This window comes from Streptomyces sp. NPDC005866 (genome assembly GCF_040629895.1).
In the GTDB taxonomy this organism is placed as follows: domain Bacteria; phylum Actinomycetota; class Actinomycetes; order Streptomycetales; family Streptomycetaceae; genus Streptomyces.
Genome location: NZ_JBEXWP010000003.1, coordinates 110,551 through 338,649 on the forward strand (window position 1 = coordinate 110,551; position 228,099 = coordinate 338,649).

The following is a 228,099-nucleotide window of genomic DNA, read 5'->3' on the forward strand; positions in this document are numbered from 1 at the left end:
CGCTCCTACCTCAATTTCCATCGGACGCAGGTGTGAGGGCCCAGGCATGAGCAGTGATGTACGGGAGAACCTCACCTACGAGCAGTTCGGCGTCGCCGTGCGCGAGCTCGCGCAGACCATCGCCGACGACGGGTTCGAGCCCGACATAGTGCTGAGCATCGCCCGCGGTGGTGTGTTCGTCGCCGGCGGGCTCGCCTACGCCCTCGACTGCAAGAATCTGCATCTGGTCAATGTCGAGTTCTATACGGGCGTGGGGACCACCCTTGAGATGCCCGTCATGCTCGCTCCCGTCCCCAACGCCATCGACTTCAGCGACAAGAAGGTCCTCATCACGGACGACGTCGCCGACACCGGAAAGACGCTGAAGCTCGTCCGAGACTTCTGCCTCGACACCGTCGCCGAGGTCCGGTCCGCGGTGATCTATGAGAAGTCCCACTCGCTCGTGAAGTGCGAGTACGTGTGGAAGCGGACCGATGACTGGATCAACTTCCCGTGGAGCGTCTTGCCTCCGGTACATAAGTCGGGAGAGGCACCCAAGGAGAACAAGGAAGCAGTCTGACCTGCGCGTTCTCCGTACATTTCAGAGAGCCCCTCGACGGATCAGGGGCGGTCGCTGTGGTTGCGGTACTGCCCTGCTGTAGCCCGTGCGCGGTCAGCCCGCTCGCGTAGCACGGGACGCGGGGGATGGACAACGCGATACCGGATCGCCAAACTACGTGGACGATCATGCGCAGCTGTGACTGCACGGTCTGCGGGGGAAGGCTCGATGGGGCGACAGCAGAGCAAGGGCTTGGCGCCGGAGCGCATCCGCTACCGTTTGACGCACCTCCAGCGCCTGCTGCCAGTGCTGCCCGCCATCGTGGGCATGGCGCCCTTTCAAATCTTGATCTGGTTGGACGGCGGGCGAGTTGGTCCTCCACTCGCGGCAGCCTTGCTGCCGTTCGTGCTGCTGATTGCCTCGCGGCCGTTCGGGGTCACTCTCACGCAGTCAGCGGCCGTCGTGCACAACCTGGCCCGCCGCACCATCCCCTGGGCCGACGTACAGGCCATACAGATCGAGTCCTCCCTCGGAACCCGAACTGTCGTGATCTACGAAGCGAGCGGGCGCCGTACACGCCTACGGGCGCCGATCACAGGGTTCCTCAGCTGGGATCGCACCTTCGAGGAGAAGTTCCACCCCATAGGCAGATGGTGGCTGGATCACCGCGGACCGGATTGGGCTCCTGCCCCGCCGCCGATGGCACGGTGGAGCGGTCCACCGGCACCCGGCGGGAATCCTTTCGCCCCTCCCACATAGTCCGCAGATGGCTGTCCGGGGCTCCGGCCGCTGCGGCCGGAGCCCCGGACAGCTTCTGGAACGATCTCTAGAACGTGCCCAGCTTCACGATCGACAGCAGTGCGATCAGCTGGATTGCCGACGCGCCCAGGGCCTTCGGCCAGGGCAGGTCGTGGGACTTGCCGACCATGAGGGTGAGGAGGGTGCCCGCCGCGATCCAGGTGGCCCAGCCGAGGACCTGGACGAAGCCCGCGTCGCCGCCGAAGAACATGGCGAAGAGGAGGCGGGGAGCGTCGGTGATCGACATGATCAGCATCGACAGGCCGACCGTCGGCTGCCAGGCGCCGTCGCCGCCCAGCTGGCGGGCGAGGGTGTGGGTCACGACGCCCAGCACGAAGGAGGAGAGCACCATCGCGATCGCCGTCGTCAGGACGATCGGGATCGCGTTGGTGAGTGTGGCGTTTATCGCGTCCGCGCGGGCGCCGTCGAAGCCGAAGACCGCGAGCAGGCCGTAGAGGAACGTGACGATGAGAGCCGGGCCCCACATCGTGTAGTCCCGCATCTGGAGGAACGTCTGGTTCGGGGAGAAGACGATCCCCTTCAGCAGGTCCTTCCAGTGCAGGCGCGGGCCGATCGGGCCGGACGGTCCGGCCGAGCCGGCGTGGTAGGTCGCGCCCCGCGTGTAGCCGTCGGCCTCGTCGACCGAGAACGCCTGGGTGTGACCCGGGTTGTTCGCCGCGTACGGGTCGGGGACACCCGGTCGGCCGCCGTAGCCGTTGTCGTCGCCGAAGTACTCCGGGCCGTCGCCGCCGGGCTGCGCCGGGTGGCCGCCTCGGGTCTGCGGCCAGCCGGCGCCCCCGCTCTGCGGGTACGGCTGCGGTGCCGACGGGTATCCGTACGACGGTCCCGCCGGCTGTCCGCCGAAGCTCTGGGGCGGCGTCTGCTGCCCGTACGCGGGTTGTTGCGGTCGCGTTTGCGGGGCACGGCCGTCCCGGCCACCGCGTCCGATCCTGAATCCAGCCACGTCATCGAACGTACCCGGTCCCGCGGAGCCGTGTGCGGGCTCGGCGGCCCGAGCCGGCCATTGCCGCAGAGCTGTGACATCCCCTAAGGGGAAGCAGAGGCGACCCTGAAGGGACGGACCCGAGCAGGCCCGAGGGGGACCTGGGGCGGACCTCAGGGACATCCGGGGAGGCCTGGGAGGTCCGCACCGCACCGGGGTCTCACTGCCCGAACAGCGCCCCCAGCAGCGCCCATGAGCCCGGCAGCCCCGCGGATGCCGGCCGGAAGCTCACCGAGCCCGTCGTCGTCAGGCCGGTGGACGAGCCGCGCAGGGTCCATACGGCGCCCTGCCCGCCGTTCTCGTGCCGTGCCCCGACCGCCAGGTCGGCCTTGCGGTCGCCGTTGAGGTCGGCCAGGTGGACGGCGGTGCCCCAGAAGTCGTTGTCCTCGTCCACGTCCGGCACGCCGGGTGTGTTCTGGGTCCACCGGGTCGAGCGCACGCCCGTCAGACCGGTGGCGGAGCCGCGTAGCAGCGTGACGGTGCCGGTCTGCCAGGCCGCGCCGACCCCTTCGTAGGGCGTGCCGGCCGCCACGTCGGCGTACCCGTCGCCGTCGACGTCGCCGACGGAGAGCGAGTCGCCGAACGAGTCCGGTGCCCGCGGCGCGGGTGGCGCCGGGGACGCCCGGGCTGTCCTGGGTGAGCGCCGCCGGGGCGTGTGGGGCTGATGCCGTGCGCGCCGCCCAGGTAGGCGGCGACGTCCCCAACAGGTGCGTTGATGTCCTGCTAAGTCGCTCACGCGCTCCTGATCAGCCTTGCGGCAGGATGGAGACATGAGCGTAGTCAAGATCAACGTACTGACCGTGCCGGCGGAGCAGCGGGAGACGCTGGAGAAGCGGTTCGCCCATCGTGCCCATGCCGTGGAGAACTCCGACGGGTTCGAGTGGTTCGAGCTTCTTCGCCCGGCCGAAGGCACTGACAACTACCTCGTCTACACGCGGTGGCGCGACGAGGCGTCTTTCCAGGCCTGGATGGAGGGGCCGATGAAGACGGCGCACCAGGGCGGCGACGAGGCGAGCGGTGAGAAGCCGAAGCCTGCCGCCACGGGGTCGACCCTGTGGTCCTTCGAGGTCGTTCAGCAGGCCGGGCCCAAGAGCTAGTAGCGCAAATCTTGGTGGCTCGTCGGATCCACGTCGGGCCGCTCCGGCGAGCTGCCCGCCCTCGGCCCCGGTAGGAGCCGGAGGCGTGATGGACGGCGCGGCCAGGACAGCAGAGGACCTGCTGGTCCATGGTTGGCCGACAGCGTGATCAGCAGTGCGGCCACGCCGGAGTTTGAGGCCGACCGCCCAGGTCACGGGCTTACCTTCGCTGAGCGCGAGGACATCCGCGATCAATTCCGGCAATGCGGTCTCGGCGCTGTCCACCCTTCGCGACAGCCTCTTGGACTCACCCGCCGTCGCACGACACCTAGACGGAGTCGGTAGGCGGGCGCGAGTCCGCTGCCGGTGAGGCAGCCATCCGCCGACCAGTAGCTGGTCCCGAGGCATGGCTGACGAAATGCTCACCAACATGTGCCTCAACCTGCTCACCTCGGCCCGCGCCCGGCGCGAGACCTACGTGGGACAGTGGCTCCCCGAGCCGGTGCCGGCGGCCTGCCCGGGGCAGAGACACGTGTCCTGCACGGCGGCTGCGGCGCCGCCCGCCTCCGCCGAGCGACCCGGGCCGCTGTCGCCGTAAAGAGGTATACACATATTGTCGTTAATGGGTGGAATAGGTGGTATGTGCCGCAACTCTCGGGGGAGGGTACGAGACGGTACGGCGCGCCTCCCACGGCACACGACCGGAGGACGACGTCATGTTGCACCGTGCCCGGCCCAGGGATGACCGCCCGGTCGACGATGCCCTGGGCGTGGCGCTGGCCGGCATGGTGCACCGGACGGGGGCGGCGATCGGCGGGGTGTATCTCATCGAGGTGCCGGCCGCGCTGCTGCGCCTGGTGGCGCTGTGCGGACTGCCCGTCGACTTCACCGCGCCATGGCAGCGGCTGGCGCTGAGCGCCCCCGTCCCGTTGGCCGACGCGATCCGCGAGGACCACCTCGTCTGGGTCGGCAGCCAGGACGAGATGGCACGCCGCTATCCGCGTACGGCGGCCGTCCTGCCGTACGCCTTCGCGCTCGCCGCGGTGCCGCTGCGTGGGATGCGCCGCTGCTGGGGCGGGGTCGTGCTGATGTGGCCCGCCGACCATCCGCCCCGGGCCACGGCCCGCGAACGTCACCACATCACCGCGAACGCCCGCCGGCTGGCCCGGCTACTGGACGACTCGCCGGTACCGCCCGCCCTCCCCGACCGGCCGCGTGTCGTACCCGTGGACTCCCCGCGCCAGACCGCCCGGACCGGACTGGCCGCCGCCGACTATCTGGACCGTCTCCCCGAGGGCGCCCTGGCCCTCGACCTGGAGGGCCGCGTCACGTTCGTCTCCGCCGCTGCCGCCCGGCTGCTCGGCCGGGACACCGACCTGCTGCTGGGCACCCGGCCCTGGCAGTCCCTGCCCTGGCTGGACGACCTGCGGTATGAGGAGCGGTACCGCATGGCGGTCGTCAGCCGCGCGCCCGTGTCCTTCAGCGCGCGTCGCCCGCCGGACCGGTGGCTGACCTTCCAGCTGCACCCGGACGACAGCGGCATCAGCGTGCGCATCACCCCCGGCGCGGAGACGGCGGCCGCCCCGCCCGCCGGCACGGAGCCGGCCCCGACCGCGCCCGGCCGTCTCTACCAGCTGATCCACCAGGCGGCCGCGCTCACGGAGACGGTGACCACACAGGACCTGGTCGCACTGATCGCGGACCAGATCCTGCCGGCGTTCGGCGCCCAGGGGCTGGTGCTCAGCATCGCCGAGGCGGGCCGTCTCCGGATCGCCGGACAGCACGGCTACCCCGCCGCCATCGCCGAACGCCTTGACGCCCTCCCCCTCGACACCGGCCTCACCCCCGCCGGCCAGGTCCTGGCGAGCGGCATCCCGGCCTTCTTCGGCAGCCCGGCCGAAATGGCCCACAGCTACCCCGGCGCCCCGCAGATCAGCGGAAAGCAGGCGTGGGCCTTTCTGCCCCTGGTCATCTCGGGACGTCCGGTGGGCTGCTGCATCCTCTCCTACGACCGCCCCCACGCCTTCACCGCCGACGAACGCGCCGTCCTCATCCCGCTGTCCGGCCTGCTCGCCCAGGCCCTCGACCGGGCTCGCCTGTACGACACCCAGCACCACCTCGTCCACCAGCTCCAGCAGGCGCTGCTGCCCCGCGGCCTCCCCACCCTGCCCGGTCTCGACGTCGCGGCCCGCTATCTGCCGGCCGGGCACGGCATGGACGTCGGCGGCGACTTCTACGACCTGCTGCGCCTCGACGACACCAACGCGGCGGCCGTGATCGGCGACGTGGAGGGCCACAGCATGGCCGCGGCCGCCCTCATGGGTCAGGTCCGCACCGCCATCCACGCCCACGCCACCACCGGAGCCACCCCGGACCAGGTCATCGCCCGCACCAACCGGCTGCTCGTCGATCTCTCCTCCGACCTCCTGGTGACCTGCCTCTACGCCCGGCTGGACCTCGTCCGCCGGGAACTGACCCTGGCCAGTGCCGGCCACGCACCGCCCCTGCTGCGCCCCGCGCCCGGCCGGGCCCACCCGCTCGACCTCGACCCCGGACCGCCGCTGGGCGTCGACGCATGCGCCCGCTACCCCGTCACCCGCGCCGCGCTCCCGGCCGGCGCCGTCCTCGCCCTCTACACCGACGGCCTGGTCGAACGTCCCGGAACCGACGTCCTGGACGCCACCGCCGACCTCGCCGCCCACCTCGCCCACGCCGGCGTCGACGACCTGGAACACCTCATCGACAGCCTCGTCCAAGGCACCTGGCCGGCCGGCGGCCACACCGACGACGTGGCCGTGCTCCTGCTGCGGACCGCGGGGACTCCGGGGACGGGCCCGAGCGCGGGGTCCAGCGGTGGCAGCCGCAGGTCGTAGCGGGCGTCCCGGCGCGGAGCAGACGGCCGCCCGCGCGAGCCGGCCGGGCCTCCCGACGTCGATTGAAGGGGCCACTCGGTGCGGCGGGATGCTGGGAGCGGATGCGGGAACTCGGACGCCGGGGCACCCGGACAGTCGGAGGGACCATGGCGGGACGCGTACCGGAGGACGGGGCGGTCGTACCGGACGACCTGGCGGTCGTCGTCGACGCCGGCGGGACGGTTCTGGTGTGGAGCGACGGTGCCCGGCGGCTGCTCGGATACGAGCCCGCCGAGGTCGTCGGCCGCCCCGCCCGGATGCTGCTCTCCGCCGACCTGCCCGCATCCGCGCGCCGCCACCTCGCCGACGGTCACCGCTGGTCCACCGACGTGGCACTGCGGCACCGCACCGGCGACCGGATCGTCGTACGCCTCCAGGGCACCCCGCTCGCGGACGCGCGCGCCAGGCCGCTCTGGCTGGTGACCGGCGCCGCGCGGTCGGCCGTGTCAGGGCGGGACCAGGCCGGGACGACGGCCCTGTGGGACCTCACGCTCGCCCAGCTGCCCATGCCGGTGGCGATCTACGACCGCGAGGCCCGGCTGGTCGCCGCCAACGAGGTCATGACCCGGATCATGGGACTGCCCGTGGCGGAGATGCGGGGCCTGACCCTGCGGGAGATCGAACCCAGCTGCCCCTTCGACGTGTACGACCGCCTCCAGCGGCAGGTCCTGCGCACCGGGCGGACGGTCTTCCACGAGCGGCACGGCCAGGCGCCCGGGGAGACCCGGGAGCACTCCTGGTCGATGTACTTCTCCCGGAGTCCTGGGGTCTGACGGACGCGGCCTTCGCCACGGAGCTGATAGTCAGCGAGCTCGTCACGAACGCGGTCCGTTACGGCGACGGCCCGATCGCCCTCCGTCTGATCCGCGACTCCTCCCTGATCTGCGAGGTCTCCGACGGCAACAGCACGGCGCCGCATCTGCGCCGGGCGCGTGTCTACGACGAGGGCGGCCGGGGTCTGCTCCTGGTCGCCCAGCTCGCGGAACGCTGGGGCAGCCGCCAGACGCCGACCGGCAAGACGATCTGGGCGGAACAGCCGCTGCCCACCTGACTCGGCGGCCAGCGGCCACCAGGCAACAGGCAACAGGCAACAGGCAACAGGCAACAGGCAACAGGCAACAGGCAACAGGCAACGGCCAACGGCCAACGGCCAACGGCCAACGGCCAACGGCCAACGGCCAGCGGTCAGCGGTCAGCGGTCAGCGGTCAAGGGCCAACGCTCAGCGGGCGAGCGGAAGGTCCCGGCGCAGCACGTCGACCACGGCGGAGACGACCGCTGAGGCGACGAAACTCCCCACCATCACAAGCCCCACCCCCACCATGAACAGCCCGCTGGCGTCGTCCGACCAGTCGACGTACGCGGCGAGCGTCAGCCCCACGGTCGTACCGCCCACGGCGGCCGCGCTGTGCCCCCGGACGGCCGCCCAGCAGACGGGCACGAGCACGGTGAGCACGAGCCCGACGACCTGCCAGGCCTCGTACGGCCCGCTCTTGGACCCGTCAGGCCGCACGTCGTAGTGCTGGTCCCACCCCAGCCAGGCGGCCCAGGCCGCCACCGAAACCCCGGCCAGCACGAGCGCCGGCAGCGCCACCCGGAGAACGCCCTTGTGAAGTCCCATGTCCTCAGCGTCGCGGACCGGCCGGTCACCGGACAGAGTGCGGATACTCAGACCGACCCGAGTACATGCACGCACCGGCCGGGGTGTGGACGCGGCAGCGTGCTGGGCTGTTCGCGTGGTTCAGGGTGTCGCCGGGCTGGCGGCACGTGTACGGCGCCCGGTCTGCCGCAGGATGGCCGCGACTGCTCTGCCGCAGGACGGTTCCGACCGCCTGTGACGTGCCCCCCGGCCTGGTGAGGACGATGACCACCGAGACCAAGCGGCCGACGAGTCTCCACAAGGTCCGGCCACCCGCGGCCGCTCCCTCGACGAACTGTCCGGCGCCCAGACAGCCGCGGTCGCTCCGCGGGTGACGCCGCCGTGAACCTGCGGGCTCAAGTGGCCTTTCCTTCCCGGCGGTTGCTGTCGATCCCTGAAGTGACGGGGCCCACGATCGCGAAGTACGTGTGAACGTGAGTACGGTTGACCGTGAGTCTTCCGCAGGAGCCACCCATGCCCTCCGTGCCCCCCATGTCCAAGCCCCGCTTCGCCGTGCTCGGTGCCGGCACCATCGGCTGTCATCTCGGCGGCCATCTCCTCGCCGCCGGGTACGACGTGGTGCTCATCGGCCGGGCCGCCGCCATGGACGTGCTGCGCGAGCGGGGGCTCACCCTCAGCACCTCCGTCCGTCCGCCCGTCCAACTCACGCCGGGGCAGCTGACGTTGGCCACCGGCCCGGAGGCCGCGGCCGGCGCCGACTATGTGCTGGTCACCGTGAAGAGCGCCGGTACCGCGGCCGCCGCCAAGGACCTCGCCGCTCATCTCGCCCCCGGCGCGGTCGTGGTGAGCTTCCAGAACGGGCTGCGCAACCCCGCCACCCTGCGCACCGCGCTCCCCGGTCACACCGTGCTGGCCGGGATGGTGCCCTACAACGTGGTGCAGTCAGAGCCGGGCACCGTCCACCAGGGCATGCCGGGCCGGCTCATGACGGAGCCGGACGACAGGCTCGTCGCCGCCTTCCGCGAAGCACACCTGGCCATCGAGGCCCGTACCGACATGTCCGAGGTGCAGCACGCCAAGCTGCTGATGAACCTCAACAACGCGATCAACGCTCTCTCCGGGCTGCCGTTGCGCGACCAGCTCGGTGGGCGTGCCTACCGCCGCTGCCTCGCCCTGTGCCAGCGCGAGGCCCTGGCCGCCTACCGCGCCGCCGGGGTCACCCCCGCCCGCCTCGGCCCGACCGCACCCGCCGTCACCCCGTACGTCCTGGGACTGCCCGACGGCCTCTTCCGCCGGCTTGCGGGGGCGAGCCTCCGGATCGACGCCCACGCACGCTCCTCGATGTGGGAGGACCTGCGACGCGGCCGGCCCACGGAGATCGACTCCCTCCAGGGCGAGATCGTCGCCCTCGCCACCGCGCAGGGACAGCGGGCCCCAGCGAACGCACGTCTGGCCGACCTGGTGCGTGAGGCGGAGGCCACGCCGCGCACCTGGCCGGGCCCCGAGCTGTACGCCGAGCTGTGCGCGGCCCGATGAACGGTGTGGGAGACCCTCGATCGCCCGATCCCGTTCCAGCGTCTCCTGCACAGCCGGGTCGGCCCGCTGCTGGCCCGGCTCACCGACGAGAAGAGGTTCACCGCCGGTCTGCGCGGCGTCCTGGCCCGACCCGTCCCGGACGAGCTCCTGCATGACATGTGGACGTCCGTCGCCCGCCGGAACGGCCACCGCCTGGCCCCCCGGTCTGCTCCGCTACACCGGGTTCCTCACGGAGTAACCCGGACCGGTCAGGCTGGTGACCGGCGCTACCACCACTTGGATTCCAGTGCGCGGTCGGTGCCGCCGGTCTGGTCGAGCGCGTCGAGTTCGGCCATGTCCTCGTCCGACAGGGCGAAGTCGAAGATCTGCGCGTTCTCGTGGATACGCTCGCGGTGGGTCGACTTGGCGATGACGACGAATCCGTGTTGGAGGCCCCAGCGCAGCAGCACCTGTGCCGGTGTCCGGCCGGTGCGACGGGCGATCCCGGCCACGGTGGGGTCGCCGACGTACCGGCCGGTGCCCAGTGGACTGTAGGCCTCGACGGCGACGTCGAACCGGGCGCAGGCGTCCAGCAGCGCGCGCCGGTGGTTCCGCGGGTTCAACAGGACCTGGTTGACGACCGGCGGAACGGTGCCGGCGGCCATCACCGCTTCCAGTTCGGCCACGCTGTAGTTGGAGACCCCGATGGAGCGGGTCAGGCCCAGCTCCAGGGCGCGTTCCATCCCGGCCCAGGCGCGGGTGGCGCCGCCCTCGGGCCAGTGCACCAGATAGAGGTCGACCTGTTCCAGGCCGAGGCGCCGAAGGCTGTTCTCCGCCTGGCCGACCGGATCGTTGCCCCGCGGATGGAACTTCGTGGTGACGAACACCTCGTCGCGTGGTACGCCGCTGTCGCGGAGGGCACGGCCGACGCTCTCCTCATTGCCGTACGCCTGAGCCGTGTCGATGTGCCGGTAGCCGGCGTCGAGCGCCCAGCGCACGGCGTCGACGCACACGCGCCCGTCGGGCACCTGCCAGACGCCGAGGCCAAGCACCGGGATCCGGTTTCCGTCCGCCAGCGGGCGCACGCCACCACCGGCTGTGTCCTCATTGGGGTTCATGACCACCAGCATCCGGCAGTACCCCGCGGGGTGCCACCAGCGACATCGAGACGGCGCTGGAACGCAGCTCAGCACCGCCGAACTCGTCGACCGGCTGACGCGCGCGAACCCACCGCCGCGCGGACTCGCCGTCGCGGACTCGCCGGTGGGCGCGTCGCCGGCACTTCGGCGCTGACGCGGCGAGCAGCACCGGCCCCGGTCTGACCCACGCTTTCGCACCGCGCCCACGAAGGGAAATCTGTCCCGGCGAAGCCACATCTCCGTGGCTGTCGACGTTAGGGTTGCCGTGCGACGCGGATGGTGCCGAATCCTTCAAGACCGGTGCCAGGCCCGCCCGGTCCCTCGCCGCGCCCCCGAAACGAAGGTGTCATGCCCGCTGAGAACGCCCCTGTCGCCGGCAACCTCGACGATGACGACTACCCCGCCTACACCATGGGACGGGCCGCCGCCGTTCTCGGCACCACCCCCGCCTTCCTCCGGGCCGTCGGCGATACCGGGCTTATCGTTCCCCTGCGTTCGGAAGGCGGTCACCGGCGGTACTCCCGCCGTCAGCTGCGCGTCGTCGCGCGCGCCCGGGAGCTGGTCGACCAGGGCACCCCCGTGGAGGCCGCGTGCCGGATCATCTCCCTGGAGAACCAGCTTGAGGACGCCCTCCGGCTGAGCCGGGCAATGCGCCGGAAGCTCGACGGGTGCGGCACGAATACCTAGTCCCGTCAGCACAGAAATGGGGACAGCGACGGGACTAGAATTCCAGTGCGGGCCCGAAAACACATGGCCGCTTAGAGGTGACCTGTGTTAGCGTGCTAGCAGTTGCAGTTTTGGTTGCCAGAGAATTTTTTTCTTTGTAAAGCTTTCCGGATCTTTCCGGAGGGGTGATCATCGCGGCGACTCGGCTTCGTAAAGTGCGGAGTCCGGCACTGCCCCCCAAGGGAGATTCAATATGGCATCTGGCACCGTGAAGTGGTTCAACGCGGAAAAGGGCTTCGGCTTCATCGAGCAGGAGGGTGGCGGCCCGGACGTGTTCGCCCACTACTCGAACATCGCCACCCAGGGCTTCCGCGAGCTTCAGGAAGGCCAGAAGGTGACCTTCGACGTCACGCAGGGCCAGAAGGGCCCGCAGGCCGAGAACATCGTTCCCGCCTGACGCTGACGCGAACCGTTGCGAGCCCACGGGCTCGTGCGTTTTGAGGCTGGGGCCCGCGCTCTTGGGGTGCGGGCCCCAGCTTTTTCTCTTTTTTCTCCGGCTCGTCTTGTGATTCCTCGCGCGGTCACCTGCCGCCAGCCGGGATTCCTCGATGCGCCGCATCGAGGAAGGTTCCTTCATGAACCGCACCCGCCGCACCGGCGGTAGTTCCGGCCGTCACCGAACGGACCGAACCACCGCGCGCTCGGCAGGCTCCACCCCCGGCGGCCGCTTCCGCCCGCAGGGATCGGGCCACCAGGGCCCCCGTACGGGCACCGGACGGAAGAACGGTCAAGCCCCCCGGTCCGCCCCGCGCCCGCAGGAGTTCGCCCTGCCGGTCACCCTCACCGAACCGCTGCCCGCCGTCGAGACGTTCGCCGAACTGGACATGCCCGAAGGGCTGCTGGCCGCCCTTCGCACCGAAGGTGTGACCGTCCCCTTCCCCATCCAGGCGGCCACCCTGCCGAACGCGCTGGCCGGCCGGGACGTCCTGGGCCGGGGCCGCACGGGCTCGGGTAAGACGCTCGCCTTCGGCCTGCCGCTGCTGGCCCGCCTGGACGGGCAGCGGGCCCAGCCCCGGCAGCCGCTCGCGCTCGTCCTCGTCCCCACCCGGGAACTGGCCCAGCAGGTCACCGACGCGCTCACCCCCTACGCCCGCGCCCTGCGGCTGCGGCTCGCCACCGTGGTGGGCGGCATGTCGATCGGCCGTCAGGTCAGCGATCTGCGCGCCGGCGCCGAAGTCGTGGTCGCGACACCCGGCCGCCTCCGGGACCTCATCGAGCGAGGCGCCTGCCAGGTGGACCAGGTCAACGTCACCGTCCTGGACGAGGCCGACCAGATGGCCGACATGGGCTTCATGCCGCAGGTGACCGCGCTGCTCGACCAAGTCCCCGCCGGCGGCCAGCGGTTGCTGTTCTCGGCCACCCTGGACCGGAACATCGACCTTCTGGTGCGCCGCTACCTCCACGACCCCGTCGTGCACTCGGTCGACCCGTCCGCGGGTGCGGTCACCACCATGGAGCACCATCTGCTCCATGTGCGTGACACCGACAAGGAGACCGCCGCGACCGAGATCGCCGCCCGTGACGGACGCGTGCTGATGTTCCTGGACACCAAGCACGCGGTGGACCGGCTCGCCAAGCGGCTGCTCGCCGTCGGTGTGCGGGCCTCGGCCCTGCACGGCGGCAAGTCCCAGTCGCAGCGCACCCGGACGCTCGCCCAGTTCAAGGACGGCCATGTCTCCGTCCTCGTGGCCACCAACGTCGCCGCCCGCGGCATCCACGTCGACGGCCTCGACCTCGTCGTCAACGTCGACCCGCCCGCCGACCACAAGGACTACCTGCACCGCGGCGGCCGTACCGCCCGCGCCGGCGAGACCGGCACCGTCGTCACCCTCGTCCTCCCGCACCAGCGGCGGGCCGTGGACCGGCTGATGACGGACGCCGGGGTCACCGCGCGTGCCGTCCAGGTCCGGCCCGGTGAGGCCGAGCTGCATCGCATCACCGGCGCCCGGACCCCCTCGGGCGTGCCCGTCACCCTCGCCCCACCGGCCGAGGAACGACGCGAGGGCACCCGATCCGCCGGCCGCGGCCGCGGTCGCGGGGGCCGGTCCACCGCCCGAGCACGTCGTACCGCCTCGAGGGCCGACTCGTAGCCGAAGGAGGACCGACTCACCGCCGGAGCACGGGGATGCGCTCCCGGCGGACAGGCCGAGCCGACGCCCGTGCCGTCCGCCCCGACGCTGGACCGCACCCCGGACGTGTCCCCCGTGATCGTCGAACACGGATACACCCCGGGCGTTCTCGCCCTCACCCCTGACCGCCGTCCGACCCCCGTCCGGCCGCGCCCCGCGGTCGCCCCCTGAGGAGGCATCCATGCGCGTTGTCATCGCCCGTTTCCCCTTCGACCTGACCAAGAGCGAGGTCGAGCAGTCGATGAGCAGCCACACGCCCGAGCCCGTCACCGGCGTGGCCGTGACCATCGACGGCCGCGCCTACCCGGTGATGCAGGTCGGGGAAGTGATCACCCGGCAGAACCGCCGTGACTTCACCACGCTTGAAATGCGCCGGGCACTGACCCGGCTCGGCTTCACCTGTCATGACGCCCTCCCGGTCACACCGCCCCGGGAGGCGCGAGCCGACGAGGACGCCCTCGGCTGGTGACGCCTGCCAGGCGACCGCGGTACTGGGCGGTTCGCGGGTTGGAAAGCCGGAGATGTGGCACCCGGCTCATGAGCGGGCCGGACAGCGAACCGCGCCCGGTAGGGGCGGCCGGCGGTTCAGCCACGAGCCGCACACCGGCCGCACACCGCACGAGGCCGGTATGGCCCGCTCAGCCGGTTGTCGCCGTGTGGCTGCCCGGCGACAACCGGTATGGCGTGCCAGGCGAGCGGCCGATAGGTACGCCCGGCTAGCGGTCGCCAGGGCATGCCCGCCGACGCCGACACCGCTCGCGGCACCTTGACCTGGCGTCTCCCTCTTCTCTTCCTTCCTTCTCTTCTGCTCCTCTTGTCCTGACTGTCGAGACGTGTTCCCAGCAGCCTTGGAGCGGAGATCACCATGCCCGAGCAGTTCCCGACCATCGAGCCGTACGCCCACGGGCTCCTCGGTGCCGGTGACGGCCAGCGGATCTACTGGGAGACCAGCGGGAACCCGGCGGGAAAGCCCGCCCTGTGCGTGCACGGCGGGCCCGGCAGCGGCGGGCGCCGCCACAGCCGCGGACTGTTCGACCCCGAGGTCTACCGGATCGTCCTGTTCGATCAGCGCGGCTGCGGTGAAAGCCGGCCGCACGCCTCCGACCCTGCCGTCAGCCTCGCCCACAACACCACCGATCACCTCATCTCCGACATGGAGCGGCTGCGCGAACACCTCGGCATCGAACGCTGGCTCCTCTACGGCGGCTCCTGGGGCTCCACGCTCGTCCTCGCCTACGCCGAACGCCACCCGGAGCGGGTCTCCGAGATCGTCATCGCCGGTGTCACGATGACCCGCCCGGAGGAGACCGACTGGCTGTACCACGGCGTCGGCCGCCTGCTGCCAGGCCCCTGGGAGGCCTTCCGTGACGCCCTGCCCGCCGCGGACCGCGCCGGCAACCTCGTCACCGCCTACAACAGGTTGCTGAGCAGTCCGGACGACGCGATCCGGGTCACGGCAGCCCGTGCCTGGTGCACCTGGGAGGACGCCGTCATCGCCCACGAGGTACTGGGCAGCCCCGGCGCCTACAGCGACCGGCCCGACGACTCCCTGATGGCCTTCGTCCGGATCTGCGCCCACTACTTCGCCCATGACGCCTGGCTGGAGGACGGCCAACTGCTGCGGGACGCCGACCGGCTGACCGGGATCCCAGGGGTGCTGATCCACGGCCGGCTCGACCTGGGCAGTCCGCTGAAAACCGCGTGGGAACTTGCCAGGGCCTGGCCGGACGCGGAACTGAAGGTGATCGACGACTCGGGCCACACCGGCAGTCCCGCGATGCACGAGGCGGTCCAGACGGCGATCGCGCGGTTCGGCGAGAGGTGAGGGTGAGGCCGCCTTGCCTGTTGGGTCAGGCCTCCTTGCTGATGAGTTCGTCTGCCACCCAGTGCGCGACTCCCTCCGGATAGGGCGCCGGCAGGCCCAGGACGATGTGCCGGAAACCGGCGTTCAGCGCCTCGGCGATCGCGGCGCGGGTCGTCTCCGGGCCGGCGTAGGAGACGGAGAGATGTATGGAGCGGGTGATCTCGGCGGGGTCGCGGCCGATCTCCGCGCAGTAGCGGTCCAGGAGGGCGCTGCGGCGGACGCAGTCCGCGATGTCGCCGCCCGGGATGTTCCAGAGGTCGGCGTGTTCGGCGGCCACCCGGAGGGTCGCTGCCGAGCGGCCGCCGATCAGGATCGGAGGGTGGGGGCGCTGAACGGGTTTGGGGTTGACGAAGGCGCCGGTGAGCTGGTGGTGGGTGCCGTGGAAGTCGAAGGGTTCGGTGGCCGTCCACAGGCGGCGGATCAGGGCGCAGGCCTCGGCGAGGCTCTCGACGGCCTGCGCGGGAGGGATGAAGGGCAGGCCGTACGCCGGATACTCGCGGCGGGCCTCGGGCGGGTGCGGCCGTGAGCCGACGCCGATCCCGAAGTCGAGCCGGCCACCGGAGACGACGTCTACGGTCGTGGCGATCTTCGCCAGTATGGCGGGTGGCCGGAAACGGTTGCTGGTCACCAGGAGGCCGAGGCGCAGGCGTCGCGTCCGGGCGGCCAGGGCGGAGAGCAGCGTCCAGCCCTCGTAGATCGGTCCGTCGGGATCGCCGCCGATCGGCATGAGGTGGTCGAACAGCCAGGCGTGCTCGATCCGGGGGATCGCGTCCGCCTCCTGCCAGACCCGCAGGACGTCGTCGTACGACACCTGCATGGGAGCGGTCATGATCCCGAAACGGGGTGGGGTCGTAGGCGTGGATGCCATGGAGTGGCCTCTCTGCCGCCGGTCAGCGGCGGCGCAGTGCCGGGTCGAGCAGGGCGGGCGGCGTGTCGTACTTCTCGTGGGCGGCCAGGTCGGTGCCGGGGGCGACGATCGCGTCGATCGCGTCGAGGACGTCGGCGGAAAGCACGGTGTCGGCTGCGGCGAACTGGGAGCGCAGATGGTCCTGGGTGCGGGGGCCGATGAGGGCGCTGGTGACGGCGGGGTGCGCGGTGACGAAGCCGAGCGCGAGCTGGATCAGGGTCAGTCCGGCCTCCTCGGCGACGGCGGCCAGCTGCTCCACGGCTTCGAGCCGGGCCTGGTTGGCGGGCACGGTGAGGTCGAAGCGGTCAGGAGCGAGCAGGGACCGGCTGGTGGTGATGTCCCGGCCCTTGCGCACGGCACCCGACAGCCATCCCGAGGCCAGCGGGCTCCACACCAGCACGCCCATCCCGTACTCCTCGGTCACCGGCAGCACATGGGACTCGATGCCGCGCTGGAGGATGGAGTAGCTGGGCTGTTCGGTGACATACCGGCTCAAGTGGTGCTCGCGCGCCGCCCATTGGCCCTGCACGATCCGGTACGCCGGGAAGGTCGAGGAACCGAAGTAGCGGATCTTCCCCGCGCGTTGCAGATCGGTCAGCGCAGACAGGGTCTCCTCGTCACTCGTGGCCGGGTCCCAGCGGTGTATCTGATAGAGGTCCACATGGTCGACACCGAGCCGGCGCAGGCTGTTCTCCAGCTCGGTGACCAGCCACCGCCGTGAACCGCCGCGGTGATTGCGTTCCTCGCCCATCGGCATGCCCGCCTTCGTGGCCAGCACGATGTCGTCACGGCGGCCGGCGATCGCCTTGCCGACCATCTCCTCCGACTCTCCCTCGCCGTACATGTCGGCGGTGTCGATCAGGTTGATCCCGGCGTCCAGGGCGGCGTCGACGATCGCGGTCGCCTCCTCCTGCGTGGTGCGCGCGATCGCGCCGAAGTTCATCGCGCCGAGCGCGAGCGCGCTGACCTGCACACCGGTACGGCCCAAAGTGCGGTACTGCATGACTGAGTCCCCTCACATGAACACACAGACAAGCGGGACGGTGTCCCGTTTCGTGTCTTCGACCATACGGAACGATGTCCCGCTTAGCAACGCCCCGATAGGGTGACGCGGGACGGAGCACACGATGAAGGACGCGACATGAAGGACGAGGAGCAGGCGGCCCGGCCCCGGCCGGCGGACAAGGAGCGGGCCGCGGCCCGGCCCCGGCGGGCGGACGCCCGGCGCAACGAGATGACCCTGCTGGAAGCGGCCGCGGCGGCGTTCGTGGCGTCGGGCGTGGAGGCGCCGGTACGCGACATCGCGGCCCGGGCGGGCGTCGGCACGGCGACGATCTACCGGCACTTCCCGACCCGCGCGGACCTGATCATCGCCGTCTACCGGCACCAGGTGGAGGCCTGCGCGGAGGCCGGGCCCGCCCTGCTGGCCACCGCCCCGAGCCCGTACGACGCGCTGCGCCAGTGGATCGACCTCTTCGTGGACTTCCTGGTCACCAAGCACGGCCTCGCCGCCGCCCTGCGCTCCGACCAGGCGGGCTTCGACACCCTCCACGGCTACTTCCTGGACCGCCTGGTCCCCGTCTGCTCCCAGCTCCTGGACGCGGCGACCGAGTCCGGCGAGATCCACACCGACCTGGCCGCCCTCGACCTGATGCACGGCGTCGGCAACCTCTGCATCGGCGCGGACCACGACCCCGGCTACGACGCCCGCCGTCTGGTCGCCCTTCTCGTCAAGGGGCTGGGCCGGACATGAGGTGCCGGGCATGAGAGGCAGCTGCGAGGTCTGCGGCAACCCGATCGAGAGCGGCGGCGGCCCCGGCCGTACCGCGTCGTACTGCTCACAGGCCTGCCGCCAGCGGGCCTACCGGGAGCGGCGGCGGGCGGTCGGCCTGCCACCGGCCAGGGAGCTGCTCTCCGACCTCGGGGACCGGCTGGGGCGGGTGCGGCTGGCGCCCGGGACCGCGTTCCACGCCGACGTCGAGGGACTCACGACCCGCTTCGCACAACTGCGGCGCCTCGCCCGGCAGGCAGGACAGGAGCGCGAGGCGAACGCCGTCCCGCCCGCCGCCGCACCACAGAACGTCCCACCCGCCGACCCCCAATACGTCACGCCCCCCACCCCGCGAAACGTCACCCCCGCCGCCGTGACGAAATCGGGCGACGCCGGATTCACCGCGCTCGTCGAGGGGCACCGGCGGCAGCTGCGCGTGCACTGCTACCGGCTGCTCGGGTCGTACGACGAGGCCGAGGACCTCACCCAGGAGACGTTCCTGCGCGCCTGGCGGGCCAAGGAGACCCTGGACGGCGTCGGCAACACCCGCGCCTGGCTGTACCGGATCGCCACCAACCTGTGCCTGGACTTCCTGCGCAGGCACAACCGGCGCCCGGTCCCCTACGAACCGCTGCCCGGCATGGACTCGGGCGACGGGCCGCCGCCTCCCCGGATGCCCTGGCTGCAGCCGTTCCCCGACGACCAGTTGCCCGAGACGGCCGCGCCGCAGCACGAGCCCGACGAACAGGCCGTGGCCGGCGAGACCCTTGAACTGGTCTTCCTCACTGCCATCCAGCACCTCCCGCCCCGCCAGCGGGCCGCGGTGATCCTGCGCGATGTCGCCGGCTGGTCGGCACAGGAGACCGCCGACCTGCTGGGCGCGAGCGTGGCCTCGGCCAACAGCGCGGTGCAGCGCGGCCGTTCGGCGCTACGCGAGGCGTTGCCGGGGCACAGGGAGGACTGGTCGGCCAAGGCCGGGTCCCCCACCCCCAGCACCGCGGACCTCGCCCTGCTCCAGCGCTACATGGACGCCGCCGCCCGGGCCGACATCGACGCCATGGTCGACCTCGTCCGCGAGGACGCGGTGCTCACCATGCCCCCGAACCCCTTCTGGTTCACCTCCCGCGACGCGCTCTTCGCCTTCGTCCGTCCCAACCTCGACCCGGCGTCCCCGATGTTCGCCGGCCACTGGCGCCACCTGCCCGTACGTGCCAACGGCCAGCCGGCCGTGGCCGGTTACCTGCAACGCCCCGGGACCAGTGTCTTCCGGGCCCAGCTCATCGACGTACTGCGGATCGAGGACGGCCGGATCGCCGAGATCACCACCTTCGAGCCCCACCTGTTCCCGGCCTTCGGACTGCCGATGGCTCTCGGAATCGACCCGATCGATGAGAGCGGTGAGAGCGATGAGAGCGACGAGAGCGACGAGAGCGATGAGTTCGGCGGGCCCGTGCGTCCTACTCGGTGACAAGGCGTTCACGAAGCCGAACGGAGTTGAAGAGTCATGCTGCTGAAGGACAAGGTCGCGGTCGTGTACGGCGGGGCCGGTGCCCTCGGTGCGGGAGTCGCGCGGGAGTACGCGCAGGCCGGGGCGCGGGTGTTCCTCGTCGGGCGTACGGAGGCCACCCTGCGGGAGGTCGCCGCGACGACCGGTGCCGAGTACGACGTGGTCGACGCCGAGGACGAGGCCGCCGTGGAGGCGCACGCGTCGTCGGTGGTCGAGCGGGCGGGCCGGATCGACGTCTCCCTCAACCTCGTACCGCGCGGGGACCTCCAGGGCGTCCCGCTGACCGAGATGTCGGTCGAGGACTACACCCGGCCGGTGGCGCGGGGCATCGCCTGCCAGTTCATCACCGCCCGGGCGGCCGCCCGCCGGATGGCCGCGCAGGGTTCGGGCGTGATCCTCGCCCTGAACAGCGGTTCCCACAACGGCACCCCGATGCTCGGCGGTACCGGCGCCGCCGACGGCGCGATCGACGCGCTGATCCGTCAACTCGCCCAGGAGGTCGGCCCGTCCGGCGTCCGTGTCTGCGGGATCTGGACCGCCGGGGTCACCGACACCCTCACCCCGGAGAAGCTGAGCGCGGCAGGCGCCCCGGCGATGGACGAGGCGGCGGTGGACGGCATCCGCGCCCAACTGGACTCGCTGCGGATGACGAAGCGCTCCCCGCGTATCGCGGACATCGCGGCGCTGGCGGCGTACCTCGCCTCGGACGCCGGGGTCGTCCTCACGGGCACATGGGTCAACGCGACCGCCGGGATGTTCCCGAGCTGACGCCGGCGGCCCGTGCAGTCCTCACCGGCGGCCCGTGCAGTCCTCACCGGCGGCGGATATTCCCTGGCGTCGGCGCCCGACCGGGGCGGAGACTCGTGCCATGGCGGACATCGGGGCGTTCCGGGAGGCGGTCGCCGGGTGGGCGAGTGGTGGGGCCGAGGGCCCTGCCCGGGCGCTGGCCGGTCGGCTGGGCGTGCGGGTCGCCGTGCTGCTCGAAGGGCCCAGTGATGTAGCCGCGGTGGATGCGCTGGCCGCGCGGCGCGGGCGGGATCTGGCGGCCGAGGGGGTGTGCGTGCTGTCGATGGGCGGTGCGATGAACGTCGGGCGCTATGCCCGCCTTCTCGGACCGCCCGGCCTGGGCCTGCGGCTGACCGGGCTGTGCGACGAGCGGGAGCGTCCCTACTACGCCCGCGGCCTGGAGCGGGCCGGTGCCGCACCACACGGGTTCTTCGTCTGCGCCGCCGACCTCGAGGACGAACTCGTCCGCGCCCTCGGTCCACCCCGGGTCACGGAGCTCATCCGGGCCGAGGGCGACGAGCGCCCCCTGCTCACCTTCCTGAACCAGCCCGCCCAGCAGGGCCGCACCGCACAGCAGCAACTGCGCCGCTTCCTCGGCACGAAGAAGGGGCGGAAGATCCATTACGGCCGGGTTCTCGTCGAGGCCCTGGAGCCCGACCGCGTGCCCGCACCGCTCGACGGTCTGCTCGGCGGCCTTTTGACGGAGAGGCGCGAGACCTCCTAGCGCACCGGCCCCAGGCCCAGCGCCTCCGCCAGTGTCCGGTACCCCGGCAGCGGGTCGCTGCCCGTGGGATGCAGCAGTTGGAGCGCCACATGGTCGGCGCCCGCCTCGTGGTGTGCGCGGATGCCCTCCACCACCCGGGCGGTCTCGCCGTGCAGGATCAGCGCGTCGAAGAGGCGGTCGCTGCCGCCGTCCGCGAAGTCGGTGTCGTCGAAGCCCAGGCGGCGCAGGTTGCTGAGGTAGTTGCTCAGGTTCAGGTAGAAGCCCAGGGTGGTGTCGCCGATGGCGCGGGCCCGGGAACGGTCCGTCTCCAGGATCACCTTCTGCTCGGGGGCCAGGATCGTTCCGGTGCCGAGGATCTCGCGTGCCTGGCGGGTGTGGTCCGGGGTGACGAGGTAGGGGTGCGCGGCCGCCGCGCGGTCGCGGGCCAGGCGCAGTACCCGGGGGCCCAGGGCCGCCAGGGCGCGGCGCGCCACCGGGACGCCGCCCTCGTCGAGAACGTCCAGGTAGTTGTTCAGGGCCTGGTACGGCCGTACGAACTCCTTGGTGACCTCCGGGTGGCCCGCGCCGATGCCCAGGAGGAAGCGGTCCGCGTGGCGCTCGGCGATACGGCGGTACGAACGGGCGACCCGGTCGGCCGGGTTGGACCAGATGTTCACGATGCCGGTGGCGACGACCAGGGTCTCGGTGGCGTCGAGCAGCCGCTCGGCCAGGGCCAGATCCGGGTCGGTCACGTTGCCGAGCCACAGCGTGCCGTAGCCCAGGCGTTCCAGCTCGACGGCGAGGTCGGGCTCGGTCTCCTGGCGCCACACACCGATGGCACCCAGGTCGATCTTCTCCATGGTCTCGTTCATATCAGCCACAACCGGGGGCCGGTGACCGCCATTCCGGTCGCCGTCGGAACAGTCACCCGCCCAAGCACCGATCACCACCGGCCATCACGGGTTTTCGGTGAACCTCCGGGACCGGCCGTCCGTACTACGGGGTGTCAGCCGCCGTTGCCGGCGGAGCGGTTGTGCGGCCGATGTCCGGAAACTTGCCATGCCGAGATTTGAACTGATCGTAAGATAGTCATTAATGTCTGGGGCGCACACCACCGCTTGATCCTTCGCTCGACCCCTTGCTCGGAAGGAGATCGCCTCCGTGGCGTTCCACCGTCGTCCCAAGCAGCCGAGCCGTGCTCGGGTCACCGTGCTGACCACCGCCGCCGCTGCTGCCGTGGCCCTCTCCTCGCAGGCGGCCAACGCCGCGCCCAGCGAGAAGCCGAGCAAGGGCGAGGTCAAGTCCCGGGTGGACAAGCTGTACCAGGAGGCCGAGCAGGCCACCGAGAGGTTCAACGGGGCCAAGGAGAAGCAGGACAAGCTCCAGAAGGAGATATCCGCGCTGCAGGACTCGGTGGCACGCGGTCAGGAGGAGCTGAACCGACTGCGGGACGGCATCGGCAGCATGGCCACCGCCCAGTACCGCAGCGGCGGGCTCGACCCGTCCCTCCAGCTGTTCCTCTCCGCCGACCCGGACGACTACCTGGACAAGGCGGCCACGCTGGACCAGCTGAGCGGCCAGCAGGTCGAGACGCTGAAGAAGATCCAGGCCAAGCAGCGCGAGCTGGCGCAGGAGCGGGCGGAGGCCACCGCCAAGCTCAAGGACCTGGCCGCCACTCGCACCGAACTCGGCGCGAAGAAGAAGGAAGTCCAGGCCAAGCTGGCCGAGGCGCAGAAGCTGCTCAACAGTCTCACCGCCGCCGAGAAGGCCGCGCTGGCCGCCGAGCAGGACCGCGCCAGCCGTTCCGCCGGCGAGCGGGTGAACCTCGGCAACGACACCTCCGCCACCGGACGGGCCGCGGCCGCCTTCGCCGCCGCCAGGACCAGGCTCGGCACGCCGTACGTCTACGGCGCCACCGGCCCTTCCTCCTTCGACTGCTCGGGCCTGACCTCCTGGGCCTACGCGCAGGCCGGGGTGTCCATCCCGCGCACCTCCGAGTCCCAGACGACGATCGGCACCAGGATCTACTCGACGTCCGGTCTCCAGGTCGGCGACCTCGTCTTCTTCTTCAACGACCTGCACCACGTGGGCCTGTACGCCGGCAACGGGCAGATCCTGCACGCCCCGCGCACCGGCACGGTCGTCCGCTACGAGTCGATGAGCACCATCGGTGGGCCGTTCATGTTCGGCGTCCGCGTCTGACGGTCCCGCGGCTCGGTCAGCGGGCGCGCGCCCGGGCGTCCTCCAGATAGTGCAGGACCGCCGCCACCCGGCGGTCCACCCGGTCTGCCGGGGACAGGTCGAGCTTGGCGAAGATGCTCCGGATGTGCTTGTGGACGGCGCCGTCGGTGACGACCAGGCGTTCGGCGATCGCGGAGTTGCCGAGGCCCTCGGCCATCAGGGCGAGTACGTCGCGTTCGCGCGGGCTCAGGCGTTCCAGGCGGGTGTCCTGGCGGGAGCGGGTGAAGAGCTGGGCGACGACCTCGGGGTCGATCGCGGTGCCGCCGTCCGCCACCCGGTGCAGGGCGTCGAGGAACTCCTCGACCCGGCCCACCCTTTCCTTGAGCAGGTAGCCGAGGCCGCCGACCCCGCCGGTGAGCAGTTGGGTGGCGAAGCTCTGCTCGACGTACGCCGACAGGACGACGACGGCGAGGCCGGGATGGCGGCGCCGGGCCTCGACGGCCGCGCGGATGCCCTCGTCGGTGTGGGTGGGCGGCATCCGGACGTCGAGGATGGCGATGTCCGGGCGGTGCGTGTCGATGGCGTCCAGGGCGTCGTCGGCCGTTCCGGCGGTGGCCGCCACGTCGAGGCCCTCGGCGCGCAGCAGCAGGGCGAGGCCCTCACGGAGCAGCGGGTCGTCCTCGGCCATCACGATCCGCAGGGCGCGGTCCGCGTTGTGCGCGACGTCAGGTTCCACAGGGCAGTTCCACTTCCAGGATGGTCGGGCCGCCTGCCGGGCTGGTCAGGCGGAGGGTGCCGTCGTGCGCCCCGACCCGGCGACGGATGCCGGTCAGCCCGGAGCCCCCGGAGTCGTCGGCGCCGCCCCGGCCGTCGTCGGTGACGGTCAGCTGGAGTCGTCCGCCGCGGGCCCGGACGGTGACCGTGGCCCGGTCGGCGCCGCTGTGCTTGGCGACGTTGGTGAGGGCTTCGGCGACGACGAAGTAGGCGGTCGCCTCGACGGAGGCGGCACAGCGCTCGGGCGCGTCGACGTCGATCCGGCACGGCACCGGCGACTCGGCGGCCAGTCCCGACAGTGCCCCCGCGAGGCCGCGGTCGTCCAGAACCGGCGGCAGGATGCTGCGCGAGACCGTGCGCAGTTCGGCCAGCGCCTGTTCGGCGGCGGACTGGGCGCGCTCCAGGATCTCGTCGGCGCGGGACGGATCGCGGGCCACCTGGCGGCGGGCGGCGCCGAGCAGCACGGTGACCGAGACCAGCCGGTTCTGGGTGCCGTCGTGCAACGCCCGCTCGATCCTGCGGAGTTCGGTGGCGTGGGCGTCGAGGGCGGCGGCGCGGGTGGCGGTGAGTTCGGCGACCCGCAAGGAGAGGTCCTGGTCGGGCCCGGCGGCCAGCAGGCGCCGTCCGGGCTCCGCCTGGAGCCGGGCCATGCCGGGGGTCAGGCCCAGGAGGACGGCTGTCGACCCGACGCCGAACGCGCAGACGGCGAAGGCGTCCGCCCAGGAGTGCGCCACGCCGTAGCCGAAGGAGGTGGCGGTCATGCCCTCGGGCGAGAACCGCCAGTACAGCGGGAAGAGCGTGTCCCGTACCGCGGAGAGCGGCAGAAAGAGGCCGGTCAGGCCCAGCAGCAGGCCGAGCGTGCCATGCCGCAGCAGCCAGCGCACCTCACGCCGGGTGACGGGGTCGGTCAGGGCGAGCCGCAGCCGGGTGGGCGGCGGTGCGGGACCGATGACCTCGGGACCGTGCCGGCCGAGCCGTTTCCGCTCGCGCCCGGCCAGGGTGTGCAGGGCGCGCAGGGTGAGCGGGGCGAGGAGCAGGCCCACACCGAGCGGTGCGGTCACCGCCGTCACCGCGAGCAGAAGCAGCAGGGCGAGCGCCGGGCCGGCGGTACCGAGTCCGCCGACGAGCTCGCCGAGCGCGCGGCCCGCGGTCCGCGGGATCCGTGCGGCGAGGGTCCGCGCGCCCTCGGCCCGGGCGCTGGTGGCGGCCATGGGCCCCCCTTTCGTCGTCGCCAAAGACCTTAGGGCGTACGGCAGTCCGGCGGGCCCGCCCGGACCGGAAAGTACAGCCTGCTGTACCTCGGACCGGGCGGTCCACGGGATCGGCCGAGGGGGGTCACGGTCCGTAGCGTCGGTGTCCTGATCGCAGGAAGTCCCAGCAGCCCTCGCAGACCCAACAGGAGGCATCCGTGGCCGGTACCGATCCCTATCGACTCACCAGTAGTCCGCCCCCCGCGGCGGAACCGGGCGGCGGTGTGGACCTCGTGCGCACGCTGCTGTGGTCACTGCTGGTCCTCAGCGCGGCCGCCAACATGGCGACCTCGTACGGCGGGGTCGCCCCCTGGGTGAACGTGGCCTGCGGAGTGGTGACCCTGCTCAGCGCGGGCGTCCTGGTCGTGCGCCGGCTGCGAGGCCGCCGATGAGATCGCCGCTGAACCCGGCCGCCGTGGACACCGCCCGGCGGGCCCCGGCCATCGCGCTGACCGGCGTGGGCAAGACGTACGCGGGCGGGGTAAGGGCCCTGGACGAGGTGTCGCTCACCGTGGAACACGGCACCTTCCTGGCCGTGATGGGCCCCTCCGGCTCCGGCAAGAGCACGCTGATGCACTGCGCGGCCGGGCTGGACTCGCCGACCTCCGGCAGTGTCCGTATCGACGGCCGGGAGATCGCCGGGCTGAACGAGACCAAGCGTACCGAACTCCGCCGCGAGCGCGTCGGTTTCGTCTTCCAGGCCTACAACCTGATTCCCTCCCTCTCCGTCGAGGACAACATCACGCTGCCGGTGCGGCTGGCCGGCCGCCGTCCCGACCAGGACTGGATCCGCACCCTCACCGAACGGGTCGGACTGGCCGACCGGCTCCACCACCGCCCCGCCGAGCTCTCCGGCGGCCAGCAGCAACGAGCCGCGCTGGTAAGGGCGTTGGCCGCGCGTCCGGCGGTGGTGTTCGCCGACGAGCCGACCGGCGCGCTCGACCTGCGCAGCGCCCACCAGGTGCTCGACCTGCTCCGGGCGCTCGTCGACGACCTCGGCCAGACCGTCGTCATGGTCACCCACGACCCGGCGGCCGCGGCCCGCGCCCACCGGGCGCTGGTGATGGCCGACGGCCGGGTGGTCGAGGCCATGAACCACCCGACGGCATCACAACTGGCGGCCCGGCTGGCCGCGTTGGGGGAGCGCTGAGCGTCATGCTGCACTTCGCCCTTCGTATGGCCGCCCACCGGATCGCCTCGCTGCTCGCCGTGGCCTGCGCGGTCCTGGGCGGAGCGGCCCTGATCACCGCCACAGGGGTGCTGGCGGAGTCCGGCCTGCGCTCCCAGCTGCCGCCCGGCCGGCTCGGCGGCGCGGACGTCGTGGTCGCCGCCGACCAGGAGTACCACGCGCCCGGCGACCTCCCGATCGCCCTGCCGGAACGCGCCACGGTCCCGGCCGCCCTCACCGACCGCCTGGCGAAACTGCCCGGCGTCACGGCCGCGGTCGGTGACCTCGGCTTCCCGGCCGCCGTGACGGACATCCACGGCCGGCTCGTCCCGGTCGGCGGCCAGGACCCCGCGGCGGCCGGCCATGGCTGGTCCTCGTCGAAGCTGCTCGCCGGCCCGCGCATCGAGGGCCGCGCCCCGTCGGCCCCGGCGGAGGTGGCGGTGGGCGCGGCGAGCGGCCTGTCCGTCGGCGACCGGGTCCGCGTCACCGCGAACGGCCGCACGGCCACGGACTGTCGCGTGACGGCCCTGGTCCACGCCCCGGACGCGGGGATCTACTTCACGGACCGGGCGGCGGCGCAGGTGAGCGGGCGCACTCAGAAGGGCGCCGTCGACCTCATCGGTCTGCGCACCGCCCCCGGCGCCGAGCAGCAGGTGGCGTCCGAGGCCCGCGATGCGGTCGCCGGTACCGGTCTGAAGGTCCTCACCGGAGCCGGCCGTGGGACGGCCGTGGCCCCCGGCATGGGGTCCGCCCGCTCCCTCCTCGTCCTGCTCTCCAGCTCGCTCGCCGGGATCGTCCTGCTGATCATGGGGTTCGTCACCGCGGGCGCGCTGGGCGTGGCGATCGCCGGTCAGCGCCGGGACCTGGCGCTGATGCGGGCCGTCGGGGCGACGCCGGGGCAGATCCGCCGGCTGGCCGCCGCCCAGTCGACGACGGTGACGGCCCTGGCCCTGGTGCCCGGCATCGCCCTCGGTTATCTGCTGGCCGCCCGCTTCCGCACGCTCCTGGTCCACCGGGACGTACTGCCGGCCGAACTCCCCCTCACGTTCAGCCCGTTCCCCGCCCTGGCCACGGTCGTCCTGCTCGTCGCGGTCGTCCGCGTCGCCGCCCGCTGCGCGGCCTGGCGCACCTCGAGGATGCCGGCCACCGAGGCGGTCGCCGAGTCCCGCAGCGAGCCCCGCTCCCCGTCCAAGTCCCGCACGATCGCCGGCCTGTTGCTGATGGCCGCCTCCTGCGCGCTGTCCGTCACCCCGCTGCTGCAACGCACCCTGATCGGCGCCTCCGGCACCTCCATCGCGGGCATCGTCGCCGCGATCGGCCTGGCACTGGCCGGCCCCGCGCTGGTCCGGACGGCGGGCGAGGCGGCGGTACGACGGCTGCGCTCCGGGGTGTCCGCGCCGACCTGGCTGGCCCTGTCCAACATACGGGCGTACGCGCAGCGCGCCACCGGGGTGATCAGCCCGCTCGCCATGGCGGTCGTGTTCGTGCTGACGTACACGCTCGCGCAGACCACGGTGCTGGCCGCGGCCTCGGACGACACCTGCACCGGGACGCTGGGCCAGTACCGCCTCGGCGCCCCCGCCCTGGGCGGGCTCCCGGCCGACACGCTGCCCGCCGTACGACGGCTCCCGGGCGTCCGGGCCGCGGCCCCCGTGGGCACGACCACCGTGGTCTGGCCGTACAGCCAGTTCGGCGACACCGCCACCGAGTCCGCCTCCGCGCTGATCCTGACCCCGGCCGCGAAGGACGTCCTCGACCTCGGGGTGACGCGGGGCAGCCTGTCCGGGCTGACCGGTGCCACGGTGGCCGTCAGCAGCGAGGTGGCGGGGCCGCGCGATGGCGAACTGGGCTCCCGCGTACGGCTGTTCCTCGGCGACGGCGCACCCGTCGAGGCGAAGGTGGTGGCCGTCTACGACCGCGGGCTCGGCTTCGGCCCGGTGGTCCTCTCCCACGACCTGGCCGCCGGGCACACCACGACCGGCCTCGACCAGAGCGTCCTGGTCCGCACGGACGGTACGGCGACGGCCGAGCGCGCGCTCACCGCACTGGCCGCCGCCCGTCCCGGCCTCGCCCTGTCGGACGCGGCCCCGCAGGCGGGTGCGGACACCCCGCCCCAGGTGTGGGTGAACCTCGCCGTCATCGTCGTCCTGCTCGGCTATCTGCTGCTCAGCATCGCCAACCGGCTGGTCGCGGCGACCGCCCAGCGCCGCACGGAGATCGCCGCGCTGCGGCTGGTGGGTACGACACCGAGGCAGATCCTCGCGATGATGCGCCGTGAGGCCGGGGTGATCTCGGTGACGGCGCTGGTCGCGGGGGTCGCGCTGTCCGCGCTGCCGCTGGCGCTGCTGGGCCAGGGCTTCCTGGACCGCCCGTGGCCTGCGGGGCCGGTGTGGCTGCTGCCCGCGGCGGCGGTGACGGTGGTGGTGACGTCGTACGTGACGATCGAACTGCCCACGAGGAGGGCCCTGTCGGTGCCGCCGGCCGAAGCCGTCAGGGTGGGCGGCTGAAACCCACCGTCGGGGACGGCGGCACGAGGTGCTCGTGCCGCCGTAGCCGTGCCGGGGCGTCGGTGGCCGACGTCCTCGCACAGAGGTTCAAGGTGCCCGCACGGGCCGACTCGTCTTGCCTTTCAGGACGAGTTCGCGCTCGACGGGCCGAAGAACTCGATCTCGGCGATGGCAACCTGGGTGCCGGCCGAGGCCTGGTACGACGACTCGATCGTGAAGCGGACGGAGGTGACGTTCTTCGCGCGGAAGTCACGGGTCTGGCCGCCGGCCGACTGGTCGAGGGTGATCTCCCGGGTCTCGGTCTTGCCGTCGGACGTCTTGATGACCGCCTTCATACGGTGCGGCAGGGCGGACTTCTTGAGCTGGTCGTAGCGGGTCGACTCGCCGGAGGTGATGACGAGGTTCAGGAGGCGGGTCGGTTCGTCGAAGCGGGCCTCGATCCACTCGCCCTCGCCGCCCCGGGTCACGCCGGGACCCCACCAGGTGTTGTTCAGCTTGTCGAAGACGAGGTCCGGCTTGTGACCGGCGTACGAGCGGGACGCGCTGACGTGGTCCGGGGAGACCTGGGCGCGCTTGGCGAAGTGGTCGCGGGTGGCGCTCACCGCGTTCGGGATGTTGATCGCCAGGACCGTGACGAGGGCGAGGATGACGGCCGCGCCGATCCAGGTCAGCACGCGGTCGAAGGTACGGCGCAGGCGGGGGCGGTCGCCGGCCCAGGGGGTCTCGCGGTTGCGGAAGTCGAAGAGACGGCGCCACCAGGGGCGGTGGGCCGAGTGGGCGGTGCTGCCGTTGCCGGCCATGGGCATGGCGCAGCGGGTGCAGAAGTGGCGGTCGGGGCGGTTGGGGGTGGCACACCAGGGGCAGGGGGTGCCGCCGTGGGCGCCGAGGTCCTCGCCGGGGGCGCGGACGGACTGCGGGCGCTGGGGGGTGGGGCGGCCGGGAAGGACGGGGGTGACGGAAGGGGGCGTGGGTGGTGCCGGTTCTGTGTCCTGTACGGGGATGAGGAGGCGGCGGGCTCGCTCGGCTTCGTCTTCGGCCTGGTTGTTCCCGCCGGCACCACCCATGCGACTTTCGCCTTCGGGTGCGGGCGGCCCCTGAGGGGGCTGGGCGCCGCCGGCAGCCTGCGGGGCGGCTGCGGGAAGGGGGGTGGTGTCGGCCGTTGCCGTGGTCTCGGTCAGCGGGGGCTCAGCGCGCAGTTCCCCGCGCCCCTCAGGGGGCGCTGTCGTTGCCGTCGCTCGTGCGTCCCGTCGGGGCAGGCCGGTGCTGCCGTCTCTGCCGGTGAAGGCGTCCCAGGCGGGGGAGGCCGAAGCCGGGGCGGGACCGGCCGAAGCCGGGGCGGGTGCCGGCTCGGGGGCGGTTGTCTGCTGCCGGTCCCCCTCCCTGCTGACCGCCCAGCTCAGTACCGAGCCGCACGCGTCGCAGAAGGACTGGCCCGGTTCCGCGACCGTGCCGCACTCCGTGCAGTTCCGGTTGGTCGTCATCGCTGCGGGGTCCTCTCGGCGGACGCGGTCACCTGGACCGTGTAGGGCATATGAGCGGGGCGGGCGGCGGCCACGAGGTGCTCCAGTCGGACCTCGTCGGCCGGGGTGGGGGAGGGGAGCGTGAGATGGACGTGCAGGCGGGGGCGGGATTCGCCGGGGAAGGGGCCCAGCGGGCGGGCGTTCCAGTCGGCGCCGCCGCTCTCCGTGATCTCCGGTGTCACGCCGAAGGCCAGGCGGACCGCCTCGGAGAGGCCTCGGCGGGTGCCCCGGATGCGGTGCAGAAAGGCGGCCGCGGCCACGGCCGCGCGGAGCAGGGGTTCCGGTTCCATGCCGTCCGTCTCCGCGCCGACCCAGGTGCCGAGCCATTCCGCGAAGTCGAGTGGGGCCAGGGCCGGGTCGAAGTAGCTGGGCAGGCAGTCGAGGGCGTTCGGGATCGGGGCGATCACGTCGTCCAGGCCGGCGACGAAGCGCAGCGCGAGGTCGTCGTCGGCGAAGACCGCGGGGAGCATCGCGCCGATGGGGACGGAGGAGCCGAGGCCGTCGATGGAACCTCTCAACGGACGCCTCCCGTCACGTCGTTCACGTTCATTCGCTTCATTCGCCGACCACCCGGACCCGGTGGTCGTAGGAGAAGACCAGGGACGGGGCGTCCAGGTCGATACGGTCCGTCGGGTCGCCGCGCTTGCCGTTGAGCGGGTCGGCGGGGTGCAGCACGACCTCGTCGACGAGTTCGACGCCGGGGACGCGTTGCAGCACCGCGAAGACCTCACCCGCCTGCACCGGGCGCCCGAACGGCCAGCCCTTGCCGTCCGCACCGCCGGTCAGCGGGTCCAGGTGGCGGTAGAGGGCGTCGTGGGCCTGGCGGCGGACCCGGTCGACGTCCACGCCACGGAAGGCGTGGACGGTGGCGACGACCGTGACGCCCTGGTAGAAGGGCGGCCCGACGGCCAGCCGGGTGCCGATCAGCCGGCGTTCGTCCAGGTGGCGGGTGATGCGGTCCAGCAGGGCGTCACCGGGAACGAGTTGCTCGAAGCGGAGGCGGCCGCCGGGATCGGGGACCGCCTGGGGGACCACCAGCACCCGTACCGCGTAGGCTCCGTGCTCGCCCTCCTCGCCCTCCAGGCAGGTGATCCGGGCCGTCTCGGGGGCGGCCCGGCGGGCCAGTTCCTCGTAGTCGCGCAGGGTCACGGCCCGCTCCTGGGCGCGCAGGGTGATCGGCGCGCGCACCTTTGCCTCGGCGACGGTCTCGCCGTCCACTCCCCCGCGCGCGGCCTCCCGGTTGACGACCTCCGAGACGTACGGGATGGAGGAACGCAGGATCTGTACCGCCCCCCGGGCCACGTTGCCGTCCCGGCCGCCGCCCGTGCGGTAGCGGTGGGCCCGGATGACCGCGCCCTTCGGGGCCACCGCGCCGTACTGGCGCAGCGAGCCGTCCGGTTCGCGGACCGCGGGGCCGAAGGCGATCTCCCCGGTCGTCGCGTCGAGGGTGAGGTGCCGGTCGTACGGGCCGGAGGCCGCGAAGTGCGGGACGACCTGCCAGTCCACCCAGCCGCCCTCGCCGTCGTGCTCGGCGGTCTGCAGGAGCAGCGGCGGGGTGTCCCCGACGACGGGCGCGTGGGCGAGCCGCAGGCGCTGGCCGGGCAGGCCCGTCGACTCGCCGAGCGCCTCGTCATCGATGGTCTCCGCGTGTACGGCGCCGGTCGTGCCGCCCACGGTGCAGGCCTCCACGAACCGGACCGTCGGGGAAGTGGTGTAGAAGGGCTGGTCGGAACGCGGCTCGGTGACCCGGCAGCGTAGCCAGCTCGCCTCCAGGCCTCCGTTGCGGGACAGGACGTGACCGCCGGGGACGTGCAGCACGACCTCGCCGGGGCGGTTGAGGCCACCCGTGCCGTCCCGGTCGACCTCGCACTCCCGCCAGCCGTCCTCCGTCCACGCCTCCCACACCAGCGGGGGCTGCCGCGGGTCCACGCCGACACCGTCGACCCGGCTGTCCAGATCGAGGGCGACCGCGCAGTGCGGGACGGCGGCGGAGAGGCCGAGCAGCATGCAGTCACCCGGGTTCGGGGACTCGGCGAAGCACAACAGGTCCTTGCCCTCGGCGAGTTCATGGGTGAGGTCGACGACGGCAGAGTCGTGCTGCTGCCGGAGCAGGTGCCGCAACTCGCTGGGCACGATGGTCAGTTCGCGCTCGGTCGCGAACACCACCGCCTCCTGCGTCTCGGTGCGGCGGGTCGCCACCTCCGTGCCGACCGGCACCGGAACCGGTTCCTCCTGGGCCGCCGACAGCCAGAACGTCACGTCCGTGCGGGCCGCCGACGGCGGGAACAGCGTGATGCCGACCAGGTCCAGGAAGGCGAGATGGTTCTTCTCCGGGACCCGGTTGAGGCGGTACACGATCTGGTCGGCCATGTGCGCGACCGTCTCCACCAGCGTGATGCCGGGGTCTGAGACGTTGTGGTCGGTCCACTCCGGGGCGCGCTGCTGGATGTAACGCTTGGCGTCGTCGACGAACTGCTGGAAGCGTCGGTCGTCGAGGTTCGGGGAGGGCAGGGCCATCGGGATCAGCGGTCGCTTTCCGAGGAGTCCGAGGAGGCGGGGGGCAGGTCCGGCTCGTCGTGGGAGGGGATGACGTAGAAGGGGAAGACCAGGCTGCGCGGGTTGTTGGTGCCGCGGATCGAGTAGCGGACGTCGATCATCAGCACGCTCGGGTCGGCGCCGGTGGTGACCTCGACGTCCTCGACCTCGATCCGTGGCTCCCAGCGGTCGAGGCTGGCGTACACCTCGTGCTGGATACGGCCGGCGGTCTGCTCGTTGACGGGGGCGAAGACGAGGTCGTGGATGGCGCAGCCGAACTCCGGCCGCATGGGGCGTTCGCCGGGGGCCGTGGAGAGGATGAGGCGGATGGCCTCTTCCACTTCCTTCTCGCCGCTGACCAGGGCGATGCCGCCGGTGGGGCCGATACGGAGGGGGAAGGACCAGCCGGAGCCCACGAACTGCTCTGCCATGTGTCTTCCTTCGGGTTCGGGAGCGCTTTGCGGGTGGTAGGGCGCCTTGCGGCCAGGTCTCTCAGAAAGGCGGGGGCAGTGGGACGCCGTTGGCGCTGCCCTTGCCCATGAGGAGGTAGGTGGCTCCCTTGAGGCCGATGTTGAGTGCCGCGGTGAGCTGGACCGTGGCGCCTGCGGTGACGGCCGCCGCGCCGCCCGCCGTCAGGTTCAGGGCGCCCGCCGCGTTCATGCGCACCGCGCCCAGTGCCCTGATGTCGACGAGTTCGCCGCCCTGGATGGACAGTGGTCCGCCGCTGCGGATGCTGAGGCGGCCCTTGGCGCTCAGGGAGAGGTTGGTTCCCGCGTCGACCGACACCGACCTGCTGCCCTTGATGGTGACGTCGCCCTTGCTGTCCACGGTGATCTCGGTCTTGGCACGGTCGAGGAACACGGTCAGTTTGTCGTCGCCGCTGGCCAGCCGGACGCCTTCCTTGCGGCCCTTCTGGTCGAGCAGGTCCATGTGGTTGCCGGAGCGGTCGGAGACGGTGTGGCGGGTGGCCCGGCCGCGCATGCCGTCGTGCAACGGCACGTCCTTGATCCGGGTCGGCTTGTCCTTGCCGTTGTAGAGACCGCCGATGACATAGGCGTGGTCCAGGGCGCCCCGGTCGAAGGCGACCAGCACCTCGTCACCGACGTCCATCGGGAAGACCCCGCCGCCGCGCACCCCGCCCCACTGCACGGTCCGGGTCCAGTCGCTGACGTACTTGTCGTCCAGCCACGGGAACTTCACCTTCACCCGCCCCTGCTGGAGCGGATCCTGTACGTCGGTGACGAGGGCCTGCGCCACACTGGGCTGCCGGTCGGCACCGGCGTCCCCGGCACCGCCCGAGGCGACGCCGTACAGGGACCGCCACTGGCGGCCGCTGACCGTCACCCAGGTCTCGTAGTGCTTGGCGTCGCCGAAGACATGCCGTACCGAGGTGACCGTGTACTTCCCCTCGAAGGGGTCCCCGACGTCCGCGAGCGCCACCGGAACCCCCGGCCGCAGCTTCGGATTGCCCCGCACGATCACCTCCACCTCCGCGAACGTCGACGTGACGTCGTCGGAGAGGGCGTCGGCCGCGTACTTCACCTCGGCCTGCTTGTCGTACGGCGTGCCCGTCTCGACCAGCTTCGACGTCTTGAACTCGCCGGCCGCGGCGCCCGGGGTGGTGCCGATGCTGTAGCTGGTGTTGCCGGCCGGGGTGACGGTCGCCGTGAGCGTCTTCTTCGTCCGTACGTCCCAGCCGCGCGACTCGACCTGGTTCACCTGGTCGGAGGCGGTGACCGCGGTCCGCAGCCGCAGGATGTCGTGCCCGGCCTCCAGTACGAACGGGCTCTTGTCGCCGTCGGTCTGCGGCGAGGGCGCCCCAGAGGCGCTCTTCCGCTTCACGAACTGGAACTTGCCGTCCGCGTCCACCGACATGACCATCTCGTTCTCGTCGGCGAGCCGGGCCAGGAAGTCCCAGTCGGTGACGTTCGACTGGCTGATGAACTCGTAGACGGTCTTGGTGGCCTGGATCCGCCCGATCGGCACCCCGTCCTGCGCGGCCAGCTTGCGGGCGATGTCGGAGGCGGTCTGGTTGCGGTAGGCGACGACGCGGCGCTGCCGCATCAGCCGGAACCCGTAGTCGTAGCCCCGGACGACCGCGTAACTGCCGGTGCCGTCGTACTCGGCCTCCAACCCGGTGACCTCACCGGTGAGCAGCGGGTCGCCGGTGCCCTGGCCGTCGGAGACCGGCGTGATCACCACCGGGGTGCCGAACTGGACGCCCAGCTTGCCGAGCAGCTTGCGGGAGGGGTCGCGGAAGGTCAGCTGGAAGGCGGCGGGCACCCCGACGCCCTGGTCCACATGGGCGTCGACCAGATACCGCCCGTACTCCGAGGTGGCGGTCAGCTCCTTGCCGCCGATGACGACCTTGACGACGTTCGAGAAAGCGTGCTTCACCATCAGGACCGCACCTCCTCGGCGGCCGGCAACACCAGTTCCGTGCCCGCGGGCAGCCACCCCGGGTCGTCGATCCCGTTCGCGTCCGCGATCGCCCGCCAGGCGGCCGCGTCGCCGTACTCCCGCCAGGCCAGCGACTGCAGCGAGTCCCCGGCGACGACCCGGTGCACGCGCTGCGCGGTGAGCGCACCGGACGTCGGGTTCTGTCCCGCGGTCTTGCTCGGGATCTCGTGCAGCTGAAGCCGGCAGCTGGCCCGGATCGGCATCCCGCTCGTCCCGAAGAGGGAGTAGGAGACATCGACGGAGGCGACGTACGCCGTGAAGTGGGCCGTCGCGAACGAGCCCCACTGGAACACCACCCAGGGCGGCGACGGCTGCTTGACGGCGATGCTCTTGCTGGTGACCTCGCAGCAGGCCAGCAACGACTCCACCTTCTTCATCACGTCGTTGCTGTCCGGGTCGTCGGACCTGTCCAGGAAGATCTCCACGCTCATCTCACGCGGATGGGTGCCGAGGAACTCCGGCAGCGCGCCGTCCCGTTCGATCGGCGCCGCCGACGACTTCCAGTCCGCCCGGCGGGCGATCGACAGCTGAGCCGGGTTGAACTCGAAGCCGAACGTCTTGATGATGCCGCCCGGGCTCGTGCTGGTGCCCACCGGCGGTTCGTGAATCGCGAGGGTGGCCCGCACGAGGCTCTTGCCGGCGCCCCGGCTGCTCCTGGCCATGATCTGGTCTGCCTCTCAGTCCGCTCAGTCGGTGAAGCCGTGGTGGGCGATCTCCAGGACCTCCGTGGCCACGGACGGATTGCCCGCATCCAGGGAGGGCCCCTGCCAGCTCACCGGCAGCACGTCAAGGAGCCCCCACCGGGCCACCTCCGAGCCGTCCGCGCGCAGCGCCGTGATCTGCCCGGTGGGCCGCTCGATGCCCGTCTGCACGGACGAGATCCACTTCGCGACCTTCGAGGTGTCCGGGGTGAGCGGGCGGGTCAGCCGGATGTGGGAGAAGGTGACCCGGGTCGGCAGCTGCCACACGAACCCGTTGTTCCCGCCCTCCTGCCGCTGCTCGATCTCCACCTGCGACGACAGTCCCTCGCACCCGTTGAAGTAGCCGAGGTCCTCACCGTCGATGGAGAGGCTGAACCAGACTGTGGTTCCCGGGTCCTGGCGGTCCATCGGGGGGCCTTTCTGTGGGGTGGGTGCGCGGTCGTCGTGGTCAGGGGCGGAAGTCGCGGAGCTTTCCCACGCGTTCGCGGTCGCGGCGCAGTTCGGTGCGGACGTGGCGGGTGATCCGGTCGATGATCCGGTGGACGAGGGCGTCCACCTGGAACTCGGTGAGGGCACGGGGGTCAAAACCGCCGCCCTCGACAGCCGTGTATCCGGGTGGCGGCTCGCCGGCGGACGAACCCGAGCCGGAGCCCGAGTACCCGGGTGGCGGGTCGTCGGGGGGCGGTGGCTGCCTCTCGGCCCGGGTGGTGGTTGCGCTGGTGACCGGCGCCTTGTTCAGGGTGGTCGTGGGGAGGTCCGGGGGGAGGGCGGTGGTGAGTGCGTCGCGCTGGATGGTGGGGCGGTTGAGGGGGGCGACGGGAAGGGGCGTGGTGGCGGAGATCGGAGTGGTGGGGCGCAGGGCGACGGGGTGAGCGGGCGTGGGGGCGCTGGTGCTCGGCCTGACTGGCAGGGCGGCGGGTGGAGTCGCGGCTCGCTGCACGAAGGGGGGCAGGGGTGCCACGGCCGGTCCGGTCGGGGACGAGGTGGCCGCGGGCAGGGGCGACTGTGCCCGGCGCCGCACAGCTGCCTGGTGGCCTCCGGGGCCGACGGCGGGGCGCGTGGTCGCGGGGGTCGCGGGCGGGGTGCCCGGGCCGGGGGTGGTGGGAGAGACGGCAGCGGCGGCACGCTGCACGAAGGGGGGAAATGGCGAAGCCGTCGCCGAACGGCCCGTCATGGCGGGGAGGGGAAGAGGCGGAGGCGTCGACGCGGGGACGGCGGGGGCTGCGGAGGCCGACCGGGTGTGCGCGGCCGTCGTCGCCGGCAGGTCGGTTCCGGCAGCTCGCTGCCCCTGCCGGGGCGCTTCGGGCGCCGGGTGGGAGACGGCGGCCGACCGGTCCACCGGACCACTCGACGCCTGCTGCCGCTGCACGGACGGCCCAGCCGCCTGACGGCCGGCCCGCCTCGCGGGTGCGCCGCCGGCCGGGCCGGTGAAGGGGGCGCCGAGACCGAGCCGGGGCGCGCCCGGGCCGGTCGTCTCGGCACGCTGTACGGAGGCGGGAGCGGAAGCCGGCGCCGGCGCCGGTGTCTGTGCCGGTGTCTGAGCGGGGCGGGTCGCCGTAGCCGGACCGGTGGACGGGGTGTCTCCCTGCTCACGCGGACGCGGCGGTGTCTGCGCACGGGGTACGGCTCCTCGCACGGCATCGGGGGAGGGAGCCGGGGAGGAGGCCGGGGGCCTCTCCGTCATCCGCCGCTGCACAGACGCCGCTCGGCCGCCGTCCGTCGCGGACACCGGAGAAGCTGCGGCCGTCCCCGTAAGGGGGGCGCCGAGGCCCGGGCGAGGGGCGCCGGGGGTCGTCACGGCACGCTGCACGGAAGAGGAAGAGGGAGAGGAAGGGGGAGGGGGTGTGGGAGTCGGCGCCGCAGCGGGCCGGCCCGCCGCCGAAGTACCGGTCGAGGCGGCCTGGTTGGACTCACGCGATGGCATCGGCACAGCAGCCGGTGCGGCTTCCCTCTCTGCCGGTGCCGGGCGGGGCGCTTCCCGTACGGCATCGGTGGCGGCCGCGCTCTCCGTCACCCGTCGCTGCACGGACGCCTCGCTGCCACTGCTCGCGGCGGGGGAGGCCGACGGTCGCCCGCTCGGAGGCACGGCAGGGGGCGTGGTTCCGGCGGTCGGCGAAGAAGTCGGGGCGGCTTCAGTGCTGATGCCGGCGGCCGCGGTGCCGGTCGTGGGCAGCGGTGCCGAACTCGCCGCCGTACGACCGCTTTCCGGCACCGGCGTGTGCGGGGTGGCCGAGCCGGTCGCCGTACGGCGCTGTACGGGGGGCGTCGCTGAACTGCTGGGCGTGGCCGGAGAAGCCGGGGTGCGGCTGCCGCTCGGGGCACCGCTCGCCGTCTGCCGCTGCACAGGGGTCTGCGTCCCGGCGCCGGACATGCCGGAAGGCCCGCCGCGGTGCGGGGGCGCGGCGGACGGCGCGGCCGACTCGGGAGCAGCGGACACCGAGGGTGTCGCGGGGGACGTAGAAGAGGTGTGAGGGGGCGGTGTCGTCGTGGGAGACGCGGGTGCCGTAGGAGCCGTAGTCCTGGGAGACGCGGCAGCCGAAGCCGTACCACCGGCACGGCCACCGGACGCGGACCGCTGTACGACGGCAGGTGCCGGGGCCGGTCCGGGGGCAGCGCCCCTACGGGCACGCGAGGCGGTGTCGGAGGAGGTACGGCCACCACCGGCTGGGCGCGGCCAACCCCCGCTCACCCGCACCGGATCCCCGGCCTCGACCGCTCGCTGTACGACCCCGTCCCCCGCTGTTTCGCCCCCGGCTCGGTCACCCTCACCCGACGCCGTCACCGCACCGTCGCCCGCCGAGGTCTTCGGCGCCGACGGCAGCGTCCGACGCTGCACGGCCGTCACCGACGTGCTCACCGGCGCATGCGTCAGCGCGCTGCGGCGAGGCGGGACGGAGGGCGCCGCCGTCACACGCGGACCGGTGGCCGGAGCCGGAGCGACCGGAGTCGGCTGCGGCGCCCACGCGACCGGCACCGATGCCGGAGCGACGGCCGCCGACGTGACCGACCGCTGGACAGCAGGCCCCGTCCGCCGTCCGTCCCCCACCGCAGAGGACCCGGGGGCCGAGGTGGTCGAGGCGGTCGACGGAGTCGGCGGCACCGGCGGGGTCGCCGGCATCGGCGGGGTCGCCGGCATCGGCGCGCTCCCCCCGCTGCGTACCGCTCCCGCTGCCGCCCCCGCCGTTCGCGCGGCCGCACCACCACCGCGCCGCCCCGCCAACGGCACCCGCTGCACCGCCGGCGCCACCGGACCAGCCGACCCCTTAGCCCGTGCGGAACCCGCAGCCCCCGCCGAACCCGAACCACTCCCTGCCGCCCGCACCGCCCGCAGCGGCACCACCGGAACCGCCGACCCCCGGCCACCGGCCGGACCCGTCAGTCCCGTCGGCCCGGCCGATCCCACCGGCCCCGCCAACGGCAGTGTCTGCGCCGGGCGTTCCAGGCCGGACACGGCCCCGACACCCGTCATCCCCCTAAGTCCGCCACCGGCCAGGCCCGCGCTCGACTGGCCGTCCAGGACCGCGTGTGAGCGCATGCCCATGAACGACGGGTTCTGCCAGGTCGGCAGCCGGCCGCCGAACCCCGGGTCCGCGACCGACCCGCCCGCCCCCAGCGCACGCTGAATCGGCGGCAGCCCGGACCAGGCCGCCGCCGCCACGGGCCGCGGCGCCTCGACAGCAACGTCTGCCTCAGCCGAAGCCCCGGCGGAAGCCGCGACCTCGGCCGAAGCCCCGGCCTGGGCGGCCCCGCGCCCCCGCATCCGATCCCACAACCCCACCGCTCAGCCCTCCGCCCCTGCGGAGGCCGCACGGGTCACCAGGGACGCGATCTCGGCCGTGTAGCGGCGGCGGTCGGCGTGCTCCAGGTCCAGGATGTCCTCCAGGCTCCAGTGGAAGTGGTAGGCGACGTACGCGATCTCCTCGTGCAGCCGGTCGGTCGCGTACGTCACGATTCCCCCAGGCGGCTCCCGCCGAGTTCCACCTCGAAGGGCTCCGAACAGTGCGGGCAGTTGACCGCGGCCCGGGTGTGGCCCTCCGCGTTGATCTGGCGGTAGAAGTCCTGCAGGAACGCCAGGTCGGAGGCGAACATGTTCTCCACGATCCCGTCGTGGACGAGGGGGAGCGTGCCGAGCCGGGTGATCACCCGGCCTAGCAGCACCACCGACAGGAAGGCGGGGTTCTCCTGGACGCGGACGTCCCGGAGCGGGATCAGCTCGTCGCGCGCCGTCGACAGGCGCATCACGCCGTCGCGGTGGACGGTGCCCTGCTCGTCGACGTACCCCCGCGGCAGCTGGAACGGGAACTCCGTGCGCAGCACCTCGACGGGCGTCTCCGGTTGCTGAGGAACCTGCTGCTGGGGCGCCGCCGCCTCCGCTGCGAGCGGCGCACCCACTCCCCCGGCCCTGACAGCCGAACGCCTCATTACTCGATGACCAGTTCTTCGAACGTGATGGTCACCGACTCGGTCAGCGCGGACGCCTCGCCCGCCTTCACCGTGCTGGTGTCGATCTTGCTGCACCAGGCGTTGCGCAGGTTGTAGCGCTTCACCGGGTTGTTCTCGAAGTCCATCATGATGATGGAGGCGTTCTTGCGGGCCGTGGTCATCTGGCCGTTGATCGACTCGTTGATCCACTGGGTGAACGACGAGGACTGGGTCATACCGCGTACGACCGTGCAGGTGCCGTTCTTCTTCACGCCCGGCAGGTTGCGGACGTGGTTCTTCCCGTCCGGAGTGTTCTGCTGGTAGGTGATGACGTCCTGTTCCATCGTCATCCCGCTGACCTCGGCGAGGTACTCGACCATCACGCCGTCGATCTGCAGACCGAAATTGTGCGATGTGAGGGCGTCACCCGGCTGGAGACTCATCTGTTACTGCCCGTTCTTCTCAAGGTGCCTGTACAACAAAGGGGTTGGGGAGGCGCCGGCCCGCTACTCCTGGAGTTCGCCGCTGCCGCTGGAGAACTGGGCCAGCCGGAAGATCACGAACTCGGCGGGCTTGACCGGGGCGATGCCGATCTCGCAGATCACGCGGCCGACGTCGACCGACTCCGGCGGGTTGGTCTCCTCGTCGCACTTGACGTAGTACGCCTCCTCGGGCCGCTGCCCGAACAGCGCGCCGCTGCGCCACTCGTTGACCAGGAACGCGGAGATGTTGCGCCGGATGCGGGCCCAGAGGTTGTGGTCGTTGGGCTCGAAGACCACCCACTGGGTGCCGATCAGGATCGACTCCTCCAGGTAGTTGAAGTACCGGCGGATGTTGAGGTACCGCCACGCCGGGTCGGAGGACAGGGTGCGGGCGCCCCAGATGCGGATGCCGCGGCCGGGGAAGGCGCGGATGCAGTTCACGCCGATCGGGTTGAGGAGGTCCTGCTCGCCCCGGGTGATCTGGAGCTCCAGGTCGACCGCGCCGCGGATCACCTCGTTCGCAGGGGCCTTGTGGACACCGCGCTCGGCGTCGTTGCGGGCCCAGACGCCGGCCACGTGGCCGGACGGCGGGATCAGCCGGGACTGGCCGGACGCCGGGTCGAAGGTCTTGATCCAGGGGTAGTAGAGGGCCGCGTACTTGGAGTCGTAGCCGGCCGTCTCCTGGCGCCATACCCGGATCTGGCGGGCGTTGAGGCTCGGCGGCGGGTCGATGACCGCGACCCGGTCGCCCATCAGCTCGCAGTGCGCGATCAGACCGAGCTGGACGGCCTTGACGGCCTCCAGGTCGATCGCGCCGCGCTGGTAGGCGGCCATCAGGTCGGGGACGGCCACCATGGACACCTCGTCGACGGCCTCCAGGCCACCGAAGCCGGTGCGGTCGGCCGAGTCGCCGAGGTACTCGGCGGGACCGGGGTGGGAGCCGGCGTCCGCGACGGGGGACGCGGACGCCGGGGCAGGGGCGGCGGGGGCCACGAGGGCCACCGTCTGGTTGTCCGGACGGGCCAGCTGCGCGGCGGGCGCGGCCTCGGTCACGGTGATGAGCTTGGAGCGCTCCTTGACCTGCGTGACGACGTAGTTGCGGCCGCCCTTCTTCGCGGTCACGTCGAAGGTCTCGACGGTCTTGCCGCCGTCCTTGACGAGGAGCCGGAAGCGTTCGGCGGGGCCGTCGCCCTCCGGGTCGGCGACCTCGACGCTCAGGTCGCCGGAGGCCATCGCGCTCACGGTGAAGGTACCGAGCTGCTTCGCCTCGCCGGGCGGCAGCGCGGCCGGTGCGGCCGAACTCCCCACGGCGGCGGGTGCGTTGGCGGCGGCCTCGTCGCCATCCCGGGAGCCGCCGACACGGACGACGTACGCCGCCGTGCCGCCGTTGTTGAAGAAGCCGTAGACGGAGTGCGCGAGGTAGTACCCGTCGGTGAACTCACCGAAGGACGCGACGTACTGCGTCCAGTTGGTCACCAGCGTCGGCTCGTTCAGCGGACCGGTCGGGGCCAGGCCCACGAAGGCCGCCACGGACGTGCCCACCCCCTCGATGGGGCGCGAGCCGCTGGCCACCTCCTCGACGTAGACGCCGGGCGACAGGTAGGACGGCATGCTCTGCTCTCCTCGGGGTACGAGACAGGAACACTCACCACCCTCACGCGCGAAGCGCCCATGCGGAAACGTCCTTCGGTGCCTGATCGCGGGCAACGTCTTTGCCCCCAAGGGCAGGTCACCCGCCCCACCTGCCCCGCGGCAAGGCGGCTCTGCCCCCGGGTCTGCCCCCGCGGCCCTCCCGGTCCCGGGCTCGGGCGGTTAAGGCTGGGTGCGCCCATCGTGAGGGGAGCAGCGTGCGCGCACAGGAATCCCGGGACCGGCAGGACCCGAAGCAGCGGCAGAACCGCGGTGTCTCGGCGCCTGTCGGCACCACCGCCAGGCGGATGCTGACGCTGCAGCGCCGGGTGGGCAACGCCGCCGTGGCCCGGGCCTTCGAGGAGGAGCGGCACGAGCACGACGCCAACTGCGGGCACGGCGGGAAGGACGCCTCCGTGCAGCGTTCGTCGGTGCTAGGAGTGCTGGCCACGCCGGGCCGCCCGGTCGACCCGGTGATCCGCGGCAAGGCGGAGCGGGGCCTGAACACCGACCTCAGCGATGTCGTCATGCACACCGGCCCCGAAGCAGAGCGCTCGGCGGCCGAGTTCGGGGCCCGCGCGTACACCTCCGGCCGACACATCGTCGTCGGCGCGGGCGGTGTGGACGAACACACTCTGCTGCACGAGCTGGCGCACACCTGGCAGCAGCAGCGTGGCCCGGTGGAGGGCACCAGCACCGGCGGAGTACATCTCTCCGACCCCAGCGACCGGCACGAGCAGGAGGCCGAGTCCATCGCCCACCGGATCAGGAACGGCGCCGGCGCTCCGGCCGCCCCGCCGCAGCCGACGGCCGCCGTCGCGCCCGCGGGCGCCGTTCCGGTGGCCCGGACGCCCAGGGGCCGCGGCCAGAGCCGCCCCCCTGCCAGCCCGATGCACCCGGCGGACGCCGGGCAGTTCTTCGAGTTCTTCCTCGACGGCAACCGCGAGGTCGGCCGGTATGTCCGGGCCCGGTCGAACGGCAACGAGGTCTTCGACACCGAGCGCTTCGGCCGGGTCGAGGTCCTCCCGTCCGACATCCTCGGCCCCCGCGCCCGGGTGGGCGGTATCCATCCGCCGGGTCAGGCCCGTACGGCCGAGGAGCGGCTGGAGGGCCGGAGCACGGTCTATCTGTCCGAGGCCGACGCCTCGGCGGCCCGCGCGCGGCTGCGCAGGGACCCCAGCAGGGCGGACGAGATCGGCATCACGACGTTCGAGGAGCACCCCGAGCAGGACTACGGGGACTACGCGCGCAACAGCGAGGCCCTGCGCCGGCTCGGTGTGCCGATCCTGACCAACATGGACCTGAGCCGGCCGGACGCCGCGGAGCGGCTGCGGCACGTCGACGAGGGCGCCAATCTGCACTTCCAGATGCCGCGCACGGGGCGTATGAAGGGCTACTCCACCCAGAAACTGGTCGGCGACACCAACCGGCTGCCCCGGCGGATGAACCGCGACGACGTCTCCGTGAGCATCACGGCTCCGGACCCGCGCCAGTACAAGAACCCCGGCACCCACAACGGCTTCTACGGCCTGGAGAACCGCAAGGCCGTGCCCCCCGGGATGCGGGTCAGGTCGGGCCCCGACCCCGAAGCGGACCTGGAGCAGTACGGCTACTCCCACCGGATCTCCGGCAAGGACGAGAGCGCCAACGCGGCCACCCGCCGCAAGACGTACTACGTGGAGCAGGACCGGCGCAGCGACAGCCCCGAGGAGCGCGGCGGCCCGTCGGACTACCGCGAGCGCGAGGACGACCGCGAGGCGCGCAGCCGCAGGCGCTCCCGGAGCCGCCGGCGAGCGGCGAGCCGGGCCCCGAGCCTGGCTCCGAGCAGGGCCGACACCGGTTTCTACGACGACCAGCGGCCCCGCGGCCGGCAGGTGAGCCGGGGCAGCCTGTACGAGGAGGACACGGCCGCCGGGATGGCCTCGGCCGCCCGCAGCCGGAGCCGGCGGCGCCCGGTCGAAGTCGACTCGTACGACGACGACGATCTGTATGCCCCGCCGACACCCCGGCCGCGCAGCCGCAGCCGGCGACAGGTCGAGCGCAGTCGGAGCCGGGGCCCTGCCACGCTGACGCAGGCCGACCTCGACACCTACGTCCAGTACGGCGGCGGCGACGACTACATGGAGCAGGAGTCCCGGCCCTCGCGCGGTTCCCGCCGCGCCCGCAGCCAGAGCCGGGCCGCACGCCACCGCAGCCGGGCGGCCTCGCAGCGCCGCAACTACGCGGCTCCGCCGTCCGACTACGACGAGCCCGTGAGCAGCCAGCAGGTGGTCGAGGAGGAGGAATACGCCCTCCCCCGGAGGCGGTCGCGCTACCGGAACCGTCGCCGGAACGTGATCTACGACTCCGACGACGACATGTGACGATGACCGCCCGGGCAACACGGGTGCGGGGCGGGGCAACCCGGCCTGCCCCGTGGTCCGCTGACCGGTCGCCGTGCTTCCCCTAGCGTTGCCGCGTGAGCCTGTGGACCTCCCTCGAACCCGCCTCCGCGACCGTCGATCCGGGCGCCTCGACCCGGGTACGCCTGCGGCTGCGCAACACCGGTGACGTCGTCGACGAGTACCGCTTCGAACCGGTGGGCCCGATCGCCCCCTGGACGACCGTCGAACCGCAGACACTCCGCCTCTACCCGGGCACGACGGGCACGGTCGAACTGACCTTCGCCCCGCCCCGCACCCCCGACGCGACGGCCGGACCCAACCCCTACGCCATCCGCATCACGCCCACCGAGCATCCCGAGGCCGTCACCGTCCCCGAGGGCAACCTCACCATCACGCCCTTCACCGAGCTGCGCGCGGAACTGGTCCCGCCCACCGTCAAGGGCCGCTTCCGGGGCCGCTCCAAGCTGGCCATCGACAACCTCGGCAACACCAAACTCACCGCGTCCGTCAGCGGCAACGACAACGGCGACCAGCTCGCCTACGACATCCACCCCAGCAACGTCCAGATCGAACCGGGCCGCGCCGCCTTCATCAAGGCCACGCTCAAGCCCCGCAGGATCATCTGGTTCGGGCCGAAGGAACAGCGGCCGTACGCGCTCACCGTCCAGCGGGCCGGCGTCAATCCACAGCCTGTGGACGGCACTTACGTCCAGCGCGGCTTCCTGCCCCGCTGGCTCGCCACCCTCTTCGGCACCCTGCTCGCCCTCGCCATCACCTTCGCCCTGATCTGGTTCGCCTACAAGCCGCCGGTCAAGAGCCTGGCCGAGGAGCAGGTCCAGGCGGCGGGCGTCAGCTCGCTCGCGCCCAGCCCCACGGCCACCCCGACCCCGCCGCCGGCACCCAGTGTCACGGCCTCCACCGCGCCCGCCGCCCCGGCCGCCGGGGACGGCGGCAACAGCGGCGGCGGGGGAGGCGGAGGTGCGACGGCCACCGTGACCGCCAAGCCCAAGCAGGACACCGCGGCCACCGCCGTGAACCGCCTCGCCGCCGACGACCCGTCCGGGCGGCACATCTGCTACCGCGCCTATGTCCAGGGCACCGGCTGGCAGAAGCCCGTCTGCGACGGCACCATGGCCGGCACGACCGGCAAGAACGTGCCGATCAAGGCCATCAACATCGCGGTGTACGGCGTCCAGGGCTCCGCCGCCAACGCCTTCGTCTACAACGCCCAGTCGACGGACGGCAAGGGCAAGTGGAACCCGAACTGGACGGCGATCACCGCCGACGGCAAGGACAACTACATCGGCAGCACCAAGGCGGCCGACCCCTACATCGAGGGCTTCGCCGTCAACGTCGGCAACGGCCAGGCCTGCAACTACGCCAAGGTCCGTGACCACGACTGGGGCGACCAGTGGTGCAAGGGCGCCCGCCCCGATCTCAACTTCGTCGGTACCCTCGACAACACGCTCTGGCTGGAAGCCTTCAAGCTGACGGTGAGCCCATGACTCTCTGGACCTCCCTAGAACCCGCCTCCGCGACCGTGGACCCCGGGTCCTCGACCCGGGTACGGCTGCGGCTGCGCAACACCGGTGACGTCGTCGACGAGTACCGCTTCGAACCGGTGGGCCCGATCGCCCCCTGGACGACCGTCGAACCGCAGACACTCCGCCTCTACCCGGGCACGACGGGCACGGTCGAACTGACCTTCGCCCCGCCCCGCACCCCCGACGCGACGGCCGGACCCAACCCCTACGCCATCCGCATCACGCCCACCGAGCATCCCGAGGCCGTCACCGTCCCCGAGGGCAACCTCACCATCACGCCCTTCACCGAGCTGCGCGCGGAACTGGTCCCGCCCACCGTCAAGGGCCGCTTCCGGGGCCGCTCCAAGCTGGCCATCGACAACCTCGGCAACACCAAACTCACCGCGTCCGTCAGCGGCAACGACAACGGCGACCAGCTCGCCTACGACATCCACCCCAGCAACGTCCAGATCGAACCGGGCCGCGCCGCCTTCATCAAGGCCACGCTCAAGCCCCGCAGGATCATCTGGTTCGGGCCGAAGGAACAGCGGCCGTACGCGCTCACCGTCCAGCGGGCCGGCGTCAATCCACAGCCTGTGGACGGCACTTACGTCCAGCGCGGCTTCCTGCCCCGCTGGCTCGCCACCCTCTTCGGCACCCTGCTCGCCCTCGCCATCACCTTCGCCCTGATCTGGTTCGCCTACAAGCCGCCGGTCAAGAGCCTGGCCGAGGAGCAGGTCCAGGCGGCGGGCGTCAGCTCGCTCGCGCCCAGCCCCACGGCCGGCGCGCCCCTGGCCGCCGCGCCTGCACCCTCGCCGTCGCAGGCCGAGCAGCAGTCCGGGAACAGCGGCGGGTCCGGCACCCAGGCGGGAGGTGGCGGCCAGGCCCAGCCGTCCCCCCAGGCGTCGAAGAAGCAGGCCCCGAAGCCCGTCGTACCGGCGTACAACATCCTGCTGCGCAACACGACGACCAAGAAGTGCGCGGACATCCCCGGCTACGACAAGGGGAGCAACGGCGGCCCGGTGCGGGAGTACACCTGCAACGAGACCACCGCCGACAACCAGCGGTGGAACCTGGAGGTGCGGTACCCGAAGGGCGGCCCGGGCTCGGCCGCGCTCTTCCAGATCCGCAATGTGAAGGACCAGCTGTGCATGGACATGCCCGACTATGGTTCCGCGCCGCTGTCCACGCCGATCACCGAGTACACGTGTGACGGCACCAAGGCCGACAACCAGCTGTGGTGGATCGACAAGCAGCCCAGCGGGGACTACTGGATCCGCAACTTCGCCAGCGACAACCTGTGCCTGGACGTGGCCGGCTACAGCACCGGCGGCAACGACACCAACCTGACCCTGTACCACTGCTCGAACACCGACGACCAGGAGTGGCGGATCGTGCGTCCGTCGGGGCACTAGAGGGCGCGGCCGGCCGTCACCGCCCCGCGTCGGCCGCTGCGGCGGCCAGGATTTCGGCGAGCGCGGCAGGCTTGGTGACCATGGGCCAGTGGCCCGAGTCGATGTCGGCGAAGTCGACGTGCTTGGCCGGGGCGAGTTCCGGGACATCGCCGCCGCTGATCCACTCCCGGGCCTGGGCAGGGGTGAACTCCGGGCACACCACTACGACCGGGACGTCGAACCGTCGCTTGAACTGCGAGCCGCGGTCGCGGCCCTCGCGGCACGTCTCACCACCGCCGTGACGAACCAGCCCTGACCGGCCCCCGGGCCTGACTACCAGGTCCCCGGCACCAGGCGCCCCGCCTTGCGGTACTCACGCTGGGCGCCTTCCAGCAGGTCCGCCGCGGTGACCGACGTTCCGCGCCCGGCGGCCAGGTAGGCGGCGGTGACCACGGCGCTGCGGATGGAGCCGCCGGCCAGCTCGAAGTCGCGGGCCAGCGAGCGGAGTTCGATGTCCTGCTCGCTCGGCACATGCGCCAGCCCGTGCCGCCACAGTGCCAGTCGCTGTTCCTCGTCCGGGAACGGGAAGTCGATCACCAGGTCCAGGCGGCGGGTGAAGGCCTCGTCGATGTTGGCGCGCAGGTTGGTGGTGAGCAGCGCGATGCCGTCGAAGGCCTCCAGACGCTGGAGGAGATAGGCCGACTCCAGGTTGGCGTACCGGTCGTGGGCGTCCTTGACCTCGGAGCGCTTGCCGAAGACGGCGTCGGCCTCGTCGAAGAGCAGCACGGCGTCGGTGCGGTCGGCCTCGGTGAAGATGCGCTCCAGGTTCTTCTCGGTCTCGCCGACGTACTTGTCGACGATGGAGGAGAGCTGGACGACGTAGAGGTCGAGGCCGAGTTCGGCGGCCACGACCTCCGCCGACAGGGTCTTGCCCGTCCCCGAGTCGCCGGCGAACAGGCCCAGCACCCCGCGGCCCCGGCCGCCGCCCGCGCTCAGCCGCCACTCGCCGAGCACCCGGTCGCGGTGGCGGGCGCGCAGGGCGAGTTCGCGCAGTTCGGTGAGCGGGCGTTCGGGCAGCACCAGGTCCCGCCAGTCGACGGCGGGCCGGATCCGGCGGGCGTGCTGTTCGAGCCCGGACGCCGACTGCTGGCGGGCGGCCAGCCGCAGGTGGCCGGCGGTCAGCGGGGTGCCGTCGAAGGCGGCCAGGGCCTGCGCCGCCCGGGCCGCGCGGGTGAGCCGGTCGCCGGCCAGGTGGTACGGGGCGACGGTGGCCGCGAGGTCGAAGCCGGGGGTGTCGGGCAGTACACCTGCCCAGGCGTCCACGGCCGCGGCACGCCGGGACGGCACCTCGAGGACGAGAGGGTCAAGGTCGCACCACTGGGCGTCGTAGGGGTGCGGGCTGGTGACCAGTGCGGTGACATCGGTGGCGGTGCTGCTCAACGCCCGGACGAATGCGCCGGGTTTCGCCTCGGCGATGAGAACCACCCGCCCGCTCAGCCGGGCCTCCCGCAGCACCTCCGGGACATGCTCCTCCGGCCCGGTGTAGTGCCAGGCCTCCACGCCGGCCAGTCGCAGCGCGGCCGTCGCACTGCCGAGGCCCTCCCCCTCGCGCCGCTCCCGCAGATACCCGAGCAGCGGCCCGCCGCCGATCCGCCCCGCCAGCCGCCGCACGAACTCCTCGTCGACGGCTTCCCCGTCGTACGACGGTGAGCGCAGGTGTCCCGCCAGCACCGGGTCCGGGGTGTCGTCGCCGAGGAGGTGGGCCAGGACCCGGTCGGGGACGCGCAACGAGCGGCTGAGGAAGGGGCGTTCGGGCTCCTCCACCGCCATCAGGCCGAGCGCGGTCAGCGGGGCCGTGGGGTGGAACCGCGCGCGGGCCTCGGTGTGGTGGGCGGGGACGCCGTAGAGGTCTAGGGCGAGGGCGATGGTGGCGCGGCGGCGGCCGACGTCGTCGTTGAGGTAGCCGTACAGCGGCTCGAAGGTGCGGTCGAGATCCGGAGCGAACGCGACGAGGAGGATCGTGGTGTCGAGGGGGGAGAGGCGGAGGCGGAGGGCGAGGCCCGCGAGCCGGTCGGTGAAGTCCTTTTCCAAGCTGGGGAGTTCGGCGGGCGTCTCCGGGCGCAGGAAGTACCGGACCGCATCGTCGGAGAGATAGAGGCCGCGCAGCGGGTCGGTGGCCGTCGGGTCGCCGGCCGAGCGGTGCTCGACGAGGGCCGCGGCCCGCTCGCGCAGCCCGGACAGCCGGGCAAGGAGCGGGGCGACCGGCGTCAGGGAGACGTCGAGGGTCACGCCCGGCTCCTCCGGGCGACGACGGCCTGGGCGACCTGGCCGGGCCGGTGGGCCCGCTCCTCGAGGACCGGCCCGGTGTCGTCCAGTCCCTCGCGTACGCGGACGGCGGCGCCCTCGGTGACGGGCGGACCGGCGTCGTACTCGGGATAGGCCGGGAACGGTGCCGTGATGACGACGTCCAGGGAGGGCTTGAGCTCACCGCCGAGCGCGGACCAGATCTCGGCGAGGGAGCGGGCCTCGGTCTGGATACCGGCGACCGAAAGGGGCACTGTCAGCCCCAGCTCGCGCAGGGACTCCGGCAGTTCGCCCGGATGGATCAGCTCCCTCGGGATCAGGGTCGCCAGCACGGCGCTGATCAGCCGGTGTTCGTCCTCGGGCCGCTTGGTCCACGCCGTCACCAGGTACGACAGCCGGAACCACCGGGGCGGCTGCCGGCGCTTGACGACGACGTCCCGGTCGTCCCGGACGTCGATATGCCCGCGCTGACGCCGTTTCACGTCCTCACGGATGTCGTACAGATAGCTGTTGATCACGGGTCCGTTGCGGCGGGCCGCCCAGTCGCGGGTCGGGGCGTCGAAGGAGACGTCGATGCCGGAGCCCTCCAGCGCACCGCCGGTCAGCAGGTTCCGCAGCACCTGGTCCACCTCGTGGATCACGCCGTACTCACCACCCCATGGACCCGTCGGTACTCATATCCATCCTGCCCTCCGTCTCCGCCGCCCCCGCAGGAACGGCCGGGCAGACCGCGTTGCCCGGGAACCGGTGCATGCTGCCCGTTCGGTCACATGTAGCCTTCCCGGAGGGCATGGGCCACGGCGTGTGCCCGGTTGCGCAGATGCAGCCGGGTCGTCAGCCCGTGCATGACGTTCTTGACGGTGCGCTCGGAGTAGGACAGCTTGCTGGCGATCTCACCGGTGTCGAGCCCCTCGGCGACGAGCCGCAGTACGTCCACCTCGCGGGCGGACAGCCCGGAGGCCGGGGCGCCCGGGCGGCCGGCGGCGTTGCGGTGCAGGGTGCCGACCTGGTTGATCAGCCGGCCGAGCAGATCGGCGGGCAGGTCGCCGTCGCCGCGGGCGGCCGCCAGCACGGCCTGCACCAGCCGGTGTTCGGTTGCCTCGTGCCGCCAGACGATGGCACCGACCCCGCACTCGATCACATCGAGCAGCTCCGTCTCGCGCATCGCCCCGACCACGAGCACGGCCCGCGCGCCCTCGCTGCGCACGACCCGGCGCAGCCGGGTCAGCTCCGGCTCGCCGAGGCTGTCGCTGATGAGCAGCGCGACCATGCCGGGCCCGGTCTCGGACTCCTCGCGCAACTCGATCTCAGGGTGGCGCCGCAACTGGCTGAGCGCGCCCTCGCGGGAGATCGGATCCGGCGCGTACACCGCCACCGGCGTGCGGCCGCCCGACGCTAGTGAGCTGTTGCTGGCCAACCGCTTCCCCTATGTCCGCTATGTCCGCGTGTCCGTCACCCCTGAGGGAACGGTGACGGACGGGAGTACCCAGCCTGGTGGGACCAAAGGGGCAGGCGCAATCGTGGACCACCACGACAGGGACCACGAGATGTCCGGGGGGCCCGGGGTCGTGGGTGACCGCGGGCCACGCCCCCGAACCGCCCCGCCCGCACGCACAACCCCGTACCGAATGTGCCGACCCGGCAACAAATCCGCCGCCCGCCGCACCACTCCAGAACTTCTCCCGCCCCCGCCCCCTCTAACCCCCCGAACCCACCAGCGCACCGCGAGGAGCCTGGAATGATGCATTCGTCCCCTGAACTCGCCGACGCCATGTACCTGTTGGCCGAGGAAGCCGAGCGGACGCGGACCGGGACCGGCCGGCTCGTGCTGCTGCGGGGCGCCACCGGGACCGGCCGCACCACCGTCCTGGAGGCCGCGGCCGCGCAGGCGGCCGCCCATGGTCTGAGAACGCTCCACGCCCGCTGCTCCCCAGCCGACACCTCCATCTCCTTCGCCACCGTCCTGCAACTCCTCGGCCCGGTTCCGGAGTTCGCCGACCTCACGGTGGACGGTGACGAGCGGGCCACCGCCGCCGCGCTCTGGCGCGTGCTGCGCGCCTACGCCGACGACTCGCCCCTGCTCGTCGCCGTGGACGACGTGCACCTCGCCGACGCCCCCTCGCACCGCTGGCTCGTGGAGGCCGCCCGCTACATAGACCGCTTACCGATCCTCCTCGTCGTCGGCGAACGCAGTCAGTACGACCTCGATCCGCCCACCCCCGGCTTCGCCCACACCCTCCCCCCGGCCCTCGTCCGGACCCACACCCTCGCTCCCCTCACCCCGGAGGCCGCGGCCGGCCGGGTGCGCGCCGCCTTCCCGGCCGCGGACCAGGTCTGGGTGGACGGCTGTGCGCGGGCCGCCGCCGGCAGCCCCTTACTCCTGCACGCCCTGCTCGACGACCTCCACGAGGCACGGCACACGACGGTGCCCACCGCCACGGCCGCCCTGTACCCGGGCGCCTACCCGGCCGCCGTCCGGTGGTGGCTGGACAGTGCGGGCCCGGCCACCACCGAGGTCGCCCGTGCCCTCGCCGTACTCGAGGAGAACGCCGGCGCCGGACTGCCGGAGACCGACATCACGCCTCTGCTCGCCGGGCTGGTCGGCGCCGACCCCACGCGGGTGGCCGGCTGGCTCACCGCCATGACCAACCTCGGCCTTCTCGCCCCCGGCCCCGACGGCCGCCCCCACTACCCGCACCCCCTGCTGCGCGACGCGGTCCTCGCCGGTGTCCCCGCCTCCCGCCGCCGTGCCGCGCACCGGGCGATAGCCGAGGCGCTGCTGCGTCAGGACGCGCCCGCCGAGGCCGTGGCCCGTCAGCTGCTCTCGACCGGCCCGGTGAACGTTCCCTGGGCGCCGCCCCTGCTGAAGGACGCGGCCGCGCTCGCCCTCCACGAAGGCCGCGCCGAGGACGCCGTCGCCTACCTGCGCCGCGCCCTGGAGGAACCCCTCTCCGACGACCACCGGCAGCGGCTGCTGATCGGACTGGGCTCGCTGGAGTACGCGGCGCCCCGCTCCTCCGCGGCGATACCCCGCCTCGCCGAGGCGGTCCGGCTCCCCGCCACCCCGCAGGACCGGGTGCGCGCGGCCGTCGCCCTCGGCACCGCGCTGACCGGCCGGGGCCGCACCCGCAAGGCCGTGGAGCTGCTCCGGTCCGTGAACGGCGAGCTGAACGACCACCCCGACCTGGTGCGCACCCTGCACACCGCCTCCGTCCTCCTCTCCGACCAGGACCAGGAGGTACGGCAGGAGGTCTACCGCCGGCTGTCCGAGACCGCCGAGCGCTCCCCGGAGCTGGTCGGCACGGCCGGCCAGGCCCTGCTGGTGCGGCACGCGGCCTCCGCTGGCCTCACCTCGGCCCGGGACGCCATGCGCCGGCTGCGCGCCCTGCTCGCCGAACCCACCGACCCGCTCACCGAGCCCTTCCTGGTCGGTACGGCGGCCACGGTCGCCCAGTGGGCCGACGAACTCGACGAGGCCGAGCGGCTGGTGGACCGGGGGCTGGCCGGACAGCGCCCCGACCTGCTGCACCCCATGCACCAGGCCCTGATCAACAGCCGTGCGGACATCGCGGCGGCCCGCGCCGACTACACCCGCCCGACGGCCGTACCCGAGTCGGTCACGGCCGGCAACGCCCATGCGCACACCCTGATCGCCCTGGTGGAGACCGGCCGTACCGCACAGGCCGAGAGCCTGGTCGCCGGGATCGACCTGCGGGAGGCGGCGGACTCCTGGGAGCTGAACCGGTTCCTCTACGCCCGGGGAGTGGTGCGGGCCGCCGCCGGTGATCCGGCGGCGGCGCTGCACGACTTCCTGGAGTGCGGCCGCCGCCAGTCCGCCCGTCAAGTGACCAGCCCGGTGGTCACCCCCTGGCGTACGGCCGCCGCCGAGTGCCGGCTGGCACTCGGCCGCCCCCTCGATGCCATCGCCCTGGCCGAGGAGGAACTGCGTCTGGCCCGGATCTGGGACACCCCGCGCACGGTGGGCCGGGCCCTGCGCGTTCTCGGTACGGCGACCGGCGGCCGCCGGGGTCTTGAGCTGGCCGAGGAGGCCGTGGCGCTGCTGCGGGGCGGCGGTCCCGCCGGTACGGAGCCGGCGCTGGCGCTGCTCGCCCTGGGCCGCCAGCTGACCGCCGCCGGCGAGGCCGCCCGGGCCCGCGACAGCCTGCGGGAGACCGTGGAGCACGCCGAACGGCTCGGTGCCGTACGGCTGGTGGAGCTGGCCGAGCGAATGCTGCGGAAAGGCGGCGCCCGCTCCCCCAGACGCCGTACGGGCGCCGCCTCCCTGACCGGCAGCGAGCGCCGCATCGCCGAACTCGCCGCCGAGGGCCGCACGAACACGGAGATCGCGGCCCTGCTCCATCTGGCCCGCCGTACCGTGGAGACCCATCTCACCCACACGTACAGGAAGCTGGGCATCCGCCGGCGGGCCGATCTGCGCCCCGCCCTGGATCAGGGCGCCCCGTGCCAGTAGGGGTCCAGAGCGTCCAGGGCCCGGTCCTGGACGCCGGTGAGCCAGTCCCGGACGTGCGGGGCACGGGCGGTGTCCAGCATCCGGCGCACGACCGTGCCGTACGCCGGGTGGCCGGGACTGCGGCCGTCCCCCAGCCGTTCCAGGCAACCGCTCACCAGGTTGCGGTAGTTGGTGCGGGCCGCGTTGTCGTGCTCCAGGTCCGTGCCGTAGCCAGGGCCCTGCTGCCGCGCCAGTTCCACCCACCGTTCGAGCACCCGCAGCGCGATCTCCGGGCCGCCGCTGCGCAGCGCGCCCAGCACCATCGCGAACCGGTAGGAGCCCTCGGTGAAGTGCGGCTCCTCCCGCACGGCGCCGCGCAGTTGCCGGCCGGTGTGAGCGAGGACGCCCTGCGCGGAGCGCGTACCGCCGTTCATCAGGTGGTCCTCGAAGCTCCAGGTCAGCAGATGGAACCGGACGAGCAGCCCGAGCGCGGCCACCCTGGAGAGCCTGGTCTACGCCCTGGGCATGGCGGCCCGGGGCGACATCCTGGCGGTGATCCGCGCCGACCCGGGCTTTCTGCCGACCGCGCGCACGGCGGCCGGAGGCTGGCTGGCGATCCCGGGAAACCGCCGGACGAGCGCCCTGCGCTGACCGGGGCCGGGGGCGTGCGGGCTCAGAGGGCCAGGGAGTTCAGGGGGCTGGGGGAGGCTCAGGGGGTCAGCCAGTGGCCGGCGGCCGCGAGCAGCGCCCGTACGCCCGTCTCGATCGTGGGTTCCGGGACGGGCGCGAAGTGCGGGGAGTGGTTGGAGGGGATCTGCGGCGGGATGCCGTCGCGGACCAGGGCCTCCAGGTCGACGCCCGCGAAGAGCCGGTGGTCGGCGCCGCCGACGAACCAGAACACCGAGGGCGCCCCCAGGGCCGTACCGAAGGCGCCGAAGTCCTCGCTGTTGGGAACCGGTGAGGTCAACTCGAAGGTGAGCCCCGGGAATTCGCCGGCCAGCGCGGTCTGTACGGCCTCGGTGGCCGCGGGATCGTTGTGGGTGACCGGGAAGGAGTCGATGGGGACGATCTCCGGTTCCTTCGGCGCGGCGGAGGCCGCCGCCTCGGCCCGGACGATCCGTTCGACCGCCGCCAGCACCCGCTCCCGTACGGCCGCCGTGGTGGACCGTACGTTGATCTTCAGCTCGACGGTGTCCGGGATGATGTTCTCCTTGGTGCCGCCGTGGATCGAGCCGACCGTGACGACGGCCTGCTGGCCCGCGCCGACCTCCCGGGAGACGACGGTCTGCAGCCGCATCACCACGGCTGCGGCCAGCACCACCGGGTCGACGGTCGCCTCCGGTGTGGACCCGTGCCCGCCCCGCCCGAACAGCGTGACCCGCATGCTGTCCGCACCCGCCATCAGCGCGCCCGCCCGGGTCCCGACAAGACCGGCCGGCGCGGCCGCCACATGCTGGGCCAGGCAGACGTCCGGCCGCGGGAACCGCTCGGCGAACCCGTCCGCGAGCACCTTCGGCGCGCCGCCCACCTCCTCGGCCGGCTGGAACACGGCGACCACCGTGCCACGCCAGCCGTCCCGCACGGCGGCCAGCTGCCCGGTGGCCCCCAGCAGCCAGGCGACATGCATGTCATGCCCGCACGCGTGCATCACCCCGTCGTTCTCCGAGGCGTAGGGCAGCCCGGTCTCCTCGGTGACCGGCAGCGCGTCCATGTCGGCCCGCAGCAGCACGACGGGGCCGTCCCCGTTGGCCAGAACCCCGACCACCCCGGTGCCGCCGACCCGCTCGGTGACCTCCCAGCCCTGCTCCCGCAGCCGCTCCGCGACGACGGCCGCGGTCCGCTCCTCCTCGAAGGACAGCTCCGGATGCGCGTGCAGGTCCTCGTACAGCGCCCGCAGCTCGGGGAGCTTCCCGCTCAGGCCGGTCAGGAGGGGGCTGATGCTCATGGCGTCGTCTCCAGGGGTGGGTGGCTTGCTTGCCCGTCGAGTCAAGGAACAGGATCAGCCTCGTCACCGAACTCCGCGCGAAAACGCAGGAAAACGAGGTGAACGGCTCGCCCGCCCCGGAGTCCGCCCTCCACGCCCTGCCCAACACCTCGGGCGCCGTCTTGCCGGCGCCGGCTCCGGCACGGCAACTGGTGCAGCGCCTAGGTGGTCAAGGCTCGGAGAAGCCCGAGCCCTGACCACCGCCCACCACACCGACCACCGCCACCCCGACCACCGCCACCAGCCCGACTACCGCCACCACCCCGACTACCGCTCCGCCTACGGCTCGTCCACGGTCGGACGGGTCCGGCCCGGCTCCGGCGGCTGGCCCAGCTTGAGCCGGGCGTGCAGGACGTCGCCGATGAACAGGTCGTAGATCAGCACCCCGATCACACCGCCGATCAGGGGGCCGACGATCGGGATCCACCAATAGCCGCTGAATCCCGCCCCGTTCCCCGGGAACGCAAAACTCTTCCACCCGGCGAACCAGGTGAGCAGCCGCGGCCCGAAGTCGCGGGCCGGGTTGATGGCGTAGCCCGCGTTCGCGCCGTAGGACATGCCGACGGCGGCCACCGCGAGGCCGATGACGAACGGGCCGAGGTTGGACCCCACGGCCGTGTTGCGCAGGTCTATGACCGCGACGACGAACATGACGAGGAAGGCCGTACCGACGATCTGGTCGATCAGCGGTCCCCAGGTCCCGCCGTGGAAGTACGGCGCCGGGAAGGTGGCGAAGATCGAGAAGGTGGCCTCCGTGTGCCCGCCCACCTTGGGCGGTTTCGACGCGGCGTCGAACGCGTTGATCGCGTCGTGGTAGACGAGGTAGACCAGCGCGGCCCCGGCGAGGGCGCCGAGCACCTGCGACACCCAGTAGGGCACCACCTTCGCCCAGGGGAACTTACGGCGTACGGCGAAAGCGAGCGTCACCGCCGGGTTCAGATGGGCGCCGCTGACACCGCCGGCCACGTAGATGCCGAAGGTCACGGCCATGCCCCAGCCCCAGGTGATGAGGAGCCAGTCACCGGCGGCGAGGAAGATCGTCGTGGCGGTCTCCGCACGCCCCGACCCGGGCAGCGCCGCGACGGCCATCGCCACGCTGCCGCATCCGAACGAGATGAGTACGAATGTCCCGAGAAACTCTGCCAGGCACTCACCGAGCAGGCCTCCACGGCTTCTGAGCCGGGAGGGCTTGAGGAGAGGAGGTATTTCCACAGCCATCGCTGGCCCCCTTTAGCCATCGCTGGCTCCCGGTGGGGAGCAATCGGGCCGAACACCATTTTGGCCCACAAATGATGTTCGCGCAGATCGGCCCATTGCGCCCGACGGGACTAACTCCGCCGCGGGATTACCTCTCCTCGGGTTCATCCCTCCCCGGGTTATCCCTCCAGGTCATCGGCGTAGTGCCGGAACCCGTGCCGGTCGCGGTGCATCCCCCAGAGCGTGTCGGCGAGCACGGCGGGATCCTTGCGCGCGTGCCCCGCGACGATGGCCCCCGGAATGATCAGTTGCGCCACATGGATCCCCTCCCCGGCGAGCCGGTCGTGCAGCAGATGCCCGTAGGCACTCTCGGCGGCGAAGGCGATGGAGGTCCCGGCGCGGTCCGGGTGCGGAATGACGGCCGTACCGCCGTTGACGAGGAGGATGGTCCCCCGTCCCAGCTCCCGCATCCCCGGCAGCACCTGCTGCACGGCGGCGACCGGCCCGTACACGGAGAACTCGACCGGCCCGAGCAGATCCGCATGGGTGGTCTCCAGCACGGGCCGCATGAAGTCCCGCTGCGGGACAGGGCTGTACTGCAGGATCTCGACCGTCCCGAGTTCCTCGGCCGCCCGCTCCAGGGCACCGGCGAGGGCGTGCGGGTCCCGCACGTCGGCGGAGAACCCACGGGCGTCGACGCCGAGGCCGGAAAGCTCCCCGGCGAGCCGCTCCCCGTCCCGGGCGAGAAGCGCGACGCCGTACCCTTCCCGTCCGAAGCGCCGGGCGACGGCGGCCCCCAGCCCTGGCCCGGCCCCCACGATGGCGATACTGCTCACGATGTGACTCCTGACGGCTGAGGCGGCGAGGTCGTACCTGGCTCCGTACCGCGCCGCCCCCGACTTCACACGTGCGCACCGGCCGCCACCCCGGCGAACCCACTCGGGCTGCCTTACGACGGCCGGTACTGGTACGCGTGGGCCGACACGCCAGAAGGACACACGGCACACTGCCGTCATGCGGATAGCGATGGCGTTCATGGCGCTGGTCTTCGTGCTCGGGTGGGTCTCCGCCATCGTCAAAGCCCGTAAGGGTCAGTGGTGGGACGCCGGTGCGGTCTTTCTGCCCATTCTCGGCGTGGACCTGTCGATCATCGGCAGCCTGAAGGGGCAGAACCCGTCTCTGGTCTGGGTGGGATGCGCGCTGGCGCTCGCCGGCTTCGGTGCGGAGGGCTACTCCTACTGGAGGACCCGGGCGCTGGACGGGGAGCAGGCGAGCCAGTGACGGGGGCTGGGTGGTGGTCGGTATCGCCCTGTGTGTTCGCGCCGGCCGTGGTGCAGTTCCTGGCGGCACGGGAACCGGGGACCACGCACCTCACGCGACCGGCGTAACCCGGCAGGCAGGCAAGCAGGCGTCAGTCTTCCGGCGGCTGTGCCTCGATCAGGCGTTCCGCGATGTCGTCCGCCCAGGTCTGGGCCCACTGGCGGAGGCCGGTGACGGCCTGGTCGTCGAGGCCGTACGCGGCGAACACACGGTCGTCGATCCACTCCGTGCCCGTCAGACGGGACTGGAGGTCCGTGAGGTCGAAGGTGTCCCGGGCGTGGCGACGGCCGAGGTCTTCCAGGTCGGGCAGGCTCCAGCGGTCCGCGGCCGCGTGCACGACGAGCAGGTCGCGGGGCAGACCGCGGTCGGTCAGCGCCCAGACCCGCATGCCGACCACGTCTTCGAGGGAGAGGGTCAGGCCGAGTTCCGTCCGGACCGGCGGGTGCCAGAGGGCCTCCTTGAGGAGGTTGACCTCGCCGTCCTCCTCCGACACGGCGTCGGTGACGATCAGTTGGGCGGAGAGCGGGTCCGTCTCGCGTGCGCCGGCGAGCCAGCCGCGTTCACGCAGGCCCGCCATGACCGTTTCTACGACCGTCCGCATGGGCGCCGGGTGCTGGGTGGCGACTTCCAGGGTCCGGCCGGGGCGGTCCAACAGGCCATGAACCTGGGCCGCGTAGTCGCCGGTCAGGGCGAGGGGGTACGCGTCGCCTGCCGACAGCAGGTCGGGCAGCAGGCGGCGGTGCAACTCGGTGAGGTCGAGGTTCACGTGGCGGCCGGTGTCCGGTGCGGGGGTTCGGCGGCCGAGGGGGGTGCCATGGGGGGATTATCGCTGGTTGGGAACGTGCGATGCCACGGCTCCGCGCCCGGCGCTGATCAATTGGTTGACATGGCCGAGCCCTGTGAGGAGATCCTCGCGTGGTCCTGGGGGGAGCGCGTGGATGGTCGTCGGCGGGATCTTCGCCCTGCCGGTCGTGTTCAACACGGTCGCCGCGGTCCACGAACTCCTCCGCTGGCCGCATCCGCGGGTGACACCCGGGAGATGTGACCCGGGTCGCATCCCCTCACGTCGTCACAGCCGCCTGCGGCACACTCCGCACATGGAGCCCACGCACATGGAGCCCACCCGTCCGCCGTCCGCCTGCTGCGCACCCTCCGCCCCCGCGGACCTCTCGACACGCCCTCTTCCGGCCCGCGGCGACGCCCCGGGGAGCACGGGCATGGTGGCCCTCCCCGGCGGTGAGTTCCTCATGGGCGCCGAGGACGCCGACGGCTTCCCGGCGGACGGTGAAGGCCCGGTACGGGCCGTGCGCGTCTCGCCGTTCCTCATCGACGCCTGCGCCGTGAGCAACGACGAGTACGCCGCGTTCGTCGCCGACACCGGGTATGTCACCGACGCGGAACGGCTGGGCTGGTCGTACGTCTTCGCCGGATTCCTGCCCGCCGCGCTGCGCAGGGGCGCGCCCCGGCCGCCGGAGACCCCCTGGTGGTGTGCGGTCGCGGGGGCCGCCTGGCACGAGCCGGCGGGGCCGGGCAGCGGGCTCGACGGGCTCGGCGGCCATCCCGTCGTCCATGTCTCCTGGTACGACGCCGCCGCATACGCCTCCTGGGCGGGCAAGCGGCTGCCCACCGAGGCGGAGTGGGAGTACGCGGCCCGGGGCGGTCTGGAGCAGGCCCGTTATCCGTGGGGCGACGAGCTGGACCCGGACGGGGAGTACCGGTGCAACATCTGGCGCGGGACGTTCCCCACCCGTAACACCGCAGCCGACGGGTACCGGGGCACCGCCCCCGTCGACGCGTTCGCGCCCAACGGGTACGGACTCCACAACACGTCCGGCAACGTCTGGGAGTGGTGCGCCGACTGGTGGTCCACCGACCGTCGTACGGATGTCGATCCCGCCGGTGCGGCCCTTGGCACCGCCCGGGTCATCCGGGGCGGCTCCCATCTGTGCCACGCCTCCTACTGCAACCGCTACCGGGTCGCCGCCCGCACCGCCAACACTCCCGACAGCTCCACCGGCCATACCGGCTTCCGCTGCGTCCGCGACGCGGGGTGAACGGGCGCGCCTACACCCGCTCCGGCTTGTACACCGCCAGCGACCAGATCACGAAGAAGTCGATGGCGATCATGATGAGGGCCCAGAGCGGGGCGTAGGGCAGGAACAGGAACTGGGCGACCATGCTCAGCGCGGCCAGGAAGATGCCGACCATGCGGGCCCAGTCGGGGGCGCCCTTGAGGAGGGCGGCGCCCGCGATGACGCCGAGTGCGCCCAGGATCACGAGGATCCAGCCCCAGCCGGTGAGGCTGACCTTGTAGACGTAGTCGTTTATCCGTGCGTACACGTCGTCGGTGGCGATCGCTGAGATGCCCTGCAGGATGGCCAGGACGCCGTTCATCAGTAGGAGGACCCCCGCGAAGACGACTCCGCCGGTGGTCCAGCCGGTGCGCGGCGTCGGTGCCGGATGCGTCTGCTGTGTCATGGGTACGACGATCCGGCCGCTCTGCGCCCCCCACCACGGGGGTTACTCCGAACGGGTGAACCGGGACTCCGCGCCCCAGGTCGTCACTCGCCGACCGGGCCGACGTACGTTCCCGGGTGGGTCGCGCCGTCCTGGAGGACCACGGCACCGCCGCGCCACGGCAGGTCGTACCAGGTGCGCTGGTTCGGGGCCGTGATGACGACCGTGGTCGGCGCGAACGCGGTGGAGTCGCCCTGCTTCGCGGCGAGGTAGGTGATCGTGAAGTTGGCGGACGCGCCGCTCGCCAGAGTGACCCGCTGCGGGCCGGCGTTGGTGCGCTGGAGCGACCACTGCTGTCCGCTGTTGACCAAGTCGACGCCGGGGAAGCCGTAGATCGTGCAGGTGCGGCCGCTCTTGTTGGTGAGCGCCACGACGGCGTGCCTCTGGTCGCCGCTGCCGCTGCCGGTGTCCAGCCAGGAGTAGCCGAGCCCGGAGGCCTGGCAGGCGGGCACCGAGCCACCCGCGGTGGAACCGCCGGAGGAGGAACCGCCCGTGGAGGAACCGCTGGAAGGCGAACCGCTGGAGGACGAACCGCTGGAAGACGAACCGCCGGTCGAGGAACCGCCGGACGCGGAGGAGCCGCCGGAGGTGGACGAGCCCGACGTGCTCCCGCCGCCGCTGCTGCCCGAGCCCGAGCCGCCGGTGGAGGCGCTGGCGGTGGGGTCGCCGGCGGCCGGAGCGGCCGTACCGCCGTCGGAGGTGACGGAGCCGGTCGCGGTGCCGTTGCAGGCGGTGAGCAGGGCCATCAGCGCGGCGGCGCCGGTCAGGGCGGCGGCGGTCTTGCGGAGGTGGTGACGGCGGTTGGGCATGGGGTCCCCCAGGGGTGGTGATGTACCCGGCTCTCTGCCGGACACCCCATACGATGCGGCACCGCACAGGGAAGTTCGGAACCCGCCGTCACGGGCCGGTCGTGTTCGTGCCACTGCGGCAGTTACAAATGGCCGCCATGACAAGGGCGTCCGCTCACGCCATCCAGAAGAACACCGCCGTCATCCGCTTCTCCTCCAGCGTCTTTCCGGCGTAACCGGTCGCGCTGTGCACGAGGTTGGCGTTGTAGAGGAGCAGCCGGTTGTACCGGTGCGGGACGCGGACGTCCTCCTCGAAGTGGTCGGCCGGGACGAACCGGGTTCCCAGGGCCTCGACGAGGTTGTTGTGCGGGGCCTGGACGATGTTGCCGCCGAGCCGGCCGCCGGGCAGTGACTGGCGGTAGAAGGCGGTGCCGCAGTCCTTGGCGACACCCGGGTTGAGATACAGCACCGCCGCGTACCGGCACAGTGCCCGCGAGTCGGTGTGCGGGCGCGGCTCGCTCTCGCCCTCGCCGACGACTTGCACGCAGTTGTGGTTGAGGGTGCCGCCGCCGGGTGCCTGCTGCACCCACAGTTTCCCGGCGCCGGTGGCCTGCTTCACCAGGCCTTCCACGACGGCGAGTTCGGCGGGTTCGAGGCCGGGCATGGTGCGCAGTCCGGGCCAGGTCTCCGAGGTGTACGGGTATCCCTGGACCCAGTCGTCCTTGGCCAGGCAGCGTTCCCGTACGGCGTCCACGTCCGGCAGGACGTCGTCGAACACCCAGTAGTCGCGGCCCTTGGTGGGCTTACGGTAGGGCAGCACGGGCAGCGCGGCGGGACCCCGGCCGGGAGCGACGCCGTGGGGAACGCGCGGGAGTGGTGGCTGTGGGGGCATACGGCGAAGCTAGCCCGCAACTTTGTCATGACCACACCCGCGAGGGGAAGACATCACCTTCTCCTGGGCAAGTCATGGGAAGGCGGCGCCCCTTGCAGGGCAGTACCTCACAACTTCTTTGCCAAACCAAAAGGTTTCCGGTGCTTCGCCCATCCGTATTCACCGGTGTCCGACCCCGCCCCTGCGCGGGACCCCTACCGGCAGGAGGCACCGGTGCGCTTTTCGCGGAACGCGACGGGAACTCTCTTCGTGGGCGGAGCCCTGAGTCTGACCCTCGCGGCACTCGCCTACCCGAGCATGCTGGGTCTGAACACCGTCTCCAGCGACTCCACTCGCGTGATCGCCACCACCCAGTGGGGGCCGCTGACGGAGGGCGACCGTGACTTCGTGGTGAAGGTGCGCGCGGCCGGGCTGTGGGAGTACCCCGTGGGTCAACTCGCCCTGAAAAAGGGCACGTCCCCCGCGGTCATCACCGCGGGCAAGCACCTGATCGACGGTCACGCGGCGCTGGACGCCACCTGCCGCAAGGTCGCCCCCATGCTCAACATCACCATCCCCAACCAGCCCTCGCCCCAGCAGCAGGGGTTCATCAACACCCTGACCGCGGACACGGGCAAGCAGTTCGACACGGACTTCGCCAACATCCTCCGGATCACGCACGGTTCGATCTTCAACACCATCGCGAAGATCCGCTCCACCACCCAGAACACCCTGGTGCGGACCCTGGCCGACCAGGCCAACGACACGGTCCTGGACCACATCACGGTGATGGAACAGACCGGCCTGGTCGACTTCCCGTCGGTCCTCTTCCAGGAGACGACCCCGCCGAAGCTGCCCGCCACCGACCTCACCCCGCCGCCCCCGGCTGCGGGCCAGCCGGAGGTCGTCCTCACCCCGCCGGTCAACAGCACCACCAGCCCGCCGGCGCTGCCGGGCGAGAACGGCAGCGGGACGGGAACCGGCACAGGAACCGGCACCGACACGGGGACCGGGGTGACCCCCAGCCCCACCGTCGGCTGAGTCGTCAGGCGCCCAGCCACACCGTGGTTTCGGGCGGCAGCGTGCCGTCATGCGGCAGCGGCACGCTGGCCAGCAGCACTTCGCCCGGCGGCAGGGGCACCGGCGCGTCCGACACGTTCGTGGCGCAACGCCAGCCCTCCGACCGGGCGAAGTGCAGCACATCCGCGGGCGCCTCGGCCCAGGTCAGCGTCTCTCCCTCGATCAGCTTGCGGCGCAGCCGCAGCGCGGTGCGGTAGAGCTCCAGGGTGGAGCCCGCCGTACCGTCCTGTGCCTCGACGGCGTACGACGCGAACCACTCCGGCTGCGGCAGCCAGGCACCGCCCGACCCGAAGCCGTACGACGGGCCGGTCACCTTCCACGGCAGCGGCACCCGGCAGCCGTCGCGGCCCTTGCGGACATGGGCCGTCTGTTCCCAGATCGGGTCCTGGAGGACGTCTTCGGGCAGGTCGGTGGCCTCGGGCAGGCCGAGTTCCTCACCCTGGTAGACATACGACGATCCGGGCAGCGCCAGCATCAGCAGGGTGGCGGCGCGGGCACGGCGGAGGCCACGAGAAGCATCGGTCTCCGGGGCTCGGCCGCCGGACAGCAGCCAGGCGTTCTCGTCGGTGCCGGGCGGGAGCATCAGCCGGGAGGCATGCCGTACGACGTCGTGGTTGGAGAGCACCCAGGTGGCGGAGGCGCCGACCGCGCGGGCGGTGGCGAGAGAGCCGGTGATGACCTCCCGGAGCGCCTGAGCGTCCCAAGGAGTCTGCAGATACTCGAAGTTGAAGGCCTGGCCGAGTTCGTCCGGGCGGGCGTAGAGGGCGCGGCGGGCGCCGGGCACCCAGGCCTCGGCGACGGCCGTGCGGGGCGGGCTGTAGGCGTCGAAGATCTTGCGCCAGTCCCGGTAGATCTCGTGCACCTCGTCGCGGTCCCAGTAGGGGTGCGTGCCGGGCGCTACCCGCTCCAGCGCCTCCTGGCCGGTCGCGCCGTACTCGGCCACGTCCCGCAGCGGGTCGGCGAGGTCCTTCACCAGTGCGTGCGCCACGTCGACGCGGAAGCCGTCGACGCCCCGGTCGGACCAGAAGCGCAGGGTGGTGCGGAAGTCGGCGCGTACCTCCTCGTGCTCCCAGTTCAGGTCGGGCTGCTCGGGGGCGAAGAGATGCAGGTACCACTCACCGTCCGGGACCCGGTGCCAGGCGCTGCCGCCGAACACCGACTGCCAGTCCGAGGGCGGGCGTTCGCCGTGCTCGCCGCGGCCGGGCCGGAAGACGTAACGTTCGCGGGCCGCCGAGCCGGGGCCCGCGAGCAGGGACTCCTGGAACCAAGGGTGCAGATGCGAGGTGTGGTTCGGGACGATGTCGACGATCACCTTCAGGCCCAGCCGGTGCGCCTCGGCGACCATCACGTCGAAGTCGTCCAGGGTGCCCAGCCGGGGGTCGACGTCCCGGTGGTCGGCGACGTCGTAGCCGCCGTCGGCGAGCTCGGACGGGTAGAACGGGCTGAGCCACAGGGCGTCCACTCCGAGCGCGCCCAGATGGGACAGCCGCTCGGTGACGCCCCGGATGTCACCGAGCCCGTCACCGTCCGCGTCGGCGAAGCTGCGCGGATACACCTGGTAGATCACGGCCTGACGCCACCAGTCGGGGTTCCTGGACGAGAGGTCGACCACGGGCGTTCCTTTCGGGCGGAGAAGCACAGAGAACAAGTCTGTCCATATTGCCGAGAAAGGGAACCTTCACACCGCCCGGAGCGGATCATTCCCTGCGTGAGGGAGTTGTCATGACCCCGAACGTCCCTTGATACAGAGCAGGTTCGCAGACATCGGCACGTCACACGACCATGGGCCGCGTCGGCGAGCGCCCGGGCCAGGTCCGGTAACGGGCGGCGCCGGTGGGGGCCGAGCAGACACCTACGCACACCAGACCATCCGACGTGCGGTTTTCACGATGCATTCTGCTCACTGCTCCGAAGACCTTCTGGCTGAGGGCCTTCCCTCGATCGGCCAGGATTTCTTCTGATGGCAAGCACGGGCTTCCGCGGAGCCGCGAGAGGCCGGACGAGAGGGGCTGGACGGGCGCGATCACGTTTCGGGCGGCCCATCCGGTGGGCGGTGACTACCGGTTGCGGGTGATCGACTTGTGCTCGACGTAGCCGGTCAGGCCGACCTTGCCGTACTCGCGGCCCAGCCCGCTCGCCTTGTAGCCGCCGAACGGGCCGTCGAAGCTGACCGGCGAGCCGTTCAGGGTGACCGTGCCGGTGCGCAGCCGACGGGCGACGGTCAGGGCCCGCTCCGGATCCGCCGTCCAGATGCCACCGGACAGGCCGTACTCGGAGTCATTGGCAATGCGGACCGCGTCGTCCTCGTCGTCGTAGGCGATCACGGCCAGGACCGGGCCGAAGATTTCCTCCTGGGCGATGCGCATGTTGTTGTCGACATCGGCGAACACGGTCGGGGTGACGTAGTTGCCCTTCTCCAGGCCCTCGGGGACCTGCGGGCCGCCGGTGACGAGGCGGGCGCCCTCCGCTATGCCGATCTTGATGTAGTCGATGACGCGCTGCTGCTGGTCGGGGCGGATCATCGGGCCGATGAAGGTGTCCGGAGCGGACGGGTCGCCCACCTTCAGGGACTCGACCATCTCCTTCACCGTGGCGACGACTTCCTCGTAGCGGCTGCGGGGGGCCAGGATGCGGGTCTGCAGGATGCAGGCCTCGCCGTTGTTGCCCAGCGAGCCGAACCGCAGGCCCTGCACGGCAGCTGACAGGTCCGCGTCCTCCAGGATGAGCGCGGCGGACTTGCCGCCCAGTTCCAGGCCGACCCGCTTGAGGTGTTCCCCGGCGATCGAGGCGATGCGCCGGCCGGCACGGGTGGAGCCGGTGAAGGAGATCTTGTCCACGCCGGGGTGCGAGACGAGGTACTCGCTGGTCTCCCGGTCCGCCGGCAGGACGCTGAGCACTCCGGCGGGAAGGCCGGCCCCATGCCAAAGGTCCGCCAGCAGCGCCATGCTGAGGGAGTTCTCCGGGGAGACCTTGAGGACGACGGTGTTGCCGGCCAGCAGTGCCGGGACCAGCTTGGCGGTGGCCGCGGAGAACGGAGAGTTCCACGGGATGACCGCGGCGACCACGCCGATCGCCTCGCGGCGCACGATGGTGTCGAACGCCACCGACGGGTCGGACGGCTCGACGACCTCCTCCCAACCGAACTCCTCGGCCGCCTTGAGGTAGGCCTTGACCTGACGGGTCAGGAACGGCTGCCCGACCTTGGTGAACCAGCCGGCCGAGCCGTTCTCGGCGGAGATCGCCGCGGCGACCTCGTCGGCACGCGCCGCGCGCAGGGCGTCGTAACGCCGGACGATCTCCTGCCGTTCCTCGGGCGTGGTGTGCGGCCAGGGCCCGAGGTCGAAGGCCCGCCGGGCAGCGGCGACGGCCGCGTCCACGTCGGCGGGCGCAGCCTGGGCCACGCTGCCCAGCAGGGACTGATCGTGCGGCGAGGGGATGTCGAGCAGGAGGTCCGGGTTGCTGGGGGCGACCCAGGAACCGCCGATGTAGAGCTTGTCGCGGACAGTCATGTCTTTTCAGTTCCTTCTTGTGAAACGTAGTTGCGGGGGAAGGGGTCTGGAAGGGACGGGCCCGGACGTTCGGAGTGACGGTCGCGGCGCCGACGACGCGTGCCTCAGCTCTTGGCCGGGCGGACCATCTGTGCGACCGCAGTGTCGGCGAAGTCGCCGAGTCCGTCCCGGTCTGTGGAGAGGCTGACCTCGCGCCACGCCGCGTCCTCCGCGGCGCGGGCACCGGTGATCTGCGGGGCGAGCCAGGCCGCGTCGGAACCGAGGAGGAGCCGCACCGGCGGTGCTGCCTCGTCGACGAGCCGCAGGATCGCGGCGGCCATCTTGGCGGGGTCGCCTCGCTGCACGTCGGGGTTGTTGCGGTAGGTACGGGCGAAGACGCCGACAGTCTGCTCGTACTCGTCATGGATGACCGGCAGCGGCATCGGAGCAGCGGCCCACGGGGTCCGGATTCCTCCTGGCTCGACCAACGTGACACGGATCCCGATAGGCGCTACCTCGCGGGCGAGGATCTCGGTGAACCCGCCCAGCGCCCATTTCGACGACTGGTAGGCACCCAGGCCCGGCTGGTTACGCCGACCTCCGATGGTGGAGACGTTCACGATGCATCCCGAACGCCGCGGACGCATCACGGGCAGCACGGCCCGCACCGTGTTGACCGCGCCGAAGAAGTTGACCTCGATGTCGCGGCGGAACTCGTCTTCGGGCACGTCCTCGATCGAACCCACACCGCGGGCGCCGGCGCTGTTCACGAGCACATCGACACCGCCGAACTCGGCGATGGCGTAGGCGACGGCGTCGCGAGAGGCAGCCGCGTCGGTCACGTCCATGGCCCGCACGCGCAGCCGGTCACGGTACTGGTCGGGGACGGGCACCGCATCAGGCAACAGGTCGGTCGCAACCACGTTGTGGCCAGCCGCGAGAGCAGCCTCGACGACGCGGCCACCCAGGCCACCGGCCGCACCGGAGATCAAAAGGGTCTTGGTCATTGCTTCTCGCTTCTACTGCGAAACAGTGGCCCGCTCAGGAGCGGGGCCGCGGTCCCGGCGCGGGGGATGCCGGGGCCTGAGCCAGTCCGCCGCAGTGCCGCGCCGACGCTGTGTCAGGTGTGGGGTAGTCCGTGGAGCGGCTGACCTCGGCCCACTTGTTCGCCTCAGCGAGACGGCCTTCCTCCGAGCTGATGGCGATGCCCAGGGCGTCGCTGCCGAGCAGAAGCCTGCGCGGGGGCTCCTCGGCGCCCACCGCGCCGATGATCGCGCGGGCCATACGGTCCGGGTCGCCGGGCTCGTTCCCGGCGTACCCCGCGAACCTGGCCAGCCATGTACCGACCGTCTGCTCATAGTCAGGGGTGACGGGACCGGACGGCTCCGCGGCGCCGGCGGCCCAGCCGGTGCGGATACCGCCCGGCTCCACGATGATCACCTTGATGCCGAACGGGGCCACCTCGTTCGCCAGCACCTCGGAGAAGCCCTCGACCCCGAACTTCGCCGTCTGATAGGCGCTCAGCCCGGGGGTGCCGCCGACCCGGCCGCCGATGGACGAGATCTGGACGATGTGCCCTGACCTCTGCCCACGCAACACGGGCAGCGCAGCGCGGGTCACGTTGATCACACCGAACAGGTTCGCCTCGACTTGCGCCCGGAACTCGTCCTCCGGGAAGTCCTCGATCGAACCGCTGGTCGCATAGCCGGCGTTGTTCACGACGACGTCGACGGTGCCGAATCGCGCCACCGCGGCCGCGACCACGTCCCGGGCCTCGGACGGCGACATGACGTCCAGCGCCACGGTCTCCAGCCGCTCCGGATGCTCCGCCTTCAGCTCGGCCAGAGCCTCCGGCCTGCGCGAAGTAACGATGACTCGATCACCGGCCTCCAGAGCCTCGAGAACCAGAGCCCTGCCCAACCCCTGAGAACCACCGGTGATCAGCCAAGTCCGTGTCATGGCGCACTCCTCATCATCTCGTCGCTTTCGTTCGCCCGTCAGGGCGCGCAACTTCAATGTAGGCGTTCCTGCAAGAAACGCAACACTAGCGTTGTTGTTGTCTAACGAGATGCAACTCACGATGAGATGATCGAGTCGAAACCACCACTCCCGCTAGGATGGCCGGACAATGAGAGCTGATGCCGCACGCAACGTGATCGCTGTCCTCCACACCGGGGCCCGCCTCCTGGCGGAGGACCCGAGCACATCGATGGCAGCCATCGCCGCCGCGGCGGGTGTGGACCGCACCACCGTCCATCGCCGCTTCGCGAACCGGGAGGCGCTGCTACGCGCCGTCTTCCAGGCCAAACTCGACTCCGCCGAGCGGGTCCTGGACGAGGCACGGCTGACCGAGGCCCCAGTGCCGGTCGCCCTCCACCGCTACCTGGAGGGGATCATCCCCGTCAGCCGGGAGTGGCCTGTCGACACGCGCCGCATGATGCAGAAGGACCCTGAAGCCCGCGCTCGCCGCGAGGAGCAGAGTGAGCGCCTGAACGCTTTCCTCCGGCGTGCTGCCGATGAGGGCCATCTGCGCGCCGACATCGACGCAGCCTGGACACGAACGGTTCTCGACGATCTCGTCGACAGCATCGCCCACCAGTTCCCTGAAGTGGATCCCCCGCAGGCGGCCGACCTCGTCGCGGACACCTTCCTGCGCGGCCTCGGCGCCGCCTGACCCCCACCGCGCCTCGGTCTTACGGGCGCAGTCAAAGCCACGAGCGAAGGGGTGCCTGAAACCCGGGATGCTCCGCCGAAGGACCACCGGCGGGGCACATCACCAAGGGCTCGCAGAGAGTCAACTTGCGGGCGAGCGGCTGGACTGACCTGCGAGGTCGAGTCTCAGAACCCACAAGTGAAGGCTGCGGGCCCCAAGCATGGCGGACAGGAAGGACGGACAACAGGATGGATCTGAAGCTGAAAGGCCGCCGGGCCCTTGTGACGGGCTCCAGCTCCGGTCTGGGCGAGGCGATCGCCCGGATGCTCGCCGCGGAGGGCGCCGATGTCGTCGTCCACGGCCGAGACGAGGCCCGGACCCATGCGGTGGCAAAGACGATCGGCGCGGTCAGCTCGGCAGTCGCCGAGCTCACCACAGACGAAGGCGCGGACTTGGTGGCCCGCATCGCCGGAGAGGCCGACATCCTGGTCAACAACGCCGGCGCCTACGACCACGCCGGCTGGGATGCAGCCGACGCGCAGACCTGGACGCGCACGTACGAGGTCAACGTTGTCTCCGGGGTACGCATGATCCGCCGGCTCGTCCCGGGCATGCGGCAACGGGGGTGGGGACGGGTGATCCAGATCGGCGGCGGCCTGGCTTCGCAGCCGATGGCCACGCAGCCCCACTACAACGCCTCGCTAGCCGCCCGGCACAACCTCGCCGTCTCCCTCGCGCGGGAGCTGAAGGGCACGGGCGTAACGTCGAACGTGGTCTCACCAGGAGCCATCATGGTCGACTCCGTGCAGAACATGCTCACCCAGATGGCCCCGGAGCATGGCTGGGGCCAAACCTGGGAGGAGATCGAACGCAACGCCGCCGACAATTTCATACCCAACGACATTGGCCGATTCGGCCGCCCGGTCGAAATCGCCGCAGCCGTCGCCTATCTCGCCAGCCCTTACGCCGACTACATCAGCGGCGCCACCATCCGTGTCGATGGAGGCACGATCCGGTCAGTCACGTGAACGCCGCGCCGGAAACCAGAACCCGCCCACGCCAACCGCCCGATACGACGATGAGCGGGACCAACAAGGGTCGGCACAATGCCTCGCCCACGAGCAGAGCCGGGGCGCGCCGTGGTCTTCAGTGGCCTTTGGTCCAGGTGGTGGCGACTGTCTCCAGATACAGCTTCACGTACCGTGCCACGTCCACGTCCAGTGCCACGTCCACCATGGCCAGTTCGCGGCCGCCGCCATGGATCTCGGCCTCGCCCGGGCGGGGGCGGCGGTCGACGACGGTCTGCCCCCGGGTCGGGCCGGGAGCCAGCGAGACCTCGACCGGGAGGTGGCCGGTGGTCAGGCCGGCCGGGTCGGCGACGGCGCAGACCGCGCCCGCGTCGCCGAGGCCGCCGGCCGGGTCGTCGCCGTCCGGGTCCGGGGCGGTGGGCCGGTGCGCGAGCAGTTCACCGGCGAGCCGGGCACCCGGTTCCGCGCTCGCGCGCAGCCGTCGCACCTCCGCGCCCGGCACCACGACCCGCTGGAAGACGTCCAGGCCGTACATGGTGATCGGCACTCCGGCGGTGAGCAGTATCGCGGCGGCCTCGGGGTCGTGCCACACGTTGAACTCGGCCACCGGAGTGGCGTTCCCGGTGGCGACCGCGCCGCCCATGAAGACGATCCGCTCGATGTTGCGGGTGACCTCGGGGTGGGTGCGCAGCAGCAGGGCGATGTTGGTGAGCGGCGCGGTCGGGACGAGGGTGACCGGGCGGGGCGAGGCGAGGATCTCGTGGCGGAGCAGGGTGACGGCGTCGACGCCGGCCGGGCGGCGGGTGGGCGCGGGCAGGCCCAGGTCCCCCATGCCGTCGGTGCCGTGCACATGCCGGGCCGAGCGGACCGCCTCGATGAGCGGCCGCTCGGCCCCCCGCGCGACGGGCACGTCCCCGGCCCCGGCCCGCTCCAGCACGGTCAGGGTGTTCCGGACCACCCCGTCCACGTCCGTGTTCCCGGCGACACAGGTCACCGCCCGCAGATCGAGCCCCCGGTGGCGGACGGCGAACAGCAGGGCGAGGGCGTCGTCGACACCGGTGTCACAGTCGATGATCACGGGAATGGGCTGACCGGCCACGGGGGCTCCTTCCGTCACCCCCGACTCTATGCGCCCACCAGAACACTCCAGCGAACAGCACGACAGCCGACCCAAGGGGCGCGGGGAACCGCGCGACCACCCCCAACGGCGCCGCGCCGCCCCACCCCCACCAGCCACCCCGGAATCAATCGTTCTTGAAGTAGTGCCCCTCCTCAAGATCGGCGATCAGCCCCGGCTCGACCGGCTCCCACCCCAGCAACTCCCGCGTCCGCGCGCTGCTCACCGGCACATCCATCGATACGAACGCACCGAAGAACCCGAAGTGCTCGGCGATCCGATCAGCCGGAACGCTCTCGACCGGCACCCCCAGACGGCCCCCGATCACCTCGGCGATCTCCCGCACCATGACGCCCTCGTCGGCCGCCGCGTGCAGCTGCGCTCCCGCCGGTGCCTTCTCCAGGGCCAGCCGGTAGAGCCGGGCGAGGTCCAGCGTGTGTACGGCGGGCCACCGGTTCCCGCCGTCGCCGGGGTAGCCGGAGACGCCCGTGGTCCGGGCGATCCGGATCAGCATCGGCAGAAACCCGCCCCGGTCCCGCGTGCTGTGCACGACCGGCGGGATTCCGACGGCCACGGTCCGCACGCCCTGGTCGGTGAGTTCACCGAGCAGCCTCCGCGTGGCGGACCGCGGATTGGCGTTGACCGTCTCTTCGATGTGCTCGTTGCCCTCCAGTCCCATGCCGATGCCCATGAGGGCCTTGCCGGTGCCGGCGAGCACCTCGCCGAACGCCCGCGTCACCTCCAGGTCGGTGGCCGCGGCGCCGGCCATGTTCCCGGCGGCCATGGCCGTGTGGTCGAAGGCGAGATGGACCACGGCGTCGGCCTCGCGGGCGGCCGCCCGCAGACCGTCCAGGTCCGCCAGGTCACCGCGGCGCACCTCGGCGCCCAGTGCCGTCACGGCGGCGGCGGAGTCGTCGGACCGGGCGAGGCCGACGACCTCGTGCCCGGCCCGGAGCAGTTCGGGGATGACGCCGGAGGCGATATGACCGCTGGCGCCGGTGACGAAAACACGCATGGCAGCTCTCCCGAGAACGCCCAAGTAGGTGATGTGACTCGGTACCGTCACCGTAGCACTGTGACGGTACCGAGTCACATCACCTAAGCTGTCCCCATGGCTCGATGGGAACCGAACGCGCGACTCCGACTGGTGCGGTCCGCACTCGACCTGTTCGGCGAGCAGGGTTACGACAGCACCACCGTCGCCCAGATCGCCGAGCGGGCCGGACTGACCAAGACGACCTTCTTCCGGCACTTCCCAGACAAGCGCGAGGTGCTGTTCGCCGGGCAGGAGGTACACAGTCGCCTCCTCACGGAGGGCGTCGCGGCCGCACCCGACACCGCGACCCCGCTGGAGGCGGTCGCCGTGGCCCTGGACGCCCTGACCGCCTCCTTCACCCCCGAGCAGCGCGAGTTCGCCCCCCGCCTCAGCGCGGTCATCGCCGGCCACAGCGAGCTGCGGGAGCGCCTGGCCTTCAAGGAGCTCAACCTGGCGGCAACCCTGGCCGACGCGCTCCGCCGACGCGGTGTACCCGACCCGGCCGCGAGCCTCGCCGCCGACCTGGGCCTCCGCGCGTTCAGCATGGCCTTCGCCCAGTGGATCACCCCGGAGAACGACCGCCCCTTCCCTGGCCTGGCCCGCGACTCCCTCACCGAACTCCACAAGGCAGCAACCACCCTCACCTGACGGCGCCCCCACCCACCGCCGCCACTCGACTCCCCCCGGTCGCGCCGTCACTCGTCCTCGTGCCAGAGCCCGGCCCCGCGCCCCGCCACCCGCTCCCCGACCCGCCGCACCAGCTCCGCCACCGGCAACGCCCCCGGTCGCCGCCCGTCCCGCAGCCGTACGGCCGCCAGCCCCGCCTCGGCCTCACGCTCACCGCTGGTACGGCACGAGCCTGCCGCCCCGCACCCGCGCCCCCAGGCTCCCCTGATCGGGGCCGGCGACCTCGGCCCGCAGCCCGCCCGCGACCGCCGCAGCGGCCAGCGCCTCCGCGCCCGCCAGCTGCGGTTCGTCGACCGGCAGGACAAGCAGCTGCACCGGCGCCAGCCAGGCCGGAAGTACCCCGCCGTGCACCTCAAGAAGATGCGCGACGGCCCGGTCCACACTCCCGATCACGCTCCGGTGCACCATCACGGCCGGTGTCTGCCCCCTCCGCCCCGAGGTACCGCAGATCGAACCGCTCCTGCTGATGGAAGTCGATCTGCACGGTGGACAGGGTCGACTCCCGCCCCGCCGGGTCGGCGACCTGTACGTCGATCTTCGGGCCGTAGAACGCGGCCTCCCCCTCGGCGGCGGAGCCGTCGTCCTCCGTTCAGGAGGGACCGCACGCAAGCCTCGCCCCACGGTGATGGCGCTTCCTGAAATCGGGTCTGTCAGCAATCTCGTGATGTCGGTCTGATCACGGCGGCTCGTCGACAGCCCGCACGCCGATAGCCGTCGTGGCAGGCACGACGCTGCTGTCCCGCCGCCGGAGCCCGAGCGCGAACGCGAACGCGATTACGCGCCGCACGCCCTGCTGTCTGACCGTGCAGGCCTGTTGGGCCGGCACGGGGCTTCGGAGGGCTCGGAACGCGGCGGTCTCGTCATCGCGCCCGCCGCGTTCCGCCGTCCGGATCCAGGACGGCTGCCGCCCTACTTACCGGCGACGGGGGTCGTCGACGCGTAGAGCGCCTCGCGCAGGGTCGCCGTCGTCTGGGCGACCGCCGCCTTGTTGGCCTGCGTGTCACGCAGAGCGTTCAGCATCATGAAGTCGTGGGTGACTCCGCTGTAGTGCGACGAGGTCACCTGCACCCCCGCCGACCTGAGCTTCGCGGCATAGGAGTTGCCGGAGTCCATCAGCACGTCGGAGTCGGTGATGACCAAGGCCGGCGGCAGGCCGCGCAGTTGCCCGACGGTCGCCTTCAGCGGCGAGGCCAGCGGGTTGGCACGGTCGGCGACCTTGGGAGCGTAGGCGTTCCAGAACCACTTCATGGCGGGCCTGGCGAGCCAGCAGTTCTCCGCGTAGCGGTGGTACGACGCCGTGTCGAAGTTGGCGTCGGTGACCGGGTAGAGCATGACCTGCTGGCGGAAGTGCGGGCCACCGCGCTGCTTGGCCATCATCGTGACCGCGGCGGTCATGTCGCCACCGACCGAGTCACCGGCGACGGCCAGCCGGCTGGAGTCCAGGCTGATCTCGGCGCCGTGGGCGCCGACCCACTTGGCGACGGCGTACGCCTGCTCGATCGGGACCGGGAACTGGGCCTCGGGAGAGGGCGTGTAGTCGACGAAGACGACCTCGGCGCGGGCGCCATGTGCGAGTTCGCGGACGAGGCGCTCGTGGGTCTTGAAGTTGCCGAGGACCCAGCCGCCGCCGTGGATGTAGACGATGCCGGGCAGCGTCCCTTTGACGCCCGCGGGCCGCACGATGTGCACGTTGACCGGGCCCGTCGGGCCGCCCGGCACGGTGCGCTCGGTGATCTGCGCGGGCAGCAGCGGGACCGGGCCCGCCTGGAGTTTGTTCAGCACGTCACGGGCGGCCGGGTACGACAGGTCGTACAGCGGCTTGCCGTCGGCGGCCGCGAGCTGGTCCAGGAAGTCCTGGTCGATCTTCTCCAGTTTCTCCGGCGGGTTGCCGCACGGCACGTACTTGGCGTCCGCGGCCACCGCCGCCATGCCCTGGGCGGTACCCGGGGCGGCGCCGTCCCGGACGGTGCCGCAGGCGCTCATCGTGGTCGCCGTCGCGGTCAGGAGTGCTGCCACGGCGAGGTGGCGCAGGCGGCGGGCCCTGGGCACGGTACGTATTGCTCCCATGTCTGTTGCTCTCATGTCTGCGGATTCCCTACGTGAAGGAGTCGACCCCCTCCGTAATCGTGACTGGTCCGTATGGCGTACACCATCAGGGTTAGGCCAGACGGGACACCTGGGGATGACTCCGCAGACATGCCATGCCCTTCGACCAAGCCCGAGCCGTAGGCGACGGTGAGTCACGCGCCTCGGCCGGCGTAGGCTCCGACTCCTCCTCGGCATCCGGAACCTCCTCAACGAAGTCCAGCGCCCAGTCAGGGTCCTGGATCGCTCAGCAAAGCTCAGCGGCCGTGACACGCAGATACTCACCGAGCATGCTCATGGCCGGAGGGTAGAAGGAGCCACTGACAACGGCCCCGCGCCCGTCTCAATTTCCGTCTCATTCAGCCCGGTTCACCGACGTTCAAGCGGACCGCCAGTCGCTCCCCGACTGGCGGCGAGCCGCCCATGAAACCCAGGTGAACGCCCCTGAACACGCCCCACCACCACGGTTGGAAAGCGTGTTGGCACAAGGAGTCGCCCCGGCTGGGTAAGGAGTCAGCTGCTGGTCTCCGAGCCCCAGGGCACAGGCCCCACACCCCGCCACTCGATCCACGGTGACTCCGCCACCTCTGCCGCGTCGATCTCCAGCCCAGCTCGGCGGAGGAACTCGGCGACGTCGGCCATGTTGTGGGCCAGGCCGAGAATCTCGCCGTCGACGCGTACGCGCCGGCCACCCGACGACGATGGTGGGAGGACGATCACGCGAACCGGGCCGGACATGCCTTCAGGATCATCCGGGACATGCGGCCCCGCATCCCATTCCGTCATCGGCGAAGCCACCCACTCACGTCCCCGTGTGACCGCCCCAGGTCCCGCAGTTCCCACCACGCCGCAGGGCTTGGACGCCGACGCATCTCGGTACGGCCGGGTCGCTCGGCGAGCTGCCGGTAGGTGGCACTCCACTCCTGCTGCGTATGGGCGAGGTCGTCGCGAAACGGTCGCATGACCAAATTCAAGCACGTGTTCGATTTTCTAGGCCAGCGCCAGCGCGGAGACCGTGTCCGGCGGCATGAGGGTGACCGAGCGCTTCAACTGGCCGCTCTGCGCTCAGCTGGCTGTGCCCTCAGCCGTCGAGTGCAACGGCGTCCAGCAGCTGCTGGCCACTCGGGAGGGCCAGCCGCTCGTCAGGGCGGCCGGCCGTCGAAGGCAGGCAGTGGGCTTTGGACGCAGCAACCTCGCCGGCGCCTACCGAGCGGCGGGGGAACTGCTGCGGGCCACTTCTCTGTACGAGGCCACCCTCGCCCAGCGCGAGCAGGTTCTGGGCGACACCCACCCCGACGCCCTGCGAAACCGCAACAACCTCGCGGTCGCCCCACCAAGCCGCCCAAGCAGTACAGCAGAGAAGTACAGCAACCTCAGCAACCGGCTCTGGCCAACAACTGCCCTGAGAAGCCGAATAGCGGCTCCTGACCCCCAACGACCATCCCTCCAGAACTACGGATCAGAAGGCCTCTGACATCCACGGCTGACATCAAGGACGCCGGATGGGGGCGTAATCCAGCGTCTCTGTCCGGCCGCCGCGCCGGTCGCCGGCAGCAGCCGGAGCGGGCTCGGACCGAACTCCTGAAGCGGGTGTCTCAAGGTACCCCTGGAAGGTCGAGCATGTAAGAACAGTACGGCGGGGTTTGGTCCTCGTCCTCGGCTCTAATGCGTCGGGCTTGGGCTGGGCGGTGCGCCGGTAGTGGCGCCGCCCTTCGAGGGCCTTGGTGATGGGGGCGCCGTGCCAGTGGTTGGCGCCGTCGCTGGTGTCGTCTGGCTCGGACCAGCGGCCCCGGTTGCGGTCGGCACGGATCCTGGCGGCGGTGACGCCGATCCGGGCGGCCTCGAGTTCGCAGTCGGTGTAGAGGCGCTGCGGCTCAAGCTCGGGGCAGCCGCCGGATAAGAAGCACCGAGTGTCCCAGAGACGGGCTGGGCATGAGATCCGGTTGGCGCAGCCGCAGGGTGGGACGCACCGAATGCAGAGGGGGGCTGAGCGCCGTGAGATCGGGTGGATCGGAGGGCGCCGGGCCCGCTCTTGGCGGTCGCCGTAGCGGAGGGCGAGTTCGAGGGGGTTACGGCGGGCGTCGCTGCTCCCCGGTCGTCGCTTCCGCTGGTGATCGATGTGACGGCGAGAGTCGCGCCCAGGGCCACGGAGAGGGCCAGGGCCGTGCCCGCTGCCAGGCGACGGCTGTGGCGAGTGTCACCGGGAAGGTGAAGGTTGCGCCGGGTGACCGCCGCCTCCTGAGGCCGTATGTGCTCCTCCTTTCCGGGGCGAGCGGCCAGCGGCGTCGGAAGGCGCGCCTCGGAGGGCGCCGAGAGCGGCAGGGGGGATGGATCAGGTCCGGCGTGCTGGTAGGCGAGGGCTTGCGCGCACTGCTCGGCGTCCGGGCGGGCCTCGGGGTCCTGGGCGGTCATGGCCCGCAGCAGGGCCGCGAGTTCCGAGGGGAACCAGGTGGGGACTTCGGGTGGGCGGTGTAGGCGGGCGACTGTCGCTTCCAACGGTGTGCCCTGGTACTCCAGTTCACCTTTCAAGCACTCCAGTAGGACCAGGCCGAGCGCGTAGACGTCGGCGGCTGGCCCGATCCGCCTGCCCTCAACCTGCTCCGGTGCCAGATAGGCGGCGGTGCCTATCAGCACGTCCGGTGCCGTGTGGCGGGTGGCATTGGCCAATCGGGCGATGCCGAAATCGGCCAGGTGAGGAGCACCGGCCGCATCGAGGAGGATGTTCGACGGTTTGACGTCTCGGTGCACGACGCCGACCCGGTGGACATAGGTCAGCGCCCGCGCGAGGGCGGCGCCCACATTTACCACACGCCGCTCAGGCAGCGCTCCACACGCCAAAAGGCCGCGCAGCGTGGGGCCCTTGATCAGTTGCATGACCAGGTAGGTGCGGTCGTCGTGGCGGCCGGCGTCGTAGACGGTGACCAGTCCCGGGTGCTGCAGGCGGGCCAGAAGGACGGCCTCCGCGGTGAGACGGTCTTCTGTCTGCGGGTCCGGGCCGGGCCGGAACACCTTGACGGCCACGGGACGCCGAAGGCGCGTGTCAACGCCCTCGTACACGTCGGCCATGCCTCCCGATCCGATTCTCGCGCCCAACCGGTAGCGGCCGGAGAGGACTTCGGCGGGCTGCTCATTCGCTGGAACCGGCGCGGGCGTCGGCAGGGATGCTGATTGGCGGGCCTTCATCTGGTTCTCCGTTGCTGTCACCGCGTACCGGACTCGGCCATGGGCCATGCTGCGAGGCGGGTACCCCCAGCCTTTGTCAGATATCCGGAACAAGTCGGCGCAGTGACGAAAACGGCCCTACTTCCCCCCGTGGCTGGCGCGTTGCGACAGGTCAGGCAAGCTGCCAGCCCAGCTTCGCGTGCCGGCCCAAGGCCCCCTCTCGGCTGGGCGGGCGTCAGCTACTCAATTCCGGGCCCCAGCGGTCCGGCCCCCCACTCCGCGCCAGTCGATCCACGTCGCCCTGCGACTTCCAGAGTCGATCTCCAGGCCGGCGCGGCGGAGGAACTCGGCCAGGTCGGCCACATTGTGTGTCAGCCCGAGGATCTCGCCGTCCACGCGCACGCGCCGGCCACCTGTGGGGACGGCGATGCAAGATCACGTGAATCGGTCCGGACACACCTTCAGGATCACCCGGGATGTACGGCCCCGCGTTCCAGCGCGTCATTCGAGGACCCTCGGTGTCCGGGAGGCAGAGTGCGTCACGTTGAAGCCGCAGGTAGATCTGGTGACGTAGTCACTCAGTTCACGTCCTTGCCGACGCGTTCGGCCGGTACGTGTTCACCACGTTCGTGAAGGGCACCAAACATGGGCCCGTACGAGGCGGCAAAGCACATCCCCGGCGTGGGCGGGCACGAGCTGTCGTACACGGCGAACCGGCACTTCTCCATCGCGCTGCTGAACGAGGCGGTCGCCGACCTGGTCAACGCGCACGCCCGCCTGGAAATCTCGCAGGCGTGGGGCGACGGCACCGCTGTGGGGCGGACGGCACCCACATGGTCACCTACCTCAACAACCTGCTCGCCGAGACCTCGGTGCGGTACGGCAAGGCGGGCGGCATCGCCTACCACCACATCTCCGACACCTACGTCGCGCTGTTCACGCACTTCAGTGCGGGGTGTGGGAGGCCGTCTACATCATCGAGGGGCTGCTCAAGAACACGTCCGAGGTGAAGCCGACCACCGTGCACGCCGATACGCAGGACCAGTCCCAGCCTGTGTTCGCGCTCGCGCACCTGCTGGGCTTCGAGCTGATGCCCAGGATCCGGAACTGGAAGGGCCTGACCTTCTACCGGCCGTCCAAGCAGACCGAGTGCGTCCACATCGACTCGCTGTTCGGGAACAGACCCGCCGGACACAGCCCTGCTGTCCTGTGGAAGTTTTACGCGAAGATCCTTCGGGGCCAACAGCAGACCTCGAACCGGATGATCGACGCGGCATTGGCCGACGACAACGGGGGCTGACCAGCGCGGCGAGCCTGGCCACAGGTTGGCCACACGCGCTGATCAACCGTGGGATACGACCGATTCAGGGTGAGACAAGATGAACGCAGAAGGGGCGCCCCTTACCTGGGGCACCCCTTCTGACCTGCGTGTCTATGACCTGCGCGGTGGGTGTGGGATTTGAACCCACGGTGACATCACTGCCACGACGGTTTTCAAGATCTCTCCGCGATCATGGTGGTTGACCGCTCCGCCGCAGGTCAGACGGGCAGGAGCGCCCCAGCGGAGCCGTCGTCATCGTCGTCGTGCCCGCTACGTGCCCCAGGGGCGGGGTCGTGCCCGCTGAGCCAGGAGTCGGCCGCCTCGGCGACCTGGTCGTCACGACCGGCGACGGGACGGGCGTAGTGCCGGGTCGTGACACTCGCGTTCGAGTGCCCGAGCCGATGCGCGGCGGTCATGACGCCGTACCGGTCGGCGACCCATGTGCCATGCGAGGCCCGGAGATCGTGCGGGGTGACGTCAGTCAGTCCGGCCGCCGTCACGGCGGGGTCGAAGTACGCCTTGCGCCACTGGTTGTAGCGCAGGGGCTTGCCGGCTGGGGTCGTGAAGAGGAGTGCGTCCTCACCGCCCGAAAGCGTCTCCAGGTACCGACCGAGCCGCTTGGCGAGGGACGGGCCGATGCGGAGGAATCGCTTCTGATGCGACTTGGGGGTGTCGAAGACCAACGTGCCATTGGCCTCGGCCAGGCTCTCGTCGACCAGGACGATCCCGCCGGACACGTCTATGTCCACCCGGCGGAGGGCGAACGCCTCACCGACCCGCAGCCCCGCGTAGGCGAGGAGCGCGATCAGCAGGTCATGCGGCTTGGCCGCGCTCCGGACGATGCGGGAGGCTTCGAGCGGGGTCAGGATGTGCGGTTCGGTCTGCGGCATCCTCGGTAACTTCACTCCTCGGCAAGGCGTCTGCGGGATCATGTCGTTGTCGACGGCGGACCGCGTGATCTGCGACAGGACCCGGTACGCCTGCCGGATCCTCGACGCGCTGAGTCCCTTCTTCTTCATCCCGCCGACCCACTCGGCGATCGTGATCGGCCGCAGGCTGGACAGCTCTCGATCACCGAGTGCCGGGACGATCAACGAGTTGATCAGGGACCGGTACGTCGCTTGCGTCTTGTGCTTGAGCTGCGGCGAGACGGCGGCCAGCCAACGGGCGGACCAGTCGCGTACGCTCGTCTGCCCCTCGGCCGGATCGAGCCAGCGGCCCTCTTCGATCTCCACGCGCTTCCGCACCAACCAGCGATCGGCGTCCGTCGACGTCGCGAAGGTCCGATCCGCCGGACGCAGGACACCGTCAGGCCCCGGATACCGTGCCTGGAAGCGACCCGAGGGAAGCTTGCGGATCCGGCCGAAGTTGCGGCGGGACTTGCGCTTACCGGCCATCAGGCAGCCCTCCTGAGACCCGAAGGCCGCAGGGCGATCGGCTGCACGGTATTGGCGTCCACGAACGCCTCCACGGCGCCCTCAGGGATGCGGACGTGGCGGCCGACCTTCACGAAGGTGATGCGTCGCTCCTCGATGAGGCGACGGGGGAAGCGGACGCCCGTACCGAGCCGTTCGGCGACCTCGTCCACGGTGAGGAGTCGGTCCACGGTCACCACTCCCCTTCGGTCGCCAGCGCCTCGCGAGCTGTCTCGCGGTTGAGTTGCAGGTCGCGGTGGATGGTGGTGGCGAGGGCGGATTCCCCTGGGGTGTGGCCGTGGCCGGCGTACTGCCAGTCCGCCAGGACGAGGACGGTGTCCGGCTCGACGGCGTCCAGGCCGAAGGTGTCGGCCTCTTGGGTCGCGCGGTAGTCGGCGCGGGCCTGGCGCAGGGCGCCGAGGGTGGTCGAGTAGCGGCGGGACTTGGAGGCGAAGTGGCCGCGGAAGCCGAGCATGTGAGCCCAGGCCCAGATGCGCCGATCGGGGTAGAGCGGGTCGAGTTGCTTGCACGCTTCGATGAGGCGGCGGGTGTGGTCGGGGACCTGGTGGCGGTCGAGTTCGGAGAGTTCGCCGATGCGGCGGTCCAGGGTGCCGGTGGTCTCGGCGGCCTTGGTGGCGTACTTGGCGACGTAGGCGGCGACTGCCTGTTCGGTGATGGCCGATCCGTCCCCGAACGCCTTCACGGGCTGCACGTCGAGCTGGGTGCCCCAGCGGAACGTGCGGGCGGGCTGGTCCTCGACGGCCGGGGCCGACACGGACGTGTAGGAGTGCGCGGTGGCGGCACGGATCGCGTCGCCGAGGAGCTGCACGGTGGCCCAGGACGGCGGGGCGGTATCGGGTCCGTCGGGGCCGTCGATGCGTATGACGGCGTGGAAGTGGATAGCACCGCGCTTCTGGAACTCGGCGACCTTGCCGTACGAGATGCGGGCTCGCTCCTTCAGCTCTCGCTGGGTGATGCCGGCGCGGGCGGCGATCTCGCGGCGGAGGCGGTTGGTGAAGCGCTGCCAGAGCTGTCCGGCGTGGTTGTTGAACAGCACGGCGCCCGCGTAGTCGTACGTGCTTGGGTCGAGGGCCGTGCCGAGGGTGGGGTCATCGGCGGGGTGGTCGGCGCCGCAGCGGCAGGCCCCGCGGTCGGGGCGGTTGTGGACCGGGCCGAAGGAGGGGGCGGTGAGGGTGGCGAAGACGCGCGGATGGTCGCGGACGGTGGCGGGGATGTCTCGGCGATCGTCCCCGGCGAGGCCGGCGCGGATGAGGTGGTAGGTGTCGCCCGCGTACGTCCAGGCGCAGGCCGGGCAGCGTGAGGCGCGGCGGTTGCCGCAGGCGATGCGGAGCCGTCCGCCCGGTTCGGTACCGGTGGAGTAATGATGCAGGGTTTCGCCGGTCGTCTTGTCCTTGTGGATCACCCAGCCGGTGAGGTGGATGGGGTCGGCGCAGCCCCCGGTGCGCCGGATCTGGTCCTGCCAGCGGTCGAAGCCCGGAGACCCGGCCACCCGCAGCGCGTCGCCAAGGGTGATCGGGTCCAGGCCCGCGAAGGTCGCGGGATGGGTCATGCGGCCCCCTCCACGGCGTCAGCGGCCATGCGGTCGAGTACGTGGGCGGCTTCCTCGGCAGCGCGGGCCAGGGCACGCAGAGCTTTGGAGCTTTCAGGTCGGGCGATCAGCGCGATATCGACGAAGTCACCGCCAAGGCGGAGGCTGACGAAGCAGCCGCCGTGGTCGGTGCCGTCGAAGACATCAACGCGCGCGGCGGTGTCCGGCTCGATGTGGGCGGAGGTGGTGATGCTCTTCATGCGGTCACCTCCAGGTCCGCCGCAGCCAGACGCGGGCCCGGGGAGACGGTGCCGGTGCCGTGGCAGGCCGGGCAGTCCACGAGGACAGTGGGCAGACGGCCGCGGGAGTCGCGGGAACCCGAGGCGACGGCGGCGGTGGCGAAGCCATCGCAGTTCGGGCAGATCCGGGCAGTTGCAAGGGTGGCCGGGGTGGGGCCGGGCATGATGGGGTTCCTTCCGGTTCCTGTGGATCGGGGAGAGACGGCGCCCGGGCGGCGGATGCTTGGCGGTATCGGAGCCGCCCGGGGGCCGGTCAACGGCGCTTGGCTTCGGAGGCGAGCAGAGAGTGCAGGACGACGGCGCAGACAGCGACCGAGGCACCGGTGATGGCGACGGCCAGGAGCATCGAGACGAGCACGGCGCCGACGACCAGGACCGCGGCGGTGCCGCCGCCGACGAGGGCGAGCGCGGTCCCGGGCGTGAGCTGTACGACCGGCCGAGTGGAGGCCGGGGTGCCCGGTGGTGCCGGCGGCGGGGCCGGAGTGCCCGGGGTGGCGGTGGTCGGCTCGATGACGGTCGGCGCCTGCGGGGTGACCAGGCCGGTGGGCTGGGGCATGGTCGGGAGCTTGGGCTGGAGCATGAAGGGTTGTCCTTTCGGGATTACTTGATGGCGGAGTCGATGACGGGGGCCAGGACGCTGTCGGCGAGGAGGAAGCCGCCGAGCAGGAGCACGGCGATGAGCCACCAGGGCGGGCGGATGAGCTTGATGCCGAGCCAGCCGACGATGATCAGGGCGAGCCAGAGCGGGACGTGCATGGCGGAACCTCCGGTCAGGTGATGTCAGTTGATGCGGCAGCGGTGGGTGCGGGCAGCGAGCTGGGCGGCGGACTGGCTGGAGTAGTCGGCGGACCAGCCGCAGCGGTCGTTGGTGCACACGGCGGCGTGCTTGGTGTGGCCGTTCCGGTCGCGGTGGGTGCCGATCTGCACGGGTCCGATCCGCATCACGGAGTGGAAGTGGTCACGGGCGGGCATGGCGGTCGTTCTCCTTTCGGATCAGGTGAGTTGGGCGGCTATGGCTTCGGCGAGGTGGGGCGGGACGCCGAGGCGGGCGCGGAGGGTGTCGGTGTCGATCGGAGTTCCGGTGCGGGTGTGATGGTCGTCGGCGACCTTCCGGGCGTGGGCGACCAGCGCGGACGGGACCGGAACGGCGGGAGTAGCGGGCGGGACGGGTGCGGGCAGAGGTTCGGGAGCGGGGAGCACGGCGGCGGGCTCCTCGACGTCCACGACCGGCGGGAGCGCGCGTTCGGGTTCCTGCTCACGCTCAGCGGTCGCTGGCCGAGGTGCCGGATCGGGCTGTGTCGGCGGTGCTTCCGGCTCCGGGTGGGTGGTGGTGTGGGCGAGGAGGGTGCCGCCCATGAAGGCGAGGGCCGGCCAGGCGGCGACGAGGATGCGCAGCCAGGCCGGGACGGCGTTCATGTCGAGGAGTCCGGCGGTGGCGATGTTGGCGCCGAGGGAGGCGGTCAGGGCGATGGCGAACCAGCACCAGGCCAGTCGGCTGGGTCCGTCGGTGCGCAGTCGTCGCCAGGCGGCGACCAGGAGCAGGTCGACGCTGATCGGGTAGGCCCAGGCTTTCCAGCCGTCCTGTCCGGCAGCGGACGCCAGGTCGTGCAGGTGGGCGAAGGACAGAGCCCCGGCGATGACGGCTTGGACCAGGACGGCGTCGACGCGCAGGCGGGCCATCACGGGCTCCTTCCTGTCGTGAGGCATGGGAGGGGTAGGGACCTGGCGCGAAGGCGGTCGCGCCTACCGGAGCAAGAGGGAAGGTCAGATGGCGGCGGGGGCCGTCTTGGACAGTCGGACCCGGGCCGAGGGCACCGCGGCGGTGGCGGGGCGGAAGGCCGCCAGGGCAGACACGTCGGGAGTGCGGTGAGCGTGCTTGTTGCAGATGTTCACGGCCTCGCGCAGCGAGGTGTGCGGGGCGCGGATGCGGTGCCAGCCGCCGGTCGAATCGCCGGCGATGGCCAGGCCGCGGGTCTCGGCGGGGATCTGGATCGCGGCCAGGACGGCGTCGGGAGCGATGTCGCCGAAGGCCATGTTGGCGGATGTCTCGTCGTTGACGCGGTGGGCGGTGCGGCCGGTGAGCTGGGCGCGGAGCATGGTGATGCCCTTGCCGAGTTCGGAGCCGAAACGTTGCCCGCAGATCTCCAGGTAGATGCCAGCGGCACGGCCGAGCTGGGCCAGGCGGACCAGGGCGGTGACGATCCGGTCCCGGCGCTTTTCCTCGTCTTTGGTGGCGTACAGGGCGAGTTCGGCGACCTCGTCGACCAGGACCACGACCGGCACCGGCCGCAGATCCTCGGGCAGATCCCAGATGTCGGCGGCGATCTCCGCATCCGGCACGGCGACGCTGATCCTCTGCTGGGCGCGGATGAGCTGGTACACCTCCTCCATGTGCGCCACCAGCGCCTCCAGCAGCTCTAACGCGGTGTCGGGGTTGTCGGCAAGCGCGGAGAACCGGCGGGCGAGCGGGAACAGCTCCACCCCCTGCTTGCAGTCGATGCCGACCAGGGCGACATGCTGCGGGGCGAGCCCGGCAACCAGGTTGCGCTGATAGACGGACTTGCCGGACTCCGTTGCGCCCAGGGTCAGGCCATGGGGGACAGCCCGGTAGTCGCGGTAGTGCACCGAGCCGTCCTCACGCAGGGCGACCGGAATGCGCATCGGACGGGTGTCGAGCCGGGTGGGCATCTGCACTCGCTTGAGTACGTCGTAACCGGTCATCCGCACCTCCACCACACCCGAGCGGATCTCACGGGAGGTGACTCCGTACAGCCCGAAGGAGTGGCGGAGCCGGTCGGTAGCAGCGGCGACGTCGAACGCGTCCTGTCCCGGCTTCAGCTTGAGCCGAAGCACCAGACCGGTACGGGTCGGACGCAGCCGCAGGATGCGCGGCGGACGCGGCTCCGGCACCTCTCGGCGAGTCATCCGAGCCAGGGCGAGGCACCAGCGGGCGGGCGGGACGGTCAGCCCACAGGCGTCCATGACCGAGGTGTAGCGGACCAGGACCCGCACGGTGGCGAAGGTGACGCCGAAGGACAGCCAGTACCAGGCGGGGCGCCGCCACCGCAGGAGACCTGCGGCAGCAGCGACCACCAACCCGGCGACCATGAACCAGGTCATGGTCAGGCCGCCTTCGCACCCGTGCCGGCGAGCGAAGTGACCGCGACGGCGCGGAAGGCGATCCCGTGCCGCCTCTGGCCGTTGAAGTCGTTCTCCCACGGCCGGGCGATCAGGCCCGTGAGGGCGACAGGGGTGCCCATGGCCAGGTCACCGGAGATACCGGTCTCCGGGACGGTGATGGACAGGATCTCGACGTCGTCGTTGGCCGCGAACATCACGTCCACGGTCATCAGCTTCATGCCGTCCGCATCGGTGGCGATCTCACCGGTACGGCGGTCACGGACCTTGGGCTGAGCGGGCTTGGCGACCATCACGGTCGCGGCGGACGTGTCGACGGGGATCTGACGCATGATGGGGGAGTCCCTTCAGGGGCGGGAGCGGCGTACTTGCTTGGCGGTGGGTCGCCGCTCCTGAACGTTGATGGAGTGCCGCAGCAAAGCCAGCGAGTGTTTGCACTTCTAACTGGTGCGCACCAATAGGTTGCATCTGGTGCGCACCAGCTGTCAAGCGCTGCCATCTGCCCGGCATCTCAACTCGCCTTACTGCGACACCTCCAGAGAACCGCGTCGACCAACGTCTCGGTAGACAACAGGGGTTAACACGCGTCCGGTTAACCCCTGCCGAGCTGGGCCGACGTGATGCATGCTGTTGTTGCGGTTCAACACCCCGACGTGGAGCGGCAGTACGCGATGAGTGGACTCAAGGCAGCGAGGACGGCGCGGGCGTGGTCGCAGGAGCGGCTCGTGCGGGAGATCGAACGCCACGCACGCCAGCACATGCTCACCGTCGCCTCGACCGCGAGTTTGCGAGTGTATGTCTCGGAGTGGGAGAACGGCCGACGGACGATCTCCAGCCACTACGCCAAGATCCTCCGCGCACTGCTCGGCATCACCGACGACGAGCTGACGAGCAGCTCCCAGCCGCCGGCACTCGTCACCGCTGACGGCTACGACGAGCTGATAGACCGGATCGACGAGGCACGAAACGTCAGTCTGACCCTGGTCAAGACGTTCATGGAGCAGACCGAACTACTCCGGACCATCGACCGGCAGATGGGCGCCGCCAGCCTGGTCGACCAGATGACATCCCACCTCGCGCGGCTGGAGGACGCCCTGACCTTCGCGGTACTCCCGGACACCCGCCGCCCGGTGGCTCTGGCTCTTGCCGGAGCGGCGACGCTGGCAGCCTGGCAGGCCCTCGACGTCGGCGCCGTCGAACGAGCCTGGCGCCACTACGAGCTGGGAAAGCGTGCCGCCCAGGAGGCCGAGGAGCCCATGTACCTGGCGCACGCCACCGCCGAGCAGGCATACGTGCTATGCGACGCCGGACGCGCCGAAACGGCGGTACAACTGGTACGAGAAGCACAGCGACTCGGTGGACAGGGCATGTCCCCACGCCTCAGAGCCTGGCTGTACGCAGCCGAAGCGGAAATCTGCGCCCGAGCGGGACTCCACGACGACTGCCGGCGGGCCCTGGAGCTCGCGATGCGACACCTTCCCGCAGGAGAAGAAGCCCGCGACCCGGACATGCTGAGCATCTTCCTGAACGAAGGCCACCTCAGCAGGTGGCGCGGGAACGCACTCGCCCTGATAGGCGACACCGACGCAGTGGACAGCCTCTACGACGCGCTGAAGACGACCGACCCCACGTTCATCAGGGCAACGGCAGGGCTGCGCTGCGACCTGGCCCAAGCCCACCTGGCCCGCGGCGAGTACGCCGAGGCGCAGAAGCACCTGCGACAAGCCCGACTGGTGGCCAGCCGCACGGGGTCAGTACGTCACAGGCGCCGGATCGAACAGCTCACGCAGCGTCTGTAGGCGATGCACCGGCGCCCCGCGACGCGAGCAGATGCAGCAGGGCGACCAGGGTCCCCGACCCCATCAACTCCCCACGAGCCATGAGCCCGGGAACGTCGGACAAGGGCACCCAAGCGATGTGCGCGGCCTCTTCCAGATCCGTCGGCTCACCGACGAGCTTCGCCCCACGCCCGACGAAGATCTCATGCGGCGAGTCGACCATGCCGACCATGGGCTGGTAAGTCACCACGTGCTCCAGGATGTTCGGCCGCCACCCGGTCTCCTCCTCCACCTCACGCAAGGCGGCCTGAAGAGGCTCCTCCCCCTGGTCGACAATCCCGCCGGGCAACTCCCACCCGAAGGTGTCAGGGACGAAGCGGTACCGCCACATCATGAGCACCCGGTCCTGCTCATCGATGACGGCGGCGATGGCCACATGGTGAAGCTTCACGACGTGGTGCTCAAAGCGATCCACGCCAGGCGGCTCCACGTCAACGAGGCTCAGCTTCACCCAGCGGTTGTCATACAGCGTCCGCTCACCATGGATCTGCCAGGGCTCGATATCCGCCGGCGCCTTCGTGGTCACCGACCGGTCCGGCACCCGGTAAGAGCTACGGCCGTGCACCTCGACGACGCCCTCGGCTACGAGCTTGGCCAGCACCTGGCGCAGCGCCGTGCGGCCGATCTCCAACTCCTCCGACAACGTCCGCTCAGACGGAAGCTTGGAACCCGGCGAGTACTTGCCCGTACCGATCCACTCGCGAATCGTGCGGTAGACCCGCCCCGACTTCGGTCCCATCCGGTGAGCACGCCCCTGCCGTCGTTGGGTGTTCGTTGGGTGTAGCTACACAAGCGTATCGGCGCACCTACTCACGTGAGTAGGCATCGGCCGACGCAGACGATCAACCCGTGCGCGGTAGAACTTTCCCTACTCGATCAAGGCGGCTCGCTCCGCTCCCCGCGCGCGGCCCGGCCCTCGGCCGGGCCTGCGCTCCTGCCTACGTCCCTCTCCAGCCCAGCCGACGCCCGTGCCGCGCACAGTGCAGCGAGCCAAAGACCACGAGTCGAGTGCCACACGGGAGCGGCCAGGGTCAGAACGAGGCCTCCGGCGGGGGGATCGGCCGGCACCGGGATGGAGGGAGCGCCGTCGCCGACTGCGGGTCCGTAGGAGCGGATGCTGGGGGCTCCCATCCCGTACGCCGTCGACCCAGGCAGAGCCGAGCAGGCGTGGTTCCTGGCGTCCAGGTCGTTCGTACAGTGGCGCGCTCCACCTGGACGCCAGGAACCACGCCTGCTCCACGGTATGTGGGTCGACGGCGTACGGGATGGGAGCTGGGGAAGGTGGTGGCTGAACTAGCGGGCTATCCGCCCCCTCCATTCACCCGATCGGTACAGCAACACGCGTGGGCTGCTCGTGTTAATACGACGGGGAGATTGGACTGGAAGCGAGAGACCGCACGGTCTGCAGTTGCATCTGACACAACGCAGCGAAACTCACAAACATCACGTACCCCTACCGAGGCTTCACTGAGAAAGCGATGAACGCAACTCGGCTATGTTGTCTGACAAGTCAGAAGACCAAGATGAAGTTTCCAACTCGATCAGTTCGGCCACTTCGCTTGAAAACGGCAAGATAATTTCTTCGATCACCTGACGAGCACTAGAATTTGGTGCGTCGAGGTTGCTCGCCTGCCACAGAGTCCACGCCATTTGATATTTCATTATGCTCTTCGACAGGGAGCTCGCGGTGGCCATGTAGCGTGTCCAGGATGCAGAAAATCCGAAGGCGCGATCCAGTAGCATTGATCCACCGCCGATCGCTAGCGCAACGTAGCCAAATTCAGACCTAACGATTCCATCGGTCAGCAATGACACTACCGGCAAAACCGCACCGATGGTAACGGCGCTAACCGCGACAACCCTCAGAGTTTTTGACGCCCGCGACTTCGCCTTTTTCTCGACAAGGTACCAGTCGTGCGCCTTCAATGCCTCCGACTCGACCCAGCGAAAGAGTCCATCCGCCGATTCTGAAGCCTCACTGGAACTCCACTCAAATCGCGGCACAGTTCCCTTCGCGAGATCTGATTCGTCGACCTTGTTAACTCTTACCCGAGCCACTCTTCTCCTCCTCCAGTGCAGCCGGACATATTTATGCCGTCTCGCCGGCCCCGCACAGCCCGCCATCTGCGATTATGTCAGTTCCGCTAGTGGCTCCACCGCCCAAACGGCATACTACCGCACATGACGCAGGCAAGCACAAGCAAAAGTAGCCTCTTCCAACGTTCATTTGGACCGGAGGCATTCAACGACCACGATGACATCAAAGCCCGCTTTTTGCGAGCCTTGGAGGATATGCGTGAGCGTGCATTCACGCTTTCCAGTGAGATATCGCGCGACTTGCCTGAATTCACACAACACGACGGTTCCCATATGACTGCATTGTGGGAATTGGCCGATCTAATCGCGGGCCCAGAGATAACTTTGAACCCAGCCGAGGCATTTGTCTTGGGTGCATCCATACTTGTCCACGACTTGGCTATGTCCAATGCCGCCTACCACGTCTCTGGAACATCCATCCGAGAACACCGACAGTGGCCCGACGCATTGGCGGCTGAGCTCAGAAAAGATTACCGTAGATCCCCGTATACCTCTGAGCTGGCATCACCCCCGGCAGACGCTGCTCAACGAGCGGAAAAGGCATTGCTCAGGTCTCTGCACGCAGAATTTGCCGAGCAGTTGCCGCTAGGGTCATGGAAAGCATTGGACTCAAGTGTTGTTCATTTTATCGTGGATCCAGAGATAAGAAGCGCCTACGGGCGGCTTATTGGTCAAGTCGCCGCAAGTCACCACTGGAATCACGACGAACTTTTGACCCGGTTGGCTCCGCCCGTGGGAGCGCCCGGATTCGCGCCTTTCGAATGGAAGGTGGATACTCTGTTTGTTGCTTGTTTGCTTAGAACTGCAGACTCGGCTCATCTGGATGCGACACGAGCGCCTGATTTGCTTGCAGCGGTGCGCAAAATCCCAATGGCATCACGAGAGCACTGGATATTTCAGAGTAGATTTCAGCGGCCATACCTGAAGAATGGGCGACTCGTCTTCACTGCTCCCGATGGCTTTTCTCAGGACGAGATTGGGGCATGGTGGCTGGGATACGATGCTCTTCGTGTAGTTGACAATGAACTCAGAAATGCAGACAGTATTCTGTCCGAGAACGGCCGAAGTGTCTTTGCGGCTCGTGGAGTAGCGAACGTCGAGTCGCCGGCAGAGCTGAGTCAGATGGTTCTTTGTCGAGGCTGGTCTCCGGTCACTGCTCAAGTTCATGTTGGCGACGTGGCAGGTCTAGTGCGACGCCTCGGTGGAGCGGAGCTCTACGGTCAAGACTGGACCGTCGGGTTGCGTGAATTGATAACCAATGCCAGCGACGCTACCAAAGCCAGAATGGCTCTTTCGTCATACAAGGGTGGCCACCAGTTTCCAGGCCGAGTATCCATCACTCTAACGGAGAGCGGATCGTTTTACTGGCTATCGTGTGCCGATAACGGCATCGGAATGAGTCCTGCTGTCCTTGGAGACAAACTGCTCGATTTCGGTGCATCGTCATGGCTTAGCCAAGAAGTGGTCAGGGAAAATCCCGGCTTGCTGGCAAGTCGCTTTGAACCCACTGGAAAGTTTGGTATCGGATTCTTCTCGGTCTTTATGATGGGGAGAAGAGTTCGCGTGACATCCCGTGCCATCGCGGGTGGCCCGGCAGACACTTGGGTACTTGAATTCGGGGAGGGTATCGAAGGCCGACCAATCATACGTCGAGCGATTTATAACGAGCAATTGGACGAGCCGGGCACGGTCGTTAGCGTACAACTTGAGGAGGGATTGGTCCACCAAATCGACGGCACGCCTGCGCTACAGGTTGAAGAGCTAAGGATGGCAAAGACGATATTCAGCGGTCATCTGCCGCTAAGCGATCTTGTCCGCTACCTGGTTCCCGCACCTGAAGTGGACATGTGGGTGTCCGATGGAGCTGATTCGCGAAAAATCATGGAGAAAGATGACTGGATGACCCTCGCTGGCGAGGATTTTCTCATGAGGGTTTTCGGAGTGCCGCTGGAGCTATCAGAAGACGACCACGATGATGAGGATGGGCAAGTCGAGGATCGCGAGCCGGGCCCGTTGGAAGATGCTCAGAGGCTTGCCACAAAGCTGGCTAACGAGCTGGAGTTTGTGGATGACGAAAACGGGGTCCACGTCGGCCGAATAGCTCTTCTCGACCCGGAAACACTGTCCCAGCCGTATATGCTGAACGAAACGTGTCTCATAACTGCGGGGCCCACTCGAACGCGCAGTACGCAAGATTCTATAGCAGGCCTCCTAATTGGCAAGCCGGCACGGGCAGCGAGAGATGCAGCAAGTCCTATAGCGGCCCGTGATCAGCGCGTGGCCTGGGCCAACTTGCAAGTAAACAAGCTTCTCGCTCGCAACGATGCTTACGGCGAGTGGTGTGCTCATGCGGCTGAGACGCTATGTGCATTCGGTGCCAATATCCGACCGCTGCGCGTGTGGCGTGTTGGAAATGATTGGGTTGACTGGGATGGCTTGGTGCAATGGATCAGACCTCGGGAAGACTTCTGGTCCGTCGATTATTCGCACGCTAGTACCTTCCTGGGAACTCAGGAGGTTCAGCTGGACGCGGTAGAAAATGCGGTCTACTTCGTTGACGAACGCATGGGACTGGATTCCTTCAGTCGCAATTGGTCAGAAGATTTGCGAGCGGTGAGGATACTTGCTTATGAAATTTACGAGGCGATTGAGGAAGCGTGGGACGTCGAGTTGCCAATCATGTCTCCTCGTCAAGAGCGAATATTTCACAGGACTGGCGTCATCGGAAGATTTCGAGGCGAGGAAATCCATGGCACCGGGCAGTATTTCCAGCGCTCCGCCTTGGCATAACGCCCCGAACAACTCGGCAGGGAGCGATTTCGGGCTTGTCTGCGACGCAATACCACACGATAATGGTTCCGTCGCAGGTCAGCTCGCACGGCGAGCCGAAATCACCTCAGCTTCCCAAGCTCAGGGCGCTAGTAGTTTCCCTGTCGGGTAGGTCTGGCACGGACGTGTCGCCGTATGCTCAGCCGTCTTCCCCATCTGCTCCAGGAGTGAGCCGTGCGTCGCTGCGTCATGGTCGTGCTGTTGGCCGGCATCTGCGCCGTGGGTTGCTCACCCACGCCCGCGGCGTCCAGCCATACATCGTCTGCCGGTACCACTGCGGCGCCGGCTAGCGACGTGGCGTCCGCGTCTGCCACCGTTCCCGCCTGTCAGGCATCTGCGCAAGCCGACGAAGCGCTGTCTGCGTCTGGTGCGCTCCTGGTGACTGCGGTGTCCTTGAGTAACGAAACCCTGACCGCAGCAGGACGAATCGTGAAGCAGGCTCAGGGCCTGAAGAGCGTCTCCGAATCAGTGTGCGGGATTGAGACTGGCAACAGTGGCAAGCCGAACAGGCAGACCGTGTGCCAGGCGGCCAAGGAATTGGACCGTGACGGCGGTTTCAGAGCCCAAACGGAGGCGGAGAACGTAGCCGACGCGGCAGAACTGGCTTCGGCTGATGACATAGCCACCTTCAAAAGACAGTTGGAGGCCGTCGCGCATCCAGCAAGCTCAGGCACCATCGCTCTGCTCGCCAAGTACTGTGACGATCCCCTCTCATAGGGGGAGCCTCGGCCCATCAGGCGTGACCGTGGCCGTCTCGTTGCCGTCTCATTCAGCCACGTTCACGGCCCGTTCAGCTGAGACCACCAGGCCGACTCGCCCTGGCGATCAACCGCCCATGTGCGCAGGTGAACGCCCCTGCACACACTCCATGACCCCACCAACACAGTTGGAAAGCGTGGTGGAGATTCGAGCTGCGGTAGACGTCGGCCCATCCGGATGTCAAGGCTCGGTTTGGGTTCGCCGTACGCCGGTGCATGCCACCAGCGCGCTGCCGTCCTGATCGAGGAACAGCATGAACGTCCAGGATCCATCGGCAGCTCTGATCTGGCCCAGCCGGACCGGTCCGCCATAGCGGCTGAGGCGTTGCACGGCCTGCTCCAGCCCCGTTGTCTCAATGCCCTTCCGAAGGGTGAGCCTGAGTCGGCGGCCGTAGATCCTGGCGAGCGATTCGGCGGACGTTGTGCCGTCCCACACAACATGAGAAGCGCCGGCATAGAGAGCAGCCAGGGCAGCCACCGACGCTTCGTCGTCACCGCCCAGCAGTTGTTCAAGTCGGTCCCGCACCAAGCCCTCACCCCCGGGCACGATCGTGCGGTACAGCAACGAAGTACAGCAACCCCAGCAACCGACACCGGCCAACATGACCCTGCGCGCAGCCTGTATGACCTCCAACGCCCGATCTCTACAGAGCTACGGATCAAAAGGTGTGCTGAGCGCGACGACCCGGCCCCCTTGCGAGTCGTCGCGCTCAGCTCTCGGTTCTGTCCGCCTGGCCAGCGATAGGGTGCCTACGCTGGAGCGTTACAGGACGGAGTCTGCTTCCGTGTCCAGCCCCTCCGCGTGACAGCGTCCGCGGCTGGTAGCCACACGGAGCACGTCCCGCAATGCGCCGGCCAACTGCGCGGCGAGAAGGCGCAACTCCTCCCCGTTCGCGGTCCCGTCATCGAGTGTCGAAGTCGCCTGCTCCAGAAGTTCGGACGCCATGCCGATCTGAATCGACTCGATATGGTCCGCGAGGCGGGACATGAAGCCTTCCGGGTCATCGGTGTTCAGGTAGCAGGGCTTACCCCCCGGCCCCGCCCACGGCAGAAGCCTCAGGCCCCTGTGTGCCGTCATCCCTGCGCCTGCCTCTCTATCATCGATGTTGGCTATCGGCCGGCCGCCGGAGTCCCGGACGCTCACCGCTTCAACGCGCCGGGAGTCGCGGGGACAGACGCCGAGTGGCACGAGCAGTCGCACGCCTCGTAGATCAGTGGGACGTCGACCGGTGCCGAGGCCGGAGAGGACTCCGCGCACTCGTGGTGCGTGCCGACGCGGCAGGCAGTCGAGCGGTAGGGAGCGGCCGAGGCATCCAGGTCGCGTGGCTGCTGTTCAGGGGACATCAGCCGACCCCCAGGAGGACCGACCTCGTATCGACCAGCGCATCACCGGTCACGGCATCCACCGTGTGCTGTCGTACGCGCTTCTCCCAAGCCAACAAGTACGGCCGGACAAGTGGGGTGTCCTCGCCTCTGAGCAAGTCGCGGTGGCCCGTCCGGTCGGTGGCCATTCCCGGAGCGGTCGTCGGCCCGTCAACGAGCGCACGGGACACACAGGCGGCTGGCGGCCGAGGCGGCGCTAAACAGCGGCGGTGCCTGCCCTGAGGGACGTACCGCGCCCTAGTGCGGGCGACGGCGCGGCGGATACGGTTGAGCACGCTGAATCAGCTCCTATCGCTGATGGCTCGGTCCCCCGGCATCGCCCGCCGTGGGGACCGCTTTGCGTACGGCCGCCCAGAGGGTGCGGCCGTTCAGGCTGGTGGCGTGGAGCCCGAATCGGTCGGCCTCGGCCACCACCTCCAGGACCTCCCTCCACGTCTCGGCGGAGAGCGATTCCGGTAACTCCGCTTCGACCGACGTGAAGCCGGCGCGTTCCTCCACGCGCGTGGGGAGCCCGACGGCGGACAGCCGGGCGGCGATGGCCGCCGCGCTAACTCCCGAAGCGGGCACAGGGCAGCCTCCGTCACCGATGATTCACTTTCAGTGAAGCTAGTTAACTAGATTAGAGCTAGTGGACTAGATTTTCCACATGTCTGAGCAGCCGCCTTACCTCCGCATCGCCGACGAACTCCGGCGGCGGATCGCGGAGCACGTGTGGGAGCCGGGGGACCGTCTTCCCTCCCGCGCGCAGATCGGCCAGGAGTGCGGCGTGGGCGAGAACGTCGTCCGCCGCGCGCAGGAACTGCTGATCTCACAAGGTGTGCTGGAAGGCCGAGCCGGATCGGGCACGTACGTCGCCGAGCCCCGGCAACGGGTGCGGGTCGTCCGGTCCTCGGCGCGCGAGCAACCCCAGGGGTCGCCGTTTCGCGCGGACATGAGGGCCCTCGGCAAGCAGGGCGACTGGGAGAGCCGGACCGACGCCAAGGTGCCCGCCCCCGCCGACATCGCCGCGCGGGTGGGCATCGCCGAAGGCGACCTGTGCGTGCGGACCTCGTACGAGTTCCTGGCCGACGGCAGGCCCGTGCAGCTCTCCACCAGCTGGGAGCCCTACGACCTCACCGCCGGCACCCTCGTCGTCCTCCCCGAGGGAGGCCCGCACGCCGGAACGGGCGTCGTGAACCGCATGGCCGCCATCGGGATCACCGTCAGCCACGCTGTGGAGCAACCCGAGCCCAGGCAGGCGACCGCCGAGGAAGCCTCACTCCTCGGCATCCAGAAGGCCGCTCTCGTCACACACATCCGGCGGACCTACTACAGCGACCAAGGACGGCCCGTCGAGACCGCAGACATCATCGTGCCCGCCACCCACTGCGAGATCGTCTACGAGATTCCCATCAACCGGTAGGCGACAGCCCCCTCAGGCCATGATCCGAGGCCCTGAACCCGTGCCCCAGTCGTGCCCCTTGCGTGCCCGATAGAGCGGGAAACCAGGGGGAACAACGGTGCCTAACGGGGAGCGCATACGCCAACGGCCCCCGACCATCTCACCTGGTCAGGGGCCGTGAACGTCAAGCGGTGGGTGTGGGATTTGAACCCACGGTGGCTCTCGCCACGACGGTTTTCAAGACCGTTCCCTTAGGCCGCTCGGGCAACCCACCCCGCGCCGGTCGAGATCGGCGCGGGAACAGAGTAACCGGTCGGCACGCGTGTGTGCGGGTCAGTTGTCGCCCACGCGGGAGGTCAGGGTCATTTCGGCCGTGTGTTCCGTGCCGCTTCGCTTGTACGTGACCTGGACCTTGTCGCCGGGCTTGTGGGTCCAGATCTCGCCGATCAGGGTGGGGCCGCTGTCGATCACCGAGCCGTCGAGCTTGGTGATGACGTCACCGGACTTGAGGCCGGCCTTGTCGGCGGGGCCGCCCGACTCGACCGCTGCCGAGCCGCCCGAGCCGGAGTCGGTGATCTGCGCGCCGTTGGTGGTGTCGTCCAGGGACACCGACGCGCCGATCTTCGCGTAGACCGGCTTACCGGTCTTGATCAGCTGCTGGGCCACGTACTTGGCCTGGTTGATCGGGATGGCAAAGCCCAGGCCGATCGAGCCTGACTGCCCGGTGCTGCCCATGCCGCCGCTGGAGGCGGACTGGATCGCCGAGTTGATGCCGATCACCGCGCCGGAGGAGTTCAGCAGCGGGCCGCCGGAGTTGCCCGGGTTGATGGAGGCGTCGGTCTGCAGGGCGCTCATGTACGACGCCTTGCTGGTGGAGCTGCCGTCGCTGGAGGCGACCGGGCGGTTCTTGGCGCTGATGATGCCCGTGGTGACCGTGTTGGACAGGCCGAAGGGGGCGCCGATCGCGATCGTCTCGTCGCCGACGGCCACCTGGTCGGAGTCGCCCAGGGCGAGCGGCTTGAGGTCCGACGGCGGGTTCTTGAGTTTGATGACCGCGACGTCGTAGCCCTGCGCGTGGCCGACGACTTCGGCGTCGTACTTCTTGCCGTCCGGGAAGGTCGCGGTCAGCTTGCCGCCGTTGAGGGCGTCCGCGACCACGTGGTTGTTGGTGACGATGTGGCCCTGGGTGTCGAAGACGAACCCGGTGCCGGTGCCGCCCGTGCCGCTGGTCGACTCGGCCTGGATGGTGACCGTGCTGGGCAGCGCCTTGTTGGCGACCGCCGCGATCGTGCCGGCCGCGCGCTTGACCTGGGTGGCGCCGCCGTCGGCGGAGGCGGAGACGGTCGTGGAGCCGGTGTTGTCGTTGTTCTTGGCCAGGGTGTAGCCGAGACCGCCGCCGAGACCGCCCGCGACAAGCGCGGCCACCAGGACGGCTGCGATCAGACCGCCGCGCCCGCTGCCGTTCTTAGGCGCGGGCTGCGGCTGCTGGAACGGCTGGTGCTGCTGGTCGTACGGCGAACCCCAGCCGGCACCCCCACCGGCACCCGCGCCGGCGTCCGCGTAGGAAGGGGTCGCGGGGGGCGGCGGCGGCCAGGAACCGCCGGGGGCCTGCGGTGCGGCCGCGTAAGGGCCGCCCGCGGGCGCGCCCTGGGGCGCCGGCGGGATCGGGGCGATCGGGGTGGTCGGCGCTTCCCCGCCGTCGGACGCGGCTGCCTGCGGTGAAGCAGTGGGAGACGCCGGCGGCACGGGAGGTGCGGACGGGGCCGGGGGTACCGGGTTGCCCTCGTTCTCGGTGCTCACAGCTTCTCTCCTCGGTCCACGGCTTTTCTTCTCGGTCGCACTCGGTCACGCTCTTTCACGCTTGCTGTCCGTCCGGCGCGATTCAGCTGTGCATGTGCATTTGTATGCCGTCAGCTTTTCCCACAGGCCGTCAGAGCACCATAAGCGGTGGCTGTGGGTACACCGACAACCTTTATATAGGGCTTGTCCGACAAAAGTTCCCTTTGCTGGCATCAGGGATGCCCCCACGTACGCCCGCTCGGTGGCACCATGTCGCGGTGACCCACGCACCACAGCATCGCATCCAGGTCGTCGCGCACCGCGGGGCCTCCGAGGATGCACCCGAGCACACCCTGGCCGCCTACAAGAAGGCCATCGAGGACGGCGCAGACGCCCTGGAGTGCGACGTACGGCTGACCGCGGACGGCCACCTGGTCTGCGTCCACGACCGGCGGGTCAACCGTACGTCGAACGGGCGCGGTGCGGTGTCCGCCCTGGAGCTCGCGGACCTGGCAGCCCTGGACTTCGGTTCGTGGAAGAAGGGGCCTGGCTGGCGGGGGCGGGACGAGGAGCCCGACTGGGAGTTCCGGCCGGAGGACCGCGAGGACACCTCCGTACTGACGCTGGAGCGGTTGCTGGAGCTGATCGCGGACGCCGGGCGGCGGGTGGAGCTGGCGATCGAGACCAAGCACCCCACGCGATGGGCGGGGCAGGTCGAGGAGCGGCTGATGCTCCTGCTGAAGCGGTTCGGCCTGGACGCTCCGGCCACGACGGCCGAGTCACAGGTGCGCGTCATGAGCTTCTCCGCGCGGTCGCTGCACCGGGTGCGGGCGGGCTCGCCGACGCTGCCGACGGTCTATCTGCTGCAGTTCCTCTCGCCCCGGCTGCGCGACGGCCGGCTTCCGGCCGGGGTGCGGATCGCGGGCCCCTCGATCCGGATCGTGCGCAACCACCCCGCCTACATCGAGCGGCTGAAGCGGAATGGCCACCAGGTGCACGTGTGGACGGTGAACGAGCCGGAGGACGTGGATCTGTGCCTGGACCTCGGTATCGACGCGATCATCACCAACCGGCCGGGGGCGGTGCTGCACCGGCTGGGACGGTGAACCGGGCCGGTCCTGAACCCGGGCTCAGATAAAGAGTCGCGTAAGGAAGCCGCGCAGCTCTTGACCCGACAGCTCACTCACACCATCCTCACCTATCGGCCACACCATCGAAATCCAGCCACACGAAGCCATGCTGGGGGATATGGCGACGAGTCCGTCACGGGGTGTGCTCCGGCGCGTTCGATGCGTATTCGTTCGTTGCGAATGCGTCACCGGGCATTCATTGGCCGGTTTCCGGTTCAGGCCAATGGGGCATCCACACCGTGGCGTGGGGCAAAGGAGGTCTCGGGGGTGGCGTTGGTGGTGGCACAGGAGGTGCCCACGTCGTCGAGCATGGCCGTACCCCATGGCCCTGCGGGCGTGGGGAAGGCAAGACACCATATGCGCGATCAGTTGCGCACCGGTGGTGTATCGGAATCGGTCATCGACGATGCCGTACTTATCCTTTCCGAACTTTTGAGCAATGCGTGCAAACACGGGCGTCCTCTGGGGGACGACGCGCTGGCCGGGGACGGCGACGTCCGGGCCGCCTGGCGGGTGGACACGCGCGGCCGGCTGATCGTCGAGGTGACGGACGGCGGCGGACCGACCCGCCCGGCTCCCATGACCCCGTCGGTAACGGCACACGGCGGCCGCGGGCTGAACATCATCACGGCCCTGGCGGACGACTGGGGGGTCCGGGACGACGCCCGGGGCGAGGTGACGGTCTGGGTCGTGGTCCACAAGGACGTGGTGAGTGATCGGGATACCACGGCCCGCCGCGACGCCTTCGCTACGCGCGTCACGGCGTCGGCGCCCGCGGCCCCGGAGATGGCCGGCCTGGACTTCGCCGACGCGTTCGACGACCTGGACTGACCGACCCCTACCTCACCGGACTGACCCGTACCAGACTGGACTGAGCCGCACCGGACTGGACTGACCCGGTCCGGCCTGGACCAGCCCGTACCGACCTGACCCGGTCCGGCCTGCCCCAGCCCGGACTACCCAGCCCGGCGGAGCCGGCTCTCGTGGCTCTGTCCACTCTGGTGGCTCTGTCCACTTTCGTGGCTCTGTCCACAGGTACCCGTGGCTCACGGCGTGAACGGCTAGGCTCCCGCCAGTACGAGACGAGCCGTAACCGGGAGACACCCAGATGGCCAAGAAGCGACCCCAGACAAAGGCCACGCGGCCGCAGCTCAGCGATGCGGCCCACGCCGGAGGCGCTGATGGAGACTTGCCGGTTGTCGGTGCCCGGGAGCCCTGCCCCTGCGGCAGCGGCCGGCGCTACAAGGCGTGCCACGGCCGGGCGGCCGCGCACGCGGCGACCGAGCTGGTGCACCGCCCGTTCGAGGGGCTGGCGGGCGAGGGCGACTGGGTGGCACTGCGCGAGCTGGTCCCCGCCGCCACCGTCGAGCTGGCCCTGAAGGACGGTCTGCCCGAGGGCGTCCCGTCGGTCACGCTCGCGACGGTGCTGCCGATGGCGTGGCCGGCGCTGCGGCGCGACGACGGCTCGGTCCTCCTCGGCCTGCAGAACGACACGGCGTCCGGTGACATCAGCCGCGACCTCGCCGACACCCTCCAGCGCGCCCTCACCGCCGAGCCGGGCACCCCGGTGCAGAGCCGCCGCGCCCCCGCCGACAGCCCCCGGCTGCAGGATCTGCTCGACCCCGAGGGCCCGTTCGTGCCGGTCGTGCACGACGGCTTCGAGTTCTGGGTGCAGGACATGGAGAACGCCACCGCGGAGGTGACGGCCTCCCTGGAGCGGGCCAACGCGGCGGCCATCCCCACGGTGAAGCTGACCGGCGTCGACTGCGCCTACTGGTGCGAGACGCCCGAGAAGAACCATCTGCGGTGGGTCATGCCGTATCCCGAGGAGCAGCTTCTGGACGCTCTCGCGCGGCTGCACGCGGCGGGCGGATCCAGCCTCGGGGAGGGGACCCGGCTGGTCGGTTCCTTCCGCGCCCACGGTCTCATCGTGCCGGTCTGGGACCTGCCGAGCGGAGTCGGCGCCGAGGACGTGGAGAAGCCGGCCGCCGAGTTCGCCGAGCGGCTCGCGACCGCTCTGGCCTCGGAGGCACCGCTCACGGCGGACGAGCGCAGGGCCCGTGGCGGGCTGACCAACCGACAGGTCACGCTCAGCTGACGGTCAGCGCGGGCACAGGTGAGCGGCTGACCGACCGGTCAGCCGCTCAGGACTCGTTGCCTCGGGTGACTCCTGTCACAACTTCCCTGTGTGGCACGCAAATACGTGTCCGAATAGCCGAGATCGAATTTGCGAACCGCCGATCTCTTGTTACCGTCTCAGTAGCCCGGTTGCTGGTGCATCCCCCGTCGCCAGCAACCGGGTCTTTTCATGCCCGGGCTCGGTGTACGGACCGTAGCGGTGCGTCAACTCCCGGTTGAACCACCGGAGTTGCTCCCGGACGAGCCCCCGGAGCCGTCAGCCGAGCCGCTCCCGGAGCCACCCCCGGAATCGCTTCCGGAATCGCTTCCGGAGCCGCTCCCGGAATCGCTTCCGGAGTCAGCCCCGGCATCGGTTCAGGAATTGCTCGCACTGCGCAGCAGCAGCGGTCCGTCGCCGTCGCGCGCCGCGAACTCCGTGACGGCCGTGTAGGCGTCCAGCGCGCCCCGCGTGTGCTCCCGGGGCGTCTCACAGGTGGCGGGCTCGTCGGCGGCGTCCGCGGCGCAGTGCGTCTGCACGGTGCGGCCGTGCGGACCCATGAGGCTCAGCACGGACTCCAGGTCCGCCCCGGTGGCGTTGCGGTAGTAGGTGCGCGCCCAGGTGTCCGCGCCCTGGGCCATCACACAGGTCTGCGCCTCCACTCCGCCCGGGGAGGTGAGTTCGGGACCGCAGCGGGCGGCGGTGGCCAGGCCCAGGCCGAGCACCAGGGGGGAGCGGGCGGGCGCCGGCAGCTTCTCGTCGTCGTGTCCGGCGGGGTGTACGGCGGCGTCGCCCACCTGTCCCGCGGACGCCACGGTCAGCGGTAGCGCGACCGCGCACACCATGACGCCCGCGAGGGCGAGCAGACGTACGTTCATGTGCGGAAGATAACCAGCGAGGCACGAGAAGCCGTGTTCTCGCGCCCGACACCCTTACAACTCTGGTGCGCTCACACCCGTACGAGTGAGGGCGTCGACCACTGCGTCCACCACGGCCTCCACGTCGGGCACCCAGGGCTTGGCCGAGCCGGGCAGCGGGGCACGCTCCCAGCGGATGGCGCCCTGGCCGGTCTCGGAGGGGGGCAGGGCGAGATAGCCGCCCTCCCCGTGGAAGCGGAGCGAGCCGGGGACGAAGTCCTTGGCGTACAGCAGCTCGCCCAACTGCTCCATGGAGTACGGCTTGACGAGCAACGCCCAGCGGGTGGGCGCAGCGACCACCGGGCCGAGGCGCATACCGCGGCGGTCGAGAAGAGTGAGGGCATGAGAGGCGGCGAGTGCGGGCAGACTGACCGCGCACGGCGCCTTTCCGCCGGAGGCTCCGGTGGCGAGGACGATCGGCGCGGCCGGCCGGTTGCCCCACCACCAGCGCACCATGCGCTCGTCGGTGGTGGCGGCGAGCAGACCGGGGTCGAAGGGGTGTGCACCGGGCACCGTGCACTCCGGGTCGGGGCAGGCACAGCGGGCCCGGCCCTGCGGGTCCGGGGCCACACCCGGGAGTACGGGCCACTGCCATTCCGTCGCGAAGGTCAGGGCCGCGCCGAGAAAATCAGGCCCCTTGTCGTTCCGCTTGGACAGGAGCCTGCGTCGCCTTCCGAGGATCTCGCGCATGAGCGCTCGTTCCTTTCCGTTGCACCGCTGGCAACACCGTGGATCACATCATGTGTCGATCACTTCACTGTGCGTACCTGTTGGCGCATCACACCCCTGCGCTGGGCAAGGGGAACCCCAAAGGGTCGAGCGGGGGCCGCGCCCGCATCCAATACTGCGTCTATCAAAAGCACGGCCACGAGGCGGGGGTGGCGAAGTCTGGCGTTTTGCCGTTCCGAGTGTTTCTCTCCGCCGCCGCGACGGGAGGATGGGGCACGGTCGTCGGTGGTTAAGACGCCCGGGTCCGTCGCCAGGTTCCGGGTGGTCCCCAACCACCCCTGGCCTTCTCCGAGTACGTACCCATCACGACCGCTGTGACGCTCCGTGGAGCAAGGCCAGTCGACCGCAATGAACCAATACCCGAGTCAGTTTTAAGCCAACTTTGCCTTTGCGCAAGCCGTCCGGGAGAAGTAACCGAGAGACCCCGGACACCAGGAATCCCAGCAGGACAATGCTGGACATCTCCTCACGAGTGCGTGTACATGTGGAGACACTGCTAGCGGCGCAGAAAGACATGGGGGTATGCGATGCTTTTGAGCAATACGCACAGGTCTGAAAGCCGGACGCGATGAACGCCCCGCACCCTCCGAAAGTGGCTGGAATCGATTCAACGGTTCCCACGCCCGCACACACTGTCGCGCCCGTTCCCCCCGCCCCGGGCGCACCTCCCGTCCCGAAAGCCCCCGCCGTCCCGGCGCCCGGCACCCTCCTCCAGGACCGGCTGGCCGGCTGGGTCTCCGACCTCACCACCCTCCATGAACTGACCGAACGGCTCGCCCGCACCGACGGACTGGAGCCCGCCCTCCAGGAACTGCTGCGCTCCGGTGCCGCCCTCGTGGGCGCCCGGCGCGGTCTCGTAGCGCTGGAGCCCGCCGACGGCCTCGGCCCGCACACCACGCTCGGTCTCGGCCTCGGCCGCGCGGACCTCGGCCATGTGGAGACCGTCCCGCGCGGCGCGCTGCCGTACGACTCCGGTACCGCCGCCGAGATCGTCCACCCCGACCTGTTCGCCGAGAACGGCCTCGACCCCCGGCACCGCGAGGTCGCCGCCCGCCTCGGCTATGCCGCCAGCTACGCGCTCTCCCTGACCACCGACGCGGCCGTCCGCCTGGGCGCGGTCGTCTGGCTGTACGACGAACCGGCCGAGCCGAACGAGCGCCAGCGCCACCTCATCGGCCTGTACGTCCGACTCGCAGCCGAGCACCTGGCCCGACTGCTGGAAGTCGAGCGCACGCGCGCGTGCATGGCGACCATCGCCGAGGAACTGCTCCCCACCCGGCTGCCCCGGGTGGCCGGCGTGCAGCTCGCCGCCCGGCACCGCACCGGCCCGCGCGGCGGCGGCGACTGGTACGACGCACTCCCGCTGCCGGACGCCGCCCTCGGCCTCGCGGTCGGCTCGGTCACCGGCTCCGGGCCCAGCGCGGTGGCCGCCATGGGCCGGCTGCGGGCCTCCCTGCGGGCGTACGCCGTGATGGAGGGCGAGGACCCGGTCGCGGTCCTGTCCGACCTGGAACTGCTGCTGCGGCTGACCGAACCGGCCCGCTCCGCCACCGCCCTGTTCGCCTACTGCGAGCCCGCGCTGCGCAAGGTCACCCTGGCCGGGGCCGGGCACAGCCCGCCGCTGCTGATCGGGGAGCGCCGCACCGAGTTCGCGGAGACGTCGGTGTCGGCGCCGCTGGGGATGCTGGCGTGCTGGGAGGCGCCCAGCGTGGAGGTCCAGGCCGAGGCCGGGGAAACCGTGCTCCTCTACACCGACGGGCTGCTGCACCGCACCGGCGACCCCATGGACCGCGCCTTCGCGCGGCTGCACACGGCCGCCGCGAGCGTCCCGCGCGCGCTGCGCCGCGACCCCGGTGCGATCGCCGACCATGTGCTGCGCACGGTGCTGCCGGACGGGCTGGACGCGGCCGGCAGTGAGGAGGACGTGGTGCTGCTGGCGGCCCGTTTCGACTGATCGGTCAGTCAAAAAGGCAGGTCAGCCGGTCAAGAGTCGTCCGGCCCTGGGTCGCCGTTCGGTACGACCGTACGATGGACGGGATCCAGTGCAGTGTCGAGGAGGATGACCGTGGCCGACGAGCTCACACCGGCGGTACCTGATGTTGCTGCTGACGCAGCAGGCCCGGAAACCGAGCCGGAAGAGCCGATCAAGCAGCGCAAGAACGGCCTGTACCCGGGCGTGTCCGACGAGCTGGCCGAGAACATGAAGTCCGGCTGGGCCGACACGGAGCTGCGCGACCTGAAGCCCGTCGAGCAGGCCGAGCACACCGCCCGCCGCCGCGCCGAACTGTCCGCCCGCTTCCCCGGCGACCGCCTGGTGATCCCCGCCGGCAACCTGAAGACCCGATCGAACGACACGGACTACCCGTTCCGGTCGTCGGTCGAGTACGTCTATCTCACCGGTGACCAGACCGAGGACGGCGTACTCGTCCTGGAGCCGAAGGACGACGGCCATGTGGCCACCATCTACCTGCTGCCCCGCTCCGACCGTGAGAACGGCGAGTTCTGGCTCTCCGGGCAGGGCGAGCTGTGGGTGGGCCGACGCCACTCCCTGACCGAGTCCGAGGCGCTCTACGGCATCCCCGCCGCCGACGTCCGCGAACTCGCCGACCAGTTCCGCGAGGCCACCGGCCCGGTGCGGGTCGTCCGCGGGTACGACACCGGCATCGAGGCCGCGCTGACCGACAAGGTCACCGCCGAGCGCGACGAGGAACTGCGCGTCTTCCTCTCCGAGGCGCGGCTGGTCAAGGACGAGTGGGAGATCGGCGAGCTGCAGAAGGCCGTCGACTCCACGGTCCGCGGCTTCGAGGACGTGGTGAAGGTCCTCGACAGGGCCGAGGCCACGTCCGAGCGCTACATCGAGGGCACCTTCTTCCTCCGCGCGCGTGTGGAGGGCAACGACATCGGCTACGGCTCCATCTGCGCGGCCGGCCCGCACGCCTGCACACTCCACTGGGTCCGCAACGACGGTCCGGTGCGCTCGGGCGACCTGCTCCTCCTGGACGCCGGCGTCGAGACGCACAGCCTCTACACCGCCGACGTCACGCGCACGCTGCCGATCAACGGCACGTACAGCGAGCTGCAGAAGAAGATCTACGACGCGGTGTACGACGCCCAGGAGGCCGGCATCGCGGCGGTGAAGCCGGGCGCCAAGTACCGCGACTTCCACGATGCCGCGCAGCGGGTGCTGGCCGAGCGGCTCGTCGAGTGGGGGCTCGTGGAGGGGCCGGTGGAGCGGGTGCTGGAGCTCGGGCTGCAGCGCCGGTGGACGCTGCACGGGACGGGGCACATGCTCGGGCTCGACGTCCACGACTGCGCTGCCGCGCGGACCGAGACGTATGTGGACAGCGTCCTTGAGCCGGGGATGGTGCTGACCGTCGAGCCGGGGCTGTACTTCCAGGCAGACGATCTGACCGTTCCGGAGGGGTACCGGGGGATCGGGGTGCGGATCGAGGACGACATCCTGGTGACGGCCGACGGGAACCGGAACCTCTCGGCCGGGCTGCCTCGGCGGTCGGACGAGGTCGAGGCGTGGATGGCTTCGCTCAAGGGCTGACGTATGGGATGAATGGCCGGGTACCTGGGTGGGTGCCCGGCCATCGTCGCGTTCCGCGGGTGGTCGGTGGCTGGTGGCTCCCACGCGGTGGTGGCCGCACACGGATACAGTCCCGCGCGCCTGAAGGGGCGCTCAGTCGACGGGGGTTATGAGTGGACGACTTTTGGGCTGGGCTCGAACTGCATCTGGAGGCCGACTCCGGCGACGGGCGGCGGGTTGGGCTCGAACGAGTCGTTCGGGACGCCGTGCGCGACGGGCGGCTGCTGCCCGGGGCCCGGTTGCCTGCCACCCGGCGGCTCGCTGCCGAGCTGGGGATCTCCCGGGGGACCGCAAAGGCCGCCTACGACCAACTGGTCGCCGAGGGATATCTGACCGCTCGTCAGGGTTCCGGGACGCGGGTCGCCTCGCTGCCCTCCTCCGACTCCGGCGCTCCGCAGGCCGCCGCACGTGCGCGTGCGCCTCTTTTCGACCTGCGGCCCGGCGGGCCGGACTCCGGCGCGTTTCCGGCCGCCGCCTGGTTGCGGGCCCTGCGGCGGGCCATCGCCACCGCGCCCTCCCTGGCGTACGACTACGGCGATCCGCGCGGGCGGATCGAGTTGCGGACCGCGCTGTCGGGGTATCTGGGGCAGGCTCGTGGGGTGGTGGCGCCGCCGGAGCGGATCGTGGTCACCTCGGGGTATGTGCAGGGGCTCGCGCTGCTCACGCGGGTGCTGGGCAGGGCCGCCGCCGTGGCCATGGAGGATCCCGGGATGCCGTTCCACCGGGAGGTGGTCCGGAAGAACGGGGGGATCGTGGTGCCGGTGCGGGTGGACGAACGAGGGGCACGCGCGACGGAGTTGGGGGATGCGGGGGCCGTCGTCCTCACCCCTGCCCACCAGTATCCGACCGGGGTCACCCTGCATCCGGAGCGGCGGCGGGCCGTGGTGGACTGGGCACGCGCGCGTGGCGGGGTGATCATCGAGGACGACTACGACGGGGAGTTCCGGTACGACCGGCAGCCCGTGGGCGCGCTGCAGGGGATGGCGCCGGGGCAGGTGGTCTATCTGGGGACCGCCTCCAAGACGCTGGGGCCCGCGCTGCGGCTCGGGTGGATGGTGCTGCCGCCGCATCTCGTCGACGCCGTCGCCGACGCCAAGCTGCACAGCGATCACCACACCGAGTCCATCGGGCAGTTGGCGCTCGCCGAGCTGATCGAGAGCCACGCATACGACCGGCACGTGCGCGCGTGCCGGTTGCGGTACCGGCGGCGCCGGGACCAGTTGCTGGGGCGGCTGGGCTCCGGGCGGGACGTGCGGGGGATCGCCGCCGGGCTGCACGCGCTCGTCGCCGTGGCCGACGAGAAGGAGACGCTGGCCCGCGCCGAGGCCGAGGGGCTGGCGGTGGGCGCCCTCGGGGAGCACTGGCACACGGGCGGCGGTGCGGGGCGGCCGCAGGGCCTCGTCGTCGGATACGGGACGCCCCGGGAGCGGGTCTATCCGGAGGCCCTGGAGGTGCTCGCCAAGGTGCTCGACGGCTGACTCACCTAGTCGCAAGGGCGTCCAGGAACAGGGGCCGGCCAGCAGGCCCCGCGCTGCCCCGCGGGCTCCAGCCGCGCTCGTGCAGGTCGGCGTCCAGGGCCGTCAGGGCGTCCGTGCCCGCCCGGGTCGCCGTACCACCCGCCTCCAGGACGCCGCGCCCGCCCGGACGTGGCGCAGGCCAAGGGGCCCGCGGTTTACAGGAACGCCGTTTGTCACGGGCATGGGCCGGCAGCGAGCCATGAACGCCCAGGAAGCTGAAGTCAGCGGAAGAAAGCTGGTCACAGGGGTGGGGCGGCGCTGTCACAGAGGTAGTGAGACGCTGTCACAGGGCTGGGTCGCGGTCGTGCAGGACCCGCTGGAACAGCCGGCTGTCCCGCCATTCTCCATTGATGTGCAGATACTGCGGCGCATCGCCGATCGTCTCGAATCCGCATTTCTTCAGCACGCGTTGCGACGTCGTGTTGTCGATCAGGGTGGACGCCTCGATCCGGTGGAGTCCCAGGACATCCCGGGCGATCTCGCAGACCCGCTCCAGAGCGGCGCTGGCCAGACCGCGGCCCTGCTGGTCACCAGCCACCCAATAGCCGACGTACGAACTGCAGAAAGGGCCCAGGGAAATTCCGGAAAGGGTGATCGCGCCGACGATCCGGCGGTCCTCCGCCGACTCCATGACCCAGGGGACCATGATCCCGTCAGCGGCCTGTCGCAGCAGGCCATCGATGCGTTCGGCCTGGCCCTCGACGGTGAAGAAGGACTCGGGTCTGACCGGTTCCCACGGTTCCAGATGCTTTCGGTTGCCGACGTACGCGGCGGACAGCGGTTTCGCGTCGCCCACGGCAATGGGACGCAATATCACACCGGGCAGGATTGCGTTTTCTTTGATCTTTCCGAGAATCATGCGCGCACCCTAGCGCGCAGGTTACGCAGGGGGGAGAGTCATGCCGAAAGCAGGGAAGGATCTTTGGTCCACTTGAGGATCTTGTCGAAGCTGACCACCGTGCCGCCACGCCCCGGCTTGTTGCCGATGTGGACGTGATCGGCGAGTTCTCTGATCAGACAGAGCCCTCTGCCGTTCTCGGCGTCGGGGCGGGCTGGTCTGATCTCCTGGGTGCGGGCGAACCCCGGGCCGAACCCCGGGCCGGAATCGGCCACTTCGATACGGCACTTCTCACCGTCCAGGTATGCGGTGACCCGGTACGCCTCCGTGGTGCGGCCCGCCCCGCCGTGCTCCACGGCGTTCGCGCAGGCCTCACTGAGGGCGACGGAGAGGTCGTAGGAGATGTCGGGGTCGACGCCCGCCGTCTCCATCGTGCCGATCAGCAGCCGCCGGGCGAGCGGGACGCTCGCGGCCTCGCGCCTCAGATGGAGTGACCACCAGATGCTCATGCTCCAGCCTCCTGGCCGCGGCTCGACATACCGATACCTATTGCCAGTCGTGCGGGGGTATAAGCACTCCGTTCATGTGAGAACGCCCATCCGGGGGATGTGCCCCGGGAGGTTTCGGTGTATGAGCGGCAGGTTTACAGCAGGGACGATCTTTCGGTTCTTTCCCTCCTTTCACCTGTAACCCAATCTTGTGGACCTGCCGTATGGCGGGTGAGGGCCCAGTGCGATGATGAGCGCGCCATGAACGCCCCCCACCCGCGCACGGCGCGCACCGGAAGCGGACTGCGGCTCCTGCGGGCCGCGGTGTTCGCCGCGCTCTGCGTCGTACTGGCCGCGGCGGGGCACACTCTGGCCGCCTGCGCGACCGTTCCGCTGTGGACGCTTGGCGCGGGCTTCCTGGGCACCCTGGCACTCGTCGCCCCGCTCACCGGGCGGGCCCGCACCCTGCCGGGGATCGTGGCACTGCTCGCGGTCGTGCAGACCGTGCTGCACACGCTGTTCGGGCTCGGTCAGCACGGGGGCGCGGCGATGTCGGCCGGCTCGATGTCCACCGGGGCGATGTCGATGTCGTCGATGTCGTCGATGTCGTCGATGTCGTCGATGTCGTCGATGACTTCCGTGTCGAGTGACGCCTCGCTGGTCGAGCGGGCCGCGCGGCTGGTGTGCGGGGCCGGGGCGGCGCAGATCAGCCCCGCCCACGCGTACCAGATCCTCTCCGACGCGCATCTCAGCACCTCCGGTTCGGCCGCCGGAACCAGCGGGGCGGCCCACGCGGCGGACGTCACCGGGGCCTCCGGCTCGCTGCTGCCCTCCGTGCCGATGCTGCTCGGACACGTCCTCGCGGCCGTCGTGGCCGGATGGCTGCTGCGCCGGGGCGACCTGGCGTTGCTGCGTCTCATCGAGCTGTCGGCGCACGGGGTCGCCGAGGGGGCGCTCATCCGTTCCGTGCGCGGGGCGCTCGCGCTGGCGTGCGCCCTGTGCGCCGGGCTCGTGACCGTACCCGAGGCGCCCGAGCGCGGCCGTCGCAGTACCTGGGACGCACCGCCCGCGCCGCACACCGTCGCACTCCAGCACTCAGTGATCCGGCGCGGGCCGCCCATGGCCACCGCCGTACTCGTTCTCGCCGCCTGACGCGACGCGACCAGAGCACTTCCCGGGATCTGTCCGGATCCGGAGGGGCCGGCCGCCGTCGTGCGGCGCGCGCACGTGCGCTTGCCGCTGCCCGCGCGCCCCCTCAACGACAGAACTCACTCAGAGTGGAGTGCTCCCTGCCATGAAGGTTTCTCGTATCGCCGCCGTCGCCGCCGTCACGGGCACGGCTGTCCTGGCCGTCTCCTCGCCCGCGTTCGCACACGTCAGCGTGCAGCCCGAGGGCACCGCCGCCAAGGGCGGTTACGCGGTCATCGACTTCAAGGTCCCCAACGAGCGCGACAACGCCTCGACCACCAAGCTCGAGGTCAACTTCCCCACCGACCACCCGCTGGCCTCCGTGATGCCGCAGCCGATGGCCGGCTGGAAGGTCGAGGTCAGCAAGTCCAAGCTGGCCAAGCCGGTGGAGATGCACGGCGAGAAGATCGACGAGGCGGTCACCAAGGTCACCTGGACCGCCGAGGACAAGGGGATCGAGCCCGGCTACTTCCAGAAGTTCCCGCTCTCCGTGGGCGCCCTGCCCGAGGACACCGACGAACTGGTATTCAAGGCGATCCAGACGTACTCCAACAAGGAGGTCGTCCGCTGGATCGAGATCCAGCAGAAGGGCCAGGCGGAGCCCGATTACCCCGCCCCGGCCCTCGCGCTGTCCGCCACCACCCACGACGGGCACGGGACCACCGCCGCCGAGGAGACCGCGGCCAAGACCGAGACCACCGCCTCCGACAACTCCGGCTCCTCCGGCGGCAGTGACACCACCGCCCGCGTCCTCGGCGTCGTCGGCATCGTCGTCGGCGCGGCCGGGGTCGCCTACGGCGTCCTCGCGGGCCGCCGCCGGTCCACCGGCTCCGAGGCCTGAGCTCCACGTCCGTAGCGCACAGGGGGCCGTGCGAGGCTGTCGTGGTTCCGACAGCACTCGTACGCCCCCGGTGCGCGCCGGATCTCTCACATCTGGGACATTTTCCTATGCGCAAGAAGACCTTCGCCGCGGCCGCGCTGCTCGCCGCCGCCACCCTGACCCTCTCCGCCTGCGGCAGCGGCGACGACGGCAAGTCACCCGTCACCGTGATCGCCGGGGACACCTCGAACAAGGCCGCGGCCATCCTCGACCAGCCGTTCACGAAGCCGGATCTGGTACTCACCGACACCCACGGCGAGAAGTACGACCTGCGCGCCGAGACCAAGGGCAGGCCGACGCTCATCTACTTCGGCTACACACACTGCCCCGACGTCTGCCCGCTGACCATGAACAACCTCGCGGTCGCCAAGAAGGCGCTGCCCAAGGCCGACCAGGCCAGGCTGCGGGTCGTGTTCGTCACCACCGACCCCGCCCGCGACACCCCGGCCGAGCTCGGCAAGTGGCTCAAGGGCATCGACCCCGAGTTCATCGGCCTGACCGGCGACTTCTCCACCATCCAGGCCGGCGCCCGCACCCTCGGCATCTCCATCGAGCCGACCCACAAGGACAAGAAGACCGGCAAGACCGTCTCGGTGCACGGCACCCAGGTCATCGCGTTCTCACCGAAGACCGACGGCGGTTACGTCCTCTACGGCGAGGACACCACCGTCGACGACTACACCAAGGACCTCCCCAAGCTGGTCAAGGGAGAGAATCCGTGAGGCGTCCGGCCCTGACCCTTCCGGCCCTGACCGGGCGGCGGCTCGCCCTGACCGGCGTGGCCACGACCGGCATAGCCCTCGCGGGCGCGCTGGTCCTGGCGGGCTGCGGCGGCTCGGCCTCCTCGGGAGCCGAACTGTCCGTCGGCGCCTCCTACATGCCCCAGCCGGTCTCCGCCGACATGGCCGCCGGATTCCTGACGATCACCAACAGGAGCGCCACCAAGGACGAGCTGACGTCCGTGACCAGCGACTCCGCCGGTGAGGTCACCATGCACGAGACCAACGGCGGGGCGATGGAGGACGTCAACTCCTTCGAGGTGCCCGCACACGGTCAACTCGTGTTCAAAAGCGGTGGCAACCATCTGATGTTCGAGAAGCTGAAGCGCCGCCCGAAACAGGGCGACACGATCACCCTGAAGCTCACGTTCGCCCAATCCGGTCCGCTCACCGTCGAGATGCCGGTGAAGTCCGCCACGTACAACCCGTCGACCGGACACTGAGGGAGGGACCGACCTTGACGCGGACCATCACCCCCCGCCTGCGCACGCTGGTGCTGCTGTTCCTCGCCGTCACCGGCGCGCTGCTGGCCGGCGCCGGGCCGGCCTCCGCGCACGCCGCGCTGACCGGCAGCGACCCTGCCCAGGGGGTGGTGGTCCCGAAGGCGCCCGACCAGGTCTCACTCACGTTCTCCGAGAACGTGTCGACGAACAGCGACTCGATCCGGGTGCTCGACCCCAAGGGCAAGCGCGTCGATCTCGCCAAGCCGAACAGCCTGTCCGGGACGACCTATGGCGTACAGCTCAAAGGCGGGCTGGACAAGGGCACGTACACCGTCGCCTGGCAGGTCGTCTCGGCGGACAGCCACCCCGTCGCCGGCGCCTACACCTTCTCCGTCGGGGCGCCCTCCAAGACCGTCGCCTCGGTCGGGGACCAGGGCGCGGGCGGTGGGGTCATCGGCTGGCTCTACGGCTTCGGGCGCTACATGTCGTACGCCGGGTACATCGTGCTCGTCGGCGGCGCCGCCTTCGTCCTCGCCTGCTGGCAGCGCGGCTCCGGCGTACAGGCCCTGCAGCGGCTGGTCGTCGGCGGCTGGCTGACGCTCACCGCGGCCACCCTCTGGCTGCTGCTCCTGCGCGGCTCCTACACCACCTCCGGCAGCTTCGGCGACATCGTCGACCTCGACCTGCTCGGCCAGGTCCTCCAGACCAAGACCGGCGCGGCCCTGGTCTCCCGGCTGCTGCTGCTCGCGGCCGCCGCGCTGTTCATCGCCGTCCTCTTCGGGGCCTACGGCAAGCGGGAAGAGGACGAGGAGAAGCGGGACCTGACCTTCGGGCTCGCCATCGGCGGCACCGTCGTCGCCGCCGGGCTCGCGGCGAGCTGGGCCATGGCCGAGCACGCCTCCACCGGACTCCAGCCGGGCATCGCGATGCCGGTCGACGTCATCCACCTGCTCGCCGTCGCCACCTGGCTGGGCGGCCTGACCGCCCTGCTGGTCGCCCTCTACCGGGCACCCGCGGACACGCCCGTCGGGTCCACCGCCGTACGCCGTTTCTCCCGCGTGGCCTTCGGAAGCGTCCTGGCGCTGGTCGCCACCGGCATCTACCAGTCCTGGCGCCAGCTCGGCTCCTGGTCGGCGTTCACCGACACGGCCTACGGACAGCTGCTACTGGTCAAGATCGCTCTGGTGGCGCTGCTGGTCGGCATCGCGTCCATCTCCCGACGGTGGACGGGACGGCTCGCGGACACGGCGGTGGCGGAGACGGAGGAAGCGGCCGAGGCGGGGGAAGCGAAGGAGACCCTCAAGGCGTCCGTCGCCGCTAAGGAGGCGCCAGTCAAGTCCGGCGCGTCCATCAAGCCCGCCACGTCCGCCACGTCCGACGCGTCCGACGCGTCCGCCACGTCCGGCGCGTCCGGCGCGTCCGGCGGGAAGGTGTCCGGCAAGGACGCGTCCGCCGGGGAGGCCTCCGCCGAGGACGACCCCGGGGACCCCCAGCGGGCCGCCCAACTGGCCCGGCAGCGGGCCGCCGTGGCCGCCGCCCGGCAGAAGCGCGTCCGGGACGCCGACCCCAACCGCTTCGGTCTGCGCCGCTCGGTGCTCGCCGAGGCCGGGGTCGCCGTCGCACTGCTCGCCGTCACGACCGTGCTCACCCAGACCGAACCGGGCCGCACCGAGCAGGACGCCCAGGCCACCGCATCGGCTGCGTCCTCCTCCTCGGCATCGAACTCGTCCTCGGGCGCACTGACCCTCGACATGTCCTTCGACACCAGCGGCAAGGACGGCAAGGGCGTCGTCCGCGTCGACCTCGACCCCGCGGCCGTGGGCAGCAACGAGATGCACGTCTACGTCCAGCGTCCCAACGGCCGGGCCTTCGACATCCCCGAGGTGAAGGTCTCCTTCACCCTGGCCGCCAAGAAGATCGGGCCGCTTCCCGTCGCCCCCGACCATGTCACCACCGGCCACTGGGCCGCCAACGGAGTACAGATCCCCATGGCCGGCGACTGGCAGATCGCCGTGACCGTGCGGACCTCCGACATCGACCAGGTGACCGTCTCCAAGAACGCGCAGATCGGCTGAACCGCACCATGGCTGAACCGTCCCAGTCCCTCCGTCCGTCGGTCACCGAGGAGAGCCCGTCCGCTCCCCCGGCCGAAGGCGTCAGCCGGCGCGCGCTGCTCGGCACCGCCGGGGCCACCGGACTTGTCCTCGGCGCGGCCGGCGCGGGCGTCGGCTACGCGGCCGCGCCCACACATGCCGCCCCGCTCAGCTCGGTGGGCTCCGCACGGGCGATGTTTCACGGGAAACATCAGCCCGGCATCACCGAGGGCCTCCATGCGCGCGGCCATCTCATCGCCTTCGACCTGGCGGCGGGCGCGGGACGGAAGGAGGCCGCCGCGCTGCTGCGCCGCTGGTCGACGACGGCCGAGCGGCTGATGGCGGGCGAGACGATGACGCAGGACGACACGGATGTGGCCCGTGATGCCGGTCCCTCTTCGCTGACCATCACCTTCGGCTTCGGCAACAGCTTCTTCGCCCGCACCGGCCTGGAGAAACAGCGCCCGTCCGCCCTGGACCCACTGCCCGACTTCTCCTCCGACCAGCTCGACAAGTCGCGCAGCAACGGCGACCTGTGGGTGCAGATCGGCGCCGACGACGCCCTGGTCGCCTTCCACGCGCTGCGCGCCATCCAGAAGGACGCGGGCAGCGCGGCCAAGGTCCGCTGGCAGATGAACGGCTTCAACCGCACCCCGGGCGCCACCGCCCACCCCATGACGGCCCGCAACCTCATGGGCCAGCTGGACGGCACCCGCAACCCGAAGCCGACGGACTCGGACTTCGACCAGCGGATCTTCGTTCCGGCGAGCGGTTCGAACGACCCCGCGTGGATGGCGAACGGCTCCTACGCCGTCGTACGCCGGATCCGCATGCTCCTCGACGACTGGGAGAAGCTCTCGCTCACGGCCCAGGAGAACGTGATCGGGCGCAAGAAGTCCAACGGAGCGCCGCTGTCCGGGGGCGCCGAGACGACGGCGATGGACCTGGAGAAGACCAAGTCCGACGGCGACTACGTGGTCCCGATCAACGCTCACGCCCGGATCACCCGGCCCGACCAGAACGGGGGCGCGGCCATCCTGCGGCGCCCGTTCTCGTACCACGACGGCATCGACGCCGACGGTACGCCGGACGCGGGGCTGCTCTTCGTCTGCTGGCAGGCGGATCCGCTGCGCGGGTTCGTGCCGGTGCAGCGGAAGCTGGACCGCGGGGACGCGCTCTCGCAGTTCATCCGGCACGAGGCGAGCGGACTGTTCGCGGTGCCGGGCGGGGCGGCCGACGGGGAGTACGTGGGGCAGCGGCTGCTGGAAGGGTGAGGCCGCGATACCACCGCGGGTTCTGAACATTATTGGTGCGTTTCCGGGCTTCAAACCACCCGGTCGAGTGGATCCGATGGGACAAGTGAGCCTCGGTCCCTTGTGCCCATTAGGGTGAGGGACATGCCAGCGAGCTATGCGTATCTCGGTCCCGAAGGCACCTTCACCGAAGTCGCCCTGCGCACGCTTCCGGAGGCGGCCACCCGGGAGCTGATCCCGTACGTCTCCGTGCAGTCCGCACTGGACGCGGTGCGCGGCGGCGAGGCCGAGGCCGCGTTCGTGCCGATCGAGAACTCCGTCGAGGGCGGGGTCACCACCACCCTCGACGAGCTGGTCGCGGGCGAGCCGCTGATGATCTACCGCGAGGTGCTGCTCTCGATCACCTTCGCGCTGCTGGTCCGCCCGGGCACCAAGCTCTCCGAGATCAAGACGGTGACCGCCCATCCGGTCGCCCAGCCGCAGGTCCGCAACTGGCTGCGGGCCCACCTCCCCAACGCCGTCTGGGAGTCCGCCGCCTCGAACGCGGACGGCGCCCGTCTGGTCCAGGAGGGCCGCTACGACGCCGCGTTCGCAGGTGAGTTCGCGGCCGAGCGGTACGGCCTGGAAGCCCTGGAGACCGAGATCCACGACGCGGAGAACGCGCAGACCCGGTTCGTCCTGGTCGGCCGTCCGGCCCGGCCCGCGGCCCCGACCGGCGCTGACAAGACCTCCGTCGTGCTCTGGCAGAACGACGACCACCCCGGCGGGCTGCGCGATCTGCTCGGCGAGTTCGCCACCCGGGGCATCAACCTGATGCTGCTGCAGTCCCGGCCCACCGGCACCGGCATCGGCAACTACTGCTTCTGCATCGACGCCGAGGGGCACATCTCCGACCGCCGGGTGGCGGAGGCCCTGATGGGGCTGAAGCGGATCGGCCGCCAGGTGCGGTTCCTCGGCTCGTACCCGCGCGCGGACACCAAGCCGGGCGGGACCGTAGAGCCGACGCGGCCGGGCACATCGGACGAGGAGTTCGTGGCGGCCTCGGACTGGGTGGCGCGCTGCCAGGACGGCCGTTTCTAAGCGGCCATACGGCCATATCTTCGTTATCCACAGGGGTTATCCACAGGTCCGCAACTCGACCTGGGGACAAGTCGACAGCGACGCCCGACCCTGTCGACAAATCACCTACAGTCCACAGGTGGGCCAGTGATCACTCACATCACCCTTCGTCCACTCGTTTCCCATGGTTCATCTTTTGGAGCGACGCCTTTCCACTCGAAAGTGGGTGTTGCCCTGGTTTGGGCGGGGAATTCCTCTCTTCACACACCGGTTCCGGAGTGATCAATTCCGAAGTCCACACCTCTTCCACACACCCTGTGGATAACTCTCGTGAGGGCGTGGATCCCTGTGGACAACCGCACCCCCAAGGTCCGGCGTCCTCAAGGATTCGAGTCAACCGGGAGCCGCTCGCATGCGCCGTGCCGGGGAGTAGGACACTTTTCATCAACACGCTCGGCAATTCCCACATAACGGAACGTAAGCCGCGATTCGGAACACCGGTGAATAGTGATTCGTGGGGGGCTACCCCGCACCGGTAGCCTTGGCTGCGTGATTGACCTTCGCCTGCTCCGTGAGGACCCCGACCGTGTGCGCGCGTCCCAGCGCGCCCGTGGAGAGGACGTCGCGCTCGTCGACGCCCTCCTGTCTGCCGACGAGCGGCGCAGGTCCTCCGGCGTCCGCTTCGACGAGCTCCGTGCCGAGCAGAAGCAGCTCGGCAAGCTCATCCCCAAGGCCGCCGGTGACGAGAAGGCCGAGCTGCTGAAGAAGGCCGGCCAGCTCGCCGCCGACGTCAAGGCCGCCGACGCCGAGCGTGACGCGGCCGACGCCGAGACCCAGGAGCTGCTGCTCAGGCTGGGCAACCTCGTCCACCCCGACGTGCCCGTGGGCGGCGAGGAGGACTTCGTCACCCTGGAGACGCACGGCACGATCCGCGACTTCGGTGCCGAGGGCTTCGAGCCCAAGGACCACCTGGAGCTCGGCCAGCTGCTCGGTGCGATCGACGTGGAGCGCGGCGCCAAGGTCTCCGGCTCCCGCTTCTACTTCCTGACCGGTGTCGGCGCCCTCCTGGAGCTGGCGCTCGTCAACGCGGCGATCGCGCAGGCCGGCGAAGCCGGCTTCACGCCGATGCTGACCCCGGCGCTGGTCCGGCCCCAGTCCATGGCGGGCACCGGCTTCCTCGGCCAGGCGGCCCAGGACGTCTACCACCTCGACAAGGACGACCTCTACCTGGTCGGCACGTCCGAGGTGCCCCTCGCGGCGTACCACATGGACGAGATCATCGACGTCGAGCGGCTCCCGCTGCGCTATGCCGGCTTCTCGCCCTGCTTCCGCCGCGAGGCCGGGTCGCACGGCAAGGACACCAAGGGCATCTTCCGCGTCCACCAGTTCGACAAGGTCGAGATGTTCTCCTACGTCGCCCCCGAGGACTCGGAGGCGGAGCACCAGCGTCTGCTGGCCTGGGAGAAGCAGTGGCTGACCTCGCTGGAGCTGCCGTTCCGCGTGATCGACGTCGCCACCGGTGACCTCGGCGCGTCCGCCGCCCGCAAGTTCGACTGCGAGGCGTGGATCCCGACGCAGGGCAAGTACCGCGAGCTGACCTCGACGTCGGACTGCACCGAGTTCCAGTCCCGCCGGCTGTCGATCCGGGTCCGTGACGGCAAGCAGGTCAAGCCGCTGGCCACGCTCAACGGCACGCTGTGCGCCGTACCGCGCACGATCGTGGCGATCCTGGAGAACCACCAGCTGGCCGACGGTTCGGTCCGGGTCCCCGAAGTGCTGCGCCCGTACCTGGGCGGCCGGGAGGTCCTGGAGCCGGTGTCCCGGTGAGCTTCCCCTACGGGCTGGTCGCCACCGACCTCGACGGAACGCTGCTCGGCCCCGACGAGTCGATCTCGCAGCGCACCCGTGACGCGCTCGCCGCGGCCACCGCGGCGGGCGCCGCGCATATCGTCGTCACCGGCCGTGCCGTCCCCTGGACCCGGCACATCCTCGACGACCTCGGCTACCACGGCCTCGCCGTGTGCGGCCAGGGGGCGCAGGTGTACGACGCCGGATCGCACCGCCTGCTGACGTCCGTGACGCTGGACCGCCAGCTGGCCGGGGTCGCCCTGGCGAAGATCGAGGCGGAGGTCGGCCCGCTGTACCTCGCCGCGAGCCGCGACGGCCTCGACGGGGACGTGCTGGTGGGGCCGGGATACGCGGTGACGGGGAAGCTCCCGTCGACGCCGTTCACGGACGCGGCGGATCTGTGGGCGGCGCCGCTGAACAAGATCTACATCCAGCATCCCGAGCTCTCCGACGACGAGCTGGCCGAGGTGGCCCGTCAAACGGCCGGCGGTTTCGTCACGGTCGCCATGGCGGGCCCGGGCATCGTGGAGCTGCTGCCGCTGGGGCTCTCGAAGGCGACGGGTCTGTCCTTGGCGGCCCGGCGTCTGGGGCTGAAGGCCGCCGACACGATCGCCTTCGGCGACATGCCGAACGACATCCCGATGTTCGCCTGGGCGGCTCGGGGGGTGGCCATGGCCAACGCGCATGACGAGTTGAAGGCCGTGGCGGACGAGGTGACGTCTTCCAACGAGGAGGACGGGATCGCTGTGGTGCTGGAACGTCTGCTGGGCTGAGCGCCCCTGCGTTCGGCTGCGGCTGCGGTCGAGGCGTCTTCAAGGCATTGCGGAGGATGCACGGATCGAACGTGCGCGGGCTTTCCAGGCCCGACCACGACTTGCTGCGAACCGAACACAGCGCAAGCCGGTGCCTTACCACTCGGCCAATCCTCCGGGTGGGCGGCCCACGCGAGAGCGACATCGCGTGCTCGAAGCGGCCGCCCCGGGCAGCTACATCGCGGTTTGCCGCGGGCTGCCCTGAAGGGAGCGGGACGTACTGTCGTGCATGGACATCGTCCGGCTCCTCTCCCGGTTCGTGGGCTGACACGACAACTGTGCCGGTTCGCCGAGTTGGAAGCCACCGAATTAAAAGACGCCTACCGACGCCACCACCTGCGCCGCACCTTGCTGAAGAACCACCCGGCGGGCGGCTCGTCCGACCGCCATGGCTGAGGTTCCGGCGACTCCGCCCGCCACTTGGCGGCGAGCATCCGCGCTCGCGCGGACGGCTCAGAAGTCCCCGCGGACCGTATGAAGTCCTCGTCCAGGGCAACCCCGTCCCAGTCCCCGTCTCCGAAACCCTCAGCCATCCCGCGCCTCCTACGCAGTACATCCCCGTTTGCCCAGTGTGCCCGGCCCCAGGTGAAGCCCTTGTCAATAAGCCGGGCGTTTACTCCTCGCCCGCCAGCGTCAGCGAGCGCAGCTTCTGGCCGGCATACCAGGTCGCCAGGACGGTGACCGCGATCAGCAGCACCGTGGCCGTCGTCAGTGAGACGTCGGACGTGACCAGTTCGCCGCCCGTCACCTTGTGGGCGACCGCCAGGGACCACTGCTGGACGCTGAGCGTGCGTGCGCCCGGGACGAGGGAGCCGAAGAGGGCCTCCCAGACCAGGGCGTAGACGAGCCCGAAGACCACCGCGTGCCGGGACACCGTGCCCAGCAGCAGGAAAAGCGCCGCGTAGGCGATCGACGCGACCAGTGCGGCCACCGTGTAGGCCACGGCGATCTGCTGGCCGTTGCCGTTGAGGATGAATCCCGCGATCAGCGTCGGCAGAGCCGAGAACACCATCGTGACGGCGATGGCCACGATCAGCTTGGTGAAGATGATCGTCGGCCGTTTGATCGGCTTGGACAGCAGATACACCACCGAGCCGTCGTCGATCTCCGGGCCGATCGCCCCCGTGCCGGCGATGACGCCGATGATGGGCACCATGGTGGCGAGCGCGATGCCGCCGAGCAGGTCGGAGGCCGTCTGGTCGTCGGTGCCGGCGAGGCCGCGGACGACGACGGAGATCGCGATGAGCAGCAGGGGCAGTGCCCCCAGGATGAGGGCCCGGCGGCGGCCGAGCAGGGCTCGGTAGGTGAGCCTGGCGACTGTGGGGTCGTACATCTTCGGCCTCCTACGCCGCGACCAGATACGAGAACACGGATTCGAGGGACTCGTCGGACGGCGAGACCGTGAGCAGCCGGATGCCGTGGTCGCGGGCGACCCTCGGCAGCAGGGCGGTGAAGCGGCCGAAGTCGACGGCCTGGACGCGCAGCGCGCCCTCGGTGAGATCGACCTCGATGCCCGAGGTGGAGGGGTCGGCGATGAGAGCCGCCGCGAGGGCGCGGTCGTCGCTGGAGCGGACCAGGTAGCGGTGCGGGCGGTCGGTCATCAGGCGGCGGATCTTGCGGAAGTCGCCGCTGGCCGCGTGCCGTCCGGCGACCACGACCTCGATGTGCCAGGCGAGTTGTTCGACCTCTTCGAGGATGTGGGAGGAGAACAGCACCGTGCGGCCGTCGTCGCCCATCTTCCGCAGCAGGTCCATCAGCTGCATGCGCTGGCGCGGGTCCATGCCGTTGAAGGGCTCGTCCAGGAGGAGCAGCGAGGGGTCGTGGACCAGGGCGGACGCCATCTTCACACGCTGGCGCATGCCCTTGGAGTACGTGGAGATCTTGCGGTCCTGCGCGTACTCCATCTCGACCGTGGCGAGGGCCTTCTGGGCGGCCTTGGCGCCGAGGCCGTGCAACTCGGCGTTGGCGACGACGAATTCACGGCCGGTGAGGAAGTCGTACATCGCCTCGCGCTCGGGGACGATGCCGATGTGCTGGTAGATGGCCTCGTTGCGCCAGACCGGCTGCCCGTCGAGGGTGACCGTGCCGGTGGAAGGGGCGAGGAAGCCGCCCATCATGTTGATGAGGGTGGACTTTCCGGCGCCGTTGGGGCCGAGGAGGCCGGTGACACCGGGGCCGATGGTCATGGTGACGTCGTTGACGGCGACCACGTTGCCGAACCAGCGGGAGACGTGGTCGATGGAGAGCGTGGTCACAGTCCCACCTTCTTGTAGCGGCGCACCAGCAGGCCGTAGCACGCGGCGATCATGCCGACGACGACCAGGACGTACACCGCGCCCTCGCCGTGCGAGGGACCGATCCCGCCCGGGAAGGCGGAGCTGCCACCCAGGAACGCGGACTGCACGCCGTCGATCAGCGTCGTCGGGGAGAACAGGCCGATCCAGGGGACGGCGCTGCCGCTGCCCTGGGCGTCCGCGATGGCCTGGAGGGTGGAGACGGCGCCGTAGGAGATGGTCAGTACGGCGATCACGGCGGCGATACCGAAACCGCGGCGCGGCGTGACCGACGCGATGACCAGGCCGATTCCGGCGAACAGGAGCGAGAGCAGGGCCACGGCGACCAGTCCCTGGGCGAATTCCTCGGTCTGGTGGGCGAAGCCCATCTTGGCGAGCAGCGAGCCCACGTACATCACCAGCAGCGGGGCGCCGGTGAGGATGAACATCGCCGAGGCCAGGGCCGCGAACTTGGCCTGGACGTAGTCGGCGGTCTCGATGGGCCGCGAGAAGTACAGCGGGATGGTCTTGAAGCGCAGGTCGCGGGAGACGGCCTGGGGCGCCTGCGAGGCGACGTACAGGCTGATGACGGCCTGCATGATGATCGCGTACCGCGTGTAGGACACGGGGAGTTCGTGCGCCTTGGTGGCGACGGCGACGGCCACCATGATGGCCGCCGGCAGGCACATCACCGCGAACAGCAGCATCGGCAGCACCTTGGACTTCGCCGAACGGCCGAGGCCGTAGGAGCCGCGCAGGGACTGCGAGTACAGGGAGCGGCGGGCGTAGGAGCGGCCGAGGCGCGGGCCGTCGTAGCCGCGGTAGCCGATGTCGTGGATACGGGACTGGTGACCCGTGGGAGTGGCCAGGGGATGCTCAACCGCCATGGACGGCCGCCTCCTTCCGCTGCTCGTCGCTGCTGGTGAAGACCTCGGAGATGTGGTGTCTGCGCTGCTCCATGCGCACCAGGCCGAGGCCGAGGTCGGCGACGACGTCGCGGACCAGGTCGTATGTCTCCTCGCCCTGGGCGGTGAGCAGCAGGATGTGGCCGGCGCCGGGGAGGCCGCCGCCTTCGTGGTTCGTGTCCACCCCGCGCGCGTCCAGCGCGTCGCGCACCGCGCGGGTGCCGTCGGGGTGCTCGTCGCTGTCGGTGACCTCGATCGCCAGGGTGGTCGTGGACTGGGTGAAGTCGGTGGTGGAGCTGGAGCGCAGCAGCTTGCCGCCGTCGACGACGACCACGTGGTCGCAGGTGCGCTCCAGTTCGCCGAGCAGGTGCGAGGTGACCAGGACCGAGATGCCGAAGTCCGAGTGGATACGGCGGATCAGGCCGAGCATCTCGTCGCGGCCGACCGGGTCGAGACCGTTGGTCGGCTCGTCCAGGAAGACCAGCTGCGGGTCGTGCACGAGCGCCTGGGCGAGCTTCACACGCTGCTTCATGCCGGTCGAGTAGCCGCCGATGGGGCGGTACCGCTCCTCGTAGAGGCCGACATGGCGCAGGGTGTCCGCGGTACGCTCACGCGCGGCGGTGGGCGGCAGGCCGGACATGCGGGCCATGTGCACGACGAACTCGGTGGCCGAGACGTCGGGCGGCAGGCAGTCGTGCTCCGGCATATAGCCCACCCGCTCGCGGATGGCGGCACCCTTGGTCGCCACGTCGAGGCCGAGCACCTCGGCTCGGCCCTCGGTCGCGGGGGACAGACCCAGCAGGATCTTGATCAGGGTGGACTTGCCGGCGCCGTTGGCTCCGACGAGTCCGGTCACACCGGGTCCGATGTCCACGGACAGCCGGTCGAGTGCGGTCACCCGGGGGAACCGCTTGCTCAGGCTTTCGGTCGCGATCACAGTCACAGCATCGAAGGTAGTGACCCGGCCCACCCCGGTCGTCAGACCCGAGAGCCGTCTTCGCGTCACTCTCGAGTATTACGGGGCCCTAGGGGATCCCCTGCTTGAGAGCTACGCACAGTTATCCACAGGCCTTGGCCCGCCCATTGACGTCACCTCCAACAACTGTCACATTCACCAGTGTCAAGTTACGGACACGGTCACCGACTCCCGGGACCCCGAGCAGAGCGCCTTCTGGCTTGACGACGATCTGCCGCACGTGCGGCGCTGGGCGGAGGACAGGTGACGGCACTGAAGGCCGCGCGCGAGCGCCGGGTGCGCACCGGCGGCATCGAACTGTGCGTGGCGGAACTGGGCGACCAGCAACAGCCGACGGTCGTCCTCGTCCACGGCTACCCGGACAGCAAGGAGGTCTGGTCCGAGGTCGCGAGCCGCCTGGCCGAGCGCTTCCACGTGGTGCTGTACGACGTCCGGGGCCACGGCCGCTCGACCGCACCGCAACCGCTGCGCGGCGGCTTCACGCTGGCCAAGCTGACCGACGACTTCCTTGCGGTCGTGGACGCGGTCAGCCCGGGCCGCCCGGTGCATCTCGTCGGCCACGACTGGGGCTCGGTGCAGTCCTGGGAGTTCGTCACCGTGGGGCGCACGGAGGGCCGTATCGCCTCCTTCACCTCGATGTCCGGGCCGTCCCTCGACCACTTCGGGCACTGGATCAACGCGCGCGTGAAACGCCCGACGCCCCGCCGGGTGGGCCAACTCCTCGGCCAGGGTGCCAAGTCCTGGTACGTGTACCTGCTGCACACCCCCGCCGTCCCCGAACTGGCCTGGCGCGGCCCGCTCGGCAAGGCCTGGCCGAGGATCCTCCAACGGGCCGAGAAGCTCCCCGCGGGGGACTACCCGACCGCCTCCCTGCCCTCCGACGCGGCACACGGTGCCTGGCTGTACCGCGACAACGTACGGTCCCGGCTGCGCCGCCCACGCGAGGACGCCTACGCGCACGCGCCCGTGCAGCTCATCACGCCCCTGGGGGACGCGTTCCTCTCCCAGCGGCTGTACGACGACCTGGAGCACTGGGCGCCCCGGCTGACCCGCCGCACCCTGCCCGACAAACACTGGATCCCGCGCACCCGGCCGGACCAGGTGGCTGCCTGGATCGAGGAGTTCGTGATCTCCGTCGAGGACGGCCGAAGCACGGAGCCGAAGCGTTGGGACCGCCATGCCCAGCGGTTCGGGGGCCAGTTGGTCCTGGTCACCGGCGCCGGCAGCGGCATCGGCCGGGCGACGGCGTTCGCCTTCGCGGAGGCGGGCGCACGCGTGGTGGCCGTGGACCGGGACGGGGAGGCCGCCGCCCGCACTGCCGAGCTGTCCCGGCTGATCGGAGCGGCGGAAGCGTGGGCCGAGACGGCCGACGTCTCCGACGAGCAGGCGATGGAGAAGCTCGCGGAGAGGGTCCACCGCCAGTACGGCGTCCTGGACGTGCTGGTCAACAACGCGGGCATCGGCCTGTCGGGCTCCTTTTTCACGACGACCGCGGAGGACTGGCGCAAGGTCCTGGACGTCAACCTCTGGGGCGTGATCCACGGCTGCCGCCTGTTCGGCGCGCGGATGACGGAACGCGGTCAGGGCGGCCACATCGTGAACGTCGCGTCGGCGGCCGCATACCAGCCGTCGCGGGCATTGCCGGCCTACAGCACGTCCAAGGCGGCGGTCCTGATGCTGTCCGAGTGCCTGCGCGCCGAACTCGCCGGCCGGCGCATCGGCGTGACCGCGATCTGCCCCGGCTTCATCAACACCAACATCACATCGACGGCCCGCTTCACAGGCGTCGACGAGGACGAGCAACGACGGCGGCAGAAGCGATCGGCCCGCCTGTACGGGATGCGGAACTACCCGCCGGAGAAGGTCGCTTCAGCGATTCTGGAGGCGGTGGAGCGCAACAGGGCGGTGGTGCCGGTGACACCGGAGGCGCGGGGGATGCGGTTGCTGTCACGGGTGGCGCCGGGGGTGTTGCGAAGGATCGCAAGGGTGGAGCCGAGACTGTGACGGCCGACGTCACGCACTTGACGCACCTAGCCCGGGCAGTCGTGCCGCTGGGGCGGCACGGGTGGGCGCAGCGGCACCCTGCCGGCGCCGGTAAGCGAGACCCCCGGCCCCGGCCTTCAACGCGCCCGCACTCGCACCGGCACCAGCCAAGGACCCACATGACGTACCGCATCGAAGACTTGGCCCACCGCTCCCAGACCACCGTCCGCACCATCCGCGCCTACCAGGACAAAGGCCTCCTCCCCCGCCCGGAGCGCCAGGGCCGCGCCAACCTCTACTCCGACGTCCACCTCACCCGCCTCCACCAGATCGCCGATCTCCTCGCGCGCGGCTACACCCTCGCCTCCATCAAGGAACTCCTCGACGCCTGGGACACCGGCCGCGGCCTGGCCGGCGTCCTCGGCCTCGTCACCGAAGCCGAGGGCCCCTGGACCGACGAGGAACCGGCCTGCCTGTCCCGCGCCGACCTCGACGCCCGCTTCGGCGGCACCCCCGACGACACGGCCGTGGCCGAGGCCGTGGCACTCGGCGTACTGGAACCGGTGGCGGACGATCCCGACTCCTTCCTCGTCCCGAGCCCTCAAGAACTGGTCGTGGCCGCCGAGTTGCACGCGGCCGGGGTACCGCTCGCCGCGATCTCGGAGCACCTGCGGGAGTTGAGGGTCGAGGTCGAGCACATAGCCGCTCGTTTCCTGGAGTTCACCACCGAGCACGTCTTCGCCCGCTACCTCGACAACCCGCACCACCGCACCGACGCGAAAGCGGCCGAAGCGGCCTCCCTCGTACGGCGTCTGCGCCCCCTCGCCCAGCAGACGGTGGACGCCGAACTGGCGCGTGCGATGCGCCTGTTCGCGACCCGCGAGGTGCGTCGGCAACTTGGCGCGGGAAAGCAGCCGAAGGACCGGGCGGAGACGCGTACCGTGGCTCTCCCCGCCGGCACCATTCAGGCCGTACGGCGTCTAGTTGGCCAGGAACACATCGCCGAGTTCATCGCCCTGGCCGCCGAACGGGAGGTGCGGGCACGCCACTTGGACGATCTGATGACACATCACCAGCCTGTTAACGGTCTTGATTAAACGCCCAGAATCGCCCAGCAGTTGTCCACAGCGCGGCCAATTCCCCTGTGGATAACCGGCCTTGGTTGTGGATCAAACCTCCGGCAGAAAACGACTGCGTGATCCGCGTCTCTCCCGGCACGCTGGTGGAGTGAACGACAAGAACAGCCACAGACGGAATGACGGACAGAACGACAAGGTGTGGGACGAGCGGCGCACCGTCAAGGTGTCGAAGTACCTCTCGAGACACCTGCGCCACCAGCCCGAACGCATTGGTCTCACGCTCGACGAGGCCGGCTGGGTGGAGATCGACACGCTGCTCGCGGCGGCAGCGGCGCACGGCTTCCCGGTCACCCGCGAGGAACTCGACCACGTGGTCGCGGCCAACGACAAGCAGCGCTTCGCGATCGAAGGCGCCCGGATCCGCGCGAGCCAGGGCCACAGCGTCGACATCGAGCTCGGACTGCCCCCGGCTACCCCGCCGCCGTACCTCTACCACGGGACCGTCGCCCGGCACCTGGACGCGATCCGGACCGGGGGACTCCGCCCGATGAGCAGGCACGACGTGCACCTGTCGGCCGACCGCGAGACCGCGACCCGGGTCGGTGCCCGGCGCGGCCGCCCGATCGTGCTGTCGGTCGACGCGGGAGCCATGCACCGGGCAGGCCATGTCTTCCACGTCAGCGCGAACGGGGTGTGGCTGACGAAGGCCGTACCGCCGGAATACCTGCGCTTCCCTGATCCGCGCTGACCCCTGCATGATGACTGGTATGGACCAAAGCGACCGCAGGGGCCACCTCCCCACGACCGAGGCGGCCGTCACCGCTCTTCGCGCGATCGCCGCCGAGTGCGGTCGCGCGATCGAGGTGACGCACGACATCGGCGCGGACCAGACCTCTCGGCGCAGCGCGGCGGGCTTCGGTGTCACCGCGGACCCGGACGGTTCGCTGCCGCACGAGGCATACGCCGAGTTCGGCGGGCTGCCCCGGGTGAGCGTGCGGCTCTACCCGGAGGACGACGCGCTGATCACGGTGGAGGGCGTCGAGTTCCACGACCTCCCGCGCGACGACGTGCCCGCCTTCCTTCGCTCCGTCTTCGGCGGACTGGCCCATGTCCGCTCCCGGCGCTTCCCGCCCGCGGCCTGGCTGGTCGTACCGCTGCCCGGGGACCGTACGTACAAGGAGTACCTGACCGCGGACCTGCTCACGCCGTGGTTGAGCGGCCGCATAAGGTGACCGTTTCGTCCGTTGTCAGTGGGGCCCCTTAGTCTCGGACGCATGAGTCTGCGTCTGAGCACCGTGATCCTGCCCTACCGCCGCTGGAGCGAGGGCGGCCGTTCCGCCTGGACGCGGGCCGAGGAGCTGGGCTTCCACACCGCGTACACCTACGACCACCTGTCCTGGCGCAGTTTCCGGGACGGCCCGTGGTTCGGTGCGATACCGACGCTGACCGCCGCCGCGTCCGTCACCGACCGGCTGCGTCTGGGCACCCTCGTCACCTCAGTCAAGCCTTTTTCGCCTATCGCGTCCTGGCCTGCGAAGATTCCCCTTGCCCGGAGAACGCGGTGACCCGCTCAGATACCGATGAGCCGGACGCGGTCGCCGCACAACCGGGACATGTCGTCGACGTCTGAGGTCAGCATGGCCACCGGGCCCAGCTGGCGCAGTGCCATCTCGGCGACGGTCGCGTCGATCGCGTACTTGTGGCCGTGCAGACCGGCGGCCTTGAGCAGTTCCGCAGACGCTTTCGCTGCGCTCTCGGTCACCGGCTCGACCTTGACGCGGGAGAGTACCCACTGCAATCGGGGCATGTTCACCCGCGCATGGCTGACCTCCACGATGGTGTTGGCGCCGATGACGAAGTCGGCGCCCATGGTGTGGAACACCTGGAACATCACGAGGATCTTGCGGTCCTGAGCGATCCAGGCGGAGAGCCCCTCGGAGTCCAGGACGACGGTCTCGACGTGCTCGATCACGCGGCGCTCGCCGATCCGCCGGCTTGCGCCGTACCGAAGATCCTTGAGCGGGCTTCGGCCAGCTCCTCCTCGGTGAACTCCCCGTGCTCCTCCTGGTGACGCAGCAGGTCGGCGCCGAGCAACTGGTGCCGTAGCTGCCGTGCCACCGCCTCGGCGACATACCCGGAGACGTTGTCGGTGAGTTTCCTCAGCTCGGCGACCTGGTCCGTCGGCAGCGTAACCGTGATGCGTGTCGTTTCCGCCATACCGTGAGCATACTGCGGTATGCGCATGCTCGGTTCTTCTGTTCTGCGGTTCCTCCACTCCATCCGTCGCCGCCACTGCTGCCGGTGACCGCGGACTGGTCCTGGAGGCAGGAGCGTGCTCGCGTCTTCGCGCGCTACCGCGAGCGCTGATCGTTGTCGATGCCGCTGCCGGATCGCCGCCGACGCGGCCCAGGGCAGCTGCGCGGTGTTGCGAGCACTCGCTGCCGTGTGAAGGGTGACTACCGACGGCCGGTGAGGAGCGCGCTGAGACGGTCGCCGATCACGGAGACGCCAGGGCGAGGCTCGTTGGCGTAGTACCAGGGCTTGCGTCGGCGCAGCAGCGCCTCGCCGTGCTCACCCCAGGTGAATTCGGGCTTCCGCAGCAGCTTCCGGAAGACCACGTCGGCTGTCTGCGGGTACGCGGTGGCCAGTCGGCTGATCGGCAATGGCGCGATCGACTCCTCACGCAGGTACACGCGCAACAGGTCCTGGTGCTGCCTGCGGCCCGCGAGGGCCGGGTCCGCGAAGAGGTCCCGCAGCATCCCGTAGTCCGCGTAAAAGTTGAGCCCGTCGATCTCGTCGTAGATGACACCGATGGTGTCCGTGTCCGCCAGTTCTTGCGGCAGCTCGAAGAAGGGAAAATCCAGGCCGGGAAGCCGCCTGCCCCGAGCACGGCCGGGCTGTTTGGCGACGGCGGCCTCTTGGCGGTGGCGGTAGTAGGCGTCGAGGAGGTCCTCGGCCTCGGCAGGCGGAAGAACCAGTTCGTCGCCGCCGCAGAACTCGACGAAGGCGGCCCGGTCCTCGCGCATCCGCTGCCATCCCTGCTCGATCTTCTCGGGGTTGCGGAAGACGAGTTCTGGTCGGCTGGTGGCCAGGTGGAGGGCGACCTGGGCGATCTCGGTGGCGCTGGATTTGGGGTAGCTCGACATCGCCCCGGACACCAGCCACGCCCCGCCGACCGAGTGAATGGGTACCAGGCAGGTGCGGAGGAATACCCCTTTGGACACGCCGCGGAACGCCGCACGTCCGACGTTCGAGTACGTGCGGTACTCCAGGTCGTCGACCAGGTTCAGCAGGACGACGGCGTCCTTTTCCTTGCGCTGGATCTCGAAGACACCCTCGACCGGATCACGCCAGCCGAGCAGCATCGCCCGGTCGACCGCCGCCAAGTCCTTCCGTCCGGCGACAAACCGGTCCACCACGCTCGAACCGTCCGGCAGGCGATCCCCAGGATGAAGTGGTCGACGATCCGGATCGCCTCGCCCTCGTCCAACTGCCGCTCAGGCCCCGCGGCCTCAAGCAGAGGGGCGTCAGCCACCGGTCGAAGCGGGTGCTCTGCCCGAAGGCAACCAACTGCCGTTTCAACTCGGCACTGCGTTCAACGAGGTCGGTCAGCAACGGTTCGCCGGCGCCCTGCTGCGTGCCGTGTACAGCGTCAACCACATTCAGCCCTTCAAGCCGATGCCGCATGGGTGTGAGATGCCCAGCCTCAACCGGCCCAGTGACGGTACGCCTCGATCCACTCCGCGCCCTCGGGCGCCGGGCTGGGCAAGGGCAGCTCCAGGATTCCGATCGTCTGCCGCATACCGCCGCGAGAGCACAGGGCGACGATCCCACCGCCCGGTGTGAGGTCGATGCCGCGCACGGTCACCTCGACGCCGAGAACCGCGGTAATGAAGGGCAGGTCGAGGTGCTCCTCAAGCATGGTGAACAGACCGGTCAACTGCTCGTCCTCGTTGTAGGCGTCGACAGTCGCCTCTTCGATCATGGCCTCAAGCTCGGCCGTGTCCAACACGCTCATAGGCCAACACTAGCGACGTTCACGGTGACGCCGGGCGGCCATGCACCTGTTGGGCCCCGTCTCCGAGTGGCGAGCGCGATTGGCCGGCCGCAACACCGGCCGACACCGACCTCGTCGCGGCATTCACCACGGTCTGGGAGCAGCCGTTCAGTCACCGACCTGAACGAGACATGACCGCCACCGTGAGTCGCCAAGGGAACGAACCAGACCAGGAAGCCGGAAGGCACAAGTTCACATCAATCAGGCCTTTTTGCCTATCGCGGCGTGACCTGGGCGGATTCGTTGTCTCCGACTCAGATGCCGATGAGCCGGACGCGGTCACCGCACAGTCGGGCCATGTCATCGACATCGGACGTGAGCATGGCCACCGGGCCCGGCCGGCGCAGTGCCGCCTCGGCGACAGTCGCGTCGATCGCGTACTCGTGACTGTGCAGACCTGCGGCTTTGAGCGGCTCCGCAGACACCTCCGCCGCCTCCTCGGTCACCGGATCGGCCTTGACGCGGGACCACACCCACCGCGACTGCTTGGCAATCCGGCGAGGTGGCGGCCAAGATCACCGACGGATCGGCCTGGCTGCTCCACGACGCCCCGGACGACGCCCGGACGAATGCCGACGACCTGCGCCAGGACCCCTGGGCGGGCGGGAACGGGCCGGATCCCGGTGCACCACCGCCCGCGTCGCGGCGAGGGAGCTGACGACTGATTGTTTACGCCGGAATCCCGAGAAGTCGGCGATCACGGAAAACGGCCTCGTCGGCGACCGCGCTTCGGGCATGATCCGGTAGGACATGTCCGTCGGCAGTACACTCGCGCGCCGGAGTTCGCGAGGCGGTACGAGGCGGCACCGGTACGACCCGGGGGTACACGTGGTGGCGCTGGACGGCCCAAGCCTGGGCAGAATGCTGGACGACGTCGCGGCCGGAAAGATCCAGTTGCCGGACTTCCAGCGTCAGTGGAAGTGGGACGACGACCGGATCCGCGCTCTGCTGGCCACGGTGACGCTCGACTACCCGCTGGGCGTGGCGATGACGCTGGACACGGGCGGCGAGGCGCAGTTCAAGGCACGGCCACTGTACGGAACCGTGGTACGGCCCGGCACCGTTCCCGAGCAGCTTCTGCTGGACGGGCAGCAGCGGCTGACCTCACTGTTCCAGGCACTGCGGTCGGACCAGCCGGTGGAGACGAGCGACACACGGAACAAGCCCGTCCAACGCTGGTACTACATCGACATCTCGCTGGCAGTGAACGAGGAGTCCGACCGGGACGAGGCGATCCGGTCCATCCCCGCGGATCGCCTCCTGCGAGGCTCCTTCGGGCGGATTCTCCTGGACCTGACCAGCAGAGAGGCCGAATGTACAGCCGGCTTCTTCCCGCTGAACCTGATATTCGACGCGGACGCCACCGGCAGGTGGCAGCGCGCCTTTGTCAGCGCGTCCGAAGACCGCTGGGACACCTGGTCGGCGTTCCAGGCGAAGGTCATCGACACGGTCAAGGGTTTCAAGGTGCCGCTGATCCGCTTGCCCAAGGAGACCCAGAAGGACGCCGTCTGCTCGGTTTTCGAGCGGGTCAACACCGGTGGCGTGGTCCTCAACGTGTTCGAACTGCTCACCGCGACCTACGCCGGAGACGACCGGTACACCCGTGAACACGGCAGGGACTTCAGTCTCAGTGAGGACTGGGGGACGACCAAGCAGATGCTCAGCACCGCGTATCCGGTTCTCGGTTCCATCGACGCCGACAGCAGGCATGAGACCGGGCTGACCAGTCTTGACTTTCTCCAGACGATCGCTCTCGTGCAGACCTGGCAGCGCAAGCAGCGGTTCCTGTCGGACAACCCGGGAGCGGCCAGTCCGCCCGCGGTCAGCTGTAAGCGCCGTGACCTGCTGCACCTGCCTCTGGCCGACTACAGCGCACTCGCCCCCAAGGTCACCGGTGCCTTCGCCTGGGTCGGCAAGTTCCTCGCCTCGCAGCACGTCTTCAAGGAGAGGGACCTGCCGTACGGCTCGCAGCTGGTACCGCTCGCGGCCATCGCCGCACTCCTCGGCAGGGAAGCGTGCGAGGAGTCGACGGTCAAGGACGGACTGTCCCGCTGGTACTGGTGCGGCGTGCTCGGCGAGCTGTACGGAGGCGTCACCGACACCCGCTTCGTCCGTGACGTGGAACAGGTCATCGCCTGGCTGACGGATGGCGGACCGGAGCCGGACACCATCACCGAGGCTTCCTTCCAGGAGCAGCGCCTGCACCGGCTGACCTCACGCAACAGCGCTGCCTACAAGGGCATTTACGCGCTGCTGATGAAGGAGGGCGCGGTGGACTGGCGCTTCCCGGACGAGGCCATCAGCGAGCAGAACCTGACTGGCTGGTCCGTCGACATCCGGCAGGTCTTCCCCAAGGCGTGGTTCGACCGCAATGAGGCTGACAGCGCGCGGATGACCAGCATCGTCAACAAGACCGCCCTGTCGTTCCAGTCGTACCAGAGCATCGGCGGCAACTCTCCCTCCGTCTACCTCGTCGCGTTGGAGAAGGCTGCAGGAATCAGCCGCGACTGGCTTGACGACATGGTCGAAACCCATCACATCAGCCCGAAAGCCCTCCACGACGACGACTTCGACGCGTTCTACCGGGACCGAGCCGCGCGCTTGCTGAGCCTCGTGGAGCGGGCCATGGGCAAAGCGACGGTCTGAGAGGAAGCCGATGTCAGCCTCGGGTGAACTCGACGTGGCGAGCCTGGCCGGTGCCACGCTGAGCCGACGCCAACTGCTGGCGCGATGGAATGTCCGGTTCCGCAACCATGCGGCGGTGTCACGCATCTCGCTCGACCTGAGCAACGCCGGGCTGACCACGGTGCCGGATCTCGCCGTCGGCCCCATCGACGGCGAGATCCGAGTAGTGCCTCTGCCCGACGGTGACGCCGGTCCCGCACAGGGTCACACGGCCGGCGACACCGACGCGGGCACATACCAGGCCGTCAACGTCGAGACCCCGAGCCAGGTCGCCCAGGACCCACTTCAGCCAGCAGACACAGGCAACACACTGGATTCCGACGGGTCACCGGACGAGGCGCCCGGAGAGGATCCCGTCGGCCTGCTGCCCCAGACCGCGCTGCGGATCAGCATGTTCCCCTCGGCCGTCGACGGAGCCGTCTCCGTCACGCCCGACGACACGCTGCCCAAGACCATGAGCATCATGGCCGAACGCGGCTTCTCCCAGTTGCCCGTCCTCAACGGCCTGGGCGCCCTGCAAGGCGTCGTCACCTGGGCTTCCATCGCCCATATGCACGCCACCGGCCGGGAGGCCACCGTCCGGAACGCCCTCACCAGCGAGTACCACGCAGTCGAGTCGACCGCCTACCTCCTGCCGGTAATTCCCATGATCCAGACATATGGCTTCGTCCTGGTGCGCAGTGCCGTGGGATCAGTGACCGGCATCGTCACCACAGCGGACCTCGCCGACCAGTTCGTGGCCATCGCACGCCCGTTCTTCGTACTCGGTGAGATCGAACGGCGCCTCCGTCGCTGTCTCAGCCGGGTGTACGACGAGGACGACGTGCGAAAAGTACACAGGGACCGACGCCGCAGACAGGTCGATCAGTTGATGTTCGGCGAGTACGTCCGGCTGCTCGACGACGAGGAACGCTGGAAGAAGCTCAACTGGCCCGGGGTGGACCGTGGCCACTTCGTCGGCCTGCTCCGCCGCGTGAAAGACGTCCGCAACGGCGTCATGCACTTCAACAGCGGGTATCCGGACGACGAGGCCACAGCCCTGCTCGACCGGTTCGGGGGCATTCTCCGCGGCTACGACCCGGACTCCACCGCCTGATGACGCCGCAGCGCTCGGCCGTACGGAGCCGTGGCGCCGAGGATCCAGGGGGACCCGAGCCCCTCCGGGACCACCCACATGCCGAAGAACCGCGCGTACCGCCGGTTCACCGCCGGGTCGGCACCGAACGATTCCACGGCCGGTTAGGGTCGACCACATGCATCTGAGCACGGTCATCCTGCCGGTATACCCCTGGGCCGAAGGCCAGTCGATCTGGCGCCGGGCCGAGGTACTCGGCTTCCGGACGGCGTACACCTACGACCACTTGTCCTGGCGGAGCTTCCGCGACGCGGCATGGTTCGGCGCGGTACCGACCCTGACCGCCGCCGCGTCCGTCACCGACCGGCTGCGTCTGGGCACCCTCGTCACCTCGCCGAACTTCCGGCACCCGGTGACGCTCGCCAAGGAGCTGATCTCCCTCGACGACATCTCCGGCGGCCGGGTGACGCTCGGTATCGGCGCAGGCGGCACCGGCTTCGACGCCACCGCGCTGGGCCAGGAGCCGTGGACCGCGCGCGAGCGCGCCGACCGGTTCGCCGAGTTCGTGCCGCTGCTCGACCGGCTGCTCACCGAGGACTCCGTGACCTACGAGGGTGACTTCTACTCGGCCCACGAGGCGCGCAACATACCGGGTTGTGTGCAGCGGCCCCGGCTGCCCTTCGCGGTCGCGGCCACCGGCCCGCGCGGGCTGAGGCTGGCCGCGCGGTACGGACAGGCGTGGGTGACCACCGGCGACCCGAAGCTGTACGAGAACGGCACGCCCGAACAGTCGGTCGAGGCGCTGCGCGGTCAGACCGTGAAACTCGGCGAGGCCTGCGCGGCGATCGGCCGGGACGCGTCGGAGCTGGACAAGATCCTGCTCACCGGGTTCACCCCGGACCGCGCCCGTCCGCTGGAGTCGCTGGACGCCTTCGTGGACTTCGCCGGCCGCCACCAGGAGCTGGGCTTCACCGAGCTGGTGATCCACTGGCCCATCCCCGACTCGGACTTCGCGGCCGAGGAGAAGGTCTTCGAGCGGATCGCCCTGGAGGCCCCGGCCCAGCTGGCCTGAGGCAGACGGGGAAGGCCCCCGGGGGAGGACGGGCAGGGCCGGGTGGACGCTGGGCGAGGCCGGGGGACGCCGGGCAGGCCCGGGGGTGCCTCAGAGTCGTCTGTGTCTCATCTGTGCGGAGCACCGCACTGGCGTGCGGGCATATGCGCGAGAATGGCCCGGTGACCTCAGCGACCCGACAGCCCGAGACCTCCGCCTTCGCGACCCCGCCCCGCCTGATCGCCACCGATCTCGACGGCACCCTGCTGCGCGACGACAAGTCGGTGTCCCCGAGGACGGTCGCCGCGCTGGCCGCCGCCGAGGAGGCGGGCATCGCGGTCTTCTTCGTCACCGGCCGCCCGGCCCGCTGGATGGACGTCGTCAGCGACCACGTCCACGGCCACGGCCTGGCGATCTGCGGCAACGGCGCCGCCGTGGTCGACCTGCACGGCGGCCCCGGCGCCCACCGCTTCGTGAAGGTGCGCGAACTGGCCACGGAGAACGCACTGGACGCCGTACGACTGCTGCGCGACGCCGCGCCCGGCACGGTGTACGCGATCGAGCAGACGTACGGCTTCCACCAGGAGCCCGCCTATCCCAAGCTGCACCTGGAGACACCGGACCATCTGTTGCCCGCCGAGGAGATCCTCGCGCCCGACGGCCCGAGCGCCGGCGAGCCCGTGCTCAAGATCCTTGCCTACCACCCCCACCTCGAGCCCGACGCGTTCCTCACCCTCGCCCGCCTCGCCATCGGCGACCGCGCTACCGTCACCCGCTCCAGCCCCAGCGCCCTGCTGGAGATCAGCGGTCCGGGGGTCTCCAAGGCCAGCACGCTGGCCCTGGAGTGCGCCGAGCGCGGCATCTCGCACGAGGAGGTCGTGGCCTTCGGTGACATGCCCAATGACCTCGAGATGCTGACCTGGGCCGGGCAGTCGTACGCGATGGGCAACGCCCACCCGGACGTCATCGCCGCCGCCTCCGGCCGCACGGTCGCCAACAACGACGACGGTGTGGCAGTCGTGATCGAGCAGCTGCTGGCGGCACGCATCTAGATCCGCCGGATCCAGTACGGCGCACGCGGCCGCCTGCGGGTTGCTGCCGAGCTGGGGTGCTCCCACCGGCCCCTAAGGCGCGCCCACCAGGTCCTAAGGTGCTCGCACCAGGTCCTAAGGAGCGCCCACCAGCGTCTCCGCCGCCGCCTCCCGCTCCGCCATCCCCCGCAACGGCCCGGCGACGGCGGCCAGCTCCCCGTACGGCCCGCGCTGCACCACCCGGCCCTCGTCGAGCACGATCACCTCGTCCACGTCTTCCAGGCCTGCCAGCCGGTGGGTGATGAGCACCGTCGTACGGCCCTCGGTGGCGGCCAGCAGATCGGCGGTGAGCGCGTCCGCCGTGGGCAGGTCGAGATGCTCTGCGGGCTCGTCCAGGACGAGCACCGGGAAGTCCGCGAGCAGCGCCCGGGCGAGCGCCAGCCGCTGCCGCTGACCGCCGGACAGCCGAGCCCCGTGCTCGCCGACGAGGGTGTCGAGCCCGTCGGGCAGCCCGTCCACCCAGTCGAGCAGCCGGGCCCGGCCCAGCGCGTCCCGCAGGTTCTCCTCGGTGGCGTCCTTACGGGCGAGCAGCAGGTTCTCGCGCACGGAACTGTCGAAGAGGTCCGCGTCCTGGGCGCACAGCCCGACGAGCCGGCGTACGTCGTCGCTGTCCATGCCGTACGCGTCCACTCCGGCGAGGGTGTAGGAGCCCGCGTCCGGGTCGAGGAACCGCAGCAGGACCTCCGCGAGGGTCGTCTTGCCGGAGCCGGAGGGACCGACCACGGCGACCCGGCGCCCCTCGTGGAGGGTGAGGTCGAGCCCGGCGAGCGCGTCCCGACGCTGGCACTGGTGGCGGGCGGACAGGCCCCTCAGTACGACGGGGAAGGGTCCGGCGGGGGCCTGGCGCGGCCGCTCCGGCTCGTGCACGGGCTCGGGCGCGTCCAGCACCTCGTAGATGCGCTCGGCGCTCTTGCGCACCCGCTGCCGGTGCCGCACGGCGAGCGGCAGCCCCAGTACGGCCTCGAAGGCGGCCAGCGGAGTGAGTACGACGACCGCCATCGCCACCCCGCTCAGCCGACCGTCGGCGACCCCCTGGGCGCCCAGCAGCGCGGTGGCGGCGACGGTCAGGCCCGTCAGCAGGGCGGTCAGGCCGTCTCCGAGCGCGGTGGCGGTGGCGGCCCGCGAGGCGATCCGGGTGAGCGTGCGGTCGGCCCGCCGGACCTCGTCGGTACGGGCGGGCAGCGCGCCGGCGACGGTCAGTTCGGCGGTGCCGGTGAGCAGGTCGGTCACCCGCGTCGCGAGCAATCCGCGGGCGGGCGCCAGCCGCTGCTCGGCGCGACGGGCCACGGCGGAGGTCACCAGCGGAACACCCACGCCGGCCGCCAGCAGCCCCACGGCCAGGGCGGCCCCCGCCTCAGGCAACAGCCAGGCCGTGAACCCCACGGCCCCAGCGGACACGGCCGCCGCGACCCCGGCGGGCAGCAGCCAGCGCAGCCAGTAGTCCTGCAGGGTGTCCACGTCGGTGACGAGCCGGCTGAGCAGATCCCCCCGCCTGGTCGCGTGAAGCCCGGCAGGTGCGAGCCGCTCAAGGCGCCGGTACACGGCAACCCGGGTATCGGCCAGCATCCGCAGCACGGCGTCGTGCGAGACGAGCCGCTCGCTGTACCGGAAGACGGCCCGCCCGATCCCGAAGGCCCGGGTAGCCGTCACGGCGACCATCAGATACAGCACCGGCGGCTGCTGCGAGGCCCGGGAGATCAACCACCCGGAGGTCGCCATCAGCCCGACGGCACTGCCGAGCGCGAAAGTTCCGAGCAGGAGAGCGAGCAACAACCGTCCCCGCCGGGCACCGGAGGCCACACGAACGCGAGCCAGAACGCCCTGGTGCCGTGCGGACGCCGGCTCCACAGGACCACTCACAGGCAGACCGAGTTGCTCCGCCGAGCCACTTGCCGACCGAACGAGCTGTTCGCTCGCCTCGCTTTCCAATGCGCCGAGTTGGATGGTGGGCGGGCGAAGGGACTGGGGGTGCAGAGGGTGGAGCCCCGTGGGGGCCTCGCCGCCGGAGAGCCTCACCACCCGGTCCGCCGCCGAGAGCAGCGCCGGCCGGTGCACCACCAGCAACACCGTCCGCCCCGCGGCAAGCCGTCGTACCGCCGCCACGACCTCCGCCTCGGTCGCCCCGTCCAGCGCAGCCGTCGGCTCATCGAGCAAGAGCACCGGCCGGTCCGCCAGGAACGCCCGCGCCAATGCCAGCCGCTGCCGCTGCCCGGCGGACAATCCGGCCCCGTCCTCACCGAGCACCGTCCCGGCGCCCTCCGGCAACGCGTCCACGAACTCCAGCGCCCCCGCGTCCCGCAGGGCGCGTCGTACCGCGTCGTCGTAGGCGTCGGGACGCGCGAGCCGTACGTTCTCGGCGATCGTCCCGGCGTACAGATGCGGCCGCTGCGGCACCCATGCGATCCGCGACCGCCACGCCTCCAGGTCCACCTCGGCGAGCTCCGCTCCCCCGATCCGCACCCGGCCCACCGTCGGCCGCACAAACCCCAGCAGCACGTTCAGGAGCGTCGACTTGCCCACGCCGCTCGTGCCGACCAGCGCAACGGTCTCGCCGGGTTCCACGGTGAACGACACATCGGTCACCGCGTCCGCCGAACGACCCGGGTAGCGGACCGTCACTCCTTCGAAGGCCAGAGAAGCATCAGAAGGGACCTCTCCCGTGCCGCACACCGGCACCGGCGTCTCCAGCACCGCGAAGATCTCCTCCGCCGCCGCGAGCCCCTCGGCCGCCGCGTGGAACTGGGCACCCACCTGCCGCAGCGGGAGGTACGCCTCGGGCGCGAGAACCAGGATGACCAGCCCGATGTACAGATCCATGTCCCCGTGCACAAGCCGCATGCCGATGGTCACGGCGACCAGCGCCACCGACAGCGTGGCGAGCAGTTCCAGCGCGAAGGAGGACAGGAAGGCGATCCGCAGGGTTCGCATGGTCGCCTGCCGGTACTCGCCAGTGATCCGGCGGATGGACTCGGCCTGCGCCTTGGCCCGCCCGAACACCTTTAGCGTGGGCAGCCCGGCGACCACATCCAGGAAGTGGCCGGACAGCCGGGACAACAGCTGCCACTGACGGTCCGTACGCGACTGGGTGGCCCAGCCGATCAGCACCATGAAGAGCGGGATGAGCGGCAGGGTCCCCGCGATGATCGCCGCGGACAACCAGTCCTCCGTGACGATCCGGGCCAGCACCGCTACCGGTACAACCACCGCGAGCCCCAACTGGGGCAGATAGCGCGAGAAGTAGTCGTCGAGGGCGTCGACTCCGCGCGTGGCGAGGGTGACCAGCGAGCCGGTCCGCTGACCGCTCAGCCAGCCGGGACCGAGCGCCACCGCCCGGTCCAGGAGCCGACCGCGGACCTCGGACTTGACCGCCGCGCTCGCCCGGTGCGCGGACAGTTCGGTGAGCCAGGAGACCAGCGCCCGGCCGACGGCGACGGCCACCAACAACAGTAGGGGAGTGCGGAGTTCGGATAGCGAGTGGCCGTGCTGGAAGGCGCCGACCACTACTTCGGCGATGAGCATCGCCTGGGCGATGACCAGCCCGGCCCCCACCGCACCGAGGCAGACGACCGCAATCAAGAAGAGACGAGTGGCTCGGGCGTAGCGCAGCAGACGCGGATCGATTGGTTTCACGTGAAACATGCCCTTCGGTCCGAAGCGGGTGTTTCACGTGAAACACCCGCTCCTTGGACTCATGCGGACTCGGTGCGGGGTCAGTACGGACTCAGTGCGCGGCTTCGGCTGCGATGTGCTGCGTACCGATCCGCTTGCGGAACACCCAGTACGTCCACCCCTGGTAGAGCATGACGAGCGGCGTGGCGATCGCCGCCAGCCAGGTCATGATCTTCAGGGTGTACGGGCTCGACGAGGCGTTGGTGACCGTGAGGCTCCAGCCCTCGTTGAGCGACGACGGCATGACGTTCGGGAAGAGCGACAGGAAGAGCATCGCCACGGCGGCCACAATGGTGATGCCGGACAGGGCGAATGCCCATCCCTCACGGCCGCGCAGGTTGGCCCCGAGGGCGACGCCCAGCGCGACGACCGCCACGACCAGGGCCACCAGGCTCTTGCCGTCTCCACTGTCGACCTGAGTCCACAGCAGGAAGACCAGCGCCAGCACGGCGGTGAGCAGCCCGACCCTGGTCGCCAGCTTTCGCGCCCGTACCCGGATGTCACCGACCGTCTTGAGTGCGGTGAACACCGTTCCGTGGAAGGTGAACAGGGTCAGTGTCACGAGTCCACCGAGCAGGGCATACGGGTTGAGCAGGTCCCAGACGTTGCCGACGTACTCGAAGTGCTGGTCGATCTTCACGCCCCGCACGATGTTCCCGAAGGCCACGCCCCACAGGAACGCCGGGATCAGCGAGGTCCAGAAGATCGCGGTCTCCCAGTTGCGCTGCCAGTTCTCCTCGGGCCGCTTCGCCCGGTACTCGAAGGCGACACCCCGGACGATCAGGCAGACCAGGATGACCAGCAGCGGCAGATAGAAGCCGGAGAACAGCGTGGCGTACCACTCGGGGAAGGCGGCGAAGGTCGCGCCGCCCGCGGTGAGCAGCCACACCTCGTTGCCGTCCCAGACGGGGCCGATCGTGTTGATCAGCACCCGCTTCTCCAGCCGGTCGCGGGCGAGCAGCTTGGTGAGGATGCCGACCCCGAAGTCGAAGCCCTCCAGGAAGAAGTAGCCGGTCCACAGGACGGCGATCAGGACGAACCAGACGTCGTGAAGTTCCATGACTGCGTCTCCCTCGGCCTAGTACGAGAAGGCCATCGGCTTGTCGGCGTCACGGGTCTCGCCGCCGATCTTCGTGGGCGGGTAGAGGTCGTCCTCGGTGAGCTCGGGCGGGCCGGCCTTGATGTACTTCACCAGCAGCTTGACCTCGACGACGGCGAGGACGGCGTAGAGCGCGGTGAAGGTGATCATCGAGATGAGGATCTCCGCCTGGGAGACACCGGGGGAGACGGCGTTACGGGTCTGCAGGACGCCGTAGACGACCCACGGCTGACGGCCCATCTCGGTGAAGATCCAACCCCAGGAGTCGGCGATCAGCGGGAAGCCGAGCGTCCAGATCGCCACCAGCCAGTACAGCCTGCCGAGCTTCGGGCTGAGGGCCTTGTTCTTGAAGAGGACCAGATGCGGCACCTCGTCCTCACCGACCCGCAGATGCTGCGGCAGCATGAACTTCTTGCGGGTCAGCCAGAGCCCGGCCAGGCCGATGGCGAAGGACGCCATACCGAAGCCGATCATCCAGCGGAACGCCCAGAAGGTGACGGGGATGATGGGCCGGTAGTCGCCGGCGCCGTACTTCTGCTGCTCGGTCTTGTTGGTGTCGTTGATGCCGGGGACGTACGAGTTGAAGTTGTCGTCGGCGAGGAACGACAGTATGCCGGGGATCGACAGCTCGACGCTGTTGTGGCCCTTGCTCACGTCGCCGTAGGCGAAGACCGAGAACGGTGCCGAGTTCTGGCCGTCCCACAGGGCCTCGGCGGCGGCCATCTTCATCGGCTGCTGCTTGAACATGACCTTGCCGAGGGTGTCGCCGCTGATCGCTGTGAGCAGGCCGGCGACGACCACGGTGACCAGACCCAGCCGCAGCGAGGTCTTCATCACGCTGATGTGCTTCTTGCGGAACAGGTGGAAGGCGGCGATGCCGACCATGAACGCGCCACCGGTCAGGAAGGACGCGGTCAGCGTGTGGAAGGCCTGGGCCAGGGCGGTGTTCTGGGTCAGGACGGCCCAGAAGTCGGTGAGCTCGGCGCGCCCCTTCACCTTGTCGATCTTGTAGCCGACGGGGTGCTGCATCCATGAGTTGGCCGCGAGGATGAAGTAGGCGGACAGGATCGTGCCGATGGAGACCATCCAGATACAGGCCAGATGGATCTTCTTGGGCAGCTTGTCCCAGCCGAAGATCCACAGCCCGATGAAGGTGGACTCGAAGAAGAAGGCGATCAACGCCTCGAAGGCGAGCGGGGCGCCGAAGATGTCACCGACGAACCGCGAGTAGTCCGACCAGTTCATGCCGAACTGGAACTCCTGCACGATGCCGGTGACCACACCCATCGCGATGTTGATGAGGAAGAGCTTGCCCCAGAACTTGGTCGCCCTGAGGTACCTCTCCTTCTCCGTGCGCACCCATGCGGTCTGCAGGCCGGCCGTGAGGGCGGCCAGCGAGATCGTCAGCGGGACGAACAGGAAGTGGTAGACGGTGGTGATGCCGAACTGCCAACGCGCCAGTGTCTCCGGCGCCAGGGCCAGGTCCACGTCGTCAGCCTCCTTACGTCGCCGTGGTACTGCGGCAATGTGCCTCGTTTGTCGCGTACATCACGGACCAAACGGGACGCGCTTGTGAATGCATTCACATTCACAAGCCATTATGACGCACCGATTTTCGACACAGCCAGGGGGGTCCCGCCGATCCCACTCCGACCGCCCAGGCCCTCGCTGAGGCGCTCCCCCTCGTCTCCACCGCACACACTGGGGCGAGGAGGTCTACTTCGACATAGGCGTCTCGGTTTCATCGTGGAACCGATGCCCAACAGGTCGTGGACCCGGGCGCGGCCTCCTTCTGGGCGGACGGCGACGCCCTCGCCCTCCCTTACGGGCCCACGCCCTTACGGGCCCACGCCGATTTCTCGAGGCAGCGAGTGCCGCCTCGCGAGCCCGTGCAATGTTCTCGGCCGCCTCGACGTCCCCGGCTGCTTTCCACGGTCCGGGACGGAGACCCCGTACGTGTGGAACTGGCCGACGGCTAAGGCTTCTTGCGACTGCCGTCGGCCAGAACTCACCAGGGCTGGAGCTCCTGCGACCAGACTCCTTGCGGCCAGACTCCTTGCGGCCAGAGCTCCTTCCGTACAGCTCCTTCCGGCTGGAGCTCCTAGCGGCTAAAGCTCCTTGCGGAAGTTCTCCGCCACCTTCAGGAAGATGTCATTCGCCTCGGTCTCCCCCACCGTCACGCGGACTCCCTCGCCCGGGAACGGCCGGATGACCGCGCCGTGCTCCTCGCAGAGCTGTGCGAAGGCCGTCGTACGCTCCCCCAGCCGCAGCCACACGAAGTTGGCCTGCGTCTCGGGCACCGTCCAGCCCTGAGCACGGAGTGCCCCGACCACGCGCTGCCGCTCGCACACCAGCGAGCCGACCCGGCCGAGCAGTTCGTCCTCGGCCCGCAGCGAGGCGATCGCCGCCTCCTGGGCGAGCTGGCTCACGCCGAACGGCACCGCCGTCTTGCGCAGCGCCGCCGCCACCGGCTCACGGGCGATCGCGAAGCCGACGCGCAGCCCGGCGAGGCCGTACGCCTTGGAGAAGGTCCGCAGGACACAGACGTTCGGCCGTTCCCGGTAGAGCTCGACACCGTCGGGTACCTCGGGGTCGCGGATGAACTCCCGGTAGGCCTCGTCAAGGACCACCAGAACATCGGCGGGGACCCGGTCCAGGAACCGCTCCAGCTCGGCCCGCTTCACAACGGTGCCGGTGGGGTTATTGGGGTTGCAGACGAAGATCAGGCGGGTGCGGTCGGTGATCGCCTCCGCCATCGCGTCCAGGTCGTGCACATCGCCGGGCGTGAGCGGAACCTGGACCGAGCGGGCGCCGCTGATCTGCGTGATGATCGGGTACGCCTCGAAGGACCGCCAGGCGTAGATCACCTCGTCGCCGGCGCCGCTGGTGGCCTGGATCAGCTGCTGGGCGACGCCGACCGAGCCGGTGCCGGTGGCCAGATGGCCGAGCGGGACACCGAAGCGGTCCGACAACTCGTTCATCAGCTCCGTGCACGCCATGTCCGGGTAGCGGTTGAAGGCGGCAGCGGCCGCGGTCACGGACTCCATCACACCGGGCAGCGGGGGATACGGGTTCTCGTTGGAGGAGAGCTTGTAGGCGGCCGGGCCATCGGCCGCGGTGCCTGCGGCAGTGGCGGCAGATTTGACACTGCGCCCCGGCTTGTAGCTGGGGATACCCTCCAGCTCGGCGCGCAGCTTGGGGCTCGTCTCGCTCACCGCAGTCCTCCTCGCGACCACCGGCGGACCGTCCGCGCCGCCGGCATCCATTACTGCTCACCTTATGAGGATTCGGCTCCGCTGCGTACAGCGGCGGAGCGAGCGAGCAGCCGGGGGCTGACCTCATCCGTCTCACCGGCATCACGGGCATCACCACACGAAGGCGCATTTTTCGGGGGCGCGCCCTACATATATCTACGCGCCGGTGGCTCGCGCCCTGGCGCGCATCACCCGTGAAGGTGAGTTGAGACCTCTTCGAAACATCGGGCACTTGGCAGGCCCATGCGTGCCGACACGTCACGTCTCACCATTGGATCGTTCAACTGACTTTCTTTCTAAGGCAGTTGACCATCTTTGACCTTGCAGAAACGTGCCTGTCAACGCGTGCATATGCGTCCGCACTACCCCACCGCATGAGCCCTACTATCGGCTCGCTATGACAGCAGCAGGGAAGCACCAGGTGAGCCGCGCGGAAACCTCTCGGCGAGGCAGCCGGCCGGGCCGGGCGGGCATCAGAGACGTGGCCGCCGCCGCCGGAGTCTCCATCACGACCGTCTCCGACGCCCTGAACGGCAAGGGCCGGCTCCCGGATGCCACCCGGCGCCATGTCCGCGAGGTCGCCGACCGGCTGGGGTACCGCCCATCAGCCGCCGCCCGCACCCTCCGTACCGGCAGGTCGGGACTCATCGGCCTGACCGTGACCACGTACGGGGATGAACCTTTCACCTTCACCGAGTTCGCGTACTTCGCAGAGATGGCACGGGCCGCCACCTCGGCCGCGCTCGCCCGCGGCTACGCCCTGGTGATCCTGCCGGCGACCTCACGCCACGACGTGTGGTCGAACGTCGCCCTGGACGGCACGGTTGTCATCGACCCCTCCGACCAGGACCCGGTGGTCAGCGAGCTGGTCCGGCAGGGGCTGCCGGTGGTCTCCGACGGCCGCCCGGCCGGTTCGCTCCCGGTCACCGCCTGGGTGGACAACGACCACGAAGCCGCCGTGCTCGGCATCCTCGACCATCTCGCCGCCGCGGGCGCCCGCCGGATCGGCCTGCTCACGGGCACCACGACGGACACGTACACACATCTGTCCACCACCGCCTACCTGCGCTGGTGCGAACGCGTCGGCCAGGATCCGGTCTACGAGGCCTACCCGGCGCACGACCCCTGCGCGGGCGCCGTCGCCGCCGACCGGCTGCTGGCCCGCCCGGACCGCCCCGACGCCGTCTACGGCCTCTTCGACCCCAACGGCACCGACCTGCTCGCCGCCGCCCGCCGCTACGGGCTGCGCGTCCCCGACGACCTGCTGCTGGTGTGCTGCAGCGAGTCGACCGTGTACGCCAACACCGAGCCGCCCGTCACCACGCTCTCCCTGAAGCCGCGCCGCATCGGCACGGCGGTGGTGCAACTGCTCATCGACGCGATCGAGGGAGTGGAGTCGGACCAGCCGGTCGAGCAGGTGATACCGACCGAACTGATCGTGCGTACCTCCTCCCAGCGACGCCCGCAGCGCACCACGGTCAGCCCGCCGCGGGCACCGGAGGAGGAGTAGCACGGCCGACCGTACGCGCGCACGGCCGGCCGTACACACACGGAAGCGGTCGACGCGCCTGCCGGGCGTCGTCGCAAGACGGCCGGCAGGTGATGAACGGCGGGTGGTCGAACCCCGGCCCAACCGGGGCGAAAGCCACGCTGAACTGGAGTCCTGCCCCGATTCACCACCCCTGGGTCATCACACGGCGCGACGGGCATTCCTATGATGGGCCCACGACACCGCGGGCCGCTGCGACCAGGCAGTCCGAAGCGGTGCAGATGCGGCGCGATGGTGGAGGGGTCTGATGACTCAGGGGGCCGGTCAGGGACCCGAGGCGGAGCGGACAGCGACGTTGCGCGACTTCCGGGTGCCCGCGTACGTCAACGAGACCGGTCCGTACGTGCAGAGCACCCACCCCGGCGACGTCGCCCCGCCACTCGACGAGCCGTACCCCGACGCACCTCCCGAGGGGTACACGCCCACCCAGCGTGACCTGCCCGTCATCAACCGCGGCGACACGCTCCAGATGCCCGTCGACCCGGCCGTCGCCCCGGCCGCCCAGCTCGCGGCCGGTCCCGGCCCGCTGTACGTCGTCGGGGACGTGCACGGATACTTCGACGACCTGATGGCCGCGCTGCGGGAGCAGGGCCTGGTCGACGCGGACGGGCACTGGTGTGCGGGCACCGCCCGGCTGTGGTTCCTCGGCGACTTCACCGACCGAGGCCCGGACGGCATCGGCGTCATCGACCTGGTGATGCGGCTGTCCGCCGAAGCAGCCGCGGCCGGCGGCTACTGCAAGGCCCTCATGGGCAACCACGAGCTGCTGCTGCTCGGCGCCAAGCGGTTCGGCGACACCCCCGTCAACTCCGGCGCGGGCACCGCCACCTTCCAGGCGGCCTGGCTGCTCAACGGCGGGCAGAAGAGCGACATGGACCGGCTCCAGGACCACCACCTCCAGTGGATGGCCCGCCTGGACGCGGTCGAGGAGGTCGACGGCTATCTGCTGGTCCACTCCGACACCACCGCCTACCTCGACTACGGCGACTCGATCGAGGCGGTCAACGACACGGTCCGCGAGACCATCACCCGCAACGACGCGGACGAGGTCTGGGATCTGTTCCGTAAGTTCACCAAGCGGTTCTCCTTCCGCGACGAGGGAGGTGCAGACGCCGTCCGTTCCCTTCTCGATACGTACGGCGGCACCCGCATCGTTCACGGGCACAGCCCGATTCCCTATCTGCTGGGGGAAGTCGGCTCCGAGGACGGCGAAGAGAGCACCGGCCCCGTTGTGGAGGGGCCGCACGTCTACGCGGACGGGCTCGCCATCGCCATGGACGGCGGAGTGACCATGGCCGGAAAGCTGCTGGTTAGGCAACTTCCGCTGGAGGTCTGAGCGTTCGGCACGCGCTTCTGTCCCCCGATGTCACACGCGGGCCATCCCCAATTTCCGGCAACCCCCTGTCACCGCGTGCCTTAACGGCTCTACCATCGGTTTATCCGTAGCAGGCTCCCCTCCGTTTCTGCCCGACGGCTCGCCGGCGTGCGAGCCCCAAGCCCTACGGAGCATCGGGGGATGCACATGAACAGCGTTCCGCAGCACCTGCACAGCGAGGACCGCCAGGAATACGAGCGGATCCTCGATGAGGCGCTGCGCTCCGCCCCTTCCCGTCCCGAACTGGCCGGTACAGGCCGGCGTTTGAACACCGAACAGCTGCGCACCATGGCGCTCAACGCCTCCGCACTGATAACGGCGGCCGCGGCGACCGAGTACCAGCACTATGTGAAGGTCCGCGAGGAACTGCGCAATCCGGCGCGGTCCACCCCGGCCACCGTCCAGGAATCCGGCTCCGCGGAGTCGGCCACGGGCGGTGCGACGGGGCTCGCCACCACCCTCGGCGAGGCCGCCGAGACCACGGGCGCCGGAGGTTTCGCCCTCGCCCTGGTCCTGGCACCCGTGCTCGCCGGCACCGCCGCCGCGATCTTCCTGCTCGTCGGCTACGTCCTGAAAATGCTGGATCCGGCCCCGGCGTTCGCCCAGACCATGCTCACCGCCGGCTGGGTGTTCGGCGTCCTGACCGCGGCCGCCATCATCATGGCCGGCGCGGGACTGCTGCTCACCGCTCTGCGCAACAGTCCCTCGCTGGAGGCCGGAGCCTACGGCGAACCCGGTGGGGAGGTGGCCAAGGCCAGGGATGCCTGGCGGGGCGCCCTGCTGGAACGCGGCATCCTGCCCTTCCTGCGGGAAGCGCTGGCCACCGAACCCGGCACGGCCGGACTGCGCCGTACGACCCCGTCGGGCCCGGGCAACCGGATGCCGCGCCTCGGTTACGACCGCCCTGGTTTCAGCACCGACGACGGCACCGCACCCGCCCCCCGGCCGAGTTTCACCAGCCCGGACTACAGCAGCCCGGACTTCGGAGGCCCGGAACACCAGCCGGAATAACCCGGCTTGCGCCCCCGGCCGGGGGCGCAAGCCGGACACCCACGCCAGCAGCTCGGCGGCTCCGTCGTTTTGGCATGCGGCAACTTGAACACGCACGTCAGCCGCACCGTGCGTGAGCCGATCGCCGCCCGGTTACGGCTGACCGTTTACCAACTGCCGCCGCACGCTCCCGACTTCAACGCCGTACCCGGTGCACGCGACTCCGGGAGTCACCGGCACGTCCGCCGGCGGCACGGGGTGATCGCTGCGCGCGGCCGTCTACTGGTAGCAGCCGCCAACGCACAGCACGGTGACCGTGCCGCTCTTGCCGGCCACCGCGGAGGTGGTTTGGTGAGTGGTGACCGCGGGGGTCTTGCTGGTCTCCCAGGGCATGGGGGCGGCCATGGCCTGGGGCGCGACGGCGGTGAAGGCTGCGGCGGCCACGAACACGGCGGCAACCGCACGCTTGCTCAGGCGCATCTGAACTCCTTGATGGACCAGTGAGGTTCGGCTGTCGGGCACGCCTCGGACCAACCCGCCAACGCCGACTGTCAGTCTCAATGTAGATGCGGCGACGTTGATCACGTGGGCGCATTGTGTGTCGACTGCCGTGACCTCAGTCGTCAGAGATCTGGCCGCGTACCTTGAACCTCAGGTGCAGCACCCTGTCGCCCTGGAGACCACGTGCGGTTCCTCCAGCAGTTGCTGCTCGTCGATGCCGCCGACGTAGCGTCTGCCCGACCCGAAAACCACAGGAAATGGTAGGACGCCCTCGGGGTACCACGCCTCGGGCGGGGAAACGATCGATGGCAGCCCCGCTCACCGCCGCCCCCGCACTGCGACCGGGGCAGACGGTGACGTCAGGTCTCCGGCTGCCCTAACCGGAGCACCGCGCGCGGACGGCTTACGGCCGGAAGCCGTCGATCGCCAGTTCCAGCAGGCGGTCGGCCTGGGCGGCGCCATCGGGGCCTTCGGGGGTACGCCACAGGCAGCTCATGAGCATGATGACGTCGCCGGGGTCGAGGCCAGGGCGCACCTCGCCGGCGCGTTCGCATGCGCCGAGGAGCCGGCCGACGGCGGCAGTGACGGAAACGGACGTCGTGCTGACGACCTCTTGTGCGGCGGCGGTGTTCAGCGCGTCGCCGAGGCCGTGCTTGAGGCGTACGTAGGCAGCGAGGCTGGTGAACCACTGCCGTAGCGCGTCCAGCGGGGCGTGGCCGGCCAGGACGTCCGGCACCGAGTCGACGAGGCGGTCCACATCGTGTCGGTAGACCTCCAGGATCAGCGCCTCACGGGTGGGGAAGTGCCGGTACAGCGTGCCGGGGCCGACGCCCGCGCGCTTGGCGATCGAGTTGAGCGAGGCGTTGGCGGACTCGGCGAGCACGTCGTGGGCGACCTGGAGGATCGCCTCCCGGTTCTTCAGGGCATCGGAGCGCTGCGGCGCGGCGTCGGGCATGGGTCCTCCTGGCGTGCGTGCGGTCGTCCGATTGCGAACCGGAGAGCTCTCCGCTAATGTCACAAAGGTCAAACGGAGAGCTCTCCGCTTGTTCTCGTTCCCATTGTAGGAGTCCCTTCGTGCGTTACATCAAGCTCGGCAGCACCGGCCTCGACGTCTCTCCTGTCGCCATCGGCGCCATGACCTACGGCGAGCCCGGCCGCGGCCACCCCGTCTGGTCTCTGGACGAGGAGACCAGCCGGCCCCTGATCAAGCACGCCCTCGAATCGGGCATCAACTTCTTCGACACCGCCAACCTCTACTCCTACGGCTCGAGCGAGGAGATCCTCGGCCGCGCCCTGAAGGACTTCGCGAACCGCGAGGACGTAGTCATCACCACCAAGATCCGCCACGTCATGCGCCCTGGCAGCCCCAACGGCGGCGGCCTGTCCCGCAAGGCGATCATGAGCGAGATCGATCACAGCCTGCGCCGCCTGGGCACCGACCACGTCGACATCCTCATGATCCACCGCCTCGACAACGACACGCCGCTGGAGGAGACCCTTCAAGCCCTGCACGACGTGGTGACGTCCGGCAAGGCCCGCTACATCGGCGCGTCCTCCATGCACGCCTGGCAGTTCGCCAAGGTTCTCCACCTCCAGGAGCGCCACGGCTGGGCCCGGTTCGTCACCCTGCAGGACCACTACAACCTGCTCGCCCGCGAGGAGGAGCGTGAAATGCTCCCGCTCTGCGCCGACGAGGGCATCGCCACCATGATCTGGAGCCCTCTCGCCCGCGGCCGCCTCGCCCGCCCCTTCGACCAGGCGAACGCCGGCGAGCGCTCCGCGACCGACGGCGCCTACGCCGACACGCTCTACACCAACACCGAAAGCGACCGGCAGATCATCGACGAGATCGGCGCCGTCGCCGAGGCCCGCGGCGTCACCCGCGCCCAGGTCGCCCTGGCCTGGCTGCGCCGCAACCCCGTCGTCGCGGCCCCCATCGTCGGCGCCCGCACGACGCAGCAGATCGACGACGCCGTCGCCTCGCTCGACCTCGACATCACCGACGAGGAGGCCCGCCGCCTGGAGGCGCCCTACACCCCCCGCCACGACTTCCAGGGCATCTCCGACGCACGCGAACTCGATCGCATCAAGGCCGCCATCCCCGGCTACGCCAACGTCTGATGCCGCAGCGGCCGCGCCGAGGTTTCCTTCACCCCGGCGCGGAGCCTGCCAGGAAAGAGCGACCAGATGGCGCCCGGCGCACCGAACCCACGAGTCCACTACGCGCGGGTCGTTCCGTGCGGCAACGACTATTCCGCCAGCGGCAGATACACCCGGTTGCCCGAGGCCGCGAACTCCTTCGACTTCTGGAGCATCCCCTCCGCGACCTCCTCGGGTGACGCCCCCTCGGCCGCAGCACCACCGAACCGCTCTGTGATGCTTTGGCTGATCTTCATCGAGCAGAACTTCGGCCCGCACATCGAGCAGAAGTGGGCCGTCTTCGCCGGCCCCGCCGGAAGCGTCTCGTCGTGGAACTCGCGGGCCGTGTCCGGGTCCAGGGCGAGGTTGAACTGGTCCTCCCACCGGAACTCGAAGCGGGCGTCGGACAGCGCGTCGTCCCACTCCTGCGCGCCCGGGTGGCCCTTGGCGAGGTCGGCCGCGTGGGCGGCGATCTTGTAGGTGATCACGCCGGTCTTCACGTCGTCCCGGTTGGGCAGGCCCAAGTGCTCCTTGGGGGTGACGTAGCAGAGCATTGCCGTGCCCCACCAGGCGATCATCGCGGCGCCGATACCGGAGGTGATGTGGTCGTACGCCGGTGCGACGTCCGTGGTCAGCGGGCCGAGCGTATAGAACGGAGCTTCATCGCAGATCTCCTGCTGAAGGTCGATGTTCTCCTTGATCTTGTGCATCGGGACGTGGCCCGGGCCTTCGATCATGGTCTGTACGTCGAAACGCTTGGCGATCCGGTTGAGTTCCCCTAGCGTGCGCAGTTCCGCGAACTGCGCCTCGTCGTTGGCGTCCGCGATGGAGCCGGGGCGCAGGCCGTCGCCCAGCGAGTACGTGACGTCGTAGGCGGCGAGGATCTCGCAGAGTTCCTCGAAGTTCTCGTACAGGAACGATTCCTTGTGGTGTGCGAGGCACCAGGCCGCCATGATCGAGCCGCCGCGCGAGACGATGCCGGTCTTGCGGTTGGCGGTGAGCGGCACATACGGCAGGCGCACGCCCGCGTGGACGGTCATGTAGTCCACGCCCTGTTCGGCCTGTTCGAGGACCGTGTCCTTGTAGATCTCCCAGGTCAGCTCCTCTGCCCTGCCGTCGACCTTCTCCAGGGCCTGGTAGAGCGGCACTGTGCCGATGGGGACGGGGGAGTTGCGCAGCACCCACTCGCGGGTGGTGTGGATGTTGCGTCCGGTGGACAGATCCATGACCGTGTCGGCGCCCCAGCGGGTCGCCCAGGTCATCTTCTCCACCTCCTCCTCGATGGATGAGGTCACCGCGGAGTTGCCGATGTTGGCGTTGACCTTCACCAGGAACCGCTTGCCGATGATCATCGGCTCGATCTCCGGGTGGTTGACGTTGGCCGGCAGCACGGCCCGTCCCGCCGCGATCTCCTCACGGACGACCTCGGGGGAGACGTTCTCGCGGATGGCCACGTACTCCATCTCCGGGGTGACCTCACCCCGGCGGGCATACGCCAGTTGAGTGACCGTCTCGCCGTCCCGGCTGCGGCGCGGCTGGCGTGGGCGGCCCGGGAAGACGGCGTCCAGGTTGCGCAGCCCGCCACGCGGCGCCGTGTGCTTGATCCCGTCGTCCTCGGGACGGACGGGCCGGCCCGCGTACTCGGCGGTGTCACCACGGGCGATGATCCAGTTCTCCCGCAGCGGCGGCAGGCCCCTGCGGACATCGGTCTCGACGAGCGGATCGGTGTACGGACCGGAGGTGTCGTAGAGCGACACCGACTGCCCGTTGGTGAGATGCACCTGACGGACCGGCACCCGGAGGTCGGGGCGCGAGCCCTCGACATACCCCTTGTGCCAGCCGATGGACTTCCCGGCCTCCTGGGGCGATTCGCCCGCAACGGGCTGTTCGTCCTGGCCGAAGGCAGGCGTGCGTGCGTCCTCGTTGGTCATGAGACCTACTCCCTACGCCGGCATTACCCGGTAACAGGTTCGGCGGTCGACGCAGCGGATTCCGTCGGGCGGCGTTTCATGTGAAACATCACTCGTTCCACGTGAAACATCGCGAATACGGAGGTCAGCGCCCTCTCAGCCCGGTGCTCCGAGCTCCCGCGTGTGCAAAGGTGCCTCCACGCTAGCGTCAATTCGGGCGCGGTGAACAGAGGGCCCCTGCCGTTCTTGCGATGATCGGGCGGTGACCACGACACAGCAGCACCCTTATCCGCCCCCTGAGCCGAGGCGCGGCAACGGCGCCACACAGGGCGGCGGAACCGGCCACGGGGGCCACGGTGCCGGTGACGGACACGACCACGGGCAGGGCGGCCGTCAGTACGACCACGGAAACGGCCTCAGCCATGACGACGGCCATGCCCACGGTCACCCGCCCGGTCAGGGGCCCGGCCAGGGCGGCTCCGGAGCAGGCGACGGGCACGGTCACTCGCACAGCCACAGCCACGGACCCGCCGCGCCCGTCTCCAAGCACCTGCGCAAGGTCATCGCGGCGATCCTCATCCCCTTCACCGCCGCGGTCGTGGCCGGCCTGGTGGTGCTGTGGCCCGGCGGTGCCCCGCCCCACGAGCGCACCGGCGTCGGCTTCGACCGCCAGACACAGGCGGCCACGGTCACCAAGGTCGTCTCAGTCAGCTGCAAGTCGGTCAACGCCTCCGGGGACAGCGCGACCGGTGACACCTCCACCGCCGAGGGCAGCTCCGCCCAGCAGGAGGAGAACGGCACCTGCAAGAAGGCGACGATCCGCGTCGACACCGGCAAGGACAAGGGCCGTACGTTCAACGAGATCGTGCAGCCCGACCAGTCACGCCAGTTGCACGAGGGCGAGAAGGTCGTGGTCGCGTACGAGCCCTCGGCGCCCAGGGACCTGCAGTACTCGGTCACCGATGTGAACCGGAAGTTCCCGATGGCGCTGCTGGCCGGGATCTTCGCACTCGCCGTCGTGGTGGTGGGCCGCCTGCGCGGTGTCATGGCGCTGGTCGCGCTGGCCGTCAGCTTCCTGGTGCTGACCCTGTTCATCCTCCCGGCGATCCTGCAGGGCTCCAACCCGCTGCTGGTGGCGGTGATCGGAGCGAGCGCCATCATGCTGATCGCCCTGTACATGTGCCACGGGCTCTCCGCGCGGACATCGGTGGCGGTCCTCGGCACGCTGGTCTCGCTGTGCCTGATCGGCGTCCTCGGCTCGGAGTTCATCAACTGGGCCGCGCTCACCGGCAACACCGACGACAACACCGGCCTGATCCACGGTCTGTACCCGTCGATCGACATGAGCGGTCTGCTGCTGGCCGGCGTCATCATCGGTTCGCTGGGTGTCCTGGACGACGTGACGGTGACCCAGACCTCGGCCGTCTGGGAACTGCACGAGGCCAACCCGACGATGGGCTGGCGCGGGCTGTACCGGGCCGGCATCCGTATCGGCCGCGACCACATCGCCTCCGTCGTCAACACCCTCGTCCTGGCCTACGCGGGCGCCGCGCTACCGCTGCTGCTGCTCTTCTCCATCGCACAGAGCAGCGTGGCGACGGTCGCCAACAGTGAGCTGGTGGCGGAGGAGATCGTGCGCACACTGGTCGGCTCGATCGGCCTGGTCGCCTCGGTGCCGGTCACCACACTGCTCGCGGCCCTGGTGGTCTCGGCCGACCGGCAGCGCAAGGAGGCGGTCGCGCCCGCGGAGGCCCCGGCGCGGGGCGGGCGAGGGCGACGCCGGAAGCGGTGAGGGGGCACTGGGCGGCGCACGAGGACGGCCGGGTGAGGAGAAGCGTTTCGGCACCCGTCCGGGGACGCTCAAGGCATCCGCTCGTGGCGTCGCCACAGGGACGCGCAGAAGCGTTCCTGCGCGTGCTCACGTGGTGCGGTGGATCGGTTCGCGCCCCGGTGCCGTAACGCTTAGCCTGCACTCTGTTCCTCGGCCAGGATGCGGTCCAGGGCCTCGTCGAGATGGGCGTCGAAGTCGGCGAGCGCGCCTTCCTGGCCGAGCGGCACCAGCTTGTCCGTACGGTCGAGAAAGGCCACCAGCGGTGGCGCCGAGGACCGGAACACCGCGTGGTCGCCGCCGACCTGAAGCCGGATCAGCACCTCGCCCAGCACCTCGGCGTCCGCGGGCGCGATGTGCACATCGCCCTCCCCGCACGGCCGGCCCACCCCGTCGATCAGCAGCTCACGGCCGAAAGCCCACGTCACCGGCGCGTCCCCGGGCAGATGGAAGGTGAGCCGCACGGCATACGGATCACAGGTCTCGTAGCGCAACTCCACGGGGATGCGGAAGGAGAGCTCCTCCGAGACGAGGAAGCTCATCATGACATCTGCTTGTACGGACTCGCGCATCGACTACCCCGTCATATGACACCGACTGGCCGGGATTTTACCCCTTTGATGGTGGTCAAATCTTGCTGAACGTGCACGGGAGATCACAAGGAGTGAGTTTTCAGATACTGATAGAGATCGCCAGTGCTCCCAGATGCCGTCCTACCTCGGCCTGAAGCCGTCGCGCGGCGGGCAGCAGCCTGTCGGCCTGGTTGAGGGGGAGGGAGATGGCCATCGTGGCGGCCGTGGTGCCGACGGTGATGGGGATCGCCGCGCACACCGTCCCCAGCGCATACTCCTGGCGCTCCACCACCGGTTCCATGCGTCGCGTCCGCTCCACCCGCCGCAATAGCGCATGGCCGTCTCGGACCGTGTACGGGGTGAGGGCCCGCACGGGGTAGCGGTCGAGATGGTCGCGGCGGGTGCTCTCGTCCAGTTGGGAGAGCAGACACTGGCCGATGGCATGCGCGTGCCCGGTCTCGCGGAAGTCGGCCCACTCCTCGACCGCCGGGGTGCCCGGGGAGTCGGAGACGCACATGACCTCGATCTCGCCGTCCCGGTACATCGCGTAGTACACCGGCGCACCGATCGAATCCCGCCAGTGGGCCAGGGTGTCGGCAACCGCGCTGCGACGTTTCTGCTGCGCTCCGCTGCTGCTCAGCCGCTCCGCCGCTTCACCGAGGAAGAACAGCCCCTTGTCGCGGCGCAGATAGCCCTCGTGGACCAGGGTGCGCAGCAGGTGGTAGGCGGTGGGCAGCGCGAGGCCGGTCTCGCGGGCCAGTTGTTTGGCGGGGGCGCCGTGTTGGTGTCCGGCGACGCATTCCAGCAGACGCATCGCACGCTGCACGGAACCGATGAGGGTGGCCGAGTGCGGCTGTGCGGGATCGGGAGGCGCGGGCGGCCGCTGCACGGGGGGTGTGCTGGAACGGCGTTGGGTGGGGGGTGAAGGGTGTTCCGTGGGTGCGGAGGTGGCGTCAAGCGTGGCCAAGGGTCACTCCCGGAGCGCGAGGAGGTCAGCGACTCTAACCGGCCGCCACCGCTCCCGGTCCGCCCGTGCGGGAAACTTCCCTCCCCCGAGGGAACCGGCGATTCCTGTTACCGGTCACCGATTCCCACGGTTCTCACCAGTCGCTCTTGGACGAGGAACTCGCCATGAACTTCCGCACGATGTAGATCAGTCCCCCGACCAGCGCCACAAAGATCAGCAACTTGAAGAGCAGATAGGCCAGGAAGCCGACGATGGCGCCGATCAGGCCGCCGAACACCACCAGCGCGATGACCGGCACCGCGATCCACTTCACCCACCACGGCAGACCCGTGAAGATCTCTCGCATTGCCCTGCCCTCTGCTTTCCCGTGCGCTTCGGCACGTACGGTCGGTCTCGTGCCTGCCGCACGATGCGATGTCCTGCACTCGATGCTAGGGCCGGGAAGGGGCCGTTCGGGGGCCTCTGATCCCTTGTCCTCCCCTGACCTCTCCCCTAGGGAACCCCGAGGGCCGATGTCAGGCCTCGGGCGGAGAGAAGACGACCAGAACCCTCAGGTCCTCGCTGATGTGATGGAACTTGTGGGCCACCCCGGCCGGCACGTACACCACGCTGCCCCGCGCCACCTGCGTGGTCTCCAGGCCGACGGTGATCGCGGCGCGGCCGCTGACGACCAAGTAGACCTCGTCCTGGTTGTGCGGCTTCTGCGGGTCCGTATCGCCCGCGTTCAGGGCGTAGAGGCCGACCGACATGTTCCGCTCCCGCAGGAACTGCAGGTAGGCCCCGTCGTTGGCGGCGCGTTCCGCCTCCAGTTCATCCAGCCGGAATGCCTTCATCGCTGTCGTTCACCCTCGCCTCACTGCTTGCATCCGATCTCGTCTGCCACGATCAGACACATGAAGAATTTCGTAGTCAAGACGATCGCCAACGCGGGCGCCCTGGCCGTCGCCGTGTGGCTGCTCGACAAGATCACCCTGACCGGCGACAGCACCACCAAGAAGGTCTGGACGCTGATCCTGGTCGCCCTGGTGTTCGGTCTGGTGAACTTCCTGGTCAAGCCGATCGTGAAGATCCTTACCTTCCCGCTGTTCATCCTCACGCTCGGCCTGATCACCCTGGTGGTCAACGCGCTGATGCTGCTGCTGACGTCGTGGGTCTGCGACAAGCTCGACCTGAGTTTCCACGTGGAGGGGTTCTGGACCGCCGTCCTGGGCGGCCTGATCATCTCGATCGTGTCCTGGGCCCTGAACATGATCCTTCCCGACACGGACTGAGCGCCCGATGACCTATCGCGTCTGCTTCGTCTGCACCGGCAACATCTGCCGTTCCCCGATGGCCGAATCCGTCTTCCGTTCCCGCATAGCCGAGGCCGGCCTCGACGACCGTGTCGAGGCCGACAGCGCCGGCACCGGCGGCTGGCACGAGGGCGACGACGCCGACCCGCGCACCGTCCGAGTCCTCCGGGAGCACGGCTACGACAGCGAGCACACCGCCCGCCAGTTCCAGGCGTCCTGGTTCGCCCGCCTCGACCTCGTGCTCGCCTTCGACGCCGGCCACCTCAAGGCCCTGCGCCGCCTCGCCCCCACCGAGCAGGACGCGCGCAAGGTGCGGCTACTGCGCTCCTACGACCCCGCTGCCGGTGACGACCTGGACGTACCGGATCCGTACTACGGCGGGCTGGACGGCTTCGAGGAGTGTCTTGGGATGGTGGAGGCGGCGAGCGAGCGACTGCTCACCGCGGTACGCGACGAAGTGGAGGGAACGGTGGCATGAGCGACTCCGACTCCGACGGCGCGTCCGGCTCCGGCTCCGGCTTCGTGATGGGCGAGGGCACGCGCGCGGTGCGCGCCGGACTGCCCGAGCCGGTCAAGAACGAACCGACCCTGCCCGGGCCGGTCTTCGCCGCACACTTCCATCTGCCGGGCGAGGTGAGCGGGCCGTACGCCTACGGCCGCGACGAGAACCCGACCTGGACCCATCTGGAGCGCGCCATCGGCGAGCTGGAGGCGCCCGGCGAGGATGTCGAGACGCTGGTGTTCGCCTCCGGCGTGGCGGCCATCACGGCCGTGCTCTTCTCGCAGCTGCGCGCCGGGGACGCGGTCGTGCTGCCGTCCGACGGCTACCAGGTGCTGCCCCTGATCCGCGCCCAGCTGGAGGCGTACGGCATCGAGGTGCGCACCGCTCCGACCGCCGGCGACGCCCAGCTCGACGTCCTGGACGGGGCGAAGCTGCTGCTGATCGAGTCGCCGTGCAACCCCGGGCTCGACGTGTGCGACATCCGGCGACTCGCGGAGGCGGCACACGCGCGTGGCGCACTCGTCGCCGTCGACAACACCCTCGCCACCCCGCTCGGCCAACGGCCGCTGGCGCTGGGCGCCGACTTCTCCGTGGCCAGCGGCACCAAGCAGCTCACCGGCCACGGTGACGTCCTGCTGGGGTACGTCGCCGGGCGCGACACGGAGGCCATGGCCGCCGTACGCCGCTGGCGCAAGATCATCGGCGCGATCTCCGGGCCCATGGAGGCCTGGCTGGCCCATCGCTCCCTCGCCACCCTCCAACTGCGGGTGGACCGGCAGAACGCCACCGCCCTGGTGCTCGCGCAGACGCTCCGCGAGCGGCAGGACGTGACCGGGCTGCGCTACCCGGGGCTGCCCGACGACCCCGCGCACAAGATCGCCTCGCAGCAGATGCGCCGCTACGGCTCGGTGATCTCCTTCACGCTGCCCACGCGCACGCGTGCCGAGCGTTTTCTGGAAGCCCTGAGGCTGGTCGACGATGCGACGAGTTTCGGCGGGGTGCGCTCCACGGCCGAGCGACGGCGGCGCTGGGGCGGGGACGACGTACCGGAGGGCTTCATTCGGTTGTCGGTCGGGGCCGAGGATCCCCAAGATCTGGTGGCCGATGTGTGCCGCGCGCTCGACGAGTCGGACCGGTGACCGGATTACGGACGCCCCCGCGAGCCCGACTGCGTATAGCGGACGGTCCGAGCCTCCCCCCTCGTGGCTCGGACCGTCCCGGTTCTCGCGCGCCAAGAACCGCGCGCACAAGGCTAGTTGACTCTGCGTCAGTGTCCAATCACTGTAGGGGCAGAGACCTATCGACTTATTTATAGTTGAGGACCTGCCCCGAGGGCCGCATGGGCAGGGCGAAGGGGAGGTGGGCGATGGATCTGGCCTTGCTGCGCACCTTCGTGACCGTGCACCGGGCCGGCTCCTTCACCCGCGCCGCCGCCCTGCTCGGTCTCTCGCAGCCGGCCGTGACCTCTCAGATCCGCACACTGGAAAGACAGCTGGGCCGTCCGCTCTTCCTGCGGCAGGCCCGTGGGGTGACCCCGACGACGATCGGCGACGAACTCGCCCACAAGGCCGCCCCGCACCTCGACGCGCTCGTGGAGATAGCGGAACGCGGCCTCGACGACGAGTCCTCGGTGCGTACCCTGCATCTCGCCGGCCCGCCCGAGTTCACCGCCGAGCGCGCCCTGCCCGCCCTTTCGGAGCTCGCCGGCGACGACGGCCAGGGCTTCGCGCTGCGTGCCTCGTTCGGAAACGCCGAGGAGACCCTGGAGGGGCTGTCCGCCGGCCACCACGATCTGGCCATCAGTACGGCCCGGCCGCGTGGCGCCCTGCTCACCGCCACCACCCTCTGCGACGAGGAGCATGTGCTGGTCGCCGCTCCCCGCTGGGCCGAGGAGATCGGTACCGGGACGGTACGCGACAAGGGCGCACCGGCCCTGGAGAACCTGCCCGTGGTCGAGGTCCACGAGTCGCTGCCCTTCGTCTCCCGCTACTGGGGTTCCGTCTTCGACGCCCGACCGGCCGCCTCCGGCACGGTTGTCGTGCCGGATCTGCGCGCGGTCCTCGCCTGTGCGGTCGCGGGCGCCGGCGTCGCCGTGCTGCCCCGCTATCTGTGCACGGCCGCCCTGGGCCGCGGCGAGGTGGTGGCGTTGCACGAGCCCGCGGTACCACCGCTGCGGACGTACTTTTTGGTGGTGCGGACCGGCACGCTGGCGATGCCGCATGTGGCGCGGGCACACGAGTGGCTCCAGCAAGCGGCTGTGGACTGGGGCTGAGACGGCCTGCAGGGTTAACGCGATGCGGCCGTACGGTGGCGCTTCGCGATGTTTCACGTGGAACAAGCTGGGCCACATTTCTCCCATGACCGTCCGACCCGTGGTCAAGCGCACCGCCCGTGCCGTTCTTCTGGACGGCGACGACCTGATTCTGATCAAGCGCACCAAGCCCGGTGTCGATCCCTACTGGGTCACTCCCGGTGGGGGGGTCGAGCCGGAGGACACCACTGTCGTCGACGCCCTGCATCGCGAGGTGCACGAGGAGCTCGGCGCAAAGATCACCGACGTGGTGCCCTGCTTCGTGGACACCGTGGAGCACATCGGCGACAGCGGCAGCACCACCGGTGTGAAGGTGCAGCACTTCTTCGTCTGCCGGTTGGAGTCCATGGACCCGGCCCTGCGGCACGGCCCCGAAGTCGAGGAGCCCGCCGGCGAGTACGAGATCGTGCGTGTCCCCTTCACCCGCGTCGGGATCGCCTCCGTGCACCTTGTGCCGCTGTCCCTGCGGCACTACCTGGACGGCAACATCGAGGGCGTACGGGCCATGCACGCCCCCGACCTCGGGTGATGGATCATTCGCCGACGACGACCAGTTCCTCCACGGAGTCATGCCGTATGCGGTGCGCCGGGATACCGACGTCCCGCAGGACGTCCACGCCGTTGCGGATCATGCCGGGCGGCCCCGAGAGATAGGCGTCGTACTCGATCCACGGGCCGTACTCGCGGACGGCCTCGGGGAGCTGGAGATGCGCCTGCTGGTCGACGACCGCACGGACCGAGAGCCAGGGATGGCTCTGCTGCAGCCGGAGCAGGGTGTCGATGTCGTACAGGTCGTGGTTGGTGCGGGCGCCGTAGAACACCTTGACCGGGCGGCGTGAGCCGCGTTCGGCTACGTCCTCGACCAGTGCCTTGATGGGGGCGATGCCGGTGCCGCCGCCCAGGCAGAGCAGTCCGCTGTGCTTCGTGTGGTCGACGGTCATCGAGCCGACGGGCGGGCCGAGGCGGATGAGGTCCCCGGGGCGGGCACGGTGCACCAGTGCGTTGGAGACCCAGCCCGCCGGAACGGCCTTCACATGGAACGTCAGCAGACCGTCCGAGCGGGGTGCGGAGGCGAAGGAGTAGTGCCGCCAGACCCGCGGCCACCAGGGTGTCTCCATGCTCGCGTACTGCCCCGCGAGAAAGGGGTACGGCTGGTCCGGGCGGATCGTGAGCACCGCGATGTCCGCCGTCCTGAGGTCGTGGGCGACGACCTCCGCCTGCCACCAGGCCGGTGCGTGTAGCTCGTCCACAGCAGCCGCGTCGATCATCACCTGGGACATCGTCGTGTACGCCCGCACCCAGGCCGCCTCCGTCTCCGGGTCCCAGATGGCCGAGGCGTACTTGCTCAACGCTCCGATGAGGCACTCGCCGACCGCCGGGTAGTGCTCCGGTCGGGTGCCGTACTTGCGGTGGCCCCGGCCCAGGTTCTGGAGGTATTCCACCAGGACGGGCGTGTTGTCGACGTGTTCCGCCGCGGTGAGCAGCGCCTTCAGCAGCCGGTCCCGCTGGCTGTCCATGGCGGCAGGGAACAGCGAACGCAGTTCCGGATGACGCACGAAGAGCAGGGCGTAGAAATACGAGGTGACCTTGTCGGCTATCGGACCGACTTCGGCCATGGTGGCGCGGATGCGGATCGCGTCCGGGGAGGCGTCCGGACTCGGCTGTGCGCTGCGCTGAGGCGGGACGCGCTGTTCGTGTGTGGGGGGTACCGGCTGCCCGGCCGGGGGGACGGAGGGTCCGGGGGCCGCGTGCTGCCCGGCGGGTGGAGCCTGGGCGGCGTTCTGGGGGTGGGTCGGCGCCTCCGTCGACCGTATTCGCTCCCGGCCCTCTCCGGGGGCGGGACGGCGGCCCTGGGGCCTTTCCTGCTGATCACCCGGCGCCACGACCGGAGGCTCGACCGGGGGCTTGTTGGGGGGCGTGAACCAGTTGGTTCCGCCGGCCCCGTCGTTGCCCGCCGACGTGGTGGTCGGAGCATCCATGGTGTGCCTCGCCTCGAACATCTTTCGGTCGGTCTGTGCACTTCACTCGGAAGGTGCTTGCTTTCCCCCGTTGACGGCCAACTCTTCCCGGTCAGGCCTGTGGCCGACATGGCCACATTGAACCCGTGCTTCCTTCGCGTACGGACAAGTAAGGCGAAAGTGTGACACGGGCCGCAGCCACTCCCCCCGGAGCCTCTCTCCCCGACGTGAACCGGAGTCGACCCTACCGGCCGTCGCCCCGCACACAAGTCCCCCCTGCCTCCCCTACCAATCCAACAAGGGGCGAACCATCAGCCCCCTCAACTACCGGGAGCCCCGTCCGCATTCATAGACATCCCATAGATCCCGGCCCGTGTAGGAGTAGGTCGCGAGACCGGCGAGACGTCCGTCCGCATTGACCGCCACGGACACCGGGACCACGGCGAACAACTCCCTGTCCGACATCGAATCCCCGTAGGCGACACAGTCCGCTCGACCGACCCCGAACTGCTCGCACAGGCGGTCCGCGATGGTCACCTTGGCCGCAGCATCAAGGATGCCGGCGGGGTCCACCGGCTCGACGAAAGGCACCGCCGGGAAGCGTGATCCGAATGCCGCATGGGCTCCCCAGTCCAACAGGCGCTCCACGAAGAACGAGGGCGAGAGCGAGACCACGGCGCAATAGTCGCCCGCTTCCCTGATCTCGGCCCAGACGTCCTGGATACGGGCCAGCCAAGGCGCTCCGTCGAATGCCGCGGTCACGTGCGCGTCGGTCAGCTCGGCCCAGAGGGCGTACACCCGCGCCGCATACTCCGGCGGGGCTATCAGCCCTGCCGAAATCGCCCGATCAAGCTCCGCCGTCTCGGCTTCCAGGCCGAGTTGACGGGAGATCTCGACGGGGGCGGAGGTGCCGTGCAGCAGTGTGCCGTCGAGATCGAAGAGATGAAGTCTCGCCATGGACCCCGAGGCTAACGAGGAGGGATCACCGCTCCTCTGGGAGGTCTCGGGCAGCGGCGAGGGAGGGATGTTTCACGTGAAACGTCCCCCGTCTGTCCAAGGGCTGTGCTCAGGGCTACGGCATGGCCAAAAGCGCGTGCGTCTACCTCGAAACCGGTGGACGCCACGGGTGCTGTTCCGACAGCCTGACCTGCGTGCCAACTCCTTCCGTCGCCGCTCTGCCCATCCGCCGACTGACGCCACGCGATCTCACCGCCTGCGCCGACTTGTCCGAGGACCGGGGGTGGCCGCGCGAGGAACACAAGTGGCGCTTGCTCCTGACGGCCGGGAAGGGATACGGCATCGACCACCCCGGCGGAGGCCTGATCGCCGCCAGCGTCGTCACGGAGTACGGCCCGGGGGAACGCCCGGATCTGGCCGCGATCGGCATGGTCCTGGTTGCCGAACGGCATGCCCGTCAGGGCATCGGGCGTCGGCTGATGCACCACATCGTCTCGGCAATGGGGACGACTCCCCTGACTCTGTACGCGACGCCGTACGGCCGTCCGCTCTACGAGGAGCTGGGGTTCAAGACCACGGGACGCTCGGAGATGCTGTCCGGGCACTTCCCCCCGGGCGGCCCCGAGTCCCGGGTGGCGACGCGGGCGGCCACAGCCGAGGACCTCGGCTCGATCCTCCGGCTGGACGAGGAGGTGTTCGGTACCGACCGCACACCTCTCCTCGCCCGCCTGCCCGCGTTCTCGGACCAGTTGCGGGTGGCCGTGGACGGCGGCCGGATCGTCGGCTACGCGGCCGCCTGGCCCAACATGGACACCCATGTCGTCGGACCGCTGATCGCCCGCAACACGGAGACGGCGAAGTCCCTCATCGTCTCGCTCGCTGCCCACACCGACCGCCCGCTCCGCACCGATATCGACATCCGGCACGAGGAACTGCTGGCATGGGCGAAGGACCGCGGGATGGCCTCCGTCGCCATGAACTCCGTCATGACCTACGGCATCACGGAGTTGCCGGGAGACTGGACGCGGCGGTTCGCGCCGCTGACGGTGGCAGCGGGCTGATAATTCCTCGGTACGGCGAAGGCCGGCCCCCTGGGGGCCGGCGTTCCGGCGCTGACAGGAATGCGGTCAGACGAGTGCCTGCACGGCGGCCGTCGCGAAGCCGTGGTCCTGGTCGGGCGCGCCACCGCCGACGCCGATCGCGCCGATCAGCCGGCCGTCCCGGTGTACGGGGACACCGCCCGCGATGAAGAGCAGAGGCCGGTCGAGCGCCGTGGGAAGGGTGTGGAAGAGGCCGCCGGGCTGGACGGCGTCGACGAGGTCGGCGGTGGGGGTGTTCAGCTGGAGTGCCGTGTAGGCCTTGCGGGTGCTGGTCTCGCCGGATATCAGCACGGCGCGGTCGTCCCGCCGGAAGGCGAGCAGATGGCCCCCGGCGTCCAGGACGGTGACGCTGACGCTGACTCCGGCGGTCTCGGCGGCGCGCCGGCCCTTGGTGATCAGGAGTTCGGCGTCCTGGATGGTGAGCGGGGCGACGGTGGTGCTCATGAGGTGGTTCTCCTTGGGTGGTGCTGAGGGGAGACGGTGCGGGCGGGTCGGGAGGCCCCTGATCCCCGGGCACGGTCGGTGATGGACTCCGCCTGCGGCCGGGGGGCTGGCTCAGTGGTGGACCGACTCCCGCTGATCCGCGGGCATACCGCCGGCGGCCACGGCGCTCGGGACGCTGTCGCGGCGCTCCAGTGCGGCCGACAGAAAGGCGAGGACGAGGGCGGCCGCGGCGAGGGCGGCGCCCACCCAGTTGGGGGAGGTGTAGCCGAAGCCGGCGGCGATCACGATGCCGCCGAGCCAGGCGGACAGGGCGTTGCCGAGGTTGAAGGCGCCGATGTTCACGGCCGAGGCCAGGGTGGGGGCACCCTGCGCCTGGTCGAGGACGCGCTTCTGCAGCGGCGGGACGGTCGCGAAGCCCAGGGCGCCGATCAACGCGACGGTCACGGCGGCCGCGATCTTGTTGTGCGCGGTGATGGTGAAGAGCGCGAGGACGACGGCCAGGGCGCCCAGGGACACGTACAGCATGGGCATCAGGGCGCGGTCGGCGAACTTGCCGCCGACGAGGTTGCCGCCGACCATGCCGAGGCCGAACAGCACCAGCAGCCAGGTGACGGAGCCGTCGGCGAAGCCGGCGACATGGGTCATCATCGGCGCGATGTAGGTGATGGCCGCGAAGACTCCGCCGAAGCCGAGGACGGTCATCGCCATGGCGAGCAGGACCTGGGTGTTCTTGAACGCGGCCAGTTCGTGCCGCAGGTGCACGCCTTCCGGCTTGGGCAACTCGGGCACCAGCTTGGCGATGCCGGTCAGGCCGACGACGCCGAGGGCGGCGACGATACCGAAGGTGACGCGCCAGCCGACGTGCTGTCCCACCAGGGTGCCGAGCGGGACACCGACGACGTTGGCGACGGTGAGGCCGGTGAACATCATCGCGATGGCCCCGGCCCTCTTGCTCGGGGCGACCAGATCGGCCGCCACGACCGAGCCGATGCCGAAGAAGGCGCCGTGGGCGAGGGAGGCGACCACGCGGCCGATCAGCATGACGGCGAAGGAGGGGGCGACCGCGGACAGCAGATTGCCCGCGATGAACAGGCCCATCAGCAGCATCAGCATCCGCTTGCGCGGGACCTTGGTGCCCAGGACGGTCATCAGTGGGGCGCCCATCACCACGCCGAGCGCGTAGCCGGTCACCAGCAGGCCGGCGGTGGGGATGGAGACGCCGAAGTCGCCCGCGACCTCGGGGAGCAAGCCCATGATCACGAACTCGGTCGTTCCGATTCCGAAGGCCCCGATCGCGAGGGCCAGAAGCGCGAGAGGCATGGGGGTTAGCCTTCCCAGACGATTGCAGATGCGCTTAGCGTGCGTCAACAATAATTGCAGACGCTGGCTATATGCAACCAAGGGATATTGCGGACCTGCTCTATCCTGGTTTCAGCCGCTCCGGGACGGAGGAACACGCCAATGACAGCGACGGACCCCGCGCTCACCGCTCTCGCCCAGGGCTGGTGCGCCCTCTCCCTGCTCCACGGGAGGATCGAGGCGCACATCGAGCGCGCCCTTCAGGCGAAGCACGACCTGAGCGTGCGTGAATACTCCCTGCTGGACGTCCTCAGCCGACAGCACGACGGCGAAGGGGGGCATCTGCAGATGAAGCAGGTCGCCGACGCGGTCGTCCTCAGCCAGAGCGCCACCACCCGTCTGGTGACGCGCCTCGAAGACCGGGGCCTGCTGGAGCGCTACCTCTGCCCGACCGACCGGCGCGGTATCTACACCAACGTCACGGAGGCGGGGCTACGGCTGCTCGAAGAGGCTCGCCCCACCAATGACACCGCGCTGCGCGAGGCCCTGGACGAGGCAGCCAGGAACCCGGCGCTGGCTCCCCTGGTACGAGTCGTGGAGTCACTGAACGTGCCCGCTTAGGGTGCGGACATGGGAGATCTTGAAATACGTGCCGCGGTCGCCGACGACATCCCTGCCATCGTCGGCATGCTCGCCGACGACCCACTGGGGGCCCGGAGGGAATCACCGGACGACCTGGCGCCCTACCTGAGCGCCCTGGAGCGGCTCAGCACCGACCCCAACCAACAACTGGTCGTCGCCGTACGCGAGGGCCGTGTCGTCGGCACGCTCCAGCTCACGGTCATCCCCGGGCTGTCGAGGCGGGGCGCTACCCGGTCGATCGTCGAGGCCGTGCGCATCCACGCCGACGAGCGCGGCGGCGGGCTGGGCACCCGTTTCATCGAGTGGGCGATCGAGGAATCCCGCCGCCAGGGCTGCCAGTTGGTGCAGCTGACCTCGGACAAGTCACGTGCCGACGCCCACCGTTTCTATGAGCGGCTCGGCTTCACCGCTTCGCACGTCGGTTTCAAGCTGGAGATCTGACCGTCAGGCACTGACGGCGCACGCTCCGGGGGTGGTGTTTCACGTGAAACACCACCCCCGCCTGTCTAGGCGATCCCCCGCCACCCCTCGGGGTCCACCCCGCCGGGCACAGGAGCCGTCTCCTCGTACGGCTGACGTGTGAACACGAACGAACCGAGGTCCAGGTGGCTCACGGTGCCGTCCGGCCGCCGTACGGGCCATAGGAGCTCTCCGGCGTAGTACCCCTCAAGGCCGGTCCAGGTGCCGTCGCCATTGGCCCGGAAACGCGCCCGGCGGCCGGCGCCCGACAGCGGTCCCAGCGAGACCAGTCCATCGGCCGTCACCCGCAGCGCGAAGGCGTGTGTGCCCCAGTACCACTGGCCCGCCAACTCCAGGACAGACGGCTCGACTTGGGCCACGGGTCGCCATGGCTCGGGGATACGCGGCTCGGCCTCCGCGACGGTACGGACGAGGTCGGCGCCGACGGCGGACAGCAGCGGGCCGGAGGTGCAGTTCGCGAGCACCACGGCCGCCACGTCGTCGTCCACGCTGACGGTGAGGTTGGCCAGGAAGCCGGGCAGCGAGCCGGAGTGCCCGATCAACAGCCGGCCGTCGCGGCGCTGGATCTGGAGGCCGAGGCCGTAGGTGGCGCCGTCCAGCACATCGGCGGGCTCGGCGGGAGCCGCGGGCATACGCATCTCTCGTACGGAGTCGGCGCTCAATACCCGGGCGTCGCCGGCCGTCAGGAACGCGGCGAATCGGGCCAGGTCGCCGGTGGTCGACCAGAGCTGTCCCGCTGGTGCCATCCGGCCGAGGTCCTCCAACGGCTCCGGGAGCATCGCGTCGGCCCAGGGATGCACCGCCCAGCCGCCCGCGTGGGGCGCCTGCGGCTGGGCGCTCGTGCGGTCGAGGCGCAACGGTTCCAGCACCTCCCGCCGGAGCACCTCCTCCCAGGGGGCACCGCGGAGTTCCTCGACCAGGGCGCCGAGCAGGGTGTAGCCAGGGTTGGAGTAGTGGTGCCGACGGCCGACGGGGTGCAGCAGGGGCCGCTCGCCGAGGACATCGCTGAGCTCCGGCCGCAGCGAGCCCGGAGTGCGCTCCCACCAGGGTGCGGGCGACTCGGCAGCCAACCCACCGGTGTGCGCGAGGAGTTCGGCGATCGTCGCCTCCCCCGCGCCGGTGCCCGGCAGATGCTTCTCCAGTGGATCGCCGAGATCGAGCAGCCCTTCGTCGCGCAGCCGGAGCACCAGAACGGCCGTGAACGTCTTGGTGATCGAGCCGATCCGGTACTGCACGTTCTCGTCCGGTCCGTGCCCCTCCACCGAGGTCCGCGCCCCGTGCCAGACGGCCCGCCCGCCCCGCACGACCGCCGCCACCAGTGACGGCGCCCGGCCTTCGGCCTGGGCATCGGCGATCCGATGCAGCAGCGCCCGCCGGGTGGCGGGGAACAACTCTTCCTGGAATGTCGTCATGCGCCCAGTCCACCCGGCGGACGGACCGGCGTCGAGTTCATTTCGGCGGTTGTAGGGTCTCGACTTCGTTATCGGGCGGGGACACCGTGACGTGGTCTTTGACCCTGTCTCAAGCCAATGTCGGCTGTGCTCTGTCTCAGGAGCGTGGCGTTGTCCTCGGCAGTGTTGATCGCCTTAGCGAGTTGGCGGGTGGCGTCGATGCCGGTCCGGACGAAGGTAGTGGGAGTGCTGGTGCGTCGTCGCAGGCCCGACCGCTCAACGAGACGATCGGCCAGTTCCTGTTCGAGTCTGTTGAGATAGCTCCAGATCGTGGCCGGGTGGAGGTTGAATGCCTTCGCGGCGCCGACCGCTTGCGACACACCCAGAGGGATCACGAGCCCAGGGCTTCAACCAAACGAGTGACGTCATCACGGGTCGCTCTTCGGCCCGATGCCTTTGATCCTGGTAGGAGTTCCGTCCGGGGCGAACGAGTGGTGGAAGGTGAAGGCGCGCGGTGCGGAGCCGTGGTCGTGGAGGTGTTCCAGCCTGGAAACCCCGTCCTGCCAGGTGGGTATCACGCCGTCGGAGACCCACCAGAACACGTAATTCGGGTGTCCTGTCCTCTCGAACCAGTCGTAACGCCTGTTCAGCGCCTCACGGTGCAGACCGGTATAGATGGCGTCGAAGGCGGGGCGCAGGTCGGTCCAGAGTGAGAGGGTCGCGGCCAGGGCGGTGGTTTCCACCGTATGGCCCTTGCCGTACCAGGTCGGTACGGCGAACTCTCCCCATGCACCCCAGTCCGCCTCGAAGAGCATGCCCCGGTCACCGTCTGCCGCTTCAGCACGCGCGAGGTATCCGGGGTGCTGACTGATCTTCCGGTAGACGGCCTCACCACTTTCGTAGAACTCGCGCGTGAGAGGTGCTGGATCGGCGAGAGGTGACTTCAGGACGCCGAATGTGTACAGGGCAAGATGGGGCATGCGTCTCTCCCTGGTTGGGGCTGCCTGGCGTGGACCCGGTTCGGTGGCTTACTGATGGGGGCGAGGGTGCGTGGGGCATGACCGACTCATCCCGTCGCGGGTGGCTCAGCCTGAAGGAACTCCTGCGCGACCGTGGGCGACCACCGAACGCCAGGTGAAGGTAGCTGCCTCTGCGGGCCATGTCGAAGTTGCGTTTTCCCTGTCCAAATGGCCTCTCGCACAGGTCCTTACGGGAGCTGGGGCGGTGGCGCTGCCTGCCGCCGCGGAAGTCCGCATCGGCCCAGCAACTGCGGAGGAGCAGCATCGACAGCTCCGCTCAAGCTGGTGTGCCGGAGCGACGCCGGCGAAATCTGAGACCCCGCAGTGGTGCGGATCAGGTCTGTGCCATGTCCACGAAGCGGGAGTAGTGGCCCTGGAAGGCCACGGTGATCGTCGCGGTCGGGCCGTTTCGGTGCTTGCCGACGATAATGTCCGCCTCGCCCGCGCGCGGTGACTCCTTCTCGTAGGCGTCCTCGCGGTGGAGCAGGATGACCATGTCGGCGTCCTGCTCGATGGAGCCGGACTCACGCAGATCGGACACCATCGGCTTCTTGTCCGTGCGCTGCTCGGGACCACGGTTGAGCTGGGAGAGCGCGATCACCGGGACCTCCAGCTCCTTGGCCAGCAGCTTGAGGTTTCGGGACATGTCCGAGACCTCCTGCTGACGGCTCTCGGAGCGCTTGGACCCGGACTGCATCAGCTGCAGATAGTCGATGATCACGAGCTTGATGTCGTTGCGCTGCTTGAGCCGGCGGCACTTGGCGCGGATCTCCATCATCGACAGGTTCGGGGAGTCGTCGATGTAGAGCGGTGCGGCCGAGACGTCCGGCATCCTGCGAGCGAGCCGGGTCCAGTCCTCGTCGGTCATCGTGCCGGAGCGCATGTGGTGCAGGGCGACCCGGGCCTCGGCGGACAGCAGACGCATCGCGATCTCGTTGCGGCCCATTTCGAGGGAGAAGATGACGCTGGGCAGGTTGTGCTTGATCGATGCGGCCCGGGCGAAGTCCAGCGCGAGAGTGGACTTACCCATGGCGGGACGGGCGGCGATGACGATCATCTGTCCCGGGTGCAGGCCGTTGGTGAGCGAGTCCAGATCCGTGAAGCCGGTGGGCACGCCGGTCATCTCACCGGTACGGGAGCCGATCGCCTCGATCTCGTCGAGGGCGCCCTCCATGATGTCGCCGAGCGGCAGATAGTCCTCGCTGGTCCGCTGCTCGGTGACCGCGTAGATCTCCGCCTGGGCGCTGTTGACGATCTCGTCGATGTCGCCGTCGGCCGCGTATCCCATCTGAGTGATGCGTGTCCCGGCCTCGACAAGACGGCGCAGCACGGCCCGCTCGTGGACGATCTCCGCGTAGTACTCGGCGTTCGCCGCCGTCGGCACGGTCTGGACGAGAGTGTGCAGATAGGAGGCGCCGCCGACCTTGTTGATCTCGCCGCGCTTGGTGAGCTCGGCGGCGATGGTGATGGGGTCGGCCGGCTCGCCCTTGGCATAGATGTCGAGGATCGCCTGGTAGATCGTCTCGTGCGCGGGCTTGTAGAAGTCGTGGCCCTTGAGGATCTCGACGACATCGGCGATGGCGTCCTTGGACAGCAGCATGCCGCCGAGTACGGACTGTTCGGCGTCCAGGTCCTGCGGGGGGACCCGCTCGAAGGTGGCGCCTCCGCCGTCCCAGTCGCCGCTGTCCCGGCCCCGGTCGTGCCGGTCGTCCCGCCCTCGGCCGCCCTCACCACGTCCACGGGAGGCGGGCAGACGATCACTGGGACCGGCCTCGGCCCACGGATCGTCCAAGGGCTCGGAAATACTCACCGAACCACCTCCTCCCGTCCGCCCGGCGGACCTCGCCGTGGCCTCATTTCTACGGCACGGCACTGACAACTGGGTCGCCCCGATCCGGTTCTGGACGCGTCGGATTTGTGAGGTTTCCGAGGCCATGAGAAGGAGCGCGCGCCGGACCACGGTAGGCCCGCGGGCACCGTCAGCCAATCTGGTTATCCACAGGCCATGTGGACGACGGCCCGTATGCTGTGGAGAACCTCCCCAAACCTGTGCACGAGCCGGTGGACAGCCCTGTGAACAAGCCCTCGAACTCTCCCCATCAGCGGCTCTGACCTGCGCGTTTCCCATCCACCGGCTGTGCAGAAGAAAAACTTCCCCGGTCGGATCAAGATCGGTTCGAACGATGCGCGAAAGCGTGGACCGCACAAGCTTCGGTAAGGGGCAGCATGTAATTGCATCTCTTACCTGTGGACGATTAGATTAGTGCCCATGTCACAGGCTCCCGCGATCCCCGAGGCCACCCGACGGCGGCACGACCGAGAGATCGTCACCCTGGCCGTCCCGGCCTTCGGCGCACTCGTCGCCGAGCCACTTTTCGTCATGGCCGACAGCGCGATCGTCGGCCATCTCGGCACCGCACAACTCGCCGGTCTCGGGGTCGCCTCGGCACTTCTCACCACCGCCGTGAGCGTCTTTGTCTTCCTCGCCTACGCCACCACGGCGGCCGTCGCCCGCCGGGTCGGCGCCGGCGAGTTCCAGGCGGCCATCCGCCAGGGCATGGACGGCATCTGGCTGGCACTGCTGCTCGGTGCCGGCGTCATCGCCGTCGTCCTGCCCCTGGCACCCGGCATCGTAGACATCTTCGGGGCCTCGGCCACTGCGGCCCCCTATGCCACGACCTACCTCAGGATCTCCTCGCTCGGGATCCCGGCCATGCTCGTAGTGCTCGCCGCCACCGGCGTCCTGCGCGGCCTTCAGGACACCCGAACCCCGCTGTACGTCGCCGTCGGAGGCTTTGTAGCCAACGCGGGGCTGAACGCTGGGCTCGTCTACGGCGCGGGACTGGGGATCGCCGGCTCCGCCTGGGGCACCGTCATCGCCCAATGCGGGATGGCGGTCGTCTACCTGACCGTCGTCGTACGGGGAGCCCGCAGGCACGGGGCGTCCCTTCGCCCCGACGCCGCCGGGATACGGGCCTCGGCACAGGCCGGCGCACCCCTGCTCGTCCGGACGCTCTCGCTGCGCGCCGTCCTCATGATCGCCACGGCCGTCGCCGCCCGGATGGGCGATGCCGATATCGCCGCCCACCAGATCGTGCTGTCGCTGTGGAGCCTGCTGGCCTTCGCCCTGGACGCGATAGCAATCGCCGGACAGGCGATCATCGGCCGCTACCTTGGTGCGGGCGATGCTGCCGGCGCCCGTGAGGCTTGCCGACGGATGGTCCAGTGGGGCATCGCCACCGGGGTCGTTCTGGGCCTGCTCGTCATGGCCGCCCGGCCGCTCTTTCTCCCTGTGTTCACCAGCGATCCCACCGTGAAGGACACCGCACTGCCCGCGCTGCTCATCGTGGCGCTCTGCCAGCCGATCTCCGGCGTGGTCTTCGTCCTCGACGGCATCCTCATGGGCGCCGGAGACGGGCCGTATCTCGCCGGGGCCATGGTCGTGACCCTCGCCGTCTTCACGCCAGTGGCATTGCTTGTGCCCGCCCTGGGGGGCGGACTCACGGCGCTCTGGGGAGCCATGACGCTCATGATGGCCGTGCGGATGCTTACCCTCTGGCTGCGTAGCCGCTCGGGCCGCTGGATCGTGACGGGGGCGACGCGCTGACCGATGCACTCGCGGTGTTTCACGTGAAACACCGCGAGCCGCCACGTTTCACGTGAAACATGCGCGCTCCGCTATGGCCTCGGTCGAGTCCTACAGCCACCGCACTGGGCAAAGCCCCGCTTGGCTCAAACCAAAGGGGCCGCACCCTCACGGGTGCGGCCCCTTTCAGCTACTGCTCAAGCCGAGCGCAGCGTCAGGCCGCGACGACCTCGATGTTGACCTTGGCGGCAACTTCGGGGTGCAGACGCACGGACGTCTCGTGGGCGCCCAGGGTCTTGATCGGCGAACCGACCTCGATGCGGCGCTTGTCGACGTCGGGGCCACCGGCAGCCTTGATCGCCGAAGCGATGTCGGCCTGGGTGACGGAACCGAAGAGACGACCGGCATCGCCGGCACGGACGGCCAGGCGAACCTTGACGCCCTCAAGCCGACCCTTCACCTGGTTGGCCTGCTCGATGGTCTGGATCTCGTGGATCTTGCGAGCACGACGGATCTGCTCGACGTCCTTCTCGCCACCCTTGGTCCAGCGGATAGCGAACTTCCGCGGGATCAGGTAGTTGCGCGCGTAGCCGTCCTTGACGTCGACGACGTCGCCGGCGGCACCGAGGCCAGAGACCTCGTGGGTGAGGATGATCTTCATTAGTCGGTCACCCTTCCCTTATCGCGCGGTGGAGGTGTAGGGCAGCAGCGCCATCTCACGGCTGTTCTTGACAGCCGTGGCGACGTCACGCTGGTGCTGCGTGCAGTTGCCGGTCACGCGGCGGGCACGGATCTTGCCGCGGTCGGAAATGAACTTCCGCAGCATGTTCGTGTCCTTGTAGTCCACGTACGTGACCTTGTCCTTGCAGAAAGCGCAGACCTTCTTCTTCGGCTTGCGCACAGGCGGCTTCGCCATGGTGTATCTCCTGTGTGATCAAGAAGTGGGGATGCGAGCCCTTAGAAGGGGGGCTCGTCCGAGTAGCCGCCGCCGCTGCTGCCGCCGGAGCCGCCGCCCCAAGCGCCGCCGCCCTGGTTGCCGCCACCGGCGGGAGCGCCGGAGGCCCAGGGGTCGTCGCTGGGAGCGCCGCCCTGCTGACCGCCGCCGGAGCCACCGCCCCAGCCGCCACCACCCTGGCCGCCACCACCGCCCTGGCCACCGCGGCCGCCACCACCGGCGGTCTTGGTGACCTTGGCCGTGGCGTTCCGCAGGCTGGCGCCGACTTCTTCGACGTCCAGCTCGTAGACCGTGCGCTTGACACCCTCACGGTCCTCGTAGGACCGCTGCTTCAGCCGGCCCTGCACGATGACGCGCATGCCTCGCTGGAGCGACTCGGCGACGTTCTCCGCCGCCTGACGCCAGACCGAGCAGGTCAGAAAGAGGCTTTCGCCGTCCTTCCACTCGTTCGTCTGGCGGTCGAAGGTGCGGGGAGTGGACGCGACGCGGAACTTCGCGACCGCCGCACCGGACGGGGTGAAGCGCAGCTCGGGGTCATCGACAAGATTGCCGACGACCGTGATGACGGTCTCGCCTGCCATGGGGGAACCTCTCGGCGGGTTTACTGCTGGCTGCTTGCTGCTACTCGAAGCCCGAGATCAGCTGAACTGGAAGCTCAGTGAGTCTCGGGACGGAGGACCTTGGTCCGGAGAACCGACTCGTTCAGGTTCATCTGGCGGTCGAGCTCCTTCACGACCCCAGGCTCGGCCTGCAGGTCGATGACCGAGTAGATGCCCTCGGGCTTCTTCTTGATCTCGTACGAGAGACGACGACGGCCCCAGGTGTCGACCTTCTCCACCTTGCCGTTGCCCTCACGGACGACGGAGAGGAAGTTCTCGATCAGGGGGGCGACAGCGCGCTCCTCCAGATCGGGGTCGAGGATGACCATCACCTCGTAGTGACGCATGTGGAACCCACCTCCTTTGGACTCAGCGGCCACGGTCGTTCCGTGGCAGGAGGGTTGTGATGCGTGCGCAACGGTATCGGCCACCACTGACATGCGGGGGGCTCCCCTCGGGATCCCCGGCCGCGGCCTGGGCAGACACCGGTGCAGAGGCTACAGACTACCCGCACACCCGCTTCCGGTTGAAATCCTGCCGCCGGGGCCCTCAATCTGTACACATCGGGTGTGTACGGCGCTACGATGCGCCGCCTTCCGCAGGAGGTGCTCTATGGCACAGGCATTGCGACCCAACACCGCCGGTTCTCTGTTCGCCAGCGACGGCAGAACCCATCCGCTCCAGGACTCGCTGATGGCAGTGACGCTGGCGCTCGGACTGATCGCCTTCATCACGTCGTTCTTCCACAGCCTGCACCTGCTCAGCTCGTGGACCGGTCTGATCGGCATCTTCACCGGCCTGTACGGGCAGTGGGTCTCGATCACCACGCGCGAGCGCTTCGGTCTGGTCCTGGGTCTCGGTGCCGCGGGCGTCGGCTTCCTCATCGCCATGGCGCACGGCGGGCTGTTCGGGTAAGCCTCCGGCCACCTCTCGCACCAGCGATCGCCCCGGCCGCACGGGAGCCGGGGCGTGGGTGGTGTACGCCCGGTCGGGCCGCGGGCGAGGCGCAGTAGGCTTCGGCGCGAGAGCCGGAGCCCCTGTACCCATGGGGACACACCAGCCCGAGGAGCGCCCCGACATGAGCCTGACCCTGAGGACCATCAGCCGCGAACAGCATCTGGCGTACATCCAGACCCTGCCTGCGGCGAGCCACATGCAGGTCCCGGCCTGGGCTGATGTCAAGGCGGAGTGGCGTTCGGAGAGCCTCGGCTGGTTCGACGACCGCACCGGCGAGATGGTCGGCGCGGGCCTGGTGCTGTACCGCCAGCTGCCCAAGATCAAGCGCTACCTCGCTTACCTCCCCGAGGGCCCGGTCATCAACTGGTTCGCGCCGAATCTCGACGAGTGGATCCAGCCGATGCTGGCCCACCTCAAGCAGCAGGGCGCCTTCTCCGTGAAGATGGGCCCGCCGGTGATCATCCGGCGCTGGGACGCCAACTCCATCAAGCAGGGCATCCAGGACCCGGACGTGAAGCGGCTGCGGGACATCGAGGCCGACTTCATCGAGCCGCGCGCCTTCGAGGTGGCCGACAAACTGCGCCGGATGGGCTGGCAGCAGGGCGAGGACGGCGGCGCCGGCTTCGGTGACGTGCAGCCGCGCTACGTCTTCCAGGTGCCGCTGGCGAACCGTTCCCTGGAAGAGGTCCACCAGAACTTCAACCAGCTGTGGCGGCGCAACATCAAGAAGGCCGAGAAGTCCGGCGTCGAGGTCGTCCAGGGCGGCTACCAGGACCTGGAGGAGTGGCAGCGGCTGTACGAGATCACGGCCGTGCGCGACCACTTCCGGCCGCGCCCGCTGTCGTACTTCCAGCGCATGTGGACGGCCCTCAACACCGAGGACCCCAACCGGATGCGGCTTTACTTCGCCCGGCACAACGGGGTGAACCTGTCCGCGGCGACCATGCTGATCGTCGGCGGGCACGTCTGGTACTCCTACGGCGCCTCCGACAACATCGGCCGCGAGGTGCGCCCGTCGAACGCCATGCAGTGGCGGATGCTGCGCGACGCCTACGCGCTCGGCGCCACCGTCTACGACCTGCGGGGTATCTCGGACTCTCTGGACGAGACGGATCACCTCTTCGGCCTGATCCAGTTCAAGGTGGGTACCGGTGGTCAGGCCGCCGAGTACCTCGGCGAGTGGGACTTCCCGCTGAACAAGCTGCTCCACAAGGCGCTCGACATCTACATGTCGCGCCGCTGACGTCACGCTCCGTGCTTCTATAACCCTGACACACCCCAGCCATCCAGAAAGGTCCCAGGTCCGGCCATGGCGCTCACCCTCTACGTCGACACCGCGCGCTGGCGGGCGCACCACAAGCACGTGCAGGAGCAGTTCCCGGGCCTCGTCCCGGTCTGCAAGGGCAACGGCTACGGCTTCGGGCACGAGCGGCTGGCGGAGGAGGCCACGCGGCTGGGCTCGGACGTCCTGGCCGTCGGCACGACGTACGAGGCCGCGCGCATCAAGGACTGGTTCGGCGGCGACCTGCTGGTGCTGACGCCGTTCCGGCGCGGCGAGGAGCCCGTTCCGCTGCCCGACCGGGTCATCCGCTCGGTGTCGTCCATCGACGGCGTGTACGGCCTGGTGGGCGCCCGTGTGGTCATCGAGGTGATGTCCACGATGAAACGGCACGGCATCAGCGAGCAGGACCTGCCGCAACTGCACTCCGCCATAGAGAACGTCCGGCTGGAGGGCTTCGCCATCCATCTGCCACTGGACCGCACCGACGGCTCGGACGCCGTCGAGGAGGTCATCGGCTGGATGGACCGGCTGCGCGCGGCCCGGTTGCCGCTGCACACGATGTTCGTCAGCCATCTCAAGGCCGACGAACTCGCCCGGCTGCAGCGGCAGTTCCCGCAGACCCGGTTCCGGGCCCGGATCGGCACCCGGCTGTGGCTGGGGGACCATGACGCCACCGAGTACCGCGGGGCGGTCCTGGACGTCACCCGCGTCGCCAAGGGCGACCGGTTCGGCTACCGGCAGCAGAAGGCGGCCTCGGACGGCTACCTGGTGGTCGTGGCGGGCGGTACGTCGCACGGGGTGGGCCTGGAGGCCCCGAAGGCCCTGCACGGCGTCATGCCGCGCGCCAAGGGCGTCGCACGGGCCGGCCTGGCCACGGTGAACCGGAACCTTTCTCCGTTCGTCTGGGGCGGCAAGCAGCGCTGGTTCGCGGAGCCGCCGCACATGCAGGTGTCTATCCTGTTCGTGCCGGCCGACGCCCCGGAGCCGAAGGTGGGCGAGGAACTGGTGGCCCATCTGCGGCACACCACCACCCAGTTCGACCGTCTCGTGGACCGCTGACGGTCCTCAGAACGCCGGAAGGGCCGTACACGGATTACGTGTGACGGCCCTCTCCTTCGAGCTGGGCTGTTCGCTCAGAGCGAACTACCCTCGGAGGATCGGCTGCCCCACTCCACCTGCGGCCCCTCGAAGTGGGCGGCGTGGCGCGGGGGATGGGCGGCCGCGCCGAGCACGAAGACATCTTCCGCGCCGTCCAGCACCCCGCCCGAGGGGTCGTCGTCACCGGAGCGGCGCACCACGTCCCGCTCGGGCATGAGGATGTCGCGTACGACCATCGCGCAGAGGTAGAGCGTGCCCAGCAGGTGCACAGCGATCGCCCAGTGGTAGCCGTGGGTCGGCAGGCCCTTGTGGGCGTCACCGCTGGTCGTGTACGCGAGGTACAGCCAGATCCCCAGGAAGTACGCCACCTCGCACGCCTGCCAGATCAGGAAGTCCCGCCACTTGGGCCGGGCGAGCACGGCCAGCGGCACCAGCCACAGGACGTACTGCGGCGAGTAGACCTTGTTGGTGAGGATGAAGGCGGCCACCACCAGGAAGGCCAGCTGGGCGAAGCGCGGCCGACGCGGGGCGGTGAGAGCCAGGACGGCGATGCCCAGGAAGCAGAGCACCACCAGGACCATCGCCGCGTTGTTCACGAAACCGGTGCTGGGCGGGCTGGTCGTGTTCTGCGCCCAGATCAGCCAGAAGGAGCCGAAGTCGACGCCCCGTTCCTGGCTGAACGTGTAGAACTTCGACCAGCCGTGGAAGGCGAAGATCATCACCGGCAGGTTCACGACGAGCCAGGCGACGACGGCACCGCCCACCGCGGTGAAGAACTCCCGCCATTTGCCCGCGCGCCAGCACAGCAGGAGCAGCGGCCCCAGCAGGAACACGGGGTACAGCTTGGCGGCCGTAGCGAGCCCCAGGAGGACACCGAAGGCGAGGGGACGACTCCGGGACCACATCAGCATCGCCGCGGCCGTCAGAGCGACCGCCAGGAGGTCCCAGTTGATGGTGGCGGTCAGCGCGAAGGCAGGCGACAGAGCGACCAGCAGGCCGTCCCAGGGGCGTCGGCGGTGCGTACGGACCACGCACACCGCGATGACGGCGGCGCAGATCATCAGCATCCCGGCGTTGACGAACCAGTACACCTGCTCCTGGAGCTGGATGCTGCCGCTGCCCGGTGTGAGCCATGCGGCCACCTCCATGAACACACCGGTCAGCACCGGGTATTCGAGGTAGGCCATGTCACCGGGGAGCTTGTCGAAGTAGGGCACCAGACCGTCGGCGAAGCCCCGCCCCTGGTAGAGGTGCGGAATGTCCGAGTAGCAGGCGTGGGTGTACTGGGAACTCGCGCCGAGGAACCAGGCGCCGTCGTAGCACGGCGCCTTCTGGACCAGGCCCAGGGCGAACATGCCGATCGCCACGAGGACCACGACCCGTAGGGGCGTCCACCAGGACGCCCCGAGCAGCGCACGCCGCCCGATGGGGCCACCGATCAGCTCACTACCGGCCGCGGCGACCTCGTCTTCCCTGGTCGGCCGTACCGGCTCCGGCTCGCGCACGCTCGCGGGCGTCGTCTCTGCACTGGGCATGGGGCCCATCCTGCCGTACCTCGCTAGGAAAACGCCGAGGGCCGCCGCACCTCGTCGGATGCGGCGGCCCATGTTTCACGTGAAACACACTTCGGCGGGCGAAATGACCACCTACCGGTCAGACCTCGCGGCTAGCCGCCCGACCCGCCGAAGAGGCCTCCTCCGTTGGCATTGCCTCTGCTAGTGCCTCCGCTGTTCGTCGCCGTGGCCGACGGCGAGGGCGTCGTACCTGGCGTGCCGCCGGTGGCGCCGCCGTCGGTCGGGCAGTTCCAGGCGAACTGACAGCTCGCACTCGCGCTGGGCGTGGCGCTCGGCGTATCGCTGGGCGTCGCGCTCGGCGTACCGCTGGGCGTCGCGCTCGGCGTGATGCTGGGACTCGGCGTGGGAGACGGAGCGCCCGCCTCGTCGGCGATCTGACCGATCTTGGTGGCCTGCGGGAAGCCCGGATCGCTCTTGCCCTTCAGCGCGGACTTCATGTACTCGGTCCACACCGAGGTCGGAATGTCACCACCGTGGATGGACGCCACGCCGGCGGTGCCGTTCATGGAGAGCAGTGCGGCGTCCTTCGGGTTCTCACGGAACATCGCCACCGAGGTCGCCAGCTGCTGGGTGTAGCCGACGAACCAGGCCGACTTGTTGCTGTCGGTGGTACCGGTCTTGCCCGCCGCCGTACGGCCCAGGGCCTTGGCGGCGGTACCCGTACCGTTCTGGATGACGTTCTCCAGCGTGTCCGTGACGTTGTTCGCGATGTCCGCGGGCATCGCGCTGGTCACCTTCGGCTTGCTGAAGCCCTTCAGGTCCTGCCCGTCCTGTTTGACCTCGGTCACGGAGTACGGGTCCGTGTGCTTGCCGGAGGCGGCGAAGGTCGCGTAGGCGTCGGCCATGCGGATCGCGCTCGGGGTCGACGTACCGAGGGCGAAGGACGGGTTGAGCGTCGCGAAGCTGTTGTCCAGGATGCCGGACCTGCTGGCGACGTCCCGCACCTTCGACATACCGACATCCCAGCCGAGCTGCACGAACGGCGTGTTGATCGACTGCTCCATCGCCTTGCGCAGGGGGATGTAGCCCCAGGCGTGGTTGCTCTCGTTGTTCTGGAAGAACGTCGAGCCGTCCTTGTTCAGGACGTAGCTGCCGTCCTCGTTCATCACCTTGAGATGGTCGTTGCCGTTGTACTTGCTCAGTGGCGAGACCCCTGCGGGAGAGGTCTTGTACGTCCCGTACTGCATGGCCGCGGCCAGGACGAACGGCTTCCACGTCGAACCGACGGGGACACCCGAGGTGTCGGCGTTGTTGGTGAAGTGGTTGTTCTCGTAGCCGGCGCCGCCGTACAGGGCGACGATCGCGCCGTCGTTGGGCACCACCGACGCCGCACCGAACTGGACGTTCTTGTCCTTCTCACGGTTCTTCGGATCCAGACGCGCCTTCTGGACCTTGTCCACAGCCGCGCTCAGCGCGTTGACCTTGTCCTTCTCGAAGGTCGTGTAGATCTGGAAGCCGCCCTTGTCGAACTGCGCCTCCGTGATGTGGGAGTGCGCGAGGACGTACTTCTTGGCCGTGTCGGCGAGGTAGCTGATCTGGCCGGTCATCCCCTTGGTCGCCTTGCGGCCCTGGGGCATCGGGTACTTCTTGATGGCCTCCTGGTACTGGGCGTCCGTGAGGTGCTGGTCCTTGTGCATCTCCGCGAGGATCCAGCCCCAGCGGTCGTGCGAGCGCTTGTAGTTGGCGTCCTTGGTGGCCGCGGGGTCGATGTCCGGGTTGCCTGCGGGGTCGTAGTACGTCGCACCCTTGAGCAGGGCCGCCAGGACCGCGCACTGGCTCGGCTTGAGATCCTTCGCGTCCACGCCGTAGTAGTTCTGGGCGGCGGCCTGGATGCCATAGGCGCCACGGCCGAAGTACGAGGTGTTCAGGTAGCCCTGGAGGATCTGCTGCTTGGTGAGCTTGGTGCCCACCTTGATGGAGATGAACATCTCCTTGAACTTCCGCGAGACCGTCTGGTCCTGGCTGAGGTAGGTGTTCTTGACGTACTGCTGGGTGATCGTCGAACCACCCTGCGTCGAACCACCCCGGGCCATGTTGACCAGAGCGCGGGCGATACCCATGGGGTCGACACCCGAGTCCGTGTAGAAGCTCTTGTTCTCCGCCGAGATCACCGCGTTCTGCATGGCCTCGGGGATCTGGTCGATGGTGACGTTCTGCCGGTTCGTACCGCCGCCCGTCGCGACCATCTGGGTGTGGTTGGACCAGTAGTACACGTTGTTCTGGGACTTGGCCGCGTCGTTCTCGTTGGGAATGGTCACCATGGCGTAGCTGACGCCGACCAGCGCCACCAGGCTGCCGAAGAAGGTGATGCACAGCCCGGAGACCAGCTTCCAGGAGGGCACCCAGCGGCGCCAGCCGAATCTGTTCGCCCTCGGGTAGTCGATGAGGCGCTTCTTGCCGGGCGCCGTGGACGCCCTGCCTCTGCCACGTCCCGGCCCGGCAGGACCACCCGGACCGCGACTTCCGTTGTCGGCTGTTCTGCGGCGGCCTCCGGTGTTTCTCTGCGCCGCCCGGCGTGCCTCGGCTCGGCCGCCGTAGGGGCGCTCTTCACCTCCCGAGTCCTGGGAATCCGACCCATAGGAACGGGACCCATAGGAGTCGGAAGGAGACCCGGTGGCGCCTCGCGGTGCCGCACGGTGGCCGGACGAGCCGGACTGGCCGCGTCGGGCCGCGGCACGTCCGCCTCCCTGCGGCTGCGGCGGTTTGCGACGGTGCTCGCTCATCGAACGATTACTCCTCGGGCAGGCGCACCCGTGCGCGCCTGGAAACGGCGGCTGGTTTCCGGTCCCCCCGAAGTACGGATGTGGTCGGTCCTGCATTCACCCGTACTGCACCGGGGACAGGGACGCCCCCCAGGCGTCACTTGGTTCCCGGTGGTGTGCATGCCGCACAGACTACGCACCACCAAAACCCCCCGAGCCCCGAAGTTCACCCCAAATCAGGCAACTTGCCTCGTATGAATCGGTGATGTGATCCCGTTCACCGTCGCTGCTCTTGTCGCACGGGGAAGGTCGATCTATCGTCGGGATGTATCGAGTCGATACATCGGAGCGAGATAAGCGAGTCAGAGGCGAGAGGAGGCGACCATGAGCCGACGGTCCGGCATCCTTGAGTTCGCCGTGCTCGGCCTGCTCCGCGAATCCCCGATGCACGGCTATGAACTGCGGAAACGGCTCAACACGTCCCTGGGCGTCTTCCGGGCCTTCAGCTACGGAACGCTCTACCCCTGCCTCAAGACGCTGGTCGCCAACGGCTGGTTGATCGAGGAACCGGGGAACACCACCGAGGACGCCCTCGCCACTCCGCTCTCCGGCCGCCGCGCCAAGATCGTCTACCGGTTGACGGCCGAAGGTAAGGAGCATTTCGAGGAGCTCCTCTCCCAGACCGGCCCCGACGCGTACGAGGACGAGCACTTCGCGGCGCGGTTCGCCTTCTTCGGGCAGACCTCGCGCGATGTGCGGATGCGCGTGCTGGAGGGCCGCCGCAGCCGGCTGGAGGAGCGTCTGGAGAAGATGCGCACCTCGCTGGCACGTACCCGGGAGCGCCTCGACGACTACACGCTTGAGCTCCAGCGCCATGGGATGGAGTCCGTGGAGCGCGAAGTGCGCTGGCTGAACGAGCTCATCGAGAGCGAGCGGGCCGGGCGGGACCTGAAGGGTTCCGCTTCCGGGGGGTCCGCTCAGCAGAACACCACCAATGGAGCGCCGGGCGTCCTGCCCCGGTCCGGGGAGACCCGGCCGGATACGCCCGACGACACCGCCACGTGAGGCCCGATCAGGGCCTCACTCGTACACACAGGGAGCAACCGGAATGGGTTCGGTTCGCGTAGCCATCGTCGGCGTGGGCAACTGCGCCGCGTCGCTGGTGCAGGGAGTCGAGTACTACAAGGACGCCGATGCGACGTCCAAGGTCCCCGGCCTGATGCATGTCCAGTTCGGCGACTACCACGTCAAGGACGTCGAGTTCGTCGCCGCGTTCGACGTGGACGCCAAGAAGGTCGGTCTCGACCTGGCGGACGCCATCGGCGCCTCCGAGAACAACACCATCAAGATCTGCGACGTGCCCAACTCGGGGGTGACCGTCCAGCGCGGCCACACCCTGGACGGCCTGGGCAAGTACTACCGCGAGACCATCGAGGAGTCGGAGGCCGAGCCGGTCGACGTCGTCCAGGTACTCAAGGACAAGCAGGTCGACGTCCTCGTCTGCTACCTGCCCGTCGGCTCCGAGGACGCGGCGAAGTTCTATGCCCAGTGCGCCATCGACGCCAAGGTCGCCTTCGTCAACGCCCTCCCGGTCTTCATCGCCGGTACCAAGGAGTGGGCGGACAAGTTCACCGAGGCCGGTGTCCCGATCGTCGGTGACGACATCAAGTCGCAGGTCGGTGCCACCATCACGCACCGCGTCATGGCGAAGCTGTTCGAGGACCGGGGCGTCGTCCTGGACCGCACGATGCAGCTGAACGTCGGCGGCAACATGGACTTCAAGAACATGCTCGAGCGTGACCGCCTGGAGTCCAAGAAGATCTCCAAGACGCAGGCCGTCACCTCCCAGATCCCCGACCGGGACCTCGGCGAGAAGAACGTCCACATCGGCCCGTCGGACTACGTCGCCTGGCTCGACGACCGCAAGTGGGCGTACGTCCGCCTGGAGGGCCGTGCCTTCGGCGACGTCCCGCTGAACCTGGAGTACAAGCTCGAGGTCTGGGACTCCCCGAACTCCGCGGGCGTCATCATCGACGCCCTGCGCGCCGCGAAGATCGCCAAGGACCGCGGTATCGGCGGCCCGATCCTCTCCGCGTCGAGCTACTTCATGAAGTCCCCGCCGGTCCAGTACTTCGACGACGAGGCCCGCGAGAACGTGGAGAAGTTCATCCGCGGCGACGTCGAGCGCTGACCTCCCGTCGCTCGCCAAAAACGCTCCTGCCAGGGCTGTGAGAGTCCCCGGGTCCCCCGACCCGGGGACTCTCCCCGTGTGTGAGGCTGTGCCCCATGCCCGTCGTCCGCGACCTGCGTGCCCTGCTGCGCCTGCGGGACTTCCGCCGTCTGCTCGCCGTCCGCCTGCTCTCCCAGGGTGCCGACGGCGTCTACCAGGTCTCGCTCGCCGCCTATGTCGTCTTCTCCCCTGAGAAGCAGACCTCACCGGCCGCGATCGCCTCGGCCATGGCGGTCCTGCTCCTCCCGTACTCCCTTGTGGGCCCTTTCGCCGGCGTCCTGCTGGACCGCTGGCGCCGCCGCCAGGTCTTCCTCTACGGCAATCTGCTGCGCGCGTCGCTGGCCGCCGGCACCGCCGTCCTGATGGCCGGCCATGTCCCCGACTGGCTCTTCTACGTCTCGGCTCTGTGTGTGACAGCTGTCAACCGCTTCGTCCTTTCGGGTCTGTCCGCCGCCCTCCCGCGCGTGGTCGATACCGACCGTCTGGTGCTGGCCAACTCTCTGTCCCCGACCGCCGGAACCCTCGCCGCGACCGTCGGCGGCGGCCTCGCGTTCGCCGTACGGCTGGTGGCCTCGGACTCCAATGCCGCGGTGGTACTGCTGGGCGCGGTGCTGTACCTGTGCGCGGCCCTCACCTCGCTGACCATGGCCCCGGGACTGCTCGGCCCCGACCGGCGTCTGGCGCAGCCGAGCCTGGGAACGGCAGTGATCAGCACCGCGCGCGACCTGCTGGAGGCGATACGCCATCTCGCCGCACCCCGGCGCCGCGAGGCCGCCTGGGCGCTGTTCACCATGACAGCGATGCGCTTCTGCTACGGCGCCCTGCTCGTCCTGGTGCTGATGCTGTGCCGCTACGCCCTCTCTTCCGACCCGGACGGCGGTCTCGGTCTGCTGGGGCTGGCGTTGGGGATATCCGGCGCGGGTTTCTTCGCGGCGGCCGTGGTGACGCCGTGGACCGCGGGGCGGCTCGGCCCCGGGCGCTGGATCGTCGTGTGCGCCGCGTCCGCCGCCGTACTGGAGCCCGCTCTGGGCCTCCCGTTCACGACAGTCCCCATGCTCGTCGCCGCCTTCGTCCTGGGGCTCATCACCCAGGGCGCGAAGATCGCCACGGACACCATCGTCCAGTCGTCCGTCGACGACGGCTTCCGCGGCCGGGTCTTCTCCGTGTACGACGTGCTCTTCAACGTCGCCTTCGCGGGGGCCGCCGGTGTCGCCGCCCTGATGCTCCCACCGGACGGCCGCTCCGAGGCCCTTGTCATCACCGTCGCCTTCGTCTACGCGGCGGTTGCAGCGGCCATGGCCCGCTTTGAACGCCACTGAGGGTCACAGCAGAGTCACGTAACCCCTCCGGCTTACAGCCATGTCAGTGGCAACGGCTCAGTTGCCCGGGCCTTAACTCGCGCCGTGCGCAACGACGTTACCTACACCGGCCTCCACCGACCAGAGCGGTAGCGACTCGTTCCTGCTCTGCCTGAAGGACCACTGGAAGTAAGGAAGTAGGGAGAAGGGGCAATGTTTCACGTGAAACATCGCCCCTCGTTGTGTGCCGACCGGGTCATGTTTCACGTGAAACACAACCCCGTTCCGCGCACTCAGCCCTGCTCGGCCCACCACTCCTTGAGCGCGTCCACCGCCGCGTCGTGCTCCATCGGTCCGTTCTCCAGCCGGAGCTCCAGCATGTGCTTGTAGGCCTTGCCGACCTCCGGGCCGGGTCGGATTCCCAGGATCTCCATGATCTGGTTTCCGTCGAGGTCCGGGCGGATGGCATCGAGCTCCTCCCGCTCCTGAAGCTCCGCGATGCGCTCCTCCAGGCCGTCGTAGGCACGGGAGAGCGCCACTGCCTTCCGCTTGTTGCGGGTGGTGCAGTCGGACCGGGTCAGCTTGTGGAGACGGTCGAGCAGAGGGCCCGCGTCACGGACGTAGCGGCGGACCGCCGAATCGGTCCACTCCCCGGCACCGTAGCCGTGGAAGCGCAGGTGAAGTTCGACCAGGTGTGAGACGTCCTTCACCAGTTCGTTGGAGTACTTCAAGGCCGTCATGCGCTTCCTGGTCATCTTCGCGCCGACCACCTCGTGGTGGTGGAACGAGACCCGGCCGTCCTCCTCGAAGCGGCGGGTGCGCGGCTTGCCGATGTCGTGCAGCAGCGCGGCAAGGCGGAGGGTGAGGTCGGGGCCGTTCTCCTCCAGCGCCATGGCCTGCTCCAGGACGATCAGCGTGTGGTCGTAGACGTCCTTGTGCCGATGGTGCTCGTCGCTCTCCAGCCGCAGCGCGGGCAGCTCGGGCAGGACATGGTCGGCAAGGCCGGTGTCGACGAGCAGCGTCAGTCCCTTCCGGGGGTGGGCGGAGAGGATCAGCTTGTTCAGCTCGTCCCGGACCCGCTCGGCCGAGACGATCTCCAGACGTCCGGCCATGTCCTTCATCGCCGCGACGACCTCGGGGGCCACCTCGAAGTCGAGCTGGGCTGCGAAGCGGGCGGCGCGCATCATCCGCAGCGGGTCGTCCGAGAAGGAGTCCTCCGGCGTCCCCGGGGTGCGCAGCACACGAGCCGCCAGGTCGTCCAGTCCGCCGTGCGGGTCGATGAACTCCTTCTCCGGCAGCGCCACCGCCATGGCGTTGACCGTGAAGTCACGCCGGACGAGGTCCTCCTCGATGGAGTCGCCGTACGACACCTCGGGCTTGCGTGAGGTCCGGTCGTACGCCTCCGACCGGTAGGTCGTGACCTCGATCTGGTAGCCGTCCTTCTGTGCGCCGACCGTGCCGAAAGCGATACCGACCTCCCAGACGGCGTCCGCCCAGGGCCGGACGATCTTAAGAACGTCCTGGGGGCGGGCGTCGGTGGTGAAGTCCAGGTCATTGCCGAGCCGGCCCAGCAGCGCGTCCCGGACCGAGCCGCCGACCAGGGCAAGCGAGAACCCGGCCTCCTGGAATCGGCGGGCGAGATCGTCGGCGACGGGCGCCACCCGCAGCAGTTCGCTCACCGCGCGCTGCTGCGCCTGGCTCAGGGCAGAGAGAGGAGTGTCATCATTGGCGTTCGGCACAACAGAAAAGGGTACGTGCCCCAAGCGGCTCGAAGCGCCTCCATATTCCGGCAGCGCCCCACACAAAGCCTCCATATAGAGGAGTGGGACAGCTCACTCCATACCCGCACAAGGGCAGCTCTCGCCGCTTACATGAGTCTCCTGACGATACTGGATATAGGGGACGGGCCGATCTCCTCCCCTGATCTTGTGGAGCAGACCGCGGCACTTCAGCTCCGCGCGCCTCGTTACCATGCGTGGACGCACATTCCGACGACCACTGACGATGACGAGGGACGGACGAGCGCGTGGCCGAGGCGGCAGACTTCCAGGGGACGCCCTCACCTGCCCGTCGCTGGCTGCGGCGCACCGGGGCACTGCTCGCGGGTGCGCCTCTGCTGGCCGCACTGGTGCAGCTGCCCGCCGCGACGCCGGCGCATGCGGCCGGATCGGACACGGTGTCCGTCGCCCTGGACTCGCTCAGCCCCAGCGCCCCCAGTGACGGGGACACGCTGACGGTCTCCGGCACGGTGACCAACAACGCCAAGCAGGCCGTCACGGACGCCCACGTGGACCTGCGCGTGGGCTCTCAGCTCAGCACGCGCTCCGCGATCGACTCCGCCGCCCAGCACCCCGATGACCTCCAGTCGAGTCTCGGCACCGCGGTCGGCGGCAAGTACACCGAGGACTTCGGCTCCCTCCCCCCGGGGGTCGCCGAGCACTTCAGCATCTCCGTGCCGGTCGACAAGCTCGATCTCGGCCAGGACGGCGTGTACCCGTTCGCCGTCTCGCTGTCCGGGCAGACGTCCGCGCAGCCGTGGGACCAGGTACTCGGCATCCAGCGAACTTTCCTGCCGTGGCAGTCCTCCGAGGCCGACACGAGGACCAAGACGACGTATCTGTGGCCGCTGATCTCCACCGTCCATGTGACGGCGAAGACGGGCGCGGGTGAGCTGCAGACGCCGGTCTTCCTCAATGAGGATCTCGCCAAGGAGATCTCGCCCGGCGGCCGGCTGGCGCAGATGCTGGCGCTCGGCAAGGACCTGGACGTCACCTGGGTGATCGACCCGGACCTGCTGGCCTCAGTGGACGCGATGACCCGCAGCTACCGGATCCAGGGCGCAGGCGGCTCCACCACGGCCGGCACCCATCAGGCGGTGGCCAAGCAGTTTCTGACCGACCTGCAGGGTGCGGTGGCGGGCAAGGAGGTGGTGGCCCTTCCCTTCGCCGACCCGGACCTGGCCTCCCTCGCCCACACTGGCACCAGCGTGACCGGATCGCTGAGTCACCTCAAGGACGCCACCGACGTCGCCGCCACCACGGTGGAGACCGTGCTCCATGTCACACCGAGCACCGACTTCGCCTGGCCCGTGAACGGTGCCGTCGACCCGTCGATCATCAAGGTCGCCACCTCGGCGGGCGCCGACAAGGTGATCGCCCGCAGCGACAGCCTCCAGGAGACGGGCGGGCTGTCCTACACGCCCTCCGCGGCGCGTCCGATCGGTGGCGGGACGACGGCGGTGGTCGCGGACGCGCGACTGTCCAGGGCGTTCGAGGGCGATCTGACGAAGGCCGACTCGGCCACCCTTGCGGTGCAGCGGTTCCTGGCCCAGAGCCTGGCGCTGAACACCCAGACCGGCAAACAGCGCAGCATCGTCGTCGCCCCGCAGCGGATGCCGTCGGCGAGCCAGGCCCAGGCGATGGCGACGGCGATCACCGCGTTGCAGGACGGCAACTGGTCACAGTCCCAGGACCTCGCGACGGCAGCCAAGGACAAGCCCGACCCAGGCGCGACCACCAAGGTCCCCTCCTCGTACGCCTACCCCTCCTCCCTGCGCAGGCAGGAACTGCCCCGGACGGCCTTCGAGCAGATCGCCCGCACCCAGGACAAGCTCGACAACTTCCAGGTGATCCTCACCGACGAGTCCCGGGTGGTGACCCCCTTCGGGCGGGCCATGAACCGTGAGATGTCCACGTCGTGGCGGGGCGGCGGCACCGAGGCGGACAGCTTCCGCACGGGCGTGGAGTCCTGGCTCGACGACCTCATCGGCCAGGTCAAGCTGATCGACAAGTCCGAGACCAAGCTCTCCGGCCGCAGCGCCACCATTCCGGTGACCGTCCAGAACAACCTGGTCCAGGGCGTCGACCACCTCGTCCTGCGGCTCACCTCGACAATGCCGACCCGGCTGGAGGTCGGCGGCAAGGCCTACTACGAGCAGCCCGTCGCGGTGGCCGGCGGCCACAGCCAGTCCGTGAAGTTCTCGACCTCGGCCAACGCCAACGGCCGGGTGGAGGTCATCGCCCAGCTCTACACCGAGGACGGCCAGGAGTACGGCGCCCCCGTCCGGTTCGACGTAAAGGTCACCGAGGTCACGCCCACCGTGATGCTGGTCATCGGCGGCGGTGTGCTGCTGCTGGTGCTCGCCGGCTTGCGGATGTACACCCACCGCAAGCGGGCGGCCGCCCGCCGGGCCGTGGAGGGCGATGGCCCCGACGAGGCGGCCGGGAACACCCCGGACGCGCCGCAGACCCCGGGGACCCCCGAGGCCCTGGAGGTCGAGGGTCTCGAGGACACCGGCCGGCCGGGGAACTCCGACGTCCGTGAGGATCGTCTCCAGGAAGAGTCCGAGGCCCGCTCCGGGGCAGGCGACCCGGAGCAGCCGAGTGACCCGACACCGGACACCGCACCGGAAAGCGCCGACCCGTCCGGGACGGGTGAGAGAGTGGACCGTTGAGCGATGTCGTGGCCGGTGTGGCCCGGGACGATGAGGTGGGGTAACCATGAACGCGCCGTACGACGGTGAACGCGGCCAGGGCGCGGCCGGTTCGGGCTACCCCGAGCCGCCGCCGGAGGCCGGCCAGGTCCCGCCGCAGGACGCGGCTGACATGTACCTCCAGGACGCCTACGAACAGGACCCCTACCGGGCGCAGGACCTCTCCGCCCAGGACCCGGTCGCCGAGGCGCTCTACGACCGCGCCGCGCACCCCCCGCCGCCCCCCGGCACGTACCCGCAGCAGCCGCTGTACGGCCAGCCCGCCCAGTCGCCGTACGCCCCCGACCCGCATGTGTGGGCCCAGACCCCGGCGCCGGAGCCGGAGGGCCCGACCCAGTACCTGCCCTACGGCGACGACCCACGCACGACCCAGTTCGTGGGCGTGGACGATCTGGTCACGCACTCCGGCGAGGAGCGCCACGAGCCGGACGCCTTCGCTCACCTGTTCCGGGACCAGCAGCAGGGCAGCGGCAACCCGCAGATGGACCCGCGGCACATCCCGGGCCCCGCGGGCCAGTACCCACCGCCCGCAGGCCAGTACCCACCGCCCTCCGGTCAATACCGGCAGGCGCCCCAGGCCCCCGCGGCCCAGAACCAGTACGCGGCTCCTCAATACGGGGCTCCCCGGTTCCCGCAGGCCCCGTCCGCACCCGAGGGCCCCGCCGCCGAGCCGGTGCCGGCCGCTCCGGCGGCCTCCGCAGCACCCTCGGCGCCTGCGGCCAAGAAGGGCGGGCGCGCCTCCGGGCTGCTGAAGTCCAGTGCCGTGATGGCGGCGGGCACGATGGTCTCCCGCCTCACGGGTTTCGTCCGCTCGGCGCTGATCGTCTCCGCACTGGGCGTGGGCCTGCTCGGTGACACGTTCCAGGTCGCCTACCAGCTGCCGACGATGATCTACATCCTGACCGTCGGCGGTGGTCTCAACTCCGTCTTCGTACCGCAGCTGGTGCGGGCCATGAAGGAGGACGAGGACGGCGGCGAGGCGTTCGCGAACCGCCTGCTGACCCTGGTGATGGTGGCGCTGGGCCTGCTCACCGCCGCCACGATCGCGGCCGCGCCCTTCCTGATCCGGATGCTGTCCGACTCGGTCGCCAGCGACCCGGCGGCCAACGAGGTCGGTGTCACTTTCGTCCGTTACTTCCTGCCCTCGATCTTCTTCATGGGCGTCCACGTGGTGATGGGTCAGATCCTCAACGCCCGGGGCAAGTTCGGCGCGATGATGTGGACCCCGGTCCTCAACAACATCGTCATCATCGTCACCCTCGGACTGTTCATCTGGGTGTACGGCACCGCCGCGCACTCCGGTATGAAGGTCACCACCATCCCGCCGGAAGGCCAGCGGCTGCTGGGCATCGGCGTGCTGCTCGGCCTCGTGGTCCAGGCCCTGGCGATGATCCCCTACCTGCGGGAGACCGGGTTCCGGCTGCGGCTGCGCTTCGACTGGAAGGGCCACGGCCTCGGGAAGGCCGCCACCCTCGCCAAGTGGACCGTGCTGTTCGTCCTCGCCAACCAGGCGGGCGCGCTCGTCGTCTCCCAGCTGTCGACCTCGGCCGGCAAGAACTCCCCGGTCGACGGCACCGGTTTCGCCGCCTACGCCAACGCCCAGCTGATCTGGGGCCTGCCGCAGGCCATCATCACGGTCTCCCTGATGGCGGCCCTGCTGCCGCGGATCTCCCGCTCGGCCGCCGAGAACGACACCGGCGCCGTCCGCGACGACATCTCCCAGGGGCTGCGGACGACCGCCGTCGCGATCGTGCCCATCGCCTTCGGCTTCGTGGCACTCGGCATCCCGATGTGCACCCTGATCTTCGGTTCCTCGGGCATCAGCGAGGCCACCAACATGGGGTTCATGCTGATGGCCTTCGGCCTCGGCCTCGTCCCCTACTCGGTGCAGTACGTCGTCCTGCGCGCCTTCTACGCCTACGAGGACACCCGCACCCCGTTCTACAACACGGTCATCGTCGCCGCGGTCAACGCAGGCGCCTCGGTCACGTGTTACCTCCTGCTCCCGGCCCGCTGGGCGGTGGCCGGCATGGCCGCCTCCTACGGCCTCGCCTACGCGATCGGCGTGGGTGTCGCCTGGAAGCGGCTGCGCAAGCGGCTCGGCGGCGACCTGGACGGTTCCCAGGTCACCCGCACCTACGCGCGGCTGTGCATCGCCTCCGTACCGGCGGCTCTGCTCAGCGGTGCGGCCTGCTACGGCATCGGCCACACTCTCGGTCAGGGCGTGATCGGTTCCTTCGCCGCGTTGCTGGCCGGTGGAGTGGTACTGCTCGGCGTCTTCTACGTAGCCGCGCGCCGCATGCGGATCGAGGAGCTCAACTCCCTCGTGGGTATGGTGCGCGGGCGTCTGGGTCGCTGAGGCGGGGGTAAGCGCACAACCATCGTTCACCGCCGCGTGTCGTGCATAGCGGAGGACTGTGGGCACAATTGGTTTCGGCGTCGGAGAGCGTGCAACGAATGGGGAGGCAGGGAACGACGGTGGCGGAACGGAGCACGGCTGCCGTCGACGTGGCAGACAACAGCGGTGACAAGCCGCTGACCGCCAAGGCGGACCAGTCCACGGCCGACGGGGTGGCCCAGAACCCGGAGCGGGACACGGACAGCGACGAGGCACAGGGGAGCGGCGCGGCCGCGAATCCAGGGAAGAAGGCCTCACCTCCCGAACTGCACAGCGGTCACAAGCTCGCCAGACGCTACCGTCTTGAGGAGTGCGTCACCCGTCTGGACGGATTCAGCAGCTGGCGTGCGGTCGACGAGAAACTGAGGCGCGCCGTCGGCGTGCACGTCCTGCCGGCCGCCCATGCGCGCTCCCGCGCCGTGCTGGCCGCCGCCCGCTCCGCCGCGCTGCTCGGGGATCCCCGGTTCGTGCAGGTCCTGGATGCCGTCGAGGAGAACGACCTCGTCTACGTGGTGCACGAGTGGCTGCCCGACGCCACCGAACTGACCCCGTTGCTCGCGGTCGGCCCGCTGGAGCCGCACGACACCTACCAGATGGTCAGTCAGATCGCCTCCGCGATGGCGGCCGCGCACCGCGAGGGACTGGCCCATCTCCGGCTCAACCCCAACGCCGTGCTGCGCACCTCCAGCGGTCAGTGGCGTATCCGCGGCCTCGCGGTGAACGCGGCGCTGCGCGGTATCAGTTCCGACACCCCGCAGCGCACCGACACCGAGGCGATCGGCGCCCTGCTGTACGCGGCGCTCACCCAGCGCTGGCCGTACCAGAGCGACGCCTACGGTCTGCCTGGGCTGCCCAAGGACGTCGGCCTGATCGCACCCGACCAGGTGCGCGCCGGTGTCCACCGCGGCCTGTCGGAGCTCGCCATGCGTGCCCTGGTCAACGACGGCGCCACCGCCTCCCGTCACGAGTCCGCGTGCACCACGCCGGAGGAGTTGGTGAAGGCGATCGGCGAGATGCCCCGCATCCGCCCGCCGGAGCCGTCGTTCACGGCGCCGCCCGACTACCAGCGCACCACGTACCAGCAGGGCACCTACGGTCGCCCCACGCCTCCTGGCGTGGCACAGCCCATCCAGCCCCCGCCGCCCCCGCTTCAGAGCCGCACCGGCAAGGTCCTCAAGTGGGCGGTCTCGGCCCTGCTGATCGCCGCGCTGGGACTGGGCAGCTGGCAGCTCGCGGACGCCCTGATGGGCCAGGGCGGGAAGTCCGGCGACACGACCAACACCCAGACGACGGACGACGGCGACAAGAGCAACGCCAACCTCACACCCGCCGCCCCGATAAAGATCCAGAACGCGCAGGAGTTCGTCGCCGAGGGCGAGGCGCAGCATCCGAGCGACGTCAAGAAGACGTACGACAACACCACGTCGACGTTCTGGAGGACGAACACCTTCGTGTCCGGCCCGAAGCTGGCGCCGTACAAGCTGGGTGTGGGCATCGTCTACGACCTCGGCTCCGCGAAGGAAGTCGCCACGGGGACCGTCTCGCTTCGCTACTCTGGCGATCACACAACGGTCGAGTTGTACGCCGCCGACTCGCTGACCCCGGGATCGCTCAGCTCGATGACCAAGATCGGCAGTGTCACCACCACCGGGAACACCGCCGCGGTGAAGGTCAGCAAGAAGGTGAAGAGTCAGTACGTCCTCGTGTGGCTCACTGCCGTGCCGTACTCCGGCAATGACTCGAGCGCGTATGCCGGAGAGGGCTACAAGCAGGCCATCACCGAAGTGAAGTTCACAGGCTGACGGTCTCACCGGAGGCGGAGGGGGCAGATGGCGGAGGGCGCCGGATACGACGGAGTGGGCGACCAGGACCTACTCGCCCGCCATGTGGAAGGCGACCCCGATGCCTTCGGCGAGATTGTGCGCCGGCACCGGGACCGGCTCTGGGCGGTCGCGCTGCGGACCCTGGGAGACCGCGAAGAGGCCGCTGACGCTGTCCAGGACGCCTTGGTGTCCGCCTACCGGGCCGCCCACACCTTCCGGGGCCAGTCGGCCGTCACAACGTGGCTGCACCGGATCACGGTGAACGCCTGCCTCGACCGGGCCCGCAAGGCGGCCTCCCGGAAGACCGCTCCCGTCGATGACACCGAGCGGCTGGAGCAACTGCTGGAGCCGCATGAATCGGCCTCCGCTCCGGCCGAGCGCAACGATCTGCATCGCCAGCTCCTTGAAGCCCTGGGCACGCTGCCGCACGACCAGCGCGCCGCTCTCGTCCTGGTCGACATGCAGGGCTATCCGGTCGCGGAAGCGGCCCGGATCCTCGATGTACCCACGGGGACGGTGAAGAGCCGCTGCGCCCGCGGCAGAGCCAGACTCCTGCCGCTGCTCACCCATCTACGGCCGGAAAACACCGGTGACGAGAGGGAGCGGGACCCGGCACGGAACCGGGCGGAGGGGACATCCGTCCCACCGGCAGCGAGCCCTCGGGACGGGGGCTCACAGGAGACCGGGCCGAGTGATTCAGCCGCAGTGAAGGGCGGAGGTGGGCGAGCGTGACTTCCACGACAGACACGACCGGGCACCCGGACGTCGCGGAGATCTCCGACCTCACCGAGGGCCTGCTCCCGGATACCCGGACCGCGGAAGTACGACAGCACCTGGACGAGTGCGAGCTCTGTGCCGACGTCCACGCTTCGCTGGAGGAGATCCGGGGCCTGCTGGGCACGCTGCCGGGGCCGGCGCCTATGCCGGCTGAGGTCGCGGGCCGCCTCGACGCCGCCCTCGCCGCCGAGGCGCTGCTGAACGCCACGGCACCCGAGACGCATGTTTCACGTGAAACATCGACCCCCACATCGCCCTCACTGGACGCAGTGGACCGGCCCGCCGGACGGTCGAGCGCTTCGACCGGTCCCGGCCGCAAGGACCGCGGACGGGCTCGCGGCCGACGCCGCCGGACCGTCGTTCTCGGAGCTGTCTTCACCGCGGCCGTCCTGGGTGCCGGTTCGTTCCTCCTCCAGTCCCTCGGCGGCAACGGGCCGACGACGGCTCAGGGCAAGCCGACAAGCTCCGCCGAGAGCTTCTCCAGGAGCACTCTCCAGACAGAGGTGGAGAACCTCCTCGGCACCAAGACGAGCCTGCGCGGCTCCAAGAAGCCGGACCTGGGCATCCAGGGGGAGTCCACTTCACCCGGCTCGACGGACATGCCGTTCACCACCCGTATCCAGCCCTCGGCGTCAGTGCCATCGTGCGTCCGCCAGGGCATCAGCCAGACCGACGACGTCCTCGGTGCGAAGAAGGGGACGTACGACGGGAAGGACGTCTTCCTCGTCGTCCTCCCCGATGCCTCCGACAGCACTCGGGTGACGGTCTTCATCGTCGACGCCACGTGCCAGAGTCGGCCATCGGCCTCCGCTGGTCAGGTTCTGCTGACGGAGTCCCTGACACGCCCCTGAGCGGTCCTGGAACGCCCCCGGAGCAGAGGACGCATCGTCCCGCCCTGGCGTGGAAATCCGTACGGTGTGGGATGCCCGTGTGCCCGGGCACACCGGGAATGCGCGCCCCGTAGGATCCGTTGGGTGGGGTGAGAGCTTCTGACAGGAACTCCCACCGGTCGAATGACGTAGACCAGAGACGAGGAACCAAGCCGTGAGCGACGTCCGTAACGTGATCATCATCGGCTCCGGGCCCGCCGGCTACACGGCGGCGCTCTACACCGCGCGCGCGTCGCTGAAGCCCCTCGTGTTCGAGGGCGCCGTCACCGCGGGCGGTGCACTGATGAACACCACCGAGGTGGAGAACTTCCCGGGCTTCCGCGACGGCATCATGGGTCCCGACCTCATGGACAACATGCGCGCCCAGGCCGAGCGCTTCGGTGCCGAGCTGGTCCCGGACGACATCGTCTCCGTCGACCTGACTGGTGAGATCAAGACCGTCACGGACACCGCCGGTACGGTACACAAGGCGAAGGCAGTCATCGTCACCACCGGCTCCCAGCACCGCAAGCTGGGTCTGCCGAACGAGGACGCCCTCTCCGGCCGCGGTGTCTCCTGGTGCGCCACCTGTGACGGGTTCTTCTTCAAGGAGCAGGACATCGCCGTGATCGGCGGCGGCGACACCGCGATGGAGGAGGCCACCTTCCTCTCCCGGTTCGCCAAGTCCGTGACGATCGTCCACCGCCGGGACACCCTGCGTGCCTCCAAGGCGATGCAGGAGCGCGCCTTCGCCGACCCGAAGATCAAGTTCGCCTGGGACAGCGAGATCGCCGAGGTCCAGGGCGACCAGAAACTGGCCGGTCTGAAGCTGCGCAACGTCAAGACCGGTGAGCTCTCGGACCTGCCGGTGACCGGCCTGTTCATCGCGATCGGCCATGACCCGCGCACGGAGCTGTTCAAGGGCCAGCTGGACCTGGACGAGGAGGGCTACCTGAAGGTCGACTCGCCCTCGACGCACACCAACCTGGTGGGTGTGTTCGCCGCCGGTGACGTGGTGGACCACACCTACCGTCAGGCGATCACCGCGGCCGGTACCGGCTGCTCCGCTGCTCTCGACGCCGAGCGTTTCCTCGCCGCCCTCGCGGACGAGGAGAAGGCCGAGCCCGAGAAGACCACCGTCTGACCATCCCCCTTCCGCCCCACCGCACGAACGAGTAAAGGAGCCTGCCGTGGCCGGCACTCTGAAGCATGTGACCGACGCCGACTTCGATGAGGTCGTCCTCAAGAGCGACAAGCCCGTCCTGGTGGACTTCTGGGCCGAGTGGTGCGGCCCGTGCCGCCAGATCGCCCCGTCTCTTGAGGCCATCGCCGCCGAGCACGGCGAGAAGATCGAGATCGTCAAGCTGAACATCGACGAGAACCCGACGACGGCCGCCAAGTACGGCGTCATGTCGATCCCCACTCTGAACGTGTACCAGGGCGGTGAGGTCGCCAAGACGATCGTCGGCGCCAAGCCGAAGGCCGCACTCCTGCGCGACCTCGACGACTTCATCACCGAGTGACGTTTCACGTGAAACACGAATGGGCCAACCCCACGGGGTTGGCCCATTTGCTTTGTGGACTCGCTTCGACGGACTAGGCGGCGCCGATTAGAGCGGCCGCAGCACCGGTTCCTTCTGTACGGCCCCCAGGAGCCGGTCGAGTGCCAGCTCCACGTCTTCCTTCCAAGAGAGCGTCGTCCGCAGCTCCAGCCGCAACCGTGGACGTGTGGGGTGCTGCCGTACCGTCTTGAAGCCCACCGCCAGCAGATGGTCGGCGGGCAGCAGACAGGCTGGCTCCTTGTAGCGGGCGTCACCGAACGCCTCGATCGCTTTGAAGCCCCGGCGCAGCAGATCCTTGGCGACCGTCTGGACCATCACGCGTCCGAGCCCCTGTCCCTGATAACCGGGCATGACGTAGCCGGTCATGAGTTGCACGGCGTCCGGCGAGACCGGGCTCGTGGGGAACGCCGTGGAGCGCGGGACGTAGGCGGGCGGAGCGTAGAGCACAAAGCCCACAGGTACGTCGTCGACATAGACCACGCGACCGCACGATCCCCAGTCGAGCAGGACGGCCGAGATCCAGGCTTCCTTCTCGAGCGCGGGTGTGCCCGCCCTTACCGCTGCTTCGCCGCTGACGGGATCCAGTTCCCAGAAGACACACGAGCGACAGCGCTTGGGAAGGTCCTGAAGGTTGTCCAGCGTGAGCGGTACGAGCCGACGCCCCATGAAGGCTGTTCCTCGCTTCCTTCGCCCGCGGCATCGCGAGCGGCTGTCAGAGCGCTGCGTTCCCTGAGCAGACTGCCGACGAATCCGACAGTAGCGCCCAGTCCCAGGCCCGCGCTCACCAGTCCGGTGCGGCTCATCGATCGCATGGCCCCCGCTTCCCACTCAGAGGTGCTGCCAGCTGCCAGGTGGATGCGCGATATCCGAACGCATCGTATCCACAGAGCGATTCCATCGATACCGCCTGAAAGCAAAGAGCGGATCGTGTTCCGGTACCACCGGACACGATCCGGTCTCTGAGCGACGGGGCACCGACCTGGCGGGAAACATCCGGCCCCGGGCGGGAAACTCCCCGACGGTCCCGGGCGGAAAGCACCCGGGACGGTCAGTCCTCGGACTCCTCGAACTCCTCGGACTCCTCCGGCCCAGCGGAGTCGCCGTCGTGGATCCCCTGGTGGAGCACCGGCCCCTCGCCCGGGGCGAGCGTGCCGAGGATCCGCTCAAGGTCTTCCATCGAGGCGAACTCGACGGTGATCTTGCCCTTCTTCTGGCCCAGGTCGACCTTCACCCGCGTTTCAAAGCGGTCCGAGAGCCGGGTCGCCAGGTCGCTCAGCGCCGGGGAGACCCGGGCGCCCGCACGTGGCCCCTTGGCACGCGTCGTCGTCTGCGGCCGCGACCCCATGAGGGTCACGATCTCCTCGACGGCCCGCACCGACAGTCCCTCGGCCACGATCCGGTGGGCCAGCCGGTCCTGCTCCTCCGAGTCATCGACGGAGAGCAGCGCCCGGGCATGCCCGGCCGACAGGACACCGGCGGCGACCCGGCGCTGGACGGCCGGCGAGAGCCTCAGCAGCCGCAGAGTGTTGGAGACCTGCGGACGGGAGCGGCCGATGCGGTCGGCCAGCTGATCGTGCGTGCAGTTGAAGTCCTTCAGCAACTGGTCGTAGGCGGCGGCCTCTTCCAGCGGGTTCAGCTGGGCACGGTGGAGGTTCTCCAGCAGCGCGTCCAGGAGGAGTTTCTCGTCGTCCGTCGCCCGGACGATCGCCGGGATCGCCTCCAGGCCGGCCTCACGGCAGGCCCGCCAGCGCCGCTCGCCCATGATGAGCTCGTAGCGCGAGGGGCCCAGCTGGCGTACGACGACGGGCTGGAGGAGGCCGACCTCCTGGATGGAGGTGACCAGCTCCTGCAGAGCGTCCTCGTCGAAGACCTCACGCGGCTGCCGCGGGTTCGGCGTGATGTCGTCGAGGGGGATCTCCGCGAAGTGGGCACCCATCGGAGGAGCGGGCGTCTCCGCGCCTCCCCCGAACACCGACGACTCCTCCTCGGTTTCATGTGAAACGGCCGGTAGCGTCGTCACCTTGGCGGCGGCGACCCCACGGTCGGTCGTCAGCACCGGGACCGCTGCGGGGGACGGAGATGCCGTACCGCTCACCGCTGTCTGGGCCGGGGTCTTCTCGGTTGGGGCAGCTGGGATCAATGCGCCGAGGCCACGCCCCAGCCCCCTCCGTCGCTCGCTCACTGGATCCCCTCCACCATGCTCGTGTTGCTCTGGGCGCCGATATGGGCCTGGGCCGGGTCGTAGCTGACACCGAGGCCCTTCAGCGCGATTTCTCGGGCCGCCTCAAGATACGAGAGGGCACCGCTCGATCCAGGATCGTAGGTCAATACCGTCTGCCCATAACTCGGCGCCTCGGAGATACGGACCGAGCGGGGAATGCTCGTCCGTAGCACCTCCTCGCCGAAGTGGCTGCGCACCTCGTCCGCGACCTGGGAAGCGAGACGCGTCCGGCCGTCGTACATGGTGAGCAGGATGGTCGACACATGCAGTGCGGGGTTGAGGTGCCCCCGCACCAGGTCAACGTTGCGCAGCAGTTGGCCGAGGCCCTCCAGGGCGTAGTACTCGCACTGGATCGGGATGAGTACCTCGGCGCCCGCGACGAGCGCGTTGACCGTCAGCAGGCCGAGCGAGGGCGGGCAGTCGATGAGGATGTAGTCCAGAGGCTGCTCGTACGCCTGGATCGCCCGCTGGAGCCGGCTCTCTCGTGCCACCAGGGACACCAGCTCGATCTCCGCACCGGCGAGATCGATCGTGGCGGGGGCACAGAAGAGACCTTCGACATCCACCACCGGCTGGACGACCTCGGCCAGCGGCTTACTCTCGACCAACACGTCGTAGATGGACGGAACTTCGGCGTGGTGGTCGATTCCCAGTGCGGTAGAGGCATTGCCCTGTGGGTCGAGGTCGATCACCAGAACGCGGGCACCATGCAGCGCCAGCGATGCGGCAAGGTTGACGGTGGTCGTCGTCTTGCCCACCCCGCCCTTCTGGTTGGCAACCACCATGACTCGGGTCTGCTCCGGACGTGGCAGACCTTCGCCGGCGCGGCCCAGAGCTTCCACAGCGAGTTGGGCAGCACGACCGATGGGAGTGTCGTCCATCGGAGGCGGTGTTTCACGTGAAACATCCGCCCCCATCGACTCGGTACGGGGACCGGGGACCGGATCGGTCATCGGTCCCGCGATGTTGGCGTCGGACCGCAAGGATTCACTCTCCTCGACTTCAGGCTCGCAATGAACAGAGCCTCCCATGCCTTCGGGGTGGTGAACCAGTGAGGCCTGGTGTTCTGTGGAGAAATCCACCTCTGTGGACAACTCCCTGCCCCGCGGGAAGGACGGAGCGTCACCAGAGGTGCCCTTTCCTAGAGAACCCAGGGGCTTTCGATCTCGCGGTTCGGCCGCGGCGCGTCCCCGGCCGATGATGCCGTGCAGCAGTGAGCGACGTTTCACGTGAAACACGATGACAACAAATTGTCCTTTATGCCGGTGACACTCCGCCGCACACCTTCACGCCTCCCCCTCAGGGCTCAAGATCGAATTTTGCTCAGACCAAGAACATACGGGACGGGGGACCTTCGCGTCGCATGACCAGCGACGTAAAGCACCTCCTTGACCGGTGCGCCGGGCGCGATCCGCCCCGGCGACCGAATCGACCATCTAGGAAGCAACACCATGACTTCCAAGACCGTCGGGCGTTTCATAGCAGCGGCGCTGGGCGTCGGCGTTCTGGCTACCGCCACGCCGGCCTTCGCCAGAAGGGCGACGGCACGACCACCTACAGCGGCCACGGCGGGACCGTGACCATCAAGAAGGTGTGCCGATCCATCTCGCCGCATCCGGACGTCTGCTTCACGAAGACTCCGTAAGCACGGCGATCACAACGCAGAGGCGCTCTCCCTCGCCGGGAGAGCGCCTCTGCGCCGTTCGGGCTCCTTGGGTCAGCGTCGTCGCCGTACCCGCCCTGTCCGGGCCGCCTTCGCCCGCTTCGCCGCGAAACGCACACCGCCCGGGCTCTCCCCGACCTCCACCCGCACGACCGTAGACAGCGGATCCACCACGCCCTGACCCACGTGCAGGATGGACGTGGAGACCGCACCGAGCTTGGTCAGGGCGGTGGCCGCGGCCTTCAGCTCCTCCTCCGCCGTGTCCCCCTTGAGGGCGAGCATCTCGCCGTAGGGGCGCAGCAGCGGGACGCCCCAGGTGGCCAGCCGGTCCAGCGGGGCCACGGCACGCGCCGTCACCACATGCACCGGCGGCAGCCTGCCCATGACCTCCTCGGCACGGCCGCGCACGACGGTCACATGGTCCAGGCCCAGCAGCTCGACGACTTCGGTCAGGAAGTTGGTGCGGCGCAGCAGCGGCTCCAGCAACGTGATGTTGAGGTCTTCCCGGACCAGTGCCAGCGGAATGCCCGGCAAACCGGCACCAGAGCCGACATCGCACACCGTCACCCCTTCGGGGACGGCCTCTGAGAGCACCGCGCAGTTCAGCAGGTGCCGCTCCCACAGGCGAGGTACCTCCCGTGGGCCGATCAGACCACGCTGCACGCCTGCCTCGGCGAGCAGTTCCGCATAGCGGACCGCATCGGCGAAGCGCTCACCGAACACTTCCCGCGCCTGCTCAGGCGCCGGGGGGAGCTCCGCAGCCTCCGTCACGGGGACCGTCCTTCCGTACAGCGCCGGCGCTCCACGCACCGGCCACCAGAACTACCAGGCTGACAAAGTTCGGCCCCGCCTGCTCAACAGACGGGGCCGGCGAAACGGAGAGACCGATCAGGCGGGCAACACGACGACGAACCGCTGCGGCTCCTCGCCCTCCGACTCACTGCGCAGTCCGGCCGACTTGACCGCGTCGTGGACTACCTTGCGCTCGAACGGGCTCATCGGCTTGAGCTTCACAGGCTCGCCGGTGCTCTTCACATCGGCCGCGGCCTTGGCACCCAGCTCGGAGAGTTCAGCGCGCTTCTTGGCGCGGTAACCCGCGATGTCCAGCATCAGCCGGCTGCGGTCACCGGTCTCCCGGTGCACGGCCAGCCGGGTCAGCTCCTGGAGCGCCTCCAGCACCTCCCCGTCACGGCCGACCAGCTTCTGCAGGTCGCGGGTGCCCAAGTCGCTGATGATCGACACGGAGGCCCGGTCGGCCTCGACGTCCATGTCGATGTCGCCGTCGAGATCGGCGATGTCCAGCAGACCCTCGAGGTAGTCCGCCGCGATCTCGCCCTCCTGCTCCAGGCGGGTCAGGGTGTCTGCACCCTCGGCAGCGGCGGAGGTGGTGCCTTCCGTCACGGGATGGGCTCCTTCTTACTTCTTGGACGGGGACTTGGGGCGCTGCGGACCGCCCTTGCGCTGACCGGACTGGGCCCTGCTGCGGCCGTTGGCACCGCCCTTCTGAGACTGCTGGGCGGGCGGCTTGGCATCCTGCGGCTCGTCGGACTTCTCCAGCGAGGTCGTCTTCTCGGACGGCGTCGTCTTCTCGGACGGCGTCGGCTTCTCGGACGGCGTCGGCTCACCGGCCGCCTTGGTAGCACCGGACTGACGCTGGGCCTTGCTCTGACGCTTGGGCTGCTGGCGCCTGGCGGTGGCCGTGGCAGTGGCCTCCTCGCTCTCCGCCGTGGCCTGAGCCTCGCCCTTCACCACACTGCCGTCGGCCTGAGCAACGAGACCCGCCTTGGTCAGCGAGTTGATGAACTTGCGCTCGAACTCGTTGCGGTCGCGGCCCTTGGTGACGATCGCCTTGATGATCGTCTTCTCGCTGCGGCGACGGGCCTTGCCATGGTGCGTGACGTGATGGGTGAGACGCTCGAGGTAGGACTCCTGCGCCTTGGAACCCGGGGTCGGGTTGTTGCGGATGACGTACATCTGCTGGCCCATCGTCCACACGTTGGTGGTGAGCCAGTAGATGAGGACACCGACCGGGAAGTTCACACCGAAGACAGCGAACATGACCGGGAAGACGTACATCAGCATCTTCTGCTGCTGCATGAACGGCGTCTTCACCGTGGTGTCGACGTTCTTCGTCATCAGCTGACGCTGCGTGTAGAACTGCGACGCCGACATCAGCACGATCATGACGGCGGTCACGATCCGGACATGGGTCTGCGAGGCGTTCAGCGCGGCGACCTGAGACTCGCTGCTGAAGAACTTGGCAGCGAGGGGAGCCCCGAAGATGTGCGCCTTCTGGGCGCTCTGCAGCAGGCTCTGGTTGATCACGCCGATGGTCGTGCCCGACGCGATGCCGTTGAGCACGTGGTACAGGGCGAAGAAGAACGGCGACTGCGCGAGGATGGGAAGGCACGAGGAGAGCGGGTTGGTGCCCGACTCCTTGTACAGCTTCATCATCTCTTCGGACTGACGCTGCTTGTCGTTCTTGTAGCGCTCCTGGATCTTCTTCATCTCGGGCTGGAGCGTCTGCATGGCCCGGGTCGCCTTGATCTGCTTCACGAAGAGCGGGATCAGGCAGATGCGGATCAGGATCACCAGAGACACGATGGACAGGCCCCAGGCCCAGCCAGTGTCGGGACCGAAGATCTTCCCGTACACCGAGTGGAACTGGACGATGACCCATGACACGGGTGTCGTGATGAAGCTGAAGAGGCTGGCAATCGTGTCCACTAATCATGCTCCTTGGGCATGGGACGAAGTCTCTGCGGCCGGGCTCGAAGGAAGCTCGGAAGAAAGCTTCTCCCCGGTGGCCGGTTCGGCGGCGGAGGGCCCGCCCTTGCGTGCACGCCAGGCGTCACGCAGCATTTCGTGCCACCGCGGTCGCTTACGCGGAGGAACATGATCCACACCGCCGAGCGACCACGGATTGCACCGCAGGATGCGCCAGGCGGTGAGTGCGGTCCCCTTGATCGCACCGTGCCGGTCGATGGCTGTGTAACCGTAGTGGGAGCACGACGGGTAGTACTTGCACACCGGCCCCAACAGCGGACTGATCGTCCACTGGTACAGCTTGATCAGAGCCAGCAGTGGGTACTTCATCGCGCGCCCCCTCCCAGTAGCCGTTCGATGGCGGCGTCCAGGTCTCGGGCCAGCTGTCCATGGTCGGCGTCGCCCGCTCCGGGCAGCGCTCGTACGACTACAAGGCTACCGGGGGGGAACAGGGCGACTCGGTCACGCATCAGGTGACGCAGTCTGCGCTTGACCTTGTTGCGCACGACCGCGCCACCCACTGCCTTGCTCACGACGAAACCCGCACGCGTCGGGGGAGCGCTCTCCCCAGGCGCGTGCGGGTCCGTGGCACCGCTACGAAAGTGGACGACAAGGGACGGGCGGCCGGCCCGGCGACCTTGTCGTACCGCGGTCGCGAAGTCCTCGCGCCGCCTCAGCCGATGCTCGGTAGGCAGCACGACGTCATGACCTGATCAGAATCAGGCGGACAGGCTGGCGCGACCCTTGCTGCGGCGGTTCGCCAGAATCGCGCGGCCGGCACGGGTGCGCATCCGCAGGCGGAAGCCGTGGGTCTTGGCGCGACGACGGTTGTTCGGCTGGAAGGTGCGCTTGCTCACTCGGGGGCTCCAGAAATCAACTCGGTGGTGGCGGGTGCCGTCCTGGCTGTCACCGTGCGCCCACGAGTAGCTCGCGTCACGCCCGAGTGCACCGCTTCCCGATCACCTTCAGCGATCTGTGCCCATCGGAGGCAGGCGGCAGCAGCCATCGACAACTCGACCTGGTTACGGTACGCGGGGCTACGCCATTCGGTCAAACCAGCAGTGACCGAGAGACACTATCCACAGGCTGGGGACAACAACTTGAACCGCACCCGCCACGCTGACTACCGTGGCTGAACTCCGATTCGTTCCTTTATCCCCGCCCGACCCGATATTCATCCCGACCCGTCCTCGAACCACACGTTCGTGGGACCTGTGAGAGAGCGTGCCCTGTGGCTGACGTACCTGCCGATCTTGCCGCAGTGTGGCCACGAGTACTGGAGCAGCTCCTCGGTGAGGGCCGCGGTCAGGGTGTGGAGGCGAAGGACGAACACTGGATCCGGCGCTGCCAGCCACTCGCGCTGGTGGCCGACACCGCCCTGCTCGCCGTACCGAACGAATTCGCGAAGAACGTACTGGAGGGCCGTCTCGCGCCGATCGTCAGCGAGACGCTGAGCCGTGAGTGCGGGCGCCCGATCCGGATCGCGATCACCGTGGACGAGTCCGCGGGCGAACCCCCGGCCCCGCAGGCGCCCCCCGCGCAGCCACAGCGTTATGAGGAGACCGAGCTCCCCTCACCGCAGTACGAAGGCGGGTACGGCCGTCACCGCGCCGACCCGCTGCCCGAGCAGGGCGGCCGCGACCAGCTGCCGCCCTCGCGGACCGATCAGCTTCCCACTGCGCGCCCGGCCTACCCCTCCGAGTACCAGCGCCCCGAGCCCGGCGCCTGGCCGCGCGCGGGGCAGGACGAGTACGGCTGGCAGCAGCCGCGGCTCGGCTTCCCCGAGCGCGACCCCTATGCCTCGCCGTCGCAGGACGCGTACCGCTCGGACGGTTACGGCGACTCCTACCCCCAGGAGTACCGGCCCCAGCAGCCGATGGACCGTCAGCCGTACGAACAGCAGCGCGCGGAGTACGAACCGGCGCGTTCCGACTACGACCGTTCCGACTATGACCGGTCCGACTACGACCGTTCCGACTATGACCAGCGGGACTCCGGCCGCCCCGAGCCCCAGGGCGGACCGGGCCAGGGCCGCCACGGCCGCCGGGGCGGGCCGGGACGCCCGGACCTGCCGAACGTGCCGGCCACCGGCGCGCCCGGGCCGCTGGGCGCCAAGCCCGCGCCGGCGCCGGGTCCTGGCGAGCCGACCGCCCGCCTGAACCCCAAATACCTCTTCGACACGTTCGTCATCGGCGCGTCCAACCGCTTCGCGCACGCGGCCGCGGTGGCCGTCGCCGAGGCGCCCGCGAAGGCCTACAACCCCCTCTTCATCTATGGGGAGTCGGGGCTCGGCAAGACGCACCTGCTGCATGCGATCGGGCACTACGCGCGGAGCCTCTACCCGGGCACGCGGGTGCGCTATGTGAGCTCGGAGGAGTTCACCAACGAGTTCATCAACTCGATCCGCGACGGCAAGGGCGACAGCTTCCGCAAGCGCTACCGCGAGATGGACATCCTGCTCGTCGACGACATCCAGTTCCTCGCGGACAAGGAGTCGACGCAGGAGGAGTTCTTCCATACCTTCAACACGCTCCACAACGCGAACAAGCAGATCGTGCTCTCCAGCGACCGGCCGCCCAAGCAGCTGGTCACCCTTGAGGACCGGCTGCGGAACCGTTTCGAGTGGGGTCTGATCACCGACGTCCAGCCGCCGGAACTGGAGACGCGCATCGCGATCCTCCGCAAGAAGGCGGTGCAGGAGCAGTTGAACGCGCCGCCGGAGGTGCTGGAGTTCATCGCCTCCCGCATCTCGCGCAACATCCGTGAGCTGGAGGGCGCGCTGATCCGGGTGACGGCGTTCGCGTCGCTCAACCGGCAGCCGGTGGACCTGGGGCTGACGGAGATCGTCCTCAAGGACCTGATCCCCGGGGGCCAGGACTCGACGCCGGAGATCAGCGCGACGGCGATCATGGCGGCGACCGCCGACTACTTCGGCCTCACGGTCGAGGACCTGTGCGGCAGTTCGCGCGGCCGGCAGCTGGTCACGGCGCGGCAGATCGCCATGTATCTGTGCCGGGAGCTCACGGACCTGTCGCTGCCGAAGATCGGGGCGCAGTTCGGCAACCGGGACCATACGACCGTGATGCACGCCGACCGGAAGATCCGGGCGTTGATGGCTGAGCGGCGGTCGATCTACAACCAGGTGACCGAGCTGACGAACCGGATCAAGAACGGGTAGTCGACGGTTTTACGGCGCTCAGGGCGCCCTCGGGAGAGATCCCGGGGGCGCCCTTTGGCGTCCTGGCGTGGTGCGGGAGTGGACCGCTGCGGGTCGTTGGCGGCTGATCGCGCCCACGCGGCGGACCCACATCGATGCAGCCTCACGCTCCTGACGGAGCGCTCCAGCAAGGCCCGCTGTTCGAATACCGGCCCGGTTACGGCCGTCCTCCACAGATTTGCCGACTTTCTTGCGTCCACACCCTGGGGACTGTGAAGTTGTCCCGAACGTCGTCCACAGCCTGGCGGCTGAAAGAACATCAGGCCAGATCAGGGGGCTGTGGAATCGTGGACAACGGATCTCCACAGCCTGTGGACGGGGAAGGGATCCACAGGCTGTGCATGAAGTTGTCCACCGGGAGCCCACAGGCTGAGGGGTGGTTGTCCCCAGCGATCCCCAGCTTCTCCACACCGCTGTCCACTGTTCGGCAACGCGACGCGCCTTCTCACCGTGTCGAGTGAAAGCCGTCACACGAAGCTGCCGGGTCGGGCTGTGGGAAAGGTGGGGAAACCTGGGGACGGCGCTGGGGAGAAGTGGCCTCAGGCTGTGCACCGTGTGTGCAGAACTTTCTGTTCTCCACAGAGACACCTAGTTGTCCACCGGTCGTACCCACAGGGGCAGTGGACAAAATCTGGCCGCTGAGCTGGGCAAACGGGGTTATCCACGGTATCCACAGCCCCTACTACTACTGACAACTAGAGAGAGCTGGGAATCCGCTTCGAAGAGGGCCCTGTGCACAACTCGCTCTTCGGCCTCTGACCGCGCCTCGTCACGACTTGACCCCGAGAGGCACCAGCTGTCAGTGCGGTGCGTCAGACTGGTCCCCGGTGTTCTTCCCCTCCGCGGGGCTCACGACACCGAGTCAGACGACGAAGACACAGCAGGGCGAGAAGCCCCGGCAACAGCAGGAGGCGGGCTTACGGTGAAGATCCGGGTGGAACGCGACGTACTCGCGGAGGCAGTGGCCTGGGCGGCTCGCAGCCTCCCGGCCCGTCCGCCGGCGCCGGTCCTCGCAGGCCTGCTCCTGAAGGCCGAGGACGGCCAGCTGAGCCTGTCCAGCTTCGACTACGAGGTCTCCGCGCGGGTCAGCGTCGAGACCGAGGTCGAGGAGGAGGGCACGGTCCTGGTCTCGGGCCGGCTGCTCGCCGACATCTGCCGTGCCCTGCCCAACCGGCCGGTGGAGATTTCCACAGACGGTGTACGGGCGACGGTGGTCTGTGGATCCTCCCGGTTCACGCTGCACACCCTGCCGGTGGAGGAGTACCCGTCCCTGCCGCAGATGCCGAACGCGACGGGCACGGTCCCCGGCGAGGTCTTCGCCTCCGCCGTCTCCCAGGTGGCCATCGCCGCCGGGCGTGACGACACGCTGCCGGTGCTGACCGGTGTGCGCATCGAGATCGAGGGCGACACGGTCACCCTGGCCTCCACCGACCGCTACCGTTTCGCGGTCCGGGAGTTCCTGTGGAAGCCGGAGAACCCCGAGGCGTCCGCGGTGGCCCTGGTGCCCGCCAAGACGCTCCTGGACACCGCCAAGGCCCTCACGAGCGGCGACAGCGTGATCCTGGCGCTGTCCGGCTCGGGCGCGGGCGAGGGGCTCATCGGTTTCGAGGGCGCCGGGCGGCGGACGACCACGCGTCTGCTCGAAGGTGATCTACCGAAGTACCGCTCGCTGTTCCCGACGGAGTTCAACTCCGTCGCCGTGATCGAGACCGCCCCCTTCGTGGAGGCCGTCAAGCGTGTGGCTCTGGTGGCCGAGCGGAACACCCCGGTGCGGCTCAGCTTCGAGCAGGGTGTGCTGATCCTGGAGGCCGGTTCGAGCGACGACGCACAGGCTGTGGAAAGGGTTGACGCGCAGCTGGAGGGCGACGACGTCTCGATCGCCTTCAACCCGACCTTCCTGCTCGACGGCCTGAGCGCGATCGACTCGCCGGTCGCCCAGCTGTCGTTCACGACGTCCACGAAGCCGGCGCTGCTGAGCGGGAAGCCGGCGCTCGACGCAGAGGCGGACGAGGCGTACAAGTACCTGATCATGCCGGTGCGGCTGAGCGGCTGAGGTTGTCCACAGCTGTGCACAGTGCTGGTGCCGTCCTGTGGGTACCCGGCACTGTGTCCGGGCGGGTTTCCCCAGGTGAGCGGCTATGCCCACAACTGTGCGCAAAGGGTCGCGACTAGGCTCGGACGCGGCACGAAAGTGCCTCTCCTGCCACACCGCAACCTAAGGAACCAACTGATGGAGCTCGGTCTCGTCGGCCTCGGCAAGATGGGCGGCAACATGCGCGAGCGGATCCGCCGCGCGGGCCACACCGTCATCGGCTACGACCGCAACCCGGACCTCGCCGATGTCCACAGCCTGGAAGAGCTTGTGGGCAAGCTCAGCGGGCCCCGTGTGGTGTGGGTGATGGTCCCGGCCGGGGCGCCGACCCAGTCCACCGTCGACGAGCTGGCCGAGTTGCTGGAGCCCGGTGACGTGGTCGTCGACGGCGGCAACTCCCGCTGGACGGACGACGAGAAGCACGCCGAGGAGCTGGCGGCCAAGGGCATCGGCTTCGTCGACTGCGGGGTCTCCGGCGGTGTCTGGGGCCTGGAGAACGGCTACGCGCTGATGTACGGCGGCGACGCCGAGCACGTCGAGAAGGTGCGGCCGGTCTTCGACGCGCTCAAGCCCGAGGGCGACTTCGGTTCGGTGCACGCCGGCAAGGTGGGCGCGGGCCACTTCGCGAAGATGGTCCACAACGGCATCGAGTACGCGATGATGCAGGCCTACGCTGAGGGCTGGGAGCTCCTGGAGAAGGTCGACTCCGTCACGGACGTGCGCGAGGTCTTCCGCTCCTGGCAGGAGGGCACGGTCATCCGTTCCTGGCTGCTCGACCTCGCGGTGAACGCCCTCGCCGAGGACGAGCACCTGGACAGGCTGAAGGGGTTCGCGCAGGACTCCGGCGAGGGCCGGTGGACCGTGGAGGCCGCCATAGACAACGCGGTGCCGCTTCCCGCGATCACCGCCTCGCTGTTCGCGCGGTTCGCCTCCCGGCAGGAGGACTCGCCGCAGATGAAGATGATCGCCGCGCTGCGCAACCAGTTCGGCGGCCATGCCGTAGAGACCAAGTAGCAGGTCATGGGGAGGTCGGCGAAACACTCATGCACGTCACGCATCTGTCGCTGACCGACTTCCGCTCCTACGCCCGGGTCGAGGTCCCGCTCGACCCGGGCGTCACCGCCTTCGTCGGGCCCAACGGCCAGGGCAAGACCAACCTCGTGGAGGCCGTCGGCTATCTCGCCACCCTCGGCAGCCACCGGGTCGCCTCCGACGCCCCCCTCGTCCGGATGGGCGCCGAGCGGGCGATCATCCGGGCGCAGGTCCGCCAGGGCGACCGGCAGCAACTGGTCGAGCTGGAGCTCAACCCCGGCAAGGCCAATCGCGCCCGCATCAACAGGTCCTCGCAGGTCAGGCCGCGGGACGTGCTGGGCATCGTACGGACCGTGCTGTTCGCACCCGAGGACCTCGCGCTGGTGAAGGGCGACCCGGGCGAGCGGCGCCGCTTCCTGGACGAGCTGATCACCGCGCGGTCGCCGCGGATGGCCGGTGTGCGGTCCGATTACGAGCGTGTCCTCAAACAGCGGAACACTCTGTTGAAAACCGCGGCTCTCGCCCGGCGGCACGGCGGCCGGTCCATGGATTTGTCGACGCTGGACGTGTGGGACCAGCACCTCGCGCGGGCCGGCGCCGAGCTGCTCGCCCAGCGGCTCGACCTGGTCGCCGCGATCCAGCCGCTCGCCGACAAGGCTTACGAGCAGCTGGCGCCGGGCGGCGGCCCGATCGCACTGGAGTACAAGCCGTCGGCGCCCGGTGAGGCCCACACCCGTGAGGATCTCCACACCCAGCTGATGGCGGCCCTGGCGGACGCGCGCAAGCAGGAGATCGAGCGTGGTGTCACGCTCGTCGGCCCGCACCGCGACGATCTCGTCCTCAGGCTCGGGCAGCTGCCCGCCAAGGGGTACGCCTCGCACGGCGAGTCCTGGTCGTACGCGCTGTCGCTGCGCCTGGCGTCGTACGACCTGCTGCGCGCCGAGGGCAATGAGCCGGTGCTGGTGCTCGACGACGTGTTTGCCGAGCTGGACGCCCGGCGCCGGGAGCGGCTGGCGGAGCTGGTCGCGCCCGGGGAGCAGGTGCTGGTCACCGCCGCTGTGGACGACGACGTGCCGCACATCCTCGCCGGTGCGCGGTACACGGTGGCTGACGGGGCGGTGGAGCGCGTATGAGCACCGACGGGCCCGCTCCGAAGAAGGAGCCTTCCGGTGTCGACCTAGCGCGTGTGGCGCTCAGGGCGGCGAAAGAGGCGGCACGCGCGCGTGGCGACGCGGCGCAGCAGAAGAAGCAGGCGCGGCGCGGTGGGCTGCGCTCCGGCGCGCGCGCCGACGGCCGCGATCCCATGGCGCTGGGTTCCGCGATCAACCGGCTGATCACCGAGCGGGGCTGGGAGACACCGGCCGCGGTCGGCGGGGTGATGGGCCGGTGGCCGCAGATCGTCGGCGAGGACCTGGCCAAGCACTGTGTGCCGCAGCGGTACGACGAGGACGAGCGGGTGCTGGTCGTGCAGTGTGACTCCACGGCCTGGGCGACCCAGCTGCGCCATCTCGCGCCCGCGCTGGTCGCACGCCTGAACGAGGACCTGGGGCATGGCACCGTACGGACGATCAAGGTGCTCAATCCCGGCGGTCCGCCCCGGCGCTACGGCCCGCTGCGCGCCCCTGGAAGCACCGGTCCGGGCGATACCTACGGGTGACTTCCGTCACGCAATGAGCCGAGCGCGGAGCCGTCGTACGGTTCCCTCGGCTGATCGTCGTACCACTGGACGCGGTTGCGAATCGCGATCTGACCCCGGAGTAGCCAAGGGTTGACAGCCGGAAGCGCTGAGTGCCTCCGTGAGCCTCTTGGAGCCCCCATCCGTATATCGGGAGTCGGAGACGGCAGGTTCAGGGCGGCACATGCGGACTCAGGTACCGGCAAACCCCCATCACTGTCGGCGCTACCGGTAGACTGGGAGACAATCCCGCCCCCAACGTGGGGACCGTCCGGGAAAAGCTGAGCAACGCTGATCAAGGCTTACCAACGCAACATGCCGCAGCCGCTCCGGCAACCCGCCGACGAGCCCGGCTCGTGCTGTGCCAGAAAGGGCGCTTCGTGGCCGATTCCGGCAACCCCAACGAGAACATCCCGTCCACCGACGCCGGCGCGAACGGTGAGGTCACCGCCTCCTACGACGCCAGCGCCATCACTGTGCTCGAAGGGCTGGACGCGGTCCGCAAGCGACCCGGTATGTACATCGGCTCTACCGGCGAGCGCGGCCTGCACCACCTCGTGTACGAGGTCGTGGACAACTCCGTCGACGAGGCTCTGGCGGGCTACGCGGACACGATCGACGTGACGATCCTGGCCGACGGCGGCGTGCGTGTCGTCGACAACGGCCGTGGCATCCCCGTCGGCATCGTGGCGTCCGAGGGCAAGCCGGCCGTCGAGGTCGTGCTGACCGTGCTGCACGCGGGCGGCAAGTTCGGCGGCGGTGGTTACGCCGTCTCCGGCGGTCTGCACGGCGTGGGTGTGTCCGTCGTGAACGCGCTGTCGTCCAAGGTGTCCGTCGAGATCAAGACCGACGGCTACCGCTGGACACAGGACTACAAGCTGGGCGTCCCGACGGCTCCGCTGGTGAGGCACGAGGAGACGAGCGAGACCGGCACCTCGGTCACGTTCTGGGCGGACCCGGACATCTTCGAGACCACCGAGTACTCCTTCGAGACGCTGTCGCGGCGCTTCCAGGAGATGGCCTTCCTCAACAAGGGCCTGACGATCCGGCTCACCGACGAGCGCGAGTCGGCGAAGGCCGTCGCCGGTGCCGACGAGGCGGGTGCGGACGAGAAGGCCGAGGTCAAGACGGTCACGTACCACTACGAGGGCGGCATCGTCGACTTCGTGAAGTACCTCAACTCCCGCAAGGGAGACGTGGTGCACCCCACGATCATCGACCTGGAGGCCGAGGACAGGGACAAGAGCCTGTCCCTCGAGGTCGCCATGCAGTGGAACAGCGGCTACAGCGAGGGCGTGTACTCGTTCGCCAACATCATCCACACGCATGAGGGCGGCACCCACGAGGAGGGTTTCCGCGCGGCCCTGACGAGCCTGATCAACAAGTACGCGCGCGACAAGAAGCTGCTTCGCGAGAAGGACGACAACCTCACCGGTGACGACATCCGCGAGGGTCTGACCGCGATCATCTCGGTCAAGCTGAGCGAGCCGCAGTTCGAGGGCCAGACGAAGACCAAGCTGGGCAACACGGAGGCCAAGACCTTCGTGCAGAGGGCGGTCTACGAGCACCTCAACGACTGGCTGGACCGCAACCCGGTCGAGGCGGCGGACATCATCCGCAAGGGCATCCAGGCGGCCACCGCGCGCGTGGCGGCCCGCAAGGCCCGTGACCTGACCCGCCGCAAGGGCCTCCTGGAGAGCGCGTCTCTGCCGGGCAAGCTCTCCGACTGCCAGTCGAACGACCCCACGAAGTGCGAGATCTTCATCGTCGAGGGTGACTCCGCCGGCGGCTCGGCCAAGTCCGGCCGCAACCCGCAGTACCAGGCGATCCTCCCGATCCGGGGCAAGATCCTCAACGTCGAGAAGGCCAGGCTCGACAAGATCCTGCAGAACCAGGAGATCCAGGCGCTGATCTCCGCGTTCGGCACCGGTGTGCACGAGGACTTCGACATCTCGAAGCTCCGCTATCACAAGATCATTCTGATGGCGGACGCCGACGTCGACGGCCAGCACATCAGCACCCTGCTGCTGACCTTCCTGTTCCGTTTCATGCGGCCGCTGGTCGAGGCCGGGCACGTGTACCTCTCCCGCCCGCCGCTGTACAAGATCAAGTGGGGCCGGGACGACATGGAGTACGCGTACTCGGACCGTGAGCGCGACGCGCTCCTCGAAATGGGCCGGCAGCGCGGCAAGCGCGTCCGCGAGGACTCGATCCAGCGCTTCAAGGGTCTCGGCGAGATGAACGCCGAGGAGCTGCGCATCACGACCATGGACCAGGAGCACCGGGTCCTCGGTCAGGTCACGCTCGACGACGCCGCCCAGGCCGACGACCTGTTCTCGGTCCTGATGGGCGAGGACGTCGAGGCCCGCCGCGCGTTCATCCAGCGCAACGCCAAGGACGTCCGCTTCCTCGACATCTGAGTCGGTCTCAGCTGACCGCACAGGGAAGGATATTCACCAGCAATGACCGACGAGAACACTCCCGTCACCCCTGAAGAGGGCGGCGAACTCGCGATGCGTGTCGAGCCCGTCGGGCTCGAGACGGAGATGCAGCGCTCGTACCTGGACTACGCGATGTCCGTCATCGTGTCCCGTGCGCTGCCGGACGTCCGGGACGGTCTCAAGCCCGTCCACCGCCGCGTGCTGTACGCCATGTACGACGGCGGCTACCGTCCCGACCGCGGCTTCTACAAGTGCGCCCGTGTCGTCGGCGACGTCATGGGCAACTACCACCCGCACGGCGACTCTTCGATCTACGACGCCCTGGTGCGCCTCGCCCAGCCCTGGTCGATGCGCATGCCGCTCGTCGACTCCAACGGCAACTTCGGCTCCCCGGGCAACGACCCGGCGGCGGCGATGCGGTACACCGAGTGCAAGCTGGCGCCGCTGTCGATGGAGATGGTCCGCGACATCGACGAGGAGACCGTCGACTTCACGGACAACTACGACGGCCGTTCCCAGGAGCCGACCGTCCTGCCGGCCCGCTTCCCGAACCTGCTGATCAACGGCTCGGCCGGGATCGCGGTCGGTATGGCGACCAACATTCCGCCGCACAACCTGCGCGAGGTCGCGGCCGGCGCCCAGTGGTACCTGGAGAACCCGGAGGCCTCGCACGAGGAGCTCCTGGACGCGCTGATCGAGCGGATCAAGGGCCCCGACTTCCCGACCGGCGCGCTCGTCGTCGGCCGTAAGGGCATCGAGGAGGCCTACCGCACGGGCCGCGGCTCGATCACCATGCGCGCGGTCGTCGAGGTCGAGGAGATCCAGGGCCGCCAGTGCCTGGTGGTCACGGAACTGCCTTACCAGACCAACCCCGACAACCTGGCGCAGAAGATCGCCGACCTGGTGAAGGACGGCAGGGTCGGCGGTATCGCGGACGTCCGGGACGAGACGTCGTCGCGTACCGGTCAGCGTCTGGTCATCGTGCTGAAGCGGGACGCGGTCGCCAAGGTCGTCCTGAACAACCTCTACAAGCACACCGATCTGCAGTCGAACTTCGGCGCCAACATGCTGGCGCTGGTCGACGGTGTGCCGCGCACGCTCTCTCTCGACGCGTTCATCCGGCACTGGGTGACGCACCAGATCGAGGTCATCGTCCGCCGTACGCGCTTCCGGCTGCGCAAGGCCGAGGAGCGGGCGCACATCCTGCGCGGTCTGCTGAAGGCGCTGGACGCCATCGACGAGGTCATCGCGCTGATCCGGGCCAGTGACACGGTCGAGATCGCGCGTACGGGCCTGATGGGGCTCCTGGAGATCGACGAGATCCAGGCCAACGCCATCCTCGAGATGCAGCTGCGCCGACTGGCCGCCCTGGAGCGCCGGAAGATCATCCAGGAGCACGACGAGCTGCAGGCGAAGATCACCGAGTACAACGCGATCCTGGCCTCGCCGGTCCGCCAGCGCGGCATCGTCAGCGAGGAGCTGGCCGCGATCGTCGAGAAGTACGGCGACGACCGCAAGACCATGCTGGTGCCTTACGACGGTGACATGTCCATCGAGGACCTGATCGCCGAGGAGGACATCGTCGTCACGGTGACGCGCGGCGGGTACGTCAAGCGGACCAAGACGGACGACTACCGGGCGCAGAAGCGCGGCGGCAAGGGCGTACGCGGGGCGAAGCTCAAGGAAGACGACATCGTCGACCACTTCTTCGTCTCGACCACCCATCACTGGCTGCTGTTCTTCACCAACAAGGGCCGGGTGTACCGGGCGAAGGCCTATGAGCTGCCGGACGCCGGCCGGGACGCGCGCGGTCAGCACGTGGCGAACCTGCTGGCCTTCCAGCCGGACGAGGCGATCGCCGAGATCCTCGCCATCCGCGACTACGACGCGGCGCCCTATCTGGTGCTCGCCACCAAGGCCGGTCTGGTCAAGAAGACGCCTCTGAAGGATTACGATTCGCCCCGCTCCGGCGGTGTCATCGCGATCAACCTGCGGGAACGCGAGGACGGTTCCGACGACGAACTGATCGGAGCCGAACTGGTCTCGGCGGACGACGATCTGCTTCTGATCAGCAAGAAGGCACAGTCGATCAGGTTCACCGCCTCCGACGACACTCTGCGCCCCATGGGCCGGGCCACCTCCGGTGTCAAGGGCATGAGTTTCCGTGAGGGCGATGAACTTCTGTCGATGAATGTTGTTCGACCCGGTACGTTCGTGTTCACTGCCACCGACGGGGGGTACGCGAAGCGGACCCGTGTCGACGAGTACCGCGTCCAGGGCCGCGGCGGCCTCGGTATCAAGGCCGCCAAGATCGTGGAGGACCGGGGTTCCCTCGTCGGCGCGTTGATCGTCGAGGAGAACGACGAGATCCTCGCCATCTCCCTGTCCGGCGGTGTGATTCGTACGCGAGTCAGCGGGGTCAGGGAGACGGGCCGTGACACCATGGGCGTCCAACTGATCAACCTGGGCAAGCGCGATGCCGTCGTCGGTATCGCACGTAACGCCGAGGCCGGCAGCGAGGCGGAGGAAGTCGGCGGTGACATCGCCGTGGACGAGTCCGCCGAGGGTGTCGCGACCAGCGGTACGGACGAGGGTGAGGCGCCCTCGGCCGAGTAGCACGAGGAGTGAGTCATCGTGAGCGGAGCCACGGGCGCCGGATCGGCCGGTACCTCGACGGGTACGGACGCGGACGGCGGCGGCCGTGGCTCCGCCGCGTCCGGCGGGGCCACCGAGGGCGGTGCGCAGCCGATGGACACGCACACCACCCAGCTGAAGGCGGTCAGGGCGGCGCCGGACGCGCAGGGAACTCAGGGGGGAACCGTGACCGACACCCGAGGCCAGGCCGGACCGGGCGCCCAGCCGGCGCCCGCGCAGCAGCCGAACGCCTCCCCGCTGCCCGGGGAACGGCGCCCGGAGCAGCCCGCCGGGCCCTACCACCCGCCGCAGGCCTACCCGGCGGCGCAGGCTGCGCAGGCGCCCGCGGGGGCGGTACGGCGGCCGCGCACCGGTGCCGGTGCGCGTACCGCCCCGCGCACCCGCAAGGCCCGGCTGCGGGTCGCCAAGGCCGACCCGTGGTCGGTGATGAAGGTCAGCTTCCTGCTCTCCATCGCGCTGGGCCTCTGCTCGATCGTGGCGGCGGCGGTGCTGTGGATGGTCCTGGACGCGATGGGCGTGTTCTCGACGGTCGGCGGAACGATCTCGGAGGCGACCGGTTCGAACGAGTCGAACGGCTTCGACCTCCAGGCGTTCCTGTCCCTGCCGCACGTCCTGATGTTCACGGCGATCATCGCGGTCATCGACGTCGTCCTCGCGACGGCGCTGGCGACCCTCGGCGCGTTCATCTACAACCTCTCCGCGGGCTTCGTCGGCGGCATCGAGCTGACCTTGGCCGAGGACGAGTAACCGGAGTTCAAACCTCTGCCGACGGTCCCCCGACAACCGATTTTGGGACTGCCCCGGTCGTGCGCTAATCTTCAGGAGTCAGCGCGCGGGACACATACCGCAGAGCGCGGCGGGGCTATAGCTCAGTTGGTTAGAGCGCATCCCTGATAAGGATGAGGCCACAGGTTCAAATCCTGTTAGCCCCACCAGCGCGAAGGCCCCCGGTCCGGATGGATCGGGGGCCTTCGGCGTTTGTGGGGTTCATGGCTCGGGGCTTCAGGAGCTCAGCTCGGTGGCCCGTCTCGGCGGAGGAGACATGGAAAGGCCCGGCCGCTGGCGACGGGGGATGCACCAGCGACCGGGTTGCGGCCAGCCTAACAAGGTGGCCTGTGCGACGGGAGTCAACTTCTCAGCCGTCATGAGCAGTTGTGATCGGGATCACTCAAAGACGGTCATGCGGAGGGCTGGTTCAGTCGTCGCAGGGCGGGTCGTAGGCGAGGCGGGGGAGGTACTCCTGCCACTTCGCCGCGGTCAGTACGTTCCGGGTGGACGAGCAGATACGGCTGACCGCCTCGGCTGCGTCCAGGCTCCACAGGCGGACCGTGCCGGCGCCGCTGGAGACGCCCAGCCTGTTGCTCTTCGGGCTGAAGGAGAGGAAGTTGCCCGTCTTGGCGTTGGGGCTCATGGACTGGCCGATGGGGTGGGCGGAGGACGGGGACGAGACGTTCCAGAGGCGGACCGTGTTGTCGTTGCCGCCGCTGGCCAGGATCCTGCCGTTGCGGCTGAAGGTCAGGGACACGACCGCCTCGGTGTGGCCGGTGAGGGCCGAGCCCAGGCCACTCGCGCGGGCGGGATCGGAGACGTCCCAGAGGCGGACCGTGTCGTCGTCGCTGCCGCTGGCCAGGGTCGCCCCGTCGGGGCTGTAGGCGAGCGTGTTGACGGGCCCCATGTGGCCCTTGAGCGGGTCGCCCAGGGACTTGGCGTGGGCCCGGGCGGAGACGTTCCAGAGCCGGACCGTGCCGTCCGCGCTGCCGCTGGCCAGGCTCTTGCCGTCCGGGCTGAAGACCAGCGCGTTGACATAGCCGGTGTGGCCCTTGAGGGGCTCGCCGAGCCGAGTGGGGCGGGCCGGGTCCGTGATGTCCAGGAGTTGGACCGTGCGGTCGTCGTAGTCGGCGGCCACGGTGCGACCGTCGGGGCTCAGCGCCAGTGCCTCGGCGCCCGCGTACCGGGTGTTCAGCCTGACGGGCGTGCCGTACCGGGCGGGGTGCGCGGGGTCGGAGACGTTCCACAGCTGCACCCAGTTGACGTTGTTCTCGCCGGTCATGATGACGAGGGTGCGGCCGTCGCGGGTGAACACCATCGAGCGCAGGTCCCGCCACCCGGTCCTGAACGGCTCGCCGAGCGCCGTGGGCCGGGCCGGATCCATGATGTTCCACAGCCGCATCCTGCTGTCGCCGCCGCCGGTGGCCAGGACGCGGCCGTCGGGGCTGAACGCCCCCGCCACGCCGATCATGTCCGACGCCGGGACCGACCACAGCCGTACCTTGCCGTCGCCGCTGCCGGTGGCGAGGGTGTGTCCGTCGGGACTCCAGCCGACGGCGTACATCTCGCCGCTGCTGCCCGCGAGCGGCTCGCCCACCTGGGAGGGGAAGGCCGGGTTGCCGACGTTCCACAGGCTGGCCGTGGAGTCCGCGCTGCCCGCGGCGAGCATCGAGCTGTCCGGGCTGAAAGCCACCGACCACACGGGCCCGGTGTGGCCGGTGAGCGGCCCGCCGAGCGCCTTGGCGTGCGCCCGGTCCGTCACGTCCCACAGCCGTACGGTGTCGTCCTTGCTGCCGCTCGCGAGGGTATGGCCGTCCGGGCTGAAGGCCACGGAGTGCACGGTCCCCGAGTGCCCGGTCAGCGGGGTGCCGACGCGCTCGGGGTGCCGGGAGTCGGAGACGTCGTACAGGAGGATCGTGTTGTCGTCGCTGCCGGCCGCCAGCGTGTGGCCGTCGGGGCTGAACGCGATGGAGCGTACGGCTTCGGTGTGGCCGGTCAGGGTGCCCAGTGACGTGGGGTGGCGCGGCTTGTGCACGTCCCACAGGCGGACGGTGTGGTCCTCGTCGGCGGCGGCCAGGGTGCGGCCGTCGGGACTGAAGGCCACCAGGTAGACCGTGCCGTCGTGACCGCTGAGCGGGGCGCCCAGGGACGCCGGGTGCTTGGGGTCGGAGACGTTCCACAGGCGTACGGTGCCGTCGTCGCCGGCGCTGGCCAGGGTCCTGCCGTCCGGGCTGAAGACCGCGCTGGAGACCCAGCTCGTATGGCCGAGCAGCGGCTTGCCCAGCGCCTTGGGGCGGGTCGGGTCGCTCACGTTCCACAGGCGGACCGTGCGGTCGTAGGCGGCGGTAGCCAGCAGGCTGCCGTCGGGGCTGAAGGTGGTCAGATAGACGGCGCCGGTGTGACCGAGCACCGGGGTGGCCAGCGGTGCGTTGACGATGGATATCAGACGGTTGTTGGCGCCCTCGTCAACCGGGCGCAGACCGTGTGCGACCAGGTCGAGCTGGGCGGAGAGCGCAGGGTCCGAGTACTGGAACCGGTCGGCCTCCGCGACGACCTGCTCGAACATCGCGTCGTCCCGCTGCTGCCGGGCGATCACGGCGGCGCCGGCGGCCAGCACCGCCAGCACGACCAGCGCCGACACCGCGGCTCGGCTGATCCACACCGTGCGCCGGCGCAGCCGTACCGAGGCCGCCAGGAACTCCACCGCGCTACGGGTCAGGAAGGTGTGCCCGGCCGACTTCGCCCAGGTGTGGGCCTGCTCCAGCCGCGAGCCCCGGTACAGCAGCGCGGAGTCGTGCCCCGACTCGTCCCAGGCCCGGCCGTCCTCCTCCAGGCGCTGGCGCAGCAGATTGCCGTTGCGGTCCTCGTCGAGCCACTCGCGCAGCCGGGGCCAGGCGTGCAGCAGCGCCTCGTGGGTGATCTCCACGGTGTCCGCGTCCAGGGTCACCAGCCGGGCCCGGACCAGGGCTTCGAGTGACTCCTCCGTCTTGTTCGGGTCGGCGGACTCGGCGGCCAGCTGGCGCCGGGTGCCGCGCCTGCGGGTCGCGTGGGTGTCCTCGCCGAGGCGGACCAGGCGGAGCAGCAGCAGCCGGGCGGCGGCGCGGGCGGCCGGGTCCAGGCCGGCCCAGGCGCGCTCGGCGGTCGCGGCGACGGCGCCCTGGATGCCGCCGGCCGCCCGGTAGCCGGCCAGCGTCAGGCGGCCCGCCTTGCGACGCTGCCAGGTGGCGAGCAGGGCGTGCGAGAGCAGCGGGAGGACGCCGGCGTCATGGGCGCCCCGCGGGCCGTCTGCGCTCACCTCCCGGACGATCAGCTCGGCGAGGCCGGGCTCGAGTTCCAGACCCACCGCCTTGGCGGGGGCGGTCACGGCCTCGCGCAGCTCGGCGGTGGTCAGCGGACCGAGCACCATGTGCCGGTGCTGGAGCGCGTCGGCCAGTTCGGGATGGCTGAGGCACTGCTCGTAGAAGTCGGCACGGATACCGAGGACGACCAGGGCAGGGGCCGGTTCGTCCGGAGCGGCGGATGTACTGGCCGCGTGCAGGAGCTGGACGAAGGCACGCCGGTCCGCCTCGTCGGTGCAGAGGGTGAAGGTCTCCTCGAACTGGTCCACGATCACGACCGGACGTGCCGTAGCGGGTCCCGAGGGCCATGTTTCACGTGAAACATCCTCGCCCTCGCGCCGGGCCCAGCCCGTGACCGCTTCCCGTACGGCCTCCGGAGCGTCCAGCTCTGGCAGATCGGCCAGCTCGGGTATCCGACGCGTCAGTTCCTTGACGGGGTCCGCGCCCGGGACAAGTTGCACGACCTCGAGCGGGCGGTCCTCGTCGTCTGCCAGGGCGCCGTTCTGCAGCGCGGTGACCAGGCCGGCGTTCAGCAGCGAGGACTTTCCCGCCCCCGAGGCGCCGACCAGCATGACCAGACCGCCGCCCGTCTCGGCCGACCGGAGCTGGGCGACCAGGGCGTCGGTGCTGCGCTCCCGGCCGAAGAACCAGCGCGCGTCCTCACGGCGGTAGGAGGCCAGGCCCCGGTACGGGCAGACGCTGTCGACCGGCAGTGACGCTTCCATCTCCTCGGTCGTCTCCGGCTCGGGCAGCTCGCCGACCGGATCGGCCACGGCCCGCTCCCACAGCTTCTGCCACTGGGCCAGTTCGTACAGCCCGGAGGAGACCGGCGCCCGCTGGGAACGCCGGGCCTGTGGGATGAGGACATGGAGTACGGCGGAGAGCGCGGCGAACTGCGCGGGCACGTTCTTCGCCCGTCGCCAGTCGCTGATCCGCTGGGCCGAGACCCGAACAGGCCGGCCGCGCTCATCGACGCGATGCAGCCGGTCGACCGCCTCGGCGACGCGTTTGAGCGGAGGATTGCCGGCCTCCTTGTACAGCAGCGCGAGACGTTCCGCGAAGGCTGTGCGTGCCCCTGCGTCGGGACCCAAGGCTCTCCACCCCTTACTTCCCCCGCTGCTGAACATCCGGACCGGAAAACTCACTTTATACGGCTGACCTGCGGCGAAGCTCTGGACCGGACGTCATGGCCTCCTCAGGTGTGCACCTCGGCTGGCAGGATTTCGCCGCAGCAACGCGGTAATCGGGCGTCGCCCGGCAGGCCGACCAGCCAAGCGTCCGCAGAGACAGTTCACGGCACCGCATGTTCTCGGTCAGGTTCCACCGGCGATTACCCGCCGGAGTGGCGCGACGACACCCACTGCTCTCGCTCGACTGGGCGGGCCCTTCGGGGCTTGAGGCCACCCGCGCCGTTCGGCACCGGTCCCCACGTGGGGAGGGACCGGTGCCGAACGGCACGGGCTCTCCGTGCACCGTGGGTCGGTGAGGCGCCCGGCGCGTGGTGCGGATGCGTCTTCAGTACCGCATCCAGCTGGCTGTACGCGCCGCCTGGACCGCGCGTTCAGCCGCGTCGTCGGCCACCGCGTTCAAGAGTCGTCGGCCACCGCGTTCAAGAACGGGCGAGAGAACGGGCGGTCAGAGGAACAGCCCCAGCGCCGCGTCCAGGGACCAGCTCTGCCAGCACATCGCGAAGAAGCTGCCCCTCACATAGCCCCGCCACGTGGCCCGCCAGGTAGCCCGTCCCGTAGCCCCGCAACTTGGTGTCGCCGCTCAGCCTCGCCACGTAGCCCCTTTGGTGACGCCGGCCGATTCAGCGGGCCGCCCGGTGGGCAGGGGACTTCCCATGAAGGTATCCGTCGACGCCGATGTCTGTTATGGGTCGGGTGAGTGTGCCTTCCGGGCACCCGCTGTGTTCGGCTTCGAGGGCGGGTACGGTTTCGTCCTGCCCGGACAGGAGGAGCCCGGGGACGACGAGCTGATCCGGGACATCGCCGAACGCTGCCCGTCCCAGGCGATCCGGATCAATGGCAAAAGGGTCAACGACTAGCGGATGAGCACCACCGGCACGGAACTCGCGGAACTCCTGGCCACACTCGGCCGCCGCTACGTCCGCGACTTCCCGGCCCCCTGGGGCAAGACCCTCGCCGCCCGCGCGCTCAACCCCTACCTGCGCGACCACCCTCGCCGGCGGGTCGTCGAGACGCGCTCCGGCGCCCGGTTCGCGGTCGACACCCAGGACCTCATCCAGCGCTACCTCTACCTCTTCGGGGTGTGGGAGCCGCACATGACCCGCTGGCTGCGCGGCCGGCTGGCGCCGGGGGACTGCTTCGTCGACGTCGGCGCCAACATCGGCGTCTTCAGCGTCCTCGCCTCCCAGCTGGTCGGGGAGCAGGGCCGGGTCGTGGCCGTCGAGGCCTCCCCCGCCTTCCACCGCCGCCTCGAACAGCAGAGCGCGCTCAACGGCTGCCGCAACATCCGGGCGGTCAACGCCGCCGTCTCCGACGCCCACCGCACGCTGACCTTCGTGCTCGCCAGCTCCCGCAACATGGGCGCCAACAGCATCGTTCCGTGGGACGGTCCGGCCGAGTCCAGCTTCGACATCGAGGCCGTGCCGCTGCCCGAGCTGCTCCGGCCGCAGGAGACCGAGACCGCGCGGGTCATCAAGATCGACGTGGAGGGCGCCGAGGGCGCGGTGGTGCGGGGGCTCGCTCCGCTGCTGGAGAAACTGCGTCCGGACGCCGAGATCACCGTCGAGGTCACCCCGGACCGCATGGCCCAGCTGGGTGATTCGGCGGACGACCTGCTGCGCACCATGACCGACGCCGGCTACCACGTCTACCGGCTCGCCAACAGCTACGCGGCCGACAGCTACCCCCGGGCGCTGCACGGTGAGCCGGTGACTCCGGTCCGCTGGGACCGGCCGGTGACCGAGGAGAGCGACCTGGTGTTCTCACGGATCGACGCTCCCACGCTCTAGGCGTGTGGGCGGCCTCGTGTTCTCACCGGCCACGCGGTCGTCCTTGAGCCGTGTGAGCGGCCCGGGCTTCTCCCGGGCCCGGGCACGCACCCACCCTCTGGCCGTGTGGGCGGCCCGGAGCTCACGGACCGACGCGGTCGCGCTCCAGCAGGCGGCCGGATACGTGGGTCCTCCAGCCGCCGCCCGGTACCTCCAGCTAGCCGGCCGCCGGGTACCGCCAGCCGAACTCCGCCAGTGCCCGCGCCCGCGCCGCCACGACCGTCATCCTGGCGTGCCGTTCGGCGGGGTCGGTATGGGCGGCCTGGCCGGTGACCTGGCCCGCCCACTTGCGGTAGAGCAGCCCGGTCTCCGCCGAGAACCAGCCCCGGCTCACCGCGTTCAGCGCGAGCAGCAGCCCGGTGTCCTCGGAGGCGGGCAGCGCCATCCAGCCACCCAGGGCGAGCAGCAGTTCGCGGCGGACGAAGAGGCTGGCCGGGTGCACCGGGGCGCGGAAGTCGTTCGCCGTCCAGAAGTCGAGCACGGCCCCGCGCTCGATCGGCCCTTCCTCCGGGTCGCCGGGGAAGCCGGCAGTGGAGCCGTCGGGCAGCAGGTCGAGGACGCGTGAGGTGGCCCAGCCGACTGCCGGGTGGGCCTCCAGCACGGCAAGATCGCGGGCCAGCGTGCCCGGCGTGAGCTGGTCGTCGGCGTCGAGGATCTTGACGTACGACCCCTCGGCCCGGGCGAGCGCGATGGTGCGGGCGACCCCGGGACCGCCGGTGCGGCCCTGCCGGAACGACACCCGGGCGTCGTCGGGGACGTACGGGCGGACCTCGTCGCTGTGGCCGTCCTCCTGGATCAGCCACTGCCAGTCCCAGCCGTCCGGCAGCCGCTGCTCGCACAGCGACTTGTACGCCTCCGGCAGGAAACGGGCCGACGGCGCGTGGACCGCGGTGACGACGGTGACGCGCCGGCTCACGGCAGCGCTCACCACCTTTCCAGGTGCGTGGTGAAGAGCAGTTCCGTGCGGTCACCGGGGAGCGTGACGACGGAGATGTCCACGATGCGGTCGTGGATGTCGTACGACGTCTTGCGCAGCAGGATCACCGAGGTGCCGGCCGGCAGGTCCAGCTCCCGGGCCTCCTCGGGCGTGGGCGGGCGGGCGGTGAAGCGTTCCTCCACGCGGTCGACCTCGATGCCGACGGTGTGGAGCTGGTGCTGGGTGCCGCCCGGCCAGGGTTCCCTGGTCTCGTCCAGAAGAGCCGGGTTGGCCGCGATCATGTCCCGGACGAGATAGGAGCTCACCAGGCTGAAGGGGGCGGACTCGGCCGAGTACCGGGTCCGGTAGGTGCGTTCCAGGAGCACGGTTCCCTCCGGCACCCCGAACGCGTCGGCGAGGTCGCTGGGCGCGATCAGCTCGCGGTACCGGGCGAAGAAGACCAGGTCGTCGAGGACCAGCCCGGTCTCGTGCTCGGTCGCGCCCGTCGCGGCCCGGCTGGCCTCCGGCATCCTGGC

208 protein-coding genes, 3 tRNA genes, 10 pseudogenes and 1 riboswitch (2 of these 222 cut by a window edge) are annotated in these 228,099 nt (G+C 69.8%); of the genes and pseudogenes, 104 read left to right on the plus strand and 117 right to left on the minus strand.

All coding sequences use genetic code 11. The annotated features are described in order from the left end of the window. On the plus strand, window positions 1-36 hold the end of the coding sequence (dcd, locus tag ABZ396_RS05230) for a dCTP deaminase (RefSeq protein ID WP_358914802.1). The gene continues 540 nt to the left of window position 1, outside the view; the window shows 36 of its 576 coding nt (coding positions 541-576); its start codon lies off the left edge, out of view; it ends in the stop codon at window positions 34-36. Window positions 37-46: 10 nt separating this feature from the next. Continuing rightward, entirely contained in the window at window positions 47-559 is a 513-nt protein-coding gene (locus tag ABZ396_RS05235) for a phosphoribosyltransferase (RefSeq protein ID WP_358914804.1), read from the plus strand. A gap of 805 nt (window positions 560-1,364) precedes the next feature. On the opposite strand, the gene ABZ396_RS05240 is transcribed toward ABZ396_RS05235, so the two are convergent. Both ABZ396_RS05240 and ABZ396_RS05245 read right to left on the minus strand, forming a co-directional pair. Continuing rightward, the gene (locus ABZ396_RS05240) at window positions 1,365-2,300 is read right to left on the minus strand and encodes a YIP1 family protein (protein WP_358914806.1); all 936 of its coding nucleotides are present in this window, start codon (window positions 2,298-2,300) and stop codon (window positions 1,365-1,367) included. A 199-nt stretch (window positions 2,301-2,499) separates the two neighbouring features. Beyond that, a complete protein-coding gene (locus ABZ396_RS05245) occupies window positions 2,500-3,111 on the minus strand; it encodes an FG-GAP repeat protein (RefSeq protein ID WP_358914807.1) in 612 nt (203 codons plus the stop codon). Here ABZ396_RS05245 and ABZ396_RS05250 point away from each other — a divergent pair. The 5 genes and pseudogenes from ABZ396_RS05250 to ABZ396_RS05270 form a co-directional block, all read left to right on the plus strand. Continuing rightward, complete coding sequence (locus tag ABZ396_RS05250) at window positions 3,110-3,436, plus strand: antibiotic biosynthesis monooxygenase (protein WP_358914809.1); 327 nt, start codon at window positions 3,110-3,112, stop codon at window positions 3,434-3,436. The two genes, ABZ396_RS05245 and ABZ396_RS05250, sit on opposite strands and share 2 nt — an antisense overlap. A 377-nt stretch (window positions 3,437-3,813) precedes the next feature. Beyond that, window positions 3,814-3,920 (plus strand): annotated as a pseudogene (locus tag ABZ396_RS05255) (RNA polymerase subunit sigma-70); the annotation flags it as partial. 211 nt (window positions 3,921-4,131) lie between these two features. After that, window positions 4,132-6,288, plus strand: a complete 2,157-nt coding sequence (locus ABZ396_RS05260; RefSeq protein WP_358914811.1) for a SpoIIE family protein phosphatase — start codon at window positions 4,132-4,134, stop codon at window positions 6,286-6,288. Window positions 6,289-6,434: 146 nt separating this feature from the next. Then, window positions 6,435-7,100: a PAS domain-containing protein gene (locus ABZ396_RS05265; protein ID WP_358914812.1), complete on the plus strand. Its 666-nt coding sequence runs from the start codon at window positions 6,435-6,437 to the stop codon at window positions 7,098-7,100. Then, window positions 7,088-7,378, plus strand: a pseudogene (locus tag ABZ396_RS05270) (ATP-binding protein); the annotation flags it as partial. The gene ABZ396_RS05265 and the pseudogene ABZ396_RS05270, both read left to right, overlap by 13 nt. A gap of 169 nt (window positions 7,379-7,547) precedes the next feature. Here ABZ396_RS05270 and ABZ396_RS05275 read toward each other — a convergent pair. Further along, window positions 7,548-7,946: a hypothetical protein gene (locus ABZ396_RS05275; RefSeq protein ID WP_358914814.1), complete on the minus strand. Its 399-nt coding sequence runs from the start codon at window positions 7,944-7,946 to the stop codon at window positions 7,548-7,550. A 492-nt stretch (window positions 7,947-8,438) separates the two neighbouring features. On the opposite strand from ABZ396_RS05275, the gene ABZ396_RS05280 reads away from it, so the two are divergent. After that, window positions 8,439-9,461, plus strand: coding sequence for a 2-dehydropantoate 2-reductase (locus tag ABZ396_RS05280; RefSeq protein WP_358914815.1), 1,023 nt, complete (start codon window positions 8,439-8,441; stop codon window positions 9,459-9,461). Window positions 9,462-9,727: 266 nt separating this feature from the next. Here the strand turns inward: ABZ396_RS05280 and ABZ396_RS05285 are convergent, their stop codons facing one another. Then, window positions 9,728-10,558: an aldo/keto reductase gene (locus tag ABZ396_RS05285; RefSeq protein ID WP_358914817.1), complete on the minus strand. Its 831-nt coding sequence runs from the start codon at window positions 10,556-10,558 to the stop codon at window positions 9,728-9,730. A 369-nt stretch (window positions 10,559-10,927) separates the two neighbouring features. Here ABZ396_RS05285 and ABZ396_RS05290 point away from each other — a divergent pair, with 369 nt between their 5' ends. From ABZ396_RS05290 to pip, 5 genes are all read left to right on the plus strand, one after another. Then, entirely contained in the window at window positions 10,928-11,266 is a 339-nt protein-coding gene (locus tag ABZ396_RS05290; RefSeq protein WP_358914819.1) for a helix-turn-helix domain-containing protein, read from the plus strand. A 232-nt stretch (window positions 11,267-11,498) separates the two neighbouring features. Further along, on the plus strand, window positions 11,499-11,702 hold the full coding sequence (locus ABZ396_RS05295; RefSeq protein WP_031482971.1) for a cold-shock protein: 204 nt from the start codon (window positions 11,499-11,501) through the stop codon (window positions 11,700-11,702). Window positions 11,703-11,880: 178 nt separating this feature from the next. After that, entirely contained in the window at window positions 11,881-13,395 is a 1,515-nt protein-coding gene (locus ABZ396_RS05300; RefSeq protein WP_358914821.1) for a DEAD/DEAH box helicase, read from the plus strand. Window positions 13,396-13,615: 220 nt separating this feature from the next. Beyond that, window positions 13,616-13,903, plus strand: coding sequence for an SCO5918 family protein (locus tag ABZ396_RS05305; protein ID WP_358914823.1), 288 nt, complete (start codon window positions 13,616-13,618; stop codon window positions 13,901-13,903). Between the two features lie 396 nt (window positions 13,904-14,299). Beyond that, a complete protein-coding gene (pip, locus tag ABZ396_RS05310) occupies window positions 14,300-15,259 on the plus strand; it encodes a prolyl aminopeptidase (protein WP_358914825.1) in 960 nt (319 codons plus the stop codon). Between the two features lie 25 nt (window positions 15,260-15,284). Here pip and ABZ396_RS05315 read toward each other — a convergent pair whose 3' ends face one another. Continuing rightward, a complete protein-coding gene (locus ABZ396_RS05315; protein ID WP_358914826.1) occupies window positions 15,285-16,166 on the minus strand; it encodes an LLM class flavin-dependent oxidoreductase in 882 nt (293 codons plus the stop codon). A gap of 22 nt (window positions 16,167-16,188) precedes the next feature. Beyond that, window positions 16,189-17,208, minus strand: coding sequence for an aldo/keto reductase (locus ABZ396_RS05320; RefSeq protein WP_358914828.1), 1,020 nt, complete (start codon window positions 17,206-17,208; stop codon window positions 16,189-16,191). Between the two features lie 138 nt (window positions 17,209-17,346). Here ABZ396_RS05320 and ABZ396_RS05325 point away from each other — a divergent pair, with 138 nt between their 5' ends. From ABZ396_RS05325 to ABZ396_RS05340, 4 genes are all read left to right on the plus strand, one after another. Next, the gene (locus ABZ396_RS05325) at window positions 17,347-17,958 is read left to right on the plus strand and encodes a TetR/AcrR family transcriptional regulator (RefSeq protein ID WP_358914830.1); all 612 of its coding nucleotides are present in this window, start codon (window positions 17,347-17,349) and stop codon (window positions 17,956-17,958) included. A 10-nt stretch (window positions 17,959-17,968) separates the two neighbouring features. After that, on the plus strand, window positions 17,969-19,444 hold the full coding sequence (locus tag ABZ396_RS05330) for an RNA polymerase subunit sigma-70 (protein ID WP_358914832.1): 1,476 nt from the start codon (window positions 17,969-17,971) through the stop codon (window positions 19,442-19,444). A gap of 36 nt (window positions 19,445-19,480) precedes the next feature. Next, window positions 19,481-20,251 (plus strand): SDR family oxidoreductase, encoded by a 771-nt coding sequence (locus tag ABZ396_RS05335; protein ID WP_358914834.1) that lies wholly within the window; start codon window positions 19,481-19,483, stop codon window positions 20,249-20,251. Between the two features lie 100 nt (window positions 20,252-20,351). After that, complete coding sequence (locus ABZ396_RS05340; RefSeq protein WP_358914836.1) at window positions 20,352-20,993, plus strand: TOPRIM nucleotidyl transferase/hydrolase domain-containing protein; 642 nt, start codon at window positions 20,352-20,354, stop codon at window positions 20,991-20,993. Here ABZ396_RS05340 and ABZ396_RS05345 read toward each other — a convergent pair. Beyond that, window positions 20,990-21,832, minus strand: a complete 843-nt coding sequence (locus ABZ396_RS05345; RefSeq protein ID WP_358914838.1) for an LLM class F420-dependent oxidoreductase — start codon at window positions 21,830-21,832, stop codon at window positions 20,990-20,992. The genes ABZ396_RS05340 and ABZ396_RS05345 overlap by 4 nt on opposite strands. 301 nt (window positions 21,833-22,133) lie before the next feature. On the opposite strand from ABZ396_RS05345, the gene ABZ396_RS05350 reads away from it, so the two are divergent. After that, on the plus strand, window positions 22,134-23,174 hold the full coding sequence (locus tag ABZ396_RS05350; RefSeq protein WP_358914840.1) for an NlpC/P60 family protein: 1,041 nt from the start codon (window positions 22,134-22,136) through the stop codon (window positions 23,172-23,174). Window positions 23,175-23,190: 16 nt separating this feature from the next. Here ABZ396_RS05350 and ABZ396_RS05355 read toward each other — a convergent pair whose 3' ends face one another. Next, window positions 23,191-23,853: a response regulator transcription factor gene (locus ABZ396_RS05355; protein ID WP_358915193.1), complete on the minus strand. Its 663-nt coding sequence runs from the start codon at window positions 23,851-23,853 to the stop codon at window positions 23,191-23,193. 25 nt (window positions 23,854-23,878) lie between these two features. Continuing rightward, on the minus strand, window positions 23,879-25,138 hold the full coding sequence (locus tag ABZ396_RS05360) for a sensor domain-containing protein (protein ID WP_358914842.1): 1,260 nt from the start codon (window positions 25,136-25,138) through the stop codon (window positions 23,879-23,881). Between the two features lie 197 nt (window positions 25,139-25,335). On the opposite strand from ABZ396_RS05360, the gene ABZ396_RS05365 reads away from it, so the two are divergent. From ABZ396_RS05365 to ABZ396_RS05375, 3 genes are read left to right on the plus strand one after another with little or no spacing between them, the layout of a single operon-like run. After that, window positions 25,336-25,569: a hypothetical protein gene (locus tag ABZ396_RS05365; RefSeq protein WP_358914844.1), complete on the plus strand. Its 234-nt coding sequence runs from the start codon at window positions 25,336-25,338 to the stop codon at window positions 25,567-25,569. After that, a complete protein-coding gene (locus tag ABZ396_RS05370) occupies window positions 25,566-26,327 on the plus strand; it encodes an ABC transporter ATP-binding protein (RefSeq protein ID WP_358914846.1) in 762 nt (253 codons plus the stop codon). Before ABZ396_RS05365 ends, ABZ396_RS05370 begins: the two co-directional genes overlap by 4 nt. Before the next feature lie 5 nt (window positions 26,328-26,332). After that, a complete protein-coding gene (locus ABZ396_RS05375; RefSeq protein ID WP_358914848.1) occupies window positions 26,333-28,852 on the plus strand; it encodes an ABC transporter permease in 2,520 nt (839 codons plus the stop codon). Window positions 28,853-28,974: 122 nt separating this feature from the next. Here the strand turns inward: ABZ396_RS05375 and ABZ396_RS05380 are convergent, their stop codons facing one another. The 8 genes from ABZ396_RS05380 to ABZ396_RS05415 form a co-directional block, all read right to left on the minus strand. Beyond that, window positions 28,975-30,333, minus strand: a complete 1,359-nt coding sequence (locus ABZ396_RS05380; protein ID WP_358914850.1) for a zinc ribbon domain-containing protein — start codon at window positions 30,331-30,333, stop codon at window positions 28,975-28,977. Next, window positions 30,330-30,890: a phage tail protein gene (locus ABZ396_RS05385; protein WP_358914852.1), complete on the minus strand. Its 561-nt coding sequence runs from the start codon at window positions 30,888-30,890 to the stop codon at window positions 30,330-30,332. Before ABZ396_RS05385 ends, ABZ396_RS05380 begins: the two co-directional genes overlap by 4 nt. A gap of 37 nt (window positions 30,891-30,927) precedes the next feature. Further along, entirely contained in the window at window positions 30,928-32,889 is a 1,962-nt protein-coding gene (locus tag ABZ396_RS05390; protein WP_358914853.1) for a putative baseplate assembly protein, read from the minus strand. Between the two features lie 5 nt (window positions 32,890-32,894). After that, window positions 32,895-33,338: a GPW/gp25 family protein gene (locus ABZ396_RS05395; protein ID WP_351696176.1), complete on the minus strand. Its 444-nt coding sequence runs from the start codon at window positions 33,336-33,338 to the stop codon at window positions 32,895-32,897. Window positions 33,339-33,399: 61 nt separating this feature from the next. Continuing rightward, complete coding sequence (locus tag ABZ396_RS05400; protein ID WP_358914855.1) at window positions 33,400-35,307, minus strand: VgrG-related protein; 1,908 nt, start codon at window positions 35,305-35,307, stop codon at window positions 33,400-33,402. Continuing rightward, window positions 35,307-36,029 (minus strand): tail protein X, encoded by a 723-nt coding sequence (locus ABZ396_RS05405; protein ID WP_358914857.1) that lies wholly within the window; start codon window positions 36,027-36,029, stop codon window positions 35,307-35,309. The genes ABZ396_RS05400 and ABZ396_RS05405 overlap by 1 nt, the downstream gene beginning before the upstream one ends. Before the next feature lie 24 nt (window positions 36,030-36,053). Next, window positions 36,054-36,476: a phage tail protein gene (locus tag ABZ396_RS05410; protein ID WP_093500599.1), complete on the minus strand. Its 423-nt coding sequence runs from the start codon at window positions 36,474-36,476 to the stop codon at window positions 36,054-36,056. Between the two features lie 40 nt (window positions 36,477-36,516). After that, window positions 36,517-37,029: an extensin gene (locus ABZ396_RS05415; protein ID WP_358914859.1), complete on the minus strand. Its 513-nt coding sequence runs from the start codon at window positions 37,027-37,029 to the stop codon at window positions 36,517-36,519. A gap of 943 nt (window positions 37,030-37,972) precedes the next feature. Between ABZ396_RS05415 and ABZ396_RS05420 the strand changes: the two genes are divergently transcribed. Together ABZ396_RS05420 and ABZ396_RS05425 are read left to right on the plus strand one after the other, a co-directional pair. Continuing rightward, window positions 37,973-38,539, plus strand: coding sequence for a hypothetical protein (locus tag ABZ396_RS05420; RefSeq protein ID WP_358914861.1), 567 nt, complete (start codon window positions 37,973-37,975; stop codon window positions 38,537-38,539). Between the two features lie 378 nt (window positions 38,540-38,917). Next, window positions 38,918-39,691 (plus strand): hypothetical protein, encoded by a 774-nt coding sequence (locus ABZ396_RS05425; RefSeq protein WP_358914862.1) that lies wholly within the window; start codon window positions 38,918-38,920, stop codon window positions 39,689-39,691. A 158-nt stretch (window positions 39,692-39,849) separates the two neighbouring features. On the opposite strand, the gene ABZ396_RS05430 is transcribed toward ABZ396_RS05425, so the two are convergent. The 4 genes from ABZ396_RS05430 to ABZ396_RS05445 form a co-directional block, all read right to left on the minus strand. Further along, complete coding sequence (locus ABZ396_RS05430) at window positions 39,850-40,017, minus strand: DUF6760 family protein (protein ID WP_351316879.1); 168 nt, start codon at window positions 40,015-40,017, stop codon at window positions 39,850-39,852. Further along, window positions 40,014-40,490 (minus strand): hypothetical protein, encoded by a 477-nt coding sequence (locus ABZ396_RS05435; protein WP_358914864.1) that lies wholly within the window; start codon window positions 40,488-40,490, stop codon window positions 40,014-40,016. Before ABZ396_RS05435 ends, ABZ396_RS05430 begins: the two co-directional genes overlap by 4 nt. Further along, window positions 40,490-40,933, minus strand: a complete 444-nt coding sequence (locus ABZ396_RS05440; RefSeq protein ID WP_358914866.1) for a phage tail protein — start codon at window positions 40,931-40,933, stop codon at window positions 40,490-40,492. Before ABZ396_RS05440 ends, ABZ396_RS05435 begins: the two co-directional genes overlap by 1 nt. A gap of 63 nt (window positions 40,934-40,996) precedes the next feature. Further along, window positions 40,997-42,583 (minus strand): phage tail sheath subtilisin-like domain-containing protein, encoded by a 1,587-nt coding sequence (locus tag ABZ396_RS05445; RefSeq protein WP_358914868.1) that lies wholly within the window; start codon window positions 42,581-42,583, stop codon window positions 40,997-40,999. 236 nt (window positions 42,584-42,819) lie between these two features. On the opposite strand from ABZ396_RS05445, the gene ABZ396_RS05450 reads away from it, so the two are divergent. From ABZ396_RS05450 to ABZ396_RS05460, 3 genes are all read left to right on the plus strand, one after another. Beyond that, complete coding sequence (locus ABZ396_RS05450) at window positions 42,820-44,964, plus strand: DUF4157 domain-containing protein (protein ID WP_358914870.1); 2,145 nt, start codon at window positions 42,820-42,822, stop codon at window positions 44,962-44,964. Window positions 44,965-45,059: 95 nt separating this feature from the next. Further along, the gene (locus ABZ396_RS05455; protein WP_358914872.1) at window positions 45,060-46,490 is read left to right on the plus strand and encodes a hydrolase; all 1,431 of its coding nucleotides are present in this window, start codon (window positions 45,060-45,062) and stop codon (window positions 46,488-46,490) included. Further along, window positions 46,487-47,923 (plus strand): RICIN domain-containing protein, encoded by a 1,437-nt coding sequence (locus ABZ396_RS05460; protein ID WP_358914874.1) that lies wholly within the window; start codon window positions 46,487-46,489, stop codon window positions 47,921-47,923. The genes ABZ396_RS05455 and ABZ396_RS05460 overlap by 4 nt, the downstream gene beginning before the upstream one ends. Window positions 47,924-47,939: 16 nt before the next feature. On the opposite strand, the pseudogene ABZ396_RS05465 reads toward ABZ396_RS05460, so the two are convergent. From ABZ396_RS05465 to ABZ396_RS05480, 4 genes and pseudogenes are all read right to left on the minus strand, one after another. Further along, window positions 47,940-48,152 (minus strand): annotated as a pseudogene (locus tag ABZ396_RS05465) (alpha/beta hydrolase); the annotation flags it as partial. An 83-nt stretch (window positions 48,153-48,235) separates the two neighbouring features. Continuing rightward, window positions 48,236-50,191, minus strand: coding sequence for an ATP-binding protein (locus ABZ396_RS05470; protein WP_358914876.1), 1,956 nt, complete (start codon window positions 50,189-50,191; stop codon window positions 48,236-48,238). Beyond that, entirely contained in the window at window positions 50,188-50,847 is a 660-nt protein-coding gene (locus ABZ396_RS05475) for a DUF4255 domain-containing protein (protein ID WP_358914878.1), read from the minus strand. Before ABZ396_RS05475 ends, ABZ396_RS05470 begins: the two co-directional genes overlap by 4 nt. Window positions 50,848-50,972: 125 nt before the next feature. Beyond that, complete coding sequence (locus ABZ396_RS05480; RefSeq protein WP_358914880.1) at window positions 50,973-51,623, minus strand: response regulator transcription factor; 651 nt, start codon at window positions 51,621-51,623, stop codon at window positions 50,973-50,975. A 321-nt stretch (window positions 51,624-51,944) separates the two neighbouring features. Between ABZ396_RS05480 and ABZ396_RS05485 the strand changes: the two genes are divergently transcribed. Continuing rightward, the gene (locus tag ABZ396_RS05485) at window positions 51,945-54,677 is read left to right on the plus strand and encodes a LuxR C-terminal-related transcriptional regulator (RefSeq protein ID WP_358914882.1); all 2,733 of its coding nucleotides are present in this window, start codon (window positions 51,945-51,947) and stop codon (window positions 54,675-54,677) included. On the opposite strand, the gene ABZ396_RS05490 is transcribed toward ABZ396_RS05485, so the two are convergent. Further along, on the minus strand, window positions 54,656-55,153 hold the full coding sequence (locus tag ABZ396_RS05490) for a hypothetical protein (protein ID WP_358914884.1): 498 nt from the start codon (window positions 55,151-55,153) through the stop codon (window positions 54,656-54,658). The two genes, ABZ396_RS05485 and ABZ396_RS05490, sit on opposite strands and share 22 nt — an antisense overlap. Before the next feature lie 28 nt (window positions 55,154-55,181). Here ABZ396_RS05490 and ABZ396_RS05495 point away from each other — a divergent pair, with 28 nt between their 5' ends. Further along, window positions 55,182-55,307 (plus strand): hypothetical protein, encoded by a 126-nt coding sequence (locus ABZ396_RS05495; RefSeq protein ID WP_358914886.1) that lies wholly within the window; start codon window positions 55,182-55,184, stop codon window positions 55,305-55,307. Between the two features lie 58 nt (window positions 55,308-55,365). On the opposite strand, the gene ABZ396_RS05500 is transcribed toward ABZ396_RS05495, so the two are convergent. From ABZ396_RS05500 to ABZ396_RS05510, 3 genes are all read right to left on the minus strand, one after another. Then, complete coding sequence (locus tag ABZ396_RS05500; RefSeq protein ID WP_358914887.1) at window positions 55,366-56,601, minus strand: amidohydrolase; 1,236 nt, start codon at window positions 56,599-56,601, stop codon at window positions 55,366-55,368. Window positions 56,602-56,919: 318 nt separating this feature from the next. Then, on the minus strand, window positions 56,920-57,858 hold the full coding sequence (locus ABZ396_RS05505) for an MIP/aquaporin family protein (protein WP_358914889.1): 939 nt from the start codon (window positions 57,856-57,858) through the stop codon (window positions 56,920-56,922). A gap of 158 nt (window positions 57,859-58,016) precedes the next feature. After that, window positions 58,017-58,673: an SDR family NAD(P)-dependent oxidoreductase gene (locus tag ABZ396_RS05510; RefSeq protein ID WP_358914890.1), complete on the minus strand. Its 657-nt coding sequence runs from the start codon at window positions 58,671-58,673 to the stop codon at window positions 58,017-58,019. Between the two features lie 178 nt (window positions 58,674-58,851). Here ABZ396_RS05510 and ABZ396_RS05515 point away from each other — a divergent pair, with 178 nt between their 5' ends. After that, window positions 58,852-59,118: a hypothetical protein gene (locus tag ABZ396_RS05515; protein WP_358914892.1), complete on the plus strand. Its 267-nt coding sequence runs from the start codon at window positions 58,852-58,854 to the stop codon at window positions 59,116-59,118. Window positions 59,119-59,248: 130 nt separating this feature from the next. Here ABZ396_RS05515 and ABZ396_RS05520 read toward each other — a convergent pair whose 3' ends face one another. Then, complete coding sequence (locus tag ABZ396_RS05520) at window positions 59,249-59,923, minus strand: hypothetical protein (protein WP_358914894.1); 675 nt, start codon at window positions 59,921-59,923, stop codon at window positions 59,249-59,251. Window positions 59,924-60,374: 451 nt separating this feature from the next. On the opposite strand from ABZ396_RS05520, the gene ABZ396_RS05525 reads away from it, so the two are divergent. After that, complete coding sequence (locus ABZ396_RS05525) at window positions 60,375-61,211, plus strand: formylglycine-generating enzyme family protein (RefSeq protein WP_358914896.1); 837 nt, start codon at window positions 60,375-60,377, stop codon at window positions 61,209-61,211. 10 nt (window positions 61,212-61,221) lie between these two features. Here ABZ396_RS05525 and ABZ396_RS05530 read toward each other — a convergent pair whose 3' ends face one another. From ABZ396_RS05530 to ABZ396_RS05540, 3 genes are all read right to left on the minus strand, one after another. Next, window positions 61,222-61,635: a hypothetical protein gene (locus tag ABZ396_RS05530; protein ID WP_358914898.1), complete on the minus strand. Its 414-nt coding sequence runs from the start codon at window positions 61,633-61,635 to the stop codon at window positions 61,222-61,224. A gap of 83 nt (window positions 61,636-61,718) precedes the next feature. Then, entirely contained in the window at window positions 61,719-62,483 is a 765-nt protein-coding gene (locus tag ABZ396_RS05535) for a DUF4232 domain-containing protein (protein ID WP_358914900.1), read from the minus strand. 154 nt (window positions 62,484-62,637) lie between these two features. Continuing rightward, window positions 62,638-63,354, minus strand: a complete 717-nt coding sequence (locus ABZ396_RS05540) for a DUF6445 family protein (RefSeq protein ID WP_358914902.1) — start codon at window positions 63,352-63,354, stop codon at window positions 62,638-62,640. Between the two features lie 249 nt (window positions 63,355-63,603). On the opposite strand from ABZ396_RS05540, the gene ABZ396_RS05545 reads away from it, so the two are divergent. Continuing rightward, complete coding sequence (locus tag ABZ396_RS05545; protein ID WP_358915195.1) at window positions 63,604-64,374, plus strand: DUF4142 domain-containing protein; 771 nt, start codon at window positions 63,604-63,606, stop codon at window positions 64,372-64,374. Window positions 64,375-64,378: 4 nt separating this feature from the next. Here the strand turns inward: ABZ396_RS05545 and ABZ396_RS05550 are convergent, their stop codons facing one another. The 4 genes from ABZ396_RS05550 to ABZ396_RS05565 form a co-directional block, all read right to left on the minus strand. After that, window positions 64,379-66,025, minus strand: coding sequence for an alpha-amylase family glycosyl hydrolase (locus ABZ396_RS05550; RefSeq protein ID WP_358914904.1), 1,647 nt, complete (start codon window positions 66,023-66,025; stop codon window positions 64,379-64,381). A 445-nt stretch (window positions 66,026-66,470) separates the two neighbouring features. Continuing rightward, entirely contained in the window at window positions 66,471-67,922 is a 1,452-nt protein-coding gene (locus tag ABZ396_RS05555) for an aldehyde dehydrogenase (RefSeq protein WP_358914906.1), read from the minus strand. Between the two features lie 104 nt (window positions 67,923-68,026). After that, the gene (locus tag ABZ396_RS05560; RefSeq protein WP_358914908.1) at window positions 68,027-68,908 is read right to left on the minus strand and encodes an SDR family NAD(P)-dependent oxidoreductase; all 882 of its coding nucleotides are present in this window, start codon (window positions 68,906-68,908) and stop codon (window positions 68,027-68,029) included. Between the two features lie 34 nt (window positions 68,909-68,942). Beyond that, window positions 68,943-69,860, minus strand: coding sequence for an SDR family NAD(P)-dependent oxidoreductase (locus ABZ396_RS05565; protein ID WP_358914910.1), 918 nt, complete (start codon window positions 69,858-69,860; stop codon window positions 68,943-68,945). Window positions 69,861-70,029: 169 nt separating this feature from the next. Between ABZ396_RS05565 and ABZ396_RS05570 the strand changes: the two genes are divergently transcribed. Continuing rightward, window positions 70,030-70,575, plus strand: a complete 546-nt coding sequence (locus ABZ396_RS05570) for a TetR family transcriptional regulator (protein WP_358914912.1) — start codon at window positions 70,030-70,032, stop codon at window positions 70,573-70,575. Between the two features lie 227 nt (window positions 70,576-70,802). Further along, a complete protein-coding gene (locus ABZ396_RS05575; RefSeq protein WP_358914914.1) occupies window positions 70,803-71,582 on the plus strand; it encodes an SDR family NAD(P)-dependent oxidoreductase in 780 nt (259 codons plus the stop codon). 118 nt (window positions 71,583-71,700) lie between these two features. On the opposite strand, the gene ABZ396_RS05580 is transcribed toward ABZ396_RS05575, so the two are convergent. Further along, window positions 71,701-72,681, minus strand: coding sequence for a nucleoside hydrolase (locus ABZ396_RS05580; RefSeq protein WP_358914916.1), 981 nt, complete (start codon window positions 72,679-72,681; stop codon window positions 71,701-71,703). Window positions 72,682-72,826: 145 nt separating this feature from the next. Next, the gene (locus ABZ396_RS05585; protein ID WP_358914918.1) at window positions 72,827-73,714 is read right to left on the minus strand and encodes an SDR family oxidoreductase; all 888 of its coding nucleotides are present in this window, start codon (window positions 73,712-73,714) and stop codon (window positions 72,827-72,829) included. A 96-nt stretch (window positions 73,715-73,810) separates the two neighbouring features. Here ABZ396_RS05585 and ABZ396_RS05590 point away from each other — a divergent pair, with 96 nt between their 5' ends. Continuing rightward, window positions 73,811-74,383, plus strand: a complete 573-nt coding sequence (locus ABZ396_RS05590; protein WP_358914920.1) for a helix-turn-helix domain-containing protein — start codon at window positions 73,811-73,813, stop codon at window positions 74,381-74,383. Window positions 74,384-74,430: 47 nt separating this feature from the next. Here ABZ396_RS05590 and ABZ396_RS05595 read toward each other — a convergent pair. From ABZ396_RS05595 to ABZ396_RS05605, 3 genes and pseudogenes are all read right to left on the minus strand, one after another. Next, window positions 74,431-74,993, minus strand: a pseudogene (locus tag ABZ396_RS05595) (aminoacyl--tRNA ligase-related protein); the annotation flags it as partial. Between the two features lie 338 nt (window positions 74,994-75,331). Continuing rightward, on the minus strand, window positions 75,332-76,489 hold the full coding sequence (locus ABZ396_RS05600) for an alpha/beta hydrolase (RefSeq protein ID WP_358914922.1): 1,158 nt from the start codon (window positions 76,487-76,489) through the stop codon (window positions 75,332-75,334). Between the two features lie 531 nt (window positions 76,490-77,020). Next, window positions 77,021-77,245 (minus strand): hypothetical protein, encoded by a 225-nt coding sequence (locus tag ABZ396_RS05605; RefSeq protein ID WP_358914924.1) that lies wholly within the window; start codon window positions 77,243-77,245, stop codon window positions 77,021-77,023. 289 nt (window positions 77,246-77,534) lie between these two features. On the opposite strand from ABZ396_RS05605, the gene ABZ396_RS05610 reads away from it, so the two are divergent. Then, complete coding sequence (locus tag ABZ396_RS05610) at window positions 77,535-77,981, plus strand: tetratricopeptide repeat protein (protein WP_358914926.1); 447 nt, start codon at window positions 77,535-77,537, stop codon at window positions 77,979-77,981. Window positions 77,982-78,169: 188 nt separating this feature from the next. Here ABZ396_RS05610 and ABZ396_RS05615 read toward each other — a convergent pair whose 3' ends face one another. Together ABZ396_RS05615 and ABZ396_RS05620 are read right to left on the minus strand one after the other, a co-directional pair. Further along, window positions 78,170-79,738, minus strand: a complete 1,569-nt coding sequence (locus ABZ396_RS05615; RefSeq protein ID WP_358914928.1) for a protein kinase — start codon at window positions 79,736-79,738, stop codon at window positions 78,170-78,172. Window positions 79,739-79,904: 166 nt separating this feature from the next. Continuing rightward, a pseudogene (locus tag ABZ396_RS05620) lies at window positions 79,905-80,126 on the minus strand (hypothetical protein). 188 nt (window positions 80,127-80,314) lie between these two features. Here ABZ396_RS05620 and ABZ396_RS05625 point away from each other — a divergent pair. Next, a pseudogene (locus ABZ396_RS05625) lies at window positions 80,315-80,969 on the plus strand (Tn3 family transposase). Window positions 80,970-81,208: 239 nt separating this feature from the next. Here ABZ396_RS05625 and ABZ396_RS05630 read toward each other — a convergent pair. From ABZ396_RS05630 to ABZ396_RS05680, 11 genes are all read right to left on the minus strand, one after another. Next, on the minus strand, window positions 81,209-82,387 hold the full coding sequence (locus ABZ396_RS05630; protein WP_358914930.1) for a site-specific integrase: 1,179 nt from the start codon (window positions 82,385-82,387) through the stop codon (window positions 81,209-81,211). After that, a complete protein-coding gene (locus tag ABZ396_RS05635; protein ID WP_358914932.1) occupies window positions 82,387-82,605 on the minus strand; it encodes a helix-turn-helix domain-containing protein in 219 nt (72 codons plus the stop codon). The genes ABZ396_RS05630 and ABZ396_RS05635 overlap by 1 nt, the downstream gene beginning before the upstream one ends. Then, a complete protein-coding gene (gene repSA, locus ABZ396_RS05640) occupies window positions 82,599-83,975 on the minus strand; it encodes a replication initiator protein RepSA (protein WP_358914934.1) in 1,377 nt (458 codons plus the stop codon). The genes ABZ396_RS05635 and repSA overlap by 7 nt, the downstream gene beginning before the upstream one ends. Then, a complete protein-coding gene (locus ABZ396_RS05645) occupies window positions 83,972-84,214 on the minus strand; it encodes a hypothetical protein (RefSeq protein ID WP_358914936.1) in 243 nt (80 codons plus the stop codon). The genes repSA and ABZ396_RS05645 overlap by 4 nt, the downstream gene beginning before the upstream one ends. Next, window positions 84,211-84,417, minus strand: coding sequence for a hypothetical protein (locus tag ABZ396_RS05650; protein ID WP_358914938.1), 207 nt, complete (start codon window positions 84,415-84,417; stop codon window positions 84,211-84,213). The genes ABZ396_RS05645 and ABZ396_RS05650 overlap by 4 nt, the downstream gene beginning before the upstream one ends. 89 nt (window positions 84,418-84,506) lie before the next feature. Further along, window positions 84,507-84,833, minus strand: coding sequence for a SpdD-like protein (locus ABZ396_RS05655; protein WP_358914940.1), 327 nt, complete (start codon window positions 84,831-84,833; stop codon window positions 84,507-84,509). A gap of 20 nt (window positions 84,834-84,853) precedes the next feature. Beyond that, on the minus strand, window positions 84,854-85,009 hold the full coding sequence (locus tag ABZ396_RS05660; RefSeq protein ID WP_358914942.1) for a hypothetical protein: 156 nt from the start codon (window positions 85,007-85,009) through the stop codon (window positions 84,854-84,856). Between the two features lie 24 nt (window positions 85,010-85,033). Further along, window positions 85,034-85,225 carry a mobile element transfer protein gene (locus ABZ396_RS05665; RefSeq protein WP_234538975.1) on the minus strand — a complete coding sequence of 64 codons (192 nt, stop codon included), beginning with the start codon at window positions 85,223-85,225 and terminating at the stop codon, window positions 85,034-85,036. Window positions 85,226-85,246: 21 nt separating this feature from the next. After that, window positions 85,247-85,933, minus strand: coding sequence for a DUF2637 domain-containing protein (locus ABZ396_RS05670; protein WP_358914944.1), 687 nt, complete (start codon window positions 85,931-85,933; stop codon window positions 85,247-85,249). An 84-nt stretch (window positions 85,934-86,017) separates the two neighbouring features. Beyond that, complete coding sequence (locus ABZ396_RS05675) at window positions 86,018-87,373, minus strand: FtsK/SpoIIIE domain-containing protein (RefSeq protein WP_358914946.1); 1,356 nt, start codon at window positions 87,371-87,373, stop codon at window positions 86,018-86,020. 2 nt (window positions 87,374-87,375) lie between these two features. After that, complete coding sequence (locus ABZ396_RS05680; RefSeq protein WP_358914948.1) at window positions 87,376-87,723, minus strand: hypothetical protein; 348 nt, start codon at window positions 87,721-87,723, stop codon at window positions 87,376-87,378. Window positions 87,724-88,149: 426 nt separating this feature from the next. On the opposite strand from ABZ396_RS05680, the gene ABZ396_RS05685 reads away from it, so the two are divergent. Continuing rightward, on the plus strand, window positions 88,150-89,190 hold the full coding sequence (locus ABZ396_RS05685; RefSeq protein ID WP_358915197.1) for an XRE family transcriptional regulator: 1,041 nt from the start codon (window positions 88,150-88,152) through the stop codon (window positions 89,188-89,190). Here the strand turns inward: ABZ396_RS05685 and ABZ396_RS05690 are convergent. Together ABZ396_RS05690 and ABZ396_RS05695 are read right to left on the minus strand one after the other, a co-directional pair. Further along, on the minus strand, window positions 89,174-89,968 hold the full coding sequence (locus ABZ396_RS05690; RefSeq protein ID WP_358914950.1) for an NUDIX domain-containing protein: 795 nt from the start codon (window positions 89,966-89,968) through the stop codon (window positions 89,174-89,176). The two genes, ABZ396_RS05685 and ABZ396_RS05690, sit on opposite strands and share 17 nt — an antisense overlap. A 725-nt stretch (window positions 89,969-90,693) precedes the next feature. Then, a complete protein-coding gene (locus tag ABZ396_RS05695) occupies window positions 90,694-91,287 on the minus strand; it encodes an SLATT domain-containing protein (RefSeq protein ID WP_358914952.1) in 594 nt (197 codons plus the stop codon). Between the two features lie 123 nt (window positions 91,288-91,410). Between ABZ396_RS05695 and ABZ396_RS05700 the strand changes: the two genes are divergently transcribed. Both ABZ396_RS05700 and ABZ396_RS05705 read left to right on the plus strand, forming a co-directional pair. Next, entirely contained in the window at window positions 91,411-94,116 is a 2,706-nt protein-coding gene (locus tag ABZ396_RS05700) for an ATP-binding protein (RefSeq protein WP_358914954.1), read from the plus strand. Between the two features lie 432 nt (window positions 94,117-94,548). Then, window positions 94,549-94,872 carry a hypothetical protein gene (locus ABZ396_RS05705; protein ID WP_358914956.1) on the plus strand — a complete coding sequence of 108 codons (324 nt, stop codon included), beginning with the start codon at window positions 94,549-94,551 and terminating at the stop codon, window positions 94,870-94,872. Window positions 94,873-95,094: 222 nt separating this feature from the next. On the opposite strand, the gene ABZ396_RS05710 is transcribed toward ABZ396_RS05705, so the two are convergent. From ABZ396_RS05710 to ABZ396_RS05720, 3 genes are all read right to left on the minus strand, one after another. Beyond that, window positions 95,095-95,478 carry a hypothetical protein gene (locus ABZ396_RS05710; protein WP_358914957.1) on the minus strand — a complete coding sequence of 128 codons (384 nt, stop codon included), beginning with the start codon at window positions 95,476-95,478 and terminating at the stop codon, window positions 95,095-95,097. Between the two features lie 198 nt (window positions 95,479-95,676). Continuing rightward, window positions 95,677-95,991, minus strand: a complete 315-nt coding sequence (locus tag ABZ396_RS05715) for a hypothetical protein (protein WP_358915199.1) — start codon at window positions 95,989-95,991, stop codon at window positions 95,677-95,679. A 593-nt stretch (window positions 95,992-96,584) separates the two neighbouring features. After that, window positions 96,585-96,863, minus strand: a complete 279-nt coding sequence (locus ABZ396_RS05720) for a hypothetical protein (RefSeq protein WP_358914959.1) — start codon at window positions 96,861-96,863, stop codon at window positions 96,585-96,587. 79 nt (window positions 96,864-96,942) lie between these two features. On the opposite strand from ABZ396_RS05720, the gene ABZ396_RS05725 reads away from it, so the two are divergent. Then, entirely contained in the window at window positions 96,943-97,698 is a 756-nt protein-coding gene (locus tag ABZ396_RS05725) for a GntR family transcriptional regulator (protein ID WP_358914961.1), read from the plus strand. Between the two features lie 168 nt (window positions 97,699-97,866). Here ABZ396_RS05725 and ABZ396_RS05730 read toward each other — a convergent pair. Together ABZ396_RS05730 and ABZ396_RS05735 are read right to left on the minus strand one after the other, a co-directional pair. Beyond that, window positions 97,867-97,951 (minus strand) — tRNA-Ser (locus ABZ396_RS05730). A gap of 59 nt (window positions 97,952-98,010) precedes the next feature. Continuing rightward, window positions 98,011-99,477, minus strand: a complete 1,467-nt coding sequence (locus ABZ396_RS05735) for a trypsin-like peptidase domain-containing protein (RefSeq protein ID WP_358914962.1) — start codon at window positions 99,475-99,477, stop codon at window positions 98,011-98,013. A 257-nt stretch (window positions 99,478-99,734) separates the two neighbouring features. Between ABZ396_RS05735 and ABZ396_RS05740 the strand changes: the two genes are divergently transcribed. The 3 genes from ABZ396_RS05740 (at window position 99,735) to ABZ396_RS05750 (ending at window position 102,684) form a co-directional block, all read left to right on the plus strand. Continuing rightward, the gene (locus ABZ396_RS05740; protein ID WP_358914964.1) at window positions 99,735-100,562 is read left to right on the plus strand and encodes a glycerophosphodiester phosphodiesterase; all 828 of its coding nucleotides are present in this window, start codon (window positions 99,735-99,737) and stop codon (window positions 100,560-100,562) included. Between the two features lie 204 nt (window positions 100,563-100,766). Then, window positions 100,767-101,417, plus strand: a complete 651-nt coding sequence (locus tag ABZ396_RS05745; protein ID WP_358915200.1) for an ATP-binding protein — start codon at window positions 100,767-100,769, stop codon at window positions 101,415-101,417. 277 nt (window positions 101,418-101,694) lie between these two features. After that, window positions 101,695-102,684, plus strand: a complete 990-nt coding sequence (locus ABZ396_RS05750; protein WP_358914966.1) for a DUF5926 family protein — start codon at window positions 101,695-101,697, stop codon at window positions 102,682-102,684. Window positions 102,685-103,079: 395 nt separating this feature from the next. Here ABZ396_RS05750 and ABZ396_RS05755 read toward each other — a convergent pair whose 3' ends face one another. Together ABZ396_RS05755 and ABZ396_RS05760 are read right to left on the minus strand one after the other, a co-directional pair. After that, the gene (locus tag ABZ396_RS05755; RefSeq protein WP_358914968.1) at window positions 103,080-103,580 is read right to left on the minus strand and encodes a hypothetical protein; all 501 of its coding nucleotides are present in this window, start codon (window positions 103,578-103,580) and stop codon (window positions 103,080-103,082) included. Window positions 103,581-103,634: 54 nt separating this feature from the next. Then, window positions 103,635-104,309, minus strand: coding sequence for a bifunctional DNA primase/polymerase (locus ABZ396_RS05760; protein WP_358914970.1), 675 nt, complete (start codon window positions 104,307-104,309; stop codon window positions 103,635-103,637). A gap of 607 nt (window positions 104,310-104,916) precedes the next feature. Here ABZ396_RS05760 and ABZ396_RS05765 point away from each other — a divergent pair. The 3 genes from ABZ396_RS05765 (at window position 104,917) to ABZ396_RS05775 (ending at window position 109,418) form a co-directional block, all read left to right on the plus strand. After that, a complete protein-coding gene (locus ABZ396_RS05765; protein WP_358914972.1) occupies window positions 104,917-106,302 on the plus strand; it encodes a PP2C family protein-serine/threonine phosphatase in 1,386 nt (461 codons plus the stop codon). Between the two features lie 111 nt (window positions 106,303-106,413). Next, a complete protein-coding gene (locus ABZ396_RS05770; RefSeq protein WP_358914973.1) occupies window positions 106,414-107,901 on the plus strand; it encodes an aminopeptidase P family protein in 1,488 nt (495 codons plus the stop codon). A gap of 152 nt (window positions 107,902-108,053) precedes the next feature. Continuing rightward, window positions 108,054-109,418, plus strand: coding sequence for a PLP-dependent aminotransferase family protein (locus tag ABZ396_RS05775; RefSeq protein WP_358914975.1), 1,365 nt, complete (start codon window positions 108,054-108,056; stop codon window positions 109,416-109,418). 1 nt (window position 109,419) lies between these two features. Here ABZ396_RS05775 and ABZ396_RS05780 read toward each other — a convergent pair. From ABZ396_RS05780 to ABZ396_RS05790, 3 genes and pseudogenes are all read right to left on the minus strand, one after another. Then, window positions 109,420-109,607 (minus strand): annotated as a pseudogene (locus ABZ396_RS05780) (2-(5'-triphosphoribosyl)-3'-dephospho CoA synthase); the annotation flags it as partial. Window positions 109,608-109,740: 133 nt separating this feature from the next. Further along, window positions 109,741-110,316 carry a GNAT family protein gene (locus ABZ396_RS05785; protein WP_358914977.1) on the minus strand — a complete coding sequence of 192 codons (576 nt, stop codon included), beginning with the start codon at window positions 110,314-110,316 and terminating at the stop codon, window positions 109,741-109,743. A gap of 38 nt (window positions 110,317-110,354) precedes the next feature. Beyond that, complete coding sequence (locus tag ABZ396_RS05790) at window positions 110,355-110,804, minus strand: ATP-binding protein (RefSeq protein ID WP_358914979.1); 450 nt, start codon at window positions 110,802-110,804, stop codon at window positions 110,355-110,357. Window positions 110,805-111,044: 240 nt separating this feature from the next. Between ABZ396_RS05790 and ABZ396_RS05795 the strand changes: the two genes are divergently transcribed. From ABZ396_RS05795 to ABZ396_RS05835, 9 genes are all read left to right on the plus strand, one after another. Beyond that, window positions 111,045-111,935: a hypothetical protein gene (locus tag ABZ396_RS05795; RefSeq protein WP_358914980.1), complete on the plus strand. Its 891-nt coding sequence runs from the start codon at window positions 111,045-111,047 to the stop codon at window positions 111,933-111,935. Between the two features lie 142 nt (window positions 111,936-112,077). Continuing rightward, window positions 112,078-112,812, plus strand: a complete 735-nt coding sequence (locus tag ABZ396_RS05800; RefSeq protein WP_358914982.1) for a YcnI family protein — start codon at window positions 112,078-112,080, stop codon at window positions 112,810-112,812. A gap of 107 nt (window positions 112,813-112,919) precedes the next feature. Next, complete coding sequence (locus ABZ396_RS05805) at window positions 112,920-113,573, plus strand: SCO family protein (protein ID WP_358914984.1); 654 nt, start codon at window positions 112,920-112,922, stop codon at window positions 113,571-113,573. Between the two features lie 47 nt (window positions 113,574-113,620). Continuing rightward, window positions 113,621-114,073 carry a copper chaperone PCu(A)C gene (locus ABZ396_RS05810; protein ID WP_358915202.1) on the plus strand — a complete coding sequence of 151 codons (453 nt, stop codon included), beginning with the start codon at window positions 113,621-113,623 and terminating at the stop codon, window positions 114,071-114,073. A 14-nt stretch (window positions 114,074-114,087) separates the two neighbouring features. After that, on the plus strand, window positions 114,088-116,148 hold the full coding sequence (locus tag ABZ396_RS05815; protein WP_358914986.1) for a copper resistance protein CopC: 2,061 nt from the start codon (window positions 114,088-114,090) through the stop codon (window positions 116,146-116,148). 8 nt (window positions 116,149-116,156) lie between these two features. Further along, on the plus strand, window positions 116,157-117,440 hold the full coding sequence (efeB, locus tag ABZ396_RS05820) for an iron uptake transporter deferrochelatase/peroxidase subunit (RefSeq protein ID WP_358914988.1): 1,284 nt from the start codon (window positions 116,157-116,159) through the stop codon (window positions 117,438-117,440). Window positions 117,441-117,563: 123 nt separating this feature from the next. After that, on the plus strand, window positions 117,564-118,499 hold the full coding sequence (gene pheA, locus ABZ396_RS05825) for a prephenate dehydratase (RefSeq protein WP_358914990.1): 936 nt from the start codon (window positions 117,564-117,566) through the stop codon (window positions 118,497-118,499). Between the two features lie 528 nt (window positions 118,500-119,027). Further along, window positions 119,028-120,305 (plus strand): serine--tRNA ligase, encoded by a 1,278-nt coding sequence (gene serS, locus ABZ396_RS05830; protein WP_358914992.1) that lies wholly within the window; start codon window positions 119,028-119,030, stop codon window positions 120,303-120,305. After that, window positions 120,302-121,099, plus strand: coding sequence for an HAD family hydrolase (locus tag ABZ396_RS05835; protein ID WP_358914994.1), 798 nt, complete (start codon window positions 120,302-120,304; stop codon window positions 121,097-121,099). Before serS ends, ABZ396_RS05835 begins: the two co-directional genes overlap by 4 nt. Window positions 121,100-121,149: 50 nt before the next feature. Here the strand turns inward: ABZ396_RS05835 and ABZ396_RS05840 are convergent. The 6 genes from ABZ396_RS05840 to ABZ396_RS05865 form a co-directional block, all read right to left on the minus strand. Then, a tRNA-OTHER gene (locus ABZ396_RS05840) sits at window positions 121,150-121,255 on the minus strand. A gap of 203 nt (window positions 121,256-121,458) precedes the next feature. After that, window positions 121,459-121,671, minus strand: a complete 213-nt coding sequence (locus tag ABZ396_RS05845; protein ID WP_358914996.1) for a hypothetical protein — start codon at window positions 121,669-121,671, stop codon at window positions 121,459-121,461. Between the two features lie 80 nt (window positions 121,672-121,751). After that, window positions 121,752-122,471 (minus strand): ABC transporter permease, encoded by a 720-nt coding sequence (locus ABZ396_RS05850; protein ID WP_358914998.1) that lies wholly within the window; start codon window positions 122,469-122,471, stop codon window positions 121,752-121,754. A 10-nt stretch (window positions 122,472-122,481) separates the two neighbouring features. Then, window positions 122,482-123,393, minus strand: a complete 912-nt coding sequence (locus ABZ396_RS05855; protein ID WP_358915000.1) for an ABC transporter ATP-binding protein — start codon at window positions 123,391-123,393, stop codon at window positions 122,482-122,484. Next, window positions 123,390-124,298 carry an ABC transporter permease subunit gene (locus ABZ396_RS05860; RefSeq protein WP_358915002.1) on the minus strand — a complete coding sequence of 303 codons (909 nt, stop codon included), beginning with the start codon at window positions 124,296-124,298 and terminating at the stop codon, window positions 123,390-123,392. The genes ABZ396_RS05855 and ABZ396_RS05860 overlap by 4 nt, the downstream gene beginning before the upstream one ends. After that, on the minus strand, window positions 124,288-125,253 hold the full coding sequence (locus tag ABZ396_RS05865) for an ABC transporter ATP-binding protein (RefSeq protein ID WP_358915004.1): 966 nt from the start codon (window positions 125,251-125,253) through the stop codon (window positions 124,288-124,290). Before ABZ396_RS05865 ends, ABZ396_RS05860 begins: the two co-directional genes overlap by 11 nt. Before the next feature lie 199 nt (window positions 125,254-125,452). Here ABZ396_RS05865 and ABZ396_RS05870 point away from each other — a divergent pair. The 6 genes and pseudogenes from ABZ396_RS05870 to ABZ396_RS05895 all read left to right on the plus strand — a co-directional run. Further along, window positions 125,453-125,539 (plus strand): annotated as a pseudogene (locus ABZ396_RS05870) (Xaa-Pro aminopeptidase); the annotation flags it as partial. Further along, window positions 125,536-127,296: an SDR family oxidoreductase gene (locus ABZ396_RS05875; RefSeq protein WP_358915006.1), complete on the plus strand. Its 1,761-nt coding sequence runs from the start codon at window positions 125,536-125,538 to the stop codon at window positions 127,294-127,296. The pseudogene ABZ396_RS05870 and the gene ABZ396_RS05875, both read left to right, overlap by 4 nt. 158 nt (window positions 127,297-127,454) lie before the next feature. Further along, complete coding sequence (locus ABZ396_RS05880) at window positions 127,455-128,372, plus strand: MerR family transcriptional regulator (RefSeq protein WP_358915008.1); 918 nt, start codon at window positions 127,455-127,457, stop codon at window positions 128,370-128,372. A gap of 130 nt (window positions 128,373-128,502) precedes the next feature. Beyond that, complete coding sequence (locus ABZ396_RS05885; RefSeq protein ID WP_358915009.1) at window positions 128,503-129,102, plus strand: RNA 2'-phosphotransferase; 600 nt, start codon at window positions 128,503-128,505, stop codon at window positions 129,100-129,102. 7 nt (window positions 129,103-129,109) lie between these two features. After that, window positions 129,110-129,586, plus strand: a complete 477-nt coding sequence (locus ABZ396_RS05890) for a hypothetical protein (protein WP_358915011.1) — start codon at window positions 129,110-129,112, stop codon at window positions 129,584-129,586. A 42-nt stretch (window positions 129,587-129,628) separates the two neighbouring features. Beyond that, window positions 129,629-129,919, plus strand: a complete 291-nt coding sequence (locus ABZ396_RS05895; RefSeq protein WP_358915013.1) for an LLM class flavin-dependent oxidoreductase — start codon at window positions 129,629-129,631, stop codon at window positions 129,917-129,919. 5 nt (window positions 129,920-129,924) lie between these two features. On the opposite strand, the gene ABZ396_RS05900 is transcribed toward ABZ396_RS05895, so the two are convergent. From ABZ396_RS05900 to ABZ396_RS05920, 5 genes and pseudogenes are all read right to left on the minus strand, one after another. Then, entirely contained in the window at window positions 129,925-130,326 is a 402-nt protein-coding gene (locus tag ABZ396_RS05900) for a DNA-binding protein (RefSeq protein ID WP_358915015.1), read from the minus strand. Then, complete coding sequence (locus ABZ396_RS05905; protein WP_358915017.1) at window positions 130,323-130,571, minus strand: hypothetical protein; 249 nt, start codon at window positions 130,569-130,571, stop codon at window positions 130,323-130,325. The genes ABZ396_RS05900 and ABZ396_RS05905 overlap by 4 nt, the downstream gene beginning before the upstream one ends. A 239-nt stretch (window positions 130,572-130,810) precedes the next feature. Further along, a complete protein-coding gene (locus tag ABZ396_RS05910; RefSeq protein WP_358915019.1) occupies window positions 130,811-131,773 on the minus strand; it encodes a hypothetical protein in 963 nt (320 codons plus the stop codon). A gap of 287 nt (window positions 131,774-132,060) precedes the next feature. Further along, a complete protein-coding gene (locus ABZ396_RS05915; protein WP_358915021.1) occupies window positions 132,061-132,372 on the minus strand; it encodes a calcium-binding protein in 312 nt (103 codons plus the stop codon). A gap of 293 nt (window positions 132,373-132,665) precedes the next feature. After that, window positions 132,666-132,887: pseudogene (locus tag ABZ396_RS05920) on the minus strand (DNA-binding protein); the annotation flags it as partial. A gap of 385 nt (window positions 132,888-133,272) precedes the next feature. On the opposite strand from ABZ396_RS05920, the gene ABZ396_RS05925 reads away from it, so the two are divergent. Both ABZ396_RS05925 and ABZ396_RS05930 read left to right on the plus strand, forming a co-directional pair. Next, on the plus strand, window positions 133,273-135,057 hold the full coding sequence (locus ABZ396_RS05925; protein WP_358915023.1) for a DUF262 domain-containing protein: 1,785 nt from the start codon (window positions 133,273-133,275) through the stop codon (window positions 135,055-135,057). Window positions 135,058-135,067: 10 nt separating this feature from the next. Next, the gene (locus tag ABZ396_RS05930; RefSeq protein WP_358915025.1) at window positions 135,068-136,192 is read left to right on the plus strand and encodes a CBS domain-containing protein; all 1,125 of its coding nucleotides are present in this window, start codon (window positions 135,068-135,070) and stop codon (window positions 136,190-136,192) included. Here the strand turns inward: ABZ396_RS05930 and ABZ396_RS05935 are convergent. After that, a complete protein-coding gene (locus ABZ396_RS05935) occupies window positions 136,168-136,329 on the minus strand; it encodes a hypothetical protein (RefSeq protein WP_358915027.1) in 162 nt (53 codons plus the stop codon). The two genes, ABZ396_RS05930 and ABZ396_RS05935, sit on opposite strands and share 25 nt — an antisense overlap. A 20-nt stretch (window positions 136,330-136,349) precedes the next feature. On the opposite strand from ABZ396_RS05935, the gene ABZ396_RS05940 reads away from it, so the two are divergent. Both ABZ396_RS05940 and ABZ396_RS05945 read left to right on the plus strand, forming a co-directional pair. Next, a complete protein-coding gene (locus ABZ396_RS05940; RefSeq protein ID WP_358915028.1) occupies window positions 136,350-137,243 on the plus strand; it encodes an LLM class flavin-dependent oxidoreductase in 894 nt (297 codons plus the stop codon). Between the two features lie 143 nt (window positions 137,244-137,386). Next, window positions 137,387-138,274, plus strand: coding sequence for an HAD-IIB family hydrolase (locus ABZ396_RS05945; protein ID WP_358915030.1), 888 nt, complete (start codon window positions 137,387-137,389; stop codon window positions 138,272-138,274). Window positions 138,275-138,388: 114 nt separating this feature from the next. On the opposite strand, the gene cydD is transcribed toward ABZ396_RS05945, so the two are convergent. From cydD to ABZ396_RS05960, 3 genes are all read right to left on the minus strand, one after another. Further along, window positions 138,389-141,943, minus strand: a complete 3,555-nt coding sequence (cydD, locus tag ABZ396_RS05950) for a thiol reductant ABC exporter subunit CydD (protein WP_358915032.1) — start codon at window positions 141,941-141,943, stop codon at window positions 138,389-138,391. A gap of 91 nt (window positions 141,944-142,034) precedes the next feature. Then, window positions 142,035-143,042, minus strand: a complete 1,008-nt coding sequence (gene cydB, locus ABZ396_RS05955; RefSeq protein WP_358915034.1) for a cytochrome d ubiquinol oxidase subunit II — start codon at window positions 143,040-143,042, stop codon at window positions 142,035-142,037. An 18-nt stretch (window positions 143,043-143,060) separates the two neighbouring features. Then, window positions 143,061-144,569: a cytochrome ubiquinol oxidase subunit I gene (locus ABZ396_RS05960; protein ID WP_358915036.1), complete on the minus strand. Its 1,509-nt coding sequence runs from the start codon at window positions 144,567-144,569 to the stop codon at window positions 143,061-143,063. A 152-nt stretch (window positions 144,570-144,721) separates the two neighbouring features. Here ABZ396_RS05960 and ABZ396_RS05965 point away from each other — a divergent pair. Continuing rightward, window positions 144,722-145,060 (plus strand): annotated as a pseudogene (locus ABZ396_RS05965) (cyclophilin-like family protein); the annotation flags it as partial. 129 nt (window positions 145,061-145,189) lie between these two features. Here the strand turns inward: ABZ396_RS05965 and hisC are convergent. Further along, entirely contained in the window at window positions 145,190-146,296 is a 1,107-nt protein-coding gene (gene hisC / locus ABZ396_RS05970; protein WP_358915038.1) for a histidinol-phosphate transaminase, read from the minus strand. A 436-nt stretch (window positions 146,297-146,732) separates the two neighbouring features. On the opposite strand from hisC, the gene ABZ396_RS05975 reads away from it, so the two are divergent. From ABZ396_RS05975 to ABZ396_RS05985, 3 genes are all read left to right on the plus strand, one after another. Beyond that, entirely contained in the window at window positions 146,733-147,845 is a 1,113-nt protein-coding gene (locus ABZ396_RS05975; RefSeq protein WP_358915040.1) for a LacI family DNA-binding transcriptional regulator, read from the plus strand. Window positions 147,846-148,131: 286 nt separating this feature from the next. Then, entirely contained in the window at window positions 148,132-149,220 is a 1,089-nt protein-coding gene (locus tag ABZ396_RS05980; protein ID WP_358915041.1) for a metallophosphoesterase, read from the plus strand. Between the two features lie 180 nt (window positions 149,221-149,400). Beyond that, window positions 149,401-150,270 (plus strand): hypothetical protein, encoded by an 870-nt coding sequence (locus tag ABZ396_RS05985; protein WP_358915043.1) that lies wholly within the window; start codon window positions 149,401-149,403, stop codon window positions 150,268-150,270. 258 nt (window positions 150,271-150,528) lie between these two features. On the opposite strand, the gene ABZ396_RS05990 is transcribed toward ABZ396_RS05985, so the two are convergent. After that, window positions 150,529-150,729 carry a hypothetical protein gene (locus tag ABZ396_RS05990; RefSeq protein WP_358915045.1) on the minus strand — a complete coding sequence of 67 codons (201 nt, stop codon included), beginning with the start codon at window positions 150,727-150,729 and terminating at the stop codon, window positions 150,529-150,531. A gap of 424 nt (window positions 150,730-151,153) precedes the next feature. Then, window positions 151,154-151,705, minus strand: coding sequence for a TetR/AcrR family transcriptional regulator (locus ABZ396_RS05995; RefSeq protein ID WP_358915047.1), 552 nt, complete (start codon window positions 151,703-151,705; stop codon window positions 151,154-151,156). Window positions 151,706-151,824: 119 nt separating this feature from the next. Between ABZ396_RS05995 and ABZ396_RS06000 the strand changes: the two genes are divergently transcribed. Beyond that, on the plus strand, window positions 151,825-152,871 hold the full coding sequence (locus tag ABZ396_RS06000; protein WP_358915049.1) for an aldo/keto reductase: 1,047 nt from the start codon (window positions 151,825-151,827) through the stop codon (window positions 152,869-152,871). Window positions 152,872-152,999: 128 nt separating this feature from the next. On the opposite strand, the gene thiC is transcribed toward ABZ396_RS06000, so the two are convergent. Then, window positions 153,000-154,820, minus strand: a complete 1,821-nt coding sequence (gene thiC / locus ABZ396_RS06005; protein ID WP_358915051.1) for a phosphomethylpyrimidine synthase ThiC — start codon at window positions 154,818-154,820, stop codon at window positions 153,000-153,002. Further along, window positions 154,813-154,990, minus strand: a riboswitch (TPP riboswitch). Its footprint overlaps the gene before it by 8 nt. Before the next feature lie 71 nt (window positions 154,991-155,061). Between thiC and ABZ396_RS06010 the strand changes: the two genes are divergently transcribed. Continuing rightward, window positions 155,062-156,591, plus strand: coding sequence for a YibE/F family protein (locus ABZ396_RS06010; RefSeq protein ID WP_358915053.1), 1,530 nt, complete (start codon window positions 155,062-155,064; stop codon window positions 156,589-156,591). 170 nt (window positions 156,592-156,761) lie between these two features. Here ABZ396_RS06010 and ABZ396_RS06015 read toward each other — a convergent pair whose 3' ends face one another. From ABZ396_RS06015 to ABZ396_RS06030, 4 genes are all read right to left on the minus strand, one after another. Continuing rightward, complete coding sequence (locus ABZ396_RS06015; protein WP_358915054.1) at window positions 156,762-157,199, minus strand: SsgA family sporulation/cell division regulator; 438 nt, start codon at window positions 157,197-157,199, stop codon at window positions 156,762-156,764. A 100-nt stretch (window positions 157,200-157,299) separates the two neighbouring features. Continuing rightward, a complete protein-coding gene (locus ABZ396_RS06020) occupies window positions 157,300-158,088 on the minus strand; it encodes a helix-turn-helix domain-containing protein (RefSeq protein WP_358915056.1) in 789 nt (262 codons plus the stop codon). A 211-nt stretch (window positions 158,089-158,299) separates the two neighbouring features. Beyond that, window positions 158,300-158,512, minus strand: coding sequence for a DUF5326 family protein (locus ABZ396_RS06025; RefSeq protein ID WP_358915058.1), 213 nt, complete (start codon window positions 158,510-158,512; stop codon window positions 158,300-158,302). 169 nt (window positions 158,513-158,681) lie between these two features. Then, entirely contained in the window at window positions 158,682-158,999 is a 318-nt protein-coding gene (locus ABZ396_RS06030; protein ID WP_358915060.1) for a cupin domain-containing protein, read from the minus strand. Between the two features lie 60 nt (window positions 159,000-159,059). Here ABZ396_RS06030 and ABZ396_RS06035 point away from each other — a divergent pair, with 60 nt between their 5' ends. The 5 genes from ABZ396_RS06035 (at window position 159,060) to ABZ396_RS06055 (ending at window position 162,800) form a co-directional block, all read left to right on the plus strand. Beyond that, window positions 159,060-159,437, plus strand: a complete 378-nt coding sequence (locus ABZ396_RS06035; RefSeq protein WP_358915062.1) for a phage holin family protein — start codon at window positions 159,060-159,062, stop codon at window positions 159,435-159,437. A gap of 7 nt (window positions 159,438-159,444) precedes the next feature. Further along, window positions 159,445-159,936 (plus strand): low molecular weight protein-tyrosine-phosphatase, encoded by a 492-nt coding sequence (locus tag ABZ396_RS06040; RefSeq protein ID WP_358915064.1) that lies wholly within the window; start codon window positions 159,445-159,447, stop codon window positions 159,934-159,936. Beyond that, on the plus strand, window positions 159,933-161,099 hold the full coding sequence (locus ABZ396_RS06045) for a cystathionine gamma-lyase (protein ID WP_358915066.1): 1,167 nt from the start codon (window positions 159,933-159,935) through the stop codon (window positions 161,097-161,099). The genes ABZ396_RS06040 and ABZ396_RS06045 overlap by 4 nt, the downstream gene beginning before the upstream one ends. Before the next feature lie 227 nt (window positions 161,100-161,326). Further along, window positions 161,327-162,232, plus strand: coding sequence for a LysR family transcriptional regulator (locus ABZ396_RS06050; protein ID WP_358915068.1), 906 nt, complete (start codon window positions 161,327-161,329; stop codon window positions 162,230-162,232). 85 nt (window positions 162,233-162,317) lie between these two features. Beyond that, a complete protein-coding gene (locus ABZ396_RS06055; protein ID WP_351695799.1) occupies window positions 162,318-162,800 on the plus strand; it encodes an NUDIX hydrolase in 483 nt (160 codons plus the stop codon). 4 nt (window positions 162,801-162,804) lie between these two features. On the opposite strand, the gene ABZ396_RS06060 is transcribed toward ABZ396_RS06055, so the two are convergent. Both ABZ396_RS06060 and ABZ396_RS06065 read right to left on the minus strand, forming a co-directional pair. After that, on the minus strand, window positions 162,805-164,271 hold the full coding sequence (locus ABZ396_RS06060; protein WP_358915070.1) for a globin domain-containing protein: 1,467 nt from the start codon (window positions 164,269-164,271) through the stop codon (window positions 162,805-162,807). Between the two features lie 282 nt (window positions 164,272-164,553). After that, a complete protein-coding gene (locus tag ABZ396_RS06065; protein WP_358915072.1) occupies window positions 164,554-165,186 on the minus strand; it encodes an HAD-IB family phosphatase in 633 nt (210 codons plus the stop codon). A 194-nt stretch (window positions 165,187-165,380) separates the two neighbouring features. On the opposite strand from ABZ396_RS06065, the gene ABZ396_RS06070 reads away from it, so the two are divergent. Beyond that, the gene (locus ABZ396_RS06070; protein WP_358915074.1) at window positions 165,381-166,247 is read left to right on the plus strand and encodes a GNAT family N-acetyltransferase; all 867 of its coding nucleotides are present in this window, start codon (window positions 165,381-165,383) and stop codon (window positions 166,245-166,247) included. Between the two features lie 66 nt (window positions 166,248-166,313). Here the strand turns inward: ABZ396_RS06070 and ABZ396_RS06075 are convergent, their stop codons facing one another. Together ABZ396_RS06075 and ABZ396_RS06080 are read right to left on the minus strand one after the other, a co-directional pair. Then, the gene (locus ABZ396_RS06075; protein ID WP_358915076.1) at window positions 166,314-166,730 is read right to left on the minus strand and encodes a heme-binding protein; all 417 of its coding nucleotides are present in this window, start codon (window positions 166,728-166,730) and stop codon (window positions 166,314-166,316) included. A gap of 111 nt (window positions 166,731-166,841) precedes the next feature. Then, a complete protein-coding gene (locus ABZ396_RS06080; RefSeq protein WP_358915078.1) occupies window positions 166,842-168,050 on the minus strand; it encodes an MFS transporter in 1,209 nt (402 codons plus the stop codon). A 141-nt stretch (window positions 168,051-168,191) separates the two neighbouring features. On the opposite strand from ABZ396_RS06080, the gene ABZ396_RS06085 reads away from it, so the two are divergent. Next, a complete protein-coding gene (locus ABZ396_RS06085; protein WP_358915080.1) occupies window positions 168,192-168,650 on the plus strand; it encodes a MarR family transcriptional regulator in 459 nt (152 codons plus the stop codon). A 9-nt stretch (window positions 168,651-168,659) separates the two neighbouring features. After that, on the plus strand, window positions 168,660-169,112 hold the full coding sequence (locus ABZ396_RS06090) for a GNAT family N-acetyltransferase (RefSeq protein WP_358915081.1): 453 nt from the start codon (window positions 168,660-168,662) through the stop codon (window positions 169,110-169,112). Between the two features lie 65 nt (window positions 169,113-169,177). Here the strand turns inward: ABZ396_RS06090 and ABZ396_RS06095 are convergent, their stop codons facing one another. The 4 genes from ABZ396_RS06095 to dnaB form a co-directional block, all read right to left on the minus strand. After that, window positions 169,178-170,563, minus strand: coding sequence for a serine hydrolase domain-containing protein (locus tag ABZ396_RS06095; protein WP_358915083.1), 1,386 nt, complete (start codon window positions 170,561-170,563; stop codon window positions 169,178-169,180). Between the two features lie 68 nt (window positions 170,564-170,631). Continuing rightward, window positions 170,632-170,937: a LysR family transcriptional regulator gene (locus tag ABZ396_RS06100; RefSeq protein WP_358915085.1), complete on the minus strand. Its 306-nt coding sequence runs from the start codon at window positions 170,935-170,937 to the stop codon at window positions 170,632-170,634. A gap of 33 nt (window positions 170,938-170,970) precedes the next feature. Next, window positions 170,971-171,522 carry a DUF3291 domain-containing protein gene (locus ABZ396_RS06105; RefSeq protein WP_358915087.1) on the minus strand — a complete coding sequence of 184 codons (552 nt, stop codon included), beginning with the start codon at window positions 171,520-171,522 and terminating at the stop codon, window positions 170,971-170,973. Window positions 171,523-171,895: 373 nt separating this feature from the next. Next, window positions 171,896-173,371 carry a replicative DNA helicase gene (dnaB, locus tag ABZ396_RS06110; protein WP_358915088.1) on the minus strand — a complete coding sequence of 492 codons (1,476 nt, stop codon included), beginning with the start codon at window positions 173,369-173,371 and terminating at the stop codon, window positions 171,896-171,898. A gap of 459 nt (window positions 173,372-173,830) precedes the next feature. Here dnaB and ABZ396_RS06115 point away from each other — a divergent pair, with 459 nt between their 5' ends. Then, entirely contained in the window at window positions 173,831-175,168 is a 1,338-nt protein-coding gene (locus tag ABZ396_RS06115; protein ID WP_358915090.1) for an MATE family efflux transporter, read from the plus strand. A gap of 193 nt (window positions 175,169-175,361) precedes the next feature. On the opposite strand, the gene rplI is transcribed toward ABZ396_RS06115, so the two are convergent. From rplI to rpsF, 4 genes are all read right to left on the minus strand, one after another. Beyond that, on the minus strand, window positions 175,362-175,808 hold the full coding sequence (gene rplI, locus ABZ396_RS06120; protein ID WP_358915092.1) for a 50S ribosomal protein L9: 447 nt from the start codon (window positions 175,806-175,808) through the stop codon (window positions 175,362-175,364). Window positions 175,809-175,826: 18 nt separating this feature from the next. Further along, on the minus strand, window positions 175,827-176,063 hold the full coding sequence (gene rpsR / locus ABZ396_RS06125) for a 30S ribosomal protein S18 (RefSeq protein WP_003949403.1): 237 nt from the start codon (window positions 176,061-176,063) through the stop codon (window positions 175,827-175,829). Window positions 176,064-176,104: 41 nt separating this feature from the next. Beyond that, window positions 176,105-176,683: a single-stranded DNA-binding protein gene (locus tag ABZ396_RS06130; protein WP_358915094.1), complete on the minus strand. Its 579-nt coding sequence runs from the start codon at window positions 176,681-176,683 to the stop codon at window positions 176,105-176,107. 74 nt (window positions 176,684-176,757) lie between these two features. Beyond that, window positions 176,758-177,048, minus strand: coding sequence for a 30S ribosomal protein S6 (rpsF, locus tag ABZ396_RS06135; RefSeq protein WP_358915096.1), 291 nt, complete (start codon window positions 177,046-177,048; stop codon window positions 176,758-176,760). Between the two features lie 265 nt (window positions 177,049-177,313). On the opposite strand from rpsF, the gene ABZ396_RS06140 reads away from it, so the two are divergent. The 3 genes from ABZ396_RS06140 to ABZ396_RS06150 all read left to right on the plus strand — a co-directional run bounded on the left by ABZ396_RS06140 (window position 177,314) and on the right by ABZ396_RS06150 (window position 179,999). Further along, window positions 177,314-177,616, plus strand: a complete 303-nt coding sequence (locus ABZ396_RS06140; RefSeq protein ID WP_358915097.1) for a hypothetical protein — start codon at window positions 177,314-177,316, stop codon at window positions 177,614-177,616. A 163-nt stretch (window positions 177,617-177,779) separates the two neighbouring features. Beyond that, window positions 177,780-178,901 (plus strand): peptidoglycan bridge formation glycyltransferase FemX, encoded by a 1,122-nt coding sequence (femX, locus tag ABZ396_RS06145; RefSeq protein ID WP_358915099.1) that lies wholly within the window; start codon window positions 177,780-177,782, stop codon window positions 178,899-178,901. A 66-nt stretch (window positions 178,902-178,967) separates the two neighbouring features. Beyond that, window positions 178,968-179,999, plus strand: coding sequence for an alanine racemase (locus ABZ396_RS06150; protein ID WP_358915101.1), 1,032 nt, complete (start codon window positions 178,968-178,970; stop codon window positions 179,997-179,999). A gap of 74 nt (window positions 180,000-180,073) precedes the next feature. Here the strand turns inward: ABZ396_RS06150 and ABZ396_RS06155 are convergent, their stop codons facing one another. Both ABZ396_RS06155 and ABZ396_RS06160 read right to left on the minus strand, forming a co-directional pair. Next, window positions 180,074-181,573, minus strand: coding sequence for a glycosyltransferase 87 family protein (locus tag ABZ396_RS06155; RefSeq protein ID WP_358915103.1), 1,500 nt, complete (start codon window positions 181,571-181,573; stop codon window positions 180,074-180,076). A gap of 131 nt (window positions 181,574-181,704) precedes the next feature. Then, window positions 181,705-183,954 carry a transglycosylase domain-containing protein gene (locus ABZ396_RS06160; protein WP_358915104.1) on the minus strand — a complete coding sequence of 750 codons (2,250 nt, stop codon included), beginning with the start codon at window positions 183,952-183,954 and terminating at the stop codon, window positions 181,705-181,707. A 744-nt stretch (window positions 183,955-184,698) separates the two neighbouring features. On the opposite strand from ABZ396_RS06160, the gene ABZ396_RS06165 reads away from it, so the two are divergent. From ABZ396_RS06165 to ABZ396_RS06175, 3 genes are all read left to right on the plus strand, one after another. Then, window positions 184,699-185,379: a PadR family transcriptional regulator gene (locus ABZ396_RS06165; RefSeq protein ID WP_358915106.1), complete on the plus strand. Its 681-nt coding sequence runs from the start codon at window positions 184,699-184,701 to the stop codon at window positions 185,377-185,379. A gap of 43 nt (window positions 185,380-185,422) precedes the next feature. Continuing rightward, on the plus strand, window positions 185,423-186,505 hold the full coding sequence (locus ABZ396_RS06170; protein WP_358915108.1) for an inositol-3-phosphate synthase: 1,083 nt from the start codon (window positions 185,423-185,425) through the stop codon (window positions 186,503-186,505). 95 nt (window positions 186,506-186,600) lie between these two features. Next, on the plus strand, window positions 186,601-187,863 hold the full coding sequence (locus ABZ396_RS06175; RefSeq protein ID WP_358915110.1) for an MFS transporter: 1,263 nt from the start codon (window positions 186,601-186,603) through the stop codon (window positions 187,861-187,863). A gap of 272 nt (window positions 187,864-188,135) precedes the next feature. Here the strand turns inward: ABZ396_RS06175 and ABZ396_RS06180 are convergent, their stop codons facing one another. Continuing rightward, window positions 188,136-189,581, minus strand: a complete 1,446-nt coding sequence (locus ABZ396_RS06180) for a CCA tRNA nucleotidyltransferase (protein ID WP_358915111.1) — start codon at window positions 189,579-189,581, stop codon at window positions 188,136-188,138. Between the two features lie 287 nt (window positions 189,582-189,868). On the opposite strand from ABZ396_RS06180, the gene ABZ396_RS06185 reads away from it, so the two are divergent. The 7 genes from ABZ396_RS06185 to trxA all read left to right on the plus strand — a co-directional run bounded on the left by ABZ396_RS06185 (window position 189,869) and on the right by trxA (window position 199,724). Then, the gene (locus tag ABZ396_RS06185; protein WP_358915113.1) at window positions 189,869-192,295 is read left to right on the plus strand and encodes a DUF6049 family protein; all 2,427 of its coding nucleotides are present in this window, start codon (window positions 189,869-189,871) and stop codon (window positions 192,293-192,295) included. A gap of 46 nt (window positions 192,296-192,341) precedes the next feature. After that, window positions 192,342-194,693 carry a murein biosynthesis integral membrane protein MurJ gene (gene murJ, locus ABZ396_RS06190; protein ID WP_358915115.1) on the plus strand — a complete coding sequence of 784 codons (2,352 nt, stop codon included), beginning with the start codon at window positions 192,342-192,344 and terminating at the stop codon, window positions 194,691-194,693. Window positions 194,694-194,812: 119 nt separating this feature from the next. Then, entirely contained in the window at window positions 194,813-196,534 is a 1,722-nt protein-coding gene (locus tag ABZ396_RS06195; protein WP_358915117.1) for a protein kinase family protein, read from the plus strand. A 27-nt stretch (window positions 196,535-196,561) separates the two neighbouring features. Then, on the plus strand, window positions 196,562-197,287 hold the full coding sequence (gene sigM, locus ABZ396_RS06200) for an RNA polymerase sigma factor SigM (protein ID WP_358915118.1): 726 nt from the start codon (window positions 196,562-196,564) through the stop codon (window positions 197,285-197,287). Further along, window positions 197,284-198,183 carry a hypothetical protein gene (locus ABZ396_RS06205; RefSeq protein WP_358915120.1) on the plus strand — a complete coding sequence of 300 codons (900 nt, stop codon included), beginning with the start codon at window positions 197,284-197,286 and terminating at the stop codon, window positions 198,181-198,183. Before sigM ends, ABZ396_RS06205 begins: the two co-directional genes overlap by 4 nt. A gap of 193 nt (window positions 198,184-198,376) precedes the next feature. After that, window positions 198,377-199,345, plus strand: a complete 969-nt coding sequence (trxB, locus tag ABZ396_RS06210) for a thioredoxin-disulfide reductase (RefSeq protein ID WP_358915122.1) — start codon at window positions 198,377-198,379, stop codon at window positions 199,343-199,345. 46 nt (window positions 199,346-199,391) lie between these two features. After that, window positions 199,392-199,724, plus strand: a complete 333-nt coding sequence (trxA, locus tag ABZ396_RS06215) for a thioredoxin (RefSeq protein ID WP_358915124.1) — start codon at window positions 199,392-199,394, stop codon at window positions 199,722-199,724. Window positions 199,725-199,811: 87 nt separating this feature from the next. Here trxA and ABZ396_RS06220 read toward each other — a convergent pair whose 3' ends face one another. The 9 genes from ABZ396_RS06220 to rpmH form a co-directional block, all read right to left on the minus strand. Next, the gene (locus ABZ396_RS06220) at window positions 199,812-200,429 is read right to left on the minus strand and encodes a GNAT family N-acetyltransferase (protein ID WP_358915126.1); all 618 of its coding nucleotides are present in this window, start codon (window positions 200,427-200,429) and stop codon (window positions 199,812-199,814) included. Window positions 200,430-200,811: 382 nt separating this feature from the next. Beyond that, a complete protein-coding gene (locus ABZ396_RS06225; protein ID WP_358915127.1) occupies window positions 200,812-201,945 on the minus strand; it encodes a ParB/RepB/Spo0J family partition protein in 1,134 nt (377 codons plus the stop codon). Beyond that, window positions 201,942-203,015, minus strand: coding sequence for a ParA family protein (locus ABZ396_RS06230; RefSeq protein ID WP_358915204.1), 1,074 nt, complete (start codon window positions 203,013-203,015; stop codon window positions 201,942-201,944). The genes ABZ396_RS06225 and ABZ396_RS06230 overlap by 4 nt, the downstream gene beginning before the upstream one ends. A 686-nt stretch (window positions 203,016-203,701) precedes the next feature. Further along, the gene (gene rsmG, locus ABZ396_RS06235; RefSeq protein ID WP_358915129.1) at window positions 203,702-204,418 is read right to left on the minus strand and encodes a 16S rRNA (guanine(527)-N(7))-methyltransferase RsmG; all 717 of its coding nucleotides are present in this window, start codon (window positions 204,416-204,418) and stop codon (window positions 203,702-203,704) included. Between the two features lie 117 nt (window positions 204,419-204,535). Then, entirely contained in the window at window positions 204,536-205,048 is a 513-nt protein-coding gene (locus ABZ396_RS06240) for a R3H domain-containing nucleic acid-binding protein (protein WP_358915131.1), read from the minus strand. A 15-nt stretch (window positions 205,049-205,063) separates the two neighbouring features. Beyond that, complete coding sequence (gene yidC / locus ABZ396_RS06245) at window positions 205,064-206,374, minus strand: membrane protein insertase YidC (RefSeq protein ID WP_358915133.1); 1,311 nt, start codon at window positions 206,372-206,374, stop codon at window positions 205,064-205,066. Window positions 206,375-206,377: 3 nt separating this feature from the next. Then, window positions 206,378-206,743, minus strand: coding sequence for a membrane protein insertion efficiency factor YidD (gene yidD / locus ABZ396_RS06250; RefSeq protein ID WP_352221386.1), 366 nt, complete (start codon window positions 206,741-206,743; stop codon window positions 206,378-206,380). After that, window positions 206,740-207,111: a ribonuclease P protein component gene (gene rnpA, locus ABZ396_RS06255; RefSeq protein ID WP_358915135.1), complete on the minus strand. Its 372-nt coding sequence runs from the start codon at window positions 207,109-207,111 to the stop codon at window positions 206,740-206,742. Before rnpA ends, yidD begins: the two co-directional genes overlap by 4 nt. A gap of 21 nt (window positions 207,112-207,132) precedes the next feature. Next, the gene (gene rpmH / locus ABZ396_RS06260; protein WP_005482975.1) at window positions 207,133-207,270 is read right to left on the minus strand and encodes a 50S ribosomal protein L34; all 138 of its coding nucleotides are present in this window, start codon (window positions 207,268-207,270) and stop codon (window positions 207,133-207,135) included. Between the two features lie 374 nt (window positions 207,271-207,644). On the opposite strand from rpmH, the gene dnaA reads away from it, so the two are divergent. From dnaA to ABZ396_RS06305, 9 genes are all read left to right on the plus strand, one after another. Next, entirely contained in the window at window positions 207,645-209,591 is a 1,947-nt protein-coding gene (gene dnaA, locus ABZ396_RS06265) for a chromosomal replication initiator protein DnaA (protein WP_358915139.1), read from the plus strand. Window positions 209,592-210,552: 961 nt separating this feature from the next. After that, complete coding sequence (dnaN, locus tag ABZ396_RS06270) at window positions 210,553-211,683, plus strand: DNA polymerase III subunit beta (protein WP_351695869.1); 1,131 nt, start codon at window positions 210,553-210,555, stop codon at window positions 211,681-211,683. Between the two features lie 177 nt (window positions 211,684-211,860). Next, complete coding sequence (gene gnd / locus ABZ396_RS06275) at window positions 211,861-212,736, plus strand: phosphogluconate dehydrogenase (NAD(+)-dependent, decarboxylating) (protein ID WP_358915142.1); 876 nt, start codon at window positions 211,861-211,863, stop codon at window positions 212,734-212,736. A gap of 29 nt (window positions 212,737-212,765) precedes the next feature. Beyond that, window positions 212,766-213,887 carry a DNA replication/repair protein RecF gene (recF, locus tag ABZ396_RS06280; RefSeq protein WP_358915143.1) on the plus strand — a complete coding sequence of 374 codons (1,122 nt, stop codon included), beginning with the start codon at window positions 212,766-212,768 and terminating at the stop codon, window positions 213,885-213,887. Further along, window positions 213,884-214,411 (plus strand): DciA family protein, encoded by a 528-nt coding sequence (locus ABZ396_RS06285; protein WP_358915144.1) that lies wholly within the window; start codon window positions 213,884-213,886, stop codon window positions 214,409-214,411. The genes recF and ABZ396_RS06285 overlap by 4 nt, the downstream gene beginning before the upstream one ends. Before the next feature lie 374 nt (window positions 214,412-214,785). Next, the gene (gene gyrB, locus ABZ396_RS06290) at window positions 214,786-216,849 is read left to right on the plus strand and encodes a DNA topoisomerase (ATP-hydrolyzing) subunit B (protein ID WP_358915146.1); all 2,064 of its coding nucleotides are present in this window, start codon (window positions 214,786-214,788) and stop codon (window positions 216,847-216,849) included. A gap of 42 nt (window positions 216,850-216,891) precedes the next feature. Continuing rightward, a complete protein-coding gene (gene gyrA / locus ABZ396_RS06295; RefSeq protein ID WP_358915148.1) occupies window positions 216,892-219,486 on the plus strand; it encodes a DNA gyrase subunit A in 2,595 nt (864 codons plus the stop codon). An 18-nt stretch (window positions 219,487-219,504) separates the two neighbouring features. Further along, complete coding sequence (locus ABZ396_RS06300; protein WP_358915150.1) at window positions 219,505-220,272, plus strand: DUF3566 domain-containing protein; 768 nt, start codon at window positions 219,505-219,507, stop codon at window positions 220,270-220,272. Window positions 220,273-220,383: 111 nt separating this feature from the next. After that, a tRNA-Ile gene (locus ABZ396_RS06305) sits at window positions 220,384-220,460 on the plus strand. 260 nt (window positions 220,461-220,720) lie between these two features. On the opposite strand, the gene ABZ396_RS06310 is transcribed toward ABZ396_RS06305, so the two are convergent. Beyond that, window positions 220,721-224,722: a hypothetical protein gene (locus tag ABZ396_RS06310; protein WP_358915152.1), complete on the minus strand. Its 4,002-nt coding sequence runs from the start codon at window positions 224,720-224,722 to the stop codon at window positions 220,721-220,723. Window positions 224,723-225,474: 752 nt separating this feature from the next. On the opposite strand from ABZ396_RS06310, the gene ABZ396_RS06315 reads away from it, so the two are divergent. Both ABZ396_RS06315 and ABZ396_RS06320 read left to right on the plus strand, forming a co-directional pair. Further along, window positions 225,475-225,678, plus strand: coding sequence for a ferredoxin (locus tag ABZ396_RS06315; RefSeq protein ID WP_358915153.1), 204 nt, complete (start codon window positions 225,475-225,477; stop codon window positions 225,676-225,678). A 3-nt stretch (window positions 225,679-225,681) separates the two neighbouring features. Next, window positions 225,682-226,608 carry an FkbM family methyltransferase gene (locus ABZ396_RS06320; RefSeq protein WP_358915155.1) on the plus strand — a complete coding sequence of 309 codons (927 nt, stop codon included), beginning with the start codon at window positions 225,682-225,684 and terminating at the stop codon, window positions 226,606-226,608. 196 nt (window positions 226,609-226,804) lie between these two features. Here the strand turns inward: ABZ396_RS06320 and ABZ396_RS06325 are convergent, their stop codons facing one another. Together ABZ396_RS06325 and ABZ396_RS06330 are read right to left on the minus strand one after the other, a co-directional pair. Then, window positions 226,805-227,563: a glycosyltransferase family 2 protein gene (locus ABZ396_RS06325; protein WP_358915157.1), complete on the minus strand. Its 759-nt coding sequence runs from the start codon at window positions 227,561-227,563 to the stop codon at window positions 226,805-226,807. Between the two features lie 8 nt (window positions 227,564-227,571). After that, on the minus strand, window positions 227,572-228,099 hold the 3' portion of the coding sequence (locus tag ABZ396_RS06330) for a GntR family transcriptional regulator (RefSeq protein WP_358915158.1). The gene runs 261 nt beyond the window's last position; the window shows 528 of its 789 coding nt (coding positions 262-789); the start codon falls outside the window, past its right edge; the stop codon is at window positions 227,572-227,574.

Coding starts and splice junctions, on each gene's coding strand:
- ABZ396_RS05460 (WP_358914874.1), top strand. CDS start 46,487: ATGACTCTCTGGACCTCCCTAGAACCCGCCTCCGCGACCGTGGACCCC.
- ABZ396_RS05795 (WP_358914980.1), top strand. CDS start 111,045: ATGAACGCCCCCCACCCGCGCACGGCGCGCACCGGAAGCGGACTGCGG.
- ABZ396_RS05650 (WP_358914938.1), bottom strand. CDS start 84,417: ATGCCCGGCCCCACCCCGGCCACCCTTGCAACTGCCCGGATCTGCCCG.
- ABZ396_RS05250 (WP_358914809.1), top strand. CDS start 3,110: ATGAGCGTAGTCAAGATCAACGTACTGACCGTGCCGGCGGAGCAGCGG.
- ABZ396_RS05405 (WP_358914857.1), bottom strand. CDS start 36,029: ATGGCCAGGAGCAGCCGGGGCGCCGGCAAGAGCCTCGTGCGGGCCACC.
- ABZ396_RS06050 (WP_358915068.1), top strand. CDS start 161,327: ATGGATCTGGCCTTGCTGCGCACCTTCGTGACCGTGCACCGGGCCGGC.
- rpsR (WP_003949403.1), bottom strand. CDS start 176,063: ATGGCGAAGCCGCCTGTGCGCAAGCCGAAGAAGAAGGTCTGCGCTTTC.
- ABZ396_RS06150 (WP_358915101.1), top strand. CDS start 178,968: ATGGCGCTCACCCTCTACGTCGACACCGCGCGCTGGCGGGCGCACCAC.
- ABZ396_RS05400 (WP_358914855.1), bottom strand. CDS start 35,307: ATGGTGAAGCACGCTTTCTCGAACGTCGTCAAGGTCGTCATCGGCGGC.
- ABZ396_RS06075 (WP_358915076.1), bottom strand. CDS start 166,730: ATGAGCACCACCGTCGCCCCGCTCACCATCCAGGACGCCGAACTCCTG.
- pip (WP_358914825.1), top strand. CDS start 14,300: ATGCCCGAGCAGTTCCCGACCATCGAGCCGTACGCCCACGGGCTCCTC.
- ABZ396_RS05630 (WP_358914930.1), bottom strand. CDS start 82,387: ATGGCCGGTAAGCGCAAGTCCCGCCGCAACTTCGGCCGGATCCGCAAG.
- ABZ396_RS06285 (WP_358915144.1), top strand. CDS start 213,884: ATGAGCACCGACGGGCCCGCTCCGAAGAAGGAGCCTTCCGGTGTCGAC.
- ABZ396_RS06175 (WP_358915110.1), top strand. CDS start 186,601: ATGCCCGTCGTCCGCGACCTGCGTGCCCTGCTGCGCCTGCGGGACTTC.
- ABZ396_RS05315 (WP_358914826.1), bottom strand. CDS start 16,166: ATGGCATCCACGCCTACGACCCCACCCCGTTTCGGGATCATGACCGCT.
- femX (WP_358915099.1), top strand. CDS start 177,780: ATGAGCCTGACCCTGAGGACCATCAGCCGCGAACAGCATCTGGCGTAC.
- thiC (WP_358915051.1), bottom strand. CDS start 154,820: ATGACCAACGAGGACGCACGCACGCCTGCCTTCGGCCAGGACGAACAG.
- ABZ396_RS05930 (WP_358915025.1), top strand. CDS start 135,068: ATGTCAGCCTCGGGTGAACTCGACGTGGCGAGCCTGGCCGGTGCCACG.
- ABZ396_RS05360 (WP_358914842.1), bottom strand. CDS start 25,138: ATGGCCGCCACCAGCGCCCGGGCCGAGGGCGCGCGGACCCTCGCCGCA.
- ABZ396_RS05565 (WP_358914910.1), bottom strand. CDS start 69,860: ATGACACGGACTTGGCTGATCACCGGTGGTTCTCAGGGGTTGGGCAGG.
- ABZ396_RS05345 (WP_358914838.1), bottom strand. CDS start 21,832: ATGGAGAAGATCGACCTGGGTGCCATCGGTGTGTGGCGCCAGGAGACC.
- ABZ396_RS06165 (WP_358915106.1), top strand. CDS start 184,699: ATGAGCCGACGGTCCGGCATCCTTGAGTTCGCCGTGCTCGGCCTGCTC.
- efeB (WP_358914988.1), top strand. CDS start 116,157: ATGGCTGAACCGTCCCAGTCCCTCCGTCCGTCGGTCACCGAGGAGAGC.
- ABZ396_RS05945 (WP_358915030.1), top strand. CDS start 137,387: ATGCGCGAGAATGGCCCGGTGACCTCAGCGACCCGACAGCCCGAGACC.
- ABZ396_RS05805 (WP_358914984.1), top strand. CDS start 112,920: ATGCGCAAGAAGACCTTCGCCGCGGCCGCGCTGCTCGCCGCCGCCACC.
- ABZ396_RS06015 (WP_358915054.1), bottom strand. CDS start 157,199: ATGCGCGAGTCCGTACAAGCAGATGTCATGATGAGCTTCCTCGTCTCG.
- repSA (WP_358914934.1), bottom strand. CDS start 83,975: ATGACCCATCCCGCGACCTTCGCGGGCCTGGACCCGATCACCCTTGGC.
- ABZ396_RS05335 (WP_358914834.1), top strand. CDS start 19,481: ATGCTGCTGAAGGACAAGGTCGCGGTCGTGTACGGCGGGGCCGGTGCC.
- recF (WP_358915143.1), top strand. CDS start 212,766: ATGCACGTCACGCATCTGTCGCTGACCGACTTCCGCTCCTACGCCCGG.
- ABZ396_RS05485 (WP_358914882.1), top strand. CDS start 51,945: ATGATGCATTCGTCCCCTGAACTCGCCGACGCCATGTACCTGTTGGCC.
- ABZ396_RS05535 (WP_358914900.1), bottom strand. CDS start 62,483: ATGCCCAACCGCCGTCACCACCTCCGCAAGACCGCCGCCGCCCTGACC.
- ABZ396_RS05975 (WP_358915040.1), top strand. CDS start 146,733: ATGACAGCAGCAGGGAAGCACCAGGTGAGCCGCGCGGAAACCTCTCGG.
- ABZ396_RS05750 (WP_358914966.1), top strand. CDS start 101,695: ATGGCCAAGAAGCGACCCCAGACAAAGGCCACGCGGCCGCAGCTCAGC.
- ABZ396_RS05525 (WP_358914896.1), top strand. CDS start 60,375: ATGGTGGCCCTCCCCGGCGGTGAGTTCCTCATGGGCGCCGAGGACGCC.
- murJ (WP_358915115.1), top strand. CDS start 192,342: ATGAACGCGCCGTACGACGGTGAACGCGGCCAGGGCGCGGCCGGTTCG.
- ABZ396_RS05660 (WP_358914942.1), bottom strand. CDS start 85,009: ATGCACGTCCCGCTCTGGCTCGCCCTGATCATCGTCGGCTGGCTCGGC.
- ABZ396_RS05940 (WP_358915028.1), top strand. CDS start 136,350: ATGCATCTGAGCACGGTCATCCTGCCGGTATACCCCTGGGCCGAAGGC.
- ABZ396_RS05790 (WP_358914979.1), bottom strand. CDS start 110,804: ATGAGCATCTGGTGGTCACTCCATCTGAGGCGCGAGGCCGCGAGCGTC.
- ABZ396_RS06115 (WP_358915090.1), top strand. CDS start 173,831: ATGTCACAGGCTCCCGCGATCCCCGAGGCCACCCGACGGCGGCACGAC.
- ABZ396_RS05755 (WP_358914968.1), bottom strand. CDS start 103,580: ATGAACGTACGTCTGCTCGCCCTCGCGGGCGTCATGGTGTGCGCGGTC.
- ABZ396_RS05275 (WP_358914814.1), bottom strand. CDS start 7,946: ATGGGACTTCACAAGGGCGTTCTCCGGGTGGCGCTGCCGGCGCTCGTG.
- ABZ396_RS05445 (WP_358914868.1), bottom strand. CDS start 42,583: ATGCCGTCCTACCTGTCGCCCGGCGTCTACGTCGAGGAGGTGGCCAGC.
- ABZ396_RS05515 (WP_358914892.1), top strand. CDS start 58,852: ATGCGGATAGCGATGGCGTTCATGGCGCTGGTCTTCGTGCTCGGGTGG.
- ABZ396_RS05670 (WP_358914944.1), bottom strand. CDS start 85,933: ATGGCCCGCCTGCGCGTCGACGCCGTCCTGGTCCAAGCCGTCATCGCC.
- ABZ396_RS05690 (WP_358914950.1), bottom strand. CDS start 89,968: ATGGGACCGAAGTCGGGGCGGGTCTACCGCACGATTCGCGAGTGGATC.
- ABZ396_RS06065 (WP_358915072.1), bottom strand. CDS start 165,186: ATGGCGAGACTTCATCTCTTCGATCTCGACGGCACACTGCTGCACGGC.
- sigM (WP_358915118.1), top strand. CDS start 196,562: ATGGCGGAGGGCGCCGGATACGACGGAGTGGGCGACCAGGACCTACTC.
- ABZ396_RS05985 (WP_358915043.1), top strand. CDS start 149,401: ATGCACATGAACAGCGTTCCGCAGCACCTGCACAGCGAGGACCGCCAG.
- ABZ396_RS05245 (WP_358914807.1), bottom strand. CDS start 3,111: ATGTCTCCATCCTGCCGCAAGGCTGATCAGGAGCGCGTGAGCGACTTA.
- ABZ396_RS06090 (WP_358915081.1), top strand. CDS start 168,660: ATGGGAGATCTTGAAATACGTGCCGCGGTCGCCGACGACATCCCTGCC.
- ABZ396_RS05890 (WP_358915011.1), top strand. CDS start 129,110: ATGATGACTGGTATGGACCAAAGCGACCGCAGGGGCCACCTCCCCACG.
- ABZ396_RS05600 (WP_358914922.1), bottom strand. CDS start 76,489: ATGGGAGCAATACGTACCGTGCCCAGGGCCCGCCGCCTGCGCCACCTC.
- ABZ396_RS05395 (WP_351696176.1), bottom strand. CDS start 33,338: ATGGCAGAGCAGTTCGTGGGCTCCGGCTGGTCCTTCCCCCTCCGTATC.
- ABZ396_RS05615 (WP_358914928.1), bottom strand. CDS start 79,738: ATGGCCCATGGCCGAGTCCGGTACGCGGTGACAGCAACGGAGAACCAG.
- ABZ396_RS06030 (WP_358915060.1), bottom strand. CDS start 158,999: ATGAAGGCATTCCGGCTGGATGAACTGGAGGCGGAACGCGCCGCCAAC.
- ABZ396_RS05645 (WP_358914936.1), bottom strand. CDS start 84,214: ATGAAGAGCATCACCACCTCCGCCCACATCGAGCCGGACACCGCCGCG.
- ABZ396_RS05675 (WP_358914946.1), bottom strand. CDS start 87,373: ATGACCTGGTTCATGGTCGCCGGGTTGGTGGTCGCTGCTGCCGCAGGT.
- ABZ396_RS05260 (WP_358914811.1), top strand. CDS start 4,132: ATGTTGCACCGTGCCCGGCCCAGGGATGACCGCCCGGTCGACGATGCC.
- ABZ396_RS05280 (WP_358914815.1), top strand. CDS start 8,439: ATGCCCTCCGTGCCCCCCATGTCCAAGCCCCGCTTCGCCGTGCTCGGT.
- ABZ396_RS05995 (WP_358915047.1), bottom strand. CDS start 151,705: ATGCCCGACGCCGCGCCGCAGCGCTCCGATGCCCTGAAGAACCGGGAG.
- ABZ396_RS05435 (WP_358914864.1), bottom strand. CDS start 40,490: ATGAGGCGTTCGGCTGTCAGGGCCGGGGGAGTGGGTGCGCCGCTCGCA.
- ABZ396_RS05325 (WP_358914830.1), top strand. CDS start 17,347: ATGAAGGACGAGGAGCAGGCGGCCCGGCCCCGGCCGGCGGACAAGGAG.
- ABZ396_RS06055 (WP_351695799.1), top strand. CDS start 162,318: ATGACCGTCCGACCCGTGGTCAAGCGCACCGCCCGTGCCGTTCTTCTG.
- ABZ396_RS05560 (WP_358914908.1), bottom strand. CDS start 68,908: ATGACCAAGACCCTTTTGATCTCCGGTGCGGCCGGTGGCCTGGGTGGC.
- ABZ396_RS05850 (WP_358914998.1), bottom strand. CDS start 122,471: ATGTACGACCCCACAGTCGCCAGGCTCACCTACCGAGCCCTGCTCGGC.
- ABZ396_RS05390 (WP_358914853.1), bottom strand. CDS start 32,889: ATGGCCCTGCCCTCCCCGAACCTCGACGACCGACGCTTCCAGCAGTTC.
- rplI (WP_358915092.1), bottom strand. CDS start 175,808: ATGAAGATCATCCTCACCCACGAGGTCTCTGGCCTCGGTGCCGCCGGC.
- ABZ396_RS05495 (WP_358914886.1), top strand. CDS start 55,182: ATGGCGGCCCGGGGCGACATCCTGGCGGTGATCCGCGCCGACCCGGGC.
- ABZ396_RS06170 (WP_358915108.1), top strand. CDS start 185,423: ATGGGTTCGGTTCGCGTAGCCATCGTCGGCGTGGGCAACTGCGCCGCG.
- ABZ396_RS06140 (WP_358915097.1), top strand. CDS start 177,314: ATGGCACAGGCATTGCGACCCAACACCGCCGGTTCTCTGTTCGCCAGC.
- ABZ396_RS05265 (WP_358914812.1), top strand. CDS start 6,435: ATGGCGGGACGCGTACCGGAGGACGGGGCGGTCGTACCGGACGACCTG.
- ABZ396_RS05715 (WP_358915199.1), bottom strand. CDS start 95,991: ATGACGGCACACAGGGGCCTGAGGCTTCTGCCGTGGGCGGGGCCGGGG.
- ABZ396_RS05340 (WP_358914836.1), top strand. CDS start 20,352: ATGGCGGACATCGGGGCGTTCCGGGAGGCGGTCGCCGGGTGGGCGAGT.
- ABZ396_RS05800 (WP_358914982.1), top strand. CDS start 112,078: ATGAAGGTTTCTCGTATCGCCGCCGTCGCCGCCGTCACGGGCACGGCT.
- ABZ396_RS05320 (WP_358914828.1), bottom strand. CDS start 17,208: ATGCAGTACCGCACTTTGGGCCGTACCGGTGTGCAGGTCAGCGCGCTC.
- ABZ396_RS06025 (WP_358915058.1), bottom strand. CDS start 158,512: ATGCGAGAGATCTTCACGGGTCTGCCGTGGTGGGTGAAGTGGATCGCG.
- ABZ396_RS06230 (WP_358915204.1), bottom strand. CDS start 203,015: ATGGGAGGCTCTGTTCATTGCGAGCCTGAAGTCGAGGAGAGTGAATCC.
- ABZ396_RS06315 (WP_358915153.1), top strand. CDS start 225,475: ATGAAGGTATCCGTCGACGCCGATGTCTGTTATGGGTCGGGTGAGTGT.
- ABZ396_RS05285 (WP_358914817.1), bottom strand. CDS start 10,558: ATGAACCCCAATGAGGACACAGCCGGTGGTGGCGTGCGCCCGCTGGCG.
- ABZ396_RS05440 (WP_358914866.1), bottom strand. CDS start 40,933: ATGAGTCTCCAGCCGGGTGACGCCCTCACATCGCACAATTTCGGTCTG.
- yidD (WP_352221386.1), bottom strand. CDS start 206,743: ATGAAGTACCCACTGCTGGCTCTGATCAAGCTGTACCAGTGGACGATC.
- ABZ396_RS05980 (WP_358915041.1), top strand. CDS start 148,132: ATGACTCAGGGGGCCGGTCAGGGACCCGAGGCGGAGCGGACAGCGACG.
- ABZ396_RS05880 (WP_358915008.1), top strand. CDS start 127,455: ATGACGTACCGCATCGAAGACTTGGCCCACCGCTCCCAGACCACCGTC.
- ABZ396_RS06080 (WP_358915078.1), bottom strand. CDS start 168,050: ATGCCTCTCGCGCTTCTGGCCCTCGCGATCGGGGCCTTCGGAATCGGA.
- ABZ396_RS05745 (WP_358915200.1), top strand. CDS start 100,767: ATGCGTCACCGGGCATTCATTGGCCGGTTTCCGGTTCAGGCCAATGGG.
- ABZ396_RS06105 (WP_358915087.1), bottom strand. CDS start 171,522: ATGCCCCATCTTGCCCTGTACACATTCGGCGTCCTGAAGTCACCTCTC.
- ABZ396_RS05765 (WP_358914972.1), top strand. CDS start 104,917: ATGAACGCCCCGCACCCTCCGAAAGTGGCTGGAATCGATTCAACGGTT.
- ABZ396_RS05685 (WP_358915197.1), top strand. CDS start 88,150: ATGCTCACCGTCGCCTCGACCGCGAGTTTGCGAGTGTATGTCTCGGAG.
- ABZ396_RS05540 (WP_358914902.1), bottom strand. CDS start 63,354: ATGCCCCCACAGCCACCACTCCCGCGCGTTCCCCACGGCGTCGCTCCC.
- ABZ396_RS05990 (WP_358915045.1), bottom strand. CDS start 150,729: ATGCGCCTGAGCAAGCGTGCGGTTGCCGCCGTGTTCGTGGCCGCCGCA.
- ABZ396_RS05785 (WP_358914977.1), bottom strand. CDS start 110,316: ATGATTCTCGGAAAGATCAAAGAAAACGCAATCCTGCCCGGTGTGATA.
- ABZ396_RS05585 (WP_358914918.1), bottom strand. CDS start 73,714: ATGCGTGTTTTCGTCACCGGCGCCAGCGGTCATATCGCCTCCGGCGTC.
- ABZ396_RS06040 (WP_358915064.1), top strand. CDS start 159,445: ATGACCTATCGCGTCTGCTTCGTCTGCACCGGCAACATCTGCCGTTCC.
- ABZ396_RS05330 (WP_358914832.1), top strand. CDS start 17,969: ATGAGAGGCAGCTGCGAGGTCTGCGGCAACCCGATCGAGAGCGGCGGC.
- cydB (WP_358915034.1), bottom strand. CDS start 143,042: ATGGAACTTCACGACGTCTGGTTCGTCCTGATCGCCGTCCTGTGGACC.
- ABZ396_RS05575 (WP_358914914.1), top strand. CDS start 70,803: ATGGATCTGAAGCTGAAAGGCCGCCGGGCCCTTGTGACGGGCTCCAGC.
- ABZ396_RS05760 (WP_358914970.1), bottom strand. CDS start 104,309: ATGCGCGAGATCCTCGGAAGGCGACGCAGGCTCCTGTCCAAGCGGAAC.
- ABZ396_RS05555 (WP_358914906.1), bottom strand. CDS start 67,922: ATGACTGTCCGCGACAAGCTCTACATCGGCGGTTCCTGGGTCGCCCCC.
- ABZ396_RS06095 (WP_358915083.1), bottom strand. CDS start 170,563: ATGACGACATTCCAGGAAGAGTTGTTCCCCGCCACCCGGCGGGCGCTG.
- ABZ396_RS05530 (WP_358914898.1), bottom strand. CDS start 61,635: ATGACACAGCAGACGCATCCGGCACCGACGCCGCGCACCGGCTGGACC.
- ABZ396_RS05665 (WP_234538975.1), bottom strand. CDS start 85,225: ATGCCCGCCCGTGACCACTTCCACTCCGTGATGCGGATCGGACCCGTG.
- ABZ396_RS05700 (WP_358914954.1), top strand. CDS start 91,411: ATGACGCAGGCAAGCACAAGCAAAAGTAGCCTCTTCCAACGTTCATTT.
- ABZ396_RS05845 (WP_358914996.1), bottom strand. CDS start 121,671: ATGGCTGAGGGTTTCGGAGACGGGGACTGGGACGGGGTTGCCCTGGAC.
- ABZ396_RS05300 (WP_358914821.1), top strand. CDS start 11,881: ATGAACCGCACCCGCCGCACCGGCGGTAGTTCCGGCCGTCACCGAACG.
- ABZ396_RS05305 (WP_358914823.1), top strand. CDS start 13,616: ATGCGCGTTGTCATCGCCCGTTTCCCCTTCGACCTGACCAAGAGCGAG.
- rpsF (WP_358915096.1), bottom strand. CDS start 177,048: ATGCGTCACTACGAGGTGATGGTCATCCTCGACCCCGATCTGGAGGAG.
- ABZ396_RS05655 (WP_358914940.1), bottom strand. CDS start 84,833: ATGCTCCAGCCCAAGCTCCCGACCATGCCCCAGCCCACCGGCCTGGTC.
- ABZ396_RS06060 (WP_358915070.1), bottom strand. CDS start 164,271: ATGTTCGAGGCGAGGCACACCATGGATGCTCCGACCACCACGTCGGCG.
- pheA (WP_358914990.1), top strand. CDS start 117,564: ATGCCAGCGAGCTATGCGTATCTCGGTCCCGAAGGCACCTTCACCGAA.
- ABZ396_RS05290 (WP_358914819.1), top strand. CDS start 10,928: ATGCCCGCTGAGAACGCCCCTGTCGCCGGCAACCTCGACGATGACGAC.
- gnd (WP_358915142.1), top strand. CDS start 211,861: ATGGAGCTCGGTCTCGTCGGCCTCGGCAAGATGGGCGGCAACATGCGC.
- ABZ396_RS05570 (WP_358914912.1), top strand. CDS start 70,030: ATGAGAGCTGATGCCGCACGCAACGTGATCGCTGTCCTCCACACCGGG.
- ABZ396_RS05375 (WP_358914848.1), top strand. CDS start 26,333: ATGCTGCACTTCGCCCTTCGTATGGCCGCCCACCGGATCGCCTCGCTG.
- ABZ396_RS05925 (WP_358915023.1), top strand. CDS start 133,273: ATGCTGGACGACGTCGCGGCCGGAAAGATCCAGTTGCCGGACTTCCAG.
- ABZ396_RS05370 (WP_358914846.1), top strand. CDS start 25,566: ATGAGATCGCCGCTGAACCCGGCCGCCGTGGACACCGCCCGGCGGGCC.
- ABZ396_RS06085 (WP_358915080.1), top strand. CDS start 168,192: ATGACAGCGACGGACCCCGCGCTCACCGCTCTCGCCCAGGGCTGGTGC.
- ABZ396_RS05590 (WP_358914920.1), top strand. CDS start 73,811: ATGGCTCGATGGGAACCGAACGCGCGACTCCGACTGGTGCGGTCCGCA.
- ABZ396_RS05295 (WP_031482971.1), top strand. CDS start 11,499: ATGGCATCTGGCACCGTGAAGTGGTTCAACGCGGAAAAGGGCTTCGGC.
- ABZ396_RS05605 (WP_358914924.1), bottom strand. CDS start 77,245: ATGTCCGGCCCGGTTCGCGTGATCGTCCTCCCACCATCGTCGTCGGGT.
- ABZ396_RS05235 (WP_358914804.1), top strand. CDS start 47: ATGAGCAGTGATGTACGGGAGAACCTCACCTACGAGCAGTTCGGCGTC.
- ABZ396_RS06155 (WP_358915103.1), bottom strand. CDS start 181,573: ATGCCCAGTGCAGAGACGACGCCCGCGAGCGTGCGCGAGCCGGAGCCG.
- ABZ396_RS06220 (WP_358915126.1), bottom strand. CDS start 200,429: ATGGGGCGTCGGCTCGTACCGCTCACGCTGGACAACCTTCAGGACCTT.
- ABZ396_RS05860 (WP_358915002.1), bottom strand. CDS start 124,298: ATGGCGGTTGAGCATCCCCTGGCCACTCCCACGGGTCACCAGTCCCGT.
- ABZ396_RS05505 (WP_358914889.1), bottom strand. CDS start 57,858: ATGGCTGTGGAAATACCTCCTCTCCTCAAGCCCTCCCGGCTCAGAAGC.
- ABZ396_RS05410 (WP_093500599.1), bottom strand. CDS start 36,476: ATGGACCGCCAGGACCCGGGAACCACAGTCTGGTTCAGCCTCTCCATC.
- ABZ396_RS06130 (WP_358915094.1), bottom strand. CDS start 176,683: ATGGCAGGCGAGACCGTCATCACGGTCGTCGGCAATCTTGTCGATGAC.
- ABZ396_RS05895 (WP_358915013.1), top strand. CDS start 129,629: ATGAGTCTGCGTCTGAGCACCGTGATCCTGCCCTACCGCCGCTGGAGC.
- ABZ396_RS05680 (WP_358914948.1), bottom strand. CDS start 87,723: ATGCGTCAGATCCCCGTCGACACGTCCGCCGCGACCGTGATGGTCGCC.
- ABZ396_RS06045 (WP_358915066.1), top strand. CDS start 159,933: ATGAGCGACTCCGACTCCGACGGCGCGTCCGGCTCCGGCTCCGGCTTC.
- ABZ396_RS05610 (WP_358914926.1), top strand. CDS start 77,535: ATGAGGGTGACCGAGCGCTTCAACTGGCCGCTCTGCGCTCAGCTGGCT.
- ABZ396_RS05725 (WP_358914961.1), top strand. CDS start 96,943: ATGTCTGAGCAGCCGCCTTACCTCCGCATCGCCGACGAACTCCGGCGG.
- ABZ396_RS06320 (WP_358915155.1), top strand. CDS start 225,682: ATGAGCACCACCGGCACGGAACTCGCGGAACTCCTGGCCACACTCGGC.
- gyrA (WP_358915148.1), top strand. CDS start 216,892: ATGACCGACGAGAACACTCCCGTCACCCCTGAAGAGGGCGGCGAACTC.
- ABZ396_RS05915 (WP_358915021.1), bottom strand. CDS start 132,372: ATGAGCGTGTTGGACACGGCCGAGCTTGAGGCCATGATCGAAGAGGCG.
- ABZ396_RS05905 (WP_358915017.1), bottom strand. CDS start 130,571: ATGGCGGAAACGACACGCATCACGGTTACGCTGCCGACGGACCAGGTC.
- ABZ396_RS06035 (WP_358915062.1), top strand. CDS start 159,060: ATGAAGAATTTCGTAGTCAAGACGATCGCCAACGCGGGCGCCCTGGCC.
- ABZ396_RS05380 (WP_358914850.1), bottom strand. CDS start 30,333: ATGACGACCAACCGGAACTGCACGGAGTGCGGCACGGTCGCGGAACCG.
- ABZ396_RS05500 (WP_358914887.1), bottom strand. CDS start 56,601: ATGAGCATCAGCCCCCTCCTGACCGGCCTGAGCGGGAAGCTCCCCGAG.